This is a genomic window from Chelativorans salis (assembly GCF_025336525.1).
Lineage (GTDB): Bacteria > Pseudomonadota > Alphaproteobacteria > Rhizobiales > Rhizobiaceae > Chelativorans > Chelativorans salis.
Genome location: NZ_JAOCZP010000001.1, coordinates 335,317 through 561,629 on the forward strand (window position 1 = coordinate 335,317; position 226,313 = coordinate 561,629).

Below are 226,313 nucleotides of genomic sequence, written 5' to 3' on the forward strand. Positions count from 1 at the left end.
GCCTCTCCTTCGAGAGATTCCACCGTCCTATAGTCGGCAAGCTGCCGAGAGGCGGTTGCAATGATTGTCGACGGCGGCTGCCCATCCTGTCCGAGAAACCCATGCGACGACCGCGCGAAGCGGTCGCGGGGCTGCTTAGCGTCCACCAGCAGCACGCGCCGCCGCGCGCGGCCCAGTTGCAACGCTGCGGCCTGCCCGGCGAAACTTCCGCCGATGATGATGATATCGAAATCCATGAGGTGGCTCCAGTTATGCACTTCATTAAGTTGCGTGATATGCCTGCCAACGTCAACTCAGAAAACTTATATTGTTACATGAGTGATGGGCTGATAGACATCTATGTGCACTGAAAGGATCGAAACCGATGCCCCGCGACAGCCGCATGTCCCGCATGCTCCATGTACTGATCCACATGGACCGGCACGTGAAACGTGCCACTTCCGAGGACATCTCGAAGATGCTCGGGACAAATCCTGTCGTGGTGCGCCGAATGATGGCCGGGCTACGAGACAAGGGCTATGTTACATCGGAAAAGGGCCATGGCGGCGGCTGGGAATTGACCTGCGCCTTGGAGGACATCACACTGCTCGAAGTGTACAAGGCCATTGGCGAGCCACCGCTATTCAGCATCGGTCCGCACGCTGATCATCCCGACTGCCTTGTCGAGCAAGCGGTAGACGCGCGCATGGAAAAGACCTTGGGCGAGGCTGAAGCCCTGCTTGTGGCGCGGTTCGGAACGATTACCGTTGCGGAGCTGGCGGAAGATTTCGAGCTCCGTCTAGAGAGCCGTCAGGCTCAAGCCGGTGCGGATGGGGTCTGCGCAGATTAGTAGCGCTTGAGATCACCGTCGACGCAGGTTCCTCTCAGGATCATGCCGGGTGTTATACTTTTCTGTATATGCGCGTGGCGCCGCCTTCCAAGCGGCCGATGGCCGACCAGTGATCTGCGTTCGCGAACTCTGCTTCCAGCTCTCGCTCGGTCGTACCGCCGGCGAGCGCGAGATTGGCGCACACAAGCACCCCCTCCTCTCGCAGCAACGCACGCAATCGCGCGATCAAGGTTCGGTCCGGAGCAAACCCGTCGAAGAAGGCCAAGTCATAGGGGCCGGCCAACCTTGCCATGACGGCGAGAAAATCGCCCTCGTGGACTGTTATGCGAGCGTCGTACCCCGCCTTTCGCACATTTTCCCGGGCAAGCGCGACGTGCCGCGGGTCGCGCTCAATGGTGTCGACCAAGGTCTCGTCGGTCGCCGAGGCGAGGCAGCAGGCGGTGTAGCCGAGCGCCGTGCCGAGTTCGATGGCGCGGCGGCATTCATGAGCGCTTGCCAGAGCAATGAGGCCCGCACCGTCCTCGAACGTATACGCGCCGCACCCATGACGGGCCCGGTGGCTGCGGGTGGCCTCCTGAATGAAATCAAATGCAGTCGCCTCAGCCATTTCCATTCCCGAGATCAAATGTAGAAATTATGTTCCCCTTCGGCACGGCTCAAGTCCCGCAGCGCTCGTCACGGATACCCCAGAATGCACTTCAGGATCATACGCAAGCGAGGACCATCGAATGAACTTCCTCTTTAACGGTTCACGGGATGGGATCGCGTCCGTGCTACTTGCGCACGGAGCCGGAGCGCCGATGGATTCAGCCGCGCTAAATGCAATTGCTGAAGCGCTGGCCGGCGAAGGCTTGCGCGTTGTCCGCTTCGAGTTCGGCTATATGGCCGCCCGCCGTAGCGGCCAACGAAAGCCGCCGCCAAGGGCAGAAAGTCTTGTCCCCGAATATCGCGCCGTCGCCGTTGCGCTTGACGCTCCCGGTCCGCTGATCATCGGCGGGAAATCCATGGGTGGGCGCGTCGCCTCGATGCTGGCGGATCATCTTTACACCGAAGGCAGGATCGCCGGCCTTCTCTGCCTGGCTATCCGTTCCATCCGCCGAGCAAGCCGGAGCAACTCAGGACTGGACATCTGGCCGGCCTCAAGACCCCTGCCCTGATCTGCCAGGGAACGCGCGACCCGTTCGGCACGCGAGGCGAGGTGGCGGACTATGCGCTGTCGGACATGATCGAGTTGTTATGGCTGGAGGACGGCGACCATGATCTGAAGCCACGTAAAAGGTTCTCCGGTTATTCCGCGGATGACCATCTTCGAACGATGGCGCAAGCCGTAAAGCGGTGGACTGGACGTATCATCTCCCGATGACGCCAGGTTCAACATCAGTGTCTGACAAGCGGCTGATGCGATGGATTGACCAACCCTGATAGCCACGCTTCGTATTATATGCGCCATCTCATTGCGATAAGCGCAGGAATGTTTGCCCATGCCTGAACCCCGGCCCGGCACCAGCGCCCCAGCCGCCGTTATCAAGATGCAGATCGTCGTCATCGGCGCCGGTCAGGCGGGTCTCTCGGCCGCCTATCATTTGAAAAGGCGGGGCATGGCCCCACACAAGGAGTTCGTGGTGCTCGACCAATCGCCGGAACCAGGCGGCGCTTGGCAGCATCGCTGGCCTTCACTGACGCTCAGCACCGTCAACCGCATCCATGATCTGCCGGGCATGCCCTTTGCCGAGGCGCTCGATACGACTGCCACGGAAATGCCGGCCAACACTGCCGTGCCGACTTATTTCGCTGCCTACGAGAAGCGGTTCGAGCTTCCGATATATCGACCGGTGACGGTGAAGGTCGTTTGCAAGAGAGACGGCCGTTTCAGGATTGAAACGGATCGGGTCCAGTTCTCCGCGCGCGGGCTCATCAACGCCACGGGGACCTGGGAGAGCCCCTACATTCCCGACGTCCCCGGCCGCGACCGGTTCAAGGGCCGGCAATTGCACACGAAGGACTATAAAACGGCGGAAGAGTTCCGAGGAAAGCACGTCGTCGTCGTAGGGGGCGGCATCTCCGGAATCCAGTTGCTCGACGAGATTTCGCGGGTGACCAGGACCAGTTGGGTCACGCGCAGGCCGCCGGAGTTTCGGCAAGGCCCGTTTGACGCCGAGGCCGGGCGTGCGGCGGTGGCAAAAGTGGAGGACCGAGTGCGCCACGGCCTGCCGCCGGATTCCGTCGTCTCGGTCACCGGGATCCCGTTCACACCCGCCATTGAGGCGATGCAGGCGCGGGGTCTGTTGAACCGGCTGCCCATGTTCAGCGAGATTACCGAGGATGGCGTGCGGTGGCCCGACGGGACCTCACTTCGTGCCGAGGTGATCCTGTGGTGCACCGGCTTTCGCAGCTCACTCGATCATCTGGCGCCGCTGATGCTGCATGGGGAAAGCGGCGGCATCACCATGACCGGACGGCTGGCCACGCAGGCCGCCAAAGACCCACGCGTGCATCTGGTGGGGTACGGCCCATCCGCGTCCACCATCGGCGCCAACCGCGCGGGCGGAGCCGCCGCGCGGGAGCTCATGGAATTCCTCGATCTTGCTTAAGAACGTTGAATATCAGAAGTGATCCCTCAATCCGGCATTTCCTCCCAAAAACTGAATCCGCTAGGGCAATCGCGTCCAGCCGTCGGAGCCTCGAGTGTCAGCCAGCGATCGACGCGGATGTTCTCGAGGAATGCGCGGTCGTGGCTGACGACGATCAAGGCGCCGTCATAGCCGGCAAGGCCCGCCTCCAGCGCCTGGATGGAGTCGAGATCGAGGTGGTTGGTTGGCTCGTCCAGCAAAAGCAGTTCCGGCGGACACGCACCGCCGATGACCGATGCAAGGCCGGCACGCAGAACCTGACCGCTGCTCAACGTTTTGACCGGCTTGAGCGCGGCTTCGGCCCTGAAGAGAAAACGTGCCAGCGCGGCCCGGCAGGTGTTCTCGTCGGCCTCCGGGTTGAGCCTCAGGAAGTTGTCCCGAACCGTCTGTTCGGGGTCAAGCAGGCCCATGGCCTGATCCAGAATGGCATGGCGGACATAGATTCGAGCCTCTCCGGCAACAGGTTGAAGATCGGCGGTCAGTAGCCGTAGAAGTGTCGTCTTCCCTGAACCGTTGGGTCCGGTGATCGCCACATGCTCGGGGCCGACAATGGTGAAGCTGATGTTCCGCAGAAGCGGCTTGTTGCGATCATACCCGCCTGTGAGATCCGTTACCGCGGCGACTGTCTTGCCTTTCGCGAGCCTTGTCGATGACAGCGATACAGAAAGCGCCTTCAGCTTCTCAACTTGGGAGCGCGCCTCCTCGACTTCCTGGGCCGCCGCCTTGCGCATCCGGTTTGCCAGCCGGGACTGGACGCTCGCCGTGCCCTCCGCGCGCTCCTTCTGCGCGTCGAGAAGCGTTTTCGGTGCGTCGCCTTTCCTTCGCTTGCGCCGTCCGGCCGCATCCTTCTTCGCCTTGCGTTCCGCGGCGGCCTGCAACCGTCGGTCTATCTCCGTCACCCTGCGCTCGGCTACCTCAAGTCGGTGTTGCGTGGCTTCCAGTTCCATCGCCTTCCGCGTGCGATAGTGGCTCCAGTTGCCGCCATAAATGTTGGCGCCGATGGTCGTGAGCTCCACGATCTCGTCCATGTGCTCGAGGAGTTCGCGGTCGTGGCTGACGACGATCGCCCCCCGCCGCCATGAAGAAAGCAGGTCGACGACCGCCGCGCGCCCATCGCGGTCCAGATTGTTCGTCGGCTCGTCGAGCAGGATCATATCCGGCTCCTGGAACAGGATGGCGGCTAGCGCCACGCGCGTGCGCTGCCCGCCGCTGAGCTGTTGCAGGCGATGATCCGGCGCAAGGTCTGGCAACCCAACACGCCCCAGCGCATCGTGGAAGCGCGGCAGCAGGGCCCAGTCTGCGTCCGCGATATCCTCCGTCGAGGCCTTACCCGCCTCGATCTGGTCGAGCAATGCAAGCTGCCCTGTCATGCCGAAGCTGTCGGCCAGTGTCTCGCACTCGCCCACCTGGACCTCCTGGCGGAGCATGGCGATACGACCGCTTGCCGAAACGGATCCGCCCGCGGGTGGAAGCTCTCCCGTAATGATCCTCAGAAGCGTGGATTTGCCGACACCGTTGCGGCCGATCAGGGCCGTGCGGCCGCTGGCGAAGGAAAGGTCGAGATTTTCAAAGAGGGTGGTGCCGTCAGGGGTGGACCAGGTCAGGCCCTTCAGTACGATGGAAGCAGACATGCGCATTCTCCAGATGAACCGGGATTTTTTTGGCCGTGGTCATCCGGAATCGCATTGGTTGTCCGCTCCTTCTGCTTTGCGATGGTTTAACAGGTAAGTTTGTGAGTTATGCTTCGTCAACCCAGGTTGGCGCTAAACGAACCGGGACTGTAGCGGGTGGACGGCAGAACCGTCGGTATCGACAGTCGCTCGCCGATCACTTTTGGCTCCTGATGCCTGCAACGGCCGGCGGGCGTGGTTGCGCCAACCGAGATGTACCAGATCGAGATTTCATCCATCAGGCCCTGCTTGAGGTAGCTCACGGCGAGCGTCGGTCCGGCCACGCTGACGTCCTTTGCCGACTCCGCCTTAGGCGCCGGTGACGCGCCAGATGACGTCGCCCACATCGTCCGCCATCAACACCGCGCCGTCGGCCGCAAGCGCCACCCCGACCGGGCGGCCATAGGAATACTTCTCGTCCGCCGACAAGAAATCGGTGAGAACTTCGCGCGGCATTCCCACAGGCTTGCCATTCTCGAAGGCGACGAACGCCAGCTTGTAGCCGGAGAGCTTGGAGCGGTTCCACGACCCGTGCTGGCCGATGGCCATGCCCGCCGGAAAGCCCGGCAGCGTCCCCTCGGGCAGCCAGCAAAGCCCTAGTGAGGCTGTATGCCCGCCCAGCGCATAATCGGGCTGCAGCGCCGAGGCCACTTTGGCGGCGTCCTGCGGCACCCGATCGTCCACCACCCGGTTCCAATAGCAATAGGGCCAGCCATAGAACCCGCCATCGCTCACAGATGTCAAATAATCAGGCGGCGTCTCATCGCCCAGCCCGTCCCGCTCATTGACAACCGTCCAAAGCATCCCTTTCTCGGGCTCCCAGGCCATGCCCACAGGATTGCGCAAGCCGCTGGCAAAAATGCGGGACTGCCCCGATTCCAGGTCATACTCGTGAATGCAGGCGCGGTTTTCTTCCGCCGCCATGCCCTTCTCGCCGATATTACTCAGTGACCCCACAGCCACATAAAGCTTGGTGCCGTCCTTGCTGGCAATGAGATTACGCGTCCAATGCCCGCCGGGCACCAGATCCATCAGCTTTCTGGCCGGCTCGATGATTCGTGTCGCGCCCGCCTCGTAGGGATAGGCCAGAAGCGCGTCGCTGGCCCCGACATAAAGCGTCTCCCCGACAAGCACGATGCCGAAGGGCTGCCGCACATTCTCGATATAGGCGTGACTTTCCTCGGCCACCCCGTCGCCGTCGGCATCGCGCAGCAGCGTCACGCGGTTGGGGCTGTTGCCAGAAGCGCGCGCCCGCTGCATCGTGGCCGACATGGCATGGTCGAACAAAGTGCGTGGATTTCCCGATTCGCCCATCGATTCAGCCACCAGCACATCGCCATTGGGCAGCACATGCATATTGCGCGGATGCACCAGCCCCCGCGCAAAGGCATTGACCTTGAGCCCGGCGGCCGCCGTCGGCTTATGCTCGCCCTCCCAGCCTTTGGCCGTAGGCATCTTCAACGTCGGTACCTTGCCCTGCGGTTTGGCCACCGGAATGACCGGCGCCGTGCCATAGACCGGCTCCAGCGAACCATCTCCCGAATGACGAATGGCAACGGCGCCTCGGCCGACAAGGGCAACAAAGCGGGCGAATAGAGAGGGCTCGGCCATGGGTCGTCTCTAACAATGAGGGAAAAAAGGAGAGACCGAGACGCTAAAGCCTTTGCGCGGCCAGCACTAGAGGGCGGTGCGAAAAAATCACATAAGTGAGGGGACAGTAGTTTGGGGCAGATCTGGGGGCGCAACGTCGATCTTCGCGTCGGCATCAGCGATGCCACTTCTCTACTCGGCGCCTTGAAGTCAAACGCTTGTCGAGCTTTGGGGCCGGCACCATCGTTACTCGACCAATTCGTGACCTCACTACCAACCAATCAGAGGGCGACTTCGACTAGGGAAAGCGGGCATACCGCGCAAAGAAACAAGCTCACAAGAACCTGAGCGAGTTGAGGTTGCCCGGCTGGCCTAGAAGGGAGGCGGTTGAGTGTTTTCGGAGCGGGCGGCCGGAGCGACGCCCGGCCACTTTGATCGATAGCTGGCTGCGGTTCAAAGTCAAGAAGTCGATCAGCATCGCGTTGAAGGTCCCGCTTGCGCCGGTCCGGGATGCTTGACACCCATGATTTCCCGCTGAGGCGTGTCACCTATTCTCCGCAAATTCCTTGCGGTCGCCAATCGGTGACCGGCGTTGCAGCCGGCCTGGACGAGTCGTGCAAAACCAGCACGAGTGCGCGCCGTTCCTCAAATCCGGTGGCGGTCACCTGCATTGGCACTCCCCCGCGGACGATGACCGGCTCTCCACCAGCCCGGCCAACCATCGTGCTTTCCGGCGTCTCCAAGCAGCTTTCACCCGACAATGTGTGCCAGGCTTCCGGGCCGGACCGTTCAGCAATCCCTGACTTCATGCCAGAACGGAAGGTGGCTTCCATATACTGGGCGGTGAATGCGTCAGCTGGTTCGACCGGTAGCGGTCCTATCTCGGCGACACGCTCGCCACCGCCGGACCGCCAGCCCTGTTCCTCGATGGTCAGGAGCCAAGAATCGCCGAAGGCTTCGGCCGCTACGCTTCGCGGACCAGCGGCCGCTTTGGCGGACGCTAGGTCGGGGAAGGCGTCGATCTACCAGTAGACTTCGCCGGACGGCATTGCCCCGATCTGCTCCCGGGCGATGACATAGCAGCCGAGCGTCCTCTCGCCCCCCTCAGCCACGGGAACGCAACGTCCACCGGTGCCTTCCTCCTGCGCGGCAGCGCCGACAAATCCGGCGACAGGAGCCCAGGCGCCCAATGCCAATGTAGTCGTAATCAATAGTTTCACAGCGGTGCGCATGTCTTCCTCCTCTACGAAAAAGTTCCAGCCGCAATCGTTATGGCGCCGCTCCATCCGGGTCATGTAAACCGGCTGCAAATTGGCTAGAATCCAGCTACAATTATGCTGCCGGCCTTGAGCCGAGCGCACGGGGCGCAAGATGTCTCCACGTTCCACTGCGGGCTATCGTTTCGGGTCCTTCGTCCTCAATCTGGAGCGGCTGTCCCTGCAGGAGGGCGGCTCGGATCGCGAGCTGCGACCCAAGGCATTCGACGTTCTGCGCCTCCTCGTCGAGCAGGCGGGCCGGCTCATCACCAAGGATGATCTCGTCGAGACTGTGTGGCCCGACGTCATCGTCAATGACGATGCGCTTGCACAGTGCATCCGTGACATCCGCAAGGTGCTCGGAGACGAAGGCGATCGCTTCATCAAGACGGTGCCACGACGCGGCTACATGTTCGTGGCCGAGGTGGAGCGCGTGGCAGGCACCTTTCCATCTGGGGGCTGGCCGCTCTCGACTGTTGCGCGCGCTCGCTCCCTGACCTGGGTGTTGGCAGCTCTCGGGTTGTTGCTCGCGCTCGGGCTTGCTACGCTCTGGTTTGTTGATGACGGCTCGCCCGCACGCCCCAACGGCAGCCTTGCCGTCGCGGTTCTTCCCTTCTCTGCCCCGGGCAACGACCAGGCGTATCTCGGCGAGGGTTGGCAGAGACGTGGCTGCGGCGGTGGCGCGTTTCGGGGATTTGACCGTGATCGCCCGTAACTCGAGTTTCCGCTACGGACCCGAGACAGAAGACTTGCGGCAGGTTGGCAGAGATTTGGGCGTGGACCACGTGCTGCGGGGGAGGGTGCGGCGCACGCGCGACCGGCTGCGCGTGACGGCGCAGCTGGTCGATACCCGAAACCTCGCCACGTTGTGGATGGAGCAATACGATCGGCCTCATGTCGAGATGCCGTCGATTCCGGACGAAGTTGCCGGGCGCGTGGCGGTGCAGCTTGTCGGCCACGCCCGCGAAGACGCCGCCAAGCGCCTTCATAGCCACGACGCCGACAGCCTAGAGGCTTACGAACTCGTCTGCGCGGACGGAAGTCGTACCGCACGTTCACGAAGGCAGGCGCGCTCGAAGCTCGAGACCTAGCCGGACGGGCGGTAGTGCTCGACCCTGATTTCGCTGTGGCGTGGGACCTGATGGCACGCACGCTCCTGCAGTTCTATCTCCAGCCCTATGACGAGAGTTGGCGCTTGCGCCCAGTGCTGGAAGAGGCGAGAGACGCGGCATACCGTGCAGTAGCGCTGGAGCCGGACTTCTCGACGGCCCATGCTACTCTCGGCTACGTACTCTTGTGGCTCCGGGAACATGACGCGAGCCTTAAGGCCCTGAGAAAAGCCATCTCCCTCAGCCCGAACGATACGGTCGCATTCGGCATGTATGCCGAGGCGCTCTCGTTTTCCGGCGACCAAGAGGCCGCCATCGCGGCGTGGGACCGCGCGCCGAGCTCGATCCGTTCACGCCTCCTCTGAACCTCGCGCTCAAGGCCAGAAGCTACACTTTTCTTGGCGAGCCAGAGAACGCGCTTGCGCTCGCGCGCTCCTGCACGACGGTAAATCCAAATCTACAGCCGTGCTTCATTCAATTGGCAATCGCCGCGAAGGAAACGGGTCAAGAGGCCGAAGCACGATCCGCAGCCGACAGGGTGATCGAGATCAATCCTGGCTTCAGCATCAGCCGGCAGGTTCAGCTTGTCCCCTTCCGCCGTCCGGAGGACGCCAGCCGATTCGCTGATCTCCTCCGCCGCGCGGGTTTCCTGAATAGATCGATCTCGCAACGAAAGGTTCGCCCGTGATCATGCCCAGTCCCATGGATCGGTTTGCATTTATTTGAGGATGGGAGTCGCCACTTCGCCCCATGGCGTGGCTGGCGGCAGGTTAGCGTCTGTGGCCGCAGTTAATGGGAAGCAGAATGCCGGCTCATGCCGCAACCGCGACCTGGAGCATGGTCACTCGCGATGTCAGCTTCCGAGCGGACGCAAAGTTTGCCCCTACGGCCGACATGGGCCGCAAGCAGACCCGCCTTTTTGCACGCTATTCTACGCCAGAGCCCTCTTGCTCTTTGAAGCGGCTCTACATCATCCGGGACGTGGGCACAGATCGAACCTGCGCGTTCAGAGTGAAAGAACACCCAGCGCAGCGGAAGTGAGAAGCGAACGGACGACACCTGCGCGGCAGCGAAAATCGCCGCCGAAATTACGCCATTGCCACCGTTTTCCCTCACTCCCACTCAATCGTATCTAGCAAGCCCAACATACTGATTTCGCGGATGTTTTGCTCGCGAGAACACGCCGGTACCGGTAGGAATACCGTTACAATGTCAACCTATTGAAATTGCTCACCTATTTGGAACATTCAAATCTCTGTTACATGCTGAAAAGCTCATCGATATGCACCTACTACACGGTTCGGCCGCAGGCTCAAATCGAGGCTCGCAACCATCGATGTCAGCAGGGCCTTTTCCAAGCGGCGGCATAACCGGCCAAGATAGTTCCAGGCTTGCTTTCAACAGCTCGCTCAGCGGATCGGCTTGCCGTTTCCTCCCTGATACGCGCTGCGCGAGCTTACCTGCCATCACGACGTCGCCGGATTTTCCACCTCTTTTGGTGTCGTCGAGATTTCAGCAGGTTTCAGCATGGTAGGACGCGCGATATAAGTTAAGAGACTTGCCGGTGCGAAATATGGGGGCTTTTCGCGTGCTAATACTTCATATTTCCGATAGTCATTTCAAGAAGATCAGAGTCTGTTCCCTACCGAGCCGTCGCCTGATAAAAAGTGCGAAAGATTCTGGACACTACCCGGCAGAACCACCGGAACACCGTGCTTCTTGGTGGAAAGTCGGACGGCAGAAGCCGCAGCCGATACCGCCGCGCATGACATAGAAGATCGTGTTCATGGTCTCGCGCAGCGACCAACGGCGAGGTCGCCCCGTCTTCGCCGCAGCGGCATCATCGGCGCGATCAAATTCCACTCCCGATCCGTCAGGTCGGTTTCGTAGCGCAGGTCTTCCCGGTTATGCTGGCGACGGGTAGCTGGCGTCTACATCAGGCCGTTCGCAACCTCATCACCCCCACCGCCGGTCGCAGAAAATGCCGGTAGTTCGAGGTGTCCACCTTTGTCGTCGTTGCACTCCCATGAAGAACCTGACCTCGTAGCGCATCCTTTGATTCGGACGATAGGCCCCCCATCAAAGTCAAACACCCAGCCTCGGCGGCCTCCGCTCACGGGGGAGGATCGGCTTTACCGATCACCAGCGCCGCAGAGAGCCATGCTCTTGCGGCGCTGGCAGTCGGTTACTCTATGCCGATTGGCTGGCGACCTGCGATCTAATTTCCTCCGACCATTTAGGAGTCTTTTCTACGCTTATGGCAGTGACCCTTTTGATATTCTTGTAGTGTTCATTGATATATTCTTTTACCCAAGTGGAAAGTTCCTCCTTGCTCTTAAATTTAAAGACGCCCCAGTTGGGGTCGAAAAACCGCGGACTTTTTCCCAGTGCCAAGCCGAGAGCGTGGCCACGCCCCTTTCCACGAATTGACAAATAGATGTGGTTGTGACCTTGAACCGCAGCATCTACGATCTCGGAAATTGCGCGCTGGCCGGTACCAGAGAGCACCTTGTTGGCACGCATTCGTCTGCGAGCCAACAGTGACAACCTCGATGCATTATTTGAATACTCTTCTTGAAGATTTGCAAGAAAGTTTGCAAAATTTCTATTTCCATTAATTCCATTTGCAAGAATTTTTTCTGAAAACCCCTCGATTCCCAATCTCTTCTGCAGCCATACGGAAACCCAGGCAGCACACACTCCTCTTGTATATCCATTATATAGATCAGAATACTTACTGCGATTCTGAGTAAATTTTGTAATACTTTTAATATCTGGCTTCACTTCGTTATATGTTGGTATTTTTTCATGAAGATCTAGTAAAGTTTTCGGAATATTCGTGACTTTAAACGCGCCCGCGGCATCAGCGCCCGTGGACGCCGCTCCTTCGCCATTCTCCGATACGGCTCCCATCTCCTGCAATTCGAAGCTCTCTTGCGCCCCCTCGATATCTTCCAGGATGATCGCCTCGCCGACGCTGCCGGCAAAGGACCCGCGCAAAAGCGGAATGCCGGACATCATCAGACCGACACCATTCCCGATCATGCCTGCCATGGCTGCTTGCGCACCCGCCTCATCGCCGCGCTGCTTGGCCTCGAGATAACTCGTGATGCTCTCGCCTTCGCCCCAACTTGCATCGGCGGCGAAAAGGACAGCGCCGAGCTCCGGCCCAGCGGCCGGAAGGAACATGGCGGCGAAGGCCGCGGTGCGCAGCGCATCGTGCCCCACGTTCGTCCAGTCGCCCAGGGCCGCGTCAATGCCGAGATCGATGACATCACCCAGAACGGGGATTTTGGAAGATACCAATTTTGCGAGCTCCAGTCGCTTTTGCTTCAGATGCTCCAGATTGTGCAGTTGATCCTCATCACGGCGGTCTTCAAGCAGGTTCTGGAAATTTGCGACTGCCGTTTTCAATTTGTCGGCGGATTGCTGACCAAGATGCGCCACGAGGTCTTCCACCGCGTTTGGGTTGGCCTTAGCGATCAATGCGTCGCGGCCAGAGCGAAGCACGATCTTCTCCGCTTCCAGCTTACGGAAGGTGATTGCGGATTTCTCTACATATCTTCCATAGTAACTTTCATAGCTTTGCTGGATATCCTCGATATTTCTTGGCAATTCATCGTTGTTTGAATCTCCAAAGATATCCACAGTGAATAGCCTGGTGATATTTTCCGCAAATTGGGCCTCCTTCCCGGGTTCGACTAATTTCCTCAGATCGCCAACCAGGGCCTCTCGCATGCTTTTATTCATCCTTTGAGCAAGTCTCGCGCGCAGATCGTCTCGCTCAAGCAGATCAATCCAACTCGTAATTTGAGGTCTTCTCTCCTCCACCGGGGGAAGTATCGGCCCTGATGATCCCAACGGCCCAACTGATTTGTGCAAGCGCCACACGCTCCGCTCGTCGACCAGCTTATGGCGATGTTCCTTGGCAATGCCGAGCCACTCGCCCAATTCCTCGGCGGCGTATTCAGCCGGGTGCGACCGGCGGAGCAGAAGGAGTTCCTGCTGGGTCTCTATGTTATTGGCCGCATAGTTATAATAGGTCTTGAGCAGTCTTTTGCCCTCGGCCTCCAGCACGGCCTGCGCTTCTTCCAGCGGCAGTTCACCGAGAACGACACTCCGCGCCTTCAGCGAAGAACGGGCTGCCTCGAAGAGCTTGTCGGATTTTCCCACATCACCGCCGGTCGCTCTCAACTCCCGGGTAAGTGCGGCGAAGGTGGCCCGCATGCTGCGCGCACCTTGGTCGGAACTGGGGAAGAGTGCCGTCGGACAGAAGGGGTCGCCGTCCTTCAGGCGGATGTCAGCGAGTTCGGCCGCCATTTGGATGAATTCTATTTCAATGTCTTCGTATTCTTGGGGACGAATGTTCCTTTCAAAAGCCTCCGCAAAGGCGTGCGCCGCCCTGCGGACGTAGTCCTTCAGCGTGCCGTCGTATTCGCCGGAAGCCGGATCTATGACCTTCTCGAAGGAATAATCGTTGTTCAACATATCAAGATCGGAAAGCCAGCCCTGAAACTTGATTCCCCCCCGCCTGCGGATCGCGGTCAGAATCTTCTTCTCCAGGCCCTCATCATTGAAGGTGAAGCGTTGCAGTATCTTGCTGGCGAGTTCATCCCCGTGCCTGCCAATGGTTCCGTAATCCTTGGCGTCCTTCGTTCCCCCCCACCTTTTATTATGTTCGATGACCAGTGGAGGCGCGCCAAAGTTGGGGACCACGTCGACGGCATGTCCTTCGGGAATAAGAGCACGCTCAAGTTGGGTTGGGAGTGGCAGTTCGGCTCCTATCGCCAAGTAATTAAAGGCTCCCCTATCACTTGATGATCCCAATGAAGTCAAATATTCCTCAACATATTTAGCCGTATTATTTACGTAATTAGCAAAAGACTCTCCAATAAATTTCCTTTTTGATGGTTGAAGAATATCGTTTTCGCAATTTCCAATTAATGAATAACGTCGCCATACTGAGAACTTAATTCCTCCCTCTGCACGGATACGATTCAAAATAATATTTCGAACAGAATCATTGAAGCCATTATAAATTTGCAAAACCTTCCGGGACCAGGACGCTGCCACCTCTCTTGCTGACTTGGCCACGTACCCGCTCGTCTGCCGACTTACCTCGATCCTGCTTAGCGGCACGCCATCCAGCAGGGTGTCCAGCCCAGCCGCCGACGGGGCGTGATCCACCTCTCTTCTCCGCTTAGTCTTCGCCCCGGTTGAGCCGCCTAGCACATGCGATTTGTCAGCGCCGCCAGCCGGCCGGCTGATGCCGAACGCGATAAGATCCTCCGGCGGGAAATCCTCAAACTCGTCCTTCACCCGGACGTTCGCCAGTTCGGCTTTCATCGCGATATGCCGGATGTTGACGGTATCGTCGTCCTGGCTGTCCTCGATGTGTTTCCTGAATGCTTCCGCGAAGACTTCAGCCGACTTGCGGATATAGTCCCCTAGGGTTCCGTCAAATTGGCTGGATGCCAGGTCGACATGCATTTCGAAAGAATGGTTGCTGTCTCTTGCCGATGTATCGGCGAGCCAGCCGGAAAACGTGATTCCCTCAGCCTCCCGGATCTTGTCCAGAATATCTCTCTTCAGGCGGGTGTCGTTAAATTCGTAGTGCTGGAGTATCTTGCCGGCCAAGCTGGTGGCATGCGCCTTTACAGCACCATCGTTGGACGGGTCTTCCCAGACCCTGTTGTGCTCGATCGCAAGGGGAGCGCTGCCCAGATCCAGATGCGCCTGCAGGTGATGGCTCAGCGGCGTGTGTGCACGCTCCACATGGCTTGCCAGCGGGAGTGCCGCGCCCACGCCGATGTAGTCCAGACGAATGGCGTCGCCGTGTTGCCTGCGAAGCTGCTCTTCCGCTTTCGCCCCTGCCTCTTTTGCAACGCGGGAAAAATAGGCTTCCAGAGATTCCTTGGATTCCGGCTTTGCGTCGGTTTCCACATGAACCGTCTTGTGGAGGTCGGCCTTGGCGTCGTGAATCCAGAAGGTGAATGTCAGCCTGCCTTTGTCCCGAACATAGCCGAGAACAGCCTGCCTGCCGGCTTCGTTGAGGCTGCTGTACCCGTCGGCTGTCTTCCTGGCCCATGAGGAAGCGGTGTCGGCAAACGCGTCATAGCCGTCCGATACCGCGCGTTCATCCGACCAGCCGCTCGAGGGGCGGCCATACTCGATCATTGTCGTGGGAGAAGATTCGCCAGATTCCGGTGCCGCTTCGCGTATCGCGTTTCCCAGGCGGGCGATCCTGGCACCGTTGGAGATGAGCCAGCCTGCCCGGTTGAGTGTCATGCGGGGACCATAGGATTCTCCCGTCCGTGGATCTGCCTGGGTGTAGAAGCTGCCTTCCGCGCTTTCGTGCTCCCGGAAGAAGCGCAACTGGCCGTCCTCGTTATGGCCGACAGCCAGTTGGACCTCTCCCACATTGATTTCGTTGTTCCTGGTCGACGGAGCGAGATCGGCGAGTTCCACCCGTTCGATGCCGTTGGCGTCCTTCGTGACATTCACGCCCCGCGCAAGCCGCTGGCCTCCGTCATCGGCGGCATCGATCAAGCTGGAGCGCCTCGACGCTTGCTCCAGAAGACCGGCCAATTCCGAATCCGTGGCTCTAAGGCTGTCGATAACGCGCGCGGTGCTCTTCGCGCCGCCGACCGTGATATGCGAGGCAAAGCCGGGCGTCGGGAAGGGCAGCGCGTTTTCCAGGCCGGTTGCGGCGAATTTGAAGAACTGGCCGCCGAACTCGCGGCCGAAGGAGGTGGTGGTGCGCAGGCCGAGCGAGAGGCCTTTGTTCAGGCCCTGTCGGAGCGCTGTCCTGAGCATGGTGGACAAGCCGGTCGTGGCTGCATTGAAGCCGATTTGCAGGGCCTTGAAGCCTTCGCCTACGAAGGGGATGAAAGAAGCGATATCGAGGATGCCGCTCAAGATGGCGGCGCCGAGATCCCCCTTTTGAATCGCCACGATCATCGATCGGAAGGGAATGAGATCAAGAAGAAAGTTCGTGATCCCCTCGCGGCGGGTCTCGCCAAGAGCATGGTCATGGCACTGAGCAATCTGTACCCCGTAATACTCACGGATCTTGCCCCTGATCTCTGTGCCCGCCCCGCTGAAAATCTCCTTCTTGACCACGCGGTTCTCAGTCATGCTGGAGCCAGAGGTATTCAGAAAGCTCATGTACTTTCTTATTTGCTCGGCGGTGTAGATCGTGCTTGAATTGCTGAAAATCCAATCGTCAACCGACGTATCGGCCGGAATGTTCTGCAGGCCCTTGCCGATATCAGCGAGGGAGAGAAAGCCATAACGGGACCCGGATTCGGGAACGGCGATCTCGACGATCAGCACGCTGTTGCTTGTTTCAACGAAGCTTTCGGAAAGCCTTCCTCTCCTGATGTAAGCGTGGGCTTCAGGTTGGAAAAATGTTATTGTGGCGCCGCTCAGGTCGAGATTGTTATGCTTGGCATAGTTGTCCAGAAGGCGACCGAGAATGGTCTCCATTCCTTCTGAAAATTCGGATTTGTAGGCCGCAAAGCGCTCCTCGAATACCTCCGAAGGGTCCCGCAACTCGTTGTGGCCCGGGAGATAGCCGTTCTCGAAATAGGATTCGGCGAGCGTGCCCTCTGCCCAGGCTAGTCCATGCGCCGAGGGTACGGGATATTTGACCGGCTGGTCTGGATCGAGGCCATGTTCCCGGAGGATGGTTGCGGCGAGTTCCCTGCGGGTTGGCATCTCTTGCGAGATGTCATCCAGGGCGCTGGCGAACGCAAAATCTTCCGAAAAAACATCCTCAGCCACCTTTGGGAGAATTTGTTCCACCTCCTCCCTGTTCTGTTCGGTGATCTCCTGCCCATCGAACTCGCCCTTGGCTCGGGCGATCAGGGCGAGGAGCTTGGTGGTCCGATAAGTGGCGGCATCGTCGGCGGTGGAGCCCCCGTCGCCCTCCGCCTGTGCCGTTTCCCCGTCATCCGCCGGACCGGTGGCCGTGGCGGCGCGGCCGAGAGCCAGGAGCTGGTCGACGGACAGCTGCGCCGGATCGAGACCCGTGCCTTCGGCATATTCGATGCCGATCCACAGCCGCGCCCATTCCAGGCTGCCGTATAGGATCGCGTCCGATGGCTCGGGCAGGTACAGCGTCGGATCGTTGATCAGGACGGGCGCGAGCTGGTCCGCCATGAGAGCGGCCCCACCGCCGAGCTTGCCTGCAAGGATGGAGCCGACCCTTTCTTTGACCGCCGCCGCAGCCTCGGCGATGGTCATCTCGTTAGCGCCGTGCAGCACCTCACCGTCCGTGGTGACGCCATTCGCGACGCCGGTGGTCGGCGTGGCAAGCTCGGCCTTCCAGTCGACGTCGCCGGTCAGGGCGAGCAGCAACTGCTCTACGAGCGCCTTCTTCAGGGCCGGGGCGACATCGTCTTCGCCTTCCTTGCTGCCATAGAGGCCGGCCGCACCGGCCAGCCGGCGCATCAGCGCGTTGTCGTTCAGATTCGGGAACGCGGTCATATGCTCGAGCACTTGGTCATCACTGAGGTCCCTATCGCCGAACTGCTCGCGCATGTAGGACACGAACACGCCGCGCAGCTTCCCTGCGAGTTCCGCCTCGGCCCCACCCACCGCATCGGCCGCTTCCGTCTGCGCGTCGTCGCCTTCCTGCGCCTGCGCCGCCACCGCCCGCTTGCTCCGCGTCTTGGTGATACTGGCGTGGACATCTCCCAGGCGGCTCAAAGAGGCGTGCATCGACGGCTCGGGAGAGGACATGGCAGCTTCGACATCCGAATTCGGAAACGGTCTCTGCTCAACGCCAAAGACACGCTCGGAGCGATGCGGTGTATATGCATTGCTTTTGAAATTCGGTTCGTTATCGAGCATAATAGTTCTCTTCAAATTTCTCAGTTAAAAAATGAACTCTAAACAATGAAATACTCATGTCAACGCTTATAAAAGTATTAATTATATAACGATAATGAGAGTTCTTTATATAGAAGAGCCGAGCTTACCATTGTAAACACGCTAAAGTCACCGACGAAGTGGTAAGCGGGTTGAAAGTATCCTACCGGAAGGAAGGATTTAAGGGTTGCTCGCGTCGGTTCTGCGAGTCCGTGTCGAACTGCTCATGAATGGCGGGCGATGCGCCTGACGAGGATCATGACCGCTGCTGCGTAGAGCGAACAGCGCCGCGGGATCGATCGGCCGGAACTGCTCTTCGACGAGGGTGGGGAAATTATCCATCAGGTAGACGGAGTCGGTCATACGCATTCTCCCGGGCGAGCACATGGGCGGCACCCGTCGTCATATTTCGATCTTGTTCGAAATATGAATAGCGATGCCGGGGGAGACTCAGTCAAGGCTATTTCGAACTAACCCGAAATTCAGCGGACACGCCGGCCGTTCGCACCGATGACGATCTCGCCGTCATCCTTCGTGAAGGGGCCGATGTCCGGATTGGGCAGGATGTCCAACACGGTCTCGAAAGGCCGGCACAACTTCGTGCGCAACGGTGTTTTGATGTTCGGCCGGTTGATCAGGATCGGATGATCGAGCATGAAGTCGACGAGTTCCTCGTCCGACCATTTGGGATCGTCGAGCCCAAGTTCGTCATAGGTGCGTGCCCTTCCTGCGCAGGAGATCGCGCGGCGTGTCCCCCATCGCGGTGATCAGTTCCTTCAGCCGCTCCCTGGAAGGGGGCGTCTTCAAATACTCGATCACTTCCGGCTCATCGCCGGACTGGCGGATCATCGCCAACGTGTTGCGCGAAGTGCCGCAATCGGGGTTGTGATAGATGGTGATGGTCACGACCGCCTCCTGCCTATTTTTGGCTGCGGGGTTTCAGCATTGGCTTCCATTCTGCGGAGGCACGTCCCGACGATCAAACCGAGCATTGCTGCGGGAATGCCAAGCATTGCGGTCAAGACGTGGATCGAGATGCCGCCAGCCTCGCATTGCAATGCCAAGCCCGCACCCAGCAACACGGGGATGCTGAAGAACCCGTACCACGGCGCGATCCACGATATGCCGATCCAAGCGCAGCACGGGCCCAGGCGAAAGGCCAGTCGTTTCAAGACCCTTCCAGAAGATCCGCTGGATCTTGAACTTGTCAGGAACCTGCGGGTCTGCGATGCGTCGGTCATGCCGAAACTCGTGAGCGGCAATACCAATGCCCCCCCCACCATCATGATCGCCGAACGTTGCGCGGAATTCATGCTTCAAGGGTAAGCTGGGCAGGCGCGCACTCACGCGCGGTCCTTCGCCAGCCGCGCGATCAGAAGGTCGGTGAACTTGCGTGTTGCGGCCGGTCTGAACCGCAGGGGCGGGAAGACCGCATAGATGCCGCCTGTGGGCAGCGTCCAGTCTTCCAGCACGCGTTCCAGCTCGCCGGTTTCCAGTTGCGGCTCGACGGCGAAATCCGGGACGATGCAGAAGCCGCCGCCGGATTTTGCCATCGCCGTGATTGCCAGTGTGACACAAGCACCCAACCGTGGTTCGAATTCCACATTGACCGGCGCCTTTACGGCATGTTCGAAGGTCCAGCGGGTTGGGGTGGCCAGCGCCTGATGCTCGATGAAGGGCATGTCGCACAGGTCTTTGGGATGTTTGGGGCGCCCGAAACTGTCCAGCAGAGCTGGGGCCGCCACCGGGATCTGGCGAAACTCTCCCAGTTTACGAGCGATATTCGAAGAGTCATCCAGCCAGCCAACGCGCAGCCCGATGTCATACCGGCTGCGCACCGGGTCCAGCTTGGTATCGGTCAGATCGAGATGGGGTGTCACCTGTGGATAGGCCCGGTTGAAGCTCACCAGCGCCTGGGCCACATAGGCCACACCGAAATCCAGCGGGGCGGTGATGCGCAGATCGCCCGAGGGTTCACTGGTCCCCAGCTTGACGGAATCGAACGCTTCCTTTGCCCGTTCAACCGTGGTCTTGGCGGCTTCGTAAAATTGCTGCCCCGCATCGGTCAGGCTCAGGTGGCGCGGGTTGCGCACGACCAGAGCGGTGCCAAGGTCTTCCTCCAGCTGCAACAGCTGCTTGCTCACCACGGCTTTTGAAATGCGCATGCGCCTGGCGGCGGCGGTTATGGTGCCCTCCTCGGCAATGGCGACGAAATACTCCATCCGGTTCAGATTGTATTTTTGCATATCATCATCTTTTGGCTGACACAGTATCAAAATCTAATGTCTTTAGCTGACAATAAGCAAGCGCTACCTACGCCCTGTGAGATCGAAAGGTCGCATCACGGAACTGGATGCAAGCCAATGACGCAGTTTACCTACATCTACGACACCTATTGCGGCTGGTGCTACGGCGCTTCGAACGTCATCGGTGCGCTGATCGACAGTGGCGCCGAAGTGCAACTGATGCATCGCCATCTGTTCCAGGGGCCGAACGCCCATCGGATGGCGGACGGTTTCGGGCAAACGGCGCTGCAGTACGACCGCAGGATTGCCGGCCTGACCGGCATGGAGTTCAGCCAGCGCTACGCCGACAACGTGCTGTTGAATGCCGAGGAAATCCTGGATTCCAGCAAGACGGCTCAGGCGGCAGCCCTTGTCCATGACAAGGGCGCGAAAGCCGAATTCGCCCTGGCAAAAGCGCTTCAGAAGGCACGCTATGTGGATGGCAAGCCCGCGGTGGATGAGCAGCCCGTCTATGAGGCCCTGAAAGCCGCCGGCGTGACCGAGGAGCTGAGTGGCGGCAAAGCGCGCGCCGCGGAAATCAGCAGCGAGGCCGCCCGAATCCTGTCCCGGGTCGGCGCCCGGGGCGTGCCGGCACTGCTGATGCACAAGGATGGCCAGACCCGCGTGATCTCTGTCGCGGATTACTACGACAACCCCGCTGCCGTCACCGCACTGGCAGCCTGAAACAACCCTCAACCCAAGGAAACCGGATATGAAACTCCTCATCATCGGCGCAACCGGCATGGTCGGCTCGCGCATCACCGCCGAAGCGCTCGACCGTGGCCATGAGGTCATCGCCGCGACACGCAACCCCGACCAGATCGAGCCCCGTCACGGGCTGACCGCCATGGCGCTGGATGTGGCGAATGTGGAGGTGCTGTCCAAGGCCACCGCGAATGTCGACGCCGTGAACGCCGCCGTCAGCCCCCGCAACACCGGCGACGCCAAGACCGAAGCCCTGGCCTATGCCGAAAACCTGATCGATGGCGTGGGCGATACCCGTCTTCTGCTCGTGGGCGGTGCCGGCTCGCTGAACCTGCCGGACGGCACACCCGTCGCCGAGGTTGTCCCCGACCAGTATCGCAGCGAGGCCCAGGCCATGCGGGCCGCCTTTGAAGAGATCGCAGCCAGCGACATCGACTTCACCGTTCTCGCGCCGGCCGGCCTGATCCAGCCCGGCGAGCGCACCGGGGCCTTCCGCCTCGGCGGTCGCACCCTTTTGACTGATGCCGAAGGCAACAGCCAGATCAGCGCGGAAGACTATGCGGTCGCCATGCTGAACGAGGCAGAAAACCCGGCACATCAGCGCCAGATCTTCACCGCCGCCTACTGAAGTCCCCCCTGGAAGGAGAACCCCATGAAAACGTTCCTGACCACCATATCGGCCTTGGCGCTGACATCGGGCGCCGCATTGGCCGCCGATCTCAAGATCACCGCCTACAACCCGGGCGCAGACAGCCTGTTTGCCGTCACTTCAAGCCTGATCGAGGGTCCGACCGAAGTGATCCTTGTCGACGCCCAGTTCGAAAAGGACGACGCGCAGGACCTGGTCAAGATGATCCAGGATAGCGGCAAGACGCTGATCACCGTTTATATCAGCCACAAGGACCCGGACTTCTATTTCGGGCTAGATGAGATCAAGGCCAACTTCCCCGATGTCAAAATCGTTGCCACGCCGGAAAGTGTGAAGGGCATCGAAGCCACTATCGAGCTCAAGAACGAATTCTGGGGCCCGATCCTGGGCGACAATGCCCCGGGTGAGTTGATCGTCCCCGATGTGCTGGAAGGCGATACGCTGACGGTCGATGGCGAACCGGTCAATATCGTCGGTCTGGACGGCCACGATCCGGCGCATACCTTCCTCTGGGTGCCTGCCGCCAAGACCGTGCTGGGGGGTGTCTCGGTTTTCGAGAACCTGCATGTTTGGACGGCCGACAGCCAGACGCTGGAAAGCCGCGACGCATGGCGTGCAACGCTGGACCAGATGCTGGAACTGAACCCCGAGCGCCTGATCCCCGGCCACTACATGGGTAAGAGCGCCGAAGACACCAGCAGCCTCTACTTCACCCGGGAATACCTGCGCGCCTTCGAGGCCGCTTCGGCCGCCGCCGACAATTCGGCAGAACTGATCGCGGCCCTGAACGAAGTCTACCCGGATTTCGCCAATGCCGACACTCTCGAAATCAGCGCTCAGGTTGCCGAAGGCGAGCGCTCCTGGCCGTAAAGGTCAACAACCAACGCAGGGCGCGGCATCTGCGGCGCCCTCGATGCCAAAGCTTGTCGGATCCTCCCCCCGGGTCAGGATCCGACAAGGCCTCGTGACATCTCGATCCAGTTGTCGACCAGTCGGTTCCGCTTGTTCCGGTTCTCGCGCCAGATGGTCGACAGGATAGCCGCGCCAGCGATCGAAGATGGCCCCACCTTATCTGCGGGATTCTTTACCTTCTCTCCATGGAGGATCGCGAACGCGAACACCTGTTTGATGATGTCGCGCACGTGAATGGCCGTCGCCGGCGCTCCGCGATCCTTGACCTTGGCGCACAACAGCCGGATGTCTTCTGGTCCCACTTCCGTGAGCAGACGGTTCTTGAAAGCCGGAAGGATGTCGCGATCGAAGATCGCCCGGCGCATGGCCCGGGTGCTGTCGGCCATCCTCGCTTCCTCGAACCAGCGCGTGCCGAACTGCCCGAAGCTTTTGGCTTCTCGCAGCTGTCGCTTCTGCTTTTCCTGCGCTGGCGAGTGTCCTTCCGCTAGGGCTCGCCTGGCATCCAGGCACTTCTCGCGGGCAATCGCCAGTGAGATTCCGGAGCGGCCATGCACCGCAAATCGGGTAGTCGGGCCGAGCGCAACCTTAGGTAGCGCGGCTGGTGGCCGCTGAAATGGGGCGCATTGGCGTAGTGCGTTGCGAGAGAACAGAAGGTCGCGAAAGGTTCCCGGTCAACCTGTGCCGTAGCGCGAGCAAAGTCTGGATGATAGCGCGGCGAGGCCTCCTCCGCCTCTCGAAAGATCGCCGGATCTGCCGTAAGTTGAGGCATGTGCAATGCTTACGAACAGCATGTGAAGTGGGTGGAATACTGCAAGATGATGCAGGCGCTCGAGCTTGGCATCCCCACCCATCAGTCCGAACTCGACCTTCGCGAAAGCGACGACGACGTCCGCATTAACGACATGGCACCGGTCATGCGCACCGCCGGCAAGGACATCGAACTGGCATCGGTGAATTTCAGCTTCCCGCCATCGGGCCTCAAGGGCGGACCAGTGTTCAATTCCGTTCGGAGGGACGAACCTTCACAAACAGCAAACGCAGCCTCATTCCGGCTAGCGCTTTCTTCGAATTCACCGGCAAGAAATACCCGAAAGCGAAACACAGGTTCGCCCTCGCCGTCGCCAGCGCCGAAGGGGCAAACGACCATGCGCCGGTCTGGATTGTCCTTGGGCAATAGGTGCTGCGCTAGCCGCTTGTCACCCGGCTGGAGTAGTCCTCTCGCCCGGCGACCGGCAGGCCTTCCGCGATTTCACGGTACCATCCCGTGTAGAACGCACGCACAGATTCCTGAATCAGGGCGTTGGGCAGGTGCAACGAAAGGTGGCTCGAGGCCCCGTAGACGACCGGTCCGGTGCAGTCATGCGGGGCGACGGGCACCTTCCAGGCTTCCGCCATGCCCGCGATCTTGCGTGCAACGGTTATGCCGCCGCACCAGGAAAGGTCGAGCATGGCCACACCTGCCGCCCCGGTCTCGAAATAGTCGCGGAATGCATGGACGCCGGCCAGCGTTTCGGAGGCGCAGACCCGCGCCCGCGTACACGCGCCATATCCCTTCAGGTCTCCAACATTGTCGAGCCGGAAGGGATCCTCGTGCCAGTAGGTGTTGAAGGGCGCGAGTTCATGGGCAAGCTTCTTCGCCATCGGCAGTGACCAGAGCGAATGGAACTCGACCATGATGTCCATCTCATCGCCCACCGCCTTGCGGATCTGCTCGAACGGGCGAAGCGCGGTCCGCAGTTCCTCGGGCGTGATGTCCTAGCCGCCGGAGCGCTCAGCGGCAATATCGAAGGGCCAGATTTTCATGGCAGTGATGCCGTCGGCCAGAAGCGATTTCGCCAGCGCGCCGGCATCGGTCAGGAATGCTTCGAGATCCTCATAGGGACCGTCCGCGTCGCCGACATGCCAGTTTGGCGACCGACTGGGCGCGCCCGTCGCGGACATATTTGTAGCCCGCGCAGGTGTTGTAGGTCCGGATGGAGCCGCGGGAACGGCCGCCGAGAATATTGGCGAGGGGCTTGCCATGGGCTTTGGCGGAGGTCCCACAGAGCGATATCGATCGCCGAATAGGCGCGCATCTCCACGCCGGCCCCGCGCCAGCCCAGATAGTCCGTCATCTCGTTCATGCGCGCCTGGAGCGCCAGCGGGTCTTTCCCAAGCAGCCAGGGCGCGCACCAATCGTGCACATAGGCTTCCACCGCCGAAGCCCCGAAGTAGGTCTCGCCGAGCCCGGTCAGGCCTTCGTCCGTGTGAATGAGCACCCAGACGGGGTTGGCGAACTCAGCCAGGCGGATTGTCTCTATGCGGTCGATCTTCATGGCGACTAGCGTCCCGTGATGCCGGGGAAGGCGATAAGCATGCCGACTGCTATGATCTGCAGCCCGATGAACGGCAGCAGCGCCAAGAAGATGTCAGCCAGAGAGATGTCTTCCGGCGCAACGCTCTTCAGATAGAAGGCGGCCGGACCGAAGGGCGGCGACAGGAACGAGACCTGCATGTTCATGCAGAACAACACGCCGAACCACACCGGATCGTAGCCAAGGGAGATGATAATCGGCACGAAGATGGGCATGGTCAGAAGCGCGATGCCAACCCAGTCGAGGAACATGCCAAGGACGAACAGGATCAGCATCATGAAAAGCAGGACGATCGTCGGATTATCCGAGATCCCCGTTATGAGCGTGCTGACAAAGTTGATGCCGCCCATAAGATTGAAGACGCCGACAAGCGCGCTCGCACCGATGCCGATCCACACGATCATGCCGCATGTCGCAAGCGTTTGAAGCACTGCGCCCTTGAGGAGCTCGATGGAAAGCTCGCGCCGGATCGCTGTCGACAGCATCACCCCGGCAACGCCGACGGCGGAGGCCTCCGTAACCGAGGCGATGCCGCCATAGATGGAGCCCAGCACGAAAATGACCACCATGATCGGCAGGATGAGCCCCTTGAGGAGCTGCAGTCTCTCGCCGCGCGATCCCTCGTCTTCTTCCGGGATCGGGGCGATGGATGGGTTGAGATAGGAGCGGATCAGCACGTAGGCGACATAGAAGCCGGCCAACATGAAGCCGGGAATGAAAGCCGAGGTGAAGAGGTCGCCGATCGAGACATTCGCCGTCAGGCCGTAGATGATCAGAACGATGGACGGCGGCACCATGGTGCCGAGCGCACCGCCAGCGCACACCACGCCGATCGCCAGGCTTTTGTCATAGCCCAGCCGCAGCATCTGCGGCAGGGCGATCAGCCCGAGGAGCACGATCTCGCCGCCCACGATCCCGCTCATCGCGGCGAGGATGACGGCAACGAAGATGGTCTGGATCGCCACACCACCGCGCAGCCGCCCGCCGACAAGGCGCATCGCGTCGAACAGGTCGCGCGCGATGCCGGAGCGGTCGAGGATCGCCGCCATGAGGACGAACATCGGCACAGAGACGAAGACGAACGACGACACGAACGAATAGACGCGGCTGGTAATCAGCGGCACGGCCATGGGACCGAACCAGCCGAGCGCAAAGAAAAGCGCGACGAACAACGTGACGAATGCGAGCGGCATGCCGGTCAGCAGCATGCCGAGCAGCATGGCGAACATCACAAGCGTGCCGTATTCGATCCCAAGTGCGGAAAGGTCGAGCATGGAGGGCTATCTGCGCCGGGCGTAATTGTAGAAAAGGATGAGAAACTGGATGCACATCACGATCAGGGTCGCGAGGAGGAAGAGCTTGAGGAGTGCGGGTGTCGGCGGGTTCCACGCGCTGCCTGTCCGCTCGAATCGGATCTCCCCGCCCGGCGCCCAGACCGCGCGCTGGACCATCACCCAGGACGCATAGGCGAAGAAGGCCGCCGAACAGAAGCATACGAGCGATATCAAAAGGTTGAGGACCTTCCGGGCCCTCGGCCCGACGGCGTCATAGATCAGCACGACACGGATATGCCGATCATGGGAGGCGGTGTATAGGCCGCCGTAGACAAAGGCGATCGCGCAGAGAAAGATCGTCGTCTCATGCGCCCACAATGTCGGCGCTGTGAGCACATACCTCATGAAGATCTCGAAGATCAGAATCGCCATCGAAACGAGGAAGCCTGTGGCGAAGATGATGCCGCCGCGGTCGATCCAGCGCCCGAGCATACCGGCCTCCGGAACGGCGCCTCTGATCTCGCCGACTTCCAGCTCGACGGCCTCACCGGTCCCTCTAATGGGTTGCTTGCTGTCCGCCATCAGGATCTCCCGTGGAACGTCGGCGGGCGAACCCGCCGACGAAGTCGCAGTTACTGAACGAGGCCTTTTTCCTTCAGATATGCGGTAAGCTGGTCATAGACCTTCTTCGCATTCTCAGAGCGGCTTGCAACCTTTTCCCATTCGCTGATCGCGATCGAGCGGAACTTGGCGCGCTCCTCGTCCGACCAGTTGTGGACGGTGACCTCGCCGCTTTCCTTCGCCTCGGCGACCGCTTCCTCGTCCTTCTGTGCGAGAACTTCCACCTGGTGCTGCGCGAATTCACGCACCGTCTGCTCGAGCGTCTCCTGGATATCGGCGGGAAGAGCATCCCACTTTTCCTTGTTCATGGAGATCTCCACGAGCGGCATCGAGTGGAAGCCCGGATAGACCGGATGCGGCGCCACGTCGTGCAGGCCCTGGGCCTGGTTGGTCGAGAAGACGGAGTAGTCCGCCGCGTCGATGACGCCCTTGTCGAGTGAGGTGAACACTTCCGAGCCCGGCAAGTTGACTGGCGCTGCGCCGGCGGCCGCGAAGACCTGCTGCACGAGACCTTCCGGCGCGCGCAACTTCAGCCCCTTCAGGTCGTCGACGCCTTCGAGCGGCTTAGCCGAAACGAACGCTTCCAGCCCCGGCGTGGTGGCGCCGATGAAATGAAGGCCGTACGGCTCGACAATCTCGTTCATCAGTTCCTTGCCGCCGCCTTCGTTGATGAAGTCGAACATCTGCTGGGGAGCCGACCATGCGCCGACCGGGTTGGCGATAAGGCCGAAAGCAGGGTCCTTTCCGGCAAAGTAGGACGTGTCGGTGATATGGCCGTCGAGAATGCCGGCGGCGATCGCGTCCTGGGTTTCCTGGTGCTCGACGATGGAGCCGACCGGCAGAAGCTCGATCTGCACCTTGCCGTCGGTGGCTTCCCTGACGCTTTCCGTCCAACCCTTCTGCAGCTCGAAGTTGGGATTGCCGGCCGGGTCGCTCGACTGGAACTTGAACGAATATTCCTGCGCCAGCGATGCGCCTGCCAGAATTGTCGTCGCAAGGATCGTGACGGAGAGTTTTGCAGCGGTTCTGAACATCAGTGTTTCCTCCTTTGGTGCTGATATTGCTCTTGGTCGGCGCCAGGCATGGCACCCTGCGGTTGGGCGGCTGGGAAATGCCGCCTGCAGATCGAGATCGCTTGCGCGATCACCTCATCCTGGGAGACGCGGACATCCAAAATATGGCAAGCCGGTCCCGCTGACGGTGGTTCCAGGATCGAGAGTTGGCTGGCGAGCATGGCCGGAGACATGAAATGGGATTGGCGCCGCGCCATGCGGTCACGGATCACGTCTTCCGGGCCCTCCAGATGCAGGAAAATCGGTTCGGGCAGGTGAGCGCGCATGAAGTCCCGATAACCCTTCTTCAGGGCCGAGCAGGCGATCGTGACGGGCTCGCTCGGCGGCGCGCTTCGGGCAGCCTCGCAAACGGCATCGAGCCAAGGCCAGCGTTCCTCGTCCGTCAACGGCCGGCCTTCGGCCATCGCCTTCACATTCTCTCGGGAGTGCAGCGCGTCCCCTTCGATAAAGGTTCCGGACAACGCGTCGGCCACGGCGCGCGCGACGGTCGACTTGCCGACGCCGCACACCCCCATGAACACGAAAAACCGTGAAGGCGCAGGATCGTGAATTTTATCGAGATCAGACACCGTCTGGCATTCCTCCCGTCGCCTTTCAAACATGATAGCGCTAACATTGTCAACGCCGATGCGCCGAACTATAGATCGAACCGGTTGGGAGAAGCGATGAGAAAGCCTCGCAGATCGGGAAAAGTGACGCTGTCCGACGTTGCCGCAGCTGCCGATGTGAGCGCTATCACAGTCTCGCGGGCGCTGCGCAACCCGTCGGTGGTTTCCGATGACGCGCTTGCGCGTATCGAAAAGGCGGTCGCGGATCTCGGCTACGTGCCTAATCTCGCCGCCCAGGCTCTCGCATCGAAGCGTACAAACGTCATCGGCGCGCTCATCCCATCGGTCACCAACAATGTCTTCTCCGACGTGCTGCGCGGCATCTATGATGCCATACACGGCACTCGCTTCCAACTCCAGCTCGGCAATACGCGCTATTCGGCGATGGAAGAGGAAAAGCTGCTTTTGACCTTCCTCAGCCAGCGGCCTGCCGGTCTGATCGTGTCCGGCATCGACCAGTCGCGCACGGCGCGAACGCTTTTGGAGACCGCCGATTGTCCGGTCGTGCAGATAATGGAGACGGGACCGGATCCGGTCGACATGATGGTCGGCTTTTCGCACCTCGACGCCGCCCGGGCGGCGGTCGAACACCTGATCGCCGCAGGCTACAGCCGGATTGCCTTTCTTGGCGCCCGCATGGACCCGCGCACACAGCGCCGGCTACAGGGCTACCGTCAGGCGCTCGAGCAGGCGGGGCTTCACGACGAGAGCCTTGTCGTCACGACACCGCAGTCCTCATCCATCTCACTGGGCGCGCATCTGCTCGGCGATCTCCTCGCGCGGCGGCCGGACGCCGATGCGGTTTTCTGCAATAATGATGACATTGCACTTGGAACGCTGTTCGAGGCGCAACGCCGCCGCATTCCCATTCCGGGCGCCCTCGGCATCTGCGGCTTCAACGATCTGGAGATGATGCAGACCGCATGGCCGTCGCTGACGAGCGTCCGCACCCACCGCAGCGGAATGGGGCAGGACGCGGTGGCCATGCTGATCTCTGCGATCGAGGGGAGGCGGCCCGACAATCCGGTGGTCGACCTGGGGTTCGAAGTGATGGCGCGTGAAAGCACCCGCCGTTCGCCAATGGCGTAAAATCGCGATGCACCATCGCTGGACCGTTCACGTGATGACCCGCGACGATCCAAAGGCCCCGGCAGGCAGACGGCATAGCCTCATGAACGCGTGCTGCGCGGAGCCGCATCAATGCCCAGCTGCCGTTGCGATCTCGCGGGCGTGATGTCAGCTCATGTTCCAACCGTGGCTTACAACCATCGACTGCCCCGTCAGCGCATTCGTGGGGAAGGCGGCGAAGAGCAGCGCGATTTCGGCGACATCCTCGATGGTCGTGAAGGTTTTATCGACCGTCACGCCCAGCATGATCTTCTCGACGACCTCCTGTTCGGATAGGCGCAAAGCCTGCGGGTATTGCACAATACGATCCGAAGTCACTGGGACGCCCGGCTTGGAACGCCGGTTGAAGGGTCGGTGTCAAGAAGCCACTGAACAGCGTCAGATCTGGGTGATCCGCTTCTTCCTCGATAGGGAAAGGCACATGAGCAGGATCATTCGTTCTGGCCCCATGAGCACGCGGCAGTATGCCCGCCTGGTCGATGAATGGGCCTCGGCGATTGGACTGCGCCGTGAGGAATATGGCAGACACTCGCTTCGGCGAATCAAGGCTTCGATCATCTATAAGGCCACCGGGAATTTGCGAGCGGTGCAGATCCTGCTCGGTCACACCAACATCGAAAATACCGTTCGGTATCTTGGCGTGGACGTGTAGGACGCAGCTCTCGCGGAGGGAACGGAAATCTGAACATGGTGGCCTCTCGGGCTACCGAGGGGCCGTCACGGGTGGGTAAACGGCTGTCGGCTTTGAGGGAACAATGACCGGAAGCTGCCGTTACGGAACAAGGTCGGAACGGGAGGTCGTTGTGATCCACCATGTCTCGGTTGGGACAAATGACGTTGAACGGTCAAAGCGTTTCTACGATGCTGTCTTGCCCATAATCGGCATATTGCCGATGGCCGAGGACGACGGTGGACTGGGTTACGGCAGCGGCACGTTTCACTTCAGCGTTCAGGTTCCGATTGATGGGAAACCTGCGACCGTGGGCAATGTACTCATATCGCCTTTGCCGTCGAGGACCGTTCGATGGTCGATCGATTTTACGCAGCAGCATTGAAACATGGTGGCAGCGACGATGGCGCTCCGGGACTGCGGCCGGATTACGATGCCAACTATTATGGGGCGTTCGTCCGCGATCCAGACGGCCACAAAATCGAGGCAGTGACTTACTCCGCAAAATAGTCGCTGACGGACCCGCCAATGCTGACCCGAACCTATGCAATTCTCGAGGCCCCTACCACGCTGGGCCTGGCGACCGCCGGTGTGGAGCGCTTGCCCGACCAGCTCCTGGACCTCGGTCTTGCGGAGCGCATACATGCGCGCCGCGCCGAGCGGCTGGCGGTGCCTCCGAAGGACCCGACGCCCGATGCCGAGACCGGCACCCTGAACGCCAGGGCCATTGCTGCGTGGTCGCCCAAGCTTGCCGACGCGGTGGAAGCGGTGCTTGACGCGGGCGAGTTTCCGGTAGTGCTGGGGGGCGATTGCACGATCGTGCTGGGCTCGATGCTCGCATTTCGACGGCGCGGCCGCTACGGCCTGTTCTTCATCGACGGCAACGCCGATTTCTTCCAGCCCGCGGCGGAACCCAACGGCGAAGGCGCCTCGATGGACCTCGCCTTCGTCACCGGCTACGGCCCGTCGCTCCTGACCGACATCGAGGGTCGCGGTCCTTTGGTCCGCCCTGAAGACGCTGTCGCGTTCGCGTATCGCGATCACAAGGATCAGGAGGAGTACGGAAGCCAGCCGCTCCCCGAAGAGCTCAAGGCGCTTGACCTCCCCGCCGTGCGCGCGACGGGCATCGAGGCCGCCGCGCGCGAAGCGGTCGACCACCTGACGCGTGAGGAACTGGACGGCTTCTTCATCCACCTCGACGCTGACTGCCTCGACGACGCCATCATGCCGGCTGTCGATTTCCGCGTGCCGGGCGGGTTGTCGTGGGACGAGCTAAGGGCCGCGCTCCGGGTTGCCTTTGCGAGCGGCAAGGCAGTCGGCCTCGAAATCACCATCTACAATCCACACCTTGATGAGGACGGCAGCGCCGGGCGCGGCCTGGCCGACGTGCTGGCCGCAGCGCTCGGAACAGCAGCGCCATGAACACGGCGAGCAGCGTCTGCTTTCTGGCGCAGCAGGGCGCACTCTGAACGACAGACTTGGATGTCGCCAGCCGAACGGCGGCTTAATCAGTTTTTCCGGCCAGAACCTGACAGGCGGCAAACGGCCCCCAAGGTGCCTAGCTCGAGCGCGTTACACTGCCCGTCAATGCAACTAAGGCCATGCCTGCCAAAACGAGAGTCGCGCAGAGGAACAATCCATCGAACCCAAGGCCTAAGATCATTGGCGTGCTGAGTAACGGCGAGCAGAACTGTCCAATGAAGACCGATGCCGTCAGGACGCCGCCTGCAAGGCCTCGTCGCTGCGGCGGCGCGAGATTGAGCGTTATTGCGACGAAACTGGGCGAGACCACCGCATAACCAGCCCCGATCAACGCAGCGCCGGCGAAGCTCAGCAACGTGGCCTGCGGCAGAATCAGCAGTAGGAAACCAGCAGCCATGGCGGCATATCCCAAGGCGAAGACACGGGCATAGCCGATGGTGCGCTGAATTCGAGAGTAGAGCAGCGCGAGGCACCCGCCGGTGAGCATCAGCACGCTCAGGGTCAAGCCCGTCATTATGGCGCTGTCGTAGCCCCGGGCGTCGAAATAGAACGGCAGCTGAGTTGGCATGATGAAGAAGAACATGTTCGTCAGCGCCTGGAGAAAAACTAACCCGAAGAACAGTAAACGCCAGGCGGGCGGCTCTCCGGCGCCTACTGCCGGAGGGTTTTCCCGATCTGGCAAGACACGGTGCGGCTCGACAATCACCTTCCACATCAGCGGCAGCACCAGCAGCGCCAGCCCATAGACGGCAAAGGGGTAACGAGGCGAGATCGCCGCAACCCAGCCGGCCAGCAAGATGAACAGCAACCCACCAAAGTTCCGCGCCGAGATCTGCAATCCGGTCAGCGCGCTTCTGGCCTCGCCGGCGAAATAGTCGCCGATCAACGCGGTCTGCGACAAAGACCGGTCAATTCCTGACCCTGATCTGCCCACCCTCAGCTCACTGCTCCAAATCATCGATTTTATTACGGTAGTCCATTTTGGCCGTCTCTTTTTCGTGACTATCGCTGCTTTCGCGGTCGGCCGCCGGAGGGTCAAAGGCCGGCAAAGCCCGCTCGGGCAATCCAGTAATCCCAGGCCCTTGCCAGAGCCATGTCGTTCAACAGCAGCTCCGAGGCCATGTCGATCTCGCCATCCGTCAGCGCAGTGACCTCACCGATCTGCATGGTCTGGTGGACCGGCTCCGCATTGTCCCTCGCTCCCATCGAAACAAGGCATACGGCGTTGAGGTTCTGGGCAACGCAGACGCAACCATGCCCGCGCAAAAGCGCGACGCTGTTCTGCCCCAGTACCTTCGATAATGAATGGCCCATCTCCATGCTGTCGAGCAGCATGTGGGTGTCGCCGAATTCATCCTGGCTGTCCCAGGTCGGGATTTCCTTTCTGATGACGGCCGCCATGTGAAACATGGGCCGCAGCGAAACCTTGTTCATCGTGAACGGGATGATCGGACGGGCATGGTGATGCGTCACCGCGTTCACGTCCGGACGATCCTTGTAGATCGCACCGTGAATGTGCCTCTCCTTGTAGGGCGAACGCGGATCGTCGCCGATCTTTTCTCCGTCCTGTGTGAATTCCATGATGTCGCCCCGGGTCAAGTTCGCGGGGCTGCGCGACCTGGACAGAAGATACCGGTCCTTGTGAAGCGGATGGCGCACGTTGACATGCCCGAAACTGTCGATAATGCCTTCATGCGAGAGTATTCGGTTGGCCAAGACCAAATCTGCAATGGCTGCATCCGATAGATTTTTCTCTTCGCTCGATATGATCTTTCGTCACAGTCTCCATTGGGGTCGCCATCCATGGCCGCGACAATCTCGTTTCAAAGATACATTGAATCCGGATGTCCACATCTTGGCCGCCAAATCGGCCCTACGCCTACGATTCGGACTGAAGCACCTTGACCATCGAAGGCGCGTAACCCTTGGTCGCCTCGATCTCGACCAATGCCACGCCGCCCAGATCTACGGTGGCGATCGCCTTCTGAAGTGCGGCACGGACCTCCGTCGCAGCCGTGAGACGGCCCTGGCATTCAGCGCCGAACCCTTGGGCGATACCGGCGATGCCGATGTCAGGACCGATTAGCTCGATCCCCACGGTCTTGTTCTCGACAGGTCTGCCTCGGACTCGGGCGACGGTCTCCTGATGAACCTCGTCGTTGTAGAATGAGTGGTTGTTCACGACGACAATCAGCATCGGAATCTTTTGGTTTGCCGCCGTCCAGAGCGCCGAGGCATTCATCAGGAAATCGCCGTCTCCGAGAACTGCAAGCGGGAATCGGTCGGGATGGTGGTCCCGCAGGGCAAGCGCTGCGCCCACGGCCATGCCAGGGCCCGAACCGATGCCGCCGCCGCCATCGGCCCCCAGGGCGTCGAGTGGCCCCTCGACCGGCCAATCGGCGCCGGTCCAGCTGAGCGGCCCGCGCATGAGGCAGGTCTTGCGGCCCTGCAGGGCCTCTCGAAGCAGGGCCGCGATGTCCTGCGGCGATAGTGGCCCCTCTTCGACCGCCGGGATCGGCAAGATTCCGCCCTTAAAGGCGGCTGCAGCGACCTTCATCTCGCCAGTCAGGGCTTCCACTAGATCGTCCGGCGCACATTGAAAGGCGATGTCGGCAGGCGCCAGCGCACCGCTGTCGCGCACCCAGCCCCGCTGCATCGCCGCGTCGTTCGACGCCGATATGAGACCGGCCGGCACGGGACGGTCCCCGTAAACAGCGCGCATCGTTCCCGCAAAATCGATCCAGCCGAGATTGAGGACAACATCCGCATTGCCGATCGCCTCGCGGGCGATCGGATCAGGAAAATAGCCGGCAGTACCCGCGATCGCAGGATGCGCGGTCGGAAAACTGGCGGCAGCCTTGAAGTCGGTGATCACGCGCGCGCCGAGATGTTCGGCCAGCGCCACGCGCCGCTCCCATGTGGCATCGGAGTGCGACAGCCGGCCCATCAGGATCACCGGCGCCTTCGCCGCAGAAAGCATCGCCGCCGCGTCTCGCACCAGGGCCGGGTCGGGCTTGGAGGCCGGAGCGGGCTTCAGGCGGGCAAAGTCGGGTTGCGCGACCGGGGTTGCAAGTTCTTGCTCCTGCAGAGCGCTATCGAGATTGACATAAACCGGTCCGCAAGGCGCAGTCTGCGCCCGGGCCGCCCCTTCGGCCAGGGCCTGGCAGGCCGCGCCGACGCTGCCCGGCTGGTCATCCCACTTGACGAAATCGCGGATCAACGCCCCCTGATCCTGCGAAGTGTGAACCCAGTCGATCCAGGGACGACGCTTCATCGCATCGACGGGCCCCATCGCCCCGATAATGAGCATCGGCATGCGGTCGCACCAGGCATTGAAGATGCTCATGGAGGCATGCAGCAGCCCCACATTGGAGTGCAGCGCAACACCCATGGCGCGCCCGGTCACCTTGGCCCAGCCCTGCGCAATCGAAACCGCCGTTTCCTCGTGGATACACAGCAGCATCCGACACTCGGACGTGAAGTTCACCAGGCTGTCGTGCAGCCCGCGAAAGCTGGCGCCTGGATTGAGAGCTATGTACTTCAGATCGAGCTTGTCCAGAGCCGCCGCAAAAGTGTCGGACCCCCATTCGGGGCGTCTCATCTCATTCATCCACGTTCGGCCTCAGCATGATGTTGATGGATTTCACTTCCGTGTAAGACAGCAGCTCCTCGCGCCCCTCTTCGCGGCCGACACCGCTGGTGCTCATGCCACCAAAAGGCACGCCGAGGAAATGCATGCTCGATCCGTTGATCCAGATGTGTCCGGATCGAATGCGCCGCGCCATGTTCAACGCGTCATCTATGTCATGGGTCCAGACCGCCGCCGTAAGGCCGTACTCAGTGCTGTTGGCCATCTCGGCGGCCTCGTCGAATGTCTTCCACTTGCCGATGGCCATGACGGGGCCGAAGACTTCGCGTTGCCACAGATGCATATGCGGTTCGACGTCGGCATAGACCGTCGGCTCCAGCCAAAAACCCTTGTCGAAAGCCGCTCCATCAGGACGGCCGCCGCCAAGCAGGCGGCGCGCGCCGTCCTTGTCGGCGGCGGCGATATGGCTCAGAATGCGGTCCCTGTGTCCGGCCGAGTTCACCGGCCCGACATCGGTGTCGTCCGAAAGCGGGTTGCCCAGCTTCAATGATGCCACCCGTTCGGTGAGCGCCGCGACGACCTTGTCATAGATCGCTTCATGAACCAGCAACCGCGACAGCGATCCGCACGACTGCCCCTGCCAGGAAAGGTTCATGCCGAAAATGGCTGCCTGGGCGATCATTTCAGGGTCGCAGTCGGGGAAGACGACCATCGGGTTCTTTCCGCCCAACTCCAGCGAGACATGCTTGACCGTGACCTCGGCCGCCGCGCGCTGGATCGCGCGACCGGTCGTTGGAGACCCGATAAAGGCGATGCGCTTGATGCCCGGATGGCGTGCAATGGCATTGCCGACTCCGGCGCCGTCGCCGGTCACGATATTGAACACGCCGGCCGGCAGATGGTCGCGCGCCAGTTCGGCCAGGATCATCGCCGAAAGCGACGAAGTCTCGGGCGGCTTGACGAGCACCGCGTTGCCCGCGGCAAGCGCTGCGGCCGTACGGGCCACCGCAAACATGAACGGGTGGTTGAAGGGCGCGATGCGTCCGACCACGCCATAGGGTTCACGGGTGACGACGTGGAGGTTTTGCGTGGTCGCCGGGATCGTCTCGCCACGCAGGTCGGGCGCCAGCCCCGCATAGTATCTCAGGCTCTCCACGCTCGTCGGGACGTCGATCTGGCGCATGGGACGGATCGTGTTACCGGTGTCCTGCACCTCCATATGCAGGATTTCCTCGGCCCGCTCGGCAATCGCGTCGGCAAATCGATGCAAGATTTCGGCGCGTTCCATAGGCGCACGTTGCGCCCATTCGGGCCAGGCCCGGTCCGCGGCCTGGAAGGCTCTATCCACATCTTCGGCCGTCCCGTTGGGGATCATGCCGATCGGTTCTTCCGTGGCGGGATCCACGGACGTGATCCAGTCGTCGCCGGAGCTTCTGACCAGCTCTCCGCCGATCAACAGCTGTTTTTGCGAAACGATGGCTCTCAAGGTCTGCCCTCCTCACATGACGGTCGCCGGCACCGTGGGCCCGGTTGGAAAACGTCCGCCGTACGCTCGGACCGCGGCGTCCCCGGCCCTGTGTCAAAGATATGCATGTGCCCCTACGCCTTGGCGTCCGCCGCTCGCGCGGCCGGGCCAAACTGCCCCGCCAATCCCAGCAGAACCACGATGAATCCGGCCGCCTCGACCAGGATCGCCATAGGGAACAGGCTTCCGGGGATCATGCAGGCGATACCGCCTGCAATACACGCAAGGCGGGACAAATACCCGAGGTTCCGACGCAGAAATCCCACGGCGCCTACCAATACCGCGAATATGCCGACCACCGCCGAAATCGACGCATGGAGGGTCTCCAGAGCGGACTCCCCGCGCATCAGAAGCTCGGGGGCTGCGACAAACAGGAACGGCACGATATACGCCACCCAGGCAAAGCGCATCGACGTCCACGACGTGCGCCAAGGGTCCGCCTTCGCGATATTCGCCGCGGCAAAGGAGGCGAGCGCCACAGGTGGCGTCACCATCGACAGCAGGCCGAAATAGAGAATGAACATGTGCGCAGCGACGGGTTCTATCCCCACTTCGACCAACGGCGGTCCGATAAGCGTCGCCAACAGAACGTAGACGCCCACCGTCGGCATTCCCATGCCGAGGATGATATTGAGGGCCGCCGCCGCCAGCAGCAGCAGCACGACACTTCCACCCGTTATCGAAATCAGGCCCTGGGTGATGCTGAAAGATATGCCGGTCAGGTTGAGCACCCCGATCACGATCCCCGCCGCGGCCGTGATGACCAGGATTTCCTTGCTGGCATCTCCGGTTTCGACAAACCCGCGCACAATTGTCCCCAATCCCGGGCGCTTGCCCCTGTAACCGCGGAAGAAGCCTACGGCGAGCAGCACCACGATCGCCGAAAGCGCAGCGACTTCGGGACGCATATTCAGCTGGAACAGGCCGAAGAAGATCGCCCCGAACGGCAATAGGAAGTGCCAGCCCTCGGCGAACGTCTTGCCGAAATTCGGGATTTCCTGCGATGCTTCGGCATTCAACCGACGCTTGCCGGCAAGAAGATCCACCTGCACAAAAAGCGACCCGAAATAGAGGAAGCAGGGAATGATGCTGGCGGCGACGACAGTTGAATAGGGTATCGCCAGAAACTCGGCCATCAGGAACGCCGTTGCCCCCAGGACCGGTGGCATCAGCTGTCCGCCGGTTGAGGCGACCGCCTCGATGGCTCCCGCTTCCCTGGGCCGGTATCCGGCACGTTCCATCAACGGAATGGTGACGACGCCGGTGGATACGACATTGCCCACGGCCGAACCCGAAACCGTTCCGAACAGCGCAGATGCCAGGATCGAGACCTTGGCCTCTCCACCACGGAATCGCGCCATTAGAGAAGAGGCGAGGTCGGTGAAGAACGTCGCGCCGCCGAACAGGACGAGCAACCGCCCGAAAAGGATATAGGGCAGAACGATAGATATCGCGACCTTGAGCGGCGCGCCCAGAATCCCGTTCGGGTCCCCCCCGAGGTAGAGCGCGACGCGCGGTATACCGTATTCGCGGATCGCAAACGGTTCAGGCAACAGGTAACCGAAGAACGCATAGGCGATGAAGCCCGTAACGACAGCGAATATCCCCAAACCCGAAGTAAGGTACAGGGCCGAAACCGTGAACACGATGAGCGTCCCGGTGACCATGGACAGCCCAAGCGGGCGCATGGCGATCTGCACCGAGATGGTTGCGAAGATCGAGGCGATATAGATTGTCAGGCCGACAGCCGCCAGCGCCAGGGCCCGGAACGCCCAGCGCGCTATTACCGGTCGTGACGGCTTGTCCTGATCCAGGAAAACGAGTGCGACGGCAAGGCCGAGCGCAACGGCAAGCAGTTGTTCGGTGAAGAACGCCAATCCCAGTCGGCTCGGCACATTCAGCGCCCAGCCTACCGCAGCGATCACCAACGACGCCTGCATTAAGGATTTCAGGTACATATTCCGGCTTCCCTGGAAAAATGAAGGCGGCGCCTGGCCGCCCTCAAGAGATCAACGAAGACCGAGCCTGGAATAGACCTCGAGTGCGGCCGGGTGCCAGGGAAGACCGGTTACGTCGTCCGCCATGTTCTGCGGGTCAAAATCCTGGTTGATGCGTGCGGCGCGAACCTTGTCCGGATTCTCGTAGAGCGCCAGGATGATCTTTTCCACGACATCGTCAGGCGTATCGGCATTGACGGACAGCACCTGGTTGAAGGCGTAGACATTGAGCTCCTCCGAAACGCCGACGATATTATCTTCGGGCCCGACCTGCATGATTTCCGACGTCGGCGAAACTTCCTTGAGCCGCGCCACCGCTTCGTCGCTGGGGTCGAGGTTGAGGAAGCGGATGCCGCCAACCGATGCGTCAATTTCCTTCATCTTGCCGGCGCGCAGGGCAAAAAAGCCTACTTCGATGTTCCCGGCCATGTACTCATCGCCCCCTGCGCTGACCGAGGGCACCAGAACCGGCTGCATATCGTCGATGCTCAGGCCCAAATTGGCGAGTATGGCGCCGGAATCAGTTTTCAGTGATGGCTGGGCCGTGAATCCCCAACCAAATGTCTTGCCCTTGATATCCTCGGGCGAGTTGATCGGTGAATCCGCCGCCACAAAGATACCGATCGGCGTCGAGAACAGGCGTGCGATGATCCGCACGTTTTCCATCTTCGTCCCGCCGAAGTACTCAGCCCCCACGATCGCGCCTGTCACGTCAGGCGCACCGCCTGCCCACAGGTCGATTTCACCAGAGTTGAGCAGCGGAAGAATTGATCCGGACCCACCATAGGATTCGAGATTGATATCGAGTCCGCTCTCGCTGAGCACCGCAGCCAAGGCGGTATTGACCCCATAGTTTTGCGAGCCCTGCTGGCCAGCGCCCATGACCAGCGACTGGCCCAGGGCCGGAACGGCCATCGCCGCGACGACCACCAACGATCCCAACAGCTTTTTGAGCAACGGTTTCATTCCATATCCTCCCATTTTCGGTTTCATTTCATGTGGCTTGAACCGATCGTCTCGCCATCTCATTGCTCCCGTCCAAAGTTTACGGTTCAACCGCCGCACTCGTTCGAGCCAAAAGCGGCAATTGCGGCCCCTATGATGCCGGTGCCGCCGGCCACAATCGTTTCGCCCTTTCCATGGCTGTTCCTCAGATCCGCGATGCTAGAGGCCCGCGAATCCCGCGCGCGCCAGCCAATAGTCCCAGGCCCGGTCGAGCGCCATGTCGCCCAGGAGCATCTTGCTTGATTTATCGATCTCGCCGTCTGTCAGGTATTTCACCTCGCCTAGCTGCCGCGTTACCTGGATCAGTTCCGCATTGTCGCGCAGGCCGATCGAGATCATGATGACGGCCTTGATGCTTTCCGCGGCGCAGACGCAGCCATGGCCGCGCAGCAGTGCGACGCGATTCCCGCCCAGCGCGCCCGACAGGGAGCGGCCCATCTCCATTGTGTCCACGAGCATGTTGGTGTCGCCGAATTCGTCCTGGCTGTCCCAGCGGCCGAATTCTTTGCCGATCACGCTGGCCATGTGGAACATCGGCCTCAGTGAGACGTCGGACATCGTGAACGGGACCACGGACCGCGCGTGGTGATGCGTGACCGAATTGACGTCTGGCCGATCCATGTAGATGGCACCGTGGATGTGGCGCTCGGCGTACGGTCTGCGGGGATCGTTGCCGACGAGTTCTCCATCCAGCGTGTATTCGAATATATCGCCGCGTGTCACATTCGCGGGGCTGCGCGAGCGGGAGATGAAGTAGCGCTCCGGATCAAGCGGGTGCCGGATGCTGACATGGCCGAAATCGTCGATGATATTCTCACGCGCAAGGATCCGGTTGGCAAGCACGAGCTGTGTCACAGCGAGCTCGACGACGTCATCCCTTATTGCAGTTGCCGTCACGCCAACTTCTCCATTTGCCGGAGTCTCCTGCACGAGTTGCGTCACGACGTGCTCTACGAAGTCCTCTTTCATCCCAGTTGCCGTCACGCTCTCCCTCCTCTTGTCGGAGCCAGAGGATAGGTTGTCCTAGCATAGCGGTTCCAATATACATTTTGGCCTCACTCATAGCCTTAAGGGTATGCAATGCGGTCGCTCGTCTCCCAGCTATCGATCCACAAACTGGAAGTGCTCTGCACCGTGGTCGAGCTGAATGGCTTCTCGCGCGCGGCGCAGAAGCTGAACATCACGCAGCCGGTCGTCTCGGCGCACATCAAGGCGCTGACGGACAAGTTTGACGTCCCGCTCATCGTTAAGGCTGGACGGCGGATTGAGCTGACCGAGGATGGCGAGCGGGTCTATCGCTGGGCGCGCGATCTCGTCAGCCGCACGCGCGAGATCGAGCGCGAGATTTCGGACAGCCAGAAGGGCGTCGTCGGCCGCGCTTCCGTGGGAGCATCCATGACGATCGGCTCCTATGTCCTGCCGGCCCTGGTCACCGAATTCCAGCGCGCCCATCCGCTAGGAGAGATATCCGTCCAATCCTACAATCCGATGGCCGCCATGGACGCCATCCATAGCGGAGCGTGCGACTTCTCCTTCACAATCATAGACCCGCGCCAAGACATGCGGGGGCTCCATGCCGAGGCGATCGCGTCCGACGACCTCATCCTCGTCACTTCCGAACGCGTTCCCGCGCTAGAAGGACCGCCGACGCCGGACATCATCTCAGGCCTGCCCTTCGTCAGTGCCCAATGGGGCATGCCTCGTCGCGAGATCGAGGAAAACCTGCTCGAACGCTACGGCATACGGCGGCGCAGCATCATCCTCGAGTTCGGCCATGCGGAATCGCTCAAGCAGGCGGTTCGAGCGGGCGCCGGATACGCCTTCGTCTTCCGCTCGTCGCTGCGGGGCGAGCTGAAGTCGAGCCTGCTGCGCGAGGTCGAAACCCCCGGCATGAGCCTGAAGGTGCCGGTCTACTTCGTGCGCCGGCCGAACAAGAGGCTGTCGAGCTTCCAGCAACGGCTGGTGGACTTCTTGGTCGACGAGATCACCGCGCAGCTCGAAGGCCACCCCCCGGCCGTCGGGCCGTGATCGAGCGCTCCACCTTAGACCTCTTGGAGCTCGCGCATCGCATCCCTGCCCGCCGCCGGCAGCATAAACCCGTCGAAGAAGGCCGCCAGCTGGTCGTGCGCGTCGAGTGGCAGCACGTGCGCCACGTACTGGTCCGGACGAACCACCACGAGGCAACCGGGCTCGCGATCGATGCCTCGGAGATCGAATATGTCCCGGCCTTGACTGAGGTCGGCGCAGAACATCTTTTCGTAGTCGACCAGCCCAAGCCGTCCCTTGCGCGGCCGCAGGAGCGCCGGCATGCGTTCGATGGCCAGGTCGCGGAAGTGCTGCTGGAACACGGCGCGGAAATCGATGACCGAATCGATGTCCGCGTCCCGGCGCGTGAACCGGCGTAGCGGCGAAGCTTCGGACTCCGATAGGAAACGGCAGAGTTCGATGAGGCCCCCGCCTTCCGCTGCTGCGTCCCCGCCGCCGCAGAATGCGAACACGCGCCAACGCGCGTCGGCCTTCACGACATGGCCCAGCTCCATCGGCTTGCCGTCAGCCAGCCGGATAACCGGCGCGGAGTGGAAGCGCGCACCGATCTCGAAGCCGGAGGCGAGCGACTGCCATTGCCCGTCGCCCGTCAGTGCCGAGGGCGCGTAGCGAACCGACATCCCTGCCGTGTAGCGGCCGTGCTCGATGAAGTAGCGCTGGAACTTGGGCGTGTCCCCATTGTCGGCCGCCCCGTCCTTGGGGCGTTCGCTTATGATGCGAGCCCATTCCTTGTCGAACTCGATCAGGTCCTTCGCGACCGCCCGCCGCTCGGCCGAATAACTGTGGAGGATATCGGGCGGGCACAGGCCCCTCAGGACCGATACCAGTTTCCAGCCAAGATTGAAGGCGTCGCCCATCGAGACGTTCATCCCCTGGCCAGCCTTCGGGCTATGCGTATGGCAGGCGTCGCCTGCGATGAAGACATGCGGCAGGCGCGTCGAACGCCCTGCCGGCGGCACGTCATCGAACTTGTCGGTGAGGCGCTGGCCGATCTCGTAGACCGACCACCACACCACCTCCTTCACATCGATCGACCACGGGCGGAAGATGCGTTGTGTGGCGGCGATCAGATGGTCGACGGTGATGGTGCGGTTGGCGACGCGTTCGCCGTCGGCCAGCTTGTCGAGTTCGATATAGAGCCGCACGAGATATCCGCCCTCGCGCGGAATGATGATGATGTTGCCCTCGCCAGCCGACTGGATGAGCGTCTTGAAACGGATGTCGGGGAAGTCGGTCACGGCCAGCACGTCCATGACACCCCAGGCATGGTTGGCGGAGTCACCCTTGAGTGTCAGGCCGATCGACCTGCGCACGGCGCTGCGTGCGCCGTCGCAACCGACCACGTAGCGCGCGCGCAACGTGACCACTTCGTCACCCTGGTCGGCTCCGACGGGCTCGAGCCTGACCGTGACCGGATGGTCGCCGCCAGCGGGGTCGACATCCAGATCCACGAGCTGCAGCGCGTAGTCCGGTTCCAGCCGCGACGGCGCGTTGCGCATCACCTCGAGATACATGTCATGCACGCGCGCCTGGTTGAGGATGACGTGCGGCATTTCCGACAGCCCGTCCTCCACATCCTGCACCCTTCCGCTACGAACGATGTGGTCGGTTCGCCCGGCATCTGGCTTCCAGAAGGTCGTCTCGTTGACCCAATAGCCCTGCTTCAGCACCTTCTCCGCAAAGCCGAATGCGTTGAACATCTCCATTGAGCGGCAGGAGATGCCGTCGGCCTGACCCCGCTCCAGCGGCTCGGGCCGGCGCTCGACGATGCGCGTGCTGATTTCAGGAAAAGCCGCGAGCTGTGCAGCGAGCGTAAGGCCTGCGGGCCCACTGCCAACGATCAGAACATCGACCGCTTCAGGCAGGCTGCTGCCCGGCACCTGGTGTCCGGGTGCCGCCGGCAGCACCTCGGGATCGCCTGGGTGGAAGCCGTTCAGGTGGTACTGCACGATGGGGTTCCTCCGAGGCTCATTGATAAGACGACTTATCATATGCGCACACTTACGCTTGCGTCAAGAACGATATGACGTCACATCATTTTTGTGTTAGGCCTTGTGTCTACGGCAATCTTGGGACGCGAGGACGGATGCGAGAGCAAAGTGGCACTGTCAGTTCGAACCTGCCGGGCCACTTCATCCGGCGTCTGCACCAACTCTCTACCCAGGTTTTCATGCAGCGGGTTCAGGAGGCTGGACACAACCTGACCCCGGTCCAGTTCGCGGCTCTCGACGCGCTGCGGCATCGTCCGGGCGTAGATCAGGCCGGTCTGGCCGATATGATCGCCAAGGACCGCGCGACAGCTGGCGCCGTCGTCGACCGGCTGCGCCAGAAGGGATTGATCGAACGCGCCGTCAACCGCAGGGACAAGCGGGCCAGAGAACTGACGCTGACGTCCGACGGCGAGGCCATCCTTGCTGCGGTCACTCCCGTCGTGGTGCAGCTCCAGAGGGAGATCCTTCCCGGTCTCGATGACTCCGAGTACCGGCAGTTCATTGAACTTGCCGCCAAGGCCGTGAAAGCAACAGGGCTGCGGGGTGCAAGCTGACATGCGAACCGCAATCTGCGCATCCAATCCCGAAGAGCGGCAAGACCCCGCGTTCATCGGGAACGCGCCCTCGCCGGCAAGAAGACCATCTGGCGCCAGATCGATTGCAAGGTCTGCCAGCGCCCGGCCGCACTTCTGCCTTCTTGATCCAGCTCTCGGCATCGCCCGGGCGGGACGCGAAACCGCGCTTGGCCGCACGACCAGTCATGGCACGATGGCGAAACCGTAAACCTGCTTGATAATGTCGCGGACATGGATGGCAGTCGCCGGCGCGCCGCGATCCTTCACCTTGTGACAGAGCGTCCGCACATCCTCGGGCGTGATCTCGGTCAGCAGCCGGTTCTTCCATGCCGGCAGGATATCGCGATCGAAGATCGTCTTGCGCATGGATCGCGTGCTCTCGGCCATGCGAGCCTCTCTCAGCCAGCGCCTGCCCACCTCCTTGAAACTCGCCGCAGGTGTCAGCCGCCGCTTCTTGCGCTGCTTCTCGAGAGCCGGGGATTCCCTTCCGCCACCAGCTTCCTTGCGGCCGTGCATCGGTTTCGGGCTTCGGACAGGCCGATGCCGTCCGGACCGTAGCGCCCATGGTCAACGTTTCGCGGCGATCGTTGAGACGGTAGTCGTACCGGAAGGTAATCAACCCCGATGGCGCCACGACAACTACATACCGTCACGATCCGACAGCTTATACAATTTCTCTTTTGGTTTCAGTTTCTTAAGAGCGAGATCGGTTAGCATCGTAAAGGCCTTTTCGACGTCAAGCACCCGGTCGAATGGCCTATTTTTACCGTCACACGAAATACCGTCAAGCCGTTCGCATTTCACCTTAATATCAGCATGTTAGGTGAAAAATAGATGCATTGCTTGGCGCTGCGGTGCCGACGGTATTTGAAAAGCGGCTCGTTGGCGGAAATCCAAATACCGTCAGCCTTACCGTCAAATGGTCTCGCTTTGAGGCGATAGGCCTCGATAGATAGCGATGGCTTTCTAGTTTAATTTCAATTAGATAGGATAGTTTTGCGATTGACCGCGAAACGTCTTGAAGGACGCCGGGTCACTCCCACTCGATCGTCCCCGGCGGCTTGCTCGTCACGTCGTAAACGACGCGGTTGATGCCCTTTACCTCGTTGATGATACGAGTCGCGGCACGGCCCAGGAATTCCATGTCGTAGTGGTAGAAGTCGGCCGTCATGCCGTCGACCGAGGTGACGGCGCGGAGCGCGCAGACATATTCATAGGTGCGGCCGTCGCCCATGACGCCGACCGTCTGCACGGGAAGGAGGACGGCGAAGGCTTGCCAGATGGCGTCGTAGAGGCCGGCTTTGCGGATCTCGTCGAGGTAGATCGCGTCCGCCGCGCGCAGGATGTCGAGCTTTTCACGGGTTACGCCGCCGGGGCAGCGGATGGCGAGGCCGGGACCGGGGAAGGGATGGCGGCCGATGAAACGGTCGGGCAGGCCGAGCTCCTTGCCCAGCGCCCGCACCTCGTCCTTGAAGAGCTCGCGCAGCGGCTCGACCAGGCTCATCTTCATGCGCTCGGGCAGGCCGCCGACATTGTGGTGCGATTTGATGGTGACGGAGGGGCCGCCGGTGAAGGAGACGCTCTCGATCACGTCTGGATATAGCGTGCCCTGGACAAGGAAGTCCGCGCCGCCCAGCTTTTTCGCCTCGTCCTCGAAGACCTCGATGAAGAGGCGGCCGATAGTCTTTCGCTTCTTCTCGGGATCCACCTCGCCCTCGAGCGCACCGATGAAACGGTCGGAGGCGTCGACGAGGATGAGCGGGACATTGTAATGGCCGCGGAACATCTCCACCACTTCGGCGGCCTCGTTCTTGCGCATCAGACCGTGGTCGACGAGGATGCAGGTGAGCTGCTCCCCGACGGCCTCGTGGGTGAGAAGGGCTGCGACGGAGGAATCGACGCCGCCCGAAAGCGCGCAGATCACCTTGCCGGAGCCCACCTGCCGGCGGATCGCCTCGACCGCCTGCTCGCGATAGGCGGCCATCGTCCAGTCGCCGGCAAGGCCGGCAATCTTGTGCACGAAGTTGGAAAGGAGCCTCGCGCCGTCTGGCGTGTGCACCACTTCTGGATGGAACTGGACGCCGTAATATTTGCGGGCTTCGTCGGCGATCGCCGCAAAGGGCGCGCCGGAAGACGTTCCCACCACCTTGAAACCTGGCGGGATGGCGGTCACCCGGTCGCCGTGGCTCATCCACACCTGGTGGCGCGTGCCGGGCGCCCACACGCCTTCGAAAAGCGCGCAATCCTCCTCGACCTCCAGGAAGGCGCGGCCGAACTCGCGGTGGTCGCTGCCCTCCACCTTGCCGCCGAGCTGGGCGCACATGGTCTGCTCGCCGTAGCAGATGCCGAGCACCGGCAGGCCGGTTTCGAAAACGATGTCGGGTGCGCGGGGGCTACCGATGTCGACGGTCGAGGCGGGACTGCCCGACAGGATCACCGCCTTGGGCTTGAGGCGCTTGAACGCTTCCTCCGCGGACTGGAAAGGCGTGATCTCGGAGTAGACGCCGGCCTCGCGCACGCGGCGCGCGATGAGCTGCGTGACCTGGCTGCCGAAGTCGACGATGAGGACGGTGTCGGGATGGGTCGTGATACTCATGGCGAGCCTTTAATGAAGGAAGCGATTCAGCGCAACGGGTCAGCGGGTGTTTTGCCGGAATCTTTCTTCGTGTCCATCTGCCGGGCTCCCGAGTGCCGCTGGGAAAGGACGGTTCTTGCCCGTGCTGTCTCGAAGTAGATGAGGGACGCGCGCCATCGTCACCACGCCCGCCGAAGCGTGGGGGCCAGGCTGCCGCCATCGACCCGCCGCCCCTTCATCGGCGCCAGACGGCTGAGCACGAAAGCACGATGCATCGTACGATAATATTTCGGCCTCGATTCCCGTGCACCGTCTACAACAGCCATGCGCTCGATCGATGACGGAAATGGGACGCAGCGTCGCCTGTCGCGTCTCTACGACCGGCACAAGAGCTCGAATTGGTCGAGGATCACGACGACCTTGCGCCCCCGCTCGGTCAGCACATATCGCACGGTCCGGGGGAAGCCCGCCTCTTCAATCCGCTCGATGAGCCCTCGCCCGGTCAAGTCATCCAATCGTTCGGACAATACTTTCGGACGCACCCCAACAAGCTGGTCCTCTAATTCTCCGAACCGGCGCGGTCCTTCCTTTAGGTGCCACAGGATGAGTGCGCACCAGCGATGCCCCAGAAAGGCAAGCCAGTCCTCGACCGGACAGTCGCACGCATGTCGTGGCCCGGGACGCTCCATATCGGTGATGGTGGTGGTGTTATCCATGGCTCGTTTCCCCTGCGATAGTACCCCCCATGCGGATACGGCGTGGCTACCCATTAGGTGAGCACCGCACGCGTATGTTCAAGTACCTGCATCTGACCATGCAAACCGATGAGGCATCATGTTCACCGCTACCAAACCCGAAGACATGAATCCGACTTTCGCGCGCGCCTTCAACAGTCGCGACATCGAGAACTTGATGGCGCTCTATGAACAGCGGGCCCAGCTCCGGGCTGATGAAACCGGCCGGACTCATACCGGGCATGCGGCGATCCGTGCCGAACTGACGGCGCTGCTCCAAGCACCGGGCACTATGACCTCCCGCAACAACTTTTGCTTGGTGTTCGAGGATATCGCCTTGCTGCGGGCAGATTGGATGCTGGAACACGGGGGCCAGACCATTGCCTCAGGTAGTTCGGCCGAGATCGTTCGTCGTCAGGATGACGGACGCTGGCTCTACATCGTGGACCATGCGATGGGAGCGAGCTTGCCTGCCATTACATGAGGCAGTTTGCCCGGCCAGCATTTCGCTCCGACTTTGGCTCGCGGTGACCGAAGCGCTCCCTGCAGGCCGTGCCTGAGAACACCGCCTACTGATAATACGACGAGATGGATAGAGATTTGCCGGAATACGCCTTGCCGCCCGAAATCCTTCAGCGCAGATGCCAAAGTCCGGGACCTGTAGACGTCGGCTCCCGGCGCTTTTTGCCCGTTCAGGTCCAGGGGCGTGAACACGAACTTTCCACCCACAGCCGAAATTCAAGCTGAGACACCGGCCGGCGTCGGGCTTTTCAGCCCTCGATGTCCCGCCGGCCGACGACGCTCATCATGGTGCCGGTCATGGTGGCGATCAGTTTTGCCTCGCCTTCACCGTCATAGGCATAGGCCTGGCCGTCGGCGACGATGATGGTGCGGCCGGGCTTGGTGACCGTGCCGCGGAAAAGGAAGCGCTCTCCCCTACCCGGCGCCAGGAGGTTTACCTTGAACTCGATCGTCAGCACGCCGGCATCGGCCGGCATCAGCGAATAGGCGGCGTAGCCGCAGGCCGAATCGAGCGCCATGGAGATGACGCCGGCGTGCAGGAAACCGTGCTGCTGGGTAAAGCGCTGCGCATAGGGCATCTCGATCTCGACGACGCCGGGCGTGACCACGGTCAGCCTGGCGCCGATGGTCTCCATCGCCCTTTGACGGGCAAAGCTGGTGCGCACCCGCGCCTCGAAGTCCCCCTCGGCAAACCGTCGTTCCGCCATCGTCTTCTTCCTTGTCGGCAGACATGCTTATGGCAAAGCGGGCGGTGATGGGCAATGCAGAGGCGGCTGATTGGAAAACCGGCTTCCGCTTTTCCTGGAACTGCTCTCTTTGCCTTGCCGCAGTTCCGGACGGAAAACCGGTTCCCACTTTTCCTGGAATTGCTCTCTTTGCCTTGCCGCAATTCCGGACGGAAAACCGGTTCCCACTTTTCCTGGAATTGCTTCTAGCGGCGCTCGAAGGCGGAGAAATAGAAGCCATCCGTGCCGGTGACTGCCGGTGTGAGCATGATGCCGTCATTCTCCTCGATGTGCGCGGCCTGCGGATGGGCGGGAAAGCGCTCCTGCCAGATGGCGCGGTGGTCGAGGGGGTGGAAGGCGGGTGCGCGCTCGATGAAGGCCCGCGCCTGGTCGACATTCTCCTCCCGGAAAATGGAACAGGTGATGTAGGCAAGCCGCCCGCCCGGCTTCACGTAGCGACTCGCGGTATCGAGGATAGCCATCTGTTCTATCTGGCGCGCCTCGAGCTGCTGCGGCGTCAGGCGCCATTTGGCGTCCGGCCGGCGGCGCCAGGTGCCGGAGCCGGTACAGGGAGCGTCGACGATGACGAGATCCATCTGGCCTTCGAGGCGGGCGAGCGCTTCGTCCTCTGCAATCACCTGCACGTTGCGGCAGCCTGCCCGTTTCAGGCGGTCGAAGATCGGCGCGAGGCGTTGGCGGTCGGCATCGTAGGCGTGGATCTGGCCGCGATTTTCCATCATCGCGGCCATGGCGAGCGTCTTGCCGCCGGCACCGGCGCAGAAGTCGAGCACCTGGCGGCCGGGAGCCGCCCCAGCAAGCTCGGCGACGATCTGCGAACCCTCGTCCTGCACCTCGAACCAGCCCTTGCGGAACGCCGGCTCGGCCTGCACGTTGGGATGCCGTCCGTCGCCCGCGACCGGGGGGACGCGCATGCCGTTGGTTGCGATACGTGCTGCCTCGGCCCCCGTGCGGGCAAGGGCGGCGAGAACCTTCTGCTTCTCCACTTTCAGCGTGTTGGCACGCATGTCGAGCGGCGGCCGGTCGGCAAGGGCGGCGCACTCCTCCACCCACACTTCGCCGAAGGCCCGGGCTGCCAGCGGCTCGCACCATTCCGGCACATTGGCGCGGGCGGCATCCGGAAGGGGCTGGCCGAGGCGCGCGCGGAGGCTCGCAAGCTCCGCCTCGTCGAGCGGCGGCGGGGCGAAGCGGTCTTCGGTGAAGGCGCTATCGAGCGCCTCCGTTCCGCCGCCGTTTTCCAGGAGATACCCGCCGAAAACGAGGGAACGCGGCGTGTCGGCATCGAAAAGCCAGCTTGCGGCGCGGCGGCGGCGCAGGCCGTCATAGACGAAGTTGCCGATGGCTGCGCGGTCGCCGGCGCCGGCGAACCGGTGCGACAGGCCCCAGTCCCGCATGGCATCCGCGGCGGGGCGATGACGTTTTTCGATGTCGTGGAGAATGTCGATGGCTGCTGCCAGCCTGCCGCCGAGGCGCATGATCATTGCCTTTTTCGGTTTACCCGTCGTGCGGTGTTGCTAGGGCCTGTGGGTGCGCGAGGCAAGGTCTAGTTTCGCAAGGGTGCGGCCATGAATCTTCGGGCCGGTCGGGTGCCGGCTTTTCATTCTTGAAAAACGCTTTGCGGAATCAGCCCTTCTGGTCATCGCGTCCCCGGTGAGATGGTCGGCCGACGTCGCGCGATCACCGGGAGGACGTTAGCGGCGCGAACAATCGTACAGGAAGAGGGATGTCATGCCTTTAAGCACCATTTCCGCGACCAGCCGCAGACCGTTGGGACGCTCCGGCCTTTCAGCCGGCGCCATCGGACTGGGTGGTTGGGCGATCGGAGGACATTTCATTTTTGAGGGAAAGCCGGACGGCTGGGGCGAGATTGACGACGAACAGTCGATCCGCGCCATCCACCTTGCGCTCGAGATGGGCGCATCGCTTATCGATACCGCCGATGCCTACGGGACCGGGCACAGCGAAGAGGTGATCGGCCGGGCGCTCGCCGGGCGAAGAGGCGATGCGACTATCGCTACCAAATTCGGCTTCACCTATGACCGGGCGGCGCGCACGCTGCTCGGTATGGACGTCAGCCCTTCCTACATCGAAAAGGCGTGCTCGGCGTCGCTGCAGCGTCTTCGCACCGATCAGATCGACCTTTATCAAATCCATGTGGGAGACCTGACAGACGACCAGGCGGATGCGGCGGGTGAGGCGCTGGAAAGGCTGGCGGAGAAAGGCGCCATCCGTTTCTGGGGCTGGAGCACGGACAATGCCGCGGCCGCGGAGCGGATGTTGAAGTTTCCGCATTTCGTTGCGGTTCAGCAGGAACTGAACGTCTTTACGGACGGGCCCGACATGCTGGCGATGTGCGAGGAAAACAATCTCGCCAGCCTAAACCGGTCGCCGCTGGCGATGGGGTTCCTCACGGGCAAGTTCGCCGCCGATGCGCATATGCCTTCGAGCGAGGTGCGCGGTGCCGGCCATGGGTGGGTCAGGTTCTTTCAGAACGGGCGGCCGGACCCGGATTATCTCCGGCGGCTGGAGGCGGTGCGCGAACTGCTGCAGACCGGCGGCAGGACGCTGGCGCAGGGGGCCCTGGGCTGGATCCTTGCCCGTTCGCCCGCGACTTTTCCGATCCCCGGCTTCAAGACCGAGGCGCAGGTGCGCGAAAATGTCGGCGCGATGGAGAAGGGGCCGTTGCCGGCAGCGGTCATGGCGGAGATCGATCAGGTGCTGAAGCGCGAGGCCGTGCTGACGTAGGCGCAGGCTATCGAGCCGGAGCCGCTCATAATCCCCTATCCCTCCTGTGCTTGCCGAAGGAGGGCATTTTTCGACCGCGAGCAGGATCCATCCCGTGATTCTTTCCCGCGTTCATCATAATCTGCAATTGCCTTTCATATTCTCCCTGATAACTTCCCCTTATGTTACGGGTAACCCTTCGTCAGATGCAGTATTTCGAACGGCTGGCAGAGCAGCTGCATTTCGGGCGCGCGGCTGAGGCGGCCGGCGTCACCCAGCCGGCCCTTTCCGCGCAGATCGCCGAGATGGAGGGGCAGCTTGGCTACAAGCTGTTCGAGCGCGGTGGCGGCACGGTGCGGCTGACGGCGGAAGCGCAGGCGCTGCGCCCGCGCATCGCCCGCATCCTGGCGGAAGTGGAGGACCTGGAGAGTGTGGCGCGCCGGGGCCGGAAGGTGCTGGAAGGGCGTTTCCGGCTGGGCGTCATCCCGACGGTGGCGCCCTATCTGCTGCCGCATCTGCTTCCTCTCCTCAAGAGGCGCTTTCCGGCGCTGCGGATCGAGGTGCGCGAGGCCGTGACCGCAACTTTACTGGAGGAGACCAGCAACGGCCGGTTGGACGGCGTGATCGCCGCCGAGCCGCTGGACGAGCCGCGGCTTCAGAGCACGGCACTTTTCGAGGACCGCTTCTTCCTCGCCGTACCGGAGGAAGAAGCCGAGCGCATCGCTCCGCCGGTGGCTCAGGAAAGCATGGCGCTGGAGCGGCTGATGCTCCTGGAGGATGGCCACTGCATGCGCGCCCAGGCGCTCGCCGTTTGCGGTATGGTCAAGCCCGTCACCATGGCGAGCTTCGGCGCCACGAGCCTCGCCACCCTCCTGCATATGGTCTCGCACGGCCTCGGCGTGACGCTGATACCGGAGATGGCGCGGAAGGCGGCGGAGCTTCTGCCCGGCGTGCGCGTCCTGCCTTTCGTCGAGCCCGGACCATCGCGCACAATCTGCCTTGCTTGGCGCAAGACGAACCCGCGGCAGGCAGACTTTTCCGCGCTCAGCGAAGCAATCGAAGATTCCCACTACGCCGCGTAGAAAAGCTGCACAAGTTGTCTGTGCAGTTGCTTTCAACGAGAAGTTGGTGAAAGCTCGATAGGCAAACGCAATTGCGGGGTGATTCGCATCATGAAAGCTTATACCGCAGAACTGTTCGGCACCTTTTGCCTTGTCTTCATCGGCTGTTCGAGCGTTGTTCTCGGCGGCTTCGGGGATCTTATCCCGACGGGCGGCGCAGTGGGTATCGCGCTGGCCTTCGGCATCGCCGTGGTGGCGATGGCCTATGCGGTCGGTCCTATCTCGGGCGCGCACCTCAACCCGGCCGTCACCCTCGGCGTCTATCTTGCCGGCCGTCTGCCGGCGAAGGAGGTCCTGCCCTACATGGTCGCCCAGGTGATCGGCGGCATCATCGGCGCCCTCGTATTGTGGCTCATCGCCTCCGGCTCCGCTGCGGGCGCGCCCGCCAACCTGGCGGCGAACGGATGGAGCAACTACACCACCGGCGCCGCATTCATTGCCGAGGTAGTGGCGACCTTCGTCTTCGTCATGGTTATCCTCGGCGTGACGTCGGAGAAGCATGGTACCGTCATGGCGGGGCTTGCCATCGGCCTGACGCTGACGGCGATCCACATATGCCTCATCGCCGTCACGGGGACCTCGGTGAACCCGGCACGCTCCATCGGGCCGGCGCTGTTCTCCGGCGGCGCGGCGATCGGCCAGTTATGGCTCTTCATCGTCGCCCCGCTCATCGGCGGCGCCATTGCCGGCTTTCTCTACAAGGCGGGTGTGTTCGAGGAGACGGGTAGCACCAGGACGATGGAAAAGGCGAAGGCCTGAACAGACGAAGAGGCCCTGGACTTTCCGGGGCCTCTTACTTTTTGGCGCTCAACTCGCGCCCGGATAGTTCGGGCTTTCGCGCGTAATCGTCACGTCGTGCGGGTGGCTCTCGCGCAGGCCGGCGCCGGAGATGCGCACGAAGGTGGCCTTCTCCTGGAACTCGGCCAGGTTGGCCGCGCCGACATAGCCCATCGCCGCCTTCAACCCACCGGTGAGCTGGTGCAGCACGCCTGCAGCCGCCCCCTTGTAAGCCACCTGGCCCTCGATACCTTCCGGCACCAGCTTCAGTGTATCCCGCACCTCGGCCTGGAAGTAGCGGTCGGCCGAGCCGCGCGCCATAGCGCCTACGGAACCCATGCCGCGATAGGCCTTGAACGAGCGGCCCTGGTACAGATAGACCTCGCCGGGGCTCTCCTCCGTGCCGGCCAGGAGCGAGCCAATCATGGCCGCGCTGGCGCCGGCGGCGATCGCCTTGGCGAGATCGCCGGAATATTTGATGCCGCCGTCGGCAATCACCGTCGCCCCGGCGTCGCGGGCAGCCTCAACCGCCGCCATAATGGCGGTGAGCTGCGGCACACCGACGCCGGCCACCACGCGCGTGGTGCAGATGGAGCCGGGGCCGATGCCAACCTTCACGCCATCCGCGCCGGCGTCCAGCAGCGCCTTGGTGCCGCCGGCTGTCGCGACGTTACCGGCGATGATGCGCACGGCGTTGGACAAGGTCTTGGCGCGAGCCACCGCATCAAGCACGCGCTGCGAGTGGCCATGCGCGGTGTCGATGACGAGCAGGTCGACACCCGCATCGATCAGCCGCTCGGCGCGCTCGAAACCGTCGTCGCCGACGCTGGTGGCGGCTGCCGCGCGCAGCCGCCCTTGCGCATCCTTGCAGGCATGCGGGTTTAGCTGCGACTTCTCGATGTCCTTGACCGTGATGAGGCCGACGCAGTTGCCGCCATCGTCCACCACCAGAAGCTTCTCGATGCGGTTCTGGTGCAGAAGCCGCTTGGCCTCGTCCTGACTGACCCCCTCCTTCACGGTGACGAGGTTGTCATACGTCATCAATTCGCGCACCGGCTGAGTGGGGTTGGAGGCGAAGCGTACGTCGCGGTTGGTGAGGATGCCGACGAGCCTGCCCGTGGTCTGCCCGCCGAGGCCGCCGTTCTCCACCACAGGAATGCCGGAGATGCGGTGGGTGTTCATCAGCGCATGGGCATCGGCCAGCGTCGCATCCGGGCCGATAGTGATGGGGTTCACCACCATGCCCGACTCGAACTTCTTGACCTGCCGCACCTCCTCCGCCTGCTCGGCGGGCGAAAGATTGCGGTGGATGACGCCGATACCGCCGGCCTGCGCCACGGCGATCGCCAGCGCAGATTCGGTGACAGTGTCCATAGCGGCCGAAAGGATCGGGATGTTCAGTTCGATGTCGCCGGCGATGCGGGTGCGCACATCGGTCTGGCCGGGCATCACCTCGGAATGGCCGGGCTGCAGAAGCACGTCGTCGAAGGTGAGCGCCTCGGCGCCGGTTGCGGTTTCGATGATTTTTGCCATGGCCGACCCTTGAAATATGAGAGGAACGCACAGGCCGTTTCCCTAAGGGGGAGAACGGGCTGCCTCAATGTGATTCCCTTTCAGGATTGGCGCTGGCTCGTACCACGTCCGTGAGGCGTTGAAAAGATGGCCGGTTACGGCAATGGTGTGCGGGCATTGATTAAAATCGATTCCAGCAGGCAAGGGGGCATACAATGAACGATGCGTCGCGAGTGATTCCCGCGGGGGGCAATCCGCAGGACCGGCACACCGAGACCTTTTCCTTCACCGGCAGGGCCGGCGAATACTTCGGTATCTGGATCGTCAACATCCTTCTGACGATCGTCACGCTCGGCATCTATTCAGCCTGGGCGAAAGTCCGCCGGCAGCGCTATTTCTACGGCAATACCGAGCTTGCCGGGCGCAGCTTTGACTACCACGCGCGGGGACTGCAGATCCTCATCGGCCGGATCGTCGTTCTTGTGGCGCTGATCATTTACGCTGTCTTGCCGTACATATTCGCCTACGCGAACATGTTCGTCATATACACGGTGGCAAACCTGATCCTGCCCTTTCTTCTGCTGGCGGCCATGCCGTGGCTCATCAAGCGGGGCTTGCGCTTCAACGCGCGCGTGACCAGCTACCGCAATGTCCGCCTCGACTTTCACGGCGGCTATTGGGGCGCTTTCGTGGCCTATCTCATCGGCCCCTTCCTCGCCACGCTTACGCTTGGCATACTGGCGCCTCTCGCCTCGCGCTGGATGTGGCGCTACACGCTCGGCAATGTCAGCTATGGTGGGCGTAAGGTGGCCTGCGAGCCGCAGCTGAAAGCGCTCTACAGTCAGTGGTGGATGCCTGCGCTTCTGGTGCTCCTCGGCGTTGCACCGCTTACGGTGCTGGGCCTTGGCTTGTTCGGCTGGGCGAGCAGCGGCCTGGCGACGGTCAACGAGAACACCGTTACGACCGCGGTCTTTCTCGTCTTCCTCGCGCTGATGGCAATCTACGGCTTTGCCGGACTGTTCTACCGCGCGGGCGTGCGCAATGTCGCCTTCAACGCCGCGGTGTTCGACGGGCGGCACGAATTCGCCTCACGGCTCGGGCGGCGGCGCTATACATGGATCGCCATCTCGAACTTCCTGGCGACAATCTTCTCGCTCGGCTTCGCCCGGCCTTGGGCGGCGGTGCGGATGGCGCGCTATGTGGCCTCGGCCACGGCAGTCACCGTCAGCGGCTCGCTTGACGACTATCTGAACGAGGTCGAGCAGACCGGACCGGCAATCGGCGCCGAATATATGGATATGGAAGGCTTCGACTTTGGGCTCTGACAGGCCGCGCCTTGTCATTTCCGGTCAATGGCACCCGCCCGGATCGAGCCGGGCGGAGGCGGCGCGCTTCACGTCCGCCGATGGCGTGGCCACGGCGAAAGGCGCAGAAGGCGGGGAGACACTTGCGGAGGGCGCCGTCTCCGGCCTCTCGGTTTCGAACCGTGTCGGCCGAATCCCGCGCCGGATCACCTTTGCGGACGGGAGCGTTTTCGAGACGGATGACAACGATGCCATCGACCGCTGGCTCAAGGCGCATCGCGGATGGCGGGTGGGGTTCGTGCACGGGCTGGAGCGCTTCCATCCGCGGCTTATCCTGCTGGTGGCGGTGGTGGCCGTGCTGTGCGTGGGGCTTTACCGCTATGCCCTGCCGATCGCGGTGGAGGTGGCGGTTGCAGTGACGCCGCCCGCCGCCCCGCGCCTTATGGGCCAGAGCGCGCTTGCCTCCCTCGACCAGACGGTGCTCGCCCCCTCGCAACTTGAGGGGCAAAGGCGCCAGGCGATCACGTCGGATTTCCGCACACTTGCCGAGCTCACGCCCGGAGGCGCGGATGCCTTCGACCTGCAATTCCGCCGCGGCGGGGTGATCGGACCCAATGCCTTCGCACTTCCCGACGGCACGATCGTGCTGACTGACGAACTCGTGCGGCTTGCGCGCGACGAAGACGCAGTGCTCGGCGTGCTCGCCCATGAGATTGGGCATGTGGTGCACAAGCACAGCCTGCGCCGCCTCTACCGGGCAGCCGGGATCACGACGCTGATCATGTTCATCGGCGGCGACATCGGCTCGGGCATGGAAGAGGTGCTTGTCCAGGGCGCGGGCCTGATGACGCTTTCCTATTCGCGCGACCAGGAGAGCGAGGCCGACCGCTACAGCGTCGAACTGATGGCGAAGGCGGGGCGGGAGCCGGCCGGCCTGGCGCGCCTCTTCGACGTGCTGCGTGAGAACTACGGTGATGACGACCGCAACGATTTCTTCTCCACGCATCCGACAACGCCCGACCGCATCGAAGACATCCGGCGCCATGCGGCGGAGGTTGGCGCGCGATAGGCGCACTCATGTGTGCTGGCTGGTATGGCCCTCGGGTTCAAATGCCGGAGCAAATTTCAGCTCGCCGCGCGGTGCGGGACCGGAGAATACGATCCACTGGACGTAGCTCCGGTCCAGATTCCCGTACGATAGCTGACCGTCACTTTCGAAGCCCACGCGGCTGTAGATGTCGGGGCTGCCGATCAACGCACAACCACGAGCGCCGCGCTCCTTGAGCATTTCCAAACCAGTCAGGATCAGCGCTCTTCCGATACCCCGCCGCTGCATCTCCGGCCGTACCGAAACCGGCCCTAGACCGAACCAGTTGTTATGGATGCCGTCGATGGTGACTGGAGAGAGTGCGATGTGGCCTAAGATTGCCCCGTCCTTTTCGGCCACCAACGATAACGTCAGGTCGCCAGACGCCCGTAGAGATCTGATTATTGGAGCTTCCGATCCGTCGCTGAATGCCATCGGTTCGAAAGCCGACAATGTCAGGCTGTGGATGGCGTCTTCATCGCCAGGACGTTCGTTTCGGATCAGCAATCTCGGCCTCGTTCGTATAGTCCTCCATTCTAATTTTACATTTCCCAGTTTGCCAACACAGCGCTAACGAAGCCGCCTGGCAAGCTTACCTTCCATGTCACCCCGCCTTTGACATCCCCGTCCTTTCGGCCGATATGGTGCGTGCCGGCTTGCCTCCCGGGCCGCCGATCTTCTGAACCAACCGGTCGCTGCCTGTGAATCGCTCGCTTCCGCTGATCCTCGCCGTCGCGCTCTTCATGGAGCAGATGGATTCGACCGTCATCGCCACCTCGCTGCCGGCGATCGCGGCGGATATCGGGACCAGCCCGGTGACGCTGAAGCTGGCACTGACGACCTATCTGGTGGCGCTTGCCATCTTCATTCCCGTCAGCGGCTGGATGGCCGACCGGTTCGGTGCGAAGCGGGTGTTTGCGCTCGCCATCGGTGTGTTCGTTGTCGGTTCGGTCGCCTGCGCTGTTTCGGATTCGCTGTTCGCCTTCGTCATGGCGCGCTTCGTGCAGGGCATGGGCGGAGCGATGATGACGCCGGTGGGGCGGCTGGTGCTTGTGCGGGCGACGCCGAAGAACCAGCTCGTCTCCGCCATGGCCTGGCTCACCGTGCCGGCGCTTGTCGGCCCCCTTGTCGGGCCGCCGGTCGGCGGCTTCATCACCACCTATTTTTCCTGGCACTGGATTTTTCTCATCAATGTGCCGATCGGGCTTTTGGGCATCTTCTTCTCCGGCCGCGTGCTGCCGGAGTTCGAACCGCAGGAGAATGAAAGGCTGGATGTCAGGGGCTTCGTTCTGTCGGGGTTCGCTGCCTCCGGTGTGGTGTTCGGCCTGTCGGTCATCAGCCTGCCGGCGCTGCCGCCGGCGGTTGGGCTGGCGACGGTGATGGCGGGAATGGCGATAGCGTGGCTTTATGTGCGCCACGCGCGGCGGGCGGAGCGGCCGATCCTCGACCTCAGGCTGTTTTCCAACCGCGCCTTCCGCTCAGCGATCATCGGCGGCTCGCTGTTCCGCATCGGCGCGGGGGCGGTGCCGTTTCTCTTACCGCTGATGTTCCAGATCGGCTTCGGGCTGACGCCCTTCCAGTCCGGCATGCTCACCTTCTCATCGGCGCTTGGCGCCATCGCCATGAAGTTCATCGCCAGCGCCACGCTGCGCGCCGGCGGCTTTCGCCTGGTGCTGGTGCTGGCGGCCGTCCTCGGCAGCGCGCTGATCGCCGCCAACGCGCTGTTCACACCGGCAACGCCGCCCGGCGCCATCATCGCCGTCTTGATGGCGGCGGGCTTCTTCCGCTCGCTCTTCTTCACCTCGGCCAATGCGCTGGTCTTCGCCGAGATCGGCGAGCGGCAGGCGAGCCAGGCGACAGCCATCGCCGCGGCCAGCCAGCAGATCAGCATCGCGCTCGGCGTGGCGGTGGGCGCCGGCATCCTGGAGGCGACGACCTATGTGACAGGTGCGCCGCTCGGCCTCGACGCCTTCGCCAACGCCTTCATGGTCGTCGCCATGCTGACGGCGCTCGCCGCCCTGCCCTTCATCCGGCTGCCGGCCGACACGGGCAACGCAGTCTCGGGGCACCGGCGCCGGCGCATGAAGGACGAGGAGCAGGCACTGCCGGCGGAGTGAGCGCTCAGCCCTCGCCCCTGAAGCCCTTGGCGAGAAGATAGAGCTCCACCGACTCGCCGCGCGAGGCAGGCGGCTTGACGTGGTGGACGGAGCGGAAATTGCGCTTCAGCATGGCGAGGAGGTCCGTCCCGGCGCCACCCTGGAAGGTCTTGGCGAGAAAGTGGCCGCCGGGCCTCAGCACGTTCACCGCGAAATCCGCTGCCGCCTCGCACAGGTGCATGGTGCGCAGATGGTCGGTGCGGCGGTGGCCGGTGGTGGGGGCGGCCATGTCGGACAGCACCACGTCGGGCGGGCCGCCCAGCACGTCGATGAGGCGGTCCGGCGCATCGTCGTCGAGGAAATCAGTCTTGAGAATTGCCGCGCCGAGCACCGGGTCCATCTCCAGATAGTCGATGCCGACGACGCTGGGGTTCTGCGGATCCGATTTTACGCGGGCCGCCGCCACCTGGCACCAGCCGCCGGGGGCGGCACCCAGATCGATGACCTTCATGCCCGGCGCCAGGATGTGATGCTTGTCGTCGATCTCGGTGAGCTTGTAGGCGGCGCGCGAGCGCATGCCTTCCTGCGTGGCGCGCTGCACATAAGGATCGTTCAGATGCCGCTCCAGCCAGCGGCGCGAGGAGTTCTTCAGGCCCCGCTTTTTCTTCACCCGCGTCTTCAGCGCACGGGCGCCGCTGCCGGGCTTGCCCTCCTTTTTCACGCCGGCCATGCCCCAACGCGCTTGCGGCGGCGCCACACCCCGTCGCGCGCCATCATTTCGCTGAGCATGCCTTCGCGCAGGCCCCGGTCGGCAACGCGCAGGCGCTCGGCCGGCCAGTGGCGGCGGATCGCCTCTAGGATAGCGCAGCCGGCAAGCACCAGGTCTGCCCGCTCGGAGCCGATACAGGGGTTGGCCTTGCGCTCGTCGAAGCTCCAGCCGAGGATGGTCTCGATCATGCGGTCGATGCTGTCGCGCTCCATCCACAGCCCGTCGACGCGGCGGCGGTCATAGCGCTTCAGCCCGAGATGAACGCCGGCCAGCGTGGTGACGGTGCCGGATGTGCCCAACAGATGGAACCGGGCAGTCGAGGCGACATGCGCCAGCCGGCCGCCACCGTCGAAGCGCGACAGCATGAGGGTGACCTCGTTGACCATCGCTTCAAAGCTTTCGCGCGTGACGACGCGGCCGCCGAAGCGCTCGGCCAGCGAGACGACGCCGACGGGCAGCGATGTCCAGGAGACGATGTGGTCGGCAAGCCGCGGCGTGCGGTGGCGTGACAGGTCGACCAGGGCGATCTCCGAGGAGCCGCCGCCGATGTCGAACAGCACGAGGCCGTCGGTCTCGCGCGTCACCAGCGAGCTGCAGCCGGAGACGGCGAGCCTGGCTTCCGTCTGGCGGTCGATCACCTCCAGGGCAAGCCCCGTCTCCCGCTGCACACGGTCGAGGAAGTCTCCACCGTTCTCGGCCGAGCGACAGGCCTCGGTGGCGATCATGCGCACGCCGCTGAGCCGCCAGCCGGCAAGCTTTTCCGCGCACACGGCGAGCGCGTCCACGGCGCGGTCCATGGCCGGTTGGCTCAACCGCCCGCTCGCCGTCAGCCCCTCACCCAGCCGGACGATGCGCGAGAAGGCATCGACGACGCGGAAGCGGCCGGGCCGGCCTGGCGTCGCCACCAGCAGGCGGCAATTGTTGGTGCCAAGATCGAGCGCGGCATAAAGCGTCTGCGAAGTGCCATTGAAGCCGTTCCGCGGCGTATAGGTCCCGCCACCCGTTTGCCGCGGCTCTCCGAGAGACGGAACCGGCGCCTTGGCCCCCGGTTCCGGAGCAACCGGGGCTTGTTGCGCAGGGCGCCCTTCGCCATCGCGAACGAAAACGCGGCGCCCGCGCTTTCTCCTGCGCTTGCGCTTCGGCTTCCTCGGCCCGTCGCCCGCGAAGCCCGCGGCCGGAGCCAATGCCGGCTCCCGCCCGTTCACAGTCACGCCGCCCCCCACCGAGACGTGATCGCCAACACACTCCGCGACCGGTGGCGCGTCACATTCCTCGTGGTCGTCCACCGCATTTCCTTCCGCGCCGCGCGCGCCGAAATGGCGCACCAGCAGGCGCTCGACACTTATGTTGGCGACAGACTAGCAGCGGTGCGACCTTTGACCAAGAGCCGGCCACGAAGAAATGGCCGCCGTGCTCCCGGTGCAACTGTGGTGCGGGCGCGAAGAGGAACAATCGCGATTTGAAAACGCCGACGGGGTTGACTATTAAAGGGGCATGGCTAAATAGCTTGGCCCGCGCAACCGCCACGCGGCGAAGCGGCATGCTGGGGAATAGTTTAACGGTAGAACAGCGGACTCTGACTCCGTCGGTCCTGGTTCGAATCCAGGTTCCCCAGCCAACCACCTTCCCGAATTCGCTGCTTCGCGGCAACGACGACGACAACCGCGGCAATCCTGGTAACGAGAAGAGCGTCGGTTCGGCCGACGAGAGGCCTGGACCTCGCGCGCCTAGCGACTTCGGCCCGACCGGCAGCTTCGGCAAAGGCGACGCCAGAGGAAACGCCGGTGGTCAAGGCAACCGCGACGATGCGACTGCCAAGAAAGCAGCCAGAACCAATGGTGTCGATAGCCGCGAAAGATGGTTGCGATATAAACCGAGCGGTTCGGAAGGCCTTTTTGGACAGTCGCTGCTATCGGCTCTAGGATAGCGGGCGTGCCATGATTCGGGGGGATTCGTTGAGCGGAACCAGGCTCTTTCTTGCCGTGGCCCTGCTGGCGGTGTCGGTTGGCGTTGGCAACGCGGGTGATGGTGAGCCGTTCCTGTATTTCGCGACGCAGGATCCGTTCGTCAGCCCCGAAGCACCGGCGGCGAAGAACGATGTCCACATGTTCGGCGGTGTCTTTGCCGAGAGGTCGTTCGGCAGCGTCATGCGGTTCTGGGATGCCGAATATACTAGCAACTACATGATCGGCGGGGTCTACGGCCGGGATTTTCATGAGCTTGGGGCGGGCTTTGTTCTTGGCGGAGTGGCGGGCGCGGCACTCCGCTTCGGCGAGAACGACGATACCAGCGGCGAAATCTGGGCGGGAGTAAGGATCCGTCACCACGGCCTGGTCATTGGCGACCTGGCGATTGCGCCGGGGCTGACGTTGGGTTTCAGCGCGGTCACCAGCCCGACCGAGATCGAACGAGAGCGCGAGATTCGATATGGCGGCGACGCCACTCTGCTAGGCTTTGCCGGACCGGAGATGGCGTTCCGGTTGCGGCAGGCTCCGAATGTCGAACTCGTCTATCAGCTTCACCACAGGTCCGGCAGCAACGGGCTGTTCGGCGACCTCGGCGAAGGGTCCAACGCCAATACCATTGGCCTTCGCTACCGGTTCTAACCGTTGCCGCTGTCTCGCTGAAAAATCCAATCGTGGTCCGGGTGGTTCTTGAAGCGCCAGGCACGACGGGGGCCGGCCATGACGTTGAGATAATACATTTCGTAGCCATAGGGCGCGCCGCAGGGGTGGTGGCCGCGCGGAACGAGGACGACGTCATGGTTGGAGACGGCGATTGACTCGTCGAGTTCGCCGTCCTCGGTGAAGATGCGCTGAAAGCCGAAGCCTTTGGCGGGGTTCAGGCGGTGGTAGTAGGTCTCCTCGAGATAAGTCATCTCGGGGTAGTTATCCTCGTCGTGCCGGTGCGGCGGATAGGACGACCAGTTGCCCTGGGGAGTGTAGACCTCGGTGACCAGCAGACTGTCAGCGACATCGCGCTCTTCCATGGCGATGGCGTGGATATAGCGTGTGTTGGCGCCCTTGCCGCGCTCGGCAAGGGAGATACCGGCAGGGCCGATCACCTGGGCCTCGTGGCCGCCCTTGCCTGGAGCGGTGCAGACGGCGAGCGTGCAGTCAGTGGTTGCCGTCGCGGTCCAGCGGGAGCCGTTGGGGATGTAGACGGCATGGGGTGGCAGGCGCTCGAAGACATCCATGCGCTCGCCCAGCTCGCCGAATTTCTTATTCTCCGAGGCAATCTCGGCCTTGCCCTCCACGAGCACCAGGATGACCTCGGTATCGCCCGTCTCCTCCATTGCCGTCTCACCGGCTTTCAGACGGTAGAGACCGAAGCCGACGTAGCCCCAGCCAGCACTTCGCGGCGTGATGTCGTGCACCTTGCCGGCACTGCCGGCGGGCCTGACCAGGAGTTTCGACATGGCTCGTCTCCTACTTCGTGTGGGTGTCGGGGCGATAGTTGATGAGCAGCGCCCAGGCGCAATAGACGCCGACGCCGCCGAAGAGGGCACCCCAGAAGGGCGAGGCCGAGGCAAACTCGAACGCCGCCCAGCCGAGGCAGACGGCGACGATGGCTACCCGCCGCCAGAGGGGGCGGAAGAAGGGATGATCGGCGTCGAAAAGCTGCATGATGCTCCGATATATCCCGCGGCTACGACCGGTCCAGCCCTGCAGCCCTGGCCGCGGCCTTGAGCGCGTCCAGGCCCATGGACTGATATTTTACGGGATCGGCCTTCCCCGGATCCTGCTCGGCCTCGATGACGAGCCAGCCATCGTAGCCGTGTTCGGCAGCGACCTTCAATACCGGCTCGAACTCGAGCGCGCCTTCCGGATCGCCGGGCACGGTGAAGACGCCGCGCCTGACGCCTTCGAGGAAGGAAAGCCCCTCCTCTTCCACCTGGCGCCTGATCGCCGGCCGCACGTTCTTGGCATGGAAATGGCCTACCCGGTCCATATACGTGCGGGCGAGTTCGACCGGATCCGAGCCGCCGAACCAGGCGTGGCCGACGTCGAGGAGCAGCTTGGTGGCGGGGCCCGTGCCGGCCATCAGGCGACCGATCTCGTGGCGGGTCTGGACGATGGTGCCCATGTGATGGTGGTAGACGAGATCGATCCCCTGCCCTGCGCAATACTCGGCGATGGCCTCGACACCGGCGCAGAATTTCGGCCAATCGCCCTCGGCCAGCACCGGCTTGTCCTTAAGCGGCACCGCTTCGTTGCCATGGATGGCGTTGGAGGTCTCGCAGACGACGCAGACCTTGCAGCCATTCGCCTTCAGCATGTCGAGATGCGGCTGGATGGCGCGCTTTTCCGTCTCTATGTCGTTGACGAGCAGGTTCAGGGAGTGCCAGCCGGAGATGAAGAGGAGGCCGTGGGCGGCCAGCACCTTCTTCAGCTCCTCTCCGTCGGAGGGCATCTTGTGGCCCTTCTCGATGCCGGAAAAGCCGATTGCGGCGGCCTCGCGCAGGCACTGCTCCAGCGGGATGTGGGCGCCTATTGTCTGGTCGTCGTCGTTGGACCATGCGATGGGGTTGGTGCCGTAGCGGATCATTCAGCGCCTCTCCTTGAGCGCGGCTTCGTAGCCTGCGCGGGCTTTCTTTACCTGGTCGCGTTCCGACACCTCGGGCACGGCCACATCCCACCAGTGGCCGCCGGCCTCGGTGGAGGGATAGGGGTCGGTGTCGATGACGACGACGAAGGGGCCTTCGGCCTGGCGCGCACGCGCCAGCGCCTCCTCCAGTTCACCAATGGAGCCTGCCTTCTCCGCATGGGCGCCCATGGAGGCGGCGTGAGCGACGAAGTCGATCTGCGAGGGGTTCACGTGCTGGGCGTGGTCCAAGAGGTTGTTGAACTCAGCACCGCCGGTGGCCATCTGCAGCCGGTTGATGCAGCCATAGCCGCGGTTATCCGTGATGACGACGGTGATCTTGACGCCCATCATCGCTGCCGTGGCAAGCTCCGAGTTCATCATCATGTAAGAGCCGTCGCCGACCATGACGACCACGTCGCGGTCGGGCTCGGCCATCTTGATGCCCATGCCGCCGGCGATCTCGTAGCCCATGCAGGAATAGCCGTATTCCATGTGGTAGGAGCCGGGGCGGCCGGCCTTCCACAGCTTGTGCAGCTCGCCGGGCATGGTGCCGGCCGCACACATGACCACCGTGTTCTCGCGCGCCGCGCGCTGCACGGCGCCGATCACCTGCATGTCGGTGGGAAGCGCGTTGGTGACCTCGGGCGCCGCGGTCACGGCGTCGGCGGCGGCGAACCAGTCCGCCTTCAGCTTCGGGGCCGGTGGATCGAACCGCTTCTCGCCCAAGGCGCGCCACAGCGCCTCCAAGCCGACACATGCATCCGCGCAAAGAGGCGTCGCGCCATGCTTGACCGCGTCATACGCATTGACATTCAGGCTGATGAGCTTGCGCCCCGGCTGCGAAAAGAGTGACCACGAGCCGGTGGTGAAATCCTGGAACCGGGTGCCGACGCCGATGACAACGTCGGCCTCGGCGCAGCGCGCGTTGGCGCTGGACGAGCCGGTCACGCCAACCGGGCCGAGATTGAGCGGGTGGTCCCAGGGCAACGCCGATTTGCCGGCCTGGGTTTCCACCACCGGGATCTGATGGGCCTCGACGAAAAACTTGAAGGCCTCGTGGGCATGGGAATAGTGGACGCCGCCGCCAGCGACGATGACAGGTGCCTTGGCGGCGGCGATGATCTTCGCCGCCTCCTCGACCTCGACCGGGTCGGGCTGGACGCGGCGCATGCGCCAGACCTTCGGCTCGAAGAATCTTTCCGGCCAGTCGTAGGCCTCCGCCTGCACGTCCTGACAGAAGGCGAGCGTGACGGGGCCACAGTCGGCGGGGTCGGTCATGGTGCGGAAGGCGCGGGGCAGCGCGGTCAGAAGCTGCTCCGGCCGCGTGATGCGGTCGAAATAGCGCGAGACGGGGCGGAAGCAGTCGTTGACGCTGACAGTGCCGTCGGAAAAATTCTCCACTTGCTGCAAGACCGGGTCCGGCCCGCGATTCGCGAAGACGTCGCCGGGCATGAAGAGCACCGGCAGGCGGTTGACATGTGCAAGAGCTGCCGCCGTGACCATATTGGTGGCGCCGGGGCCGATGGAGGAGGTAACGGCCATGGCCCGCTTGCGATGGAGCTGCTTGGCATAGGCGATTGCCGCGTGGGCCATCGACTGCTCGTTGTGGCCGCGATAGGTGGGCAGCTTGTCACGCACGGCATAAAGCGCCTCGCCGAGGGCAGCGACATTGCCGTGGCCGAAGATCGCCCATACGCCGGCGATGAAGGGTTCGCCGTCCTCGTTCATCTGTGCCGCCAGATAGCGTGTCGCAGCCTGAGCGGCGGTCAACCTGATCGTCTTCATGCGGCCCTCCCTCGTTTCGCCCGCGCGCGGTCCCACACCTCGCACAGGGCGCGGTATTTCTCTGCCATTGTGGCGACGGCCTCCTGGTCGCCGATCTCGCCGGCCAGCCAGCGGCGCGCGGCGTCGGCGAAGATGGTGCGGCCGACGGCGAAGCCTTTCACAAGATCGAAGCCGGCTGCAACCGCAAAACTCTCCTCAAGCTCGGCCGCCGGCGCGTCAAGTCCCAGGACGACGATGCCGCGCGTATAGGGGTCGTTGCGGGTGATGGCGCCGCAAGCGCTCTCCCACGCCTTCCCGGAGGTCATCGGCTCAAGCTTCCACCAGTCGGGATAAACGCCGATCTCGTAGAAGCGTTCGATGACCGCGGCGGCGGTCTCATCATCGACGGCGCGCACCTTGGAGGGAATGATCTCCAGAAGCATCTCCAGCCCGTTGCGGCGGCTGGCGGCGAAGAGCCTTTTCACCACGTCCTCCTGGCGCGCCTTCACTTCGGCGTCATCGTCGGGGTGATAGAAGCACAGGACCTTGACTACGTGCTCCAGCGGCCATTCGACGAGGCCGCCGAAGTCGGGTCCAATCTCCTGCTCCAGTTTGAGGGGGCGCGAGCCCGGCCATTCGACCGGCCGGCCGATCCACAAGCCGCTGCCGGCCGCCCGGTAGAGCGCTTCGCGGCCATGTCGGCCGTCGCAGAGGATGCCGTGGCCGTGCTTGCCGCCAGCTACCTGCCGCGCCGCCTCCAGGCACAGCACCTTGAACGCGCCGATGCGCTCATGCGGCACGCCTGCGGCGTCCGCCATCTCCTCGAGCTGCATTCGGTGGTCGAAGGCGAAGACGCGCATTTCCTGCCAGTCGCCCTTGCGGTTGGTCGACCAGTGCACCTGCTCCAGAGCCGCGTCCTTGCGCAGGGCGCGGTTCTTGATGCCGGTGCGGAAGAAATACTGCAGTTCCTCCCACGAGGGATAGGCCGGCGTGCAGCCGTGACGTGAGACGGCAAAGGCACCGCAGGCGTTGGCGTATTTCAGTGTCGTGGGCCAGTCCTCGCCGGTAAGCCAACCCTTCAGGAGCCCGGCCATGAAGCCGTCGCCGGCGCCGAGCACGTTGAAGACCTCGATGGGAAAGTACTCGCCCGCCTCGCCCTCGTCCAACGTGTCGGGGATGGCGCCGGTGAAGGCGGAAGCGCCCATCGGGCCGCGCTTGCACACCAGCACGGCGTCCGTGAGGCGGCGCACGGTGCACAGCGCTTGAATAGTGTTGGTGGAGCCGCCGGCGATGTGGAACTCTTCCTCCGTGCCGACAATCAGGTCGAAAAGCGGGAGCGTCTTCTGGAGCTTGGCGGTCACCCGCTCGGATTCGATGAAGCGGCTTTCGCCGGCGCCGTGGCCGGCGAGGCCCCAGAGATTGGGACGGTAGTCGATGTCGAGCGCCGTCTTGGCGCCGCTCTCGCGCGCCAGCTTCAACGCCTTCAGGACGGCGGCTTCCGTGCGCGGGTGCGACAAGTGTGTGCCGGTGGCGCACACGCAGCCCGCTTCTGCAATGAAAGCGAGATCGATATCGTCTTCCTCTAGCGCCATGTCGGCGCAGTTCTCGCGGTAGAAGATGAGCGGGAACTGCTCCTGGTCGCGGATGCCCAGCAGCACGAGCGCGGTCAGCCGTTCCGGGTCGGTCTTCACGCCGCGCACGTCGACGCCCTCGCGCTCGAGCTCCTCGCGGATGAAGCGGCCCATGTGCTCGTCGCCGACGCGCGTGATCAGCGCCGACTTCAGCCCCAGGCGCGCGGCACCGGCGGCGATGTTCGTGGGCGAGCCGCCGATATATTTGTTGAAGGAGGCCATATCCTCCAGCCGCCCGCCGACCTGCGCGCCGTAAAGATCGACCGACGAACGGCCGATGGTGATGACGTCGAGGGGCTTCATCAAATCACTCCTCCCTGATCGATGCGCATTCCGGATCGGCGAGAGACCGCCGCCACGTGGCGGCTTCGCTTCCTCTAGCAGCTCGCGCCTTCCGCCTCACGGACGTGGCCAAGAGCCGCTGGCGCGTTCAAGCCATTATGGAAGATATGTTCCATTTTTCACTCAAGATCAATCATGGAATTCCATTTTTCCGGGCGCGATTGGCCGTGCCCACGGCGACGACCAGAGCTACGGCGAGCGAAAGTGTTGCCGAAAGCGAGCGGAAATCGCCGAAGTCGGCTTCCGAGACTGTGAGGAGCAGCGGTGTGACCGGGCGCAGGGGGCTCGCCAGCGAGTCGGTGATGGCCACCACCTTGGCGCCGGCGCGCGCGCCGGCCTCGGCCAGCGCCACCGTCTCCGGCGAATAGGGGGCGAAGGTAATGGCGATCACGGCATCGCCCTCGCGGATCGCATGGCGGCTGTCGAGATTCCCGACGCTGTCGTGCAGCATGGTCGGCACATTCATCTTCTCGAAGGCGTAGGCAAGGTAGGAGGCGACGGAGAAGGCGCGGCGCATGCCGACGATGTGCACCATGTTCGCCTCCGACAGCGCCTTGATGGCCGTATCGAGGGCGCGCGGGTCGAGCGTCTTGGCGAGGTTTTCGAGCGACAGCCGCCCCGCCTCGACGAATTCGGCGAGAAGCGCGGAAGGGCTACCGGCCCCGCTCTCGCGCAGCTTTTCCAGGCGCGTGGCATAGTCCGGCCAGTTTTGCGCATAGGAATCGCGGAACAGGCGCTGCATCTGCGAGAAGCCGGAGAAGCCCAGAACCTGGCAGAAGCGCATGAAGGCTGACGGCTGGACACCGGCCCCCTCCGACATCTCCGCCACCGTCGAGACGGCGACGCGGTCCGGGTTGGCCGCCACATACTCGGCGCACTGTCTGAGCCGCTTCGGCAGGCCGTCCGAGACCTCGAGGATGCGGTCGAGCAACTCCTCTATACTTGCCGGTGCCGAGCGTGCATCCATGTGTCGTCTTTCCGTCAGCCCTAGAGAAAATTCTCCCGATGCTATCGCGCTTGGAATAAAAATTCCACTGTCAGCAGCGCTATGCCAGAACCTCCGAAACCTTTACCGCCCGCCCTTCCTTCAGCGAGCGGTAGGCGGCGTCGGCCAGTGCCAGCGCCTTCAGCCCGTCGTCGCCCGAGGGAGAAGCAGTCTTCCCGCCGCCGATCGCCTCGATAAACGCCGCCATCTCGGCCGCATACGCTTCGGTGTAGCGGGTCATGAAGAAGTCGTGCAGGGGCGGCCTCGTGAACCCCTCGCCCGTGGCGATCTCTATCGATACCGGCCGCTGGTTCTCCGCCGAGATCGCGCCCTTCTCGCCAAGCACCTCGATGCGCTGGTCATAGCCGTAGGTGGCGCGGCGCGAGTTGGAGATGGCGCATTGCTTGCCGGAGGCCGTGGCAAGCACTACCGACACACTGTCGTGGTCGCCCAGTTCGCCGATCTCCGGGTCGACCAGAACAGAGGCCGTCGCGAAGACCGTGTCCGGCTCCTCGCCCAGAAGGAACCGCGCCATATCAAAATCGTGGATCGTCATGTCGCGCAGGATGCCGCCCGATGATTTGATATAGGTCGCCGGCGGCGGTCCCGGATCACGCGAGGTGATCTGCACCATCTCGACCTTACCGATGCTGCCCTCGTCAATGGCCGCACGCACGGCTGAAAAATGCGGGTCGAAGCGGCGGTTGAAGCCGACCATGAGCGTGGTGCCGGTCTCCTCCACCACCTTCAGGCAGGCCTTCACGCGGCCAAGGTCAAGGTCGATGGGCTTCTCGCAGAAAACCGCCTTGCCGGCGCGCGCGAAGCGCTCGATCAGGTCGGCGTGCGTGTCGGTGGGCGTGCAAACCACCACGGCATCGATGTCGTTGGCCGTCTCGATCTCGTCGATCGTGCGCACCGCGCAGCCGTATGTGACCGCGATGGCCTGAGCGGCCTCTGCAAAGGCATCGGCAACCGCCACGAGCTTGGCGTCCGCATTACCGGAGATGGCGCGGGCGTGCACCTTGCCGATGCGCCCGGCGCCCAAAAGAGCAAATTTTACGGTCATTGGTGTTCTTCCTGTTTCGCCTCAAGGGGCAGACGAGCGTTCGCTAGAGCCTATTCAGGATAGGCGCCGGCGACGTTCTGATCGCAGTCGATAATCGCGCCGGTTAGCACGCCCGATTCCGGTGACAAAAGATAGGTGGCGAGCGGCGCGACCTGGGCGGGCTTCACCAACTGCCCGAAGGGTTGCGCGGCTTCCGCCCTTTCCAGCCAGTCGTTGGGTGCGTCGTGAAAGCGCTTCTGGGTGACGTCCTCGCCAGGCGTATCCATCCAGCCGCAAGCGATGGCGTTGCAGCGTATGCGGTCGCGGCGATGCGCCTGCGCGGTGTTTTTCGTGATGTTGGCGAGAGCTGCCTTGGAAGCCGAATACGGCGCCAGATAGGATTGGCCGCAATGGATGACCATGGAGACGATGTTGACGATGGAGGCCGCGATGCGGTGCTCGAGCGCCTGACGCACGAAGGCTTGCATGGTGAAGAAGGGTCCGCGCGCATTGATGTCCATCAGTTTGGCCCAGACTTCCGGTGTCGTATCGAGCAGGGTTCCCCGGTCGCAGCTAGCGGCCGAATTGACCAGCGCGTTGAGCGGCCCGATAAGTCCGCCGGCCTTGTCGATGGCCGCCTGACATTCGTCGACGTTGCCGAGATCGGCAGCGATGAAGTGCGCCTCGCAGCCGAGCTTGGCAAGGTCGGCAACCGCGTGCTCGCCCTTTTTCCGGTCACGGCCGGTTATGACAACGACCGGACTTCCTTCCGCAGCGAGCTGCCGCGCGATAGCGAGCCCCAGCCCCTGGGTGCCGCCGATAATGACAGCACGTGTGTCTTTGTTGCACATGGCAAACCCGCTTGCGCGAACCCAAACAAAGCCCGGCGACGCCGCGACGCCGCCGGGCAGTTGGGGAGGATCAGATATAGCTCGCGTTCTCGTGGACGCCGGTCTTCACGCCGGTGATCAGCGAGACGACCTCGTTGCCGTCGGTCTTGTCGGCCTCCAGCATGCCGGCGATCCTGCCGCGGCGGAACACCCAGATCTTGTCAACCAAGTTGAAGACCTGACGCAGATTGTGGCTGACAAGGATCAGCGGGATGCCCTGCTTCTTCAGACCGCGGATAATGTTCTCGACCTGCGTCGTCTCCTGCACGCCGAGTGCGGCCGTCGGCTCGTCCATGATGATGAGCTTGGAGGCGAAGCTGGCGGCACGGGAGATCGCCACGCACTGGCGCTGGCCGCCCGACATGTTGGCGATGCTGTTGCGCAGGTTGGGAATTTTCACGCCCGTCCGCTCCAGCGCTTCCATCGAGTTCTTGTACATCTTCTTCTCGTTCAGGAAGCTGAAGGGCCCGAGGTTGAAATAGGTCTCCTCGCGGCCGAGGAAGATGTTGGACGGCACGTCGAGGTCGTCAGCAAGCGCCAGGTTCTGGAACACCGCCTCGATGCCGAAGTCGCGCGCGTCGATGGGGCTGTTGAAGGCCACCTCCTTACCGCCGAAGAAGATCTTGCCCGCCGTCGGCTGCTCGACACCAGTGATCTGGCGCACGAAGGTGGACTTGCCGGCACCGTTGTCGCCCACGATGGCCACGTGCTCGCCCTCATGGAGGGTGAAGTCGGCATCCTCGAGCGCATGCACGCCGCCGTAGTATTTGGTCAGACCTTCGGTCTTCAGGACAATGCCGTCATTCGCCATTTTATCCTCCCACTTTCCTGCCGGGATCGGATCATCGCTTCACGGAGTCGATGATCCAATACACCTTTTCTTTGTCGCAATTCCGGACGGAAAACCGATTCCCACCTTCCCTGGAATTGCTCTATCGCGCACTGGTGCGGTATCTCTGGCGGTACACGTCGGCCACCACGGCGGCGACGATGATCGCGCCCATGATCATCTCCTGGTAGTAGGCACTCAGCCTCAGGAAGGTGAAGCCGGAAATGATGACGCCGAAGATGGCGGCACCGATAACCGTGCCGACAATCGAGCCGCGGCCGCCCGAGAGCGACACGCCGCCGATGACGGCCATGGCGATCGCCTGCAGTTCGTACATGGTGCCCATGCCAGCCTGCGCCGTGAGGCCGCGGGCGGCGATGACGATGCCGGCCAACGAGGCCAGCATGCCGGCAATCGCGTACACCATGATCAGATGCCGCTCGACGCTGATGCCGGAGACCCTTGCCGCGCTCTCGTTGGAGCCAATGGCATAGGTGTGCTTGCCGTAGACGGTGTATTTCAGCGCCACGTGGAAAAGCAGGGCAATTGCCAGGAAGATGAAGACCGGCGTCATACCCTGGCCGATGGCGGCGAAGCTGTCGGTGGGGAAAGAGACCGGCTGGCCCCGGGTGTACCACTTGGCGGCGCCGCGCGCGGTGACCATCATGCCCAGCGTGGCGATGAAGGGCGGGATCCGCGTATAGGCGATCAGCGCGCCGTTGATTAGGCCGGCTCCCAGCCCGACACCCAGGCCGATAAGCACGGGGATGATGACCGGCAGGTCCGTAAGGTTGGGATAGACGGCGCGCGGATAGGTGCTCACCTGGGCAAAACTCATGGCGACCATGGCCGTCAAGCCGACGATGGAGCCCGATGAAAGGTCGATGCCGCCGGTGATGATCACCTGCGTCACGCCGATGGCGATGATGCCCACCACCGCGACCTGGAGAATGATGATGCTGAGACGCTGAGCGTTGAACAGGAAGCTCTGCCCCTGGAAAACCCAGCCGAGAATCTCGAAGATGAGCGCGATGCCGACAAGCCCCATAAGCGCATTCAGCTCATGAGAGCGCTGCCGCTTTCCGCCTTCAACCGTTGCCGGCGCGGCAACCGGTTCCGCCTGATTTGTCACCGTTCCTTCGGTCATGACGGCCATACCTCCCTTGGCGGGCGTGCCGGCTTTGGGCCGGCCGCCGTCTGGTCGTGGGGGGGGGGGGGGGGGGCCCCCCCCCCCCCCCCGACAGCTCAGCCTAAGCGTGTCAGTTCATGCTCGTGAACTTTTCCATGTTCTCGGGCGTGACGAGCTGGAAGGGAATATACACCTTCTGGTCGACCTCTTCGCCGCGCACGAGCTTCAGCGCCGTGTCGACCGCGCCCTTGCCCTGGCCCGCCGCATCCTGGAACACGGTCACGTCGAGATCGCCGGCGGCCATGGCGGCCAGCGCATCCTGGGTGGCGTCGACACCGCCGACCAGCATCTCGTCCATGGAAATGCCGGCAGCCTTCATGGACTGGATGGCGCCGATAGCCATCTCGTCATTGTTGGAGACAAGCGCGTCGAACTCGAGACCCGCCGAGAGCCAGTTGGTCATCAGGTCGGCGGCCTCGGTGCGATTCCAATTGGCCGTCTGCTCCTCGACGATCTCCATGAAAGAGCATTCGTCCGTGGCGATCACGTCATGGATGTCCTGGGTGCGCTGACGGGCGGCCTGGTTGGACAGCTCACCCATCATGACGACGATCTTGGCGCCGTCGCCCTTGCCCTGCTCCTTAAGGAGACGGCAGATCTCCTGCGTCTCCAAGGTGCCGGACTCACGCTCATCGGAAGCCACAAAGGCCTGGTTCTCGGGTAGCTCATCAACATTCACCGGCTCGCGGTTGACATAGACCAGCGGTACGCCGGCATCCGCAGCCGCCTTGGTCATGGCGACCGTGGCGTCGGTGTCGACCGGGTTTACGATCACCGCGTCGACGCCGGAGGCGATGAAGTTCTGGATCTGGTTGAGCTGCTTGCCGACGTCGTTCTGCGCGTCTTCGACCTGCAGTTCAACGTCGTCCATCTCGTCGGCGTAGTCCTGCATGCCGTTGCGTAGCACGGTAAGGAAGTTGTCGTCGAACAGCGCCATGGAGACACCGATCGTTTCGGCAAAGGCCGACGTCGTCATCAGCGCCGAAACGGCAGCGCCCAACAAAAGCTTTTTCATCAGATTGCTCCTCCACACGATGGGTGTCCGGTAGCACCCCCTGTTTGGCCGGAATCCCCTTAGCGGGAATCTTTGCGAGAATTTCCAGTGGCTTGCACACCGGGAGCGCGGCGCATTCCGCGCCTCCTCCCTCCTGGAAATAGAACATCACCACCGTTCTACCATCGATATAAAATATTTATTCCATTTTCTGCCGCCACGTCAAGGCGTATTCCGTTTTCTCGTTCGTTTCATGCCGCCCGGCGGCGCGATTGCGCCGTGATATGATCCATGCTGCTGGCGAGCGCGACGCGGAGATCGGGCAACCTGTGGACGGCCTCCGAGAACGGCTCGAATGACAGCGGCCCCTCATAGCCGGCGGCGAGAAGTGCTGCGATCTGGCCGGTATTGTCGAGCCGGTCGTGCTCGTCGACGAGAACGCGATGGCCGTCGCGCATTTCGGCGGTGGCGATGGCGCCGTCGGTGACGCCGGAGATATGCATAAGGCCGGTATGGGCGGCAAAAAGCGCCCTTTCGCCGGCCAGATGATGATGGAACGTATCATGGACGATGCGGAAGGTGTCGCCGGCGCCAAGGGCGTCGATCGCCTCCACCGCCTCGGATTTGTAGCGTAGCGAGGAGGTCTCGAAGCCGAGCGGCTCCACGAGGCCGGCAATCCCGTTCTCGGCCAGAATCGGCCGCAGCGCCTTCAGCGCAATGCGCAGGTTCGCCTGGCGCTCGCCATTCGCCCGGCCCGTGCCGTCGTTGGCGGGCACCAGCACCAGGGCCTCCGCCCCGCACGCCTTCGCATAGGCGATAAGCGCGCGCGCCTCTTCCTCGCGCGCCTCGTCCCAGGCGTTGAAGCGCTGCAGCGCGTTGATGGAAAGGATGCGCAAGCCGCGCGCGGCGGCGGCCTGGGCGACCGCCGCCGGCTCCGTGCCGTCGGCAATGGCGGTGCCGGCGATGTCGTTGCGGATTTCGACGCCGGTTGCGCCGAGCCTCCTGGCCAGGACGAAGAAGTCGGGAATGGAAAGACCTGGTGCGCACATGTGATTGAGCGCGAAAGCAGGGATGTCTGACGTCATGATGGAATCCTCCTTGGCGGGCCGAACGGCGGCCACCGCCTGTGGGCATGAGGATGATCAGCGGACCGCGAGCGGTCAACGCAATCCTGCGAGTAAATCCATCATTTGTGATAGATTCTTATCGGAATCCTATCATCAAGCATCACAAACTTTCCGGTACATGCAGCGCCGGCGTCAGGAATAGCTGGCCCGGCGTCTCCGACGGGCCGTCGCGCACCGCGCTTGCCATGTGGTCCAGCAGCGTGCGGCAGAGAGTGGGGAGCGGCGTGGCGATGGCGGCGACGATCAGATGTTCCTGAAGGGCGGCGGCCGAATCCTGCGTCAGCTCGTTGACGACGACCGAGGGCAGCGGATCGGGCGGCTCATCGCGGAGTGCCGCGATCGCGCCCTCCATGCCGCCGCCGGCGACATAGAAGCCGACGATGTCGGGGTATCGGTCGAGCAGGTTCAGCGTTGCTTCGTATGTGACCTGCCGGGTCTCCAGATTGACCAGCGTCTCCAGGATCTCGAACTGTGGCGCAAATTCGCGGAAGTAGCTGCGGAAGCCGGTTTCGCGCAGCTCGTGCCCGTGCCAGCGGTGGCTGCCGACGAAAACCGCCACCTTGCCGACTTTCGGCGCCGTACGCGAGATAAGCCAAGCGGCCGTGCGCCCGACCTTCAGATTGTTCAAGCCCACATAGCTTTCACGCACCCCTTGGGCGAAGTCGGACAGCAGCGAGAAGACAGGCTTGCCGCTGGCTTTCAATGCACTCACGGCCTGCGTCACGGTGTGATGATCGAGACTGGTGGCGGCGACAGCCTGCGCGCGCTGACCGAGCGCCTCCAGCCGCTCAGCCACCTCCACCGGCGTCTGGCTTTTCACATACTCGACATGCGCGTTGACACGAACGCCCGTGGTTGCCCCGGCCGCCTCCTGCAGAGCCTTTCCGAAGGCCTGGTAGAAGGGCTGCGCCTCCTTCTGCAGGAGGAAGGCGAAGTCCATCTTCGGCAGGTCGGCGGTGATGCGCTGGTGGATGAGTGCGGCGGCGTGATAGCCGATTTCGCTTGCCGCCTCGTAGACCCGGCGCGCCGTCTCCTCGCGGACGCGGTGGCGGCCATTCAAGACCCGATCGACGGTGGCGACGCTGACACCGGCCTCTCTTGCCAGATCGGCGATGGTCGGACGGCGGCCCATCGAACCCCCTTTGATAATGATCTATCAGGAAATCTAATCATGATTTGATGGAAAATGATAGAAAAAATTGCATTCGGCTTGAGGACTCTCACGCCTATGCGTAGCATCAAGGTCATCGGAGGAGGTGCTAGAGAGATGGCCAAACGCGATTACAGCCTTACCGGACCGAACGCCAGCCGCGCCGTCGAAACCGGCCTCGCCTCGGCAGAGTGGTATCACACGGACGTGTCCCGCAAGGAGATGAAGGCGCTGATGAAGCGCAGCGACGGGCCGGCCATCCGCGACACCATCATCTGGCTCGGCGCCACGGTTCTGTTCGCCGTCGCGGCCATCTGGCTGTGGCCGTCCCTCTGGTCGATCCCCTTCTTCCTCGCCTATGGCGTGCTCTACGGCTCGGCCGGCGATTCACGCTGGCACGAATGCGGCCACGGCACTGCCTTCAAGACGCGCTGGATGAACGACGCGGTCTACCAGATCGCCTCGTTCACCATGATGCGCAATCCGGTGACCTGGCGCTGGAGCCATGCGCGCCACCACACCGACACGATCATCGTCGGCAGGGATCCGGAGATCGTCGCCATGCGGCCGCCGGACCTCCTGCGCCTGGCGCTCAACTTCTTCGGCATTCTCGACGTCTGGCATGCCGTGGTCGACATGGTGCGCAATGCGGCCGGTGTCATCAGCGCCGAGGAGAAGACATTTGTCCCGGAACAGGAGCAGCCGAAGGCAATCCGCATCGCCCGCATCTGGGTGGCGATCTACGCCGCCACGGCGGCGGCCGCGGTCTATACCGGCTCAATCCTCCCCTTCCTCATCATCGGCGGCCCGCGGCTGTACGGCGCCTGGCACCATGTGATGACGGGACTTCTGCAGCACGGCGGGCTCGCGGAGGACGTGACCGACCACCGGCTCAACAGCCGCACGGTCTACATGAACCCGGTCAGCCGCTTCATCTACTGGAACATGAACTACCACGTGGAGCACCACATGTTTCCCATGGTGCCCTACCACACGCTGCCGAAGCTGCACGAAATGATCAAGCACGACCTGCCGGCGCCGAACACGTCGATCCTTGACGGCTACCGCGAGATGCTTCCCGCGTTCCTGCGGCAGCTACGCTACGAGGACTACTTCATCAAGCGCGAGTTGCCGCCGACGGCGAAGCCATACCGGGCCGAGTTCCACGACGTGGCACCGCAGGCGGCGGAATAACAAGCAACCAAGGAGGCAAGACATGTCCGAATGGGTGGACGCGTGCGCCGTCGACGATGTGGAGGAAGAGGACCTGATCCGCTTCGACTATGACGGGAAGACCTTCGCCATCTATCGCAGCCCGGACGACGACTTCTTCGCCACGGACGGGATCTGCACACACGAGCATGCGTTTCTCGCCGACGGGCTGGTGATGGACTACATCATCGAGTGCCCGAAGCATAACGGCCGCTTCGACTACCGTACCGGCGAAGCCAAGGGCGCTCCCGTCTGCGTTGACCTGAAGACTTATCCCGTCAAGGTAGAGGACGGCCGCGTCTTCATCGACGTGGCGTGAGCGCCATGGGCGACATTCTCATCATCGGTGCAGGCGAATGTGGCGTGCGCGCCGCCTTCGCGCTGCGCGAGGCGGGGCACGAGGGCGGCATCACGCTGATCGGCGCGGAGCCGCACCTGCCATACGAGCGCCCGCCTCTTTCCAAGACCGCGCCGACGGCGCCGAAGGTCATCGCCGAGGAGGCGCGCTATGCGGAGGCCGAGATCGCGCTGGTGCGCGGCAGCCGTGTGGCAAGCATCGATCGCGCGGAAAGGCGCGTGCGGCTTTCTGACGGCAGCGCCCTTCCCTACGACAAGCTCCTTCTCGCCACCGGTGCGCGGGCACGCCGTTTTCCCGGCATGGAAGCGGCGTTAACACTCCGCAGCCTTGATGACGCGCGCAGTATCCTCGACGCGCTCGGCCCCGGCCTTAAGCTCGCCATCATCGGCGGCGGCTTCATTGGACTTGAGCTTGCCGCCACCGCGCGGAAGCTGGGCGCCGAGGTCACCGTGGTCGAAGCGGCCGAGCGGCTGATGGCGCGCATCGTGCCGGCGGAGATCGCGGAAGCGGTGGCCGGGCGCCACCGGACAGAGGATGTCGAACTGATCCTTGGAACGGGGGTGGCCGAGGTGCGGGAAAACAGCATCACCCTTGCCGATGGGCGCGTGATCGAGGCCGATATGGTGGTGGCCGGCGTCGGTGCGGAGCCGGAGACGCGGCTGGCCGCGGAGGCCGGGCTCGAGATTGCCAACGGCATCGTCGTCGATGGTCGGCTCGCCACCAGCGATCCTCACATCTTCGCCGCCGGCGACTGCTGCTCCTTCCCCCTCAATAGTGCGCGCGTGCGGCTGGAAAGCTGGCGCTGTGCGCAGGACCAGGGAGCGCATGCGGCCCGCGCCATGCTAGGCTGCGAGGACGCCTATGCCCGCGTGCCCTGGTTCTGGTCCGATCAGTACGATCTCACTTTGCAGGTGGCGGGCTTGCCCGACCCATCGCTCGGCCATGTCCGCCGCGATCTCGGCGACGGCGCCTTCATCCTATTCCAGCAAGACGACACCGGACGCCTCGTCTTTGCGAGCGGAGTGGGGAGCGGCAATGCCGTCGCCAAGGATATCAGGCTCGCTGAGATGATCATAGAAAAAGGCATCAGGCCGGACCCGGCGCAGTTGAAGGATCCGGCGGTCAATTTAAAAACGGTTTTGAAGGGGGTGCCGGCATGAAGAGGCCCAACAGGAAGACCATTGCGGACCTGCGCGCGCTGCGCGGCCGGCGCCAGCTTGCCATGCTGCGCGTGGAAACGTTGGAAGAGGCCGAGGCGGCGGAGCGGGCGGAGATCGACATGGTGTCGGTACCGCCCTCCATGATGCTCGACCCCGCCTTCCGGGAGGTCGCGCCCACCGTCTTCGCCGTCCCCGGCGACAACTTCTTCGAGATCGGTACGACCGACGATTTCATCCGCTGGGCTTTCCGCCTCTATAAGGCGGGGGCGGACGCCGTCTACTGCTCGGCCGGCACGGAGACCGTCCGCCGGCTCGCCGAGGAGGGTATTCCCGTTTGCGGCCATGTCGGCCTCATCCCCTCCAAGGCCACCTGGACCGGCGGCTTCAAGGCCGTCGGCAAGACGTTTGAGACGGCGCAACTCGTCTGGAGCCAGGTCAAGGCGCTGGAGGAAGCCGGGGCGTTTGCGGCGGAGATCGAGGTAGTGCCGGAGGCGATCGCCAGCGAGATTTCCAAGCGCACCTCTCTCTTCATGATCTCCATGGGCGCCGGCGCCGGCTGCGATGCGCAGTATCTCTTCTCCGATGACGTGCTGGGCGCCAACACAAGCCATGTGCCGCGCCACGCCAAGACCTACCGCAACTTCGCCGCCGAATACGCCCGCCTGCAGGCGGAGCGCATCGGCGCCTATCGCGAATTCGCCGACGACGTGCGCTCAGGCGCCTACCCGCAGGCCGGGCACAAGGTGGAGGCGGACGGGGAAACAGTCTCCCGCTTCCGTGATTGGCTGGAGGCGCAATAGGGGATAGATACACCTGAACCCGCGCCTCGTCCTCCAGCACCTACCGAGACCAGCCCATGAGCGAAAAGACCTTCGACATCAATCTCTCCTGCGAGGACCGGCCGGGCATTGTCTCCGCCGTCACCACCGAGCTTGCCGCGCTCGGCGCCAACATCGCCGAGTCGAACCAGTTTTGGGACCGGCAGACCAACCGCTTCTTCATGCGCATTTCGTTCACCACGCCCGACGGCGTGGAGCGCGACGCGATTGCCCGCGCGCTGGAGCCGGCCATCGCCCGCTTCGACATGAAGACAGCGCTCGCCAATCGCTCGCGGCGGCCGAAAATCATCATCATGATCTCGAAATTCGACCACGCGCTTCTCCACCTCCTCTACCAGATCCGCGTCGGCTGGCTCGACGCCGAGGTGGTCGCCATCGTCTCCAACCACGAGGATTCTCGACGGACGGCAGAGGCGGAGGACATCCCCTATCACCACTGGCCCGTGACCAGGGAGAACAAGGCCGAGCAGGAGGAGAGGCTGCTTGCGCTGGTAAAGGAGACGGGTGCCGACCTCGTTGTGCTAGCCCGCTATATGCAGGTGCTCTCCAATGAATTGTCGAATCGGCTCTTCGGCAAGATCATCAACATCCACCACTCCTTCCTGCCAAGCTTCAAGGGGGCAAAACCCTATCACCAGGCGCATGAGCGCGGGGTGAAGCTCATCGGCGCCACGGCGCACTACGTGACGCCGGACCTCGACGAGGGGCCGATCATCGAGCAGGAGACGGAGCGGGTGACGCATGCCATGAGCGCGGAGGATTTCGTGGCGGCGGGGCGGGATATCGAAAGCCGCGTGCTGGCGCGGGCGGTGAAGCTGCACCTGGAAAGCCGGGTGATGCTCAACGGGCACAAGACGGTGGTGTTCGCGAAGGGGTAGAGGGGCAGTATGCTGCCGCCCCCAAACACTCCTCACCCAATCTCGATTTCGCACCAATGCCGATACGGCCGCTCCGGCGTCACCACCGGGTTCGGGAAATGCGGATTGTTGATGGCGTCGGGGAAATTCTGATCTTCCAGGCACAGGCCCCCGAAGCGCGGATAGTGGCGCCCGGCGAGCCCGGGAACGGGAATGCTCATCATTCCGCCGGTGTAGACCTGCAGCCCCGGCTGATCCGTCTTCAGGGTCAGCGTCAGAGAGCCGTCCGGCGCCGCAACGGTCGCCACGGGCAGGGAGGGATCGCGGCCCGTATCGAGCACGAGATTGAAGTCGTAGGCGATGGGATCGCCTGTCTCGTCACTCAAGCGGCGCGGCGCACGGAAATCGAGAGGGGTGCCGACAACAGGCTTGATCTCGCCGGTCGGGATCAGCCCCTCGCCCAGCACCGTATAGGCGCCGGCAGGGACCTGAAGCGTGTGGCCGCCGATATCGCCCTCGTCCACCAGGTTGAAGTAGTTGTGCTGGACGATGTTGACCGGTGTCGGCTGGTCGGTCTCGGCTGAAAAGTCGATGCGCAGCGCATTGCCGGTGAGCCGGTAGGTGACGGCGATGTCGAGCCGACCCGGATATCCCATCTCTCCGTCCGGACTGGTGAGCGACAGGCGCACCGCCTGCTTGTCCAGCACCTCCATGTCCCACACCTGCCGGCCGATGCCCCTTGGGCCCCCATGCAGGTGGTTCGGCCCCTCGTTCGCCGGAAGGCGGTATTCCCGCCCGTCGAGCACGAAGCGTGAGCCGCTTATGCGGTTCGCCACGCGGCCGCAGATGGCGCCGAAGGAAGGACTGTGATCGGGATAGTCCTCGATGCGGTCGAAGCCCAGCACGACCGAACGCATGCCGCCCGCGACCGGAACCTGCCAGTCGCGGATTACGGCGCCATAGCTGATAACAGCGATCTTGACGCCAGTGGCACTTTCAAGCGTCGTCTCCAGAACGTCGCGCCCTTCATAGGTGCCGATCTTTTTCAATTCGTCCGTCATCGTCCCCTCACATATCCGAAGCAGGAAGAGGAATCGGCGAGAATGGGGCCGCCGTCAATACGGCACCAACGGAGCTGCCGGCCCGGAGCTCTGGCGGGCCACCAGTTCCACCGGCAGTACCTCATGCACGGCGGGTGCAGCCACCATGCCGGTGCCGATACGCTCGATGAGCAGCTTGGCGGCCTCGGCGCCGATATCGTTGCGCGGCTGATGGATGGTCGTGAGCGGCGGGATGAAGCGGCGGGCGATGTCGATGTCGTCGAAGCCGACCACCGACACATCCCGCGGCACGGAATAGCCCTCCATGCTCAGTTCCGAGATGAAGCCGCAGGCCATCTGGTCACTGGCGCAGAAGACGGCCGTCGGCCTCTCCTGAAGCGCCAGCCACGCCCGCGCCGCCGCGACGCCCGACTGAAGCGAGAAGTCACCGTCGAAAAACCACTCCGGAACGATCTGAAGGCCGAGTTCCTTCAAGGCAGCGCGGGTGCCCTGGAGCCGTGCGCTTGTCAGCACGTTGCCCTGCGGGCCCCGCACGTGGCCGATGCGGCGGTGGCCCAGGTTGTGAAGATGACGGACGGCCATGGCCGCGCCTGCGGCATTGTCGATCACCACCTTGGAGAACAGGCCGCCGGCCATCCATTCGCAGGCGAAAACGATCGGCGGCAGGCCGTTGGATCCGTCCAGCCGCTCCAGCAGCGCACGCGGAAGGGAGCCGTCGAGCGAGATCAGGCCGTCGGCACGGGTGTTGTGAAGGTAGGTGAAGAGCTGCCCTTCCTCGGCATGCGGCTGCTTGGTGTCGACGATCAGCACGGAGAAGCCGGCCGGGGCAGCAACATGCTCTATGCCGGCCAGGATGCGCGAGAAGAAGGGGTTGCCGAGGTCGGGCACCATGACGACGATGGCACCGGTGCGCCGCCGCCTCAGATTCCGCGCCGTCAGATTAATCTGGTAGCCGGTGCGGCGGACAGCATCGAAGACCGCCTCACGCGTCGCCTCGGAGACGACGGAAGGGGTGCTGATTGCCCGGCTGACGGTCGCGGTCGACACCCCCGCAAGCCGGGCTATATCCTGAATATTTGGCGTCTTTCTTTCCAATGGCCCTATTTCATCCGAATCACGAAAAAAATAATTGGTTCACATGGGAAAAAGGGTTGACACCCCTGCCACTGCAAATCAAGCTAGTATGTAATCGATTACAAATTGCAGGATCAAGCGATTTTAATCGATTACATCGGCGTGGAGGTCGATGTGTCTGGTTTTCGGGTCCAGCCCTGGACATCCGAACGGGAGGAAAAGAAATGAAGTCTTTCAAAGCATTCTTGACTGCATCCACATTTCTAGGGGCCATTACGGCGGCGCAAGCCACCGATCTTGAGGTCACCCACTGGTGGACGTCCGGCGGCGAGTCCGCGGCCGTGGCCGAGTTCGCCAAGGCATTCGACGCCACAGGAAACAAGTGGGTCGACGGCGCCATCGCGGGCGGCGGCAGCACGGCCCGGCCGATCATGATCAGCCGCATTACCGGCGGCGATCCGATGGGTGCGACGCAGTTCAACCATGGCCGGCAGGCCGAGGAACTGGTCGAGGCCGGTCTCATGCGGGATTTGACCGACGTCGCCGAATCCGAGGGCTGGGCCGACGTGATCGCGGCGCCGTCGCTGCTCGAGAGTTGCACGCTCGACGGCAAGATTTATTGCGTGCCGGTCAACATCCACTCCTGGCAGTGGCTCTGGCTGTCGAACAAGGCGTTCGAGGATGCGGGAATCCCGGTCCCGACCAACTGGGACGAGTTCGTGGCCGCAGCGCCGAAGCTGCGCGAGGCGGGCAAGGTGCCGCTGGCGATGGGCGGGCAGCCCTGGCAGCGCTCCGGTGCTTTCAACGTGCTCATGAACGCGCTCGGCGGTAAGGATCTGACCCTCAAGGTCTATCAGGACAAGGACGCCGAGGCCGCAGCGGGACCGGAAGTGGCCAAGATATTCGCCGCCGCCGCAGATGCGCGGGAAATGGCCCAGGGCTCCAACGTGCAGGACTGGAACCAGGCCACGAACATGGTGATCACCGATCAGGCGGGCGGCCAGATCATGGGTGACTGGGCGCAGGGCGAGTTCCAGGTCGCGGGCGAGGTTGCAGGTGAGGACTACACCTGCCTACCCGGGCTCGGGGTCAACGAGATCATCTCCACCGACGGCGACGCGTTCTACTTCCCCGTTATCGATGACGAGGCGCAGAGCAAGGCGCAAGAGGAACTGGCCTCCGTCATGTTCGACGCCAAGACGCAGGTCGCCTTCAACCTCAAGAAGGGTTCGCTGCCGATCCGCGCGGATGTCGATCTCGACGCAGCCAACGACTGCATGAAGAAGGGACTGACGATCCTTGCCGAGGGCGGCGTCGTCACCTCGGTGAACCAGCTGGTAAGCCCCGACACCAACACGCAGATCGAGGGGCTGATGACCGAGTTCTTCAGCGACACGAACATCACCCCTGAAGACGCGCAGGCGCGCTTCGCCGAAATCATCGCCAACGCCGACTGACGCCGCGATGACCTGACTGACCGCCGGACACGCTCCGGCGGTCATCCACACACAATCGGCACACCCCGGGGGAGACGTCGCATGCCGTCCACTCGTCCGAACCAGCTTTTCCGGAACCTCAACGCGAAGATTGCATCGATCCCGATGATCCTGACTGCCGTCGTGGTCTTCCTTGGCGGCACGGTGTGGACCGTCGTTTACTCCTTCACCGATTCCAAGCTCCTGCCGCGCATGCGCTGGGTGGGCTTAGATCAGTACGAGCGGCTCTGGAACACCAGCCGCTGGCTGATCTCGATCGAAAATCTGCTGATCTTCGGCATCCTGGTGCTTATCTTCAGCCTAGTCATCGGCTTCGTGCTTGCGGCGCTGCTCGACCAGAAGATCCGCTTCGAGGACACCTTCAGGACGATTTTCCTCTACCCCTTCGCGCTCTCTTTCATCGTCACCGGGCTCGTCTGGCAGTGGCTGCTGAACCCCGACTTCGGCGTGCAGAGTGTCATCCGCAGCCTTGGCTTCGAAAACTTCAACTTCGATCCCCTCTACAACGCCGACATCGTTATCTACGGCATCCTGATCGCCGCGCTCTGGCAGGGCACCGGCCTCGTCATGGTGCTGATGCTCGCGGGACTGCGCGGCATTGACGAAGACATATGGAAGGCTGCCCGCGTCGATGGCATTCCGATGTGGAAGACCTACCTCTTCATCGTCATCCCGATGATGCGACCAATCTTCATTACGACGCTGGTGATCATCACGACCGGCATCGTCAAGGTTTACGACCTCGTGGTCGCTCAAACCGGCGGGGGCCCCGGCATCGCCTCGGAGGTGCCCGCGAAGTATGTCTACGACATGATGTTCCTGAGCCAGAACCTCGGCCAGGGATTTGCGGCTTCGACCATAATGCTGCTGACTGTCATGATTGTCGTTATCCCCTGGGCCTATCTCGAATTCGGCGGAAAGGGGAAACGTCATGGCTGACGTGGGTTTGATAGATCATGCCGGCACAGACGCCCGTGTGGATTCCAAAGCGCTGGAAGGGCCGCGAGGCGCCCGCCCGCGCCGCGTGCTCTCCCGCCGCAACATTATCCTCTACGGCACGCTCTTCGTCGTCGCGGCCTACTATCTTCTGCCCCTTTACGTGATGGTCGTCACCTCACTGAAAGGCATGCCGGAGATCCGCCTCGGCAACGTCTTCTCCCCACCAATGGAGATCACCTTCGAGCCATGGGTGAAGGCCTGGGCCACCGCCTGCACGGGGCTCAATTGCGACGGCCTTTCGCGCGGCTTCTGGAATTCGGTCAGGATCACGATCCCCTCGGTCATCCTGTCCATCGCCATCGCTTCGGTAAACGGCTACGCGCTTTCCCTATGGCGCTTCAAGGGTGCCAATCTCTTCTTCACGATTCTCATCGTCGGCGCCTTCATCCCCTACCAGGTGATGCTCTATCCGATTGTCATCATCCTGCGTGAAATGGGTATCTACGGGACGCTGACCGGTCTGGTTCTGGTCCACACGATCTTCGGCATGCCGATCCTGACGCTTCTGTTCCGAAACTATTTCGCTTCGGTGCCTGAAGAGCTGTTCAAGGCTGCGCGCGTCGACGGCGCGGGCTTCTGGGGCATCTATTTCAAGATCATGCTGCCGATGAGCCTGCCCATCTTCGTCGTCGCCATGATCCTGCAGGTGACGGGCATCTGGAACGACTTCCTGTTCGGCGTGGTCTACACCAAACCCGGTGTCTACCCGATGACCGTCCAGCTCAACAACATCGTCAACTCCGTGCAGGGGGTGAAGGAATACAACGTCAATATGGCGGCCACGATCATCACTGGTCTGGTGCCGCTGATCGTCTATTTCGCCTCCGGAAAACTGTTTGTCCGCGGCATCGCCGCCGGCGCCGTGAAGGGATGATCCATGGCCAGCGTCTCGGTTAAGAACCTCGACCTCAGCTTCGGCGACATAAAGGTTCTGCAGAACCTCAACCTTGAGATCGACAAAGGCGAGTTCCTGGTCCTCCTCGGCTCGTCGGGCTGCGGCAAGTCCACGCTCTTGAACTGCATAGCCGGCCTCCTCGACATCACCGACGGACAGATTTTCATCTCGGACCGCAATGTGACCTGGGAGCAGCCCAAGGACCGCGGCATCGGCATGGTCTTCCAATCCTACGCGCTCTACCCGCAGATGACGGTGGAGGGGAACCTTGCCTTCGGGCTGAAGAATGCCCGCGTGCCGAAGGACGAGATCGAGAAGCGCATCGCCCGCGCGGCGCAACTGCTCCACATCGAGCCGCTCCTGAAGCGCAAGCCGGCGCAGCTTTCGGGCGGCCAGCGCCAGCGCGTCGCCATCGGCCGGGCGCTGGTGCGGGATGTCGATGTGTTCCTCTTCGACGAGCCCTTGTCAAACCTCGACGCCAAGCTCAGGGCCGAACTCAGGGTGGAGATCAAGCGCCTGCACCAGCGGCTCGAGAACACCACCATGATCTACGTCACGCATGACCAGATCGAGGCGATGACGCTCGCCGACCGCATCGCCATTATGCGCGCCGGCGCCATCCAGCAGCTCGCCGATCCCGCGACCATCTACAACAAGCCTTACAACAGATACGTCGCCGGCTTCATCGGCTCGCCCAGCATCAACTTCATCGACGGCACGATCGAGGTGGCGAGCGACCCTGTCTTCAAGGCTGGCGACACGACGATCGACCTTTCCCGCTACGCCTTCTCCGGCAACGGCCCCAAGCCCGGCGCGGTCACCTTCGGCATCCGGCCGGAGCACATTTTCATGGACAAGGCGGCCACCGACGAACCCTTCAGGGCCGACGTGGAGGTTGACGTGGTCGAGCCGATGGGCGCCGACACGCTGGTTTGGTCGACACTCGACGGCCACGAACTGCGCTTCCGCGTCGATGGCCAGACGCCGCTCAGGAAGGGCGATCGGGTGAAGGTCGGCTTCGATCCGGCACGGGCGTCCATCTTCGACGCCGAGACGGAAATGCGCCTTTGAGGCGGAGGGGATTGGGTGAGATCAAGATGATTGGAGAACCGGGCGCGACAGGGCGCCGTCATTGTCATTTAGCCAGACCTGCATAGCAACATCGCACGACGCGGTCCGACACCCACTGCCTTGGCTTCTTCCGGCCAAAGATTCCAATTGGACATCCTTCCAAGGCTGCCAAACTTAGGAGAACTCCATGACCAGCTTTTCCTACCAGCTCTATTCCTCCCGCGAATTCCCACCCCTTTCCGACACGCTCAAGATGCTCAAGAAGCTGGGCTACGCCCAGGTCGAAGGCTATGGGGGTGTCTATGGTGACCTCCCTGCCCTCAAGTCAGCGCTATCGGAAACGGGTCTTGTCATGGCGTCGGGCCATTTCGGCCTGGACGCTCTGGAGAACGAACCGGACCAAGTGCTGGAACTCGCCCGCACCGTGGGCATGAAGGCCGTCTACTGCCCGTTCCTGATGCCCGACCAGCGTCCGGAGGATGCCGCCGGCTATGCCCGCTTCGGAGAGCGGCTGCAGAAGGCAGGTGAGCCGTTGGTGAAGACCGGCCTGACTTTCGGCTGGCATAACCACGACTTCGAGTTCCGCGCGCTGCCGGATGGTGCCATCCCGCAGGCCGAGATCTTCAAGGGGGGTCCGGATCTTTCCTGGGAAGCCGACATCGCCTGGATCGTGCGCGGCGGCGCCGACCCCCTCGCATGGATCGACAGCCATGGCGACCGCATCTCGGCCGTTCACGTCAAGGACATCGCGCCGGCGGGCGAGAATGCCGACGAGGACGGCTGGGCCGATGTCGGCACGGGCACCATGGACTGGAAAGCGATCATGGACGCCGTACGGCAGAGGACGAAGGCTCAGCTCTTCATCATGGAGCATGACAAGCCGAGCGACCACGAGCGTTTCGCACGCCGGTCGATCGAAAACGCGAGCAAGTTTTAAACGAGGTTTGGAATATGGCTAAGAGACTTGGAGTGGGGATCATCGGCTGCGGCAACATCTCCGCGGCCTATATGCGGCTTTCGCCGCTTTTCCGCGGCATCGAGATCCGCGCCTGCGCCGACGTTAACCCCGAGGCCGCGCGCCTGCGCGCCGAGGAGTTCAACCTGCGCCAGGAGACGGTGGAGGGGCTGCTTTCCGCCGACGACATCGACATCGTCGTCAACCTGACGATCCCCGCCGCGCACTACGAGGTGTCGAAGAAAGCGATCGAAGCCGGCAAGCACGTCTATTCGGAAAAGCCGTTCGTGCTTTCGGTAGAGGAAGGCAAGGCGCTGGCCGCTCTTGCCGCCGAGAAGGGCGTGCGCGTCGGCTCCGCGCCGGACACGTTCCTGGGCGGCGCGCACCAGCTTGCCCGTCATGTCATCGATACCGGCGCCATCGGCAAGATCGTCAGCGGCACCTGCCACGTGATGAGCCACGGCATGGAGCACTGGCACCCCAATCCGGACTTCTTCTTCAAGCCCGGCGCCGGCCCGGTGCTCGACATCGGCCCCTACTACATCACCAACCTGGTCCAGCTCATCGGCCCGGTGAAGCGCGTCGCGGCACTGGCCTCCATTCCGACCAAGGAGCGCATCATCCTGTCGGAGCCGCGCAAGGGCGAGAAGATCAACGTCGAGACGCCCACCACGATCCACGCCGTCATGGAATTCAAGAGCGGTGCCATCGTCACGCTGGGCGCAAGCTGGGATGTCTGGCATCATAAGCATGCGAACATGGAGCTTTACGGCGAGAAGGGCTCGCTGCACGTTCCCGATCCCAACTTCTTCGGCGGCGACCTCGTCGTCACCGACGAGGTGGAAATCGTCGACGTGCCGCGCTGGGAGCACCCGCTGAGTGTCATCAACCAGGAAGGCCGGGACGGCAAGGGGCTGGCCAACTATCGCGCCGCCGGCCTTGCCGACATGGCCATCGGCATTCTGGAGGGACGCCCGCACCGCTGCTCGCTGGAGATGTCGCTACACGCCATCGACGTGATGACGTCGATCCTGACGTCCGGCGAGACGGGCGGCTTCGTCGAACTGACGACGACCTGCGAGCGCCCCGCCGCCCTCGATATCGAGGCGGCGCGAACGTTGCTGGCGGAAAAGGAGTTTGCATGAGCTGGCAGCCAGCCGCAGACCGTTACGAGAAAATGCAATACCGGCGTTGCGGCCGGTCCGGCCTGAAGCTGCCGGCCGTCTCGCTCGGGCTTTGGCACAATTTCGGTCACGACCGCCCGCATGAACTGAAGCAGGCTCTCTGCCGCAAGGCGTTCGATCTGGGCATCACCCATTTCGATCTCGCCAACAATTACGGTCCCCCGCCCGGCAAGGCGGAGGAGGCCTTCGGCGAAATCCTGCGCACGGACTTCACCGGCTTGCGTGACGAGATCGTCGTCTCCTCCAAGGCCGGCTACGGCATGTGGCCGGGACCCTACGGCGAGTGGGGCAGCCGCAAATACCTTGTCGCGAGCTGCGACCAGAGCCTGAAGCGGCTGGGCCTCGACTATGTCGATATCTTCTATTCCCATCGCTTCGACCCGGATACGCCGCTTGAAGAGACGATGATGGCGCTCGACCACATCGTGCGCTCGGGCCGCGCGCTTTACGTCGGCATCTCCTCCTACAATTCCCAGCGCACGCGCGAGGCGGCCGCCATCCTGAAGGAACTCGGCACCCCCTGCCTCATCCACCAGCCCAGCTATTCGATGATCAACCGTTGGGTGGAAGAGGACACGCTGCTCGACACGCTGGACGACTTCGGCATCGGCTCCATCGTCTTCTCGCCGCTGGCGCAAGGCATGCTGACGGACAAGTACCTCGGCGGCATTCCGGAGGAGAGCCGCGCCGCGCAGGGAAAGTCCCTGCGGCAGGAATTCCTCAACGAGAAGACGCTTTCCAACATCTCGGCCCTCAACGACATCGCCAAGCGTCGCGGCCAGACGCTGGCGCAGATGGCGCTTGCCTGGGTGCTGCGCGGCGGCCGCGTCACCTCAGCACTCATCGGCGCCAGCCGGCCAAGCCAGGTGGAGGACTGCGTGCGCGCGCTCGACAATCCGGATTTCACGCAAGAGGAGCTGGCGGAGATCGACAAGTATGCGCGCGAGGCCGACATCAACCTTTGGGCGGCTTCGGCGGAGCGGAAGGGGCCACAGCGGAAATGATCATCAATCCCATCCTGCCAGGCTTCAATCCCGACCCGTCCATCTGCCGGATGCACGAGGACTATTACATCGCCACCTCGACCTTCGAGTGGTATCCCGGCGTGCAGATCCACCATTCCCGCGATCTCGTGAACTGGCGCCTCGCAAAGCGCCCGCTGGATCGCGCCAGCCAGCTCGACATGCGCGGCAACCCGGATTCCGGCGGCGTATGGGCCCCGTGCCTCTCCTACGCCGACGGGCTGTTCTGGCTGGTCTACACGGACGTCAAGCGCCTCGACGGCAACTTCAAGGATGCGCATAATTACATCGTGACGGCACCTGCCATCGAGGGGCCGTGGTCCGACCCCGTCTACGTCAACTCCTCCGGCTTCGACCCGTCGCTGTTCCACGACGACGGGCGCAAATGGTTCCTCAACATGGTGTGGAACCACCGCTCCAACTCCGTCGGCGGCAGCCCCAAGCATCCGGCCTTCGCCGGCATCCTCCTGCAGGAGTTCGATCCCAAGGCCGGCAGGCTCGTCGGCGAGGTCAAGAACGTCTTTACCGGCAGCGAACATGGCCTTGTGGAAGGTCCGCACCTCTTCAAGCGCGACGGCTGGTACTACATGACGGTGGCCGAGGGGGGCACCGGGTACGGCCACGCCGTCACCATGGCGCGCTCGCGCAACATCGACGGGCCTTACGAACTGCATCCGGACATCCATCTCTTCACCTCCAAGGACGCGCCGGAAGCCGAACTGCAGCGCGCCGGCCACGGCCAGGTGGTGGAGACCCCGGACGGTGCGGTCTATCACACGCATCTGTGCTCGCGCCCGCTCCCCGGCATCCGCCGCTCCCCGCTCGGCCGCGAGACGGCGATCCAGAAATGCGTGTGGAAGGAGGACGGCTGGCTCTACCCGGAGAGCGGGAGTCCCGTGCCGGCGGTGCGCGTCCCCTCTCCCTCCGACGTTGAGCCTCTGCCGCCCGAGCCCGTCGAACGCGTCTTCGACGGCGATGCCCTGCCCGACGAGTTCCAGTGGCTGCGCACGCCGCAGCCCGAGCGCATCTTCACCCTTACCGGCTCGGCGCTGAGGCTCATCGGTCGTGAATCCATCGGTAGCTGGTTCGAGCAGGCGCTGGTTGCCCGGCGGCAGGAGCACTGGCGCTACCGCGCCGAGACGCAACTCGACTTCCGCCCGACAACCTATCAGCAGGCTGCCGGCCTCACCGCCTATTACAACCGCCACAAGTTCCACTTCCTTGGCCTGACCTGGGACGAGAAGGCCGGCCGGTCGCTCACCATCCTGAGCTGCCCCGGCGAGTGGCCGGACGGGCGGCTCAAGTTTCCACTGGAAGAGCCGATCCCGCTGCCGACGGAAGGCCCGGTGAGCCTTGCCGCCGAGGTGAAGGAAGCTGAGCTGCGGTTCTTCTACAAGACCGACGGCGACTGGCAGGCTGTCGGCCCGGTGCTCGACGCCAGCGTGATCTCCGACGAGGGCGGGCGCGGCGAGCACGCCTCGTTCACCGGCGCCTTCGTCGGCATGATGTGCTTCGATACGAGCGGCAGTGCGCTGCCCGCCGACTTTTCCCGCTTCGCCTATGTTCCGGAGACGGGCTGATGGCGAGTTTTCTGGAGGTCTATGATTGCCGGACCAGGCAAAGTGATGTCTTATACGAGACAGAAGACATGATCGAAGCACCGAACTGGTCGCCCGACGGTCGCTTCCTTGTCTTCAACGGCGACGGCCTTCTTTATCGGCTCGACGTCGCCGAAGATGCCGAGCCGCGGCGCATCGACACCGGCTTCGCTGTCAACTGCAACAACGACCACGGTATTTCGCCCGACGGCACGAGGCTCGCCATCAGCGACAAGACGGAGGCAGGCGTTTCCTGCATCTACACACTGCCCATTGAGGGCGGCACGCCACGCCGGGTGACGGAGGAGGTGCCCTCCTGGTGGCACGGCTGGTCGCCGGATGGCGAACGCCTAGCCTATACAGCCAAGCGCGGCGAGGCCTTCGATATCTACACGATCGGCGTTGAGGGCGGGGCCGAGACCCGCCTGACCGACGGCAGAGGCCATAATGACGGCCCCGACTATACGCCTGACGGCGAATGGATCTGGTTCAACTCGAGCCGCAGCGGCACCGCACAGCTCTGGCGCATCCGCACCGATGGAAGCGGACTGGAGCAGATGACCGACGACGAACGGGTGAACTGGTTTCCCCATCCCGCACCCGACGGCCGCACCGTGCTCTATCTTTCCTACGGGCGGGGGGTGGAAGGCCATCCGCGCGACCACGATGTGGAGCTGCGGCTGATGGACATCGACGGCGGCAACCGCCGCACGGAGGTCGAACTCTTCGGCGGACAGGGCTCGATCAACGTGCCCTGCTGGGCACCCGATGCGGGTGCCTTTGCCTATATCCGCTATTCGCGTGACAGCGCATCTGAAAAGGGAGGTTGAAAATGCCTAAGACGATGAAGGGACCAGCCATCTTTCTGGCGCAGTTCGCAGGTGACGAGGCGCCGTTCAACACGCTGCCGAATATCGCCCGCTGGGCCGCCGGCCACGGCTACAAGGGCATCCAGATCCCGAGTTGGGACGGCCGCCTGTTCGATGTGAAAAAGGCCGCCGAGTCGAAGGAATATTGCGACGAGGTGAATGGCATTTGCGCCGACGCGGGGGTCGAGATCACCGAGCTTTCGACGCATCTGCAAGGTCAGCTCGTCGCCACCCACCCGGCCTACGACCCGGCCTTCGACGCCTTCGCGCCCGAAAGCGTGCACAACGATCCGAAGGCGCGCCAGGAGTGGGCGGTGGAGCAGGTGAAATACGCGGCAAAGGCCTCGCGAAATCTGGGGCTTGACGTGACGGTCTCCTTCTCCGGCGCGCTCGCCTTCCCCTACCTCTATCCCTGGCCGCAGCGCCCGGAGGGGCTGATCGATGAGGCCTTCACCGAGCTTGCCCGCCGCTGGAAGCCCATTTTCGACGCCTATGAGGACGAGGGCGTGGATGTTGCCTTCGAGCTGCATCCGGGCGAGGACCTGTTCGACGGCGCCACCTTCGAGATGTTCCTGGACAAGGTGGGCGGGCACAAGCGCTGCATGATCAACTATGATCCGTCGCATTTCCTCCTGCAGAAGCTCGATTATCTGGCCTTCATCGATATCTATCATGAGCGCATCTCGGCCTTCCACGTGAAGGATGCCGAGTTCAATCCCGACGGGCGCCAAGGCGTCTATTCGGGCTATCAGGGCTGGGTGAACCGTGCCGGCCGCTTCCGCTCGCTAGGCGACGGTCAGGTGGATTTCGTCGGCATCTTCTCGAAGCTTGCTCAGTATGACTACGATAGCTGGGCCGTGCTCGAATGGGAGTGCGCGCTGAAGCATCCCGAGCAGGGGGCGGCGGAAGGCGCGCCCTTCATCGCCGATCACATTATCCGTGTTACCGAAAAGGCGTTCGACGATTTCGCCGGCGGTGAGACCGACAGGGCTAAGCTGCGCAAGATGCTCGGCATTTCCTGAGACGAGGAGGCAAATATGGTTTCCGCATCCGCAAGTACAGAAGCTGCAAGCCCGGTGCGCCTCGGCATGGTAGGCGGCGGCCAGGGCGCCTTCATCGGCGCCGTCCACCGCATGGCTGCCCGACTCGACGGACACTACACGCTTGTCGCCGGCGCGCTTTCTTCCGACCCGGAGCGGGCGAAGGCGTCGGCGGCTGAGTTGGGCCTCGATCCGGAGCGTTCCTACGGCAGCTTCGAGGAGATGGCGCAAAAGGAGGGGGCGAGAAAGGACGGCATCGAGGCCGTCAGCATCGTCACGCCCAACCACATGCACTATCCGGCGGCGAAGGTTTTCCTAGAAGCCGGCATCCACGTCATCTGTGACAAGCCGCTGACCTCGACCCTTAAGGACGCCAAGGCACTGGTGCAGGCCGTGGAGAAGAGCGGCAAGCTCTTCGTGCTCACCCACAACTATTCCGGCTATCCGATGATACGCCAGGCGCGGCAGATGGTAAGCGAGGGCACGCTGGGCGAGATCGTGCTGGTGCAGGTGGAATATCCGCAGGACTGGCTGGCCGAGCCGATCGAGGAGACGGGCCAGAAGCAGGCCTCGTGGCGCACCGACCCGGCGCGTTCCGGCGCCGGCGGGGCCATCGGCGATATCGGCACCCATGCCTATCAACTCGCCACTTTCGTGACGGGTCTGAAGGCGGAGAGTGTTGCGGCCGATCTCGACAGCTTCGTCTCCGGGCGGCGGCTCGACGACAATGCTCACGTCATGCTCCGCTTCGGCGCCAAGGGCGGCCGGCAGGCCAAGGGCACGATCTGGGTAAGCCAGGTCGCGCCAGGCAACGAGAACGGGCTGAAGCTACGGGTCTACGGCACCAAGGGCGGTCTTGAGTGGGTGCAAGCCGACCCGAACTACCTCTGGTACACGCCACTGGGCGAGCCGAAGCGGCTGATCACCCGCGGCGGTGCAGGCGCCAACGAGGCGGCGGCCGGCGTCACCCGCATCCCCGGCGGCCATCCGGAGGGATACTTGGAGGCTTTTGCCACGCTCTACACGGAGGCCGCCGGCGCCATCCGCAGCTTGCGAGGCGGCGGCAAGCAGCCGGAGGGCCTGATCCTGCCGACGGTGGAGGACGGGCTGGAGGGCATGCGCTTCATTCAGGCCTGCGTCACCTCCTCGCAGGCCGACGCGGCCTGGACGCGGCTTGAGGCCGTTTAAGGCCGGTTCATAGGGGCTGGAGGTGCCTTCGCCCTACGTTGCCCCTCTCTGTCCTGCCGGACAGAGGGGGGCGAAGACCTCCGAGCCTACCGCCCCCAAATCGCCCTACCGCACCACCAGAACCGAAATCCCGGCATGGCGGACGACGCGGGCGGCGTTGGGGCCTAGGAGATAGTCCTCGGGGCCCGGCCGCATGGCTGACAGAACGATGAGGTCGGCCTTGACGACGTCGGCAAAGCGCAGGATTTCGCGGTAGATCGAGCCGTGACCGACGATGTGGCGGTACTTGATGTCGTCGGGCACGTGCTCCTTGGTGAAGGTGTGCAGCGCCTCGTTGGCGTGGTCGATCGCCTCCTGCTCGTGCTCTTTGGGGAAGAATCCGCCGACGATGGACATGCCGTAGTCGGGCACGACCGTCATCACATGCAGGCGGCTGCCGAAGGTTCGGGCATAGTCGATGGCCGTCCGGAGCGTGCGCACCTCGCTGTCGGCATGGCCAAGATCGATGGAAACGAGGATGTCCTTGTACATGTTCTATCTCCTCACGCGGCGGCCGGCCTTGGCTTGGGATTGCCGGCCAGGGTGCCCCCGCGACGGCGCTGCAGGAAGGCCACAAGCGCCAGGATGAGAACGGCCGGGATGTAGAACACCTCGCGCGGCATGCGCTCGGCGGCCACTTCCACGGCGGTGATCTGCACCGGCTCTTCGGCATAAAAGTCCATGTTGGACAGCGTCCGGCCGGCGAGACTGTTCATATCGAGCGGCTCGTCGAGGATAGTGGTGCCGTTCTCGATGCGAACGGGCAGGCCAATGGCCTCCTCGAAGCGTTCCTCGCCACTGGCACCCGCCTCGCCCAGGCTGAAGGCCATGGTGCGCTCCAGCATCTGGTCGGGGTTGTCGAAGTTCGGACCGCGAATGACGAGGCGCACCTGCGCGGCATCCGGTTCGCCCTCGACCGCCTCAAAGATGCGCTGCGGCTCCACCTGGTCGAAAGGCGGCTGCACGAGGTCGAGGAAGAAGCCCGGCCGCAGGAGCATGAAGGTGACCAAAAGCAGAGCAGCCGACTCCCACATGCGCGATTTCACCATGAAGAAGCCCTGCGTGGCGGCAGCGAAGATGAGCATGGCCACCGTCGCCAGACAGAATACCGAGACGGCGCCGACGAAACCGACGTCGATCAGGAGCAGATCAGTGTTGAAGACGAAGATGAAGGGGAGCAGCACCGTCCTCAGCGAATAGAAGAAGGCGGTGAAGCCGGTCTTCAGCGGGTCGCCTCCCGAGACCGCTGCCGCCGCGAAAGAGGCAAGCCCCACCGGCGGCGTCACGTCGGCCATGATGCCGAAATAGAAGACGAACATGTGGGCGGCAATCAGCGGGATCAAAACGCCGTTGGCGGCGCCCAACTGCACGATAACCGGCGCCATCAGCGAGGAGACGACGATGTAGTTCGCCGTCGTCGGCAGGCCCATACCGAGCACCAGGCTGATCATCGCCGTGAAGACCAGGATCAGGAAGATATTGCCGCCCGACAGGAACTCCACGAACTCGGCCATCACCTGGCCGATACCCGTCAACGTGACCGTGCCGACGATGATGCCGGCGGCCGCGGTGGCGCAGGCGATGCCGATCATGTTGCGCGCGCCGGTGATCAGGCCGGCCATGAGATCAGAAAAGCCCTCGGCGAAGGCGGCGCGCTGCTCGGGCAATTGCAACCCGCGGAACACAGCCTTCATCGGCTTCTGGGTGAGGATGATGAAAATGAGCAGGAGCACCGCGTAGAATGCAGAGAGGCCGGGCGAGGATCGCTCGATCATCAGGAACCAGATGAGGACGACGAGGGGCAGAAGATAGTGCAGACCGGTCTTCAAGACCTCAGTCGCAATCGGCAACTCTACGACCGGAGCGTTCGGGTCATCCAGTTCCAGGTCGGGCGCGCGGGCCGCGTACCAGACGAGCCCCACATAAACGCCAAGCATTGCCAGAATCAGCACCGGACCGGAAATGCCGGGGATAAGCCAGCGCACGAAGGCGATGCCGTAATAGATGAGGCCGGCGAGGATGACGATCGAGGCGATGGTGATGCCGGCGCGCAGGAGCGCGATCGTCGCTGGATGCGTCTGGCGCTTTTCCAGCATCGGCATGTCGTTCTTCACTGCCTCCAGATGCACCAGGTAGAGAAGCGCGATGTAGGAGATCACCGCCGGCAGGAAGGCGTGCTTGATGACCTGCAGGTAGGGGATGCCGACATACTCGACCATCAGGAAGGCGGCCGCACCCATGACAGGCGGCATGATCTGGCCATTGACGGAACTCGCCACCTCGACGGAGCCTGCTTTCTCCCGCGTGAATCCGACTCTCTTCATGAGGGGGATAGTGAAGGTGCCGGTCGTCACCACGTTGGCGATGGAGGAGCCGGAGATGAGGCCTGTCATCATCGACGCGAGGACGGCGGCCTTGGCCGGCCCGCCTCGCAGGTGGCCGAGCAGCGCGAAGGCGAGCTTGATGAAAAAATTGCCGGCGCCCGCCCGGTCGAGCATGGAGCCGAACAAAACGAACAGGAAGACGAAGGCCGACGAGACGCCGAGCGCGACGCCGAAGACGCCGTTGGGCGACAGCCACATCTGGTCCATGGCGCGTGGGAAGGAGGCGCCGCCCCAGCGGATGATATCGGGAATAAGGGTCGAAGAGCCGAAGAAGACATAGCCGAGGAAGACAATCGCCACGATCATCAGCGGGGGACCGAGCGCGCGGCGGGTGGCTTCCAGGAGCAGCACCATGCCCATGCCGGCGACAATCAGATCCTGGGTTATGGGCAGGCCGGGCCGGCGGGCAAGGTCGCGATAGAAAACGAAGACATAAAGCGCGCATGCCGCCGCCAACAGCGCCAACACCCAGTCGAGCTTGGGAATGCGGTCACGCGGGCTGCGGGGGAAGGCCGGGAATGCCATGTAGGCAAGGAACAGGCCGAAGGCCAGATGGATGGCACGCGTCTGCGCGTCATTGAGGACGAGACCGAGCCCCGTCAGGCTCGACAGCATGAAGGGCAAGGGCGAGGCGATGTAGAGCTGGAAGAGCGACCAGCAGAGCGCCACGCCGGCAATGATGTAGCCCGAGGTTCCAGCAGGATCGCGCGCGCCCGTATCGGTGGAAGCGACGAGGTCCTGCAGGTCGTCATTGGCAAGCTGCGTTTGCGCACCCCCGGCGCCCTTGGTGTCTTCAGCCATTCGTTGTCCCCCTCGAGACAGTTATCGTTCTTGCGCGCCCCCAATCCGGCGAAGCGAAAAAGGGCGCCCGACGGGGGGCGCCCTTGTTGCGAAGGCTGCTTAGTTGAGCCAGCCCTTTTCCTGGTAGTACTTCTCCGCACCCGGATGCACCGGCGCGGAATTGCCCTGGCTCACCATCTGCTCGGGCGTGAGGTTGGCAAGTGCCGGATGCAGGCCCTTGAAGTCCTCGAAATTATCGAACACCGACGAGACGAAGGTGTAGACGACATCCTCGGGAACATCGGCGGAGGTTACGACCGTCGCGCCGACGCCGAAGGTGTTCACGTCCTCATCCGTGCCACGGTACATGCCGCCGGGAATGACGGCCTTGAAGTAGTACGGATTGTTCTCCACCAGCGCATCGACCGCTTCTCCCTCGACCGGCACGATAATGCTGTCGCAGGTGGTGGTCGCCTCCTCGATAGCGCCTGCCGGATGGCCGACGGTGTAAGCGAAGGCGTCTATGTTGTTGTCGCAGAGCGCGGAGCTCTGTTCGGCCGGCGCAAGCTCAGCGGCGAGCGCAAAGTCGGAATTGGTCCAGCCCTTCTCGGCGATCAGCAGATCCATCAGCGCGCGCTGGCCGGAGCCGGGGTTGCCGATGTTGACGCGCTTGCCCTTGAGATCGTCAAACTCGGAGATGCCGGAATCGGCGCGGGCCACGACGGTCAGCGGTTCGGGGTGGAGCGAGAAGACCGAGCGCAGGTTCTCATGCGCGCCGTCTTCGGCGAAATTCGCCTCGCCGTTGGCGGCATTGTACTGCACGTCCGACTGGACGACGCCGAATTCCAGATCGCCGCCTTTGATGGCGTTGACGTTGAACACCGAGCCGCCGGTGGATTCAACCGAGCAGCGGATGCCGTGCTCGCGGCGGGTCTGGTTCATCAGCCGGCAGATGGCACCGCCTACGGGATAGTAGACGCCCGTGACGCCGCCCGTGCCGACCGATACGAAGCGCTGGTCCTGCGCCATCGCCGCTCCCGCCGACAGCGCGCCGAGCATCGCTGCGGCAATGCCGAAGCCGAGAATCCGATTTGGTTTCATACTGCGTCTCCCTCTAAGTGCATTTTTCGCAACTCATTGCACGTCATTGTTTCCGGCCCATCCCGTTTTTCGGGGAGCCGCCCACCACCGGGCACTCACGTGCGGAATGCCCGGCCGGCCTTGCTGCGCAGCCCAGGCGAGGGAGCGTGAAATGTCCCCTCGCCCAAGTCAGTGGATAGACTGCGCAATTTGGCGGAAGATGCAACATATTGTTGTGCTGGCCCGCAGGCGACGCGCCGGCACTATGCTGCTTTCCTCCCATTGTTTCCCCTCCGCTTGTCTCAAATAGCTGCCGCGTCGACGGCCTCGCCGAGACGCTCGACGATCGTATCAGCCGTCTGCCGGTCCAGTATGAACGGCGGGGCGATGAGCACATGGTCGCCGCGCTTGCCATCGATGGTGCCGCCGGCGGGATAGACCATCAGGCCGCGTGCCATGGCCTCCTTCTTCACCCGCGCGTGGAGCTTTTTCGCCGGCTCGAACGGCTCCTTCGTCGATCGGTCGGCGACCAACTCCAGCCCCAGGAACAGCCCGCGTCCGCGGATGTCGCCGACATGGGCATGATTGCCGAAGCGGGCTTCCAGCCGGCTCCTCAGATAGGCGCCCGTCTCGCGCACATTGGCCAGCAGGCCGTCGCGGGCGATCACCTCCTGCACGGCAAGCGCGGCGGCGCAGGCCATGGGGTGGCAGATATAGGTATGGCCGTGCTGGAAGGCGCCGGAGCCTTCGGCAAAGGCGTCGAAGATGCGACGGGAAAGGAGTGCGGCGCCGATCGGCTGATAGCCACCCCCCAGCCCCTTGGCGACGGTCATGATGTCAGGTGCCACGCCGTCCTGCTCGCAGGCATGCATGGTGCCGGTGCGGCCCATGCCGCACATCACCTCGTCGAAAATCAGAAGTACACCGTAGCGGTCGCAGATCTCGCGGATGCGGGCGAGATAGCCGGGAACGGCGGGCACAGCTCCCGCCGTGGCCCCCACGACAGGCTCGGCGATGAAGGCCATGACCGTATCGGCGCCGAGCTCCTGGATCTTGTCCTCGAGCTGCTGTGCGGCGCGCTGGCCGTACGCCTCCTCGCTCTCGCCCGGCTTCTGCAACCGATAGGCGTAGCAGGGGTCGATGTGATGGGTCTCGATAAGCAACGGGCGGAACTGCGCCCGGCGCGCCTCGTTGCCGCCGGCGGCGAGCACACCCAGCGTGTTGCCGTGATAGCTCTGGCGGCGGGCGATAACATTGCGCCGGCCGGGCTCGCCTTTCTCGACGAAATACTGCCGCGCCATCTTGAGCGCCGCCTCGTTGGCTTCCGAACCGCCGGAGACGAAGTAGGCGTGGCTGATGCCCTTGGGCGCGCCGGTCACCAGTGTCTCGGCCAGCGCCTCCGCCGGCTCGCTGGTGAAGAAGCTCGTGTGGGCGTAAGCGAGCTTTTCGGCCTGGGCCTTCAGCGCCGCCACGACATAGGGATGGCCATGCCCGAGGCAGGAGACGGCCGCCCCGCCGGAAGCATCGATATAGGCGCGGCCGTCGCTGTCGAAGAGCTCAACGCCCTTGCCGCCGACGGCGACAGGCAGTTCCGTGTGAATCTGGCGGTGCAGGATATGCGTCATCGGCTGTTCCGGTGCCGCACGCGGGCGGCGGCGGGTTCGAAGACATGGACCTTTAGTTCGGCGAGCTGGCGCTCCGTCCGGGCAATTGCATCCAGCGCCTCCTCGCCGCCCTCGCCCGCCACGAGGGCGGCGAGGATTTCCACCGCCGTGAAGGCGGGCGTCATGGAATGGAAGAAGGAGGGGCTTTCCGTCGAGACGAGGATTGCATGGCGGGCGAGGACGGCGACCGGCGAGGCGGCGCTGTCGGTAAGCGCAACGATGGTAAGGCCCTTGTCATGGGCGTGGCGTGCAGCCTCGACGCTCGCCCGTGTATAAGGTGCCACAGTGGTGACGAAGAAGACGTCCTCGGGGGTAGCAAAACGAAGTGCATCGAGGCCCGTGCCGTCGCCGAAGTCGAGTGCAGTCGCCTTTTCGCCCAGGAAAGAGAACATGTAGGCGAGATGGAGGGCCACCGGCCGACTGGAGCGCAAGCCCAAGCAATAAATGCGGCGAGCCCGCGCCAAGGTGCCGGCCGCCTCGGTGAGTGCCTCAAGGGCGCCCGTTTCGCCGAGGGCGGCAATCTGCGCCGCGGTGGCGGACGCGATCTCTCCGGCAAAGGCGCGACCGCCCGCCTGCCTCTGGCGCGCCACCTGGATGCCGGCCTTGCCGGAGAAGCCGAGCGCCTGTTCCTTCAACGCTTCGCCGTGGAGCTGGCGCACCTCGTCATAGCCCTCGAGCCCCAGCCGCTTGGCAAGGCGCGTCATGGTCCACGGCTGAACGCCGGCGCGGCGCGCCTGCTCCCGCATGGACAGGAGTGCCACGTCGCCCGGGTTCTCCAGGACATAGCGGGCGGCGGTCCCCAATTGCCCGGGAAGCGCGTCGACGGAACGGGTGATACGATCAGCGAAGGCAGCGCGGTCCATGGAGAGCATCCTAGACGGCGTTTCGCAGCTATGCAACATATGTTGCATCCTATGCAACGAATGGAGGATTTGCCGTGGCAGAAGGCAAAGGCGGCGTTGAAACGCAGCCGGTGGCGATCGCCGTGGCGCCCAATGGCGGGCGGCGTACCAAGGCTGACCACACGGCTCTGCCGCAGACGGCGGACGAGTTGGCGGGGACCGCCGCCGCCTCACAGGAGGCGGGGGCGGCGATGCTGCACTGCCACGTGCGCGACCGTGACGGCCGGCACATTCTCGACGCCGACGCCTATCGCGACGCCACCCGGGCGGTACGGCGACAGGTGGGCGAGAGGCTGGTCATCCAGATCACGACCGAGGCCGTCGGCCGCTATCAGCCGGAGGAGCAGATGGCGGTGGTGCGGGCAGTCAGGCCGGAGGCGGCGTCGCTGGCGCTGAAGGAACTCGTGCCTGATGCCACCCATGAAGCCGAGTTCAGCCGCTTCCTCGCTTTCATGAAGAAGGAGAGGATCGTCCCGCAGATCATTCTCTATCATTCGGACGAGGCACTACGGCTCAAAGACCTGATGGCGCGCGGGCTTATCCCCTTCGACGACATACCCGTGCTTTACGTGCTCGGCCGCTACAGCGAGGGCCAGCGCTCCGCACCCGCCGACCTGCTGCCCTTCCTAGCGCCGGAGGCGCCGCGCTTCGGGCATTTCATGGTCTGCACCTTCGGGCCGCGGGAAGCCGCCTGTGTGACGACAGCCGCGGCGCTAGGCGGGCATGCGCGCGTGGGCTTCGAGAACAATCTCTATCTGCCCGACGGTCGTCTCGCGCCGGACAATGCGGCGATTGTGCGCGGGGTAGTCGAAGCGCTTGCCGCGCTGGGGATGCGGACGGCGGATGCGGAGCGCCTGCGTGCGGATTGGGCGCTTGCCGTGAATTGACGCGCGGCGCCGTTTTTCCGATACAGGTCACAGACTATGGAGACGGCGAGCTGATGCAATTTGTGCGCGTGAACGGCATCGTCCTGCATTACGCAGTGCGGGGTGTGGCGGACAGACCAACGCTTGTCTTCGCCAATTCGCTCGGTACGGACTTCCGCATCTGGGACGCGGTGGCCGAGCGGCTTGAAGGCGAATACCGGCTGGTGTTTTACGACAAGCGCGGCCATGGGCTTTCGGAGGCGACGAAGCCGCCCTACGCGCTGTCCGACCACGTGAACGATCTTGCCGGCCTGCTCGACCATCTGAGGGTCGAGAACGCGGTCATCGTCGGGCTTTCCGTTGGCGGCATGATCGCCCAGGCGCTCGCCGCGCTGAGGCCGGATCTGGTGCGTGCGCTCATCCTGAGCGACACGGCGCACAAGATCGGCACCGACGATCTCTGGAACGGCCGCATCAAGGCAGTGACGGAGAAGGGCGTCGCCTCGATTGCCGACGGCATCATGGAGCGCTGGTTCACACCCGGCTATAGAAAGCCGGAGAATCCCGACTTCGTGGGCTACCTCGCCATGCTGACACGCACGATGCCCGACGGCTATGCCGGTACCTGCGCGGCACTGCGGGATGCCGAACTCACCGAATCCACGCGCGCGCTGAAGGTGCCGACACTGTGCCTCGTCGGCGATCAGGACGGCGCCACGCCGCCGGAGCTGGTGCGGGAGCTTGCCGCGCTGATCGCGGGAGCGCGGTTCGAGATCATCAAGGGTGCCGGGCACCTGCCCTGCATCGAGCAGCCGGAAAAGACCGTGGAACTGATCCGCTCGTTTCTTCGACAGGCGAACATCATTTGACGCCGCCTATGTGTAAGCGACAGCCGTTACCCAGGTCATCTCTTGTCTAGAAAGGACGCGGAATGGACATTCGCCAAGTCAACCAGGACTTCGCCGTGACGGGGCAGATCGCACCGGTGCATGTGGCGGAGATCGCCGGAGCGGGCTTCAAGAGCATCGTCTGCAACCGCCCCGACACCGAAGAGGGCGCGGTGCCGCATGAGGCGGTGGAAGAGGCGGCGCGCGCGGCGGGCCTCGAATTCCGCTTCCTCCCCGTGGTCTCCGGGGCCATTACGGAAGAAAACGTGCGAGACATGGCAGCGACTCTGGAAGACCTCCCGCGGCCGGTGCTAGCCTATTGCCGCAGCGGGGCGCGCTGCCTGAACCTCTACGCGCTGATACGGGAGATGGATTTGTAACCTGCTCTGCAGCTAATGCTGGTTTGATAGAGACGGCGCGACGGAATACCCGCACTGCGTGCAGCTTACAGCGGCAGAGCACCCGTCTCCTTCAGCGTCTGCAACACAATCGCCGTCTTCACGTGCTGCACGGATTCGTGCGGCAGGAGGACGGCGCTGACGAATTCCGACAGGCTTTTCAAATCCGGCGTCACCACCTTGAGGATGTAGTCCATCTCGCCCGTCAGCGCGTAAGCTTCCTGCACCTCGGGCAGGCGCGCCACGAGATCGGCGAAGCGGCGGGCGTTGTCCGGGTTGTGGGTGGCCAGCGTCACGGTGATGACGTTGACGAGAGGAAAGCCCAGGCGCTCGCGGTCAAGCAGCGCGCGGTAGCCCTTGATCAGTCCTTCCTCCTCCAGACGCTGGCGGCGACGCGAGCATTGCGAGGAGGACAGGTTCACGCGCTCCGACAGATCGTTGTTAGTCAGCCGTCCGTCGGCCTGCAGCAGAGACAGTATCTTGCGGTCATAGCCGTCAACCTGCGCATTGTTCATGCATTTCCTCCTACTTCTGCATGCTTCATGCATAGATGGTGCATTTTGCGGCTATCAATGCAAGCCGCTTGCGGGGCTGCGGGCGTAGAATGGGTGACAGATATTCCTAGCGACAGGAGGAAGGAATGGGCCCGTTTCCGCATGACGCGCCGCCGCCCGAGATCAGCGCCGAGAATCCGGCCGGTACGGACGGCTTCGAGTTCGTCGAATTCGCTCACCCGGAGCCGGAGAAGCTTTCCGACCTTTTCGCCAAGATGGGCTATGCGGAGGTCGCACGGCATAAGACGAAGAAAATCTCCCTCTGGCGCCAGGGCGACATCAATTATTTGGTCAACGCGGAGCCCGGCAGCCACGCCATGCGCTTCGTCGACAAGCACGGCCCCTGCGCGCCCTCGATGGCCTGGCGGGTGGTGGATGCGAAACTTGCGTTCGAGCATGCGGTGTCGAAGGGGGCCACACCTTATGAAGGCGACGACAAGGCGCTCGACGTGCCGGCCATCGTCGGCATCGGCGGTTCGCTGCTCTACTTCATCGAGACCTACGGCGAGAAGGGCTCTGCCTACGATGCCGAGTTCGAGTGGCTGGGCGAGAGCAATCCCAGGCCGGAAGGCGTGGGCTTCTACTATCTCGACCATCTCACCCACAACGTCTATCGCGGCAACATGGACAAGTGGTGGGATTTCTACCGCGACCTCTTCGGCTTCAAGCAGATCCACTATTTCGACATCGACGGGCGGATCACCGGCCTCGTCAGCCGCGCCATCACCTCGCCCTGCGGCAAGATCCGCATTCCGCTCAACGAGTCGAAGGACGACACCAGCCAGATCGCCGAATATCTGAAGAAGTACAATGGCGAGGGCATTCAGCACATCGCCGTGGGCACGGAGGAGATCTACGACGCCACGGACAAGCTGGCCGAGAACGGGCTGAAATTCATGCCCGGCCCGCCCGATACCTACTACGAGATGTCGTATGAGCGCGTCTCCGGCCATGAGGAGCCGATCGAACGGATGAAGAAGCATGGCATCCTCATCGACGGCGAGGGTGTGGTGGACGGCGGGATGACGAAGATCCTCTTGCAGATCTTCTCCAAGACCGTCATCGGGCCGATCTTCTTCGAGTTCATCCAGAGGAAGGGCGACGAAGGTTTTGGCGAAGGCAATTTCCGCGCACTGTTCGAGTCGATCGAACAGGACCAGATCAAGCGCGGCGTGCTGAAGGTGGATGCGGCGGAGTAAGGCGTGTGCTCGATCAGCCGAGCCCCAGTCTCTCCACCTCCTCGCGACGCAGCGGGAAGTCGAAGTCGAGAAGGAATTCGTCGAGCTGCGGCGGCTTGACCGAGGTGCCAGCAAGCATGGCGTGCACCTGGCCGCGGTGATGGGTCTGGTGCAGGAAGATGTGGGCGAGCAGCCCGTCGATGCGCTCGGGGAATTTTCCTGCCTCGCCGCGGTCGGTGACGACGCGGCGGGGCATGTCGTCCTTGCTCATTCGGGCGCAGAAGGCAATCAGGCGCTCGTCCTCGGCGCGCTGGGCGGCTTCAAGCGCTGCCGGCTCCGTAAACGGCACGAAATCATGAAATGCCGCGGGACCGATGCCGCCCTCCTCCAGCGCATCGAGATAGTAGCGGTCGACGGCGAGGATATGGTTCAGCGTCTCGGCGATCGAGGGAAAGAAGCTGACGCGCTCGGCCTCGAATTCGCCGGGCGCGAGGGCGAGAACGGCGCGGTAGAGCCGGTCGTTGGACCAGCGGTTGTTGGCAGCCATGCGGTGGAAGTGATCGACGAGCGACATCGGCAGGTCCTCACCTCGCGTATTTTTCGACCGTCTGCTCGATAGCGCCGAAGATGGAATGGCCCTCGCCATCCTTCATCTCGATGCGAACCGTATCTCCAATATGCATGAACGGCGTCTTCGGCTTGCCACCTTCCAAGGCCTCGATCATACGCATTTCCGCTATGCAGGAATAGCCGGCGCCGCCTTCGGCAATCGGCTTGCCCGGACCGCCTTCTTGCCTGTTGGAAATCGTGCCGGAGCCGACCACAGTGCCGGCGATGAGCGGCCGGGTTTTGGCGGCATGGGCGATGAGGGTCGGGAAGTCGAAGGTCATGTCGATGCCGGTATCGGCGCGGCCGAAGGGCTTTCCGTTGTAGTCGACGCAAAGCGGCAGGTGCAGCTTGCCGCCGTCCCAGGCCGTGCCCAGTTCGTCGGGCGTAACGGCGACGGGGGAGAAGGCCGACGAGGGCTTGGACTGGAAGAAGCCGAAGCCTTTAGCGAGTTCTGCCGGGATGAGGCCGCGCAACGAGACGTCGTTGACCAGCATGAGAAGCCGGATCGCCTCGCCCGCCTCCTCCCGGCTTGCCCCCATCGGCACATCGTCGACGACGATGGCGACCTCGCCCTCGAAATCGAGACCCCACGCCTCATCGGCAAGTGGAATGGGATCGCGAGGGCCGAGGAAGGCGTCGGAGCCGCCCTGATAGATCAGCGGGTCCGTCCAGAAGCTTTGCGGCATCTCGGCGCCGCGCGCCCTGCGCACCAATTCGACATGGTTCACATAGGCGGAGCCATCGGCCCATTGATAGGCGCGCGGCAGGGGCGCCATGGCTTCGTGTTCGTGGAAGCGCTCCGTCGGGACGGCGCCGTGCTCGAGGCTTTCGCCAAGGGCTTCCAGATGTGGCGATAGACGCCGCCAGTCGTCGAGGGCCGCCTGCAGGGTGGGCGCCAGGGGAGAGGCATCCGTGCAGCGGGTAAGGTCGCGCGAGACGACGACGAGCCGGCCGTCGCGCGTGCCGTTTTTCAGGGTTGCAAGTTTCAAAGGCCGATCCTCCCGAGATTTCGCCGGTTCATGCTTCACTCTTTCAGACAGTGTAATCAGATGGAAGGACCAGCGCCGTTTGCACCTGTTTAATCAGCTCCAATCCCCTTCCGGCGTGCCGTTGAAGCGTTTCTTCAGGTCCTTCCAGCAGTCGATGTAGTCGTCCTGCAGGGTCTCGGCCTCCGCCGCAAAGCGGGTGAGGTGCTGGGGAAAGCGGGTCTCGAACATGAAGGCCATGGTGTTTTCGAGCTTCACCGGCTGCAGCTCCGCATTCGCCGCCTTCTCGCAGCCCTCGGCGTCCGGCCCGTGCGGCAGCATCATGTTGTGCAGGCTGATGCCGCCCGGCACGAAGCCTTCCTCCTTGGCGTCGTACTTGCCCTTGATGAGGCCCATGAACTCACTCATCACGTTGCGGTGGTACCAGGGCGGGCGGAATGTATGCTCGGCCACCTGCCAGCGCGGCGGAAAGATGACGAAATCGACATTGGCCGTGCCCTCCTCGCCGGAGGGCGCAGTCATCACCGTGAAGATCGATGGGTCGGGGTGGTCAAAGAGGATGGCGCCGACCGGCGAATAGGTGGAAAGGTCGTATTTGTAGGGCGCGTAGTTGCCGTGCCAGGCCACCACATCGAGAGGCGAGTGATCGACCTCGGTGCGGTAGAAGCGGCCGCACCACTTCACCGTCAGGCGGCAATGGGCCTCCTTGTCCTCGTACCAGGCGACCGGCGTCTTGAAGTCGCGCGGGTTGGCAAGGCAGTTGGCGCCGATGGGGCCGCGGTCGGGCAGCGTGAACTTCGCGCCGTAGTTCTCGCAGATATAGCCGCGCACCGGGCCGTCCACCAGCTCGACTTTGAAGATCATGCCGCGCGGCACGACGGCAATCTCGCCGGGCGTGACCTCCATGGCGCCCATCTCCGTCATCACGCGTATGCCGCCTTCCTGCGGCACGAGGAGAAGCTCGCCATCGGCATTGAAGAAATAGTCGTCCACCATGGATGCGTTGGCGGTATAGACATGCGCAGCCATGCCCACCTGGGTGGCAACGTCGCCGGCGGTCGTCATGGTGCGGACGCCGGCGAGGAAGTCGGTCTCCTCGTTGGGCATCGGCGTCGGGTCCCAGCGCAGCTGGCCGATGGGCAGTTCGTGGTCGTAGAGGTTGGGCGCAGTTTTCCAGCGCTCGAAAAGGGTCGGCCGGAAGCGGCCCGTGTGGCGGACGCTGGGGCGTATGCGGTAGAGCCAGGAGCGCTCGTTGGCACCGCGCGGTGCGGTGAAGGGGGAGCCTGAAAGCTGCTCCGCATAGAGGCCATAGGCCGGGCGCTGCGGCGAGTTCTGCCCTTGCGGCAGTGCGCCCGGCAGGCTCTCGGTTTCGAAGTCGTTGCCGAAGCCGGGCATGTAGCGGAAGGTCATGACATCCTCCATCGAGCTTGCGAATTCCCTTAGATAGTTGCAAGTGTAACCATCAAAAATGTAACTATCAAACGGAGCATGGGGCATAGAAGAAGAAGACGCCCTGTGGCCTAGAGGAGTTCCTTCCCTCCTCTCCTGGTCGAATCGGCTGGCTGACTCAGTGAGGTGGTCGTTTGCTGAAGGGTACCGCACCGTACGGCCTGACGCACTGGAATGGCGTATGATGACGACGACAGAAATCAGCGCCCATCCGGCCATGCACAAGATGAAGGTGGGCCGCGCGGTAGCTGCACTGGAGTGGGCAGTACTGCCTGGCTAGAGTTTCGGTCTCTTCCGTCTCACCAATCCATCACCACCTTGCCGGCCTCGCCGCTGCGCATGGCGTCGAAGCCCGTGCGGAAATCGTCTGCCTTGATGCGGTGGGTGATCAGGCCGGATACGTCGAGCGGGCCCTGTACGAGGGCGATCATTTTGTACCAGGTCTCGAACATCTCGCGGCCGTAGATGCCCTTCAAGTGCAGCATCTTGAAGATGACCTTGTTCCAGTCGATCTCGAAGCCGGTGGGCGCGATGCCGAGAATGGCGATCTTGCCGCCGTTGTTCATGACATCAATCATGTCGCGGAAGGCGAGCGCTGCACCCGACATTTCCAGCCCGACGTCGAAGCCCTCCGTCATGCCGAGACGCTGCATGACGTGGGTGAGCGTCTCTTCCCTGGCGTTCAGCGCGTGCTGTACCCCGAGCTTCTTCGCCAGCGCCAGGCGGCCCGGATTGATGTCGGTGATGACCACCTTGCGCGCGCCGACGCATTGCGCCACCAGCGCCCCCATGATGCCGATCGGACCAGCTCCGGTCACCAGCACGTCTTCGCCCACGAGGTCGAAGGAGAGCGCGGTGTGGACGGCATTGCCGAGCGGGTCGAAGATGGCGGCAATCTCATCGGGCACGTCGTCGGGAATCGCCACGACGTTGTGCTGCGGCAGGGAGAGATATTCGGCGAAGGCGCCGGGGCGCTGCACGCCCACGCCCAGCGTGTTGCGGCACAGATGCCCGCGGCCGGCGCGGCAATTGCGGCAGTGGCCGCAGACGATGTGCCCCTCGCCGGAGACGCGCTGGTCGACGCGGTATTCTGTGACGGCGGCGCCCACCTCGACCACCTCGCCGACGAACTCGTGGCCGGTCACCAGCGGCACGGGGACGGTCTTCTGCGCCCACTCGTCCCAGTTCCAGATGTGCACGTCGGTGCCGCAGATGGCGGTCTTCTTCACCTTGATCAGCACGTCGTTGGGGCCGACCTCCGGCAGCGGCACGCGCTCCATCCACAGCCCTTCCTCCGGCTTGGACTTCACCAACGCCTTCATCATGTTGGACATGGCTACGCCTCCGCCTGGTGGAGCGCCAACATCTGAGGGGATGGCTTCATGAGATCACCCCCAATTCCCGCCCGACGGCACCGAACGCCTCCACCGCCCGGTCGATATCCTCCGGGGAGTGTGCAGCCGACATCTGCGTGCGGATGCGGGCCTCGCCCTTCGGCACGACGGGGAAGGAGAAGCCGATCACATAGATGCCGTGGTCGAGGAGGCGGTCGGCCATTGTCGATGCCAGCGCCGCATCGCCGACCATCACGGGGACGATCGGGTGGCCGCTGCCCGCCAGCGTGAAGCCCAGCTTCATCATCTTCTCACGGAAGCGGCCGGCGTTGTCGTAGAGCCGGCGGCGGAGGGCGCCACCGTTCTCCACCATATCGAACACCTTGAGCGAGGTGGCGGCGATGGCCGGGGCGAGCGTGTTGGAGAAGAGATAAGGCCGCGAGCGCTGGCGCAGCCACTCGACCACTTCGTTCTTGCCGCTCGTATAGCCGCCGGAAGCGCCGCCCAGCGCCTTGCCGAGCGTGCCGGTGACGATGTCGACCCTCCCCTCGACGCCGCAGGCCTCCGGCGTGCCACGGCCGTTCTCGCCAACGAAGCCAACGGCGTGGCTGTCGTCGACCATCACCATGGCGTCGTATTTTTCCGCCAGGTCGCAGATGCCTTTGAGATTGGCGATGATGCCGTCCATGGAAAAGACGCCGTCGGTGGCGATCAGCCGAAACCGTGCGTTGGACGCCTCCTTCAGCCGCGCTTCCAGGTCGGCCATGTCGTTATTGGCGTAGCGGTAGCGCCGCGCCTTGCATAGACGCACGCCGTCGATGATGGAGGCGTGGTTGAGGGCGTCGGAGATGATCGCGTCCTCTGGGCCCAGGAGCGTCTCGAACAGGCCGGTATTGGCATCGAAGCAGGAGGAATAGAGGATGGAGTCCTCGAAGCCCAGAAAGGCGGAAATCTTCGCCTCGAGCTGCTTGTGCTCCTCCTGCGTGCCGCAGATGAACCGGACCGAGGCCATGCCGTAGCCGTAGCGGTCAAGCGCGGCTTTGGCTGCCTCACGCAGTTCGGCGTTGTCGGCAAGGCCGAGATAGTTGTTGGCGCAGAAGTTGAGCACCTTCCGGCCGTCGCTTTCGATCGCGGCGGACTGCATGGAGGTGATGACGCGCTCGGTCTTGTAGAGGCCAGCTTCCCTCAGGCCTTCGAGTTCGGTGGACAGGTGTTTCAGGAATGAAGCCGTCATTTTCACCTCCATCAATCTGCCGCCTCAAAAGAACGCCTGCAGCCCGGTCTGCGCCCTTCCGAGGATCAGCGCGTGCACGTCGTGCGTGCCCTCATAAGTGTTCACCGTCTCCAGGTTCTGCGCGTGGCGCATGACGTGGTATTCGATCTGGATGCCGTTGCCGCCGTGCATGTCGCGGGCGGCGCGGGCGATATCGAGGGCCTTTCCGCAATTGTTGCGCTTGACCAGCGAGATCATCTCCGGCGCCATCTTCCCTTCGTCGAAGAGGCGGCCGACGCGCAAACTCGCTTGAAGCCCGAGTGCGATCTCCGTCTGCATGTCGGCGAGCTTCTTCTGGAAGAGCTGGGTCTGGGCGAGCGGCTTTTTGAACTGGGTGCGCTCCAGCCCATAGCGGCGGGCCCGGTGCCAGCAGTCCTCGGCCGCCCCCATGGCACCCCAGGAGATGCCGTAGCGGGCACGGTTCAGGCAACCGAAGGGGCCTTTGAGGCCGGAGACGTTGGGGAGCAGCGCGTCTTCGCGAACCTCGACGCCGTCCATGACGATCTCGCCGGTGATGGAGGCGCGGAGCGACAGCTTTCCGCCGATCTTCGGCGCCGAGAGGCCCTTCATGCCCTTTTCCAGAACGAAGCCGCGGATCTGGTTGTCGTGGGCGGCAGATTTGGCCCATACGACGAAGACGTCGGCGATGGGGGAATTGGAGATCCACATCTTCGAGCCGGTCAGCCGATAGCCGCCGTCGATCTTCTCGGCCCGTGTCTTCATGCCGCCGGGATCGGAGCCGGCGTCGGGCTCGGTGAGGCCAAAGCAGCCAATGAACTCGCCGGAGGCGAGCTTCGGCAGGTATTTCTGCCGCTGTTCCTCCGAACCGTAGGCATGGATCGGGTACATGACGAGGGATGACTGCACGCTCATCATGGAGCGGTAGCCGGAATCGATGCGCTCCACCTCGCGGGCCACCAGCCCGTATGAGACGTAGCCGGCGCCGGCGCCGCCATACTCATCGGGAATGGTGATGCCCAGAAGGCCGGCTTGGCCCATCTCGCGGAAGATCTCCGGGTCCGTCTCCTCGTTCATGTAGGCGTGCTCGATGCGGGGGGCGAGCTTATCGGCGGCGAAGGCGGCCGCCGCATCGCGGATCATCCGCTCCTCGTCGGTGAGCTGGTCTTCCAGGCGGAAGGGGTCGTCCCATGTGAAGGGGGAGGTGGCGGGGCCTTTTTGCATGGTCATCGTTTTCCTGACGCGCGTCTCTCGTTGCCGGACTTTTGGCCTTTCCCGCCGCCGCGGTCAAATGGTCCAACGGCCGCGGCCACAAAAGGCTCGTTGTGCCGTATATAGTGCCGACATGTTTTCCCGGATGGGCCAGGGCCTTATAAGCCGCCATCCAGATGCCGAAAGAGGACAATCCCGTGACTGATACACATAGGCTAACGCAATTGGGAGAAAAGGCGGAAACCCCCGCCTCGCCGGAAGCCGCCGTTCTGGAAACCGTGCCCTTTGCGCAGGGCGACGGGCCGCCGGCGATCGTGCGCTTCACCTGCCCGGAATTCACCTCGCTGTGCCCGGTGACGGGCCAGCCGGATTTCGCCCACATCGTCATCGACTATGCGCCGGACAGGCTGTTGGTCGAATCGAAGTCGCTGAAGCTGTTCCTCACCGCCTTCCGCAATCACGGTGCCTTCCACGAGGAATGCACCGTGATGATCGGACGGCGCTTCGCCGAGGCGGCAAAGCCCCTCTGGCTCCGGATCGGCGGCTACTGGTATCCGCGCGGCGGGATTCCCATCGACGTGTTCTGGCAGACCGGCACACCACCGGAAGGCGCGTGGCTGCCGGAGACGGGGGTGGCGCCCTATCGGGGGCGGGGGTAGGCGAGTGCAGCTAGACGAAGATTCCGGCACCCCTTCGCCCCCTCCCCGAATCCCGCTATAAGACCGGCATGCCTATCCGTGCCCTTTCCGAGACCGTCATAAACCAGATTGCCGCCGGCGAGGTCATCGAGCGGCCGGCGAGCGTGGTGAAGGAACTGGTCGAGAACGCGCTGGACGCGGGGGCTAGCCGGATCGAGGTCGCGACGGCTGGAGGGGGATTGGGCCTCATCCGTGTCATCGACGACGGCGGCGGCATTCCCGCCGACGAACTGCCGCTGGCGGTGTCGCGGCACTGCACGTCTAAGCTTTCCGACGATATCCACGACATCCGTTCGCTCGGCTTCCGCGGCGAAGCGCTGCCTTCGATCGGCTCCGTCGCACGGCTGTCGCTGCGCTCGCGCACGGCTACGGGGGACGCGGGGGCGGAGGTAACGGTGGATGGCGGGCGGACGGGCCCGGTAAAGCCGGTTGCCGCCAATCCGGGTACGACGGTTGAGGTGCGGGATCTCTTCTTCGCCACGCCGGCGCGGCTCAAATTCATGAAGAGCGAGCGGTCGGAGACCGCGGCGATCACGGATGTGGTGAAGCGCGTGGCGCTTGCCTTTCCCGCCGTGCGCTTCACGCTCTCCGGCAGCGACCGGACGACGCTGGAGCTTGCCGCCGTGCCCGCCGACGGCGAGGGGCTGTTGAGGCGCATGGGCCAGGTGCTGGGCCAGGCGTTCTCTGAAAACGCGCTGGCGATCGATGCGGAGCGCGAGGGTATCGGCCTGACCGGCTATGCCTCGATCCCTTCCTTCACACGCGGCAACGCACTTCACCAGTTCGCCTATGTTAATGGGCGGCCGGTGCGCGACAAGCTGATCGCAGGCGCCATACGCGGCGCCTATATGGACGTGCTTCCGCGCGACAGGCATGCCGTGACGGCGCTTTTCCTTTCGCTCGATCCCGCGCTTGTCGACGTCAACGTGCACCCGGCGAAGGCAGACGTGCGCTTCCGCGATCCAGGGCTGGTGCGTGGACTGATCATCGGCGCCATTCGGCAAGCGCTGGAGGGAGCCGGCATGCGCGCTTCGACCAGCGGGGCAGCGGCCATGTTGGAGGCGTTCCGGACGCCGCAGGCGCCGCCCGCCGGGAACGGGGCGCGGTATCCCGGCAGCCGCTACACCGGTGGCTGGAGCGCCGAGACGTCGCCCAGCCGACCGCTCGAACATGCGGCAGCAGCGCCGTCGGCTTCAGGTTTTGGCGAAGCCGAGCAGGTCGCTTTCGACGTGGGCGCGGCCGTCAGCGCCGATGCGCGGGCGGCGGCTGACGAGGCGCCGGCACCGCTCGCCCGGCACCCCCTGGGGGCGGCGCGCGCGCAAGTGCACGAGAACTACATCGTCGCGCAAACGGAGGATTCGCTCGTCATCGTCGACCAGCATGCGGCGCATGAGCGGCTGGTCTACGAGGCGCTGAAGCAAGCGATCCACGCGCAGCCCCTGCCCTCGCAGATGCTCCTGATGCCGGAAATCGTCGATGTGCCCGAGGAGGACGCTGAGCGCCTTGCCGTGCATGCCGGCTTCCTGGCCCGCCTCGGCCTCGGGCTGGAGCGTTTCGGGCCGGGGGCGGTGGCGGTGCGCGAGACGCCGGCCATGCTAGGCGAGATCGACGCGGCCGCACTTGTGCGCGATCTGGCTGACGAGATCGCCGAGAACGACACCGCCGAAGCGCTCAAGGAGCGCGTCGACCGCATCGCCGCCACCATGGCCTGCCACGGCTCCGTGCGCTCCGGACGGCGGCTCAAGCCGGAGGAGATGAACGCGCTCTTGAGGCAAATGGAGGCCACCCCCGGGTCCGGCACGTGCAACCACGGGCGGCCAACGTATATCGAACTGAAGCTTGCGGATATCGACCGGCTGTTCGGGCGACGGTGACCTCGTCAGCCGGTGGCTGCGCCCTGTGAGGCCCAGATGAGCTGTGCCCGCCCCTCCACTGCACCGGGACGAATAGCGCGCAAGCGGGCGAGCGCCTCTTCCACAGGCTCGCCGCGCTCGACGAGAAGGCGCAGTGCGACCATTCCCGAGCGGCCCTGACCACCCTTGCAGTGCAGGACGACGCCACCGCCCCTGTCGAGAATGTCATGCAGGCGGGCGGCAAGCGCGGGCCAGGCTTCCTCGGCGATGCCGGACGGGCCGCCATAGTCGCGTATGGGAAGGTGCGCCCAGTCTATCGCGGCATCCGCAAGAAGTGCCCCGAGACCGTGCGCGCCATACTCTTTCATTTCCGCCTCTTCCGTCATCGAGACGACAATCTCCGCTCTCCACGCGGCGATCGTGAAGACATCCGATGCGAGATCACCAAAACGGCCCGGCAGCGCACAGACCCCGACCCGGCCGCCGCTCTCGACCGACACGGTTGCGATTGCAAAGGCTGTGCTCATCGCCTCTCCCAGAGACTTCACTACGAAGCCTGCCGAGGCTATCACATCGCTTGACCTCGACGCCAATTTGTGGCGCAAAGCGCCGATAGAGAGGCTAGTCATCATGAACCGTTTCGAAGGTCCCGGCGGCAGGGAAGCGCGTATTCGCTATCTGGACGGCGACTTCCAGGTGCTCACGCCGGGCGCCTTCGTGCGCTGCGCGGTGACCGGCGAGGCAATCCCGCTCGAAGAGCTGAAATACTGGAGCGTGGCGCGCCAGGAAGCCTATCTCAACGCCGAAACCTCGCTGGCGCGGGAATTGGAGATGAACCCGGAGCTGAAGCGGCAGGGGTGAGAGGCGGAAAGGCCGGCCTCCTAACCCTTCACCATACGCTCACGCCAGGCGGCCACCGTGTCACGGATGATCCTGACAGGCATCTCGGCAGCCTCAAACGCCACTTCGACCGGCAGCGAGCGCACCGAAGCCGCGAAATCCTGGATTGGCTTCGTGCCGTGGTTGAGCCGCACCATATCCTTCTCGGTGGTGACGAGTTGCAGGCCGTCGGCGGCTGCCTGGGCGGCCAGTTCCGCAATTTCCTCCTCTCCGAAAGGGTAGTGATCGGGAAAGGAGCGTGTCGCGGCGAGTTCGGCGCCGGCCTTTTGCAGTGTGTCGTAGAATTTGTCCGGGTTGCCGATGCCGGCGAAGGCGAGAACGCGCGCACCCACAAGTCCGTGCCCGCTGCGCGGCTTCAATTTGGCGGCAAAGACCGGCTTGCCGGCGCGGGCGGCGGACCGCACGACGCTTTCAGCCGCCCCTCCCTCACCTATCACGACAATACCGTCGGCGTGGCGCATCTGGCCGACCACAGGCGCGCGCAACGGGCCTCCGGGGATGACGTGGCCGTTGCCGATTCCGCGCCCGGCATCGACAACTATGAGCGCGTAATCCATATGGATGCGCGCGCTCTGGAAGCCGTCGTCCATGACGATGAAATCGCATCCCTCCTCGATGAGGTGGCGCGCGCCGGCCGCGCGATCAGGGGTGACGACGGTTGGCGCGTGGCGGGCCAGAAGCAGTGGCTCGTCGCCCACCAGGCGGGCGGCATCGGCTTTCGCATCCACGAAGTGCGGCTGCGAGAGGCTGCCGCCATGACCGCGTGACAGAAAGCCGGGTTTCAGTTCCTGGCGCTTGGCCTGCTTGGCGAGTGCTATGGCAATCGGCGTCTTGCCCTGGCCGCCGACGGTGAGGTTGCCCACGCACAGGACGGCGGCCGGCACCTTCTCGCGCCGGGCGTTGGCCAGGCGGGCACCGGCGACCGCACCATAGAGGGCGGAGAGTGGCCATAGCGCCCAGGCGCGCCAGTCGGGCGGCTCCCACCAAAAGGGCGGTGCTTCACCGGGCGCAGCCATCTTCAGGCCGCCCTGCCGTTGCCGCTCTGCAAGCGGCTTTTGACGATGAGGGGATGGATGAAGGGCTCGAGCGCGATCAGCGTACGCGACAGGGCTCCCGACATCTCCTCGACCGCCGTTTGGCCGGCGGCGATCATGGAATGGCGCATGTCGTCGTTGTTGATGAGGAAATTCACGGCGCCGGCCAGCATCTGCTTGTCGCGCACCAATCGGGCGCCGCCGCGGTCGATCAGCCGCCGGTAGGCATCACGGAAATTCTGCACGTTCAGACCGGCAAGCACAGCCGTACCCAGCATCGCGGGCTCGAGCGGGTTCTGCCCGCCCTCCCCCATGAGCGAACGTCCCACAAAAGCGATTTCGGTCAGTCGTAAGTAAAGCCCCATCTCGCCGATCGTGTCGCCGAGGAGTATATCCGTTCGCGGGCCTATCGGCTCGCCGCCGCTGCGGCAGACGACGTCGAGGCCATCGGCGGCAAACTCGGCCTTGAGCGCGGCCGCCCGGTCGGGATGGCGCGGCACGATGACGGTCAGAATGTCCGGATGGCGTCTGCGCAGCATCCGGTGCACCTCGGCGGCAATCTTCTCCTCGCCCTCGTGGGTGGAGACGGCGGCCCAGACCTTGCGCTCGCCGATGGCATCCTTCATCCGGGCCAGCGCCCCGCCGTCTGCGGGCGGCAACGTGATGTCCACCTTCAAATTGCCGGAGACAGTAACGGGCCTGGCACCCAGCTTGCGGAAGCGCTCGCCATCGACCTCCGATTGGGCAACGACGTGGGCGAGGTTCTCAAACAGCGCCTCCGACAGAAACGGACGCTTGCGCCATCTTTCGAAGGAGCGGTCGGACATGCGCCCGTTCACCAGCACCTGGGGCACACGGCGGGCACCGAGCTCGAGAATGGTGACCGGCCAGATCTCCGATTCGGCCATGATGGCAAGATCGGGCGACCAGTGATTGAGAAAGCGGCTGACGGCGGGCTTCAGGTCGAGCGGCACGTATTGATGGATGACGCGGTCGCCCAACCGCTCGGCCGCCACGCTGGCTGATGTCACGGTGCCCGTCGTCAGCACGATATTGATGCCGCTCGCCAGGAAATGCTCGATGAGACCGACGACGGCTATCGTTTCACCGACGCTGGCCGCATGGACCCAGACCAGCGGGCCGGGAGGCCGCTTCTGGCTCGGCCGGCCGTAGCGCTCGTGCCGGCGGGCCCGGTCCTCCTTACCCTTGCTGACACGCCAGGCGATATAGCCGCCGACGAGCGGATAGGCCGCGGCACCGGCCCAGCGGTAGGTTGTGAGGATGGCGCGCGCCCAGCGTTCGCTCATTATTTGCCATCAACGAGAGAGTAGGCGTCACGGGTGGCGTGGTTGAGGGCTTCCGTCACCTGGCGGCGCTTCTTCTCCATCTCGTTGTCATCCGCGTCCGCAGAGACAAAGATCGGCTCCCCAAAGATGACGGCGCGGCGACCGAAGGGAAGGTTGATCGTCGTCTTGTCCCACGTGCCCTCCAGAACCTTGCGGCGGCTGGTGGCAATCGCCATCGGCACGATCGGCCTTCCGGAAAGGCGGGCGAGCGTGACGATCCCCATCCCCGCCTGGCGCGGCGTGCCGTGCGGGATATCGGCAATCATGGCTACATTGCAGCCGGCATCTATGGTGCGCTTAAGTTGGATCAGGGCAGCCGCTCCCCCTTTCCTGGCACGGTGTGCACCGCCGCGCCCGCCAGAGCCGCGCACGACATCCAAGCCCAGTTTTTGGGCTACAAGCGCATTGAGCTCCGCGTCGGCGCTGCGCGAGAACAGCGCCACCAGGCGATGCTGGCGCACACTGATAGCGGGAGCCAGCAGGTGCTGGCCGTGCCACAGGGCGGCGATGGCCGGCGAATGAACGCCGATAGCCTTCTCGACATCGTGCGAGCCCTCGACACGCGGGTTCGTGCGCGCGACGAAGCGGACCGCCATGGCCAAGAAAGATGCGATGGCGTGCTTGAGGAAGCGCGAGTGGGTGAGCGGCTTGCGAATGCGCCGCCAAAGCGTCTTCGCCGGCCGCACATTGCCGCGCCGCCCCGGTTTAACCTCAAGCGAAGGCGCCATTGCCTCGTCGTCCATCGCCTCAACCACGGTCCGCTTTGGCAGCGTCCGGATCGAGGAGCCGATGCAGGTGGACGATGAAATAGCGCATATGGGCATTGTCCACGGTTTCCTGAGCCTTCGCCCGCCATGCCGCCTCGGCCGATTTGTAGTCCCCGTAGATGCCGACGATATCCAGTTCATCGAGATTCCGGAACTGTGCGCCCGACAAGGACTCCAGCTCACCGCCGAAGACAAGATGAAGAAGCTGCTTTTTTCCGTCTTTCTCCGCCATGGCACTCATCGTATCCGTTCTGGAAAATTTTGTGGCGACGCTTGGCAAAACGCCAGACCCATGAAAGCCTTACAAGTTGCAAATAGATCCCACGTCTCTTTTGAATCCATTCGCACCGGCAGGCAACCCCGCATAGCGCAGGTCAAGCCGGGGGTCACGCCCGAATGTCGGCGAGCGCGCCGGCCATCACGTCGAGGAGCAAGCCGCTGCCGGCGGCGAGCGGCCCAAGGCGCGGGTTCGGCCCGGCATAGCAGGGCCGCTGGTGGGCGCCGTCGACGACGCCGCCTCCGGCCTCGCCGAGGATTACGTCGACGGCCGCCAGATCCCAGTCGTGAGAGGATGGCTTGATGAAGGTCGCGTCGAGCCTGCCGTCGGCTACCATGGCGACACGGTAGGCGAGCGAGGGCACGTAAGGATACGGTACGACGCGGGAATAGATGTCCGGCGGCAGGTTCTTCATCATCGCCTTGGGACCTGCCAACACGATTTCCGGCTGCGCCTGCCTGACGGCGATGGGCTGGCCGTTGCGCCAAGCGCCGGCGCCACGCACGGCGGCGAAGCGCTCGCTGCGCGCCGGGCAGTCGAGAACCCCGGCAATCGCCCGGCCATCCTCGACCACGGCAATGCTCACGCACCAGATGTCGCGACCGCCGAGGAAGGCACGCGTGCCGTCGATAGGGTCGACGACGAAAGTTCGCTTGGCGCCGAGGCGCTCGTTGTCATCCACGGTCTCTTCCGAGAGCCAGCCATAGGCCGGCCGCGCCTCGATCAGCGTGCGGCGCAGGAACCGATCGACCTCCAGATCCGCCTCGCTCACCGGCGACTGGCCATCTTTCCACCAGACATCGGGGGCTTGGCGGAAATAACGCATAGCGATGCGGCCGGCCTCGTCGGCGGCCAGCGCGATCAGCGACAGTTCCTCCTGGGGGCTATGGCTGACATTCTCACTCACCGGCGATGGTCATCCCCTCGATGAGGAGCGTGGGCGCAGCAGTGCCGAAGTTGCGGTCGATGTCGCTCGCCGGCGCCATGCGCATGAACATGTCCTTGAGATTGGAGGCGATGGTGATCTCGGAGACGGGATAGGTGATGGCACCGTTGTCGATCCAGAAGCCGGCCGCGCCGCGGCTGTACTCGCCGGTCACGAGATCGACGCCGTGGCCGAAGAGCTCCGTGACGTAGAAACCGCTCTTCACCGACCCGATCATATCCTCGGGCGATGCCTCGCCCGGCTCGATGGCGAAGTTGGTGGAGGCGGGGTTCACCGAGGAGGCAGCGCGCGCACCGCGCCCGTTGGTCTCGAGCCCCAGTTCGCGGGCGACCGAAGTGGACAGAAGCCAGGTCGTCAGGACGCCGTCGTCCACCGGCACCAGCGCCTCGCCCGCCACGCCTTCGCCGTCGAAGGGGCGCGAGGACTGGCCGCGTTTCACCTGCGGGTTGTCGGTGACGGTGATACCGGTCGAAGCTACCTGCTTTCCCATCATGTTGCGCAGGAAGCTGGTCTTGCGGGCCACGGAGGCGCCGTTGATGGCGGCGGCGATATGGCCGGCCATGCCGCGCGCCACGCGCGGGTCGTACACGACCGGGAAGACGCCCGTCTTGACCTTTCGGGCATTCAGCCTTTTTACCGCGCGCTCGCCGGCGGTGCGGCCGATCTTCTCCGGCGTATCGAGGTCGGCGAAATGAAGCCGCGAGGAATAATCGTAGTCGCGCTCCATGCCCGTGCCCTCGCCGGCAATCACGCTGACAGAGCGGGAGAAGCGCGTCGCCGCGTATTGCCCGACGAAGCCGTGCGAGGTTGCGAGTACCAGCCCGCCGGAGCCCGCGCTCGCTCCGGCGCCGGAAGAGTTGGTGACACCGGGAACGGCCAGGGCGGCTTCTTCCGCGGCGAGCGCATCCTCCTTCAGGCGCTCGGCGGGGACTTCCGTATCGTCGATCAGGTCGAGGTCGGCAATATCGCTGGCAAGCCGCGCCGGGTCCGCCAGTCCCTGATACGGGTCCTCGGGCGAGACCCTGGCCATGGCGACGGCGCGCTCGGCGAGGGCTGCGGGATCGGAGGCGGCGGTGGCCGAGACGCTGGCCACCCGGCGGCCGACGAAGACGCGCAGCGACATGTCATCGCTTTCGGCCGACTCGGTGCCCTCCACTTTGCCTAGACGCACGGAAACGCCGCTCGACCGGGAGCGCACGACAACGGCGTCGGCGGCGTCGGCGCCGGCGCGCTTGGCTGCATCGACCAGGGCGGCGACGCGATCGAGAAGGGTTTTGTCGGATGCTGTGCTCATGAGGGGCCCGTCGTCGGTTCGTTGGAGAAGCGGTTCCTCCCGCTACTACGGAAGAAAAGTCGGCAAGACACGGCTGTCGCAACCATTTATGGTCGCGGACGCGACAACGCAATGGCTGCGCTTGCCGCGCAAGCCACGAGAGACATGGAGCAAGAGGAAGGATGGAAGCATCCGTCGACGGCATCTATTACGAGCCGCTGCTGCTTTTGGCCGGCGCGGTTATCGCCGCTCCCCTGTTCAAACGCATCGGGCTCGGCACAATTCTCGGCTATCTGGCCGCCGGCGTGGCGCTGGGCCCCGTGGCACGGCTGATCGTCGATGGCGAAGAGCTCTTACACGTGGCGGAGCTCGGTGTCGTCTTCCTCCTCTTCATCATCGGGCTCGAGCTCAACCCGTCGCGGCTGTGGGCCATGCGGCGCGATATCTTCGGGCTCGGCCTTGCGCAGGTGCTGGTGACGGGGCCGGTGCTGGCGCTGGTCGCCATGGCCGCGCTCGGCTTTTCCCTTGCTGCGGCGTTGATCATCGGTTTCGGCCTTGCCCTTTCCTCCACCGCTTTTGCTGTGCAGACGATGGAAACCCAGGGCACGCTTAACCAGAAGTACGGCCAGACGGCCTTCTCGGTTCTCCTGTTTCAGGACATGGCCATCGCGCCGATGCTGGCGCTTGTTCCGCTGCTTTCGCCAGGCGGTGAGGGGGCGGAAGCCATCAGCGGCAGCCGCTTTCTGCTGGCGCTGGCAAGCATCGCTGCCTTGGTGGTCGCCGGACGCTATCTGATCAACCCCCTCTTCCGTCTCATCGCCAGCACGGGCGCGCGCGAGGCAATGCTGGCCGCAGCCCTCCTCGTCGTGCTGGGTTCAGCGACCCTCATGCAGATCGCCGGGCTCTCCATGGCGCTCGGCGCCTTCATCGCCGGCGTTCTTCTGGCCGATTCCTCCTACCGGCACGAACTTGAGGCCGATATCGAGCCATTCCGCGGCATACTCCTCGGCCTGTTCTTCATGGCGATCGGGCTTTCGCTCGACCTCGGCGTGGTGATCGACAACTGGTATCTGGTGCTTCTTGCCGTGCCGGCCTTGATGCTTGCCAAAGCGATGCTCCTCTACGGCCTCTGCCGGGTTTTCGGTTGTGGCCACAACGACGCCTTGCGCATCGCCACCCTTCTGCCGCAAGGCGGTGAGTTCGGTTTCGTGCTGTTCACAGCGGCTTCGGCGGCGCTTATCTTTTCGCCCGCCACCGCGTCGCTTTTGACGGCGGTGGTCACGCTCTCCATGGCGATGACACCGGTCTCCGTCGCCCTCGGTTCGTTGCTGCTCTCCCGGGAGGTGCCGGAGGAGATGGATGAGAGTTTCGACGGGGCGGGGGCGGACGTACTAATGATCGGCTTTTCCCGTTTCGGCCAGATCGCCTCGCAAATCCTGCTGGCCGGCGGTAGAGACGTGACCATCATCGATCATTCGGCCACCCGCGTGCGCGCGGTGGAGAAATTCGGCTTCCGCATCTATTTCGGTGACGGCCGGCGCAAGGAAGTGCTGGAAGCAGCGGGAATTCGGGGGGCCAAGGTCGTGGCCGTGTGCACCAACGCACGCGCGGTGACGGATGCCATCGTCGACATGATCCGTTCAGAATTCCCGCATGTGAAACTCTATGTGCGCTCCTACGACCGGGAGCACACGCTGTCGCTCCGGGCGCGCGACGTCGAGTATGAAATCCGCGAGACCTTCGAGTCCGCCCTTCTGTTCGGGCAAAAGTCGTTGCAGGCGCTGGGCGCGGCCGAAGACATGGCCAAGTCGATTGCCGACGATGTGCGCAAGCGCGACGAGGAGCGGCTGGCGATCCAGTCGGTCGAGGGCGTCATGGCGGGCCTTGACCGGATGCATGTGCGGCCGGTCACGCCGGAACCGCTGATCAAGCCTTCGCGGGAGGCGCAGCGGCTGAATCAGATGGCGGAGGAGAGTGAATAGTGAGGGGCAAGTGAGGGGCCGAGATAACTACCCCGCAATTCACTACACACTATTCACTAATCACTCCCTTCTCCAGCACCGCCTCCACTGCCCGCTTCAACTCGTCCTTGATGGAGGCAGTCTCCGCCATGATGGCGCCGACTTTCAGGAAGTCGAGCACGCGGAAGCGCTCGACGGCGGGGCGCAAAAGAATGTCCGGGCGCTTCTTCTGCATCTTCAAGGCGATGATCGACTGCATCATGAGTTGGGTGGCGCCGAACATCATCTCCATGGTGCTCGGTGTTTTTGCAGAGCGGACTGTCGGCGCGCCGACCACATCGACGGCGATCACTACGTCAGCCAGACCCTCCAGCAAATCGAAAGGAACGGGATTGTAGATGCCGCCGTCAATCAGTGTCATTCCGTCGCGCTGGACCGGGCGGAAGACCGCAGGAAGGGCGGCGGAGGCGGCGAGCGCGGAGCGCAGGTCGCCGCTGTCGAAGACGGCGAGGCGGTGGCCGTAATAATCTGTCGCCGTGACATAGAGCGGTATCTCAAGCCCCTCGAACGTCAAGGGAATCTGCTGTGGGAGAAACGACTTCAAGATCCGCTCGGCGTTGAACTGGCCGAGTCGTAGACCGCCCTCGACCATCTCTGAGAAGCTCCCTGGACGGGCGCGCCAGACGCGGGCGACCACTTCGGCGCGGGTGGCCAGGACGGTCGCGGCATAGGTGCGGATATCCCTGCCAGTCATTCCGGCGGCCATGCCGGCGCCAATGATAGCGCCGATGGAGGAGCCGGAGATCGCCGTCGGTCTGATGCCCAGTTCGTCGAGTGCCTCGATGGCGTGGATGTGGGCAAGCCCACGCGCCCCGCCGCCGCCGAAGGCGATGGCGAAAGTGCTGCCGCCGGCCTGACGCTTCTTGCGCGTCAGGCCGGCCGCCGCGTCGGTGCGATCAGCCATTGGACACGACCTGCCGGTGTTGCCTCATGGCTGCGGGTAGCACGTTCACAGGCGAGCCTCCAGCATTCAGCCCTTGTCCGGTCCGACAATCAGTACCGTTGGCTCAACGGCGAGCAGGCGCTGGGAGATTTCCTTCACCTGTTCGGGTGTGACGGCGCCGAAGAACTCCTTCATGCGGTCAGGGTAATCCATCCCCAGATCATACTGTTGCAGTTCGACAAGCGTGGCCGCGATCGAGCTGGTCGAGGACATATTGTTGACGGCAAAGGAGCCGACGGCATACTTCTTCGCCCGTTCGAGCTCCTCCTGCGTTGGCCCGTCCTCTGCAAAACGGCTGATGACCTGCCGCGCCATCTGCAGCGACTCCTTCGCACGCTCGGCCCTTGTCGTGACGAAAGCCGACAGGTTGCCCCAACTGCTGTTCGGTTCGAGGCTGGCATAGGCGCCGTAGGTCAGGCCGGACTTCTCACGCAGTTCCTGGAAGAGCCGTCCGGTCATGTTTCCACCCAGGATCTGCGCGGCGAGCGAGGCCGGATAATAATCTTCGCTTTTCCTCGACACACCGGGAAAGACCATAGCGATCGAAGATTGGGGCTGAGCGGTGCGCTCGAACACCTCGCCGCCATACTTCACCGCCGGCGGTTGCATCTCCGTAACCTCGTCGGCGGCGGCGGGCAGTTTGCCGAAGACCGTGTCCAGGACCTCGCCCAGCGTCTGCGGGTCGATGGCTCCTACGACACCGATGGCCAGATCGGAACGCGTAAGGGTCTTTCTGTGCAGGTCGACAAGATCCCCGCGCTTGATAGACCTCACCGACTCGACAGTGGTGGGATGTCCGAGCGAGTGGTCGCCATAAAGAGCGGCGTTCAAGGCCTCTCCGCCACGTTGCTCTGGATCCTTGCTCCTCTGCTCGATGCGGGAGATGGCTACCGCACGCACCCTTTCCAGGGCTTTTTCGTCGAAGCGGGGCGACGACAATGCCAGGGAAAGAAGCTCCAGCGGCTTTTCCGTGTCACCAGTGAGCATGTTGATGCTGCCGGAGAGTTCTTCCGTTCCGGCTCTGAAGGACAGTTGGGCACCCGTCTCGTAAAGCTGTTCCTGAAATGCGTCGGCGTACAGATCCCCCGCCCCCTCTGTAAGCATGGAGGCCATCAGGCCCGACAAGCCTTCCTTGCCCTTGGGGTCGTGAAGACTCCCGCCGGAGAAGGTGAAGGAGATCGAGACCATCGGGTCCGACTGATCCTCGACCAGCCAGGCTTTGATGCCTTTCGGCGAGGTAACCTCCACGAGGTGAAGATCAGCGTGAGCGGGAAGGACGACGAAAAGGAATGCCGCACCCGCTATGGCAAGGCCGGCGGCGGCCTGCCGGAGAACAAGTAAGTTAGTCATCGCAATCAGCTTTCTCATTTCTCGTCCTCCTCGGGCAGCAGGTAGCCGGCAACGCTCCGCCTGGGGTCGAAATACTTCTTCGCCGCATCGCGGATTTCGTCTGCCGTGACCGCTTCAATGCGTTCGCGTATCCTCCCGACATCCTCGACCGTGCCGCCGAGCGCGAGCGTCTCGCCGTATTCGATTGCCTGCCCCAGTTGGTTCTGCTTGGCGAAAACCAGTCCGCTCACCAGCACTTTCTTGGCCGTATGCAGTTCCTTCTCGGAGACGCCATCAGTGGCGATCTTCTCCATCTCGGCCATGACCGCGCGCTCGACCTCGTCAAGCTTATCCGCCGTCAGCGGTGTAGCGCGGACATTGAAAAGGGAATAATCGCGCATGCTGGTATCGAGATAGGCGGACACGCCCGAAGCGATGCGCTTATCGACAACCAGTTCGCGATAAAGCCTGCTCCGCTTGCCGCCGCCGAGGATCTCGGTCAGCACCTCCAATGCATCCACCGCCTTACGGCCCTTGGAGAAATATGCCGGCGCAAGCCAGAGGCGCGAGAAGCTGGGCAGGCTCACGCGTGGGTCGCGAAGCTTGACGCTGCGCAGCGTTGCCGGCTCCGGCTCCATGGTGCGGACACGTGGCGGCAGTCTGGGGCCGCGCGGGATTTTGCCATAGGTTTCCTCGGCCAACTGCCGCACGCCCTGCGTGTCGACATCGCCGGCAACGACAAGGATCGCGTTGTTGGGCGCGTAGTGCTCATTGTAGAAGTCGACGAGTTGTTGACGCGTTATCGCATCGATCTCGTGCCGCCAGCCGATGATGCCCTTTCCATAGGGGTGATTCTGGAACAGCGTCGCATAGACGGATTCGGACAGCAGACCCTCGGGCCGGTTCTCGACGCTGCCAAGGCGCTCCTCCAGAACGACCTGCCGTTCGGTAGCGAGGACCTCATCACTCAGGATCAGGTTGCGCATGCGGTCGGCCTCGAAAGCCATCATCTCGCCCAGCGCGTCTGTCGGGACCTGCTGGTAATAGGCGGTGTAGTCGAAAGACGTGAACGCGTTGTGGTTTCCGCCCGATGCAGTCACAGCCTTATCCAGTTCACCAGCCTGCTGATTGCTGGTGGCCTTGAACATGAGGTGCTCGAAGAGGTGGGCAATCCCGGACTGGCCGGGTGCCTCGTCGGCCGCGCCCACTTTGTACCAGACCATCTGCGTGACCACTGGAGCGCGCCTCTGCGGGATGACGACCACCTGCATGCCGTTGTCCAGCTCGAAGCTTTCCGCCTCGACGGCTCCCGGTGCGGCGGCTTCGGCGGAAGCCGCTGGGGCGAACATCAGCCATATCACTGGCGCTGCCGCCACAAGGCATAACGCCGCCATGCGGGCGGCAATCAGATAATATCTCATAAATCAAACCCTTAATCGCGCCCGATAATCGTCGGGCAGCCAGACCGATGGCGTGAGAAAAAGGCGAAACTCAGACGAGGCCGCAAAAGGCGAGCGTCGTGGAGGTATAGGTGCGCCGCTCATGGACGAGGATGCCCGCCGGCGACTGGAAGGGTGTGGTCGCCGCTTCCTCGACCACGATCAAGGCATCGGCGGCGAGCCAGCCGCCTTCGAGCGCCGAGGCGATCGCCTTCTCACCGAGGCCCTTGCCATAGGGCGGATCGGCGAAGACGAGGCGGAAAGGCTGCATGGTGCCGACAGGACCGAGACGCGTCGCGTCGCGGCGGAAGATGCGCGTTGTGCCGGCAAGGCCGAGGCTCTCCACGTTCTCGCGCACCAGCGCGCGGGCGGTTGCGTCCTGCTCCACGAAAAGGCAGTAGGCAGCGCCACGCGACAGCGCCTCGATCCCCAACGCTCCGCTGCCGGCGAAAAGATCGAGCACCCGCGCACCACCGATGCTGCCGGGATAGGCGTGCTCCAGGATATTGAAGAGCGCCTCGCGCGCGCGGTCCGTGGTGGGGCGGATCATGTCGGAACCGGGCGAGGCAAGCCGTCTTCCGCGCAGTCTTCCCCCGACGACACGCATAGCCCTGCCCTACCCTCTCTTGCCGCGCGTCGGCGGGCGCTTGTCGGGACGTTGCTTGCGGTCCGTCCCACGGCCGGGCTTCTTCGCCTCCCCCTTACGCTCGGCTGCTTCTTCCGCCTTCTTCGGCCCCACCGGCCGCGCACCCGGCGCCATCCACACATTGGCCGCCCGCGAGCGGCGCTCGACCGGGCGGTCTGCCTTACGACCGTCCTTGCCGGGCCCCGCCTTGCGGTCGTCTTTGCCGGCGCTTGCCTTACGGTCGTCCTTGCCGGCGCGCGAGGGCGGTTTGGTCTGCAGCCGACCGCGCATCTCCTCGCGTTTGTCTTCGCGGCTCTTCTTGCGGTTTACCGGCGCCCGGCGCCCTTCCTCCTTGTCGCGCGGGCGCTCGGCAGGCCTGCGCGGCGTCTCGGCAGCGGCCGGCTTTTCCGCGCGCGCCGGTTTATTGGCGAAGGGCCGGACGATCGGCGCGTCGAAATTGGCACCGGCTTCCTCGATCAACCGCTCGCCGAGCTGGTCGCGCAGCGTGCGGCCCTTGATCTCCTGCACCGCGCCCTCCGGCAGGGCGCCAAGCTGGAAGGGACCGTAGGAGACGCGGATCAGGCGCGTAACGTCGAGCCCCAACGCGCCCAGAACGTTCTTCACCTCGCGGTTCTTGCCCTCGCGCAGGCCGAGCGTCAGCCAGGCGTTGGAGCCCTGCTTTCGGTCAAGCGTGGCCTCGATGGCGCCGTAGAAGACGCCATCGACGGCGGTGCCCTTCTCCAGCTCCGCCAGGGCCAGCGGATCAACGTTTCCATGCACGCGCACGCGGTAGCGGCGCAGCCAGCCGGTGGAGGGCAGTTCGAGGACGCGGGCAAGACCGCCGTCGTTCGTCAGAAGCAAAAGGCCTTCGGTGTTGATATCGAGTCGCCCGACGGTGATCAGCCTGGGCAAGCCCTTCGGCAGGATGTCGAAAACCGTTTTGCGCCCCTCCGGGTCGCGGCTGGTGGTGACGACGCCGGCGGGCTTGTACAGCAGGAAAAGCCGAGTGCGCTCGACCTCGGGTATGGGCGCGCCGTCGACCTCGATGCGGTCGGAAGGCCGCACGTTGAAGGCTGGCTTGTCGAGCAGCCGGCCGTTGACCTTTACCCTTCCCGCCGCGATCATCGCCTCGGCATCGCGGCGCGAGGCGATGCCCGCGCGTGCCAGGCGCTTGGCGATGCGCTCGCCGTCGCCCGCGGGTTCCTGGTCCGGTTTCTTCCAGCGCTTCTCGCCAGTCTTGCCCGCCGGTTTGCCGCTGGAATGGAATGTCTTCTTGTTCTTCATGGTGGCCTTCGCCTTTCAAGGCCGCTAGGTATCAATTCGCCCACAGGCTTGCGAGCAAAAAGATTGAACCGGCAGCGGACCAACAACTATCCGGCTTTCATGGACGTCGCGCTGGAAGAGGCGCGGCTGGCTGCGGCGCGCGGCGAAGTGCCGGTGGGCGCGGCGGTGGTGCGCGAGGGCCGAGTGCTCGCAAAGGCGGGAAACCGCACGCGCGCGCTAAACGATCCTACCGCCCATGCCGAATTGCTGGCCATCCGCGAGGCCTGCCGGGCCGAAGGTTCGGAGCGGCTGACAGGCGCGGACCTCTACGTGACGCTGGAGCCGTGTGCCATGTGCGCCGGCGCCATCTCGTTTGCCCGCATCCGCCGGCTCTACTTCGCGGCGGGCGACGAGAAAGGCGGTGGCGTGGTGCATGGCGGGCGCTTCTTCCAGCAATCCACCTGCCATCACGCGCCGGAGGTCTATGAAGGAATGGGCGAGCGCGATGCGGCGGCGCTGCTCAGGGAATTCTTCGGGCGCATGCGCGAGACGCCGGAGGGCGGATAAGAGGGTTCCGCCTTCGCGCCTGCGCGAAGGCGGCTTCCGAGGCAAAAATCTTCCCACGCACTGGCCGGTCGATCAGGCCAGATGGCGCCTTTGACTAGCGTTTCGGCCAGGGGTCCGGCAAGGGCGCCGGCTATCCTGCCATGCCCTCTGTCTCTGTGCACCATGGCAGGTGCACCGCTAGGAACGAATCTCCCAGCCATCGGCTCTCGACCACCCGGCACGCCATCGCCGGAGCGGGCGCTCCGCCAGTCAGATTTTGTTGATTAACAACAAAACTCCATTCGCGAAAAATACGAAGAACCGCAAATATATTACTTAATAGTTAGTAAATATAAGTGTTGACATATCCTTCGTGTATTTGATTATGCGTGCTTTTATTAATAGGAAAAAATCGTGACTACTTTTGCTGACAACAGTGTACCGCCTGTAAAAGACATGAGCACGCCTGGTGCCGCAGTCGACGCTGCCTTGGGAGGCTCCAGGACGACATCTCTCAATCCGGATCTCGGAACCGGCTCGCCTTCTCTTAATCCCGCGACCCAGGCGTCCCTGAGCGAATACAACAATGTCTACACCAGTATCGCCAAGTCGCAGGAGAAGGCTGCGGCGGCGGAGGCGCAGGGTGGCGGCGATACGGAGGCGGCCGACAGCTTCGCTCCAATGGCGGACGAGGCGGAACTCAGGGAGACGCTGCGCGGCGCGTTCATGTCCTACATGCGCGACGAGTTCCATGGGTGGGAAGCCAGCGATCAGGACGTGCTTTCGAGTATCACCGAGTTCCCGGATCTCGAGGATGGCGATCGGGCGTACCTGCTCGCGCGGAAAGCCGACTATTATGGCGGGATGGAGGGTGAAACAGACGTTGCGCCCGCCCAGAAGAAATATCTCGCAGCCCAGCTGCTGCTGGCCTTGACCGACGAGATCGATTGGGCAGCCGAGCTTGATCCACAGGATACGCCCGCGCAGGGGGTGACTTTCGACGGGACGGTATTGCACGGCGCCGGGGCGATGACGATCACGCAGGCGGCCGCGGCGGCCGAGGAGAAGATCAGCACAACGCTGAAGGCGAGGCTCGGCGATTGGGCCATGCCGATGGCGGACAAGCTGGCGCCGGTTCTGATCGGTGATCCGACGCTGTTCCTGCCCGAAGTGCCGGACAACATCCTCTATGGCAGCCCCGAATGGGCGCAGTTGAGGATCGGCATGGAATATGCCGACGGCCTGGCTCTATATCCGGAGCAGCTGTCGGTTGACGATTTCCTTGCGCTCGGCCATGCGACCATGGCCGAGGTTGCGGAAGCTGATGCGGAGGCAGCGGATGGCCAGGCGGCGCAGGACGAAGATGCGGGAGAGGCTGCCCATTTCTGGGCCACTAGGTTTCTTACCCTGATCGCGCTGGCCTCGGATAAGCTCATCCTGGATCAGCTGACCACGGAGCACCAGGACGAGATCGAGAAGACTCTGGAAGACGTCGCCGAGGAGGTGTTCAAGGAGGAGTTCGCGATTGCGCAAGCCCTTGAGGCACTCGACCAAGTGATGCCCACCCGCAGGCAGCTTGCCGAGATAATCCTGAAGAAACGCGAGATCAACACAGACCAGGTGCTCACTAGATACATCCCCGCCGGTGACGGACCATGCTATGAGGAGGAGTCGCTGCCGATCTCCGAGATGTACTTCCAACAGGGAAACCTGGATGATTACCTTGACTGCGACCTGCCGATTCTAACTGAGGAGTTTGACAATCGGTTTACGACTTACAAATCCGAAGTTTCAGCAGGAATGGAGACCATCCTCGGTCACCTTCTGGACAATTACGCCAAACACAACAATCTCAACCTAAGCAGCGCCACAATAACATTCTCTCAGCCTCGACTCAGCGCTTCGATTAGGAAATTTTTTTGGTTTGACAGTGTCGATGAAACAAGCGACCGCGTGCTGATCGTCGAGATCGCCATTCCGGGGTCCAGCTCACGCTATGGGTTTTTCTCGCTCTCGGATCTCGACAAAGGTCTGCAGGATATTCCGGCGGGAACATCGGTGTCCGAATGGATATCAAATAATATCAGCACGTCCTTCACAAAGGAGAGCGCAGAAAAGTACAATGAGCTCATGAGAAAAGTAGAAGAAGAGGGATGCAAATTTGATACTTCTGAAGGTAGTATAGTACTTAATTCTGACATTTTCTTTGCAAGTAAAATTTTAAGCGGATCGGGCACGGAGATTCGGGGCAAGATCAATGAATATTATGCCGCCCAGATCCAGCAGTATTATGATCAAGCCCGCGGAGAGACCACGGGCGAAGCGATCGGCAATTTCTTCCTCGATCTCATTCCCTTCCGCGCGATGATCGTCGCCATCCAGAAGGGTGACGTGGGAGGGGCGACCTTTAACGGATTGTTCGACATCCTCTCCTTCATCCCCTTCGTCGGGCAAGGCATCAAGGCCCTGCAGTTGGGGGGCAAGGCCGTTGTGGGCGGTCTGTCCGCCGCCATCAAGACGGCACTCAAGCAAGGTTTGAAACAGGGCATCGCAGCGGGCCTGAGGACCACAGGTTCCTTGGGTCGCGAGTTTGGCTGGCGGATTCTCAAAACCACCGTGACCGGCCTGGAAGACGCTTTGCCCATCCCAACACCCAGCCTTGCCTCCCATATTTCGGTCGCCGGCGCGAAGGACATCGCGCGCGTGGCCGAGCGGCTCAAAGCCACGCTTCCGGAATTGGCCAATACGCTGAAGGAGGCCGCCAGCCGCTCCCGCCTCGTCGAAATCGGGCTCGATGGCAAGCAGACGCTCGCATCCGGCGTAAGGGTGACGGAGGATGCGAAGGGGCTAGAGACCATCGGCATCCCCCCTCACGGCGCCGATCTCGACAAGATCGAGTTGATCCTCGGCCGCAACGATGGGGGCGAGATCGTTTTCCTCAAGGAGCACTACGACGAGGAGGGAGATCGCTTCTATACGCTAGCGGACCCACGGACCGGCCAGTCCTACGGTACGCGTCTTGCCGCTGAAAGCCTTTCCCCTGTTACCGCCGAAAACCTCTCCCCTGAATTTTGTCCGATAAAAAATTTAGTAAACAGAATTCTTTTTAAACCATTAAAGCTAGAATTTCCTGAAGATTTATTCAATTCTGGCGTGGAAACTTTTAACAATGTAACGCCAGAAATAACTTCAATAACAGAATTACTCCAGTCACAAATATATACAATAATCATAAATAATAAAGAAGTAAAAAGGTCTGGCGTGTGTGCTGCTTATGTTTCACATTTCCTACATGCTAGGAATGAACCATCGCCTAGTATACCTGATGGCTTTAGTGAATTCCTCGTAAACCTGCAAAAAGAATACGCAGAAACGTTCAGAGGACGAGTGTCATCAAAATCATTACTTTACAGAAGGGGATTAATGACTACAAGGGAGATCACCAAACATGAAGAGCATGCGGTTTCCGATATCGTAGATTTTTTTGCTAAGGGTCGATCCTCAGCCTATATGGCAATTCATGGAAAGTCGGGATCCGGCCATGCCCTCGGCCTCGCATGGAAAAACGACAAACCGGTATTTTTCGACCCGAACTGGGGCGTCTTCGAGTTTAAGAATATTGCCGAGCTTGCCAAGTGGGTGCCCGAATACATAACGAAACACTACAAGAATATCAGCGTAGCCTTTGCGTATGAGGTTCACAAAAAAGCTTGGTAGTGCGGGATCAAATTGGCGTGCTTTGAGAGTTTCACGCTGGGGAATTTTCAGTCGGACTGCAAGGCTACAGCCGCCACTCCTGAAGGCCAGTGCTCCTGCCTGGAAGGCGGACCGCGCGCCGGCAGTTCAGGATGATCCCCAAGGGCGGCCGCGTCGACGGCTCCCTCAATTCAGCCACGGAATGAGCCGGCGCAGACCGCCGGTCTCGGCGCCAGCTTTCTTGGCGGCGCGCTCCTTCTTCCACTCGTCCTCGCCGAGCTGGTCGGTCGGTGCGGTCGGCGCAGGCTGGCGCAGTTCGGTGGGTGGATCGCTGAGGTAGCGGCGCGTCGTGGGGCTGCCCTGCTTGGCCATCTGCTGGCGGCGCTGGACCTCCAGGCGCTGCTCATTGCGCGTGCGGGCACCTCTTTCCAGGATCTCCGGCTTTACCATGCCGCTCTCGCTGAAGCGAATGCCGGTCCCCCCTGCCCCCGTGCTCGCCCCGTTATCGACGTCCTGGACGATGTTGGGGCGGTAGAGCGGATTATCCTGGTTCGCCGTCGCCTCGGCGCGGACGCGCGCCAGACGCTGTTCGGGTGATTCCGGCCAGGCAGGGTTCCCAGCCGAAGCGAGACTTTCCTGCGGCGGCGGCAAGACCTCCGTCGAAGGCGGCTTGACGATGCCCGGACGCGGCGAATAGTCGATGGGCGCCTTCTTCTTCGGCGCCAGCGACAGGACGCCCGTCAGGTCCTGCACAAGCTGCTCTTCGCTGGTCGTCCCGGTGCCATAGGTGGTGCCGGAACAGGCGGAAAGGACGATGGCCGATACGGCGAGTGCGGCGCCGATCGCCTTCGGTCCCATGCGCGACCTTCCGCCGCCAATGCGTGCGCCGCTGCCAAGACTGTTCACTTCAACTCTCCTCAGCGCCTACAGGCGGCCGTCCACCGCCCCCGTTACGTGCCTCCTCGCCCTAAAATCCGACGAGATGATGGCGCTCTTCTCCTGCCGGCCTTTTACCGGAGGGACCGTTGCGATGCAACGGTCCCTCCGGCAAGTGCTATAGCCGGCCGAGCGCCCGCAGTTCGCGCAAGGCCGCCGCGTCGCGCGCCGAAACGTCGGGGAATTCGGGATCTGACCCGACATCGTCCGTATAACGCCAGGAGCGGGCGCATTTCTTTCCGTCGGCGCGTTTGAATACTACGGCCACATCTTTCACGTCGTCCAGCATGAAGACGTCGGCCGGGGGCGCGTCGTCGCGGATCTCGATGCCGCTGGTGATGCAGATGTCGGCCATGTCATGGTCGGCGATCGCCTCGCGGAGTGCGGGATCGGTGACGTGGACGACGGGAGCGGCCTCCAGGGAGGAGCCGATGGTCTTCTCCTTGCGCTCGATCTCCAGCGCGCCGGTGACGACGCGGCGCACCTGGCGGATCTTGCGCCACTTGGCCGCCAGCTTGTCGTCGCGCCAGTCTCCCGGCACCTCGCGGAACTGCGCCAGATGCACGGATTCCGCCTCAGGGTAGCGCTCCAGCCATGCCTCCTCCATGGTGAAGGGCAGCATCGGCGCCATCCAGGTCACCAGGCAGTCGAAGAGCTTGCGCACCACCTGGATCGCCGCCTTGCGGCGGATGCTCGACGGCGCGTCGCAGTAGAGCGTGTCCTTGCGCACGTCGAAATAGAAGGCGGAGAGATCCACCACCATGAAGTCGAGCAGGGCGCGCATGACGCGCTTGAAGTCGAAATTGTCGTAGCCCTTGCGCACCAGTTCATCGAGTTCGGAAAGCCGGTGGAGCATGAGGCGCTCCAGTTCCGGCATCTCGGCAAACGGCACCTCCTCACCCTCGTCATGCGCCAGCGTGCCCAGCATCCAGCGGACAGTGTTCCTGAGCTTGCGGTAGGCGTCGATGTTGGTCTGCAGCACGTTACTCCCGAGCCGCTGGTCCTCCCAGTAGTCGGTGGTGACCACCCAGAGGCGCAGGATGTCGGCGCCGGACTTGGCCATCACGTCCTGGGGCACGACGGTGTTGCCCAGCGACTTCGACATCTTGCGGCCTTCCTCATCCATGGTGAAGCCATGGGTGATGACCGTCTCGTAAGGCGCCCTGCCCCGCGTGCCGCAGGATTCGAGTAGCGAGGAGTGGAACCAGCCGCGATGCTGGTCGGACCCCTCCAGATAGACGTCGGCCGGCCATTTGAGGTCCGGCCGGTCCTCCAGAGTGAAGGCGTGGGTCGAGCCCGAATCGAACCACACGTCGAGGATGTCCATGACCTGATGCCACGGCTCGTTGGCGCGTGAGCCCAGGAAACGCTCGCGCGCGCCCTCGGCGAACCAGGCGTCGGCGCCCTCATTTTCGAAGGCGTCGAGGATGCGGGCGTTGACCTGATCGTCCTGGAGGATTTCACCGTCATCGTTGGCAAAGACGCAGATGGGCACACCCCAGGCGCGCTGGCGCGACAGAACCCAATCGGGCCTGTCCTCTATCATGGCGCGAAGCCGCGCCTGGCCGGCTGCGGGCACGAAGCGGGTCCCGTCGATGGCGTTGAGCGCGCGGGTGCGCAGCGTCGTGCCGTCGCCCAGTTCCTTGTCCATGTGGACGAACCATTGCGGCGTGTTGCGGAAGATGACCGGCTTCTTCGAGCGCCAGGAATGCGGATAGGAGTGCTTCAGCCGGCCGCGCGCGAAGAGCATGTTCTTCTCGATCAGCGCTTCGATGACGGCCTTGTTGGCATCGCCCTTCTTGCCCTTGTCATCGATGACGCGCGCCGGACCACCCTCGCGGTCGGGGCCGAGGCCGGGGGCATCCTTGGTGAAGAAGCCGGCGTCGTCCACCGTGAAGGGGATCGTGGTGTCGATGCCGCGCGCCTCCAGATCGGCGCGCGCGTCCATCCAGGCGTCGAAGTCCTCGCGGCCGTGGCCCGGCGCGGTGTGCACGAAGCCCGTGCCGGCCTCGTCGGTGACGTGCTCGCCGGGAAGGACAGGAACCAAGAACTTATACCCGTCGCTCAACCCTTTCAGGGGATGGGTGCAGAGCATATCTTCGAGGTCTTCTTTGCTGACATCTCTCAATCGCTTGAATTCGAGCTTCGCCTTGGCAAAGGACTCCTCGGCCAACGCATCGGCGAATATCAGCTTTTCACCCGGTTGCGGGCCGAACTCGTTCTCCGCCGCCGCGACCTCATAGAGACCATAGGCAATGCGCGGCGAAAAGGAGATGGCGCGGTTGCCGGGGATTGTCCAAGGCGTCGTCGTCCAGATGACGACGAATGCATCTCTCAACTCTTCGATGTTCTTCCAAGCATCTGACGAATTGCCAGTATTAGGCCCAGGTCCTCTTCCCACCACCGGAAACTTCACCCAGACCGTATCCGACTCATGGTCGTGATACTCAACCTCGGCCTCGGCCAGCGCCGTGCGCTCCACCACGGACCACATTACGGGCTTAGAGCCGCGATAGAGCTGGCCCGACATGGCGAATTTCAGAAGCTCGCCGGCGATGCGGGCTTCCGCGTGATAGGCCATCGTGAGATACGGATCGTCGAAGTCGCCCACCACACCGAGACGCTGGAACTCCTCCGTCTGCACCTTGATCCAGTGCTCGGCGAAGTCGCGGCATTCCCTGCGGAATTCGTTGATCGGCACCTCGTCCTTGTTCCTGCCTTTGGCGCGGTACTGTTCCTCGATCTTCCACTCGATGGGCAGGCCGTGGCAGTCCCAGCCGGGCACATAGTTGGAATCGTAGCCGCGCATCTGGAAGGAGCGGGTGATGACGTCCTTCAAGACCTTGTTCAGCGCATGGCCGATATGAATGTTGCCGTTGGCATAGGGCGGGCCGTCGTGGAGGACGAAGAGGGGCCGGCCTTTGGCTTCCTCGCGCAGGCGCTTGTAGAGGCCCATCTTCCGCCAGCGGGTGACCGTCTCCGGCTCCTTCGCCGGCAGGCCCGCACGCATCGGGAAATCCGTCTGCGGCAGATAGAGGGTTTTGGAATAATCCAGCTTTTCGCTCGTCTGGCTCATTGTCTCGCCGTGGAAAATGCGAAGCCCGGTAGCGGCCTCGCGGCTATCAATATTATCCTTCGACAGGCTCAGGAGGCGGATGGCGCGCTTGGGCGCGCAGGAACCCGGACCTTCCCGCAGCGCTCAGGCCGCGCGAAAGGCCGGGCCGATAATTCGTATGGCAAGCGGATTGAAAAGCGCGCTCGTCGTCATGGGCCGGGCTTTTAAACGAGACGAAGGGAAGAATAAAGCGTTGATTGCGGCACATCGCTCTCATCGCGTTATCCTATGCTGCTAGGGCGCCGGTTGCGCCCTATCTGACGCTTCTGCCTGAGGACTGAAAACTACAGCGTGGGGAGGCTGCGTGGTAACCTTCCGATCTTTGCATCGGATAGACAAAGGGAGGCCGACATGTCGGAGACGATTTTTTATATCGACAAGTCAGAGGTCCGCGAGGGGAAACTCCAACAATTAAAGGCGGCTATGGGTCATCTGGTTGCATTTCTGGATGAAAACGTTCCTGATGCGATCAGCTACGGAATCTACCTGAATGAAGCCGAGGATCAGATGACGGTCATTCACGCGCATCCGGACTCAGCGTCATTGGAGCACCATATGCGAATTGGCGCTCCAGAATTCGCGAAGTTCAAGGACCTGGTGAAGCTGAAGTCGATTCAAGTCTACGGTAGGCCAAGTGCAAAGGTACGTTCGTTATTGGACGAGAAAGCCAAGATGCTCGGGGATGGTGGCGTAGCTGTTTTTACACTCCAATCCGGCTTCGAGCGGTTTCAGGCGGCAGCCTAGAAGCAGACGCCCAAATCCAGCTCCGAAAGCGGCCGCACACCTGAAAGCAGCGCCTTCGCCTCCTCTTCGTCGCGTTTCATCTGGGCGACCAGTGGATCGAGCCCGTCGAACTTCTCCTCCCCGCGCAGGAAGCCGAAGAAGGAGACGGTGCAGGTCTCGCCGTAAAGGTCGCCTTCGAAATCGAAGAGAAAGGTTTCGAGAAGCGGCGCGCCCGCCTCGTCCACCGTCGGCCGCCGGCCGAAGCTAGCCACGCCGTCGTGCAAGGTGCCGTCGGCACGGCGGAAGCGCACGGCGTAGATGCCGTGGGCGAGCGCCACTTCCTCCGGCAGCGCCATATTGGCGGTGGGAAAGCCGAGCGTGCGGCCGAGTTTCTTGCCGTCCGCTACCTCGGCCTCGACCGTGTAGCGGTAGCCGAGCAGGCCGGCAGCCTGCGCCACCTCGCCTTCTCTCAAAAGAGCGCGGACGCGGCTCGACGAGATCACTTCGCCGCCCTCGTCTGAGAAGGCATCGACTACGCTGACGCCGAAGCCGCGGCTTTCTCCTGCCGCCGCGAGCGTTTCGGGCGTGCCGCCCCGATTCTTGCCGTAGTGGAAGTCGAAGCCCGTCACCACATGGGCCGCCCCCAGGCCACCTGTGAGTACATCGGCCACGAAGCGCTCCGGCGTCAGCGAGGAGAAGTCGCGCGTAAACGGCTGCTCCACCACGGCGTCGAAGCCCATTGCGGCGAGCACCCGCGCCTTCACCTGTGCCGGGGTCAGGCGGAAGAGCGGCACGTCCGGCCGGAATACGCTGCGCGGATGCGGCTCGAAGGTAAGCACCACGGCGGGAATGCATTCCGTTTCGGCGACTTCGAGCGCACGCGCCAGCACTGCCTGATGGCCGCGATGCACGCCGTCGAAATTGCCGATCGCCACAACGCCCCCGCGCAGGAACGCTGGGAATGCATCAAGACCGGCACAGCGGTGGAAGCCCTTCGCCACGGCCCGTCCCTACCGCAGACACTTTATGGTCGCCACCGGCTGGTGGCCGTGCTTTTTCAGGAAGGCTGCGAGGCGCGCCGGGTCCGGCTTGCCGTTCTCGTTGTACTCGACCGCGTGAATGCCCTCGGTCACGTAGAGGACGTCGATCCCCATGCCGGCCGCCCCCTTGACGTCGGTCATGATGCCGTCGCCGATGGCCAGCGTGTCCGCTGTGCCGACCGGCCGGCCGAGCACCTCGCCGGCGGCAGCCAAAGTCGCATCGTAGATCGGCCGGTGCGGCTTGCCGGCGATCAGCGTGCGCCCGCCCAGGAGGCCGTATTCGCGCGCCAGCGCCCCGGCGCAGAAGACGAGCCGGTTCCCGCGCTCGACCACGATATCGGGGTTGGCGCAGATGAGCGGCAGGTCGCGGGCGCGCAGGCGCTGCAAGAGCTCCGCGTAGTCCTCCGGGGTCTCCGTCTCATCGTCATAGAGGCCGGTGCAAACGACACCCGCCGCCTCGAACTCCTCGACCAGCTCGATGTCGAGGCCGTCGTAGAGCGGCATGTCGCGGTCCGGCCCGAGATGGAGGAGTTGGCGCGGGGCATTGGTGATGAGCTCACGCGTCACGTCGCCGGAGGTGACGACCCGGTCCCAGCTCTCGTCGGGCACGCCGAGGCGCCGCAACTGGCCTTCCACCGAGCCGTGCGGGCGCGGCGCGTTGGTAACAAGCACCACCGCCTTGCCTGCAGCGCGCATGCGCTTCAGCGCCTCGCAGGCCTCGGAAAAGGCAGCGACGCCGTTGTGCACCACGCCCCACACGTCGCACAGGATCAGCGCATAGGGCGCGGCAAGTGCGTCGAGGCTGTCGATCATGTCCGGCGGCTGCGGCATGGATTCTCCTCAGGTTTTCGGGCACGCGGCGGCCTGGAGCGGGGCCGGGGAACCGCGCAGGGATTAGCCCATGAGACGGAGGCTGTCACCCGCTTTTGCGCATATCCGCCAAGCGGCCGGGGCTTTAACCATTCGTGAACCAGCGCCGCAAATCACCGCCCGACATAAGGAAATCGTTCAGCATGTCGGGGCATCCTCGACAGCAAAATCTATTGAGGCAGGGTGGGCAAACCGATGCTGAGGAAATTCCGCCGGGACGAGCGCGGCAACTATGCCATGCTCACGGCGCTGGTGATGGTGCCCGTGATGGGCGCGCTGGCGCTGGCGATCGACTACACACAGATGAGCCGGCACCGCCAGGCGACGCTGAACGCGCTGGACGCGGCCAACATGGCCACGGCATGGCGTCTTCTGGAGGGCAAAAGCAAGGAAGAGCTGATCGTCTATGCCAACGACTTCTTCACCGCCAATCTGGGCCCGGTGAAGCGGGAGAACACGAAGCTCCACATCACCTTCCCCGACAGCTCCACCGGCGGCAACACGCTGAAGATGCAGGCCGACCTTACCTACAAGCCGATCTTCTACCCTGTCTTCCAGGCGCTGAGAGGCGAGAAAAGCGGCGACAACGCCTTCGCACTCAACGCCAGCAACGAGGTGCGCCTCAGGAACACGGTCGAGGTGGCGCTGGTGCTCGATAATTCGGGCTCCATGGACTTCACGGGCTCGGGCTCCGGCAAGAAGCGCATCGACCTTCTGAAGGCGGCGGCCAAGGAGCTGGTGGACACGCTGGCCAACCAGGGCGCCATGATGCAGCAGGTCGCCAAGCCAGTGCAGTTTGGCATCGTGCCCTTCGCGGCGTCGGTGAATGTTGGGTCGGACAAGGAAGGCGAGTCCTGGCTGGACATGGACGGCGTGTCGTCAATCCATCATGAGAACTTCGACTGGGACACGATGGCGACAATCGGGGCCGGCCAGAAGCGTGTCGAGAAAGTCGAAGGCATCTACCGCAAGTTGGGCAAGTTATGGGCGCTAAAAGGCGAGGAAAACGAAAAGGTCACGCGTTTTACGCTTTTCAATGAGTTGGAAAAGGTGACCGGCTCGGCGCCATGGGCCTATTGGGCCGGCTGCGTGGAGATGCGCCCAGGCTCCTATGGGCTAGACAACACGGTGCCCAACAGGAACAATCCCGACACGCTCTTCGTGCCCATGTTCGCTCCGGACGAGACGGACATACCCGGATGGCGGGGGGCATATAACAACTGGTGGGCAGATCAGACGGGTGGCGAGGCCCGTGAGCGGCTGGTATATATGCCAAAATACTTCCCCGCGGCGATGCAGAATCCCTCCGTTGACGACAACAAGGGCCCCAATCTGAGCTGCACCACCAAGCCCATCACGCCGCTCACGGACGTGACGACGAGCGATGGCCTCGAGACCATCAAGAACGCCATCGACGGCATGGTGGCCAATGGGGCAACCAACGTGCCCGAAGGCATGGCCTGGGGCTGGCGGGTGGTCTCCAGTAAGGTGCCCTTCACCGAAGGCCGCCCCGATGAGCAGAAAGGCAACGACAAGGTCGTCATCGTTCTGACGGATGGGGCCAACACCTACTACACACCGCAGTCACTAGGCGCCCGCGACGATGCCGAGAACAGGTCAATCTATTCCAACTACGGCTACGCCAGGAACCGCCGCATCTTCGAGAACACCACCGTCGATCCAAGTATCTATACGAACGACAACTACACCAAGGCGATGAACCAGCAATTCGCCAAGTTGTGCGACAACGCCAAGGGCACTGGGGAAGGCAAGGAGGGCGAGATCATCGTCATGACGGTGGCGCTCGACCTGAGCAAATGGAAGGCTGACGAGAAGGCGCAGATCGAGGCGCTGGAAGCCTGCGCCTCCGAATCCCGCTTCCGCAAGGACGAGAACGGCAATCCCGCCAAGCTTTTCTGGAACGCCACGGGCGCCGACCTTTCGGACAAGTTCAAGGAAATCGCCGACGAGCTTTCCAACCTGCGCTTCGTCAGCTGAGGACCGCGCCTGCCGGCGCGAAGGCCGGCGGCGCCCTTGCCGCCCCCACCCTTATCGGCTAGGACAGCCGCGCCCGCACTCGGGCGCGGTTTTTTCTCATTTTCGCAAGGACGGAACACGGCATGGCAGGCAAGGTGGACAAGGTGAAGGCACGGCTCCCGCGCGGGCTCGTCGACCGCCACCCGGCCGACATCCGCGCCGTCGACGAGATGGTGACGAAGATCCGCGAGGTCTACGAGCTCTATGGCTTCGAGCCGGTGGAGACGCCGCTCATCGAATATACCGAAGCGCTGGGAAAGTTCCTGCCGGATCAGGACCGGCCCAATGAAGGCGTCTTTTCCTTCCAGGACGAAGACGAGCAGTGGCTTTCGCTACGCTATGACCTGACGGCGCCGCTGGCGCGCCACGTCGCGGAGAATTTCAACGAGATCCAGCTCCCCTACCGCACCTATCGCGCCGGCTGGGTGTTCCGGAACGAAAAGCCGGGGCCGGGCCGCTTCCGCCAGTTCATGCAGTTCGACGCCGATACGGTCGGCGCACCAGGCGTCGCCGCCGATGCCGAGATGTGCATGATGATGGCCGATGTGATGGAAGCGCTCGGTATCAAGCGCGGCGATTACGTTATCCGCGTGAACAACCGCAAGGTGCTGGATGGGGTGATGGAGGCCATTGGCCTCGGCGGCGAAGAGAATGCCGGGCGTAGGCTCACGGTTCTGAGGGCCATCGACAAGCTGGACAAGTTCGGGCCCGAAGGCGTGAGGCTGCTACTCGGTCCCGGCCGGTGGGACGGCGGGAAAGAAGGCGAAGGCGATTTCACCAAGGGCGCAGGGCTGGATGGGGCTAGGATTGATGTCTTGTTTGAGGCCCTCGACCCATCATCGATGAAGGTCAACCGTCCCGATACATCGATGCCTGGGTTAGAGAATACCAAAGGTGGTCTGCTCGTTCGCCAACCTGCCACTTTGTCGTCCAACAACATTCGAATAGAAGCGGAAAGCTACATAGAAGGTATTCAAGAACTGGAGCAGATTCGGCTGCTGATAGAAGGAGCTGGCTACGGTCCCGATCGCATCCGCATCGACCCCTCTGTAGTGCGCGGCCTCGAATATTACACAGGGCCCGTTTTCGAAGCGGAGCTGACGTTCCCTGTCACCAACGAAAAGGGCGAGACGGTTCAGTTCGGCTCGGTCGGCGGCGGCGGGCGCTATGATGGCCTTGTTTCGCGCTTCCGTGGCCAGCCTGTTCGGGCGACGGGCTTTTCCATCGGCGTTTCGCGCCTGATGACGGCGCTGAAGAATTTGGGCAAGCTCGGCGAGAGCGATGTGCTTGCCCCCGTGCTCGTCACGGTGATGGACGGCGATATGGCGGCCATGGGGAAATATCAGGATTTCACTCAGAAGCTCCGCGCTGCCGGCATCCGCGCCGAGATGTACCAGGGCAACTGGAAGAAATTCGGCAACCAGCTCAAATACGCCGACCGGCGCGGCGCGCCGCTGGCCATCATCCAGGGCGCGGACGAGCGGGAAAAGGGCGAGGTCCAGATCAAGGATCTGATCGAGGGCAAGCAGCTTTCCGCCGAGATCGAAAGCAACGAAGAATGGCGCGAGGCGCGCGTGGCGCAGTTCTCCGTGCCGGAAGGCGAACTGGTCGAGGCGGTTAAGCGCGTGCTCGAAGCGCAGGCCAAGGAGCGTGGAGAGCAATGACCCGCGCGGCGCTTTCCCTCCCCCTTGAGGGGAGGGTCGATCCGCAAAGCGGATCGGGGTGGGGTTGGCCGAAGCCGTGCTCGGCTTCCCGTTGTGTCCCACCCTTCGATCTACCTACCACCCCCTCTGTCGGCTTCGCCGACATCTCCCCCTTAAGGGGGGAGAGGAAGCGTGGAGCCCCATGACCACGCGCTACCCCTCCTTTGCCGGCGAGATTCTGGACCTCTTTGCGGAGCGCGAGGCGGTGCTGACGGACATCGGCATCATCCAGCCGGCTGATCCGTTTCTCGACATGGCGGGTGAGGACCTGCGCCGCCGGATTTTCCTGACCGAGAGCGAAACGGGACAGAGCCTTTGCCTGCGGCCCGAGTTCACGATCCCCGTTTGCCGCGATCACATCGAGAAGCGTGCTGCCACGCCGCGCCGCTATGCCTATCTGGGAGAGGTTTTCCGCCAGCGCCGCGAAGGCGGTGCTGAGTTTTTCCAGGCCGGCATCGAGGATCTGGGCGCGGAGGATCGGGCGGGCGCTGACGCGCGCTCCCTGGCGGACGCGCATGCGCTTCTGGCGCGCATATTGCCCAGCGCAAAGCTGCACCTGACTGTGGGCGACCAATCCGTGTTCGAGGCGGTTCTTGCCGCACTCGGTCTGCCGCGCGGTTGGCAGATGCGGCTGACCCGCTCCTTCGGCTCGCCGTCCATACTCGACGCCGCCATCGCCGAGTGCGCCAGCCCTCCCGTGGCCGCCAGGCTGCCGCGCGAGATCGCGAGCCTTGTCGCGCGCGGGGACGCGGAGGGCCTGACAGGCCACATTCAGGAAGCGATGGAGGCCACCGGCCTCTCGCCCTCGGCCGGTCGGCTTCCGGCCGAGATCGCGCAACGGCTTCTGGAGAAGGCGGAATTGCGCAGTGTACGCCTGGCCGACACCGCACTTGACGCGCTGAAGAAGTTCCTGGATATCCGCGCGCCCCTTGCGGAAGCGGGCGAGCGGCTTTCGGCCTTCGCAAGCGAGGCGGGGCTTTTCCTCGACGAGGCGCTCGACAGCTTCAATGATCGCGTGGCGCGCATTTCCGAGAACGACGTGCCGCTTTCCGCCATTCAGTACAACGCGCATTTCGGGCGTCCTCTGGACTACTATACCGGTTTCATCTTCGAAATCGGGGCGGATGGCTTTGAGCAGCCGCTGGTGGGCGGCGGACGCTACGACCGGCTTCTGACCCTACTCGGCGCGGAACAGCCCATCCCCGGCGTCGGCTTTTCCGTCTGGCTGGATCGCGTTTCCGCGCTTCGGGAGGGGACGGTATGACGATCACGCTCGCACTTCCCTCCAAGGGCAGGCTCAAGGACGACACGGTGCGGCGGTTGGAAAGCGCCGGCTATCCAGTTCTTCTGCCCGACAATGACAGAAGCTACCGCGCGGCCGTGGACGGGCTCGCGGGGCTGGAAATCGCATTTCTTTCGGCCTCGGAGATCGCCCGCGAACTCGACCGCGGCGGCGTAGACCTGGGCATCACCGGCGAGGACCTGGTGCGCGAGACGATCCCCGAGTGGGAGGCCCGCGTGGAGATCGCCGCCCGGCTTGGCTTCGGCCGGGCCGACGTGGTGGTGGCCGTGCCGGAGGTATGGTTCGACGTCGCCACCATGGCCGACCTTGACGACGTGGCCGCCGTCTTCCGCCAGCGCCACGGGCGGCGGCTGAGGATCGCCACGAAGTACTGGCGGCTCACCCAGCAGTTCTTCTCGCAGAAGCACGGTATCCAGGTCTACCGCATCGTCGAGAGCCTGGGCGCCACCGAGGGCGCGCCGGCGGCGGGCTCGGCGGATGTGATCGTCGATATCACGTCGACCGGCTCGACGCTGAAGGCCAACCACCTGAAGGTGCTGGACGACGGGGTGATCCTGCGGTCGGAGGCCTGCCTGGTGGCGGCGCGGAAAGAGCGGGCGGCGGCGGATGAGAAGGTGATCGCGCAGATGGCAGCGGCGCTGGGGCGGTCGGTCTAGGGTGTAGTGAGGTTCATTTGGTGGGGGGTCAATTCATCCGCCTTCCTCCAGCTTCATAACCAGCGAGCCTACTCCTCCACCACCCTGAGCCGTAGTGCCCCCGAACCAGGCCCACCGGCAGCGCGCTTGGCCTCGCCGTCTTCCAGGCCCTCCGCCTCCCCCGCTGCGCCCAGTTCCAGCGCCTCAATCTTGGCACCGCGCTTGGTCACCTTGTCGGCCGAGGTGAGGATCATGTCGATGTCCTTGTTGGCTTGCAGGAAGTGGCCCTGCAGCTTGCGCACGCGGTCGTCGAGGCGCGAAACGTCCTGCATCAGGCGCACCACCTCGGCCTGTATCAGGTGCGCCTGCTCGCGCATGCGGGCATCCTTGAGGACCGCCTGGATCACTTGGATCGACAGCATCAGGAGCGACGGCGAGACGATGACGACACGGGCGCGGTGCGCCCTTTGCACCAGCGCCTCGAAATTCTCGTGGATCTCGGCGAAGATCGATTCGGACGGCACGAACATGAAGGCCGTGTCCTGGGTTTCACCGGCAATCAGGTATTTCTCGGCAATTGCCTTGATGTGCACGTCGACGTCGCGGCGGAAGGCGCTTTCGGCCTGCTTGCGGGCATCCGCACCGCCCTCGCCTTCACTTGCCGCGCGGATGGCATTCCATGCCTCCAGCGGGAACTTGGCGTCGACGACCAGCGAAGGCGCGCCGTTTGGCATCTTCACCACACAGTCGGGCCGGCTGCCGTTGGAGAGGGTGGCTTGGAACTCGTAGGCTCCGTGCGGCAAGCCGTCGGCAACGATCGCCTCCATGCGCGACTGGCCGAAGGCGCCGCGGGTTTGCTTGTTGGAGAGGATCTGCTGCAGCTGCACAACCTGCCCGGCGAGCGATTGGATGTTGTTCTGCGCAGTGTCGATGACGGCCAGCCGTTCCTGCAGCTTGGCGAGGTTCTCGTGCGTCGATTTGGTCTGTTCGGTGATCGACTGGCCGAGGCGCGAGGTCATGCCGTCGAGCCGTTCGGAGATCGACTTGGTCAGCTCCGCCTGGCGGGAGCCGAACACCTCGGCAATCGTGCCCATGCGGCCGGAAAGTTCGGCCTGCGCCTTCGTCAGCTCTGCCATGCGCGCTTCCGCTTCGCGGGCGCGCTGGGCGGCGTCCGCCTCGGCTTGGGCGCGCCCACGGCTCGTCCGCCACAGGGCGAAGACGCAGAGCGCCAGCATCACAAGGAGTGTTGTTCCGGCGGCTGTGAGCGCCTGGCCGAGCGAGATCGTCGTCGCACCAAGTTGGGCGACGGGCATGGAAAAGAGCGAGGCGGCTTCGTTCATGGCCGTCACCTTAGATGATTCGTGATGCTGCCATAAGACCAAAACGTGAACAAATTGGGGAGAACCCAATACGAAGTATATTGACGGTTTCAGACCCAGCCATTACCTGACAGCCATGACCATCCGCCCGCTCATTCTTCTTCCCGACCCCAAGCTGCGCGAGGTTTCCAAGCCCATCGAGCGCGTCGACGATGCCGTGCGCAAATTCGCCGATGACATGCTGGAGACCATGTACGACGCGCCGGGCATCGGGCTGGCCGCCATCCAGGTGGGCGAGCCGCGCCGGCTTCTGGTGCTCGACGTGGCGGAGAAGGACGCACCACCCGAGCCGCAGGTCTTCATCAATCCGGAGATCGTCGCCCGCTCAGAGGAGCGTAGCGTGCACGAGGAAGGTTGCCTTTCCATCCCGGATTACTATGCCGAGGTGGAACGCCCGGCGGCGGTGACGGTGAAATATATCGATCTCGACGGCAAGGAGCAGAAGGTGGAGGCCAACGGCATCCTCGCCACCTGCCTGCAGCACGAGATCGATCACCTGAACGGGGTACTGTTCATCGACTACCTGTCGAAGCTCAAGCGTGACATCGTGGTGCGCAAGTTCAAGAAACTCGCCAAGGACCGCCCGCCGCCCGCGCGTATGGTGGGGTAGGCAGCACACGCTTGCCTCTACAATCCAGACGCCTGCGATAGCATTGATATCGGAAAGGAGGCCGAAAGTGGGCGATATGCTTATCCGCGGCATCGACGACGAGCTGAGGCGACAACTGGAGGAAAATGCTTCACCAGCATAAGCGCAGCCTCTCGCAGGAAGCGATCGACTTGATGCGCAAAGGCTTGGCAACCAAAACCGCGGCGGGCGAAATTTCGGCGATCAGCTGCGCGAGCAAGTTCAGGGCGGCTTTTTTACCGATGAGGAGCTTGCCGCCATCAGCGCTTCCCGGAAGGAGCCGGATCGCAATCCGCCGAACCTCGGATGATATTGCTCGACACCAATGTCATCTCCGAGATTCTCGCCCGAAAGCCCAACCAGGTGGCCTTCCATTGGCTGAACAAGCAGGAGGATACAAATCTTTTCCTGTCTTCCATCACCCTGGCGGAGCTCTACTTCGGTGCTAACCTCGTAGCCGAGGGCGAGAGACGGCAGAACCTTCTTGAGAGTATCGCTCGCATCCAAGGGGCATTTGCAGGACGTGTTCTGCCATTCGGTGATGTGCCCGCAGAGATATATGGGCGGGCTGCCACCGTGCGGCAGACCGCCGGTCGGCGCATGGAGACAAAGGACGCCATGATCGCCGCCGTCTCGCCCACGGTGCCACCCTCGCCACGCGCAACATGCGCGATTTCAAAGGCCTTGACCTGAAGCTCGTAAACCCGTTTGAAGCGGGGTGTGAGTGCCGGCGGCGGTCACGCGAAAGTTTCAAGCCCGGATGGTCGGATGCCGTTACGCCTCGTCTTCATGGGAACGCCGGAATTTTCGGTGCCGACGTTCAAGGCCCTGGCTGACGCGGGGCACGAGATCGCCGCCGTCTACACACAGCCGCAACGGCCTGCTGGGCGGCGCGGGCTGGAATTGACAAAGTCCCCGGTGCATCAGGCGGCGGAAGCACTCGGCCTGCCGGTGCGCACCCCCCGATCGCTCAAAGGCGAGGAAGAGCAGCAGGCGTTTCGTGCGCTTGAGGCAGACGCTGCGGTGGTGGTGGCCTACGGCCTCCTTCTGCCAAAGCCCATCTTGGAAGGCACGCGGCTCGGCGCCTACAACGGCCATGCCTCGCTGCTGCCGCGCTGGCGCGGCGCCGCGCCCATCCAGCGCGCCGTCATGGCGGGGGACGAAGAGACCGGCATGATGGTGATGAAGATGGACGAGGGGCTGGATACGGGCCCGGTCGCCATGACGTGGAAGGTCGCCATCGGGCGCGATATGACTGCCGGCGAGCTGCACGATGTGCTGAAGGAGGCTGGCGCACGGCTGATGGCCGAGGCCATGGCGGTGCTGGAGGTCGGCGGTCTGCCACTGACGCCGCAGCCCACCGAAGGTGCGACCTACGCCAGGAAGATCAGTAAGGAAGAGACGCGGGTGGACTGGACCCGCCCCGCCCAGGAGGTGCATAACCACATCCGCGGGCTCGCCCCCTTCCCCGGCGCATGGTGCGAGATCCAACTCGGCGGCAGGAAGGAACGCGTGAAGCTGCTGCGCTCCACACTGGCTGCCGGTGGCGGCAGGCCAGGCGAGGTTGTCGATGGCGATCTTGCTGTCGCCTGCGGCGAAGGCGCGGTGCGCCTTCTGGAAGTGCAGCGGGCGGGCGGCAAGCCGGTGGCGGCAGGCGATTTCCTGCGTGGGGCGAAGATCGGGAAAGGAGCGCGGCTTTTATGAGTGCCGTCATCATCCGACCGGAGGAACCGCAAGACCGGGAGGCAATCCAAGCCCTTCTCACCGACGCTTTTGGCGGTGAGGCCGAAGCACAGCTCGTGGACGCGCTGCGCGTGGCCGGGGACGTGGTGCTTTCGCTGGTGGCCGAGCGTGCCGGCGAGGTACGCGGCCACATCCTGTTCTCGCGCCTCTTCGTGCGCGACGGATACGAAACTTTTCCGGCCGTCGCCCTGGCGCCGCTCGCCGTTCATCCCGACCATCAGGGAGAGGGTATCGGCACGGCGCTTGTGGACGAGGCGCATCTTCGGCTGGAGCGGGATGGCGAGCGCCTTTCGGTGGTTCTGGGCGATCCCGCCTATTACGGCCGTTTCGGCTATGATCACGAGCGCGCGGCCGGGTTCGAAAGCGCCTATCAGGGCGAAGGCCTGCAGGCGCTCGCCTGGGGCGAGGCACCGCATACCGGCCGGCTCGACTACGCCGCCGCGTTCGCCGATCTCGGCTGATCATGCCACGCTACCGCATCGACGTGGAGTATGACGGAGGGCCCTATGCAGGCTGGCAGCGCCAGGCAGGCCAGCACAGCGTGCAGGAGGCAATAGAAAAGGCCATTGCCGCCTTCTCAGGTGAGGACGTCACCCTGCGCGGCGCCGGCCGCACGGATGCCGGCGTCCACGCGCTGGGCCAGGTCGCCCACCTCGACCTCGAACGCGATTGGAAGGCGGATACCGTGCGCGACGCGGTGAATGCACATCTGGCGATGGCCGGCGAGACTGTCTCCATCCTGAGTGCCGCTGCGGTGGCGGAGGATTTCGATGCCCGCTTCTCCGCCAAGGCCCGGCACTACCTCTACCGCATCTTCAACCGCCGCGCGCCGCCGGCGCTGGAGCGCTGCAGGGTGTGGCATGTGAGCCGGAAGCTCGACGCCGAGGCGATGCACGAGGCAGCGCAGAGGCTCGTCGGCAAGCACGATTTCACCACCTTCCGCTCCATCCAGTGCCAGTCGAAAAGCCCGGTCAAGACGCTCGACCGGCTGGACGTCTCCCGCCTCGGCGAGGAGATCGAAATCCGGGCTTCGGCCCGCTCCTTCCTGCACAACCAGGTGCGCTCGCTGGTCGGGACGCTGAAGAAGGTGGGCGAAGGCGGCTGGAATGCGGATGATGTGGAGAAGGCGTTGAAGGCCCGCGACCGGGCTGCCTGCGGCCCCGTGGCGCCACCGGAGGGGCTCTACCTGGTGCGGGTGGATTATTAAAGGGAACGCGCCGAAGCTTCCCTCACCCCCACGAACCTAAAGCGACCGCGCCCGTGCTTGGGGCGCCGGCCAGACTTCTGTCACATCCGCCTGCACCGGCCTTTCGAGATAGGTGGAAAGGGCAACGTAGCTGCGGGTGGCAACCACGCCCGGGGTCGCATAGAGGCGGGCAAGAAGCCCTTCCAGCGCATGGGTGTCCGTAGTCCGTACCTTCAGGAGCATGCAGGTGTCACCGGCGACCGAGTGGATCTCCTCCACCTCGGGATGCTCCGAGATCGCCATCAGCTCCGGCGTCTTGCCCCACCCGGTGGTGTCGACGTGCACGAAGGCGAGCAGTGTTTTGCCGACGGCGCGCGGATCGACCAGCGCGGCCATCCTGCGGATGACGCCGGAGCGCTTCAGCCGCTTCACCCGCTCGTGCACGGCCGGCGCCGACAGTCCCACCCGTTTGCCGAGATCGGCATAGCTGAGCGTCGCATCCTCGACTAGGGCGCCTAATATTTTTCGGTCCATTCCATTGACCTCGGGGCCAGTGGGCGGCCTCCCCTGAACATCATCTGTTTTTATTGTCATTCTGCATATACCCATTGTTGCCGAACTTAATTCAGCCAATATGGCGACATGTCTGACGTGAATCAAGCATCACAAACGCTGCTGGACTCCAACCCGGCGAGCCAGCGCATACCGCCCTCGGTCTTCCTCCTCACCGGCGCCGTGGCAGTGATCGGCTCCAACTCGCTGGTGCTGTCGCCGATCGCCCCGGAGGTGGCGCAGTCGCTCGGTGTATCGGTGCCTATGGTGATGAGCGGCACGGCCGCCTTTGGGCTCGGCACGGCGGCGAGCGCACTGTTCCTGGCGCGCCATATCGACCGCATCGGCGCCTGGCGCATGCTACGGATAGCCTTCATGCTGCTGACGGCGAGCCTTCTCGTCAGCGCTGCCGCGCCGGTGGCTTTCGTTCTCGTCGCGGCTCAGCTTGGCGCCGGTGTTGCCGCTGGCGTTGCGCTGCCGGCGATCTATGCAAGCGCGGCAGCAATCGCACCGCCGGGCCGCGAGAGCAAGACGGTGGGCATCGTGCTCACGGGCTGGACGCTGAGTCTGGTCGCCGGCGTTTCGATATCGGCAGTATTGGCGGACTGGCTCGACTGGCGGGCTGTCTACGGCGCCGTGTTCCTGCTGGCGGCGGGCGCCTTCGCCGTCCTCGTCTTCAACGGACACCGGGACAAGGTCTCGACGGAGCCGGCGGCCTTGCCGCTGGCAGCGCTTACCATTGTCGGCGTGCGGCCGCTGCTTCTAGCTTGCGGCGCTTTCATGACCGCCTTTTACGGCGTCTACGCCTATCTCGGCGACCATCTGCACAGCGTGCTCGGCCTGCCCATCAGCGCCAACGGGCTCGTCACCCTCGTCTACGGGCTCGGCTTCGGTGCGGCCGCCTTTCTCGACAGCCTGGAGAAGCGGGTTTCGCCGCGGCTCGGCCTGCCGGCCGCCTTCCTCGCCGTCGCTCTCGTCTATCTGCTGATGGCCATGGAAAACGGAACGTATGGCGCCATCCTGGCGCTCGCCTTCCTGTGGGGTCTTGCCAACCACCTGGGACTGAACCTTCTGATCGTGCGGCTGACGGCGCTCGAACCAGGGCGGCGTGGCGCCATCATGGGGCTCAACAGCGCGGTGACGTATCTGGCCGTTTTCGCCGGCCCGCTCGGCTTCGGGTGGCTCTACACCACGGCAGGCTTCGGCGCGTTGGCGGGGCTGGCGGTGGTGCTGATGGTGGTTGCCATCCTTGCTGCCTATGCCGCGCCCTCAACGCCTAGAAATTAAGGCCGAGCAGGGCCTGCAGCGCGAGCAGTGCGGCGACGGACGTGACCAGCATGGCGAAGAAGACGGCCGAGCCGATCGCCGGCCCCTTGCCTATGGCGGCCACTGTCAGCCGCCAGGATAGAACGAGCGTGAAAAGGAACAACGCCAGCGAGACGAGAACCGTCAGGTCTTCCGCGCCGGGCAGGAACAGGCGCAGGAGCGCCGGCGGCAACAACAGCCAGGCGAACAGCGCGTTGGCCCAGTTGGTGACGACGACATAGTGCACGAAACGGTCGGCAATGCCGGCCGGCCGGGCGGCCACGGCGAGCATGACGAGAGGTAGGATCCAGGCACCGATATCGGTGAAGAACAGCCGCACCAGCAGCGAGAAGCGGGTGCCGAAGGTCATCAGCCCCGCCATGTCGTTGGCGATGCCCACCCAGCCGACGACCAGCGCCGGCAGGGCGATGACGATGGCGAAGAACGAGTTCCAGAACCCGTCGGCGGAAAAATCGAGCAGCTTCAGCCCATCCGACCGGCCCATCATGACGCGCAGGATACCTGTCAGGTACTGCTGTATCTCCTGCCCCGACGGCATCAGACGAACCAGTCCTCGAGGAAGCGGAGATAGATGCGGGTCAGCGCCTCCAGGTCGGCGAGCGCCACCCGCTCGTCGACCATGTGCATGGTCTGACCGACGAGGCCGAATTCAACAACCGGGCAATAGTCCTTGATGAAACGCGCGTCCGACGTGCCGCCTGAGGTGGAGAGCGTGGGCTTTGCGCCGGCCAGCGCCTCGACCGAGGCTGACAGCGTATCGATCAGCTTCTCGTCACGGGTAAGGAAGACGTGGCTCGGCCGATCGCGCCACTCGATCTCGAAATCCACCGGGTCGGCGCGGCCGGGCCGCAGGCGGCTTTCCTTGCTGGCGCGGTCGAGCCGGTTGTGAATCTCGGCCTGCAGCGTTTCCACCTCCCACGCATCGTTGAAGCGCAGGTTGAAGGAGGCAGCCGCGCGGGCGGGGATGACGTTAACGGCCGGATTGCCGACATCAATGGAGGTGATCTCCAGATTGGTGGGCTGGAAGTCGTCCGTGCCCTCGTCGAAAGGCGGCGAAAGCAGCGCCTCGGCGAGCATCAAGATCCCGCGCACCGGATTGTCCGCCAGATGCGGATAAGCGACGTGGCCTTGCCGGCCGGTGACGGCAACGGTGCCTGAAAGGGAGCCGCGCCGGCCGATCTTGATGGTGTCGCCCAGCTTTTCACGATTGGTCGGCTCGCCGACGACCGCCGCATCCCACCGCTCGCCCCGCGCCGCCGCCCATTCGAGCAGCTTGATCGTGCCATTGATGGCCGGCCCCTCCTCGTCGCCAGTGATCAGAAAGGAGACAGAGCCTTTTGGGGGCCCATGTTTTTCCACGTAGCGGGCAAGGGCGGCGGTGAAGCAGGCGATGCCGCCCTTCATGTCCACTGCGCCGCGGCCGAACATCTCCCCGCCGGCGATCTCGGCGGCGAAGGGCGGATAGGTCCAGGCCGCCTCGTCGCCTGGCGGCACGACGTCCGTGTGCCCCGCGAACATGAGGTGTGGGCCGCTGTCGCCGATCCGTGCATAGAGGTTCTTCACGTCCGGCGTGCCGTCCTCGGTGAAGACCAGGCGCTCGGAAACCGCGCCGAGCGGCGCCAGCATGGCTTCAAGCGCGGTGAGCGCGCCGCCCTCGGCCGGCGTCACGGAGGGGCAGCGGATGAGGGCGGCAAGGTTTGCGGCGGGGTCGGTAGGCAGGCTCATGCTGCTGGCAATAGTCGAAACCCCGCCGGCTGTCACGCCGGTTGGCGTATGGCGGTAGGTGCGCGACGGGTTCTTCCGTCGCGCAGGCTCGGCACCCACTCCGCAGCAATACTGCTCACGCAGCGCTCCGCTCGGCGGGATTAGCCATGACCGTTTCGCCGTGGTGGATTTCGGTGCCCAGGACCTTAAGACATTCACGCATGAAGGCGGCAAGCCCTGGCCAACCTTTTGCAGTCACAAGGTTGCCGTCGACATGGGCACCGTCCGGCGGCACGTCGATATAGATGCCGCCGGCAAGCCTCACCTCCGGCTCGCAAAATTGCAACGCCGCGACCTCCTTGCCGCGCACCACACCATCGACGGCGATCAGCACCTGCGCGCCGTGGCAGATTGAAAAGATCGGCTTCCCGGTCTCGTGAAAATGGCGCACGATCGCCTGCACACGGCTGTCGATGCGGATGTATTCCGGTCCGCGCCCACCGGCGACATAGACGGCATCATAGTCCTCCGGCCGCACTTCCGAGAAGGTCTTGTTGACGTAAAAATCGTGGCCGAGCTTTTCGGTATAGGTCTGGTGTCCCTCGAAGTCGTGCAGCGATGTCTTGATCACGTCGCCGGCCTTCTTGTCGGGGCAGACGACATGAACCGTGTGGCCCACCGCATGCATCGCCTGCTCGAATACGAAAATCTCGTATTCCTCGCTGAACTCACCGGTGAGCATCAGGATCTTCTTTCCGGGCATTTCCTCCTCCTTCTCCTCCACAGCCGATTTTCTTCATCAACCAAAATAATTCTGGCGATGTTAGATCACCGTCCTTTCGAGGAAAAGCCCGTTTCACACCTGACATCGAGCAGCCCCAGAGATCTGGCTGCTCACACCAACGTCTGCGCAACGTGTCGCGCGTCCGCGCTGTGATGGACTTTTTCTCCGAAGGCCTCGCCGCACGGCTGCAGGTAAGAGCGGCGCCGGCCGCCTAGCCGGGCGCGTCGGTGCGCTCGCCATAGTCGTTGGCGCCCTCGTCACCCGGATAGAAGCACAGCACGAGGAAGACGAGGATCGAAAGAAGCGGGATGAACAGGGTGGCTGCGAGCATGCCCGGTTTGTTGAAGTCATGCAGCCGCTTCACCCCAAGGGCGAGCTGCGACCATAGGCCGATGGCGGCGAAGACCAGAAAGAGGAGTGCCCATCCCGATTCCGTGTCGGCACCCTCCGGCAGCAGCGACAGCCTGTAATACGCAAACAGGGGGAACAGCCCAACGAAGACGTTGGCGAGAAAAAAGACGATACGGCTCACCCGGCCCGAAAAGCCGAAAAGGAGCCAGATGAAGGTTTTTCTGTCCAAGCCGATGCCCCGCGGTCGCCTCTCCGTCAGTCCCGCAGGAGCTCGTTGATCGACGTTTTGGAACGCGTCTTCTCATCGACGCGCTTGACGATAACGGCGCAGTAAAGGCTCGGACCCCAGTTCTGGCCGGGAACATGCCTGCCCGGCATCGAGCCGGCGACCACCACCGAATAAGGCGGCACCTCGCCGTAGAATACCTCGCCCGTGGTGCGGTCGACGATCTTGGTCGACTTGCCGATGAAGACGCCCATGCCAAGCACCGAGCCCTCGCGCACGATGCAGCCTTCCACGACCTCGGAGCGGGCACCGATGAAGCAGTGATCCTCAATGATGGTGGGGCCGGCCTGCATGGGCTCGAGCACGCCGCCGATGCCGACACCGCCGGACAGATGCACATTCTCGCCGATCTGGGCGCAGGAGCCGACGGTGGCCCAGGTGTCGACCATGGTTCCCTTGCCGACATAGGCGCCGAGATTGACGAAGGAAGGCATCAGCACGGCACCCGGCGCGATATAAGCGGAGCGGCGCACCACGCAGTTGGGAACGGCGCGGAAGCCTGCACGCTCGAAATCGACGGCGCCCCAGCCGTCGAACTTGGAGGGCACCTTGTCCCACCAGACGGCGTCGCCCGGTCCGCTCTTGATGACCTGCATCGGGTTGAGCCGGAAGGACAAGAGCACCGCCTTTTTCAGCCACTGGTTCACCTGCCAGTCGCCGTTGTCGCGGCGTTCGGCGACGCGCGCGGTTCCGCTGTCAAGAAGCACCAGCGCCTCTTCCACGGCCTCGCGCACCTCGCCGCGCGTATCGGTCGTGACGGCGTCACGCTCCTCGAAAGCCTTCTCCACCGTCTGTTCCAGCGCGGCGATATCCGAATTCCTCATCGACAAATGCTCCGCTACACGGGCTGTTAAGGGCGCGTCCATAGGTTTAACAAGGGACCGAGTGACAGTCGGCGCGGAACCTATGCGAAGCGCCGGAGGTGGTCAATCGCGGTGTGCGCGGCCGAGACGCGCCGAACGACGGGACTGGGATCGCATGAAGCAGAACGAGACCGGCGGCTGGACGCCGCTGCCGCATTCCGACGAAGACCTGAAACGTGCCCGCAGCGTGCCGGACACGCCGCAGACACGGTCGGATACCTACCGGCTTGCCTGGGACGACGAAGACTTCATGACCCGCCGCTCGCTCAGGCCGGTGCGCCTGCAGTTGGAGCTGCTGAAGCCGGAGATGGCGCTGGCGGAGCGCGGCATCCGCTCCACCGTCATCCTGTTCGGCGGCGCGCGCATTCCCGAACCCGGCGGCGAAGCCTGGGCGGCCAAGAATAGGGTGCAGAAGAAGAACCTCGAGGCCAACAGCCGCTACTATGAGGAGGCGCGCAAATTCGCCCGGCTGTGCTCGGAGCAGTCGGGAAAATCCTACTACCGCGAATATGTGGTGGTGACGGGCGGCGGGCCGGGCGTCATGGAGGCGGGCAATCGCGGGGCGGCCGACTGCGGCGCACCGTCGATCGGCCTCAACATCGTGCTGCCGCACGAGCAGGCGCCCAACCTCTATGTCACGCCGGAGCTGTGCTTCAACTTCCACTACTTCGCCATCCGCAAGATGCATTTCATGATGCGGGCAAAGGCGGTGGCGGTCTTTCCCGGCGGCTTCGGCACCATGGACGAACTGTTCGAGGCGCTCACCCTCATTCAGACCGGCCGCATGGAGCGGGTGCCGGTGATCCTGTTCGGCAAGGCCTTCTGGCAACGCGCAATCGACCTTTCTTTCCTGGCCGAGCAGGGCACCATCTCGCCCGGGGACGAGGAGCTTATCACCTTCACCGACACGGCCGAGGATGCCTGGTCGCATATCGCGGCTTTCTACGAGCTGTAGCGGCGGTCTCGCAGCGCGGAACGCAACACCAGGATCGAGCGTTTTCACGGCGGAAGGAGTCCTGCCATGCCAAGAAGCGTTCCCGACGACGACATGATGGAGAGCCAGCAGGCAAAAGATCTCGGCCACGCCACCCAATCGGCGGAGGATGCAAAAAGGCAGGCGGAACAAAAGGCGCGAGAAAGGCGGGAAGCGCTGGAGCGAGCGGCCTATCCCCCGGGCAAGCGGCAGCGGCGCGCTACCGCGCCATGACTGACGTAAGGAAACCGGTCAGGTCGTCGGTCACGTAGTCGACGTCATCCTCCTCTTCCGGGTCCTGCTCCCAAATCTCCGAAAAAGTCGGCTCGAAATTCTTCGGCACGATAAGCACCGTCGTCATGCCCAGCCGCTTGGGCACCCGCAGGTTGCGCGCCAGATCCTCGAACATGACGGCATTGGCCCCGGCAATGGTATGCAGGGCGACGAAGAGATCGTAGCTTTCGACTGCCGGCTTGGGTGTCAGGCCGGCGGCGACGATGTCGAAAATATCCTCGAAATGGTCAAGGATGCCGAGCTGGCGGGCGGCGCGCTCCGCGTGGCCGCGGTTGCCGTTGGTGAAGATGAACTTGCGGCCCGGCAGCGCGCGGATGGCCTGGCCGAGCGCCGGGTCTGGCTGGAGCCAGTTGTAGTCGATGTCATGCACCTTCTGCAGGAAGTCGTCCGAATCGACATGATAGCGCTCCATCAGGCCCTTCAGCGTGGTGCCGTATTCCCGATAGAGCTCCTTCTGCAGCTTGCGGGCTTCATCCCGCGGCAGGTGCAGAAGTTCCGACACATAAGCCGTCATCTTCACGTCGATCTGCGAGAAGAGATTGCTGTGATGGGGATAAAGAGTGTTGTCGAGATCGAAAACCCAGTCGGTGACGTGGGCGAATCGGGCGGGGTCGGGTTGGTTCGTCATGACCGCTTATCGCAGATTCTCCGGCTCTCTTCCAAGCTTTAGCGAAGCAGGACGTGGCCAAGCAGCTCGGCTGCAATATGTCGTCGTGACGGCGGAAGCGTCTCCGACCGCGTGAGCGTGCAGACGGCTGGTGCGGGCGGTTGCATGGCGGCCGGCGAGAGGCTAGGTCTTCGCCTCCCGCCTCTTCTTCGGACCGTCCATGGAACTGTGGATCCCCATCACCATCGCCGCCGCCTTTCTGCAGAACCTGCGCTCGGCGGCGCAGAAGCACCTGAAGAACGTGATGGGGACGACCGGCGCCACCTTCGTGCGCTTCGGATTCGGCCTGCCGTTCGCCGTCCTCTTCGTGCTGGCGTTGCGCTATGGCGGCGGCTTTCCATACGCCGTTCCCAATGGTCATTTCATCGGCTGGGTGTTGGTCGGCGGGCTCACGCAGATCGCCGCCCAGTTCCTGCTGATCCATCTCTTCTCGTTCCGCAATTTCGCAGTCGGCACCGCCTATTCGCGCACGGAGCCCGTACAGGCGGCCGTCTTCGGCCTTGTTCTTCTGGGTGAGTTTACCGGCGCGGCAACGCTTATCGCCATCGCGATCACCGTCGTCGGCGTGATGCTGATCTCGGTGGCCCATGCGCCGATGAGCTGGCGCAACCTCCTTGCCTCGCTTGCCAGCCGTAATGCGCTGATCGGGCTTGCCTCGGGCACCTTCTTCGGCGTAGCCGCGGTTGCCTACCGCGCCGCTTCGCTATCGCTCGGTGGGCCCAACTTCATGATGCAGGCGGCCACCACGCTACTGTTCACCATCTCCTTCCAGACAATCATCATGCTGGCCTGGATGCTTTGGAAGGACCGCGGCGAGATCGCGCGCATCGGCCAGGCATGGAAGCCCGCCCTCTTCACCGGTCTTGTCGGCGCCTCGGCCTCCTTCGGCTGGTTCGCCGCCATGACGCTGCAGCAGGCGGCGGCGGTGAAGGCGCTGGCACAGATCGAGATGATCTTCACCTTCGCCTCGACGGTCTATTTCTTCCGCGAAAAGATCAACCGCACGGAAGTAGCGGGCTGCGCGCTGATCGTCGCCGGCATCGTCGTGCTGATGCTGGTCGGTTGAAATCAGCTTCGCGGCTTGTCCTTGACGATCTCGCAGGGGAAGGCGCGCCGCCGCATACCCCAGACCTAAGGTATCAGGGCACGATTAGCGTGCCGGCGCCATGTTCGGTGAAGAGCTCAAGGAGCACGGCATGCGCTGTCTTGCCGTTGAGGATGACGACGCCTTCCACGCCACGCTCGATGGCTTGGATGCAGGTCTCGACCTTGGGAATCATGCCGCCGGAGATCGTGCCGTCCTTGATGAGGGTGCGGGCCTCGGCCACCGTCAGTTCGTCGATGAGCTTCATGTCCTTGTCGAGCACGCCCGGCACGTCGGTCAGGAAGAGCAGCCGGCTCGCCTTAAGCGCACCGGCGATGGCGCCGGCGAAGGTGTCGGCGTTGATGTTGTAGGTGTGGCCGTCGCGGCCGGGGGCCACCGGGGCGATGACCGGGATCATCTCGGAGCGGGCGAGGAGATCGAGAAGCGTGCGGTCGACCTCCACCGGCTCACCGACGAAGCCGAGGTCGAGCACGCGCTCGATGTTCGAGTCCGGGTCGGTGATGGTTTTGTGGGCCTTTTCGGCGAACACCATGTTGCCATCCTTGCCGCACAGGCCGATGGCCCATTCGCCCTCCGCATTGATCAGCGCCACGATCTCCTTGTTGATGGAGCCGGCCAGCACCATCTCGACGATCTCCACCGTCTTGCGGTCGGTCACGCGCAAGCCGCCCTCGAACTTCGATTCGATGCCCATCTTCGTCAGCATGGCGGCGATCTGCGGCCCGCCACCGTGGACGACGATGGGATTGACGCCTGACTGCTTCAGAAGTGCCACGTCGCGGGCAAAGGCCTGGCCGAGCGTGGTGTCGCCCATGGCGTGGCCGCCATATTTTACCACCACCGTCTTGTTCTCGTAGCGCTGCATGTAGGGAAGTGCAGCGGAAAGCAGGCGCGCCTGCGCCTCGGCGGTTTCGGCGATGTCCGTCATGTCAGAGCCCTTCCATAGATCGTGCGTCTCATATCGCATTCGCGGAGGTGGGCAAATGCCCGAAAACCCATATTCCTTCACGGCCCGTTGATTTGCCGGTGAGAGGGAGCGTGCCTATTGTCTGCCTAACGGAGGTCGAGATGATGAAACGACGCAATTTTCTCTATGTCGGCGCCGGCGCTCTCGCCGCCGTGGGCGGCGGCGCCTTCGTGCTGCGCGACAGGCCAGGCGCCAGCGCCTCGGCAGAGACATTCGAGATCACCAAGACCGAGGAGGAATGGCGGGCGATCCTTTCGCCGCAGCAATATGCCGTCCTGCGCGAAGAAGAGACGGAGCATGCCTTCACCAGTCCTCTGAACGAGGAAAAGCGCGCCGGGATATTCCACTGCGCGGGCTGTGACCTGCCGCTTTATTCGTCCGAGGCGAAATACGATTCGGGCACCGGCTGGCCGAGTTTCTGGGAATCCCTGCCGGCCGCCATCGGCACCAAGGAAGACAGGTCCTTCTTCATGACCCGCACCGAATGCCACTGCAGCCGCTGCGGCGGCCACCTCGGCCACATATTCGACGACGGCCCGCCACCCACGGGCAAGCGCCACTGCATCAATGGCGTGGCGCTGACCTTCCGGCCGAATGAAGCGGCATAAGGCAGCGACCCGCATGGCGGATGCGGCTTAGCAGCGGATCCGCCCGGCGCTCATATATCGGAAACAGCACGAACGATTGCGGCCCGCAACTCGTCCATACCCGCCCCTTTTTCCGACGAGGTGGCAACAATTTCCGGGAAGGCCGCCGGGTGCTTTGCCATTTTCTCCCGCGTCTCCTCCACCAGTCTCATTACGGCGGGGGGCTTGATCTTATCGGCCTTGGTCAACACCACCTGATAGGAGACGGCGGCCGTATCGAGCAGATCCATCACCTCCTCGTCGATCTTCTTCACGCCGTGGCGGGCGTCGATCAGGAGATAGACGCGCTTCAGCGTCACGCGGCCGCGCAGGTATTCGAAGACAAGCTTGGTCCAGGCATCCACCTGCGTCTTCGGCGCCTTGGCGAAGCCGTAGCCGGGCATGTCGACCAGCGCCATCGGCGGCAGGTCGCCGGCGTCTCCGCTATACCCCTCGGGCACGAAATAGTTGAGCTCCTGGGTGCGGCCGGGGGTGTTGGAGGTGCGGGCAAGACCCTTCTGGCCCACCAGAGCGTTGATGAGCGAGGACTTTCCAACGTTGGAGCGGCCGGCGAAAGCCACCTCGGGCGGTCCCTCGGGAGGCAGGAACTTCATCGCCGGGACGCCGCGGATGAAGACCCACGGCCGCGCGAAAAGCTTGCCCCACCCGCTGTCCTTCGCCGGGAGGGCGGCGTCTACACGGCTCACTCTGCCGCCTCCAGCTTCGCCAGATTGTTGCCGCGGATGGCATCGAGATTGCGGGTGATCTTGTCGGCCGGCCAGTTCCACCAGGCGATGTCGAGCAGGCGGCGTACGGTCAGTTCATCGAAGCGCATCTTTACCACCTGAGCCGCGTTGCCGGCGACCACCGCATAGGGCGGCACGTCGTGGGTGACGACCGAACGCCCGGCAACGATGGCACCGTCACCGATCTTCACACCGGGCATGATGACGGCCTCCATGCCGATCCACACATCGTTGCCGACCACCGTATCCCCGCGCACCTCGCGGCGCCAGGTCTCGACGTCGAAGCCCTCATCCCATCCCTGGCCGAAGATGTTGAAGGGATAGGTCGAGAAACCCGAAAGCACGTGGTTCGCACCATTCATGATGAAGCGGGCGCCCTCAGCGATGGCGCAGAAGCGACCGATGACGAGCTTGTCGCCGATGAATTCATAGTGGTGCAGAACACATTTCTCGGCGAAGAGATCGGGCCCGTCGGGGTCGTCGTAATAAGTGTATTCGCCGATCTCGATGTTGGGCTTGTCGACGAGGGGTTTGAGGAAACCGACGCGCGGGTGCAGGAAAATCGGGTGTTTGATCTCGGGCTTGGGTCCGTGCATGGCTGTTCCTCCCGGTGGAGACAATGTAGCGGATTGTCTCCGCACGCGCGCTTCCGGACAAGCCGAAACGCCATCATCTTAGAAAAGCTCATGCCTTTCCGGATGATGGCAGTGTCCCGCATGCCCTCCCCGGCTATTCGGCCGGATTGGGGTTCTTCTTCCTCTTGAACAAGGCGATCAGATTGTCCCACAGCTCGATCTTGGCGCCCTGGCGCTTCATGATGACACCCTGCTGGATGATGGAGAGCAGGTTGTTCCAGGCCCAGTAGATGACGAGACCGGCCGGGAAGGTCGCCAGCATGAAGGTGAAGACCACCGGCATCCAAGTGAAGATCATCGCCTGGGTCGGGTCGGGCGGCGTCGGGTTCATGCGCATCTGCAGGAACATCGTGACGCCCATGATGAGCGGCCATACGCCGATCATCAGGAAGGACGGCACGTCGTAAGGCAGAAGGCCGAACAGGTTGAAAAGCGACGTCGGATCAGGCGCCGAAAGGTCCTGGATCCAGCCGAAGAAGGGCGCATGACGCATTTCGATGGTGACGTAGAGCACCTTGTAGAGCGCGAAGAAGACCGGAATCTGGATGAGGATCGGCCAGCAGCCGGCGATCGGATTTATCTTCTCCTTCTTGTAGAGCTCCATCATCGCCTGCTGCTGCTTCATCTTGTCGTCCGCGTATTTCTCACGGATTTCCAGCATGGCAGGCTGCATCTTCTTCATGTTCGCCATGGACTTGTAGGACTTGTTGGCGAGCGGGAAGAAGACGAGCTTGACGACGACGGTGGTGGCGAGGATCGCCACACCGAAATTGCCGAGCAGCTTGAAGAGCCAGTCGATGAGATAGAACATCGGCTTGGTGATGAAGTAGAACCAGCCCCAATCGATCAGAAGCTCGAACTGCCGGACGTTGCGCTCGGTCTCGTAGGCGTCGACGACGTTGACCTCCTTGGCGCCGGCAAAGACCAGCGTCTCGGTATCGACGGTGGCGCCATCGGCGACGGTCAGCTCGTCGGAGAGAAAGTCGGCCTGGTAGCGCGGGCCGTTGTCCTCGGAATAGTAAAAGCGCGGCTGGAATTCAGTGCCGACGCGCGGCACCATCGTCACTGCCCAGTACTTGTCGGTAATGCCGAGCCAGCCATCGGAGGATTTTCCGGGCCTGATGTTCTCCTCCTCGACATCGGAATAATCGACCTCCTGCAGGCCCTCCTCACCCGTCACGCCGATCAGGCCTTCGTGAAGGATATAAATTCCGGTGGTCTCGGGCTTGCCGATGCGCGTGGTACGACCGTAGCTGCGCAGTGTGACCGGTTCCCCCGACGCGTTCTCCACCGTATCGGAGACGGTGAACATGTAGTTCTCGTCCACCTCGATGATACGCGTAAAGGTCAGCCCCCTGTCGTTGGTGTAGGTCAGCGTCACCGGGCTTTCCGGGCTCAGCACCTCACCCTCTGCAAGGCGCCAGACTGTATCCGGCCCCGGCAGGTCGCCGGTCTCAGCGTTGCTCACATAGCCAGACTCGACATAGTAGCCGTTGGGACCGCCCGATGGGTTGAGGAGCTGGATGTTGGGAGAATCGTCCTTCACCGTGACGTGGTAGTCCTTCAGAAGGAGATCGTCGAGGCGGGCACCGGTGAGGTTGATGGAGCCCGAGAGGCGCGGCGTGTCGATGCGCACGCGCTCGTTCGCGGCGACAGCGGCCTCGCGTGAAGCGGCGCTGCCGGTTTGCGCGGAGGTACCGGGTATGGACGTCGCATCGCCGGCCGAAGGGATGTCCGCCGGCGCGCCGCCGGTACCCGACGCAGGCGCTTCCTCCCCCGTTTGCTGCTCGGCCTCGATGCGCGCGGTCTCACGCTGCTCTTCGATGCGCGGGTTCATGTAGAACACCTGCCACACGGTCAGGATGACCACCGACAGCGCGATCGTGATGAGGAGGTTGCGGTTGTTGTCCATAGATGTCCTTAGCCCGCGTGTGCGGGTTTCTTGCCACGAATGCGGCGGGAAAGCTCTTCCTTCAGCGCCACGAAGGGCGCATCCAGTATCTCGCGCCTTCCCACGATCACATAGTCGGTGCCCGGCGCCATTTCATCGGCAGCGTGGATGCGGACCGCCTCGCGCAGGCGGCGGCGGATACGGTTGCGCTCCACGGCATTGCCGGCCTTCTTGGTCACAGTGATGCCAAGACGCGGCGGCTGGTCGTCGCCACGTTCCAGAACCTCGAGCAGGAAAAGAGGGCCGCGCCGCTTCGTCCCGCGACGGACCGCCAGGAACTCGGCGCGCTTTTTGAGGCGCGCGGGATACCCGCTCCGCGCCTGGCCGGACAATGCCGAGGCCCTGAACCCGCCACTTAGGCCGAAAGCCGCTTGCGGCCACGGTTGCGGCGCGCGGCGATGACGCGACGGCCGCCCTTGGTGGACATGCGGGCGCGGAAACCGTGCCGGCGCTTGCGGACGAGTTTGGAGGGCTGGTAGGTGCGCTTCATTTATTTAATACCGCGGCGTGCGGCCCTTCTTTATTCTGTCTCGATGAACAGGAGCGTTTGCAGACCGCCGGGCGTACAAGAGCATCCGCCGGACGGCCTGCCCGAACGTGCCGGGCTTATAAGAAGGGCGTTTGCGAAAGTCAATGAATGCGCGGCCTGCGGTGCGAATTGTCGCAAGGCAATCGCAGCCGGACTCAATAGGCGTGTTCCAGGAAAACCGGCTCGATGGAGCCGCCCCAGCGTGTGTGATAGGCCGCCACCATCTCCTGCGCACTGGTGGTGCCGCGGGCGACTACCTCGTCGAGCGGGCTAAGAAAACCAGTCTCGTCATAGCCCTCGCGATTCTTCATGGCGCGACGCTGGAGGCCCAGCCGGGCGATTGCCAGCACCTCGCGCGCCGTCTCGCGCAGTTCATGGTTGCGGAAGCGGGTTGCCAGTCCCTCCACGGGCACGGCGTCGCGCATCCCCTGGACTTCCTCGAAGCTCCACCCCTTGGTGAGGTCCTCGGCCGCATCGAGCGCGGCATCGTCGTAAAGAAGCCCGACCCAGAAAGCGGGCAAGGCGCAGATGCGGCGCCACGGGCCGCCGTCGGCGCCGCGCATCTCCAGGAAGCGTTTGAGCCGCACATCGGGGAAAAGGGTCGACAGGTGATTGGCCCAGTCGCCCATAGTGGGCATACCGTCAGACACGGTCTTGCGCAGCGCGCCGCCCATGAACTGGCGGAAGGTGACGTGGGTGCAGTCGTGATAGCGGCCGTCGCGGATGACGAAATACATGGGCACGTCGAGCGCCCACTCCACATAATCGGCAAAGCCGAAATCCGGGTTGAAGACGAAAGGCAAGAGGCCGGAGCGCTGGTTGTCGGTGTCGCGCCAGATCTCCGCACGCCAGGACTGGAAACCGTTCAGCCCGCCGTCGGTGAAGGGGGAATTGGCGAAGAGCGCGGTGGCAAGCGGCTGTAACCGGGTCGACACCTGCATCTTGCGGCGCATGTCGACCTCGGAGGCGAAGTCGAGGTTTACCTGGATCGTGCAGGTGCGATACATCATGTCGAGGCCATGGCTTCCCACCTTGGGCATATAGGCGGTCATGATGTCGTAACGCGATTTCGGCATCTTCGGCGTGTCGGAAAGCCGCCACTTCGGGCTGGCGCCGAGGCCGAGGAAGCGGATGCCGAGAGGCTCGGCGATCTCGCGCAGCTGCGCCAGGTGGGCATTGCCCTCGCGGCAGGTCTGGTGGAGGGTCTCGAGCGCCGCGCCCGAAAGCTCGAACTGGCCGCCAGGCTCCAGCGAAATGGCGCCCTGCCCCGTCGGCTCGACAAGGCCGATAATGCGTCCGGCATCCTCGATCGGGTCCCAGCCGAGCGTCTTCTGCATGCCCTCGAGCAGTGCGCGTATGCCGCGCCGGCCCTCATAAGGCACCGGCTGGTGGCCGTCGACGTAGAAGGGGAACTTCTCGTGCTCGGTGCCGATGCGCCAGGCGTCCTTCGGCTTGGAGCCGGCGGCGAGATAGTCGACCAGTTCATCGATTGCTTCGATCGGCCGGTTATCGGTCGTGTCGCGCGCCATTCTCTTCCTCCGGCCTGTTCAGAAGCACAGCCTGATTGACGAAGTCGCAAGCGGCAAGCAAGCAAAAAGTTCTGAAGATCTCTTCAAGCAGTCACCATGTCGCGCCAGTCGCCTGCGGCGGCCTGGATGAGGGCAAGGGCGGCCACCGCGGCAGTGTCGGCGCGCAGGATGCGCGGTCCCAGCGGAATCGGCACCACGAAGGGCAGCGCGCGCAGCATCTTGCGCTCCGCCTCGGAGAATCCCCCTTCGGGGCCGACGAGCAGGCCGAGCCTGGCATCCCGCAGCGCCAGGAGCGCCTCCAGCGGGTCGTTGGTCGAGGCGTCCTCGTCGCAGAAGACCAGGCGCCGGTCTTCCTCCCAATCGGCGACAAGGCGGTCGAGCTTGATCGGTTCGTGCACGGCGGGGATCGAGAGGACGCCGCATTGCTCTGCCGCCTCGATCACGTTGGCTTGAAGGCGCGGCAGGCCGAGCTTCGGCACCTGCGTGTGCTGGGTGACGACGGGCTGGAGGTCGCCCGCGCCCATCTCCACCGCCTTCTGCACCAGATAGTCGAGGCGGCCCTGCTTCAAGGGGGCGAAGCAATAGAGGAGATCAGGCTGCGGCGTCTGCAGGCGTGTCTGCTCGCGCACGAAAAGGCGCGCGGACTTCTTCGACAAAGCGCCGATCTGCGCCAGCCATTCGCCGTCGCGGCCATTGAAGAGAAGCACCTGGCCGCCCTCACGCATGCGCATGACGTGCGCCAAGTAATGCGCCTGCTCGCGCGTCGTCTCGACCTCCGCCTCGGGCGAAAGATCGTCGGCCAGATAAAGCCGCTGCATCTTGTAGTTCGCTCGCATGGGCGCTTGATGCGATGCGGCGCCGGCTTGGTCAAGAGCGGGCCGATTCGTGCCAGACGGGGCGATAGCCGTTGGCTAGCGCAGAGACAGTGGATGGCGGGGTGATGAGCGTGAAAGGACCGGACAAGCCGGTCATCCCGCGGGGTGCGGCATAGCCAGTGAAAGTCCACGGCAGAAGCCGCGCGCCGCGCAGTGCATAGGCGCTGCCGGCGGATTCGACCATGGTGCCCTCCGGCAAAATGGGCAGTTGCACGAGTTCCAGTGCCACTGCCGCGCCACCGGATGCACGGCGCTCCCTATGCAGCCGAGCGTCCATCTCGGGCGCCGTGGCCCGTCCTTCACCACCGGCAAAGCAGCGGGCGAAATCCAGCGCCTGTTCGCGCCGGCAGTAGAAGCATGGTCGATGGCCGGCGGCGAGCGCCGTCACCTCGTCGAGGAAGAAGAGCTCCGTCCAGCTCGCGCCCCCGCTGCGGCTGTTCTTCCCCATCACCTCGCGCCGCCGATCGCCGAAGGCGCAGTCGCAGACGATCCACGCCTTGGTGGTCCATCGGCGGGAGAGCAGCGTCTTCGTCGCCGGGTCGTGGATGACGCCGCGATTGCCGGTGAAGAGGCCGCGAGCGGCCACGGCATGGATTGCACCGAAGGGGTCGACGCGGTTTTGCAGCGGCATCGTTCAGCGTTTCGCTGAGAGGACGAAACTGTTGCCTGAGGGCGACAGCACCCGTGCAAAGCAGTGAATCATCTCCCGGCGCACCTTGTGTTTTTCCGCGCGGCCGATAATTGGCCTGTCAACGACGGAACGGAAATTCCTTCATCAAGTTTACGAGCCGAACCTTCGGGAACCGAATGGTAACCCGTGGAACCTTATGCTCGAACGCAGAACGGAAAAAGAGATGAGCCTGATGCGCGCTGCTGTCCTCTCACTGATGTTGATCACCGCCGTGGTGGTAAGCGGGGCGGGCATTTACGCGGCAACGGCCTCCGGCGGCGCCTACGAGACGACGGATGGCTACGGCATCAGCACCTTCGGCAGATAGCTATCCCGTTACTTCCATCAGGCGCTTGCGCCTGCCCTCGAACACCATCGCCGTCAGCCGGCCGGTGTAGAAAGCGCCGGTGTCGAGGTTCACCCGGTTGGGCATGATCTCGGGCGCCGGCGCCGGCGTATGGCCGTGTACGACCAGTTTCGGGTGAAGGCCGGTATGGCTGTGAAATTGCCCGCGGATCCACATCAGATCCCTCGGCGACTGGTCCTCGAGCGGCACGCCCGGCATGATCCCGGCATGGCAGAAGAAAAAGTCGCCGAAGGTGGCGGAGAGCTTCAGGCCGCGCAGGAAGATAAGATGCTCATCCGGGATCGCATCCTGCAGGGCCGCGCGGCCACGCAGGAGCGCCTCGCGCGAGTAGAAGTCCAGGTCCACACCATAGGAGCGCGCCGTCGCCTCGCCGCCATTGTTGGCGAACAGGCCGTCCGCCGAGGGCTGCGCGAGGAAGTCCAGAAGTCCAATATCGTGGTTTCCGGCAAGGGTGATGATATGCGGATCCGTCCGTGCGGCATGGGAGAGGAAATCGAGCACCTGGCGCGTTGCGGGGCCACGGTCGACATAGTCGCCCAGATATATGATGCGCCAATCGGACGGCTGGTCCTGCATGATTTCGGCCATGATGTGCCGGTGCATTTCCGACATCAGGTCGTGGCGGCCGTGGATGTCGCCCACCGCATAAAGCCGCACGCCCTCCGGCGCGGCCGCATCCTCAAAGTGGACGCCAGCCTCACCCACCATTGATCACGATCAGATGCAGCGCGCGCGGCCCATGGGCGCCGAGAAGCAGCGTCTGCTGGATGTCGGCGGAGCGTGACGGGCCGGTGATCAGGTTAAGTGTGCGCGGCATCTTTCCCTTGCCGAATCTCTGCCGGAGCCCGGAGAGTACCGTCTCCAGATCGCCGGCGATATCCTTGGCATCGACCACCACAATGTGGTGTTCCGGCAGGAAATTGACAGTGGTCGGATTGTCTGTGCCGGAATGGAGGGCGATTGTACCGCTCTCGGCCACGCCGGCAAGTGCATGGCTGACGCCCACCTCGTCCTCCGGGTCGGCCCGTCCGGATTTCACCTCGAGCGATTTCACGCCGCTCCACGGCATCGCCCGAAGGCGCTCGTCCGCGCCCATGCGCACGGAGGCCGGCAGGTTGCGGGCGCGCAGGTAGGTGGAGACGGCCTTGGGCACGTCGGCCGGCTTCTTCACCCGGTCGATCGTCGCGGAGACTTTTTCGGCCATCTCGCAGAACAGCGCGACCCGCTCCTTGTCCGCCAGTTGTCCGCGCGCCGGAATGACCCCCGCCGGCGCGTCGGCAAGCCGCTTTGCCACCGTCTCAGCACGCGCCGCGTCACTGGGTGCGGTGCCGAGGGAAGAGCGGACCTTGTTCAGAATCGCCTCGCGCGCGCTCATGTGCGTGCCTCCTGCTTGCGCGTTTCACGGTCGCGCCACTGCTGCAGGAAGGTGCGGCTTTCGGGCGCCGGCAGGTCGCGATGCCTGGTCCAGCCGCCGGCGAAGGGCAGGTAGCGGAAACGGCGCCGCGCCCCGCCGAATGCCGAGAGCGCTGGAATGGCGAAGGACGCGGCCAGGCGATAAAGCCGCGGCCGGCGGGCGAAGAAGGCCCAGGCCTTGAGGCCATAACGCTGTGTGGCCGGGTTGAGGCCACGGGCGAACTCGCGCTCGCGCCAGTGACGCATCATCTTCGGCAGCGGGATATGCATGGGGCAGACGGCCTCACAGCGGCCGCAGAAGGTCGACGCATTGGGGAGATGGCCGGCCTTGTCGACGCCGATCAAGGATGGAGTGAGCACCGCACCCATGGGGCCGGGATAGACCCAGCCGTAGGCGTGGCCGCCGACGGCATGATAGATCGGGCAATGATTCATGCAGGCGCCGCAGCGGATACAGCGGAGCATGTCCTGGAACTCCGTGCCCAACATGGAGGAGCGGCCGTTGTCGAGGAGGACGACGTGGTACTCGTCAGGCCCGTCGGGGTCCTCGGGCCGGCGCGGGCCGGTGGAAACCGTTGTGTAGACGCTCATCTCCTGGCCGGTGGCCGAGCGCGCCAAGACGCGCAGGATCTGGCTCGCATCCGCGAGCGTCGGCACGATCTTCTCGATCGAGGCGACGACGATGTGAACGCGCGGCAGGATCTGTGTGAGATCGCCGTTGCCCTCGTTGGTAACGATGATGGAACTGCCCGTTTCGGCCACTAGGAAATTGGCGCCGGTGATGCCGACGTCGGCGGCGAAATACTGCGCGCGCAGCACCTCCCGCGCCTCGCTGAGCAGCGAGGCCGGCTCGGTCAGATCGCGCGTGGGCGGCAGGTGGTTGTGGGCGCGGCGGAAATCAGCCTCCACCTGGTCCCTGGTCAGGTGCACGGCGGGCGCGATGATGTGGCTCGGGTGCTCGCCACGCAGCTGGATGATATATTCGCCAAGATCGGTTTCGACCGGGCGGATGCCCTCCTTCTCGAAGAATTCGTTGAGGCCGATCTCCTCGGTGATCATGGACTTGCCCTTGGTCACCGTGCGGGCGCCGACGGCGCGGCAGATATCGAGGATGACGGAGCGGGCATCGGCCGCCGTCTCGGCCCAGTGCACATGGCCGCCGGATGCCTTCACCTTCTCCTCATAGGCCTCGAGATAAAGGTCGAGATGGGCCAGCGTGTGATCCTTGATGGCGCGGGCGGATTCGCGCAACGCATCGAACTCCGGCAAGGCATCGACCGCCTTCTGGCGCTTGTCGATGAAGCCGGAGCGCACATGGCCGAGCGCCTCCTGCAGGTGCGGGTCGGCTAGCGCGCCGCGCGCGTTTGTCTTGAAGGCGGGCGATGAGATCTGCATCAGCGCTCTCCCCCGCCGATGGCCGGGCCGTCGTCCATGCCCGCCAGCACCTCCGCCACGTGGCGCACCTCGATGTCGGCGCCCTGGCGCTGCAGCTTGCCGGCCATGTTCATCAGGCAGCCGAGGTCGCCGGCAAGCAGCGTATCGGCGCCGGAAGCCTGGATATTCGCCGCCTTCTCCTCGACGATCTTGTTGGAGATATCGGGATATTTGACGCAGAAAGTGCCGCCGAAGCCGCAGCAGACGTCCGAATCCTTCAACTCCTTGAGCTTAAGCCCCAAGACTGACCCAAGCAGACGACGCGGCTGCTCGCGGATACCCAACTCGCGCAGGCCCGAGCAGGAATCGTGATAGGTGACGTTGCCCTCGCGCGCAGCACTCACCGCATCAACACCCATGACGTCGACAAGGAAGCTCATCAACTCGTGCACCTTGGCCGAGAAGGCGGCGGCGCGCGCTTCCCAAGCATGGTCCTTGAAGAGTGCGGGATAATGCTTCCTCAGCATTCCGGCACAGGAACCGGAGGGGGCGACGATGTAGTCGTACTCCTCGAAGGTCTTGATGGTGTTCGTGGCGATGGCGATCGTATCTTCACGGTCGCCGGAATTGTAGGCAGGCTGACCGCAGCAGGTCTGCGCCATCGGCACCTCGACCTCGCAGCCCGCCTCCTCCAGGAGCTTCACGGAAGCGAAGCCGACCGTGGGGCGGAAGAGGTCGACCAGGCAGGTCACGAAGAGGCCGACACGCGGCCGTTTCAGCGTTTCTTGTCTCAATGCGCTTTCCTGTTCATGAGCCGGCCGCTGCGGGCCGTCGGGTTTGCCTGCGCCCCGTGCGCTCGGCGGAGCGCTGGTGCAGGCGAAGCTTGGCAATGCGCTCCCACTCGCCGGTACGCTCGGCCTCGGCACTTGCCTTCTCGACATAGGCGATGTGGGCGACGGCGGCGAGACGCGCGGCTGTGGGGTCGCCGTCGCGGATGGCGAGGAAGATCGCCCGGTGTTGAGAAAGCAACTCTTCGCGGGCGCCGGGCAGATCATAGATGCGGGCGCGGCTGTAGAAGACGCCGTCGGCCAGAAGCCGATAGCAGGAACGCAGGGTGTGGAGCAGCACGAAATTGTGCGCGCACTCGCCGACGGCGTTGTGGAACTCGGCGTCGATCTCCACCTCCGTCTCGAAATCCGCGGTGGCGTGCGCATGCTCCATGCGGGCGATGATGCCGCCGAGCAGCGCCTTGTCGGCCTCCGTCGCTCGGCGGGCGGCCATCTCGGCGGCGACCGCCTCGATCTCCCGGCGGTATTCCAGATAGTCGGCGGTGGCCTTGGCATGGGTGGCGATCAATTCGCGCATGGGCTTGGCAAAGACCTCGCCAACGATATTGGCGACGTAGGTGCCGCCGCCCTGACGGGTGACGAGCAGCCCCCTCCCCTCCAGCGCCTTCAGCGCGTCGCGCAGGATGGGACGGGAGACATCCATCTGGCTCGCCAGCTCGCGCTCGCCCGGCAGCCGGTCACCGTCGCGCAGCACGCCCTCGAGGATCAGCCCCTCGATCTGGCGTACCACGGCATCGGCCGTGCGGGCATGCTCTATTCTGGAATAGATGGTGTTCACGGGCGAAACTGACCTTGGCTGTCCGACGCAATCTAGCGGCATTGACGAAGATTGGTCAAATGTTTTAACCAGTTTTGGACAATGTTGCGCGGAAAGCAGCAACCTCTGCCGCCCGACAATGCAGTGTTTGCGCATCTGGCGGGAGACCGGTAGATTTACTTTACCACAAGGACGCGTCCCATGTCCGGACCGCATATGCCCGCGCCCGATGCGGCGACCCTGAAGAAGCGCGATGAGATCGTCGCCGACATGCGCATCATCGTGCCGGGCGAAGGCGTGGTGGCGACCGACCGCGAGATGCGCGCCTTCGAGAGTGACGGGCTGACGGCCTATCGCCAGATGCCGCTGGTCGTGGTGTTGCCGGAGACGGTCGCCCAAGTCTCGCGCATCCTGAAATATTGCCACGAGCGCAACATCCGGGTCGTGCCAAGAGGCTCCGGCACCTCGCTTTCCGGCGGCGCCCTACCGCTTCAAGATGCCGTGCTGCTGGTCATGAGCCGCTTCAACCGCATCCTCGACACCGACTTCGCCAACCGCGCCGTGGTGGCGCAGCCCGGCGTTACCAATCTCGGCATCACGCAGGCGGTCGAACACGCCGGCTTCTATTACGCGCCCGACCCTTCCTCGCAGATCGCCTGCTCTATTGGCGGCAATGTGGCGGAGAATTCGGGTGGCGTGCACTGCCTGAAATACGGGCTGACAGCCAACAACATTCTCGGCATCGAAATGGTGCTGATGAACGGCGAAGTGGTGCGACTGGGCGGCAAGCACCTGGACGCGGAGGGTTATGACCTGCTTGGCCTGATGACCGGATCGGAGGGCCTTCTGGGCGTCGTCACGGAGGTGACGGTGCGCATCCTCCAGAAGCCGGAGACGGCGCGGGCGATGCTGATCGGCTTTCCCTCGAGCGAACAGGCCGGCCAATGCGTGGCCGACATCATCGGCGCCGGCATCATCCCCGGCGGCATGGAGATGATGGACCGGCCTGCGATCCACGCGGCGGAGGACTTTGTTCATGCCGGTTATCCGCTAGACGTGGAAGCGCTCCTGATCGTCGAGTTGGACGGTCCGCAGGCCGAAGTGGACCACTTGATCGAACGGGTGGAGCAACTGGCCGCGCAAAATGGCTGCATGACGAGCCGCGTTTCCCACTCCGACGAGGAGCGGCTGACCTTCTGGGCCGGCCGCAAGGCGGCCTTCCCCGCCGTCGGCCGCATCTCGCCGGACTATTACTGCATGGACGGCACCATCCCGCGCAAGGAACTGCCGCGCGTGCTTTCCGGTATGCGGGAGCTTTCGGAGAAATACGGGCTTCGCGTCGCCAATGTCTTTCACGCCGGCGACGGCAATCTGCACCCACTCATCCTCTACGACGCCAACAGGCCGGGCGAGCTGGAGAAAGCGGAAGACTTCGGCGCTGATATCCTGCGGCTGTGCGTCGAAGTGGGTGGGGTGCTGACCGGCGAGCACGGGGTGGGCGTGGAGAAGCGCGACCTGATGCCGGAGATGTTTTCGGAAGACGATCTCAACCAGCAAATCCGCGTCAAATGCGCCTTCGACCCAAACCATCTGCTCAACCCGGGAAAGATGTTCCCGCAGCTTCACCGCTGCGCCGAGCTCGGGCGGATGCATATACACCGTGGGCAGATGCCGTTTCCAGAGTTGGAGAGGTTTTGAGGCGTGCTGTTCAAGCGGTCCGTTCTGGAGGATATCGCGCGCGGCGAGGTAACGCTTGCGTTCCGGCGCTGGAAGAAGCCGATGGTCTCGCCCGGCACCCGATTGCGTACGGCGTTGGGAGAGCTGCTGATCGGTGCGGTCAGCCCGTCCGTCGAGGCCGAGCTTGACGAAGAGCAGGCACGGCAGGCGGGGTTTTCCTCACTGGCCGAACTCAGGAACGACTTGCGCGACGGCGATGGACGGCAGCTTTATCGCATCGAGCTTCGGGGGCTCGAGACGGACCGCCGCATCGCGCTCCGCAACGATACCGCCTTGAGCGCGCAGGACACTGCAGCGCTTGCAGCAAAGCTGCAGCGTTGGGACAAGGCGAGCGGAAGAGATGGCTACCACCGGCAGATTCTCGAGGCGATTGCAGCCGGTCCCGGCTCCGCCGCCGCGAGTCTGGCCGAACAGCTCGGTGTGGAAAAACCCAAGCTGAAGCGGGACGTGCGCAAGCTGAAGGAGCTGGGCCTGACGGAAAGCCTTGAAGTAGGCTACCGGCTTTCGCCGCGCGGCGCACATTTTCTCGATTTCTCCGGAGAGGTTTCTTGACCACCTTCATCCCTCAAGGTGCAGCCGAAGTGCTGGAGATCGTGCGCTGGGCTGCGGCGGAGGAGACCCCGCTCGAAGTCCTCGGCCACGGCTCCAAGCGCGGCATCGGCAGACCCGCACAGACGGAGCATGTGCTGGACCTGTCGCGGCTCTCCGGTGTCACCCTCTACGAACCGGAAGAACTCGTTCTTTCGGCCAAGGCCGGCACTCCGCTGGCCGAGATCGAGGCGCTTCTCGCCGAACACAGGCAGCAACTCGCCTTCGAGCCGATGGACTACGGTCCCCTACTCGGGCTCGAGGCGGGAGGCGGCACCATCGGCGGGGCACTTACCGCCAACTTGTCGGGCCCCCGCCGCATCAAGGCCGGGGCGGCGCGCGATCATGTGCTCGGGGTGCACGCGGTGTCGGGGCGTGGCGAGACGTTCAAGTCCGGCGGGCGGGTGGTGAAGAACGTCACGGGCTACGACCTTTCCAAAGGGCTCGCCGGCTCCTGGGGCACGCTGGCGGTGGTGACGGATGTCACGTTCAAGGTGTTGCCGGCGGCCGAGACGGAGAAGACGCTTGCCGTGACAGGCCTGTACGACGCCGAGGCGGCTGCCGCGATGGCCGAGGCGATGGGGTCGAGCGCGGAAGTTTCCGGCGCAGCGCACCTGCCGGAAGGTGTTGTCGGGCGGTTTCTGCAAGGCGGGTTTTCGGGCGGGGCGAGGACGGTCCTGCGCGTCGAGGGCGTCGGCCCGTCCGTCGCCTATCGCATCGACCTTCTGTCACGGCTCCTGAAGCCGCATTGGGCGGTGGAGGTGATCGAGGAAGAAGAATCTCGCCTGCTGTGGCGGGAAATCCGCGACTGCCGGCCTTTTGCGGACGGAACGGAGGCGCCGGTGTGGCGCGTTTCCATAGCTCCCACGGAAGGTCACAGGATGGTCGACGCCTTCCGCCGGGCGGCCGGCGCCAATGCCTTCTACGACTGGCAGGGTGGGCTCGTCTGGCTGCGCATGGAAGCCGAGCCGGAAGCCGAGGTTCTGCGCGGGCTGATCGCCCATTTCGGCGGTGGGCACGCGACGCTGGTGCGTGTCGCACCGGCCATCAGGGCGGCAGTCCCCGTCTTCCAGCCGCAGCCGCCCGCACTTGCCGCCCTCTCGGCGCGGCTCAAGGAGCAGTTCGACCCGAAGGGCATCCTCAATCCGGGTCGGATGGTGGCCGCGTGAACGCGTGATAGAGTGGCCGGGCCATTCAAGGGAGATTATCATGAGCGAGCCAAATCCGCAGCGCACCCCGCCCCGCAAGGCCGAAGGATGGCTGGATCCCGGGGCGACCAACATCCAGGTCATCTACATTCTCTATCTAGTCGGTTTCGTGATCGGCGTCTCGGCGCTGGTGGGCATCGTGATCGCCTATATGAATCGCGGCAAGTCGGATGAATGGGTCGAAACCCACTATACCTGGGCCATCCGCACCTTCTGGATCGGGCTCCTCTTCGGCCTCATCTCGGCGATCCTCATGGTGGTCGGCATCGGCTTCCTGCTCCTGCTCGCAACCGCCATCTGGGCCATCGTGCGCATCGTCATCGGCCTGCAGGCGGTAAGCCGCAGCGAACCGATCAAGAACCCTGAAAGCTGGGTTTTGTAGAGATTATCGGACCCCTGCCAATGACATCTACGGTCTTAGCCTTGTACGGGGCACTTCTCTCAACCGCCTTAGCTGCAGTTCAAATCGGAACTTTTCTAAGCTCTAGAAGGTTCCTCGAACTAGTGATCGGCAGATCATATGATTCCACGGGAGAAACTATTGAAATCAAGATAAGCAACAGATCAACGGCAAAGACGGAACTGCATAACATTATGATCGGTATATGTGAGTTATCAGAAGACGGATTTACGAGGCTATTTTCCGCTCGCGGATACGATGCCTTTAAAATTAGCCATTTTTGGGGTGACCGTGGAGATTCTTTAGATCTCCCATTTTCTCTCAACCCCGGAGAGAGTATATACGTGAATTTTAGCTCACAAGATGCAAACCGCTTCATTTTAAGGGATAGAAGTTTTCACCCTAAGAAAGCTGTACTTGCGAACGTTTTTGAAATTGAAATTGAGCACTCCCAAGGCACCCCCCGCAGAGCTTATTTTTCAATGGACCGCAGTGACTTGAAGAATGAACCTGAGCTTAAGGAGGCAGATAAACTCAGCCTCCTGCGCTCTCGAATCTGGAAACTGGATCAACCGACTCACTGATGCAAACGAACTTCACGCCCGAGCAGCTAGCCGAACCGCAGGTCGCCCATTCGGAGACGATCCTGCGCAAATGCGTGCATTGCGGCTTCTGCCTGGCCACCTGCCCGACCTATGTCGAACTCGGCAACGAGCTCGACAGCCCACGCGGACGCATCTACCTCATCAAGGAGATGCTGGAGAACGGGCGGCCGGCCGACCGCGAGACGGTGACGCATATCGACCGCTGCCTGTCATGCCTTTCCTGTGTGACGACCTGCCCCTCGGGCGTGAACTACATGCATCTCGTCGACCATGCGCGGGCGCATATCGAGAAGACTTATCGGCGCTCCCTCCTCGACCGGATGACGCGGTCAGCGCTGGCGCGCGTGCTGCCCTATCCCGGCCGCTTCCGTTTCGCGCTGAAGCTCGCCAGGCTGGGGCGGCCCTTCGCACCGCTGATGCGTGCGCTGCCGGGACTGAGGCCGGTGGTGGCCATGCTGGCGTTGGCACCTGAGGCTCTGCCGCCGGCCTCCGCCGCGCCGGAAGCCCAGCCGGAGGGAAAGCGGCGAGGACGCGTGGCGCTGTTGGCAGGTTGCGCTCAATCCGTGCTGGACCCGGGCATTAATGCAGCGACCGTCCGGGTGCTTCACCGTCTTGGTATAGAGGTGGTGGCGCCCGAGGGAGAAGGCTGCTGCGGCGCCCTTGTCCACCATATGGGGCGCGAGGACGAGGCGCTCGATTTCGCGCGGAAGAACATCGACGCGTGGACGCGCGTCATCGAGGACGGCGGGCTCGACGCTATCGTCATCACAGCATCGGGCTGTGGCACGACCATTAAGGACTATGGCCATATGCTGCGGCTCGACCCCGACTATGCAGAAAATGCGGCACGGGTCTCGGCCCTCACCAAGGACATCACCGAATATATGGCCGAGCTCGATCTGCCGGAGCCCGATATCCGGCCAGGGCTGGAGATCGCCTATCACTCCGCCTGCTCCATGCAGCACGGGCAGAAGATCACACGCCAGCCGAGGGCGCTGCTCACGCGGGCCGGCTTTATCGTCAGGGAGCCGCGCGAAGGGCATCTGTGCTGCGGCTCGGCCGGAACCTACAACATCCTCCAGCCCGAGATCGCCGGGCGCCTGCGCGACCGCAAGGTGAGGAATATCGAGGCCACGGGCGCCGAGGCGGTCGCCACCGGAAACATCGGCTGCATCACGCAGATCGCCTCGGGCTCAAATCTGCCCGTGGTGCACACGGTAGAGCTTATCGACTGGGCCTATGGCGGGCCGAAGCCCGCGGGCATCCCCAAAGCAAGGCCGCTGACCGTCGCCGCGGAGTAGGCAAAAAAGGAAAAGGCGGCGCCTCCCTCAAGGCGCCGCCTTCCCCGACGTTCCGGCATGGTCCGGCCGGCCCGTCCCCCGTTTGATTAGAATCAGATTACCACGACCTTTGCCCCTACGGGAACACGCTCGTAGAGTTCAATCACATCTTCGTTGCGCATGCGGATGCAGCCCGACGATACGGCCTGGCCGATAGTCCATGGCGCGTTGGTGCCGTGGATGCGGTAGAGCGTGGAGCCGAGATAGAGCGCGCGCGCGCCCAGCGGGTTCCGCTCACCACCCTTCATGTGGACGGGCAGGATGCGGCCCTTCTTCTTCTCGCGCGCGATCATCTCGACCGGCGGGCGCCAATCGGGCCATTCGCGCTTCTGTGTGACCTTATGGGTGCCGGCCCAATCGAAGCCAGGCTTGCCGACACCGACGCCGTAGCGGCGCGCCTTTCCACCCTCCAAAACGTGATAGAGGAAGCGCTCATTGGTATCCACCACGAGGGTGCCGGGCTTGTGCGGCCCGTCATAAGCCACTTCCTGCGGCAGGAACTTGGGATCGAGGTTGAGATCGGAAAGCGACCGTGGCTTCGGCGCTACGGCCGCCGTGCGCAGCTGCGATTCGGCACGCGGCGCTTGGCGCTGCGCATTTCTGTATTGCGCAATCGGCCGCCGCTCGGCGGGGCGCTCTACCGCGCGCCATTGCTCACGACGCGGCCGGACCTGCCGCTGTCGCGGGACGGGCGGTCTCTGGCGCAACTGCAACACCCAGGGGGCGGAAAGGTCCGGGCTGACGAGGACCGGCGGCGGCTCCACGTAGCGGTTCTGCGCCTGAGCGCCGAGGGGAAAAAGCAGCAAGATGATCGCGCCGGCTGCGCTTAAAAAGGATTTCATGACTACACTCTCTATTGCTGGTCACTCGCACATTCAGACCTGGCGGCCACCGGCTCTGACGGGAACGGGCGGCTCCCGCAAAAAGCGGCATGACACGCCCCGTCTGTCAGGATGCTGCATCAGGCGGCTGAGCAAATGGTGAATCGGGCTTCCTAAAATGCGATACTTTGGCAAAACCATCCGGTGTGGTTACCGCCGAGTTCAGAAGGTTGGTGAACGGCTTGTTAAAACCGGTGGTTGTGCTCTTAAGCAATGGGAACCGACAGCATGAGCGAAGAAAGAACTGGCCTGATCGACGGGACGGACGGCAAGACGCGCTGCTTCTGGCACGCCAACCTGCCGGACTATCTGGCCTATCACGACAACGAGTGGGGTCGTCCGGTGGCCGATGACAAACGCCTCTTCGAGAAACTGTGCCTGGAGGGGTTCCAGTCGGGCCTGTCGTGGCTGACGATCCTGCGCAAGCGGGAGAATTTCCGAGAAGCCTTTGCCGAGTTCGACTTTGAGCAGGTGGCGCGTTTTACCGAAGAGGATGTTGAGCGGCTTTTGGGCAATGCCGGCATCATCCGCCACGGCGGCAAGATCCGTTCCACCATCAACAACGCTCGCCGCGCTATCGAATTGTGTGAGCGGGAGGGCTCGCTGGCGCGCTATTTCTGGCGCCACGAGCCGGCGCTGGAAGAGCGGCCGGATAAGCTCGACTACGCGACGCTGGTGGCCAATCCCAAGACCGATATCTCGGCGCGCATTTCCAAAGATTTGAAGAAGATGGGCTGGACCTTCGTCGGACCGACAACCGTCTACGCCTTCATGCAGGCCATGGGGCTGGTCAACGACCATATCGAGGGGTGCGTGATGCGGGCGGAGGTGGAGGAAGAGCGGCAGGCTTTCCGGCGACCGGTTTAGGGGCTTTCGGCCTTGAGCCGATCAGCTCTCCTGCGGAACCGGCTCCACCACCAGCCGCTCGCGGTAGACGATGTAGAGGCCGGCTGCCACGGTGACGACGATACCGGCCGCGGCCAGCCCGTTCGGCAAATCGCGGAAGATGAGCCAGCCAATCAGCGTGGCGAAGGGTATCTCCAGATACTGGATCGGTGCCAGGGTGGCCGATGGCGCGAAGCGAAGCGACCACGTCATCAGGAGGTGCGAAAGCGTTCCCAGCACGCCGACTGCGATAAGCATCAGGACCTCGGTCCCGTTCGGGGTGACCATCCCGAGGCCCGGCAGTTCGCTGCCTGCCGTCATCACGAAGAGAACGGCGAGGCCGACGGTGCCCATCAGGCCGCTGACGCCCTGGAGGACAACGGGATCCGCGTCTCGCGCGATCTGCCGGGTGACGAGGATATAGAGCGAGAAGACCACGGCGACGACGAGCGGCAGGAGTGCCGGGGCGCCGATCACCGAAAAGCTCGGCTGGATGACCAGAAGCGTACCGATGAAACCGACCACGCAGGCGGCAAGACGGCGTGGCCCCACCTCCTCCTTCAGCACCATGCGGCCAAGCAGGAGGAGGATGAACGGCATGACATATGCAATGGCCACCGCCTCGGCCAGAGGTAGAAAGCGCAGCGAGGCGAACATCGCACCAAGGCCCAGGATCTGAAGGACAGTGCGAAGCGCCGTCAGCCACAGGACACGCGGTGTCAGGGCGAGACTGCGCCCGCCCCAACAGACAAGCGGCAGGATGAGGAGGGCCTGCACCGCAAAGCGGACGACCAGTACCTCGAGCAGCGGGATCGTCTCGCCCAGCAGCTTGAGCGTGGCGTCACTCAGGGGAGCAAACGCACAGAAGCCGACCATGAAGAAGATGCCGATGACAGGGCGGTCAGCGGGCATCACGCGTGGGTCATGCATCCGACCGTCCCGTCGCTTGACTCTCGAGGGCATCCCGACTATTTGCGCCTTGTTAGCACTCTCTATCGGAGAGTGCTAACGGCTCCGCCCTTCCGGACGGAGAAGAAACCTATTTCATCGTCGTAATCAAGGGTTCAGAACATGGCCAAGACGAATTTTCGCCCGCTTCATGACCGTGTGGTCGTTCGCCGGGTCGAATCCGAGGAGAAGACGGCCGGCGGGATCATCATTCCCGACACCGCCAAGGAGAAGCCGCAGGAAGGCGAGATCATCGCCGTCGGCAACGGTGCTCGCGACGAGACCGGCAAGGTCGTACCGCTGGATGTGAAGGAGGGCGACCGCGTTCTCTTCGGCAAGTGGTCCGGCACGGAAGTCAAGCTCAACGGTGAAGATCTCCTGATCATGAAGGAGTCCGACATCATGGGCGTGATCGCCTGAACCACCGCTATCGAAACGAAATAGTAACAGGGCTGCTTCGCACGCCCAGGAGCTAGAGAAATATGGCTGCAAAAGACGTAAAGTTTTCCCGTGACGCACGCGAGCGCATGCTGCGCGGCGTCAACATCCTCGCCGACGCGGTGAAGGTCACGCTCGGCCCCAAGGGTCGCAACGTCGTGCTCGACAAGTCCTTCGGCGCTCCGCGCATCACCAAGGACGGTGTGACGGTCGCCAAGGAGATCGAGCTCGAGGACAAGTTCGAGAACATGGGCGCCCAGATGGTGCGCGAGGTGGCGTCGAAGACCAACGACATCGCCGGTGACGGCACCACGACCGCAACCGTGCTCGCCCAGTCCATCGTCCAGGAAGGCGCCAAGGCTGTCGCCGCCGGCATGAACCCGATGGACCTGAAGCGCGGCATCGACCTGGCCGTTGCCGAGGTCGTCGAGTACCTCGCCAAGGCCTCCACAAAGATCAAGACCTCGGAAGAGGTTGCCCAGGTCGGCACGATCTCCGCCAATGGCGAGAAGGAAGTCGGCCAGATGATCGCCGAGGCCATGCAGAAGGTTGGCAACGAGGGCGTGATCACAGTCGAAGAGGCCAAGACCGCCGAGACCGAGCTGGAAGTGGTCGAGGGCATGCAGTTCGACCGCGGCTATCTCTCCCCCTACTTCGTCACCAACGCCGAGAAGATGGTGGCCGAGCTCGACGATGCCTATATCCTGCTGCACGAGAAGAAGCTGTCCAACCTGCAGGCCATGCTGCCGGTTCTGGAGAGCGTCGTGCAGTCGTCCAAGCCGCTCATCATCATCGCCGAGGACGTCGAGGGCGAGGCGCTCGCCACGCTCGTCGTCAACAAGCTGCGGGGCGGCCTGAAGATCGCCGCCGTGAAGGCGCCCGGCTTCGGCGACCGCCGCAAGGCCATGCTCGAGGACATCGCCATCCTGACGGGTGGCCAGGTGATCTCCGAGGATCTCGGCATCAAGCTCGAGAACGTCACGCTCGACATGCTGGGCCGCGCCAAGAAGGTCTCCATCACCAAGGAGAACACGACCATCGTCGACGGCGCCGGCGCCAAGGCTGAGATCGAGGGCCGCGTTGGCCAGATCAAGGCGCAGATCGAGGAGACCACCTCTGACTACGACCGCGAGAAGCTGCAGGAGCGTCTTGCAAAGCTCGCCGGTGGTGTCGCGGTGATCCGCGTCGGCGGTGCGACCGAGGTCGAGGTGAAGGAGAAGAAGGACCGCGTCGACGACGCCCTCAACGCCACCCGTGCGGCGGTCGAAGAAGGCATCGTGCCGGGCGGCGGCGTCGCCCTCCTGCGCGCCTCCACGGCCATCAAGGCGAAGGGCGAGAACGCTGACCAGGATGCGGGCGTGAACATCGTTCGCCGCGCCGTCCAGGCTCCGGCACGTCAGATCGTGTCCAACGCGGGTGGGGAAGCCTCCATCGTTGCTGGCAAGATCCTCGAGAACGACAAGGTCACCTTCGGCTACAACGCCCAGACCGGCGAGTATGGCGACATGATCGCCATGGGCATTGTCGACCCGATGAAGGTCGTGCGCACCGCGCTTCAGGACGCCGCGTCGGTCGCCGGCCTGCTGGTCACCACCGAGGCCATGGTTGCCGAGCTTCCGAAGAAGGAATCGGCTCCCGCCATGCCCGGCGGCGACATGGGCGGCATGGGCGGCATGGGCTTCTAAGGAAGCCTCCCCCATCATCGACTACCGGAAGGGCGCCCTCGCGGCGCCCTTTCTCGTTTGCGCGTTTCTCCCTCGCGGGCGCCATTGCAATGAGCCAGCGTTCCGGGCATTACATGCGCGCCGGAGCCCCCGCAAATGATGGAGTGAACCCATGCCGAAGACGCGCACTGAAACCGATACGTTCGGCCCGATTGAGGTGCCCGACGACCGCTATTGGGGGGCGCAGGCGGAGCGCTCGCGCGGCAACTTCAGGATCGGTTGGGAAAAGCAGCCCCTACCCATCGTGCGCGCGCTCGGAATCGTCAAGCGTGCGGCGGCGGAAGCGAATGTGGAGCTCGGCCGGCTCGACCCTGCGCTCGGCAAGGCGATCACCGACGCTTCGCAGGAGGTGATCGACGGCAAGCTCGACGAGCATTTCCCGCTGGTCGTCTGGCAGACGGGCTCCGGAACCCAGTCGAACATGAATGCCAACGAGGTGATCTCCAACCGGGCGATCGAGATGCTGGGCGGCGAGAAGGGCTCGAAGAAACCGGTCCACCCCAACGACCACGTCAATATGAGCCAGTCGTCCAACGACACCTACCCGACCGCCATGCACATCGCCTGCGCGGAGGAAATCTCGCACCGGCTCCTGCCGGCGCTTAAAAAGCTCCACGATGCGCTCGACGCCAAGGCGAAGGCCTGGGCGGACATCATCAAGATCGGCCGTACGCATACGCAGGACGCCACACCGCTCACCCTCGGCCAGGAGTTCTCGGGCTATGCAAAGCAGGTGGAAAACGGCATCGCCCGCATCGAAAGCACCCTGCCCGGCCTGATGCAGCTCGCCCAGGGCGGCACGGCTGTCGGCACCGGACTCAACGCGCCGGTGGGCTTCGCCGAGAAGGTGGCCGAGCGGATCGCCGCCATCACCGGCCTCGCGTTTACCACCGCGCCCAACAAATTCGAGGCGCTGGCCGCCCACGACGCCATGGTCTTCTCCCATGGCGCCATCAACACGGTCGCCGCCTCGCTCTTCAAGATAGCCAACGACATCCGCTTCCTCGGCTCCGGGCCGCGCTCCGGCCTCGGCGAGCTGGCGCTGCCGGAAAACGAGCCCGGCTCGTCGATCATGCCCGGCAAGGTGAACCCGACCCAGGCGGAGGCGCTGACCCAGGTCTGCGTGCAGGTCTTCGGCAACCACGCCGCACTCACCTTCGCCGGCAGCCAGGGTCATTTCGAGCTCAACGTCTACAACCCGGTCATGGCCTACAACTTCCTGCAGTCGGTACGGCTGATGGCCGACGCGGCAGTCTCCTTCACCGACAACTGCGTCGTCGGCATCGAGCCGCGCGAGGACAACATCAAGGCCGGGCTCGAGCGCTCGCTGATGCTCGTCACCGCGCTGGCGCCGGCCATCGGCTACGACAACGCGGCAAAGATCGCCAAGACGGCGCACAAGAACGGAACGACGCTGCGCGAGGAGGCGCTGAAGAGCGGCCTGGTCTCTGAGGAGGACTACGACAGGCTCGTGCGGCCGGAGAAGATGATCGCGCCGGCCTAAGCCGGGGCACCGGCGGGCTATGTGCGCGGAGCCGCGGCCGGCAGGAAAGCCAGCGCGCGCACGTCTGACGGGGTAAGGCCGTACCGCCGGCGGAAGGCCCGGTTGAAGTACGACAGGTCGCCGAAACCGACATCGAATGCGATGTCGGCGATGCGGCGGGGGTGGTGCCGCGGACTGACGAGAAGGCGGTGAGCACGGGCAAGGCGCCGGGCGAGGACAAAGCTGGAGAAGGTCATCCCCTCATCCTCGAACAGCGCCTGCACATAGCGCGGGCTGATGCCATGCCGCGCGGCGACCGTGGAAACCGAGAGGTCCGGCTCCTCGATATGCCTGTCGATATCGGCCTTCATCGCCGAACGGCGTGCGGCGCGGACGCCGCCGCTTGCAGCGATGGCGGCACCTTCGCGGGAAACGCCGAGCGCTGCGGCGACGAGGTCACGAATGTGCGAGGCTGCCATCTCACGAAGGACCGGTGAGCGTAGGGAGGGACCTGCCCTCAACATATCGACGTAGCCAAGAATGAGCTGCAGAGCCTCATTGTCGCGCCGGATCGGGCGCATGAGAGCGTCGTTGAGATCGGGAACGAGCGGCGCAAGCCTGCTTCGTGCGATCTGGATGCACACGCAACGGGCGGACGAAGCGCAGGTGACGGAAGCCACCTCCGCATCGGAGACCAGCGCCGCCTCGCCCGGATGCAGCGGCGCCTCTTTATTGCGATGCTCTATCGCCCATTCGCCATCGGTGCAGATGTGCAAGGAAATGTCGTCGGCTCCGTCCTCCAGGAGGGCCCGTGACCGCATCATGCACAAACCGGATTTGGACGCGAATGTGATCCGAACGTCCGGCAGGAACCAGGTCTCCACCCGCGAATGAAAAGACTGTTCCGAAATCAGTTTGAGATCGAGGCCGAGAACCGCGCGCCCCATCAAGTCGCGCCACCTCTCCAGCCCCTTCGGACTGAGGATATCGTCACGCGTATAGCAAAATGCAGCGACTTCCGGTGCGTCCGTGCTCATCGGGCACCTCCCCGGCCCGCAAGCCCTCGCTTCTCTACTGGATGGTGTTGGCGAGCCGCAAAGTTGTCAAGCATTCGCTTTTGGCTTGGTCGGTGCGCTTCTGTCCAAGTCTTCGAAGAAGTGCCGGGCTAAGAAGTAACCGGCTGTCTCGCTACGCAAGCGACAGCCGGGAACGTGGGACGTTCAAATTCCGGTCAGAACGGAAACCGAGCCGTCCTCCGCCAGAAGAAGGATGCAGGCTGACTTATTGGGGAATTCCTACCGGAGTCTGCAGGGTTTATCGCACTGCGGACAGAAGACGACACTTAAGCGGGTCCGCCCTCCGTTCAAACGTTCGTGGAGATGCGACATGAGCACCGCACAGAGCCAACTCCTCCAGCCGGAGCTCGTCAAGACCGAGTACATCGACTTCTGGAACGACATCCTCGTTCCGAAATTCCTCCGCTGGAAGCATATCATCGTCGACGGCCTGACACTGCACAGCGCCCAGGTGTTCCCCAAGCTCGAGGTCGCAGAAGGCGATCGGGTGGTCGATGCCGGCTGCGGCTTCGGCGATACCGCGATCCTGCTCGCCAAGCGCGTCGGCCCCACCGGCCATGTGCTCGGCCTCGACTGTTGCGAGACCTTCCTCGACTACGGCCGCAAGGATGCCAAAGCGGAAGGCATCGGCAATGTCACACTCATCGAAGCAGACGTGCAGACCTACCCCTTCGAGCCGGTGCACGATTTCTGCTTCTCGCGCTTCGGCACCCAGTTCTTCGAAAACCCGGTGGCGGGCCTGCGCAACATGCGCAAGAGCCTCAAGCCCGGCGGCATCATGACCATGATCGTGTGGCGCGACCTGGCCGAGAACCCCTGGCTCGCGATCCCCAAGGAGGTGGTGCTGCGTTATCTGCCGCCGCCCGGCGACGATGCGCGCACGTGCGGCCCCGGCCCGTTTTCCATGGCCGACACCGAAGTGGTCACCAAGCAGCTCGAGATCGCCGGCTACACCGACATCTCCTTCGAGCGCATCGATGCAGAGGTGCTCGTCGGCCGGGATGCCGAGGAGGCGATCGCACTGCAGATGGAACTCGGTCCGGCCGGCGAGATCTGTCGCGAGGCAGGCGAGGAGACCGAGCGGCGGCGTGGCGAGATCACAGCGGCGCTGAAAGCCGCGCTGGCTCCTTTCCAGAAGCCCAACGGCATCATGATGCAATCGAGCTCCTGGATGGTGACGGCGAGGAATCCGGGCTGATCCCAACCGAACGGGGCGGCGTCTGCCGCGGTTCCCGATGTCGAGCTTGGAGGGAAGATCATGATAGACTGGAATATCGAAGCCAGCACGTTCGGCAACTGCAATTGCGACTATTGCTGTCCCTGCCAATTCGAGCTGCGCCCCACCCACGGCGATTGCAAGGGCGTGGAAGTCGGCCGCATCGAGCGGGGTCATTTCGGTGATGTCACTCTCGACGGTCTCCACTGGGCGTTGCTCTTCGCCTGGCCGGGCGCCATCTTCGAGGGCAACGGCACGATGCAGGCGATCGTCGACGAGCGTGCGGACGACAAGCAGCGTGAGGCGCTGCTCACCGTACTCCACGGGGGCGAGACCGAGGAAGCCAGGACCCACTGGTGGGTCTTCCACGCCATGTCCAGCACCGTCCACGAGCCGATCTTCAAGCCGATCCAGTTCGAGGTGGACTACGAAAAGCGCACGGCGCGGGCTGCGATCCCCGGCATTCTGGAAACGAGCGGACGGCCGATCGTCAGCCCGGCAACCGGTGAAGAGCACCGGGTGCGCATCGACATCCCCGGCGGCATCGAGTTCGAGATTGCCGAGATCGGCAGCGCCTCGACGACGGCGAGCGGACCGATCGTACTCGACCTGAAGGACAGCTACGGCCAGTTCAACATGCTCCACCATACGGGCAAGGGGGTGGTCCGGAGCCGGAGCTGAGCGGGGCCCACACACTCCGGAGCAACCGGAGCCGGGTTCTTTTGATCCAAGAGGAGGTAGTATGGCTTATGTCGACTGGATGATCCGAGGACCGGAAATCGCGACCTGCAACTGCAACTGGGGGTGTCCCTGCCAGTTCAACGCCCCGCCCACGCACGGCGACTGCCGTGCGGTCGTGGGCACGCGCATCGACGAGGGGCACTTTGGCGATGTACGGCTCGACGGGCTGAAAGCGGCCTGCGTGCTCGCCTGGCCCGGCGCCATCCACGAAGGGCACGGCGAGGTTTTGCCGATCGTCGACGAGCGCGCAACGCCGGAGCAGCGCGAGGCGCTCCTGAAGATTCTGGGTGGGGAGGAGACCGAGGAGTTCGCGACGATCTTCAACGTCGTCGCGGCGACGACGGAAACCGTCCACGAGCCGATGTTCAGGCCCATCGAATTCGAGGTCGACGAGGAAAGCCGGACGGGGCGTTTTGCGGTCCCCGGCATCATCGAAGCCACGGCGGAGCCTATTCGCAACCCGGTGACCGACGCGGAGCATCGCGCCAAGGTCGTGCTCCCGCACGGCTTCGAGTACGCGGAGGCGGAATATGCGAGCAGCAACGTGAAAACCAGCGGCCCGATCGGGAACGAATGGTCCGACCGCCATGCCCACCTCTGCACGTTGCATCTGGGACCGCACGGCATAATCCAATGAGGTAAGGTAGTGGCCGCCTCACCGCTCGAAACCGTGCTGACGCGCGACCGTCTTCTCGTCGCCGCCAGCCTTGCCGGGCTCTGCCTCGTCTCCTGGCTGTTCCTCGTCCATCTGGCGCTGCAGATGGAAGCGATGGACGGCATGGCGGGGCGCATGATGGGCATGGACGTCGAAGATGCCCTGTCGGCCCGCCTGGCTGCGGCGATGGGACCGGCCGCCGCCGCGCTGGCGGATGCCGCCGTCAACTTCACGCTCGTCACGCTGATGTGGGCGGTGATGATGGTCGGCATGATGCTGCCGAGCGCGGCGCCCACAATCCTCCTCTTCGCCGCGCTGGAGCGCAAGCGGGCGGCGGAGGGCAGGATCGGCGGGCGGACGGCGGCCTTCGTCGCCGGATATCTGGCGATCTGGAGCGTCTTTTCCATCGTCGCGGCGGCGGCGCAGACGGTGCTCGCCCACGCCGGCCTCGTGTCCATGCATCTGGCGGCGACAAGCACCATGCTCGCCGGCGCGATCTTCATCGCCGCAGGGCTCTACGAGCTGACACCGCTGAAGGACCGCTGCCTCACCCATTGCCGTTCACCCATCGAATGGCTTCCACGCCACATTCGGCCGGGCAGATTGGGGGCGCTGCGCATGGGAGTGGAGCACGGCGCCTATTGCGTCGGCTGCTGCTGGGTACTGATGCTCCTGCTCTTCGTCGGCGGCGTCATGAACCTGATCTGGGTTGCGGCGCTGGCTGCAATCGTACTCGTCCAAAAGCTCCTGCCGGGCGGCCCGATCCTGTCCCGGTTCACGGGCGCCGCCCTCGTCGCCTGCGGCTTTGCGCTCCTCGCCGTGCCGCTGCTGCCGGTCTAAAAACTCATCGGGTTCCAGTCCGTTCGTTCGACAGAAGCTGTGCGGCTGTTGAGAACCCGCCTCTGCTCCGATTCCCCTCCGGCCGGCGCCGGAGATCACCCGGGAGCGCGGGCGGAAACACTGCGTCAACAAAAGCAGACATATTCTTGTTAACGCAGAGCCTGTATATGGCCGCATCCTCTTCTCAACAGCGACGGAACCATCCTCAATGTCAAACAGCACACTCCTTCTTATAGGCCGTATTCTCATTGCCGTAATCTTCATCTTCTCCGGTTTCGGCAAGCTCACCAACATCGGCGGCACCGCCGGATATTTCGGCAGCCTGGGCCTTCCGGTGCCGACGCTCACGGCTTGGGTAGTGGCCTTGGTGGAGCTTCTGGGTGGCCTCGCGGTGCTCGTCGGGTTCAAAACGCGGATCGCCGCGATTGCCCTGGCGGCGTTCACCTTGGCCTCGGCTTTGATCGCGCACCTGGATTTCGGCGACCAGATGCAGCTTGTCCAGTTCCTCAAGAACCTGGCCATCACGGGCGGCTTCCTGGTGCTGATCGCCCACGGCGCCGGCGCGCTGTCGCTGGATGGGCGGCGCAGCTAAGTTCCTGCTGCCGCGCTAAAAAACAGGGCCCGCCGAAGAGCGGGCCTTTTTCGTGCTGCAAATATGAAAAATACACTCGCACGCAGCCATCACGGGAGAGTGATGCCAGTAGCCAACCGGCTCAAAACGCGGTGAGATGGGCACCGGCGGATTGCACGGCGATGGGGGAAGGGTCATGTAGAGTGCCCAAGCCCCTTCCGGCAAAGGCGCGAGAACGACTATGGCAGGCGAAAAGACGGATCCGGAGAGGCGCCTTATCCTGTGGCGCTTCGCGCCCCTGGCGTTCGTCATCGTGGCGCTTCTCCTCGGCTACGCCATGGGCTGGCATCGGTATCTCACGCTTGATGCGCTGGCCGACAGCCGCGAGATGCTGAAAGCGTATGTCGCTGCCCATCCCCTGCTCGCGCCCGCTGTTTTCGCCCTCGTCTATGTCGCCACGGTGGCGGCATCCTTTCCCGCCGCATCGCTGCTGACCGTCGCCGCCGGCTTTCTGTTCGGCTGGCTTTTGGGCGGCATGCTCGTCGTTGTCGCCGCGACCGCCGGTGCTACACTCCTGTTCCTGGCCGCGCGCACGGCGCTGGGCGACGTCCTGAGACGGTGGATGTGCGGGCGTACGGCACGGCTGGCGCAAGGTTTCGAGGAAGGCGCATTCGGCTACCTGCTGGTGCTGCGCCTGGCACCGATCTTCCCCTTCTGGATAATCAATATCGCGCCCGCCTTCTTCAATGTGCGCCTGAAGACCTATGTGGCGGCCACCGCGCTCGGCATCATGCCAGCCACCTTCGCCTATGCCTATCTCGGCCACGGGCTGGACAGCGTGCTGATGTCGGCGGCGCGCTCGGGGCGCGATCTTGCTCTCGCCGACCTGGTGACGCCGCAGCTGACCGTCGCCTTTGCAGCGCTGGCTGTTGTCGCGGCGATCCCTCTCATCATAAGAAAGGTGCGGGGAAAGCGGCTTTCCTGACCGTCACCCCACCGATGTTCACGACCAGGGCAAACGCGCATGGCGACAGTGCTGAAACCGGATATCTGCGTCATCGGCGGCGGCTCGGGCGGGCTGTCGGTTGCCGCCGCGGCCGCCTCCTTCGGCGTCTCCGTCGTGCTGATCGAAAAGGGCAAGATGGGCGGCGACTGCCTGAACTATGGCTGCGTACCCTCCAAATCGCTGATCGCTGCGGGCGTGCAGGCGCACCGGCTTTCCCAAGGCCCGGCCTTCGGCGTGGCCGCGGTTGAACCGCACGTCGATTTCGCCAAGTCGATGCGGCATGTTGAGCGGGTGATCGCGGCCATCGCACCCAACGATTCGGTCGCGCGCTTCACCGCTCTCGGCGTAAAGGTCATCCAGGAGGAAGCGCGCTTCAAGGACGCACGTACCGTGATTGCGGGCGACCACACGGTCCGCGCCCGGCGCTTCGTCATCGCCACCGGCTCCTCTCCCGTCGCCCCGCCAACCCCGGGGCTCGACTCCGTGCCCTATCTCACCAACGAGACGATTTTCGCACGCAAACGCCTTCCGGCGCACCTGATCGTCATCGGCGGTGGGCCGGTCGGGCTGGAGCTTGCGCAGGCACACCGCCGGCTCGGCGCCAGCGTCACGGTCGTCGAGGCGATGGCCGCCCTCGGCAACGACGACCCGGAACTGGCGGCGGTGGTGCTGAAGCATCTGCGTGCCGAGGGGGTGGAGGTCCTCGAGCACACCAAAGTGGGGCGGGTGGAAAAGCGCGGCCGCAGCGGCGTGCGCGTGCATCTTGAAGGCGAGGACGGCACGCGGATCCTCGACGGCTCGCACCTTCTCGTTGCGGCGGGGCGGCAGCCCAATGTGGCGGCGCTGGCGCTCGAGAAGGCCCGCGTCGCCTATACCGCCAAGGGCATAAAGGTATCGAGCAAGCTGCGCACCACCAACCGGCGCGTCTACGCCATCGGAGACGCGGCGGGCGGGCTGCAGTTCACCCATGTCGCCAACTATCATGCCGGCCTCGTCATTCGCGCCATCCTCTTCCGCCTGCCGGCAAGGGAGAACCGTTCCCTCATCCCCCGGGTGACCTACACGGACCCCGAACTCGCCCATATCGGGTTGACCGAGGCGGAGGCGCGTAAGCGCGGCAGCCGCGTCAAGGTGTTGCGCTGGCCCTATGTGGAGAACGACCGCGCGCAGACCGAGCGCCGTACCGAGGGCTTCATAAAACTCGTTGCCGGCCGGCGCGGGCGCATCCTCGGCGTCTCCATCGTCGGCGAAGGCGCCGGCGAGATGATGAATTTCTGGTCGCTGGTGTTCGCCAAGCGCATGAGCGTGCGCGATATCACCGGCTATGTGGCGCCCTATCCCACTATGGGCGAGATCGGCAAGCGCGCGGCAATCTCCTATTTCACTGACGCCACCCGAAAGCCCGTGGTGCGTGGACTGATCCGCTTTCTGCGTTTATTCGGTTAGATCACCCGGCACACAGCCGGCAGGCAGCACCGGGCGGAGACCGGTAGAGAACGACGATGGCGGACGAGCAGCAGGAAAACGGCAAGGCAGCGGGCGATGCGGGCGCGGTTCCGCTGACGCGCGGCCTGTCGACCAAGCTCCTCTTGCTCACCATCCTCTTCGTGATGGGAGCGGAGGTGCTGATCTTCATCCCCTCCGTGGCCAATTTCGGCCAGCAATGGATGAGCCAGCGGCTGCAGACGGTGGCCGCCGTCGGCGTGGTGTTGATGGAGGGCGAAGCCGACGACCTCAGCCGGCAGGCCAGCAACGACCTGCTCATGGCGACGGGCGCGAAGGCGATTGCCGTGCGCGACGAGGGCAGCGCACGCCTGCTGGTCGTTTCGGAGATGCCGCCGGAGGTCGACATGCATGTCAATCTCGACGACATCGGGCCACTGCAGGCGATCGCGCAAGCCTTCGAAACGATGTTCTTCGGCGGCAACAGGATATTGCGCATCTACGGCCGCGTCGGCGAAGGTCCGCGTCAGTACGAGATCGTCATCCCCGACAGCGGGCTGCGCTCGGCCATGCTCGTCTATGCGCGCAACGTGGCCGCTCTTTCGCTCATCATCTCGCTGATCACCGCCATGCTGGTCTTCTACGCCATCAACCGCATCATGATCGGTCCGATCCGCGCCATGACGCGCTCGATGCTGGATTTCGGTGCGGCGCCGGACGATGCGGAGCGCATCATCAAGCCTGAGGACCGGGGCGACGAGATCGGCATCGCCGAGCACGAGCTCGCCGAAATGGAGCAGACGCTCCACCGCACTCTGGGGGAGCGGAAGCGGCTCGCGGATCTGGGCCTGGCCGTTTCCAAGATCAATCACGACATGCGCAACATGCTGGCCTCCGCACAACTGATGTCCGACCGGCTGGCACAGGTCTCCGACCCGGCGGTGCAATCGCTGACGCCGCGGCTGGTGCGCACGCTGGATCGGGCGGTCGCCTATTCCGAGGGCGTGCTCACCTACGGGCGGACGCAGGAGGCGCCGCCCACGCGCCGGCGGCTGCGCCTTTGCCAGCTTGTGGACGATGTGCACGCGACACTCGCCATCGACCCCGCGAGCGGTATCGAATTCGTCAATGAGGTGGACCCCGCCCTGGAAGTGCACGCTGACGCCGAGCAGCTTTTCCGCGTGCTCGCCAATCTGTGCCGCAACGCCGTCCAGGCCATGTCCGGGGAGAGCGAGGCGGCGCTGGTGCGCCGGCTGACCGTTTCAACCGATCGCGAGGAGCGGCTGGTGCGCGTCTTCGTGAGCGACACCGGGCCCGGCCTTCCGCCGCGGGCGCGCGAGAACCTCTTCGCCGCCTTTCGCGGCGCCGCCAAGAGCGGTGGCACCGGTCTGGGTTTGGCAATCGCACAGGAGCTCGTGCATGCCCATGGCGGCGAGATCACGCTTGTGGAAAGCAGCAGCGGCCAAACGGTCTTCTGCATCACCATCCCCGACGGCGGCAGCGGACGGCAGAGCATTCCGCCCAGTCGGAAACGGCAGACGGCGAATTGACGACACCGCATCGGCGCGTCAAAGAATTGTCACTTCGGCGCTTGCTTTTGGCGTTCTCAATCGTTAGGTAGGCGGCGTCCGGTCGCCGGGCACTCTGCCCGCGACCCTGCTGCCGCCTTGGCAGCCAGCGCGCCCGTAGCTCAGCTGGATAGAGCACCAGACTACGAATCTGGGGGTCAGAGGTTCGAATCCTTTCGGGCGCGCCATTTTTTCCTCATTGTCGATTGCCACGCTACTTTGCCTTTGGACACTATGTTGCCTTTGGGTCAGGCGTATTGACCTATCTCCCGCAACCGCTCATTCGCGTCGATGCGATGAGGAGCAGTCTCGCTCTTGTTCGTCTTTCGGGAACGACGTTGTTCGACCCAAACGAACGGTCATCGGGAACTTGTTGCCACTGCACGGGCAAGCGTCCAATCTGCGAGGCCTGATATGGGAAAGGAGATCGCGATATGCGCTCGGAAGATACCCTCAAGCAATACGAAGAAAAGATCAACCTACATGACTTCGACCAACTGGTGCCGATGATCTCAGGTGATGCGGTATTCTGGTTTAACGACGGATCGCACTCTGGGTTAGAGGAAATCAGACATGCGTTCGAGAGAACATGGCAGAAATTTCCTCTTGAATCCTACTGGCTGAAAGACGTGAATTGGATCGCCACTGGAGAAAGCGCCGCCGGATGTACATATAATTTCTGCTGGAGGGCGACGGTTGACGGAAAGACAGTCTCAGGCGGCGGGCGGGGGACTACCATCCTTCGCAACAATGACGGCATGTGGAAGATCGTTCACGAACACCTGAGCCAGTTCCCCCAACCGTAGAGGTCCGCTGTCCGTCCCTTTGCTGGCCTTGGATGCTTCTGCTGGAAGGTCGAGATTGAGGCCTTTGCGGACGTTCGCAGGAAGAACGACATGAGCTCCGAAGCGTCAGCCGGGTCGATCCATGAAGGCGCGGCTTGAGACGGAAACGGAATTGCCGGACGGGTCTTTGGCATTGGCAAACACATAGCCATCGGCCTGGTGAATCGGTCCGAAAACGAGGCCCTTGTCAGAGGCAAGCCGAAGGAACTCGGGTACGTCTTCGACATCGAAGACAAGCTTCACAAGAGCCTGGCCTTCCTTTTGCCCCTTGGCCGCCGGATACAGCAGAATGGAGATCCCATCGCCATTCGGACGGAGCTCGACGATCCTGTCCCCGTTCGCTGCACGGCTGCGAAGCCGAAAAACCCTGAATAGAAGGCGACCATCTCGGGGATGCGCTTCGTGTATACGATGATGCGGCCTAGACCTGATTGCACCGGAAGCCCTCTCTCACAGATTCCGGCCGAGCCTGACCGACTCTGGCGAAGTAGGCAATGACCGCTTCGTCCGCAATGCAGTCGTTCCGCGTGCCAGCACCGGGTGACCGTTCACCACCCGTTGCAGCCCTCGGCACGGTCACTCAGGAAGCAAATTCCCGGACCCGATGCAGATGGTATTCACCTGCTTCGCGAACCTCTGTGCTGCGCGAAATATTCGCCCAACACCAGACCGCCACGCACACACTCTTCAGGTCAGCATAGCGCCTAACGAGTGCTTGGTCGGCATCGCTGAAATGCGACCACGTGGCGAGCGGAAAGCCTGCGATGTCATATTCGCGAGGTCCGCGGCATGCGTCCTCAAAATCCGTCCATAGAGGGCCACGTTCCCCAAGCAGGAGATTACCGAGATGAGCGTCTCCGTGGAGGGGAACCCAATTGCGGGTCGTTTCCGCGACTTCGTGACGAAGGCGGTGATATTGCGTTTTCAGGAGATCTCTATCGCGCCTGCTGAGTGCGGCAGACGCTCCATTGTCGGCAAGCACAGCCCAACAGCGGTCCAGCGCCTGCGTGTACGGCGGCAGTTTGCTACGGTAATCCAGCAGAGCTCCATGGACGGAAGCGAGCGTCGCGGCGGCGAGTGCCGCTTCAGCCTCATCGGCCGTCCGCTCGTGCTTCACATAAGGCCATAGCGTCACGACAGAAGACGCGACGATGTGTGGTCCCGCCAGATCCACCAGCGGCGCGACGACGGGCGCGCTGCGGGTGGCAAGGTGACGTGCGACGGCAACTTCCCTGATCGCCCTTTGCCGTGCCGCGTCGATCGGCTCGGAGGATTGGACCCTCGCAACTATCGTGAGAGGCGAAATCAGGAGCGTAGTGTGGTGTGCCGTCTTCAGAACAGTAGGCGTGACCTCGCCCAGTCCGAGGTCCCTGCATATGGTGGAAACCACCGCAATCTCATCGTGGAGGTTTGGTTGGGACATGCTTATCAAACTGCGCGAGAAGCTGACCTTCTGCAATTCCACTCGAAGCGGACAGCGAAATCTCAAGTTTCTGTTTGAAGCAGATATCGGCGGGCCAAATAAGTTCCGTCCATTAAGGCATCACGCACAACGCGAGGCCGGAGATCAGCCGTGGCCAACTCAGCAATCTGCAGCCAATGCTGGCCTAGGTGATTTTCTCGACTCTCCACATCATGCCGATCCAACTTGACCAAGAAAAAGTGCTCTGTTTGCTGAACTGAATTGCCCTGGTGTTGAAAATGGTTCTCCACGCAGAACAGATACTCACACTCGATTAGCCGTGCGTTCGTCTCTTCTTCAAACTCTTTTCTGAGCCGCGTTTCGAAGGTATCGCCGAATTCGTATTCACCACCAATGAACGCGTAGCAAGCGCTTGGATCGTCGGCTGGCTGCTGAACCAGCACTCGGTCGCGATGCACGACAATGCCCGCTACACGAACTCGTGGAATGCGGCGCGAGGCGACAGCCTGGAAGAACTGGTCTTGTCTGAACGTCATCGTCTCCTCATGCCGCGCCGTGGCCAAAGGTAATTCGCCAACCCCGCCAAGCAAACTGGCAAAGGCAGGTTTCCTTGCAGACGTCTATCTGAGCAAAGGCTATTTCGTATCAAGAGGAAAATTGCTTGGCCAAAAGGCAATTTTGCCGACCACGCGCAGTTCTGCTGCCTTATTTTTCATTGTGTTAGGCAAGACCCGAAGGCAAAATAGATCTGCAATCGACACCTCATCACGCTAAGCTCACCTCTTTCGTCTGCTCCGGCGGCGGGCTGCCGTAGATCCGCCAAAACCATGCTCAATCACAGACCGATCAAGACTCGGTGAAGTGCATCCGCATCTCCTGTCGGGTGTGCTGAATAAGCAACAAGACAGCACACGGTGGCCCCATTTGCAGAGCAATAGCTGTGCGTCAAAGTCCAGTTCTGGGGCGAAAAGCGTATGACGAAATCCACTGTGAGTGAAACACCCGCACCCCGGCGGTCGAACCGGCTCGACCGCCGGGCGTTTCTCCGGGGAAGCGGCGGAATGGCCCTGCTCGGGATAGCCGGCTGCTCGGCTCTCGACACGGGTCCGCGACTGGTTGGCGGACCCGTTCCACGGCTTCCCGCGACAGGCGGGCCGGCATCCGGGTTCGGAGGCAACTTCGCCTACTATTCAGCCATGTATGCGGCGCGGCCGGAAGAGCGGTTCCCACTTCCCGCCATTCCGATCGAACGTATCGATCCGATCTACTATCGCCGGCTTGTCGACGATCCGACAGGCGAACGGCCGGGAACGATCGTCGTCGATACGGACAACCATTTTCTCTACCTCACGCAGGAGAACGGCAAGGCGCTGCGCTATGGCGTCGGCCTTGGTCGCGCCGGCTTCGAGTGGGACGGACGCGGCGTGATCCAGTACAAGCGCGCCTGGCCGCGCTGGACCCCGCCGGACGAGATGGTGGCGCGCCAGCCGGAACTCGAACCCTACAGCATCGCCAATGGCGGCATGGATCCGGGGCTTTCCAACCCGCTGGGTGCCCGTGCTCTCTACATTTTCCAGAACGGCAAGGATACGCTCTACCGCATCCACGGGTCACCCGAATGGTGGACGATCGGCAAGTCGGTGTCGTCGGGCTGCGTCCGCATGCTCAACCAGGATGTCATCGACCTCTACAATCGCGTGGTCAACGGCACTCCTATCCTGGTCACCCGCCTGGGCGCAGCATACCCGTCGCTGTCTGCATAAGGGCGTGCAGGCTACGCATCCTGCCGCACCAGGAGATGGGCATAATGCCCGGCAAGCGCATTTGACGCATTCGGGCGGGGTCGACTAAGCGGAAGGAAGGCGGCATTGTGGCATCCGGCACCTGCTGAAGGGATGATGGAGGCCGTTCATGGAGTTCGATCCGGTCCTGCTGGCGCGTATCCAGTTCGCCTTCACGATCTCCTTCCACATCATCTTCCCCGCCTTCACTATCGGTCTCTCCGCCTTCATCGCCGTTCTGCTCTTGCTTTGGACGGCGACGAAGAACGACAAGTTCCACCGCATCGCCCGCTTCTGGACCAAGATCTTCGCCGTCTCCTTCGCCATGGGCGTCGTCTCCGGCATCGTGCTTTCCTACCAGTTCGGCACCAACTGGAGCCGTTTCTCGGAGTTCAGCGGCAACGTCATCGGCCCGCTCATCGGCTATGAGGTGCTGACAGCCTTCTACCTTGAGGCGACGTTCCTCGGCATCCTCTTATTCGGATGGAACCGGTTTCCATCCTGGCTCGTCACCCTTTCCGCTGTTCTGGTGGCGCTCGGCACGGCGACGAGCGCCTTCTGGATCCTCTCCGCCAACAGCTGGATGCATACGCCGGCGGGCCATGAGGTCCGCGACGGCATTGCCTATCCTCTCGACTGGCTGCAGGTCGTCTTCAACCCCAGCTTCCCATACCGTCTGGCGCATATGGTGAATGCAGCTTATCTCACGACGGCGGTGGTGGTGCTCGCCGTCGGCGCGCGCTACCTGCTTGCCGGCCGCCACGTCGAGGAATCGCACACCATGTTGCGCATGGCAGTCGGCATGATCGCCATCGCCGCTCCTCTGCAACTCGTCATCGGCGACCTGCATGGCCTCAACACGCTGGAGCATCAGCCGGTAAAGGTGGCCGCCATGGAGGGGCACTGGAACGGGGAGGCGCCGGGCGATCTGGTGCTTTTCGGGATTCCCGACGAAGAGGCGCGGACCAATCACTACGCGGTCGTGGTGCCTCATCTGGGCTCACTGATCCTCACCCATACCCTTGAGGGCACCTATCCCGGTATCAGCGATTTCCCCGAGGAGGAATGGCCGCCGATCCTCAACGTGTTCTTCTCCTTCCGCATCATGGTCGGCATCGGCCTGCTCCTGATCGCCGTCGGCTTCTGGGGCGCATATCTGTGGTGGCGGGGGCGGCTGTTTACGAGCCGCTGGTTTCTCCTGTCGTCGTCCTACATGTGGCCGCTCGGCTTCATCGCCATCCTGGCCGGCTGGTTCGTTACGGAGCAGGGACGCCAGCCGTGGCTGGTCTACGGCCTTCTGCGGACTGCCGACGGCGTTTCGCCGGTGCCGGGGGCGAGCGTGGCAAGCACGCTTGCCCTTTTCGTCTTCATCTACGGCATCGTGTTTTCGATGGGCATCTACTACATCAACCGGCTCATCAACGCCGGTCCGAAGGACGTGCCTATCGAGACGCCTGCCGGCGTGCCGAACCGGCCACTGTCGGCAGCCGAGGAAGCGGCGCGTGAGGCGACCGGCAGGTCGAGGGGCGAAGGCCCTGGCCGGCCCCTGAGCGAACCGGAGGGATAGTGCGATGGAATGGTATCTCCCCGTCATCTGGGCCGGCCTGATCGGCACCGCGGTGGCCATGTATGTGATCCTCGACGGCTTCGACCTCGGCCTCGGCGTCCTTTTCCCCATCGCCCGCGAGGAGGAAGAGCGCGACGTGATGATGAACTCCGTCGCCCCCTTCTGGGACGGCAACGAGACCTGGCTGGTGCTCGGCGGCGGCGGCCTGTGGGTGGCTTTTCCGCAGGCCTACGCCGTCATCATGCCGGCGCTCTACCTGCCGGTGATCGGCATGCTCCTGGCACTGGTCCTGCGCGGCGTCTCCTTCGAGTTCCGCTGGGTGGCGAAGCCGTCGCACGGCATGTGGGACATCGCTTTCGCCGGCGGCTCCATTGTCGCCGCCTTCCTGCAAGGCGTCATCCTGGGCGGTCTCATCCAGGGGATCGAGGTGGCCGACGGGCAATATGCCGGCGGCGCTTTCGACTGGCTGACGCCTTTCTCGGTCTTCACCGGACTTGCCGTGGTCGCCGGCTACGGGCTTCTCGGCACGACCTGGCTCATCATGCGCACCGCCGGACCGACGCAGGATCTGGGCCGGCAATACGCGCCGATGCTGCTCGCCCTGGTGCTCGGTGCCATGGTGGTCATCAGCCTGTGGACGCCGCTGACGGTCGATCGCATCGCCGCGCGCTGGTTCAGCCTGCCCAATTTCTTCTTCCTCTGGCCGATTCCGCTCGCCGCCGCGGGCGTAGGATACCTCATCTGGCGCTGGCTCCGGGCCGGCCGTGAGGGCCTGCCCTTCGTCGGCTCCATCATCCTGTTCCTGCTCGGTTATGTCGGGCTGGTCATCTCGACAGTGCCCTACCTCGTCCCCCCGCACCTGACCTTCTGGGATGCGGCGGCCGCGCCGGCCTCGCAGATATTCCTGCTTATCGGCACGGTATTCCTGCTGCCGCTGGTGCTCGGCTACACGGCCTTCGTGTATTGGGTCTTCCGCGGCAAGGTCAGCCCGGGCGAGGGGTATCATTAACGCGTAACCGACGCCGTCGCACGTTTCCCGCCTCACCGGGCCATGCTGCAGCGCAGCTACGATGGCAATTGACGAGCTTTGCCACGCATGGAATTGTACACGTGTGCAATACTGGAGGAAACGTCATACGGAAAAAGCGTGCACACGTGCACAACTGTCATCTGACTGTTGGATAAGGGCCTTAGGGAGGAAACCGATGGCCTGGCGGTATCGCCGCGATCGGTCCTTAGTCGTCGCCCTTTATTCCAACGGAAAACGCAAGGAGGAACGTACGAGATGACAACGCGTCTACTGAGAACCACGGCAGCAGCCGTTCTGCTGGCTGCAGGTGCCGGCGCGGCATCCGCCGAAAGCGTGACCATCAGCGTTTGGGCCGGCGGTAGCGGCCCCAACGACAACTATCGCGTCGATGCCATCGAAATGGCCGCCGACATCCTAGAGCGGGAGGCCGCGATCCGGGGCGAAGAGCTCGATATCACGGTCGAGAAGAAGCTCGACAATACCTGGGACGACTTTAAGCAGGCGGTCACGCTGGCGGCGGAAGCCGGCAACGCGCCGAACATCCTCGTCACCGGCCATGAGGACATTGCGCCGTGGGCGCAGTCCGGCCTCATCGTGCCAGTCGAGGATTATCTCAACCTCGACGCCTGGCCCATCAACGACATCTACGAAAACCTCATGGAGATCTCCTCCTTCGGCGGCATCCAGTACGGCCTGCCGCAGGATGCGGAGTCGCGTCCCTTCTTCTTCTGGAAGGAGCATATGCGGGCGATTGGTTATACGGACGAGGAGCTCGACGCCCTGCCTGAAAGCGTGGAATCCGGCGAATACACGCTCGCCAACGTGCTCGAGGACGCCAAGAAGATGGTCGACCAGGGCGTGGTCGAAGCGGGCTACGGCTTCTATCCACGCCAGAGCAACGGCCCCGACTTCTGGCAGTTCTACACCAGCTTCGGCGGCATCATGGAAGAGGACGGCAAGCTGGTTCTCGACAAGGCCGCCATGCAGGACTTCTACCAGTTCTTCGTCGACGCGGTGGAGGCCGGCGTGACCCGCAAGAACCACATCGGCACGCCCGGCGACCAGTGGTATGCAGAGGTGGCTAGCGGCAAGGCCGGCATCTGGCACGGCGGCACCTGGCACTATGCCCGCTATGTCAACCAGGAGGGCCTGGAGGACTTCTTCGGCACCCTTGTTTTCTCGCTCATTCCCGCCGGCGAGGGCGGCAGGCCCAACACACTGACGCACCCGCTCGTCTATGTGGTCACCGACCAGGCCGACGACGATCTGGAGTTGATCGCCGCCGAGTTGGTCAAGATCGCCTCCGAGCCGCGCATTAACACGCTACATGCCATAAAGTCCGCCCACCTGGGGATTGCGCACCAGCAGTCGAATATCGACCTCTACGCCAACGACCGCTGGGCGCGCGAGGCGACGGAGCGCCTGTTGCCGCATGCCAACGCCATGCCCAACAATGCTGATTTCGGCACTTACTGGAATGCCATGTGGAGCGGGCTGGAAGCCGCCTGGACCGGTCAGAAGACGCCGGAGCAGGCCGTCAACGACGTGGAGGCGGAACTGAAGAACAGCCTCGGCGAAGCGATCATCATCCGCTGACACGGGCGGCTCGATGAACGCCTCCCGCAATATCGCCGAGCCGGCCCGGGCACCCGTCGGTGCCTGGGCCGCGCCCGCCCGTGTGCGCCTCGGCTGGTTGAACAGCTCAAAGGGCCTCGGCATCCTGCTCCTCATGCCGGCGCTCGTGCTGGTGGTTCTGTTCTTCCTCATGCCGGTGGTGCTTACCGGCGTCTTCGCCTTCACCAACATGAGCACGGCGACCGGGATCACCGGCGGCGCCTACCAGATCTCGCCCGGCGCGCTGCGCGTCCTTACCGACCGCCACGGCATGGGCGATCTGGCCGAGCGGCTCGGTCAGCCCACCTATGTCGTCGACGACCGGGGCTTGGCGGCGCTCGAGGAAATGGGGATCGACCCCGGCATCATCGCGGGCTTGCGGCGGCAATATTCCGGCGAGACCTATTCCTCGCGCCGGGAGTTCGAGCGTGACATCCGCAACCTGCCCGTCCGGCCGGACACGCGCACCGTCAAGCGCATTTCCGAGGTTTTCAGCCGCTCGCTCGGCAACGCCCGCTTCCGCAGCTCGACGGCGCTCATCGCCGCGGCGGACGCGATCGATCCCGATCTGACCGAGGAGGAGAAGGAGGCGCTCACAGCCACCACCTACACGGGCTGGACCTGGACGAACGACAATTTCCGCCGCCTCGCCACCTCGCGCGACACGACACGCGTCTTCTTCAATACGCTGTTTTTCGTGGCAATGACGCTGACACTTTTCAACGTCGGTTACGCCATGCTTCTGGCGATCACCACGCACTACATCCCCGAACGGCCGGCCGGCATCTTCCGCATCATTTGGTTCCTGCCGCGCATCTCGCCCGTGGTCATCTACGTCCTTCTTTGGAAGTGGCTTGCCTGGGACACCGGCTTCATCAGCGCGGTTTTGAGCAATTTCGGCGTCAGGCCGCGCAACTGGATGCTCGACACGGCGGCCAACGCCTGGTTCTTCGTCATCCTCATCAACGGCTTCGTCGGCGCGTCCATGGGCATGGTGATCTTTGCCTCGGCCATCAAGGCGATCCCTGAATCCCTGTTCCATGCGGCAAGCGTGGACGGCGCCTATCGCTGGCAGCAGATCCGTCACATCATCCTGCCGCAGCTCAAATGGCCGATCCTGTTCGTCACCTGCTACCAGACGCTCTCGCTCTTGACGTCGATCGACCAGACGCTGCTTGCCACCGACGGCGGGCCGGGCGGGGCCACGGAGATCTGGTCGCTGTGGGTCTATCACACCGCGCTCAACAACTATGCTGGCAACCTGCAGTACGGCTTGGGGGCGGCAATGGCACTGGTGCTGGTGGTCATCGGCATCGTGCTGTCGCTGATCTATCTGCGGCTGTTCAACTACAACGCGCTGGTCGCAAAGCCGCGGATCGAGCTGTGAGGCGGGCATGATCGGACACTTGAGAACCTGGCCCATCGTCCTGGCGCTGTCGATCCTCAGCGCGCCGCTGGTCTTGATGTATGCCTATTTGTTCATCGACACCGTCACCAATTCGCCCCCGCGCTCGTTCATCCCGAACGAGTTCACGCTGGAGCACTGGTCCTTTCTCTGGGAAACCCGGCCGGGACGCCCCAGCATCTGGCGGGTGACGCTGAACTCCCTGCTCTTCGCCACGTCCACGTCGGCACTCGTCATCGTCGTCTCCTCCATGGCGGGCTACGTTCTGTCGCGGCTCAATGTGCCGGGCCGTGCCTACTTTCTGGCCGGCGTCATGGTGCTGCACGCCTTTCCGGCGATCACGCTGATCGTCGCCATCTTCCTCGTGCTGCAGGTGGTCGGCCTCTACAACACGCTGATCGGCGTCATTTTGGTGAAGGCCGCGATCGACATGCCGCTCGGCATCTGGCTGATGAAGGGCTTCTACGACACCGTCCCCTGGGAGATCGAGATGGCCGGCATCCAGGACGGGGCAAGCCGCTTCACCGTCTGGCGCAAGCTCGTCCTGCCGCAGGTCAAGCCGGGCATCTTCGCGCTCGGCCTGTTCGCCTTCCTGCTCGGCTGGGGCGAGTTCATCCTGCCGCAGGTTCTGGCGCCGAGCGGCAACGCGCAGGTTCTGTCGGTCTATCTCGCCGGGCTGATCGCCGACGACAACAACTTCGACATGAACCTCTTCAAGTCGGTCGGGCTGTTCTACATGATGCCCGTGCTGATCCTGTTCTTCTTCTTCCAGAACCGCCTCATGAACATCTACGGGGGAGGCTCCAAGGGCTGATGCGTATCCTGCTCGACAAGTTCTCGAAGTCCTTCGGCGACGTACGCGTCATCGAGGACATGACGCTGGAGATCAAGGACGGCGAGATGCTGGCGCTGCTCGGGCCATCGGGCTGCGGCAAGTCGACCACGCTGTTCGCCATCAGCGGCATTCACAAGGTCACCGGCGGGCGCATCCTCTTCGGCGACCGCGATATGACCGGCGTTCCCTCGCAGGAGCGCAACGTCGGCGTCGTCTTCCAATCCTACGCGCTCTATCCGCACATGACAGTGGCCGACAACATCGCCTTCCCGCTGCGCATCCGCAAACTGCCGGAGGCCGAGGTCAAGCGGCAGATGGAGGAGATGGCAAACCTCGTGCACATCGAAGCGCTGCTTAACCGCCGCCCGGCAGAGCTTTCCGGCGGCCAGCAGCAGCGCGTGGCGCTCGCCCGCGCCCTGGTGCGCCGCCCCAATGTGCTGCTCCTCGACGAGCCGCTCGCCAATCTCGATGCTAAATTGCGACTGGAGATGCGCTCGGAGATCCGCCGCATCCAGCTCGAAACCGGCATCACCGCCATCCTGGTGACCCACGATCAGGTGGAGGCCATGAGCATGTGCGACCGCATCGCCATCATGAATGCCGGGCAGATCATCCAGATCGCCACTCCGCAGGAGATGTACCGCAACCCGCGCACCGCCTTCGTCGCCGGTTTCCTGGGTAGCCCGCCCATCGCCTTCATCGATGCGGTGGCCAACAACGGCATGCTCACCGTGGAGGACGCCGACATCCGCCTGCCTGTACCGCCGAATGCCGAGACGCCGCCCGACGGCACGCCAGTGATCGTCGGCATCCGCCCGGAAAATCTCGGACGCGACGGGGATGCCCCCGTCCGCGGGCGCGTCAGTTTCGTTGAGACGCAGGGGCGCGAGAACCTCTACGACCTCACGCTTGCGAACGGCCGTGTCCTGCGCTCCATTCAGCGCGTCAGCGACGATGTTTCGCTGAACGACGAGGTGGAGTGGCGCGTGAGAAGCGACCAGCTTTTCCTGTTCTCACAGAACGGGGAACGGCTTTGAGAGACGCCACCGCCTTCGCACGCCGCTTTCGATGGCCGGCAGGCCTGCGCTTCCCACTCGTCATCGGGCACCGCGGCGCCAGCGGCCATGTGCGGGAGAACACGCTGGAATCCTTCGTGCGGGCGTCCGAGCTCGGCGCACATATGTGGGAACTCGATGCGCAGGTAACGCGCGACGGCATCTGCGTCGTCAGTCACGACGACCATCTCGAACGCGTCTTCGGGATCGATGCTCGCATCTCGCAACTGACCGCGGCGGAACTTTCGCGCCTTCCGGGCATCGAGGTGCCTTCCTTCGCGGAAGTGGCCGCCCTCGCGTGGACATATGGGGCCGGCCTCTATGTGGAGATCAAGGAACCGGCGGCCGCCCCCCTTGCGTGGCAGCTTCTCAAGGAAAAGGCCCAGCGCTTCGCCGTATTCGGCTCCTTCGACGCCGAGCTTGTGCGGGCGCTGCGGGATGAGGGTTGCGATTTTCCCCTGTCCGTGCTCGTCCGGCTTGGCGCTGATCCCCTGGAGGAGGCGGAACGCGCCGCCGCGGACATCGTGCATCTGTGCTGGGAACGCGGTGGCGACCGACCGCAGGACCTGGTGACGCCGGAGCTCTCCGCGGCCATTCTTGAAAGCGGCCGTCAGATCGTCCTGTGGCACGAGGAGCGACCCGACATCATCGTCGACATCGTCACGATGCCGGTGCTCGGCATCTGCTCCGACCTGCCGGAGCGCATCGTTGCCGCACTCGACAAGGCCTCCGCCGCATGAGCAGCTCGGAAAAACCCAACCGCAAGGTGACCTCCTTCGACGTGGCGCGGCGTGCCGGCGTGTCGCGGGCGGCAGTCTCGCGCGCCTTCACACCCAATGCCAGCGTCTCGCCGGAGACCCGAGAAAAGGTGGTGAAGGCGGCCAAGGAGCTCGGCTACCGGGTCAACTATCTGGCTCGCGGGCTGATCAATCAGCGCTCCGACTTCGTGGGCATCGTCGCCGCCGGCATGGACAACCCCTTCCGCGCCATGCAGATCGAGCAGATCACCAAGAACCTGGTGCGCCGCAATTTCCGCCCCATCCTGCTGCCGGCTGATCACGGTGAGAGCGCCGACCACGTGATGGACCAGCTCCTGCACTACAACGTCTCGGGCGTTCTGGTGACTTCCGACGCGCCACCGACCGCGCTTTGCGCCGAGTTCGCGGCCGCCGGCGTTCCAATCGTGCTCATCAACAAGGCCGACTCCATCCCCGCCGTCGATCGCGTGGTCTCCGACAACGACACCGCCGGCCGGCTGGCCGCCACCACCCTGATCGAAGGCGGCGCGCAGCATCTGGCGGTCATGAGCGCGGCGGCGATCTCCTACACGGCGCGGCGCCGGCAGCAGGCTTTCCTCGCCTGTTGCCATTCGCTTGAGGCGGACGTGCGGGTCATCCCGGTCAAGATCAACGACTACGCCAACGGTTTCGCCGCCGCGGCCGCGCTCGACGGGGTGGACGGCGTCTTCTGCGTCAACGACTACATGGCCTGCGGATTGATCGACGGCCTGCGCCAGCGCGGCATCGCCATCCCCGATGGGGTGCGCATTATCGGCCACGACGACGTGCCGCAGGCCTCGTGGACGGGCTACGACCTGACGACGCTGAGACAGCCCTGCGACCTGCAGGCCGAGCAGGCGATCGACCTTCTTTTGAGCCGCATGGACGACCCGGAAACGGCAGAGCGAGTCGAGCTGACACCGATCTCGCTGGTGCGGCGCAGCACCGCGTGAGAGGGGATTAAGTGACGTCCGCAATCGACCACGGGATTTCCGAGCGCCTGGCGCTTGCCCGCAAACTCGCTGCCGCGGTCGGCGGCGAGATAGAGGCCTTTCATGAGGAGGCGCGGTCAGTCGTCACCCGAAAAGGCCTCCAGGACTTCGTGACCGCCGCCGACCGCCACGGCGAGGACCTGATCCGCAGCGCGCTCGCGGAAGCATTTCCCGAAGATGGCTTCGTCGGCGAAGAGACCGGCGGTCAGCCGGCTGAACAGGGCTTTTGGGTGGTTGACCCCATCGACGGCACCACCAACTACATCCGCGGCCTGCGTCACTGGGGCGTCTCGATCGCCTTCGTTCGCGCCGGCCGCATCGAGATTGGCTGCATCTACGACGCAACCACCGGCCGCGTGTATTCCGCCGCGCGCGGAAAGGGCACCTTCTGCGAAGACCGCAGGATAGCCGTTTCCCCACGCCAAGATCCGAACGAAGCGCTCGCCATACTCGGCTGCTCGCGCCGTACCAGCTTTGAGGACTACCAGGCTGTCACCAGAAAGCTCCACGATCTCGGCGTTGACTACCGCCGGCTGGGCTCGGCAGCCATCGGCCTCGTCCGGGTGGCGAACGGTGTGGCGGACCTTTATTTCGAGGCGCATCTCAACTGCTGGGACATCATGGCCGGTGCGCTGATCGCCAGCGAGGCGGGGGCCATCGTGGTCATGCCGCCGCTCCAAACCATGCTGAGGCAAGGCGGTCCCCTCGCCGCCTACGCCCCCAGCCTCAGTTCCACCTTCTCTTTCGTGCATGAGTTGGTGGCCTTGACCAAGTAAGACGGCCTGCACCCCTTCGCGCCCCCTCTGTCCTGCCGGACATCTCCCCCACGAGGGGGAGATTACGCTGGCCGCTTTGTCGGCATTTCTACTGCAACGCAAGCAATTGGCGAAACCATCAAATGACAGCCACTCTCCCCTTGTGGGGGAGATGTCCGGTAGGACAGAGGGGGCGCGACGAGGCGCCAGTTTTCCGTCTGACCGAAGCTGCCTAAAGAGTCCTCCCCAGCCGAGGCATATACGCCCGCTCGGTGGCAATCGCCTCGTCTGTGCTTATCTGATCCGCCCCCAGTTCCAGAAGCCGTGAGAAACCCCGCCACTCGCCATCGCTAAAACCTTCTTCCGGGTTGGCCAGGTTGAACGTCCAGGCATCCACCCTCGCGCCCTCGTCATGGCAGATGCCGATGAGGTCGATGCCCTCGGCCGCGACAGGCAAAACGAGTTCCCACCACAGATAGACCAGATGAGGTCGGATCGGCCCGCGCAATTCATCGAGAAGCTGGCCGGCCAGCGCGTCCTTCCTGCCGGCGCGGTAGAGATCGAGCAACCGGAAGGACGGCTCGAGGCCGCGCTGCATCTCCGGCAGCCTCTCGGCAAGGGCGAGGGTGAGGTCCGTGCTGTCCCCGCTGATAATGAGGTTCTTCTGGTGCACCTTGAACAGCGCGGCCAGGCCCTCCACGCTCTCCTTTCCCACAGCGGCGAGATCGTCCTTCATGTCCAACTGCAGGAGCGCATCGGGATGGGCGGCAGCAAGGCGCTCCGCCAGGTCGTCGGCAAGAAGCACGCGCCGCGCTCCCGCCGCGCCGTCGTCCGCATAGTGTAGCGCCCGGATCTCCTCGCTCGTACGCGCCGCCACCGGACCGGTGCCATTTGTTTCACGGTCGAGTACGTCATCATGCAGCACGGCGAAGGCGCCATCACGCAGGAGACGCAGATCGACCTCCATGGAGGCGCCCTGCTTCAGCCCGTCGGCCAGCACCGCCTCGCCGAAAAGGGGGTCCCTCGCCTTGCGCCGCAACCGGTGCCATTTCAGCGGGATGCGCTTGCCGCCGAAGTCAATGGCGAGGCCGGCGCCTTTACTTTCGGCGGAGGCATGGTCGGGGGACAGGTCGTGCATTGGCTGGAATCCGTGACTGCGGGAGCGGTGATGGTGGTCCAGACACCCGGGCCATGCAAGCCCGCATTCTCAGGGAAACCAATGTTTTGTACGGTTGGCGAAGGCGACGAGGGAAAGCATCACAGGCACCTCCACCAGAACGCCGACGACCGTTGCAAGGGCTGCACCCGAGGTCAGGCCGAACAGGCTGATGGCAACGGCGACGGCGAGTTCGAAGAAGTTCGACGTGCCAATGAGCGCACAGGGGGCGGCGACGTTGAAGGGCACCTTCCATGCCTTCGCCGCTCCATAGGCCAGGAAGAAGATACCGTAAGACTGAACGAGCAACGGCACCGCAATCAGGACGATCAGGAGTGGGTTCTCAACGATCACGTTGCCCTGAAAGCCGAAGAGAAGCACGACCGTGACCAGCAGGCCGACGATCGAAATGGGCTTCAGCAAACCGGTGAATTCCGAGACTGCCGCCTCCGCTTCCGCCCCGCCGCCGGCGCGGCCGGCCAGCCAGCGGCGCGTCAGCGCGCCGGCGATCAGCGGAATGACGACGTAGAGCCCGGTCGCCAGAAGCAGCGTCTGCCATGGTACCGCGATGTCGGTGACGCCGAACAGAAGTGCCACAATGGGTGCGAAGGCGAAGATCATGACGACGTCGTTCACCGACACCTGCACCAGGGTGTAGGTGGCGTCGCCGCGCGTCAGCTGGCTCCAGACGAACACCATCGCCGTGCAGGGTGCTGCCCCCAGAAGGATGAGGCCGGCTATATATTGCTGCGCGTCGGCCGGCTCGATCCACGGCGCGAAGACGTACTGGAAGAAGAGCACGCCCAGGGCCGCCATGGTGAAGGGCTTTACCAGCCAGTTCACCGCCAGCGTCAGCACCAGCCCCTTGGGTCGGTCGCCGATGTGGCGCAGGCTGGCGAAATCGACGTTGACCATCATCGGGAAGACCATCGCCCAGATGAGCACGGCGACGACCAGATTGACGGAGGCATATTCGAGGCCCGCCAGGAAGGCGAAGAGGCGCGGCAGCAGATTGCCTAGCGCAATGCCGGCAACGATGCACAGCGCCACCCATACGGACAGATACTTCTCGAAAAAGCCGATGCGGCCGGCCGATTGCGCTTCACGGCCGAGAACGTGTTCAGTCATATGCGCTTTCTTTCGGTCAGCTTGCCTTGTCGAGCTTGCGGCCGATGTCATCGAGCCGCTTCTGCAGCGCCAGCCTGTCGAGCGATTTCAGCGGCAGGCTGGTGAAGATCGAGATGCGATTGTTGAGCATGCGATAGGCATCGGCGAAGGCATAGTGCTTTTCCGCATCAGTGCCCTCGACTGCCGCCGGGTCCGGTACGCCCCAATGGGCGGTCATCGGCTGGCCGGGCCAGACGGGGCAGGCCTCTGCGGCGGCGTTGTCGCAGACAGTGAAAACAAAGTCCATCCTCGGGGCGTCCGGCTTCGCGAACTCCTCCCAGCTCTTCGAGCGGGCGAAGGAGATGTCGTGATTCGCCGTCTTCAGGAGCGCTAGCGCAAAGGGATGCACCTCGCCCTTGGGCTGCGAGCCGGCCGAGAAGGCCTTGAAGCGGCCGACGCCAGTGCGGTTGAGAATCGCCTCGGCGATGATGGAGCGGGCGGAGTTGCCCGTACACAGGAAGAGAACGTTGAAGATATGATCGCTCATGGGGCACTCCTCTCGACTCAGCATCGGTCACAGGTCACGGCGTCGATGACCGGGCGGCACAGCTCCGGCGCACCGTTGCAGCAGTCCTCCATCAGGTAGGCGAGGAGGTCGCGGAAGCCGATCATGTCGGCGACGTAGCGCACGGTGCGGCCGTCGCGCTCGGTCCTGACCAGGCCGGCATGGGCAAGCACCTTCAGATGCGCTGAAGTGGTGTTCTGCACCGCGCCCAGGCGCTGGGCGATCTCGCCGGCGGGAATGCCTGTTGCCCCTGCCTTGAGGAGCAGGCGAAATGCCTCCAGCCGGGTGTCCTGACCGAGCGCGGCGAGTGCGGCAAGCGCTGAAGGCTTATCCATATATCCAAAAATCCAGATTTGTAGAGCTCCCTTTCTAGCACGGCGGCCAGCCCATGTACAAGCCCGCTGTCGCCGTCCGAAATCCCTGCCCCCGCGGGCATCTGCGGAGGGCCCGGCACCTTTATCAACACCCTTCCCCCGGCACGGCGAAAAAAGTCCCGCCGCGCAGCTTGTCGCTATTTGTCCATAAGCGGCGGACGGGGGCACAACACGGACAACACAAGACAACAACCGCAAGGGGCAGACACGATGGGCAAGCCGGGACAGACAGCAACCTTCCACGACGGAAAGCTGCGTGCCCCGGTCTCACTGCGCCGGCCCCTTACACGACTGCGCGTTCGCGCCGGACGCTCCTTTGCAATCACCTCTTCGCTGCCACAACCGGCCCCGCATATTCGCGGGCACCGCGCCGAACGGCTCGGCTTTCCGGTCGGCGGCAAGCCCATAGCCGGTCCTCCCGCCCCCCGGACCGGCTTACCCCAAGGCCCTGTCTGCGGCACTTCACCGTGTCGTCAGGCGGGGTCTTGGGACCCCCAATCGAAGGGGATGGTGTTCACGAAAGTAGCGTCGTTCCCGCGTGTGGAAAAACCATGCCCGCCCGCCCCCTGATCGACAAAGCGATGATCCTCTGCCTCCTGGATGAACTCGCCGAACGGGGGCTCAGCGAGAAGGACGTGGACAGGGCGCTGGTGCGTGACGGCCCGGTGGATCTCGACCTGCTCGCCGAGTGCAAGCGCGAACATCCGCACTTCAACCCCTCGCACGCCCGCGGCAACGCATCTGCCGTCGATGCCGAACGGCGGAACTCGCCGCTCTTCTGGTCCCGGTAGCGACCAGCCGCGCGGGCGTCGCGCCGAGGCTTGAAAAAGGCGATCAGCCCCCTCCTTCCTCTGCACTCCCAGGCCGTGCCTGCTTCGCCGACTTCCCGCTGCCGCTCTCCCTGTCTGCGGTCAGCCGGTTGAGCGAGGCCGCCACCTGGCGTGCCAGCGCGTCGGGCGTCGCGCCTTCCCCTTCAGCAGTCAGCATTTCGGCCACCGATGTGGAAAGATATGTCTCGTTGGAGCGGCCATCGAGAACGTGCCAGTAGATGCGCAGCGCCTCCCCTTCGAGACGCACCGCAGTCAGCAGTTGGTAGAGCGGCACGGAAGAGCCGAAGTTCTTCTGCGTGTGGGCGAGCACCTCGCTGAACTCCTCTTCCGGGCGCACGCCGACCATGCGGATCGCTTCGTCCTGGTTGAGCGCGATCCACAGCGACTGGGTGAACAGTTGTGCGAGGGCATCGGCAGTGCCCCCTTGCGCGTGGGCACGGGCGCTGTCGACGACGATGACGGGGCTTTGCGAGCCGGGATGCCCGGGCACGCCGAAGGAGACATAGGCAAGTGCCGCGCCGCCCGCTGCCAGAGCCATAACCACCCCCACGGCGCCACTCTGCAGGCGGCGCTTCCGGTCGGCGACAAGCAGACGCAACTGCGCCATTGTCCGCTGCGGCAGGCTCTCACGCAGGACGAATGTCGGAACGTATGTGCCAAGCGGCAGGCTGATACGCACCGGATCGTTCGCCCCCTCGGCGGCATAGTAATCGTGCAGGGAGCGGCGCAGGTGGCCGGCGGCTATGCGCACGATGGGGTCGACCGAGGCATCGAAGCTCGAATCGCGACCGAAGACGTCGACGGCGACGGTAAATGCCTTGATGCGCTCCGAGCGTCCGGCCACCGTCTCGTCCACCACGAATTTCAGAAAGCGCTTGTTGCGGTCGGAAGCGCGGAAATGCTTGCTCGCCAAAAGCCTGTTCAGGGCGTCGATGCGGTAATCGCCTGTCTCGACCGTGCCTATCTCGGCGGCGGGGCGCGGGTGTTTCTGGGTTTTTCCGCGGTATCGTCTTGCTTTCTTGAAATTAGATCCGTTCATGCTTGCCAGGATGTCTTGGAGCATCTGTTTTCCGTTTCATCGCTCATGCCCGCGCGATGGCACGCGGCGCCGGCACGGCATCTTCTCGGCGGCTCTACTCCCGACCTATTGTCGCCGTTCTCTCGATAACGCCTTACGTATCGCCAGCGCGTCCAGCACCAGCCGCCGCGCATAGACGAACCGAATGGGGATCGGCGCCCCTTCGGCTTGCAGCTGATGGCAGGATCGCTCGATCACAAAAAGAAGGCACCGCAACTGATGGGTGCTGATCGTCTCTTCCGCCGCCAGCCAACGCGACATCCGCCCGGTATTCTCCGTCATCGGGATACCGGGAAACGGGTCGAACACCACGCGCGTCGACCTTCAATTTTTTGCAAGCCCGGCAGCCGCACCCGTCCACCGGTCATGCGGCGTCATCCGCGCATCGGGAAGATGCGGGCTCAGGCTTTTCGTCTGCGGCTCAGTGTTCATCGAATGCGTTCCGAGGCTGCTTCGCTTGTGGGGCGAGGTGAGCCGGAGCGCGTCTTATGGGCAAATAAGAAAGGCGACAGTATTCGCGCCTGGAATCGCTTTCCGCGGACAGGGGCCCTTCCCGAAAAATAGACTCATTTTTCGGAAAGTTTTACGCGTCAACCTGGAAGAGCCACATCCACGGCGCGCAAACAACGCACTGGTTTCCGTGTCGACGAAGGAGCGAGGATGACCAAGTTCTTGAGGAACTGGTGCTGCGAGAGAGGATTGAACTCTCGACCTCTCCCTTACCAAGGGAGTGCTCTACCACTGAGCTACCGCAGCGCCGGGGATTCGGGCGGCGTTCTGCCATATCGATTGGCGGAGCGCAAGCGCTACCTCCATGATATGGCAACGGACCACGCGGAGCGCCACACCGCGAGCATCCCGGCGTTGCAGGAGAAGCGGATATGACGGGCAAACGGAAGGACAGCGAGACCAATAGCGAGCGGGAGAAACGGCTGGCGGCGGAGCTTCGAGCCAACCTCGCGCGGCGGAAGGCGCAGGCGCGCTCGCGCCGCGCCGGCAAGCCGGACGAGCGGGTGGAGGGCATTCCCGCCGCCGGCAAGGACAAGCAGACGTGAGCTGCACATTCGAAGGCGCCGCTTTGCCGGCGATGCATTTCCTTGAACCCGCTGCAGGCTTGCTCTAGGACACTCGAACGCGTGACACAGGAGCCGGGGGACAACCCGGGAAAGAGATTTCCATGGACAGCATACGCATCCGCGGGGGCAATGCGCTCAACGGCACGATCCCGGTTTCCGGCGCCAAGAATGCGGCACTGCCGCTGATGATTGCATCGTTGCTCACCGACGACACGCTGACGCTCGAAAACGTACCCCACCTCGCCGATGTGGAACAACTCATCCGCATTCTCGGTAATCACGGCGTCGACTACTCCGTCAATGGACGCCGGGAGAACCAGGACAAGGGATATTCCCGCACCATCCACTTCACCGCACGCAGCATCGTCGACACCACCGCCCCCTATGAGTTGGTTTCCAAGATGCGGGCGAGCTTCTGGGTCATCGGGCCGCTTCTGGCGCGCAGGGGCGAGGCGCGGGTGTCGCTGCCCGGAGGCTGCGCCATCGGCACGCGGCCGGTCGACCTTTTCATCGACGGTTTGCGGGCGCTCGGCGCCGAGATCGATATCGAGAGCGGCTACGTGGTGGCCAGAGCGAAGAACGGCCTTATCGGCGCGCGCCACCGCTTCCCGAAGGTCTCCGTGGGCGCCACCCATGTGCTCCTGATGGCCGCCGCGCTCGCCAAGGGCGAGACCGTGCTGGAAAACGCCGCGCGTGAACCGGAGATCGTCAACCTGGCCGATTGCCTCAACGCCATGGGAGCGAAGATTTCCGGCGCGGGAACCGCGACCATCACCGTCCAGGGCGTCACCTCCCTTTCCGGCGCGCGCCACCGTATCATCCCCGACCGCATCGAGACGGGCACCTATGCGCTGGCCGTCGCCATGGCCGGCGGTGACGTTCTTCTGGAGGGGGCCCGTGCCGATCTCCTGGAATCGGTGCTCGAGGTCATCGAGCAGACCGGCGCCGAGATCACCCGCGCCAACACCGGCATCCGCGTCAGGCGCAACGGCGCCGGCGTCGAGGCGGTGGACGTGACGACGGAGCCCTTCCCCGGTTTCCCGACTGACCTGCAGGCCCAGTTCATGGCGCTGATGACCAGGGCCAGGGGGCAGTCACGCATCACTGAGACGATCTTCGAGAACCGCTTCATGCATGTGCAGGAACTGGCCCGGCTCGGCGCGCGCATCTCGCTTTCCGGCCAGACGGCGATTGTCGATGGGGTTGGTCAATTGAAGGGTGCGCCGGTCATGGCGACGGACTTGCGGGCTTCGGTCTCCCTGGTGATCGCCGGTCTCGCTGCGGAGGGCGAAACGCAGGTCAATCGCGTCTACCATCTCGACCGCGGCTTTGAGCGGCTTGAGGAAAAACTTTCTGGCTGCGGCGCGGAGATCGAGCGCATCTCCGCCTGAAACGGCCCCTCGACTGGGAACGCTGAACAGCGGCGCGCCGTTTCGCAGGCACAACAACCGTACGATCGGCGGCACGCCGCTATGTGGATGACGTGGGAGTATAGATGGATCTTTTGAAGCTGGCCGCCCTCGATGACGAAGATCTGAGCATCATCTCCGCGCATGTCCAGGACGCGGTGTTGAAGGTCGGCGACCTGGTGTATCAGAAACGGGAGAAGCGCTTCGCCCTGGCGATGAACCGTTTTGCCTGGGAGAAGGAGAAACGCGGCCTGTTTCGCCGCGAGCCCCACGAACGGCGGCGCAGCGTTTTGCATTTCGACCGCGTTCTCTCAGCCCGCACGGCCGGCATCGACAAGACCAAGCCAGACGAGGTGCTGTCGCTCTTAACGATCAATTTTGTGCCGGACGTGACGCCGTCGGGCACGGTGGAGCTTATCTTCTCCGGCGACGCGGCCATCCACCTCGAGGTGGAATGCATCGAGGCGCGGCTGAGCGACCTGGGCGCGGCGTGGGAAACGCCGGTGCGCCCGCGCCATGGCGCATGAGGAGCTTCCGATGACCACTAGACTGTCCACGGCGGACGCCGATTTCGAGGCCCGCTTCTCGGCCTTTCTTGTGACCAAGCGGGAGGCATCCGAGGAGGTCGACGCGACGGTGCGCGACATCATCACACGCGTGCGCACCGAAGGCGACGCGGCGGTGGCCGAGTATACACGCCGCTTCGACCGATTCGACATCGCCAAGGCCGGCATGCGGGTGGAGCGCGCCGAGATCGAGGCCGCCTACGAAGACGCCGACGAAGATACCTTGAAAGCCCTGCGGCTGGCGCGCGAGCGCATCGAGGCACACCACCGCCGGCAGGTTCCCGCCGACTTGCGCTACAGGGACCCGCTCGGCGTCGAGCTCGGCTGGCGCTGGACGCCCATTCCCGCCGTCGGTCTCTACGTGCCGGGCGGCCTGGCGAGCTATCCGAGCTCCGTTCTCATGAACGCGGTGCCGGCGGTTGTGGCCGGTGTGGAGCGCGTGGCGATGGCGGTGCCGACACCCGACGGTAAGCTCAACCCGCTGGTGCTGGTGGCGGCGGATCTCGCCGGCGTCAGTGAGATATTCCGCATTGGCGGCGCCCAGGCAATCGCCGCCTTCGCCTACGGCACGGAAACCGTTTCCGCCGTCGATAAGATCGTTGGTCCGGGTAACGCCTATGTGGCGGCCGCCAAGCGGCAGGTCTTCGGCCAGGTGGGCATCGACATGATCGCCGGACCGTCGGAGGTGCTGGTAGTCGCGGACGGCGATAACGATCCCGAGTGGATCGCCGCCGACCTCCTGGCCCAGGCCGAGCACGACACGGCGGCACAGTCGATCCTGATGACCGATGATGCCGATTTCGCCGATGCGGTGGAAGCGGCAGTCGAGAGGCAGCTGAAGACCCTTTCGCGCAGCAAGATCGCCGCCGCCAGCTGGCGCGATTTCGGCGCCGTCGTGCTGGTCCGCAGCTTTGAGGAAGTGCCGGGGCTGGTGGACCGCATCGCGCCGGAGCACCTGGAGCTTGCGACCGAGGAGGCGGAAAACCTGCTCACGCGCATCCGCAACGCTGGGGCCGTCTTCCTCGGCCGGCACACGCCGGAGGCGATCGGCGACTATGTCGGCGGTTCGAACCACGTGCTGCCGACGGCCCGCTCGGCACGCTTCTCCTCCGGGCTTTCGGTCCTCGATTTCGTCAAGCGCATGTCGATCCTGCGGCTCGAGGCCGAGCAGCTCCACGCGCTGGGCCCGGCGGCAGTGGCGCTTGCCAAGGCGGAAGGGCTGGAGGCCCACGGCCGCTCGGTCTCGACAAGACTCAACCTCTAGGACATCGGCATGGGCGAGCGGAATTCCGGCAATGCGCGCCTGATCGATGTGGAGCTTGACGAAACGGTCGGCCGCGCTGCGCCGGATATCGAGCATGAGCGCGCCGTCGCCATTTTCGACCTTGTGGAGGAAAACCGCTTTCATCCCGTCGGCGACGAGGCCGGCGGCCCCTACCGGCTGAAAATCTCCCTCGTCGACGCGCGCCTCGTCCTCAACGTGACGCGCGAAAGCGGCGAGGCGGTCGTCACGCATATCCTCTCGCTGACGCCCTTTCGGCGCATCGTCAAGGATTACTTCCTCATCTGCGAGAGCTACTACCAGGCCATCCGCTCGGCAACGCCGAGCCAGATCGAGGCCATCGACATGGGCCGGCGCGGCCTGCACAACGAGGGTTCGCAGACGCTGATGGACCGACTGGCCGGTAAGATCGACGTCGATTTCGACACGGCGCGGCGGCTCTTCACACTGGTCTGCGTGCTGCATTGGCGGGGGTGACGGCGATGTCGCAGCCTCAGGCCGAGCCGGCCGACGGGAAGGGCGGGAAAACGGGCGGTGGGCCGGCTTCGGTATTGTTCCTGTGCGGGCGCAATTCCATCCGCTCGCCCATGGCCGAGCTACTGGCCAGGCAGGTGCTGCCGAAATCCACCTTCATCGCTTCGGCCGGCGTCCGGCCCGGCGAGCGCGATCCGTTCGTCGATGCCGTCCTTGCGGAAGAGAACCTGACGCTGGGCGACTGGCGCCCACGTACGCTGGAAGAACTCGAAGACAGCTACTTCGACCTCGTCGTCACGCTGGCGCCGGAGGCCCACCACTCCGCACTGGAACTGACGCGTTCCATGGCCGTTGAGGTGGAGTACTGGCCGACGCTCGACCCTTCCGTCGTCGAGGGCACGCGCGAGCAGATTCTTTCGGCCTACCGGGACGTCCGCGACGGCCTGGCACAGCGGATCGCCCGGCGCTTTGGCGGCGAGACCGCCACCCACGTTCGTTGAACAAGCTTGCGTGAGTACGGGCGAATGGGCTAGGTTCCGCGCGATTTCGGCCGGCGTGGGTGCAAAAGCCCTACGCGGCCGTTCCTATGTCAAAAGAAGGTATCGGATGCCGAAGGAAGAAGTTCTTGAATTTCCAGGGGTGGTCACGGAGTTGCTGCCCAACGCCATGTTCCGCGTGAAATTGGAAAACGAACACGAAATCATCGCCCATACGGCCGGCCGTATGCGCAAGAACCGGATTCGCGTTTTGACCGGCGACAAGGTGCTGGTGGAGATGACGCCCTACGACCTGACCAAGGGTCGTATCACCTACCGCTTCAAATAACCGGCCCCGGCCGCGCCGGCAGGAGTGTGATGAGCGCGCTGAAGAAACTCGTCCTGGCCTCCGGTTCGCCGCGGCGCGTGGAACTCCTGCAGCAGGCGGGTATCGAGCCCGACCGCCTTCTCCCCGCCGAGATCGACGAGACACCGCTGAAGGCCGAGCATCCCCGCTCGCTGGCCAAGCGGCTTTGCCGTGCCAAGGCGGAGAAGGCACTGGAGCGGCTGAAGAAGAGCGGCGAAGCGGATGATGCGTTCGTGATGGCGGCCGACACCGTGGTAGCGGTCGGCCGGCGCATCCTGCCCAAGGCGGAGACGGTCGATGAAGCGTCGAACTGCCTGAGGCTTCTGTCCGGCCGCTCACATCGCGTCTATACCGGCATCTGCCTGTTCACGCCCGCCGGCAAGCTGCGCCACAAGCTGGTGGAGACGCGCGTGCGCTTCAAGCGGCTTTCACGCGAGGAACTCGAGAGCTACCTCGCCTCCGGCGAGTGGCGCGGCAAGGCCGGCGGCTATGCCATCCAGGGCCTGGCCGGCACCTTCATCGTCAAGCTCGTAGGCTCCTACTCGAACGTGGTCGGCCTGCCGCTCTACGAGACCGTCAGCCTGTTGACGGCGGACGGCTATAAGGTGCATTTCAACTGGCTTTCGGGAACTCGCGTCTGAACAATGCCGAACAACGTGCCGGACAAGATCACGCCGCTGAGACCCAAGCGCCCCTGCCCCGAGTGCGGCAAGCCGTCGGAGCGCGCGTTCTATCCCTTCTGCTCCAAGCGCTGCAAGGAGATCGACCTCAACCGCTGGTTTTCAGGCGCCTATGTCATCCCCGGCCGTCCCACCGAGGACGGCGACGACGAGCCGCCTTCCGAATAGGCATGAAGATGATGTGGATCGTCTGTTCCTCCCGCCTTGCCACACGCAACTTAAACTTGTAGACGTGATTCCCCGTCCACCCGCGTGTGTGGTCAATTGCCGGTTTACGGCAACTGCCGATGTCGGCTGAACATCCATGCCGAAAGCTGGCCGTCGAAATTTCGTAGAACCAAGGGGTTTACCATGCCTTCCAAGCTGATTACCGCCGTATCCGCCCTCGCCCTGCTTAGCCTCGCCGCCTGCAGCAAAGAGGAAGAGAAGGCGCCCGAGACGACCGCGGATCAGGTCGAGGAGACTGTCGGGGAGGCCGAGGGCACTGAGGTGGTGCCGGAAGAGGAGGCCGAGGTTGCGCCGGAGGAGACCGCCACAGACGCCGCGGAGTCCGACAAGGATGCCATGGCGGACACCGAGGACACCGCCGAGACAGCGGAACCGGAAGGCAATCCAGTCGAATCGGTAATCGATGCCGCCGGGCAGGAGGCCAGCGACCGGCTGGATGCCGTCAAGGAGTCGATAAACGAGGCCACCGGCGGCGGCGAGGCTCTTAACGCGGTATTCGACGACGCCAAGGAGAAGATGGGCGGCCAGATCGATTCCCTCAAGGATTCGATCAACAAGGCCACCGGCAACGCCACAGATGCCGCGGAGGACACCGCTGCCGAGGCCGAAAATGCCGCCGAGGTCGATGACACGAGCGCTGAGGCCGAAGATACCGCCGCCGAGGCGGAGGAGCCGGCCGCGGAGACGGCGGACGACGAGACGCAGACGGACGGCAACTGAGACCTGCATTCCTTCTCAGGTCCCTTCAGCCCCTCGCCGAAGGCGAGACATAAAAAAAGCCCGGTTCACAAGGAACCGGGCAATGTGCAGGCAAGCCGGGGGGAACCGGCGCGATGGGAGTGAATGCCTGCATTGGGAGATGAAAGCTGTTAGGGTCCGCGGCGCATCATGGCTTCGGCCTTGGCGCGGGTCCGGGTGATCTCCTGCAGACGCCGGATCGGATCATCCAGCACCGGCCCTTCGTAAGCCTGCATGATATCCTCGCGGCTGAGGCCGATATCCCGAAGCTCCCAGTCGGAAAGGTGGTTCAGTTGGCGCATGGCGCGGCGGCTTTCCCACAGGCGCCAGGCTTTAGCGGCCACGCGTGCGAGACGCGCAGCAAATCCCGTCCGGGTGGCGGTGATCGGCAAAGCGGTCCGTTCTGCACGCATGGAAATCTCCTGGCGCTTGGGTTGAAAATCTCCGCCCCTCGGCGGCGCATCCTGAAGACGGCAAAGCATCCCCGCGGCGAAAACTTTTGCCGCGGCGGAATGCCCTTCCGTCCGTCTTCTGGAACAATCCGTTTCTCCCACAAGCGCATTGATTAGTCGAACGAATGTTTTTAATCTTTTCCATCAAATTTCATGATGGAAGAAGAGCCATGGCAGCCCCACTCGATCTCGACCAGCTCAACACATTCATCGCCATTGCTGATACCGGCAGCTTTACGCGTGCAGCCGAAGAGGTGCACCGTACCCAGTCAGCCGTCTCCATGCAGATGCGGCGCCTCGAAGAGCGCATCGGCAAGCCGCTCTTTGAGAAGGACGGGCGCACCAACCGGCTGACGGAGGAGGGCGAGCGGCTGCTGCTCTACGCCCGCCAGTTGCTCCGGCTCAACCGGGAGACGCTGGCCGCCTTCGACGATGCGAGCCTGGAAGGCCATATCCGCATCGGCATGCCGGACGATTATGCCGAGCGCTTCCTGCCGGAGATCATGGCGCGCTTCTCGCGCTCCAACCCGCGGGTGGAGCTGTCGGTGCTGTGCGAACCGACGCCGAACCTGGTGCATCACGTGCGTAACGGCAATCTCGACATCGCCCTTCTGACCGACGACGACGTATCGGAGGTGGTGCGGCGGGAGCCGCTGTTGTGGGTTGGCTCGACCAACCATTCCACCCATGAGCGCGAGATCCTGCCGATGGCCTTCGGCCGGCCGACCTGTTCCTGGCGCCGGGCCGCCTGCGAGGCGCTGTCCGAGATCAACCGCGAATACCGCGTGCTCTTCACCAGCTTCTCGGCGACGGTAATCACGGCGGCGGTGCTTTCGGGAGTGGCGGTCTCCGTGCTGCCGGAATGTGCGCTTCGGCCCGGCATGCGGGTCCTCGGCGAGCACGAGGGTTTCCCTCCCCTGCCCGACTGCCGCATCGGCATCCTGCGCGGCCGCACCAGCCAGACCGAAGTCGCGGAGGCGCTGGCCCGCCACATCACCGAAAGCCTGGACAACATCACCGTGCCGCTCGCCACGGAGGAGGCGGAGGGTTTCGACTTCGCCACGCTGTCCCACCGCATGCGGCGCGGCAAGCGGCTGCGGCCGAGCCAAGTGCTGCCAGGGTGGTGAGACAGACCGCCTTGGCGGCCACCGTTTGAGCAAGATCGATCAAATGCGGCTCCGAAAACCCCTCCATGATCGCGCCCGTTGGTGAATGGGAGCACGCGAGAAATGAGCACGGTCGCCAAAACGGTCTGGTTCATCGAGAGCCAATTCGGCCGGTGTCCGAGCCTCGACGACATCGCCGCGGCCTGCGGCACGAGCCGGTTCCATCTGAGCCGCAGCTTCAGGCTAGCCACCGGCCTGCCGGTGATGGCTTACGCCAGAGGACGCCGGCTGACCGAGGCTTACAAGGCCCTTTCCAGTGGCGCGCCGGGCATTCTCGCTGTCGCGCTTGAGGCCGGATACAGCTCCCACGAAGCCTTCACCCGCGCCTTTCACGACCAGTTCGGGGCAACTCCCGAAGAGGTTCGCAGAGGGCGGACAGTGGATACGAAACTGCTTGTGGAGCCGATCAGAATGGACAACGCGACGAACATCACCCTTAAAGAGCCGCGCCTCGAAAAGCGGGAGGCGATGACAATCGCCGGGCTGGGCAGCCGGTTCCGGCTCGATGAGACTCAGAACATCCCGGCGTTGTGGCAGAAGTTCCAGGAGTTCGAGGGCAGCCTCGGCGAAATCCCGGGCCTCTGGTACGGCGTATGCGGGGAATGGAACGACAGCCGGGAAGACTTCCTGTACATGGCCGGGGTGGGCGTCACCCGCACCGACGGGCTGCCGCCGGAACTCACCGTCTACCGCTTTCCCGCCCAGACCTACCTGGTCTTCAGCCACGACCGTCACATCTCGGAGCTGCATCAGACCATGGACGCCATCTTCGGGTGCTATCTGCCCGAGCACGGCTACGATGCCATCCGGATGGGAACCTATTTCGAGCTCTACGACGAAAAGTTCAACCCCGTGACAGGGCTCGGTGGGCTTGAATTGTGGATGCCGGTGGCGAAAGACCGCTGAGGCTCGGGGAGGAAAGGATGCTGAGCGAGCCCAAGATCATCGAGCGTAAGGCGCAGCCTTACGTGGCGATCCGCAAAATCGTCAAAATCCCCTTCGGAACAGCCGCCTCCAAGACACTCGCCGACCTGAAAAGCTGGATGCGCAAGCGCGGCATCGAGGCCGTCGACGCACCGTTCTTCCACTACAACATCATCGACATGCCCAGCGCATTGGAGATCGATTTTGGAGCGCCGACCGCCGCAGAGGAAGAAGGCGACGGGACGGTGGTGAGCGGCGTGCTGCCCGCCGGGCGCTATGCATCACTCACCCACACGGGACCGTACAAAGACCTGATAGAAGCGAACGGTGCGCTGCTTCGATGGATCCACGCTGAGGGGCTGAAGCTAGACATGTGTAAATCTCCGGCCGGCGACGTGTTTGGGTGCCGGCTGGAGATCTATCCGTCCGACCCGAAGGTCGAGAAGGACCGCAGCAAATGGGTCACGGAACTGGCCTTCAAGCTGGCGGACTAGCGCATGACGGGTCGACCCGGCGCGAACATATAGGCGGCGTCCTCACCGCATCATTCCGAAGCCGAGGCCCGCAGCGCCAGCCCGTCCGGGCCTTGTTCCGTGACCTCGCTCGTTCCGGTATGGGTCCCGGACAGTCATCCTTCGCCGTAGCCGACTGGAACATAACCCGCAAAGAACGGTTGCACGGCCATGCCGGCTCCCCGCGCAGGAGGAGACCAATTATGGCCATCAAAACTGTTCAGTTCCTGGCGATCATCCTCATAGCCTTGGCGCTCGTGCCGGGCGGCGCCCACCTGATCGAGCTTCCCAACAAGATCGGCATGGACCGGGAACAGTACCTTACAGTCCAGCAGATCTACAGGGGGTGGGCGCTGGCGGGATTTGTGCTGATCGGAGCCTTGGCCACGACGCTCGCGCTCGCGATCCTGAGTCGGTCGCAGGGGCCTCCATTCCTGTTCGCCACCGCCTCCTTCCTGCTGCTTCTGACGACGCTCGCCACCTTCTTCATCTGGGTGTTTCCAGTCAACCAGGCCACCCACAACTGGACGACCGCACCGAAGAACTGGCAAGCGCTCAGAACGCAGTGGGAGACCATGCATGCCATCAACGCGGTCATCACATTTGCAGGGCTTGTCTCGGCGGTGATATCGACCATGACATGGTCGGACAGCTGAGCCTCCATCGGCCGACTCTCGGCCTCCAACTCGATCTGTGATAGCAACCTTTTCCTCCAGCCATGGAGGCTTGCCTGCGGAGAGGATAACCTGTGATGCACAGGCACCACGATCGGTTTGGCCAGCCGGAGAGTGGACGTGCTCCTCTGGAGGCGCCGCTATCCTGGAAAGCCGAGTTGAGCGGCTACGATTGGACTTTGCAGACAATCGGCCGCTCGGAGGCCGCGGTGTTCCGGCTCACCGCCGAGGAGCGCCCGACATTATTCGTCAAGGTCGAGGCCGATGGCCCGTTTGCCGAGCTCACGGGTGAGGCAGCGCGCCTCCGATGGCTTGCAGAAAGGGGTGTCCTTTGCCCGACCATTCTTTCTCAAGCGCGGACAAATGACCGCACCTGGCTTCTGGTGACGGCAATCCCCGGCCGTGACCTGGCCTCGTCGCCGCATATGGATGCCGAAGAAATCGCCGAAATTGCCGCTGATGCGCTTAGAGAACTGCATCGCCTCGATGTTACGGACTGCCCGTTCGACCACACTCTTGACCAGCGGATCGACCTTGCCCGTCTGCGGATGGAAGCAGGGCTGGTGGACGAAGAGGATTTCGATGCGGAACGTCTCGGCAGCACCGCGCGCCAGCTTTTCCATGAGCTTTTGGAGCGGCGGCCTTCCGGCGAGCGGCTGGCGGTGGCCCATGGTGATGCCTGCCTTCCGAATCTGTTGGCAGATGCCGGCCGGTTCGCCGGCTTTGTCGACTGCGGTCGCCTCGGCGTGGCGGACGTCCATCAAGACTTGGCGCTGGCAGGCTGGAGCATATCTCACAATCTGGGTAGCCGGTGGCTCGAACCGTTCTTCAAGCGCTACGGACTCGAACCCGACATGGACCGCCTGACCTTCTATCGGCTGCTGGACGAGTTCTTTTAGCTCAGCCGGTTGAGCGGATCTCGGC

Annotated in this window: 217 protein-coding genes, 3 tRNA genes and 11 pseudogenes (1 of these 231 running past the window's edge); 115 read left to right on the forward strand and 116 right to left on the reverse strand. The window is 63.5% G+C overall.

From position 1 onward, the window contains the following. Positions 1-236: the start of an NAD(P)/FAD-dependent oxidoreductase gene (locus N5A92_RS01645; RefSeq protein ID WP_260900078.1), read on the reverse strand. It extends 682 nt beyond the left edge of the window; 236 of the gene's 918 nt are visible here — the first part of the coding sequence; it begins with the start codon at positions 234-236; the stop codon falls past the left edge of the window. Positions 237-364: 128 nt separating this feature from the next. Here N5A92_RS01645 and N5A92_RS01650 point away from each other — a divergent pair, with 128 nt between their 5' ends. Next, positions 365-829 (forward strand): Rrf2 family transcriptional regulator, encoded by a 465-nt coding sequence (locus N5A92_RS01650; RefSeq protein WP_260900079.1) that lies wholly within the window; start codon positions 365-367, stop codon positions 827-829. A 52-nt stretch (positions 830-881) separates the two neighbouring features. On the opposite strand, the gene N5A92_RS01655 is transcribed toward N5A92_RS01650, so the two are convergent. Then, the gene (locus tag N5A92_RS01655) at positions 882-1,436 is read right to left on the reverse strand and encodes an O-methyltransferase (RefSeq protein WP_260900080.1); all 555 of its coding nucleotides are present in this window, start codon (positions 1,434-1,436) and stop codon (positions 882-884) included. A 121-nt stretch (positions 1,437-1,557) separates the two neighbouring features. Between N5A92_RS01655 and N5A92_RS01660 the strand changes: the two are divergent. Together N5A92_RS01660 and N5A92_RS01665 are read left to right on the forward strand one after the other, a co-directional pair. Further along, a pseudogene (locus N5A92_RS01660) lies at positions 1,558-2,192 on the forward strand (alpha/beta hydrolase family protein). 118 nt (positions 2,193-2,310) lie between these two features. Then, the gene (locus N5A92_RS01665; RefSeq protein ID WP_260900081.1) at positions 2,311-3,420 is read left to right on the forward strand and encodes an NAD(P)/FAD-dependent oxidoreductase; all 1,110 of its coding nucleotides are present in this window, start codon (positions 2,311-2,313) and stop codon (positions 3,418-3,420) included. A gap of 26 nt (positions 3,421-3,446) precedes the next feature. Here the strand turns inward: N5A92_RS01665 and N5A92_RS01670 are convergent, their stop codons facing one another. From N5A92_RS01670 to N5A92_RS01685, 4 genes are all read right to left on the reverse strand, one after another. Continuing rightward, complete coding sequence (locus N5A92_RS01670) at positions 3,447-5,090, reverse strand: ABC-F family ATP-binding cassette domain-containing protein (RefSeq protein WP_260900082.1); 1,644 nt, start codon at positions 5,088-5,090, stop codon at positions 3,447-3,449. 116 nt (positions 5,091-5,206) lie between these two features. Further along, entirely contained in the window at positions 5,207-5,413 is a 207-nt protein-coding gene (locus N5A92_RS01675; protein WP_260900083.1) for a hypothetical protein, read from the reverse strand. 25 nt (positions 5,414-5,438) lie between these two features. After that, positions 5,439-6,740, reverse strand: a complete 1,302-nt coding sequence (locus tag N5A92_RS01680) for a PQQ-dependent sugar dehydrogenase (protein ID WP_260900084.1) — start codon at positions 6,738-6,740, stop codon at positions 5,439-5,441. A 1,001-nt stretch (positions 6,741-7,741) separates the two neighbouring features. After that, complete coding sequence (locus tag N5A92_RS01685) at positions 7,742-7,951, reverse strand: hypothetical protein (RefSeq protein ID WP_260900085.1); 210 nt, start codon at positions 7,949-7,951, stop codon at positions 7,742-7,744. Between the two features lie 139 nt (positions 7,952-8,090). On the opposite strand from N5A92_RS01685, the gene N5A92_RS01690 reads away from it, so the two are divergent. Genes N5A92_RS01690 through N5A92_RS01705 form a run of 4 tightly spaced genes read left to right on the forward strand, consistent with a single transcriptional unit; the run spans position 8,091 to position 9,772 of the window. Beyond that, a complete protein-coding gene (locus tag N5A92_RS01690) occupies positions 8,091-8,690 on the forward strand; it encodes a winged helix-turn-helix domain-containing protein (RefSeq protein WP_260900086.1) in 600 nt (199 codons plus the stop codon). Further along, the gene (locus N5A92_RS01695) at positions 8,677-9,066 is read left to right on the forward strand and encodes a hypothetical protein (RefSeq protein ID WP_260900087.1); all 390 of its coding nucleotides are present in this window, start codon (positions 8,677-8,679) and stop codon (positions 9,064-9,066) included. The genes N5A92_RS01690 and N5A92_RS01695 overlap by 14 nt, the downstream gene beginning before the upstream one ends. Before the next feature lie 14 nt (positions 9,067-9,080). Then, positions 9,081-9,449 (forward strand): tetratricopeptide repeat protein, encoded by a 369-nt coding sequence (locus N5A92_RS01700; protein WP_260900088.1) that lies wholly within the window; start codon positions 9,081-9,083, stop codon positions 9,447-9,449. Beyond that, a complete protein-coding gene (locus N5A92_RS01705; protein ID WP_260900089.1) occupies positions 9,407-9,772 on the forward strand; it encodes a tetratricopeptide repeat protein in 366 nt (121 codons plus the stop codon). Before N5A92_RS01700 ends, N5A92_RS01705 begins: the two co-directional genes overlap by 43 nt. A 1,002-nt stretch (positions 9,773-10,774) precedes the next feature. Here N5A92_RS01705 and N5A92_RS01710 read toward each other — a convergent pair. The 4 genes and pseudogenes from N5A92_RS01710 to arsC all read right to left on the reverse strand — a co-directional run. After that, a pseudogene (locus N5A92_RS01710) lies at positions 10,775-10,979 on the reverse strand (transposase); the annotation flags it as partial. A gap of 295 nt (positions 10,980-11,274) precedes the next feature. Continuing rightward, the gene (locus N5A92_RS01715) at positions 11,275-17,940 is read right to left on the reverse strand and encodes a YopT-type cysteine protease domain-containing protein (RefSeq protein WP_260900090.1); all 6,666 of its coding nucleotides are present in this window, start codon (positions 17,938-17,940) and stop codon (positions 11,275-11,277) included. Between the two features lie 198 nt (positions 17,941-18,138). Further along, complete coding sequence (locus tag N5A92_RS01720) at positions 18,139-18,321, reverse strand: hypothetical protein (RefSeq protein ID WP_260900091.1); 183 nt, start codon at positions 18,319-18,321, stop codon at positions 18,139-18,141. 119 nt (positions 18,322-18,440) lie between these two features. Beyond that, positions 18,441-18,864, reverse strand: a pseudogene (arsC, locus tag N5A92_RS01725) (arsenate reductase (glutaredoxin)). Positions 18,865-19,164: 300 nt separating this feature from the next. Here arsC and N5A92_RS01730 point away from each other — a divergent pair. Continuing rightward, positions 19,165-19,284, forward strand: a pseudogene (locus N5A92_RS01730) (GMC oxidoreductase); the annotation flags it as partial. 17 nt (positions 19,285-19,301) lie between these two features. Here N5A92_RS01730 and N5A92_RS01735 read toward each other — a convergent pair. Further along, positions 19,302-20,204 (reverse strand): LysR family transcriptional regulator, encoded by a 903-nt coding sequence (locus N5A92_RS01735; protein WP_260900092.1) that lies wholly within the window; start codon positions 20,202-20,204, stop codon positions 19,302-19,304. Between the two features lie 117 nt (positions 20,205-20,321). Between N5A92_RS01735 and N5A92_RS01740 the strand changes: the two genes are divergently transcribed. The 3 genes from N5A92_RS01740 to N5A92_RS01750 are packed head-to-tail and all read left to right on the forward strand — an operon-like array spanning position 20,322 to position 22,467. Further along, on the forward strand, positions 20,322-20,927 hold the full coding sequence (locus N5A92_RS01740; RefSeq protein WP_260900093.1) for a DsbA family protein: 606 nt from the start codon (positions 20,322-20,324) through the stop codon (positions 20,925-20,927). A gap of 28 nt (positions 20,928-20,955) precedes the next feature. Next, entirely contained in the window at positions 20,956-21,576 is a 621-nt protein-coding gene (locus N5A92_RS01745; protein WP_260900094.1) for an NAD(P)-dependent oxidoreductase, read from the forward strand. Between the two features lie 24 nt (positions 21,577-21,600). Then, a complete protein-coding gene (locus tag N5A92_RS01750) occupies positions 21,601-22,467 on the forward strand; it encodes an MBL fold metallo-hydrolase (protein WP_260900095.1) in 867 nt (288 codons plus the stop codon). Positions 22,468-22,643: 176 nt separating this feature from the next. Here the strand turns inward: N5A92_RS01750 and N5A92_RS01755 are convergent. Beyond that, a pseudogene (locus N5A92_RS01755) lies at positions 22,644-23,054 on the reverse strand (tyrosine-type recombinase/integrase); the annotation flags it as partial. 222 nt (positions 23,055-23,276) lie between these two features. On the opposite strand from N5A92_RS01755, the pseudogene N5A92_RS01760 reads away from it, so the two are divergent. Further along, positions 23,277-23,623: pseudogene (locus N5A92_RS01760) on the forward strand (SOS response-associated peptidase family protein); the annotation flags it as partial. Between the two features lie 71 nt (positions 23,624-23,694). Here N5A92_RS01760 and N5A92_RS01765 read toward each other — a convergent pair. The 7 genes from N5A92_RS01765 to N5A92_RS01795 are packed head-to-tail and all read right to left on the reverse strand — an operon-like array spanning position 23,695 to position 28,400. Next, the gene (locus N5A92_RS01765) at positions 23,695-24,204 is read right to left on the reverse strand and encodes an enolase C-terminal domain-like protein (RefSeq protein WP_260900096.1); all 510 of its coding nucleotides are present in this window, start codon (positions 24,202-24,204) and stop codon (positions 23,695-23,697) included. A 60-nt stretch (positions 24,205-24,264) separates the two neighbouring features. Beyond that, positions 24,265-24,450, reverse strand: coding sequence for a hypothetical protein (locus N5A92_RS01770; protein WP_260901020.1), 186 nt, complete (start codon positions 24,448-24,450; stop codon positions 24,265-24,267). Further along, positions 24,363-24,824, reverse strand: a complete 462-nt coding sequence (locus N5A92_RS01775; RefSeq protein ID WP_260900097.1) for an enolase-like domain-containing protein — start codon at positions 24,822-24,824, stop codon at positions 24,363-24,365. Before N5A92_RS01775 ends, N5A92_RS01770 begins: the two co-directional genes overlap by 88 nt. 5 nt (positions 24,825-24,829) lie before the next feature. Continuing rightward, complete coding sequence (locus N5A92_RS01780; RefSeq protein ID WP_260900098.1) at positions 24,830-26,137, reverse strand: TRAP transporter large permease; 1,308 nt, start codon at positions 26,135-26,137, stop codon at positions 24,830-24,832. A gap of 6 nt (positions 26,138-26,143) precedes the next feature. Beyond that, entirely contained in the window at positions 26,144-26,719 is a 576-nt protein-coding gene (locus tag N5A92_RS01785; protein WP_260900099.1) for a TRAP transporter small permease subunit, read from the reverse strand. A 50-nt stretch (positions 26,720-26,769) separates the two neighbouring features. Next, positions 26,770-27,792 carry a TRAP transporter substrate-binding protein gene (locus N5A92_RS01790; protein ID WP_260900100.1) on the reverse strand — a complete coding sequence of 341 codons (1,023 nt, stop codon included), beginning with the start codon at positions 27,790-27,792 and terminating at the stop codon, positions 26,770-26,772. Then, positions 27,792-28,400: a gluconokinase gene (locus tag N5A92_RS01795; protein WP_260900101.1), complete on the reverse strand. Its 609-nt coding sequence runs from the start codon at positions 28,398-28,400 to the stop codon at positions 27,792-27,794. The genes N5A92_RS01790 and N5A92_RS01795 overlap by 1 nt, the downstream gene beginning before the upstream one ends. Positions 28,401-28,496: 96 nt before the next feature. Between N5A92_RS01795 and gntR the strand changes: the two genes are divergently transcribed. Continuing rightward, complete coding sequence (gntR, locus tag N5A92_RS01800) at positions 28,497-29,528, forward strand: HTH-type transcriptional regulator GntR (protein WP_260900102.1); 1,032 nt, start codon at positions 28,497-28,499, stop codon at positions 29,526-29,528. A gap of 147 nt (positions 29,529-29,675) precedes the next feature. Here the strand turns inward: gntR and N5A92_RS01805 are convergent. Next, positions 29,676-29,849 (reverse strand): annotated as a pseudogene (locus N5A92_RS01805) (3-hydroxybutyrate dehydrogenase); the annotation flags it as partial. A gap of 169 nt (positions 29,850-30,018) precedes the next feature. On the opposite strand from N5A92_RS01805, the pseudogene N5A92_RS27380 reads away from it, so the two are divergent. The 3 genes and pseudogenes from N5A92_RS27380 to N5A92_RS01820 form a co-directional block, all read left to right on the forward strand. Continuing rightward, positions 30,019-30,219: pseudogene (locus tag N5A92_RS27380) on the forward strand (tyrosine-type recombinase/integrase); the annotation flags it as partial. A gap of 151 nt (positions 30,220-30,370) precedes the next feature. Next, positions 30,371-30,747 (forward strand): annotated as a pseudogene (locus N5A92_RS01815) (VOC family protein). A gap of 18 nt (positions 30,748-30,765) precedes the next feature. Then, the gene (locus N5A92_RS01820; protein WP_260900103.1) at positions 30,766-31,659 is read left to right on the forward strand and encodes an arginase family protein; all 894 of its coding nucleotides are present in this window, start codon (positions 30,766-30,768) and stop codon (positions 31,657-31,659) included. 136 nt (positions 31,660-31,795) lie between these two features. On the opposite strand, the gene N5A92_RS01825 is transcribed toward N5A92_RS01820, so the two are convergent. The 7 genes from N5A92_RS01825 to N5A92_RS01855 form a co-directional block, all read right to left on the reverse strand. Continuing rightward, complete coding sequence (locus N5A92_RS01825; protein ID WP_260900104.1) at positions 31,796-32,620, reverse strand: MFS transporter; 825 nt, start codon at positions 32,618-32,620, stop codon at positions 31,796-31,798. Positions 32,621-32,754: 134 nt separating this feature from the next. After that, the gene (locus N5A92_RS01830) at positions 32,755-33,441 is read right to left on the reverse strand and encodes a class II aldolase/adducin family protein (RefSeq protein ID WP_313958374.1); all 687 of its coding nucleotides are present in this window, start codon (positions 33,439-33,441) and stop codon (positions 32,755-32,757) included. Positions 33,442-33,598: 157 nt separating this feature from the next. After that, entirely contained in the window at positions 33,599-35,320 is a 1,722-nt protein-coding gene (locus N5A92_RS01835; RefSeq protein ID WP_260900107.1) for a thiamine pyrophosphate-binding protein, read from the reverse strand. A 1-nt stretch (position 35,321) separates the two neighbouring features. Further along, positions 35,322-36,794: an aldehyde dehydrogenase family protein gene (locus N5A92_RS01840; protein WP_260900108.1), complete on the reverse strand. Its 1,473-nt coding sequence runs from the start codon at positions 36,792-36,794 to the stop codon at positions 35,322-35,324. Positions 36,795-36,907: 113 nt separating this feature from the next. Continuing rightward, positions 36,908-38,791 carry a TRAP transporter permease gene (locus tag N5A92_RS01845; protein ID WP_260900109.1) on the reverse strand — a complete coding sequence of 628 codons (1,884 nt, stop codon included), beginning with the start codon at positions 38,789-38,791 and terminating at the stop codon, positions 36,908-36,910. Positions 38,792-38,842: 51 nt separating this feature from the next. After that, entirely contained in the window at positions 38,843-39,796 is a 954-nt protein-coding gene (locus N5A92_RS01850) for a TAXI family TRAP transporter solute-binding subunit (protein ID WP_260900110.1), read from the reverse strand. Between the two features lie 198 nt (positions 39,797-39,994). Next, positions 39,995-40,819 (reverse strand): class II aldolase/adducin family protein, encoded by an 825-nt coding sequence (locus tag N5A92_RS01855; RefSeq protein ID WP_260900111.1) that lies wholly within the window; start codon positions 40,817-40,819, stop codon positions 39,995-39,997. A 96-nt stretch (positions 40,820-40,915) separates the two neighbouring features. On the opposite strand from N5A92_RS01855, the gene N5A92_RS01860 reads away from it, so the two are divergent. Then, positions 40,916-41,863 (forward strand): LysR family transcriptional regulator, encoded by a 948-nt coding sequence (locus N5A92_RS01860; RefSeq protein WP_260900112.1) that lies wholly within the window; start codon positions 40,916-40,918, stop codon positions 41,861-41,863. A gap of 14 nt (positions 41,864-41,877) precedes the next feature. Here N5A92_RS01860 and N5A92_RS01865 read toward each other — a convergent pair whose 3' ends face one another. After that, positions 41,878-43,830 (reverse strand): FAD-binding monooxygenase, encoded by a 1,953-nt coding sequence (locus N5A92_RS01865; protein WP_260900113.1) that lies wholly within the window; start codon positions 43,828-43,830, stop codon positions 41,878-41,880. A 137-nt stretch (positions 43,831-43,967) separates the two neighbouring features. Here N5A92_RS01865 and N5A92_RS01870 point away from each other — a divergent pair, with 137 nt between their 5' ends. Next, on the forward strand, positions 43,968-44,426 hold the full coding sequence (locus N5A92_RS01870; protein ID WP_260900114.1) for a MarR family winged helix-turn-helix transcriptional regulator: 459 nt from the start codon (positions 43,968-43,970) through the stop codon (positions 44,424-44,426). Positions 44,427-44,636: 210 nt separating this feature from the next. Here N5A92_RS01870 and N5A92_RS01875 read toward each other — a convergent pair. From N5A92_RS01875 to N5A92_RS01885, 3 genes and pseudogenes are all read right to left on the reverse strand, one after another. Next, positions 44,637-45,164: pseudogene (locus N5A92_RS01875) on the reverse strand (tyrosine-type recombinase/integrase); the annotation flags it as partial. Positions 45,165-45,480: 316 nt separating this feature from the next. Next, complete coding sequence (guaA, locus tag N5A92_RS01880; RefSeq protein ID WP_260900115.1) at positions 45,481-47,043, reverse strand: glutamine-hydrolyzing GMP synthase; 1,563 nt, start codon at positions 47,041-47,043, stop codon at positions 45,481-45,483. A 353-nt stretch (positions 47,044-47,396) separates the two neighbouring features. Beyond that, complete coding sequence (locus N5A92_RS01885) at positions 47,397-47,738, reverse strand: winged helix-turn-helix transcriptional regulator (RefSeq protein WP_260900116.1); 342 nt, start codon at positions 47,736-47,738, stop codon at positions 47,397-47,399. A 118-nt stretch (positions 47,739-47,856) separates the two neighbouring features. Here N5A92_RS01885 and N5A92_RS01890 point away from each other — a divergent pair, with 118 nt between their 5' ends. Beyond that, positions 47,857-48,240: a YybH family protein gene (locus N5A92_RS01890; RefSeq protein ID WP_260900117.1), complete on the forward strand. Its 384-nt coding sequence runs from the start codon at positions 47,857-47,859 to the stop codon at positions 48,238-48,240. A 286-nt stretch (positions 48,241-48,526) separates the two neighbouring features. On the opposite strand, the gene N5A92_RS01895 is transcribed toward N5A92_RS01890, so the two are convergent. After that, a complete protein-coding gene (locus tag N5A92_RS01895) occupies positions 48,527-48,985 on the reverse strand; it encodes a PaaI family thioesterase (RefSeq protein WP_260900118.1) in 459 nt (152 codons plus the stop codon). Positions 48,986-49,209: 224 nt separating this feature from the next. After that, a complete protein-coding gene (locus tag N5A92_RS01900) occupies positions 49,210-50,496 on the reverse strand; it encodes an RsmB/NOP family class I SAM-dependent RNA methyltransferase (protein WP_260900968.1) in 1,287 nt (428 codons plus the stop codon). A gap of 253 nt (positions 50,497-50,749) precedes the next feature. On the opposite strand from N5A92_RS01900, the gene N5A92_RS01905 reads away from it, so the two are divergent. The 3 genes from N5A92_RS01905 to N5A92_RS01915 all read left to right on the forward strand — a co-directional run bounded on the left by N5A92_RS01905 (position 50,750) and on the right by N5A92_RS01915 (position 53,625). Continuing rightward, a complete protein-coding gene (locus tag N5A92_RS01905; RefSeq protein WP_260900121.1) occupies positions 50,750-51,766 on the forward strand; it encodes an aldo/keto reductase in 1,017 nt (338 codons plus the stop codon). A gap of 161 nt (positions 51,767-51,927) precedes the next feature. Then, a complete protein-coding gene (locus N5A92_RS01910; protein WP_260900122.1) occupies positions 51,928-52,827 on the forward strand; it encodes a hydrogen peroxide-inducible genes activator in 900 nt (299 codons plus the stop codon). Positions 52,828-52,917: 90 nt separating this feature from the next. Then, positions 52,918-53,625, forward strand: coding sequence for an MIP family channel protein (locus N5A92_RS01915; protein WP_260900123.1), 708 nt, complete (start codon positions 52,918-52,920; stop codon positions 53,623-53,625). A gap of 48 nt (positions 53,626-53,673) precedes the next feature. Here the strand turns inward: N5A92_RS01915 and guaB are convergent, their stop codons facing one another. Beyond that, positions 53,674-55,176 carry an IMP dehydrogenase gene (gene guaB / locus N5A92_RS01920; RefSeq protein WP_260900124.1) on the reverse strand — a complete coding sequence of 501 codons (1,503 nt, stop codon included), beginning with the start codon at positions 55,174-55,176 and terminating at the stop codon, positions 53,674-53,676. A gap of 194 nt (positions 55,177-55,370) precedes the next feature. Between guaB and N5A92_RS01925 the strand changes: the two genes are divergently transcribed. Further along, positions 55,371-56,480, forward strand: coding sequence for a YjgN family protein (locus N5A92_RS01925; RefSeq protein ID WP_260900125.1), 1,110 nt, complete (start codon positions 55,371-55,373; stop codon positions 56,478-56,480). Next, positions 56,470-57,528, forward strand: a complete 1,059-nt coding sequence (locus tag N5A92_RS01930; protein WP_260900126.1) for a M48 family metallopeptidase — start codon at positions 56,470-56,472, stop codon at positions 57,526-57,528. The genes N5A92_RS01925 and N5A92_RS01930 overlap by 11 nt, the downstream gene beginning before the upstream one ends. Positions 57,529-57,534: 6 nt before the next feature. On the opposite strand, the gene N5A92_RS01935 is transcribed toward N5A92_RS01930, so the two are convergent. Further along, positions 57,535-58,053 (reverse strand): GNAT family N-acetyltransferase, encoded by a 519-nt coding sequence (locus N5A92_RS01935; RefSeq protein ID WP_260900127.1) that lies wholly within the window; start codon positions 58,051-58,053, stop codon positions 57,535-57,537. Between the two features lie 194 nt (positions 58,054-58,247). On the opposite strand from N5A92_RS01935, the gene N5A92_RS01940 reads away from it, so the two are divergent. Beyond that, positions 58,248-59,663 carry an MFS transporter gene (locus N5A92_RS01940; RefSeq protein ID WP_260900128.1) on the forward strand — a complete coding sequence of 472 codons (1,416 nt, stop codon included), beginning with the start codon at positions 58,248-58,250 and terminating at the stop codon, positions 59,661-59,663. A 4-nt stretch (positions 59,664-59,667) separates the two neighbouring features. On the opposite strand, the gene N5A92_RS01945 is transcribed toward N5A92_RS01940, so the two are convergent. Both N5A92_RS01945 and N5A92_RS01950 read right to left on the reverse strand, forming a co-directional pair. Further along, a complete protein-coding gene (locus N5A92_RS01945; RefSeq protein ID WP_260900129.1) occupies positions 59,668-60,372 on the reverse strand; it encodes an RlmE family RNA methyltransferase in 705 nt (234 codons plus the stop codon). After that, positions 60,360-61,697, reverse strand: coding sequence for a Ppx/GppA phosphatase family protein (locus N5A92_RS01950; protein WP_425248514.1), 1,338 nt, complete (start codon positions 61,695-61,697; stop codon positions 60,360-60,362). The genes N5A92_RS01945 and N5A92_RS01950 overlap by 13 nt, the downstream gene beginning before the upstream one ends. Positions 61,698-61,955: 258 nt before the next feature. Here N5A92_RS01950 and N5A92_RS01955 point away from each other — a divergent pair. Further along, a tRNA-Gln gene (locus N5A92_RS01955) sits at positions 61,956-62,029 on the forward strand. Positions 62,030-62,366: 337 nt separating this feature from the next. After that, entirely contained in the window at positions 62,367-63,017 is a 651-nt protein-coding gene (locus N5A92_RS01960) for a hypothetical protein (protein WP_260900131.1), read from the forward strand. On the opposite strand, the gene iolB is transcribed toward N5A92_RS01960, so the two are convergent. The 13 genes from iolB to N5A92_RS02025 form a co-directional block, all read right to left on the reverse strand. Next, positions 63,014-63,829, reverse strand: coding sequence for a 5-deoxy-glucuronate isomerase (gene iolB, locus N5A92_RS01965; RefSeq protein WP_260900132.1), 816 nt, complete (start codon positions 63,827-63,829; stop codon positions 63,014-63,016). The genes N5A92_RS01960 and iolB overlap by 4 nt on opposite strands. Before the next feature lie 10 nt (positions 63,830-63,839). Then, positions 63,840-64,037, reverse strand: coding sequence for a DUF3329 domain-containing protein (locus tag N5A92_RS01970; protein ID WP_260900133.1), 198 nt, complete (start codon positions 64,035-64,037; stop codon positions 63,840-63,842). 22 nt (positions 64,038-64,059) lie between these two features. Beyond that, positions 64,060-64,959: a myo-inosose-2 dehydratase gene (iolE, locus tag N5A92_RS01975; RefSeq protein ID WP_260900134.1), complete on the reverse strand. Its 900-nt coding sequence runs from the start codon at positions 64,957-64,959 to the stop codon at positions 64,060-64,062. Continuing rightward, the gene (iolD, locus tag N5A92_RS01980; protein ID WP_260900135.1) at positions 64,960-66,783 is read right to left on the reverse strand and encodes a 3D-(3,5/4)-trihydroxycyclohexane-1,2-dione acylhydrolase (decyclizing); all 1,824 of its coding nucleotides are present in this window, start codon (positions 66,781-66,783) and stop codon (positions 64,960-64,962) included. Next, complete coding sequence (locus N5A92_RS01985; RefSeq protein ID WP_260900136.1) at positions 66,780-68,696, reverse strand: bifunctional 5-dehydro-2-deoxygluconokinase/5-dehydro-2-deoxyphosphogluconate aldolase; 1,917 nt, start codon at positions 68,694-68,696, stop codon at positions 66,780-66,782. Before N5A92_RS01985 ends, iolD begins: the two co-directional genes overlap by 4 nt. 172 nt (positions 68,697-68,868) lie before the next feature. After that, on the reverse strand, positions 68,869-69,702 hold the full coding sequence (locus N5A92_RS01990; protein WP_260900137.1) for a MurR/RpiR family transcriptional regulator: 834 nt from the start codon (positions 69,700-69,702) through the stop codon (positions 68,869-68,871). 79 nt (positions 69,703-69,781) lie between these two features. Beyond that, on the reverse strand, positions 69,782-70,786 hold the full coding sequence (iolG, locus tag N5A92_RS01995) for an inositol 2-dehydrogenase (protein WP_260900138.1): 1,005 nt from the start codon (positions 70,784-70,786) through the stop codon (positions 69,782-69,784). 50 nt (positions 70,787-70,836) lie between these two features. Continuing rightward, positions 70,837-71,616, reverse strand: a complete 780-nt coding sequence (locus N5A92_RS02000) for an SDR family oxidoreductase (protein ID WP_260900139.1) — start codon at positions 71,614-71,616, stop codon at positions 70,837-70,839. Between the two features lie 70 nt (positions 71,617-71,686). Next, a complete protein-coding gene (locus N5A92_RS02005) occupies positions 71,687-72,466 on the reverse strand; it encodes an ATP-binding cassette domain-containing protein (protein ID WP_260900140.1) in 780 nt (259 codons plus the stop codon). A gap of 121 nt (positions 72,467-72,587) precedes the next feature. Further along, on the reverse strand, positions 72,588-73,631 hold the full coding sequence (locus N5A92_RS02010; protein ID WP_260900141.1) for an ABC transporter permease: 1,044 nt from the start codon (positions 73,629-73,631) through the stop codon (positions 72,588-72,590). A gap of 112 nt (positions 73,632-73,743) precedes the next feature. Further along, a complete protein-coding gene (locus tag N5A92_RS02015) occupies positions 73,744-74,688 on the reverse strand; it encodes a sugar ABC transporter substrate-binding protein (RefSeq protein ID WP_260900142.1) in 945 nt (314 codons plus the stop codon). A gap of 230 nt (positions 74,689-74,918) precedes the next feature. Next, positions 74,919-75,752, reverse strand: a complete 834-nt coding sequence (locus N5A92_RS02020; protein WP_260900143.1) for a TIM barrel protein — start codon at positions 75,750-75,752, stop codon at positions 74,919-74,921. Positions 75,753-75,894: 142 nt separating this feature from the next. After that, positions 75,895-76,926, reverse strand: coding sequence for a LacI family DNA-binding transcriptional regulator (locus tag N5A92_RS02025; protein ID WP_260900144.1), 1,032 nt, complete (start codon positions 76,924-76,926; stop codon positions 75,895-75,897). Between the two features lie 135 nt (positions 76,927-77,061). Between N5A92_RS02025 and N5A92_RS02030 the strand changes: the two genes are divergently transcribed. From N5A92_RS02030 to purU, 5 genes are read left to right on the forward strand one after another with little or no spacing between them, the layout of a single operon-like run. Next, complete coding sequence (locus tag N5A92_RS02030; protein WP_260900145.1) at positions 77,062-78,138, forward strand: fatty acid desaturase family protein; 1,077 nt, start codon at positions 77,062-77,064, stop codon at positions 78,136-78,138. 22 nt (positions 78,139-78,160) lie between these two features. Next, positions 78,161-78,475 carry a MocE family 2Fe-2S type ferredoxin gene (locus N5A92_RS02035; protein WP_260900146.1) on the forward strand — a complete coding sequence of 105 codons (315 nt, stop codon included), beginning with the start codon at positions 78,161-78,163 and terminating at the stop codon, positions 78,473-78,475. 5 nt (positions 78,476-78,480) lie between these two features. Further along, positions 78,481-79,674 (forward strand): NAD(P)/FAD-dependent oxidoreductase, encoded by a 1,194-nt coding sequence (locus N5A92_RS02040; RefSeq protein ID WP_260900147.1) that lies wholly within the window; start codon positions 78,481-78,483, stop codon positions 79,672-79,674. After that, positions 79,671-80,474, forward strand: coding sequence for a 3-methyl-2-oxobutanoate hydroxymethyltransferase (locus N5A92_RS02045; RefSeq protein WP_260900148.1), 804 nt, complete (start codon positions 79,671-79,673; stop codon positions 80,472-80,474). The genes N5A92_RS02040 and N5A92_RS02045 overlap by 4 nt, the downstream gene beginning before the upstream one ends. 56 nt (positions 80,475-80,530) lie before the next feature. Continuing rightward, positions 80,531-81,391, forward strand: a complete 861-nt coding sequence (purU, locus tag N5A92_RS02050; protein ID WP_260900149.1) for a formyltetrahydrofolate deformylase — start codon at positions 80,531-80,533, stop codon at positions 81,389-81,391. A 32-nt stretch (positions 81,392-81,423) separates the two neighbouring features. Here the strand turns inward: purU and N5A92_RS02055 are convergent, their stop codons facing one another. Together N5A92_RS02055 and N5A92_RS02060 are read right to left on the reverse strand one after the other, a co-directional pair. Continuing rightward, positions 81,424-82,431 carry an aldose epimerase family protein gene (locus tag N5A92_RS02055; RefSeq protein WP_260900150.1) on the reverse strand — a complete coding sequence of 336 codons (1,008 nt, stop codon included), beginning with the start codon at positions 82,429-82,431 and terminating at the stop codon, positions 81,424-81,426. 54 nt (positions 82,432-82,485) lie between these two features. After that, entirely contained in the window at positions 82,486-83,526 is a 1,041-nt protein-coding gene (locus tag N5A92_RS02060; RefSeq protein WP_260900152.1) for a LacI family DNA-binding transcriptional regulator, read from the reverse strand. Positions 83,527-83,729: 203 nt separating this feature from the next. Here N5A92_RS02060 and N5A92_RS02065 point away from each other — a divergent pair, with 203 nt between their 5' ends. From N5A92_RS02065 to N5A92_RS02115, 11 genes are all read left to right on the forward strand, one after another. Then, positions 83,730-84,962: an ABC transporter substrate-binding protein gene (locus tag N5A92_RS02065; RefSeq protein ID WP_260900153.1), complete on the forward strand. Its 1,233-nt coding sequence runs from the start codon at positions 83,730-83,732 to the stop codon at positions 84,960-84,962. Positions 84,963-85,043: 81 nt separating this feature from the next. After that, positions 85,044-85,940, forward strand: coding sequence for a carbohydrate ABC transporter permease (locus N5A92_RS02070; RefSeq protein WP_260900154.1), 897 nt, complete (start codon positions 85,044-85,046; stop codon positions 85,938-85,940). Beyond that, positions 85,933-86,874, forward strand: a complete 942-nt coding sequence (locus N5A92_RS02075) for a carbohydrate ABC transporter permease (protein WP_260900155.1) — start codon at positions 85,933-85,935, stop codon at positions 86,872-86,874. The genes N5A92_RS02070 and N5A92_RS02075 overlap by 8 nt, the downstream gene beginning before the upstream one ends. 3 nt (positions 86,875-86,877) lie before the next feature. Then, positions 86,878-87,966, forward strand: coding sequence for an ABC transporter ATP-binding protein (locus N5A92_RS02080; RefSeq protein WP_260900156.1), 1,089 nt, complete (start codon positions 86,878-86,880; stop codon positions 87,964-87,966). Between the two features lie 187 nt (positions 87,967-88,153). Continuing rightward, positions 88,154-88,903, forward strand: coding sequence for a sugar phosphate isomerase/epimerase family protein (locus N5A92_RS02085; RefSeq protein WP_260900157.1), 750 nt, complete (start codon positions 88,154-88,156; stop codon positions 88,901-88,903). Positions 88,904-88,917: 14 nt separating this feature from the next. Next, the gene (locus tag N5A92_RS02090; RefSeq protein ID WP_260900158.1) at positions 88,918-90,066 is read left to right on the forward strand and encodes a Gfo/Idh/MocA family protein; all 1,149 of its coding nucleotides are present in this window, start codon (positions 88,918-88,920) and stop codon (positions 90,064-90,066) included. After that, positions 90,063-91,109: an L-glyceraldehyde 3-phosphate reductase gene (gene mgrA / locus N5A92_RS02095; RefSeq protein ID WP_260900159.1), complete on the forward strand. Its 1,047-nt coding sequence runs from the start codon at positions 90,063-90,065 to the stop codon at positions 91,107-91,109. Before N5A92_RS02090 ends, mgrA begins: the two co-directional genes overlap by 4 nt. Further along, positions 91,106-92,707, forward strand: a complete 1,602-nt coding sequence (locus tag N5A92_RS02100; RefSeq protein WP_260900160.1) for a glycoside hydrolase family 43 protein — start codon at positions 91,106-91,108, stop codon at positions 92,705-92,707. Before mgrA ends, N5A92_RS02100 begins: the two co-directional genes overlap by 4 nt. Further along, on the forward strand, positions 92,707-93,555 hold the full coding sequence (locus N5A92_RS02105; RefSeq protein ID WP_260900161.1) for a TolB family protein: 849 nt from the start codon (positions 92,707-92,709) through the stop codon (positions 93,553-93,555). The genes N5A92_RS02100 and N5A92_RS02105 overlap by 1 nt, the downstream gene beginning before the upstream one ends. 2 nt (positions 93,556-93,557) lie before the next feature. Continuing rightward, on the forward strand, positions 93,558-94,616 hold the full coding sequence (locus N5A92_RS02110; protein ID WP_260900162.1) for a sugar phosphate isomerase/epimerase family protein: 1,059 nt from the start codon (positions 93,558-93,560) through the stop codon (positions 94,614-94,616). 15 nt (positions 94,617-94,631) lie between these two features. Next, positions 94,632-95,822, forward strand: coding sequence for a Gfo/Idh/MocA family protein (locus tag N5A92_RS02115; protein WP_260900163.1), 1,191 nt, complete (start codon positions 94,632-94,634; stop codon positions 95,820-95,822). A 105-nt stretch (positions 95,823-95,927) separates the two neighbouring features. Here N5A92_RS02115 and N5A92_RS02120 read toward each other — a convergent pair whose 3' ends face one another. The 5 genes from N5A92_RS02120 to N5A92_RS02140 form a co-directional block, all read right to left on the reverse strand. Beyond that, entirely contained in the window at positions 95,928-96,353 is a 426-nt protein-coding gene (locus tag N5A92_RS02120) for a universal stress protein (RefSeq protein ID WP_260900164.1), read from the reverse strand. An 11-nt stretch (positions 96,354-96,364) separates the two neighbouring features. After that, positions 96,365-99,046, reverse strand: a complete 2,682-nt coding sequence (locus tag N5A92_RS02125) for a TRAP transporter permease (RefSeq protein WP_260900165.1) — start codon at positions 99,044-99,046, stop codon at positions 96,365-96,367. Positions 99,047-99,145: 99 nt separating this feature from the next. Beyond that, entirely contained in the window at positions 99,146-100,126 is a 981-nt protein-coding gene (locus tag N5A92_RS02130) for a TAXI family TRAP transporter solute-binding subunit (RefSeq protein ID WP_260900166.1), read from the reverse strand. Positions 100,127-100,407: 281 nt separating this feature from the next. Beyond that, positions 100,408-101,730: an aspartate aminotransferase family protein gene (locus N5A92_RS02135; protein WP_260900167.1), complete on the reverse strand. Its 1,323-nt coding sequence runs from the start codon at positions 101,728-101,730 to the stop codon at positions 100,408-100,410. Next, positions 101,727-102,632, reverse strand: a complete 906-nt coding sequence (locus N5A92_RS02140) for a MurR/RpiR family transcriptional regulator (protein WP_260900168.1) — start codon at positions 102,630-102,632, stop codon at positions 101,727-101,729. The genes N5A92_RS02135 and N5A92_RS02140 overlap by 4 nt, the downstream gene beginning before the upstream one ends. Positions 102,633-102,706: 74 nt before the next feature. On the opposite strand from N5A92_RS02140, the gene N5A92_RS02145 reads away from it, so the two are divergent. The 3 genes from N5A92_RS02145 to N5A92_RS02155 all read left to right on the forward strand — a co-directional run bounded on the left by N5A92_RS02145 (position 102,707) and on the right by N5A92_RS02155 (position 104,804). Beyond that, positions 102,707-103,558: a beta-keto acid cleavage family enzyme gene (locus N5A92_RS02145; RefSeq protein WP_260900170.1), complete on the forward strand. Its 852-nt coding sequence runs from the start codon at positions 102,707-102,709 to the stop codon at positions 103,556-103,558. A 53-nt stretch (positions 103,559-103,611) separates the two neighbouring features. Further along, positions 103,612-104,406: a 3-oxoadipate enol-lactonase gene (gene pcaD, locus N5A92_RS02150; RefSeq protein ID WP_260900171.1), complete on the forward strand. Its 795-nt coding sequence runs from the start codon at positions 103,612-103,614 to the stop codon at positions 104,404-104,406. Between the two features lie 62 nt (positions 104,407-104,468). Beyond that, positions 104,469-104,804: a protein tyrosine phosphatase family protein gene (locus N5A92_RS02155; protein ID WP_260900172.1), complete on the forward strand. Its 336-nt coding sequence runs from the start codon at positions 104,469-104,471 to the stop codon at positions 104,802-104,804. A gap of 65 nt (positions 104,805-104,869) precedes the next feature. Here the strand turns inward: N5A92_RS02155 and N5A92_RS02160 are convergent, their stop codons facing one another. Next, entirely contained in the window at positions 104,870-105,337 is a 468-nt protein-coding gene (locus N5A92_RS02160) for an Lrp/AsnC family transcriptional regulator (protein ID WP_260900173.1), read from the reverse strand. Positions 105,338-105,462: 125 nt separating this feature from the next. Here N5A92_RS02160 and hppD point away from each other — a divergent pair, with 125 nt between their 5' ends. Next, a complete protein-coding gene (gene hppD, locus N5A92_RS02165) occupies positions 105,463-106,575 on the forward strand; it encodes a 4-hydroxyphenylpyruvate dioxygenase (RefSeq protein WP_260900175.1) in 1,113 nt (370 codons plus the stop codon). Positions 106,576-106,588: 13 nt separating this feature from the next. On the opposite strand, the gene N5A92_RS02170 is transcribed toward hppD, so the two are convergent. The 6 genes from N5A92_RS02170 to N5A92_RS02195 all read right to left on the reverse strand — a co-directional run bounded on the left by N5A92_RS02170 (position 106,589) and on the right by N5A92_RS02195 (position 113,387). Next, complete coding sequence (locus N5A92_RS02170) at positions 106,589-107,128, reverse strand: DinB family protein (protein WP_260900176.1); 540 nt, start codon at positions 107,126-107,128, stop codon at positions 106,589-106,591. A 10-nt stretch (positions 107,129-107,138) separates the two neighbouring features. Continuing rightward, a complete protein-coding gene (locus N5A92_RS02175) occupies positions 107,139-108,152 on the reverse strand; it encodes a fumarylacetoacetate hydrolase family protein (RefSeq protein ID WP_260900179.1) in 1,014 nt (337 codons plus the stop codon). A 93-nt stretch (positions 108,153-108,245) separates the two neighbouring features. Beyond that, positions 108,246-109,559: a homogentisate 1,2-dioxygenase gene (hmgA, locus tag N5A92_RS02180; protein ID WP_260900180.1), complete on the reverse strand. Its 1,314-nt coding sequence runs from the start codon at positions 109,557-109,559 to the stop codon at positions 108,246-108,248. A gap of 338 nt (positions 109,560-109,897) precedes the next feature. Beyond that, positions 109,898-110,932 (reverse strand): L-threonine 3-dehydrogenase, encoded by a 1,035-nt coding sequence (tdh, locus tag N5A92_RS02185; RefSeq protein ID WP_260900181.1) that lies wholly within the window; start codon positions 110,930-110,932, stop codon positions 109,898-109,900. 46 nt (positions 110,933-110,978) lie between these two features. Further along, positions 110,979-112,166, reverse strand: a complete 1,188-nt coding sequence (locus tag N5A92_RS02190) for a glycine C-acetyltransferase (protein ID WP_260900182.1) — start codon at positions 112,164-112,166, stop codon at positions 110,979-110,981. A 24-nt stretch (positions 112,167-112,190) separates the two neighbouring features. Further along, complete coding sequence (locus tag N5A92_RS02195) at positions 112,191-113,387, reverse strand: acyl-CoA dehydrogenase (RefSeq protein ID WP_260900972.1); 1,197 nt, start codon at positions 113,385-113,387, stop codon at positions 112,191-112,193. Between the two features lie 185 nt (positions 113,388-113,572). Here N5A92_RS02195 and queF point away from each other — a divergent pair, with 185 nt between their 5' ends. Together queF and mutL are read left to right on the forward strand one after the other, a co-directional pair. Continuing rightward, a complete protein-coding gene (gene queF / locus N5A92_RS02200; RefSeq protein WP_260900183.1) occupies positions 113,573-114,034 on the forward strand; it encodes a preQ(1) synthase in 462 nt (153 codons plus the stop codon). Between the two features lie 68 nt (positions 114,035-114,102). Continuing rightward, positions 114,103-115,947: a DNA mismatch repair endonuclease MutL gene (gene mutL / locus N5A92_RS02205; RefSeq protein ID WP_260900184.1), complete on the forward strand. Its 1,845-nt coding sequence runs from the start codon at positions 114,103-114,105 to the stop codon at positions 115,945-115,947. Between the two features lie 5 nt (positions 115,948-115,952). Here the strand turns inward: mutL and N5A92_RS02210 are convergent, their stop codons facing one another. Continuing rightward, complete coding sequence (locus N5A92_RS02210; RefSeq protein ID WP_260900185.1) at positions 115,953-116,453, reverse strand: phosphatase domain-containing putative toxin; 501 nt, start codon at positions 116,451-116,453, stop codon at positions 115,953-115,955. A gap of 100 nt (positions 116,454-116,553) precedes the next feature. On the opposite strand from N5A92_RS02210, the gene N5A92_RS02215 reads away from it, so the two are divergent. Continuing rightward, on the forward strand, positions 116,554-116,787 hold the full coding sequence (locus N5A92_RS02215) for a DUF2093 domain-containing protein (RefSeq protein ID WP_260900973.1): 234 nt from the start codon (positions 116,554-116,556) through the stop codon (positions 116,785-116,787). Between the two features lie 20 nt (positions 116,788-116,807). Here N5A92_RS02215 and lpxK read toward each other — a convergent pair whose 3' ends face one another. The 6 genes from lpxK to N5A92_RS02245 all read right to left on the reverse strand — a co-directional run bounded on the left by lpxK (position 116,808) and on the right by N5A92_RS02245 (position 122,490). Next, positions 116,808-117,842 carry a tetraacyldisaccharide 4'-kinase gene (gene lpxK, locus N5A92_RS02220; RefSeq protein ID WP_260900186.1) on the reverse strand — a complete coding sequence of 345 codons (1,035 nt, stop codon included), beginning with the start codon at positions 117,840-117,842 and terminating at the stop codon, positions 116,808-116,810. Positions 117,843-117,844: 2 nt separating this feature from the next. Next, positions 117,845-119,167 (reverse strand): lipid IV(A) 3-deoxy-D-manno-octulosonic acid transferase, encoded by a 1,323-nt coding sequence (waaA, locus tag N5A92_RS02225; protein WP_260900188.1) that lies wholly within the window; start codon positions 119,165-119,167, stop codon positions 117,845-117,847. Continuing rightward, positions 119,167-119,949: a lysophospholipid acyltransferase family protein gene (locus tag N5A92_RS02230; RefSeq protein WP_260900189.1), complete on the reverse strand. Its 783-nt coding sequence runs from the start codon at positions 119,947-119,949 to the stop codon at positions 119,167-119,169. The genes waaA and N5A92_RS02230 overlap by 1 nt, the downstream gene beginning before the upstream one ends. A gap of 4 nt (positions 119,950-119,953) precedes the next feature. Beyond that, on the reverse strand, positions 119,954-120,205 hold the full coding sequence (locus N5A92_RS02235) for a DUF4170 domain-containing protein (protein WP_260900192.1): 252 nt from the start codon (positions 120,203-120,205) through the stop codon (positions 119,954-119,956). A gap of 154 nt (positions 120,206-120,359) precedes the next feature. After that, positions 120,360-121,157, reverse strand: a complete 798-nt coding sequence (locus N5A92_RS02240) for a 3'(2'),5'-bisphosphate nucleotidase CysQ (RefSeq protein ID WP_260900193.1) — start codon at positions 121,155-121,157, stop codon at positions 120,360-120,362. After that, positions 121,150-122,490: a TldD/PmbA family protein gene (locus N5A92_RS02245; RefSeq protein WP_260900194.1), complete on the reverse strand. Its 1,341-nt coding sequence runs from the start codon at positions 122,488-122,490 to the stop codon at positions 121,150-121,152. The genes N5A92_RS02240 and N5A92_RS02245 overlap by 8 nt, the downstream gene beginning before the upstream one ends. A gap of 161 nt (positions 122,491-122,651) precedes the next feature. Between N5A92_RS02245 and N5A92_RS02250 the strand changes: the two genes are divergently transcribed. Next, on the forward strand, positions 122,652-124,451 hold the full coding sequence (locus tag N5A92_RS02250; RefSeq protein ID WP_260900195.1) for a monovalent cation:proton antiporter-2 (CPA2) family protein: 1,800 nt from the start codon (positions 122,652-122,654) through the stop codon (positions 124,449-124,451). Between the two features lie 49 nt (positions 124,452-124,500). On the opposite strand, the gene N5A92_RS02255 is transcribed toward N5A92_RS02250, so the two are convergent. The 5 genes from N5A92_RS02255 to N5A92_RS02275 all read right to left on the reverse strand — a co-directional run bounded on the left by N5A92_RS02255 (position 124,501) and on the right by N5A92_RS02275 (position 130,110). Beyond that, positions 124,501-125,394: a patatin-like phospholipase family protein gene (locus N5A92_RS02255; protein ID WP_260900196.1), complete on the reverse strand. Its 894-nt coding sequence runs from the start codon at positions 125,392-125,394 to the stop codon at positions 124,501-124,503. 66 nt (positions 125,395-125,460) lie between these two features. After that, on the reverse strand, positions 125,461-126,801 hold the full coding sequence (locus N5A92_RS02260; protein ID WP_260900197.1) for a M16 family metallopeptidase: 1,341 nt from the start codon (positions 126,799-126,801) through the stop codon (positions 125,461-125,463). After that, complete coding sequence (locus tag N5A92_RS02265) at positions 126,798-128,183, reverse strand: M16 family metallopeptidase (protein ID WP_260900198.1); 1,386 nt, start codon at positions 128,181-128,183, stop codon at positions 126,798-126,800. The genes N5A92_RS02260 and N5A92_RS02265 overlap by 4 nt, the downstream gene beginning before the upstream one ends. Positions 128,184-128,253: 70 nt before the next feature. Beyond that, a complete protein-coding gene (rsmD, locus tag N5A92_RS02270) occupies positions 128,254-128,808 on the reverse strand; it encodes a 16S rRNA (guanine(966)-N(2))-methyltransferase RsmD (RefSeq protein ID WP_260900199.1) in 555 nt (184 codons plus the stop codon). Between the two features lie 9 nt (positions 128,809-128,817). Then, entirely contained in the window at positions 128,818-130,110 is a 1,293-nt protein-coding gene (locus N5A92_RS02275; RefSeq protein ID WP_313958375.1) for a pseudouridine synthase, read from the reverse strand. A gap of 99 nt (positions 130,111-130,209) precedes the next feature. On the opposite strand from N5A92_RS02275, the gene N5A92_RS02280 reads away from it, so the two are divergent. Continuing rightward, positions 130,210-130,656 carry a nucleoside deaminase gene (locus N5A92_RS02280; RefSeq protein ID WP_260900974.1) on the forward strand — a complete coding sequence of 149 codons (447 nt, stop codon included), beginning with the start codon at positions 130,210-130,212 and terminating at the stop codon, positions 130,654-130,656. 393 nt (positions 130,657-131,049) lie between these two features. Then, positions 131,050-134,352 (forward strand): YopT-type cysteine protease domain-containing protein, encoded by a 3,303-nt coding sequence (locus N5A92_RS02285; protein ID WP_260900200.1) that lies wholly within the window; start codon positions 131,050-131,052, stop codon positions 134,350-134,352. A gap of 165 nt (positions 134,353-134,517) precedes the next feature. On the opposite strand, the gene N5A92_RS02290 is transcribed toward N5A92_RS02285, so the two are convergent. Together N5A92_RS02290 and ileS are read right to left on the reverse strand one after the other, a co-directional pair. After that, the gene (locus N5A92_RS02290) at positions 134,518-135,237 is read right to left on the reverse strand and encodes a hypothetical protein (protein WP_260900202.1); all 720 of its coding nucleotides are present in this window, start codon (positions 135,235-135,237) and stop codon (positions 134,518-134,520) included. A 148-nt stretch (positions 135,238-135,385) separates the two neighbouring features. Further along, entirely contained in the window at positions 135,386-138,343 is a 2,958-nt protein-coding gene (gene ileS, locus N5A92_RS02295) for an isoleucine--tRNA ligase (RefSeq protein WP_260900203.1), read from the reverse strand. A 390-nt stretch (positions 138,344-138,733) separates the two neighbouring features. On the opposite strand from ileS, the gene N5A92_RS02300 reads away from it, so the two are divergent. Further along, positions 138,734-139,126, forward strand: coding sequence for a hypothetical protein (locus tag N5A92_RS02300; protein ID WP_260900204.1), 393 nt, complete (start codon positions 138,734-138,736; stop codon positions 139,124-139,126). Here the strand turns inward: N5A92_RS02300 and N5A92_RS02305 are convergent. Together N5A92_RS02305 and N5A92_RS02310 are read right to left on the reverse strand one after the other, a co-directional pair. Further along, positions 139,123-140,106, reverse strand: coding sequence for a bifunctional riboflavin kinase/FAD synthetase (locus tag N5A92_RS02305; protein WP_260900205.1), 984 nt, complete (start codon positions 140,104-140,106; stop codon positions 139,123-139,125). The genes N5A92_RS02300 and N5A92_RS02305 overlap by 4 nt on opposite strands. Before the next feature lie 9 nt (positions 140,107-140,115). Further along, positions 140,116-140,976, reverse strand: coding sequence for a TIGR01459 family HAD-type hydrolase (locus tag N5A92_RS02310; RefSeq protein ID WP_425248515.1), 861 nt, complete (start codon positions 140,974-140,976; stop codon positions 140,116-140,118). Between the two features lie 234 nt (positions 140,977-141,210). Between N5A92_RS02310 and N5A92_RS02315 the strand changes: the two genes are divergently transcribed. The 4 genes from N5A92_RS02315 (at position 141,211) to hisG (ending at position 146,714) form a co-directional block, all read left to right on the forward strand. Next, positions 141,211-143,013: a TadE/TadG family type IV pilus assembly protein gene (locus tag N5A92_RS02315; RefSeq protein WP_260900206.1), complete on the forward strand. Its 1,803-nt coding sequence runs from the start codon at positions 141,211-141,213 to the stop codon at positions 143,011-143,013. Positions 143,014-143,135: 122 nt separating this feature from the next. Beyond that, positions 143,136-144,716 (forward strand): histidine--tRNA ligase, encoded by a 1,581-nt coding sequence (gene hisS, locus N5A92_RS02320; RefSeq protein WP_260900207.1) that lies wholly within the window; start codon positions 143,136-143,138, stop codon positions 144,714-144,716. Positions 144,717-144,897: 181 nt separating this feature from the next. Beyond that, positions 144,898-146,019 (forward strand): ATP phosphoribosyltransferase regulatory subunit, encoded by a 1,122-nt coding sequence (locus N5A92_RS02325; RefSeq protein WP_260900208.1) that lies wholly within the window; start codon positions 144,898-144,900, stop codon positions 146,017-146,019. Next, on the forward strand, positions 146,016-146,714 hold the full coding sequence (gene hisG / locus N5A92_RS02330; protein ID WP_260900209.1) for an ATP phosphoribosyltransferase: 699 nt from the start codon (positions 146,016-146,018) through the stop codon (positions 146,712-146,714). The genes N5A92_RS02325 and hisG overlap by 4 nt, the downstream gene beginning before the upstream one ends. Positions 146,715-146,782: 68 nt before the next feature. Here the strand turns inward: hisG and N5A92_RS02335 are convergent, their stop codons facing one another. Beyond that, positions 146,783-148,033 carry a DNA recombination protein RmuC gene (locus N5A92_RS02335; protein WP_260900210.1) on the reverse strand — a complete coding sequence of 417 codons (1,251 nt, stop codon included), beginning with the start codon at positions 148,031-148,033 and terminating at the stop codon, positions 146,783-146,785. Between the two features lie 115 nt (positions 148,034-148,148). On the opposite strand from N5A92_RS02335, the gene def reads away from it, so the two are divergent. The 5 genes and pseudogenes from def (at position 148,149) to truA (ending at position 151,650) form a co-directional block, all read left to right on the forward strand. Further along, positions 148,149-148,682 carry a peptide deformylase gene (gene def, locus N5A92_RS02340; protein ID WP_260900211.1) on the forward strand — a complete coding sequence of 178 codons (534 nt, stop codon included), beginning with the start codon at positions 148,149-148,151 and terminating at the stop codon, positions 148,680-148,682. A gap of 324 nt (positions 148,683-149,006) precedes the next feature. Continuing rightward, a pseudogene (locus N5A92_RS02345) lies at positions 149,007-149,419 on the forward strand (PIN domain-containing protein); the annotation flags it as partial. Between the two features lie 49 nt (positions 149,420-149,468). Beyond that, the gene (gene fmt / locus N5A92_RS02350) at positions 149,469-150,404 is read left to right on the forward strand and encodes a methionyl-tRNA formyltransferase (protein WP_260900215.1); all 936 of its coding nucleotides are present in this window, start codon (positions 149,469-149,471) and stop codon (positions 150,402-150,404) included. Then, positions 150,401-150,904 (forward strand): GNAT family N-acetyltransferase, encoded by a 504-nt coding sequence (locus N5A92_RS02355; protein ID WP_260900217.1) that lies wholly within the window; start codon positions 150,401-150,403, stop codon positions 150,902-150,904. The genes fmt and N5A92_RS02355 overlap by 4 nt, the downstream gene beginning before the upstream one ends. Positions 150,905-150,906: 2 nt before the next feature. After that, positions 150,907-151,650, forward strand: a complete 744-nt coding sequence (gene truA, locus N5A92_RS02360; RefSeq protein WP_260900218.1) for a tRNA pseudouridine(38-40) synthase TruA — start codon at positions 150,907-150,909, stop codon at positions 151,648-151,650. A 36-nt stretch (positions 151,651-151,686) separates the two neighbouring features. Here truA and N5A92_RS02365 read toward each other — a convergent pair whose 3' ends face one another. Further along, complete coding sequence (locus tag N5A92_RS02365; protein WP_260900219.1) at positions 151,687-152,223, reverse strand: Lrp/AsnC family transcriptional regulator; 537 nt, start codon at positions 152,221-152,223, stop codon at positions 151,687-151,689. A gap of 48 nt (positions 152,224-152,271) precedes the next feature. Between N5A92_RS02365 and N5A92_RS02370 the strand changes: the two genes are divergently transcribed. After that, the gene (locus N5A92_RS02370; RefSeq protein ID WP_260900220.1) at positions 152,272-153,468 is read left to right on the forward strand and encodes an MFS transporter; all 1,197 of its coding nucleotides are present in this window, start codon (positions 152,272-152,274) and stop codon (positions 153,466-153,468) included. Here the strand turns inward: N5A92_RS02370 and N5A92_RS02375 are convergent. The 5 genes from N5A92_RS02375 to dapD all read right to left on the reverse strand — a co-directional run bounded on the left by N5A92_RS02375 (position 153,458) and on the right by dapD (position 157,456). Continuing rightward, positions 153,458-154,045 (reverse strand): transporter, encoded by a 588-nt coding sequence (locus N5A92_RS02375; RefSeq protein WP_260900221.1) that lies wholly within the window; start codon positions 154,043-154,045, stop codon positions 153,458-153,460. The two genes, N5A92_RS02370 and N5A92_RS02375, sit on opposite strands and share 11 nt — an antisense overlap. Continuing rightward, positions 154,045-155,232, reverse strand: a complete 1,188-nt coding sequence (gene dapE, locus N5A92_RS02380) for a succinyl-diaminopimelate desuccinylase (RefSeq protein WP_260900976.1) — start codon at positions 155,230-155,232, stop codon at positions 154,045-154,047. The genes N5A92_RS02375 and dapE overlap by 1 nt, the downstream gene beginning before the upstream one ends. 115 nt (positions 155,233-155,347) lie before the next feature. After that, on the reverse strand, positions 155,348-155,974 hold the full coding sequence (locus tag N5A92_RS02385; RefSeq protein WP_260900222.1) for a DJ-1/PfpI family protein: 627 nt from the start codon (positions 155,972-155,974) through the stop codon (positions 155,348-155,350). 232 nt (positions 155,975-156,206) lie between these two features. Then, positions 156,207-156,575, reverse strand: a complete 369-nt coding sequence (locus tag N5A92_RS02390) for a DUF805 domain-containing protein (protein WP_260900223.1) — start codon at positions 156,573-156,575, stop codon at positions 156,207-156,209. A 26-nt stretch (positions 156,576-156,601) separates the two neighbouring features. Continuing rightward, a complete protein-coding gene (gene dapD, locus N5A92_RS02395) occupies positions 156,602-157,456 on the reverse strand; it encodes a 2,3,4,5-tetrahydropyridine-2,6-dicarboxylate N-succinyltransferase (protein WP_260900224.1) in 855 nt (284 codons plus the stop codon). Positions 157,457-157,610: 154 nt separating this feature from the next. Between dapD and N5A92_RS02400 the strand changes: the two genes are divergently transcribed. Next, entirely contained in the window at positions 157,611-158,450 is an 840-nt protein-coding gene (locus tag N5A92_RS02400) for an LOG family protein (protein WP_260900225.1), read from the forward strand. A gap of 66 nt (positions 158,451-158,516) precedes the next feature. Next, positions 158,517-158,702 (forward strand): hypothetical protein, encoded by a 186-nt coding sequence (locus N5A92_RS02405; RefSeq protein WP_260900228.1) that lies wholly within the window; start codon positions 158,517-158,519, stop codon positions 158,700-158,702. Here N5A92_RS02405 and N5A92_RS02410 read toward each other — a convergent pair. Next, the gene (locus tag N5A92_RS02410) at positions 158,689-159,390 is read right to left on the reverse strand and encodes a pyrimidine 5'-nucleotidase (protein WP_260900229.1); all 702 of its coding nucleotides are present in this window, start codon (positions 159,388-159,390) and stop codon (positions 158,689-158,691) included. The genes N5A92_RS02405 and N5A92_RS02410 overlap by 14 nt on opposite strands. 199 nt (positions 159,391-159,589) lie before the next feature. Here N5A92_RS02410 and N5A92_RS02415 point away from each other — a divergent pair, with 199 nt between their 5' ends. After that, complete coding sequence (locus N5A92_RS02415; RefSeq protein ID WP_260900230.1) at positions 159,590-160,495, forward strand: DMT family transporter; 906 nt, start codon at positions 159,590-159,592, stop codon at positions 160,493-160,495. 73 nt (positions 160,496-160,568) lie between these two features. Here the strand turns inward: N5A92_RS02415 and argB are convergent, their stop codons facing one another. Then, positions 160,569-161,462: an acetylglutamate kinase gene (argB, locus tag N5A92_RS02420; protein WP_260900231.1), complete on the reverse strand. Its 894-nt coding sequence runs from the start codon at positions 161,460-161,462 to the stop codon at positions 160,569-160,571. Positions 161,463-161,605: 143 nt separating this feature from the next. Between argB and msrB the strand changes: the two genes are divergently transcribed. Beyond that, complete coding sequence (msrB, locus tag N5A92_RS02425; protein ID WP_260900977.1) at positions 161,606-162,109, forward strand: peptide-methionine (R)-S-oxide reductase MsrB; 504 nt, start codon at positions 161,606-161,608, stop codon at positions 162,107-162,109. A gap of 50 nt (positions 162,110-162,159) precedes the next feature. On the opposite strand, the gene yihA is transcribed toward msrB, so the two are convergent. The 8 genes from yihA to N5A92_RS02465 form a co-directional block, all read right to left on the reverse strand. Then, positions 162,160-162,834, reverse strand: a complete 675-nt coding sequence (gene yihA / locus N5A92_RS02430) for a ribosome biogenesis GTP-binding protein YihA/YsxC (RefSeq protein ID WP_260900232.1) — start codon at positions 162,832-162,834, stop codon at positions 162,160-162,162. Continuing rightward, positions 162,831-163,469, reverse strand: a complete 639-nt coding sequence (locus N5A92_RS02435; RefSeq protein ID WP_260900233.1) for a CatB-related O-acetyltransferase — start codon at positions 163,467-163,469, stop codon at positions 162,831-162,833. The genes yihA and N5A92_RS02435 overlap by 4 nt, the downstream gene beginning before the upstream one ends. 133 nt (positions 163,470-163,602) lie before the next feature. After that, complete coding sequence (gene yidC / locus N5A92_RS02440) at positions 163,603-165,420, reverse strand: membrane protein insertase YidC (protein ID WP_260900234.1); 1,818 nt, start codon at positions 165,418-165,420, stop codon at positions 163,603-163,605. 8 nt (positions 165,421-165,428) lie between these two features. Further along, positions 165,429-165,791 (reverse strand): ribonuclease P protein component, encoded by a 363-nt coding sequence (rnpA, locus tag N5A92_RS02445; protein WP_260900235.1) that lies wholly within the window; start codon positions 165,789-165,791, stop codon positions 165,429-165,431. A 23-nt stretch (positions 165,792-165,814) separates the two neighbouring features. After that, positions 165,815-165,949, reverse strand: coding sequence for a 50S ribosomal protein L34 (gene rpmH / locus N5A92_RS02450; protein ID WP_159589621.1), 135 nt, complete (start codon positions 165,947-165,949; stop codon positions 165,815-165,817). Positions 165,950-166,143: 194 nt separating this feature from the next. Next, a complete protein-coding gene (locus N5A92_RS02455; protein ID WP_260900237.1) occupies positions 166,144-167,517 on the reverse strand; it encodes a glutamate--cysteine ligase in 1,374 nt (457 codons plus the stop codon). A gap of 83 nt (positions 167,518-167,600) precedes the next feature. Then, positions 167,601-168,353: a 16S rRNA (uracil(1498)-N(3))-methyltransferase gene (locus N5A92_RS02460; RefSeq protein ID WP_260900238.1), complete on the reverse strand. Its 753-nt coding sequence runs from the start codon at positions 168,351-168,353 to the stop codon at positions 167,601-167,603. Positions 168,354-168,384: 31 nt separating this feature from the next. Next, positions 168,385-169,023, reverse strand: coding sequence for a hypothetical protein (locus tag N5A92_RS02465; protein WP_260900239.1), 639 nt, complete (start codon positions 169,021-169,023; stop codon positions 168,385-168,387). Between the two features lie 223 nt (positions 169,024-169,246). Between N5A92_RS02465 and N5A92_RS02470 the strand changes: the two genes are divergently transcribed. Continuing rightward, complete coding sequence (locus N5A92_RS02470; protein WP_260900240.1) at positions 169,247-169,390, forward strand: hypothetical protein; 144 nt, start codon at positions 169,247-169,249, stop codon at positions 169,388-169,390. On the opposite strand, the gene N5A92_RS02475 is transcribed toward N5A92_RS02470, so the two are convergent. From N5A92_RS02475 to N5A92_RS02495, 5 genes are read right to left on the reverse strand one after another with little or no spacing between them, the layout of a single operon-like run. Further along, positions 169,391-170,137, reverse strand: coding sequence for a metallophosphoesterase family protein (locus N5A92_RS02475; protein ID WP_425248516.1), 747 nt, complete (start codon positions 170,135-170,137; stop codon positions 169,391-169,393). It abuts the gene before it with no gap. Continuing rightward, positions 170,127-170,804, reverse strand: a complete 678-nt coding sequence (locus N5A92_RS02480) for a LutC/YkgG family protein (protein WP_260900241.1) — start codon at positions 170,802-170,804, stop codon at positions 170,127-170,129. The genes N5A92_RS02475 and N5A92_RS02480 overlap by 11 nt, the downstream gene beginning before the upstream one ends. Further along, positions 170,801-172,237: a LutB/LldF family L-lactate oxidation iron-sulfur protein gene (locus N5A92_RS02485; RefSeq protein WP_260900242.1), complete on the reverse strand. Its 1,437-nt coding sequence runs from the start codon at positions 172,235-172,237 to the stop codon at positions 170,801-170,803. Before N5A92_RS02485 ends, N5A92_RS02480 begins: the two co-directional genes overlap by 4 nt. Next, positions 172,237-173,010, reverse strand: coding sequence for a (Fe-S)-binding protein (locus tag N5A92_RS02490; protein ID WP_260900244.1), 774 nt, complete (start codon positions 173,008-173,010; stop codon positions 172,237-172,239). Before N5A92_RS02490 ends, N5A92_RS02485 begins: the two co-directional genes overlap by 1 nt. A gap of 13 nt (positions 173,011-173,023) precedes the next feature. Beyond that, positions 173,024-173,842 carry an FCD domain-containing protein gene (locus N5A92_RS02495; protein ID WP_260900246.1) on the reverse strand — a complete coding sequence of 273 codons (819 nt, stop codon included), beginning with the start codon at positions 173,840-173,842 and terminating at the stop codon, positions 173,024-173,026. Between the two features lie 180 nt (positions 173,843-174,022). Here N5A92_RS02495 and N5A92_RS02500 point away from each other — a divergent pair, with 180 nt between their 5' ends. Genes N5A92_RS02500 through glcF form a run of 6 tightly spaced genes read left to right on the forward strand, consistent with a single transcriptional unit; the run spans position 174,023 to position 179,660 of the window. Continuing rightward, positions 174,023-175,519: an FAD-linked oxidase C-terminal domain-containing protein gene (locus N5A92_RS02500; RefSeq protein ID WP_260900247.1), complete on the forward strand. Its 1,497-nt coding sequence runs from the start codon at positions 174,023-174,025 to the stop codon at positions 175,517-175,519. 3 nt (positions 175,520-175,522) lie between these two features. Further along, on the forward strand, positions 175,523-176,110 hold the full coding sequence (locus tag N5A92_RS02505) for an ASCH domain-containing protein (RefSeq protein ID WP_260900248.1): 588 nt from the start codon (positions 175,523-175,525) through the stop codon (positions 176,108-176,110). Then, positions 176,107-177,315 carry a glycolate oxidase subunit GlcE gene (glcE, locus tag N5A92_RS02510; RefSeq protein ID WP_260900249.1) on the forward strand — a complete coding sequence of 403 codons (1,209 nt, stop codon included), beginning with the start codon at positions 176,107-176,109 and terminating at the stop codon, positions 177,313-177,315. Before N5A92_RS02505 ends, glcE begins: the two co-directional genes overlap by 4 nt. A 40-nt stretch (positions 177,316-177,355) precedes the next feature. Then, positions 177,356-177,736: a DUF4870 family protein gene (locus N5A92_RS02515; RefSeq protein ID WP_260900250.1), complete on the forward strand. Its 381-nt coding sequence runs from the start codon at positions 177,356-177,358 to the stop codon at positions 177,734-177,736. A 20-nt stretch (positions 177,737-177,756) separates the two neighbouring features. Next, the gene (locus N5A92_RS02520) at positions 177,757-178,338 is read left to right on the forward strand and encodes a hypothetical protein (RefSeq protein ID WP_260900251.1); all 582 of its coding nucleotides are present in this window, start codon (positions 177,757-177,759) and stop codon (positions 178,336-178,338) included. Next, on the forward strand, positions 178,338-179,660 hold the full coding sequence (glcF, locus tag N5A92_RS02525; protein WP_260900252.1) for a glycolate oxidase subunit GlcF: 1,323 nt from the start codon (positions 178,338-178,340) through the stop codon (positions 179,658-179,660). The genes N5A92_RS02520 and glcF overlap by 1 nt, the downstream gene beginning before the upstream one ends. Before the next feature lie 92 nt (positions 179,661-179,752). Here glcF and N5A92_RS02530 read toward each other — a convergent pair whose 3' ends face one another. Next, the gene (locus tag N5A92_RS02530; protein ID WP_260900253.1) at positions 179,753-180,541 is read right to left on the reverse strand and encodes a L,D-transpeptidase; all 789 of its coding nucleotides are present in this window, start codon (positions 180,539-180,541) and stop codon (positions 179,753-179,755) included. A 267-nt stretch (positions 180,542-180,808) separates the two neighbouring features. Between N5A92_RS02530 and N5A92_RS02535 the strand changes: the two genes are divergently transcribed. Continuing rightward, the gene (locus tag N5A92_RS02535; protein ID WP_260900254.1) at positions 180,809-181,447 is read left to right on the forward strand and encodes a DNA-3-methyladenine glycosylase I; all 639 of its coding nucleotides are present in this window, start codon (positions 180,809-180,811) and stop codon (positions 181,445-181,447) included. A 21-nt stretch (positions 181,448-181,468) separates the two neighbouring features. Here the strand turns inward: N5A92_RS02535 and N5A92_RS02540 are convergent, their stop codons facing one another. After that, on the reverse strand, positions 181,469-182,395 hold the full coding sequence (locus tag N5A92_RS02540; RefSeq protein ID WP_260900255.1) for a DMT family transporter: 927 nt from the start codon (positions 182,393-182,395) through the stop codon (positions 181,469-181,471). Between the two features lie 141 nt (positions 182,396-182,536). On the opposite strand from N5A92_RS02540, the gene groES reads away from it, so the two are divergent. From groES to fumC, 3 genes are all read left to right on the forward strand, one after another. Next, complete coding sequence (groES, locus tag N5A92_RS02545; protein WP_260900256.1) at positions 182,537-182,833, forward strand: co-chaperone GroES; 297 nt, start codon at positions 182,537-182,539, stop codon at positions 182,831-182,833. Between the two features lie 62 nt (positions 182,834-182,895). Continuing rightward, positions 182,896-184,536, forward strand: a complete 1,641-nt coding sequence (gene groL / locus N5A92_RS02550) for a chaperonin GroEL (RefSeq protein ID WP_260900257.1) — start codon at positions 182,896-182,898, stop codon at positions 184,534-184,536. Between the two features lie 151 nt (positions 184,537-184,687). After that, the gene (gene fumC, locus N5A92_RS02555; RefSeq protein ID WP_260900258.1) at positions 184,688-186,079 is read left to right on the forward strand and encodes a class II fumarate hydratase; all 1,392 of its coding nucleotides are present in this window, start codon (positions 184,688-184,690) and stop codon (positions 186,077-186,079) included. 17 nt (positions 186,080-186,096) lie between these two features. On the opposite strand, the gene N5A92_RS02560 is transcribed toward fumC, so the two are convergent. Then, complete coding sequence (locus tag N5A92_RS02560; protein ID WP_260900259.1) at positions 186,097-187,095, reverse strand: helix-turn-helix transcriptional regulator; 999 nt, start codon at positions 187,093-187,095, stop codon at positions 186,097-186,099. A gap of 349 nt (positions 187,096-187,444) precedes the next feature. Between N5A92_RS02560 and N5A92_RS02565 the strand changes: the two genes are divergently transcribed. The 10 genes from N5A92_RS02565 to N5A92_RS02610 all read left to right on the forward strand — a co-directional run bounded on the left by N5A92_RS02565 (position 187,445) and on the right by N5A92_RS02610 (position 195,980). After that, the gene (locus N5A92_RS02565; RefSeq protein ID WP_260900260.1) at positions 187,445-188,332 is read left to right on the forward strand and encodes a class I SAM-dependent methyltransferase; all 888 of its coding nucleotides are present in this window, start codon (positions 187,445-187,447) and stop codon (positions 188,330-188,332) included. A 60-nt stretch (positions 188,333-188,392) separates the two neighbouring features. Then, positions 188,393-189,031 carry a DUF1326 domain-containing protein gene (locus N5A92_RS02570; RefSeq protein ID WP_260900262.1) on the forward strand — a complete coding sequence of 213 codons (639 nt, stop codon included), beginning with the start codon at positions 188,393-188,395 and terminating at the stop codon, positions 189,029-189,031. 61 nt (positions 189,032-189,092) lie between these two features. After that, positions 189,093-189,728 carry a DUF1326 domain-containing protein gene (locus N5A92_RS02575; RefSeq protein ID WP_260900263.1) on the forward strand — a complete coding sequence of 212 codons (636 nt, stop codon included), beginning with the start codon at positions 189,093-189,095 and terminating at the stop codon, positions 189,726-189,728. Between the two features lie 9 nt (positions 189,729-189,737). Next, positions 189,738-190,586, forward strand: a complete 849-nt coding sequence (locus tag N5A92_RS02580) for a DUF2182 domain-containing protein (protein ID WP_260900264.1) — start codon at positions 189,738-189,740, stop codon at positions 190,584-190,586. A gap of 208 nt (positions 190,587-190,794) precedes the next feature. Next, on the forward strand, positions 190,795-191,178 hold the full coding sequence (locus tag N5A92_RS02585) for a DoxX family protein (RefSeq protein ID WP_260900265.1): 384 nt from the start codon (positions 190,795-190,797) through the stop codon (positions 191,176-191,178). Between the two features lie 220 nt (positions 191,179-191,398). Further along, positions 191,399-192,142, forward strand: a complete 744-nt coding sequence (locus tag N5A92_RS02590; RefSeq protein ID WP_260900266.1) for a TVP38/TMEM64 family protein — start codon at positions 191,399-191,401, stop codon at positions 192,140-192,142. 39 nt (positions 192,143-192,181) lie between these two features. After that, complete coding sequence (locus N5A92_RS02595) at positions 192,182-193,609, forward strand: dihydrolipoyl dehydrogenase family protein (RefSeq protein WP_260900267.1); 1,428 nt, start codon at positions 192,182-192,184, stop codon at positions 193,607-193,609. 56 nt (positions 193,610-193,665) lie between these two features. Then, the gene (locus N5A92_RS02600) at positions 193,666-195,156 is read left to right on the forward strand and encodes an ATP-binding protein (protein WP_260900268.1); all 1,491 of its coding nucleotides are present in this window, start codon (positions 193,666-193,668) and stop codon (positions 195,154-195,156) included. 129 nt (positions 195,157-195,285) lie between these two features. Next, positions 195,286-195,362: transfer RNA gene (locus N5A92_RS02605), tRNA-Arg, on the forward strand. Positions 195,363-195,608: 246 nt separating this feature from the next. Further along, positions 195,609-195,980, forward strand: a complete 372-nt coding sequence (locus tag N5A92_RS02610) for a YybH family protein (protein WP_260900269.1) — start codon at positions 195,609-195,611, stop codon at positions 195,978-195,980. Positions 195,981-196,085: 105 nt separating this feature from the next. Here N5A92_RS02610 and N5A92_RS02615 read toward each other — a convergent pair whose 3' ends face one another. The 3 genes from N5A92_RS02615 to N5A92_RS02625 form a co-directional block, all read right to left on the reverse strand. Further along, positions 196,086-196,451: a VOC family protein gene (locus tag N5A92_RS02615; protein WP_425248535.1), complete on the reverse strand. Its 366-nt coding sequence runs from the start codon at positions 196,449-196,451 to the stop codon at positions 196,086-196,088. A 148-nt stretch (positions 196,452-196,599) separates the two neighbouring features. Continuing rightward, on the reverse strand, positions 196,600-197,478 hold the full coding sequence (locus tag N5A92_RS02620) for an aminoglycoside phosphotransferase family protein (RefSeq protein ID WP_260900270.1): 879 nt from the start codon (positions 197,476-197,478) through the stop codon (positions 196,600-196,602). Between the two features lie 26 nt (positions 197,479-197,504). Next, complete coding sequence (locus N5A92_RS02625) at positions 197,505-197,978, reverse strand: NUDIX domain-containing protein (protein WP_260900271.1); 474 nt, start codon at positions 197,976-197,978, stop codon at positions 197,505-197,507. Between the two features lie 525 nt (positions 197,979-198,503). Here N5A92_RS02625 and N5A92_RS02630 point away from each other — a divergent pair. From N5A92_RS02630 to N5A92_RS02675, 10 genes are all read left to right on the forward strand, one after another. Then, entirely contained in the window at positions 198,504-199,205 is a 702-nt protein-coding gene (locus tag N5A92_RS02630; RefSeq protein ID WP_260900272.1) for a L,D-transpeptidase, read from the forward strand. Positions 199,206-199,353: 148 nt separating this feature from the next. Next, complete coding sequence (locus N5A92_RS02635; protein ID WP_260900273.1) at positions 199,354-200,790, forward strand: cytochrome ubiquinol oxidase subunit I; 1,437 nt, start codon at positions 199,354-199,356, stop codon at positions 200,788-200,790. Positions 200,791-200,794: 4 nt separating this feature from the next. Beyond that, entirely contained in the window at positions 200,795-201,799 is a 1,005-nt protein-coding gene (gene cydB / locus N5A92_RS02640; RefSeq protein ID WP_260900274.1) for a cytochrome d ubiquinol oxidase subunit II, read from the forward strand. Positions 201,800-202,075: 276 nt separating this feature from the next. Beyond that, on the forward strand, positions 202,076-203,416 hold the full coding sequence (locus N5A92_RS02645; protein ID WP_260900275.1) for an extracellular solute-binding protein: 1,341 nt from the start codon (positions 202,076-202,078) through the stop codon (positions 203,414-203,416). Positions 203,417-203,513: 97 nt separating this feature from the next. Continuing rightward, a complete protein-coding gene (locus N5A92_RS02650; RefSeq protein WP_313958385.1) occupies positions 203,514-204,821 on the forward strand; it encodes a carbohydrate ABC transporter permease in 1,308 nt (435 codons plus the stop codon). Positions 204,822-204,828: 7 nt separating this feature from the next. Further along, positions 204,829-205,653 carry a carbohydrate ABC transporter permease gene (locus tag N5A92_RS02655; protein WP_260900277.1) on the forward strand — a complete coding sequence of 275 codons (825 nt, stop codon included), beginning with the start codon at positions 204,829-204,831 and terminating at the stop codon, positions 205,651-205,653. After that, on the forward strand, positions 205,653-206,711 hold the full coding sequence (locus N5A92_RS02660) for an ABC transporter ATP-binding protein (protein WP_260900278.1): 1,059 nt from the start codon (positions 205,653-205,655) through the stop codon (positions 206,709-206,711). Before N5A92_RS02655 ends, N5A92_RS02660 begins: the two co-directional genes overlap by 1 nt. Continuing rightward, positions 206,708-207,469, forward strand: coding sequence for a glycerophosphodiester phosphodiesterase (locus tag N5A92_RS02665; protein ID WP_260900279.1), 762 nt, complete (start codon positions 206,708-206,710; stop codon positions 207,467-207,469). The genes N5A92_RS02660 and N5A92_RS02665 overlap by 4 nt, the downstream gene beginning before the upstream one ends. Beyond that, the gene (locus N5A92_RS02670; RefSeq protein WP_260900280.1) at positions 207,466-208,461 is read left to right on the forward strand and encodes a LacI family DNA-binding transcriptional regulator; all 996 of its coding nucleotides are present in this window, start codon (positions 207,466-207,468) and stop codon (positions 208,459-208,461) included. Before N5A92_RS02665 ends, N5A92_RS02670 begins: the two co-directional genes overlap by 4 nt. Before the next feature lie 11 nt (positions 208,462-208,472). Next, positions 208,473-209,276 carry an inositol monophosphatase family protein gene (locus N5A92_RS02675; protein ID WP_260900283.1) on the forward strand — a complete coding sequence of 268 codons (804 nt, stop codon included), beginning with the start codon at positions 208,473-208,475 and terminating at the stop codon, positions 209,274-209,276. Positions 209,277-209,487: 211 nt separating this feature from the next. On the opposite strand, the gene N5A92_RS02680 is transcribed toward N5A92_RS02675, so the two are convergent. The 4 genes from N5A92_RS02680 to N5A92_RS02695 all read right to left on the reverse strand — a co-directional run bounded on the left by N5A92_RS02680 (position 209,488) and on the right by N5A92_RS02695 (position 212,418). Then, positions 209,488-210,393 (reverse strand): glycerophosphodiester phosphodiesterase, encoded by a 906-nt coding sequence (locus N5A92_RS02680; protein ID WP_260900286.1) that lies wholly within the window; start codon positions 210,391-210,393, stop codon positions 209,488-209,490. A 69-nt stretch (positions 210,394-210,462) separates the two neighbouring features. After that, a complete protein-coding gene (gene arsB / locus N5A92_RS02685) occupies positions 210,463-211,539 on the reverse strand; it encodes an ACR3 family arsenite efflux transporter (protein WP_260900287.1) in 1,077 nt (358 codons plus the stop codon). 16 nt (positions 211,540-211,555) lie between these two features. Next, on the reverse strand, positions 211,556-212,065 hold the full coding sequence (locus tag N5A92_RS02690; protein WP_260900288.1) for an arsenate reductase ArsC: 510 nt from the start codon (positions 212,063-212,065) through the stop codon (positions 211,556-211,558). A 17-nt stretch (positions 212,066-212,082) separates the two neighbouring features. After that, entirely contained in the window at positions 212,083-212,418 is a 336-nt protein-coding gene (locus N5A92_RS02695; protein WP_260900289.1) for an ArsR/SmtB family transcription factor, read from the reverse strand. Between the two features lie 590 nt (positions 212,419-213,008). Here N5A92_RS02695 and N5A92_RS02700 point away from each other — a divergent pair. Next, entirely contained in the window at positions 213,009-213,248 is a 240-nt protein-coding gene (locus N5A92_RS02700; RefSeq protein WP_260900290.1) for a hypothetical protein, read from the forward strand. Between the two features lie 43 nt (positions 213,249-213,291). Here the strand turns inward: N5A92_RS02700 and N5A92_RS02705 are convergent, their stop codons facing one another. The 3 genes from N5A92_RS02705 to N5A92_RS02715 form a co-directional block, all read right to left on the reverse strand. Continuing rightward, positions 213,292-214,350: a hypothetical protein gene (locus N5A92_RS02705; protein ID WP_260900291.1), complete on the reverse strand. Its 1,059-nt coding sequence runs from the start codon at positions 214,348-214,350 to the stop codon at positions 213,292-213,294. An 81-nt stretch (positions 214,351-214,431) separates the two neighbouring features. Then, positions 214,432-214,677, reverse strand: a complete 246-nt coding sequence (locus N5A92_RS02710) for a hypothetical protein (RefSeq protein ID WP_260900292.1) — start codon at positions 214,675-214,677, stop codon at positions 214,432-214,434. 369 nt (positions 214,678-215,046) lie between these two features. Then, positions 215,047-215,121: transfer RNA gene (locus N5A92_RS02715), tRNA-Thr, on the reverse strand. A gap of 125 nt (positions 215,122-215,246) precedes the next feature. On the opposite strand from N5A92_RS02715, the gene N5A92_RS02720 reads away from it, so the two are divergent. From N5A92_RS02720 to N5A92_RS02765, 10 genes are all read left to right on the forward strand, one after another. Continuing rightward, positions 215,247-215,420 carry a hypothetical protein gene (locus N5A92_RS02720; RefSeq protein ID WP_260900293.1) on the forward strand — a complete coding sequence of 58 codons (174 nt, stop codon included), beginning with the start codon at positions 215,247-215,249 and terminating at the stop codon, positions 215,418-215,420. Positions 215,421-215,542: 122 nt separating this feature from the next. Beyond that, positions 215,543-216,832 (forward strand): UDP-N-acetylglucosamine 1-carboxyvinyltransferase, encoded by a 1,290-nt coding sequence (gene murA, locus N5A92_RS02725; RefSeq protein ID WP_260900295.1) that lies wholly within the window; start codon positions 215,543-215,545, stop codon positions 216,830-216,832. Between the two features lie 104 nt (positions 216,833-216,936). Then, positions 216,937-217,377, forward strand: a complete 441-nt coding sequence (locus N5A92_RS02730) for a DUF2948 family protein (protein ID WP_260900297.1) — start codon at positions 216,937-216,939, stop codon at positions 217,375-217,377. Positions 217,378-217,387: 10 nt separating this feature from the next. Next, a complete protein-coding gene (gene hisD, locus N5A92_RS02735; protein ID WP_260900299.1) occupies positions 217,388-218,680 on the forward strand; it encodes a histidinol dehydrogenase in 1,293 nt (430 codons plus the stop codon). A 9-nt stretch (positions 218,681-218,689) separates the two neighbouring features. Next, positions 218,690-219,175, forward strand: a complete 486-nt coding sequence (locus N5A92_RS02740) for a UPF0262 family protein (RefSeq protein ID WP_260900300.1) — start codon at positions 218,690-218,692, stop codon at positions 219,173-219,175. Further along, on the forward strand, positions 219,172-219,672 hold the full coding sequence (locus tag N5A92_RS02745) for an arsenate-mycothiol transferase ArsC (protein WP_260900301.1): 501 nt from the start codon (positions 219,172-219,174) through the stop codon (positions 219,670-219,672). Before N5A92_RS02740 ends, N5A92_RS02745 begins: the two co-directional genes overlap by 4 nt. Positions 219,673-219,778: 106 nt before the next feature. Further along, entirely contained in the window at positions 219,779-219,997 is a 219-nt protein-coding gene (infA, locus tag N5A92_RS02750; protein ID WP_006200926.1) for a translation initiation factor IF-1, read from the forward strand. A gap of 29 nt (positions 219,998-220,026) precedes the next feature. Beyond that, on the forward strand, positions 220,027-220,656 hold the full coding sequence (locus tag N5A92_RS02755; RefSeq protein ID WP_260900302.1) for a Maf-like protein: 630 nt from the start codon (positions 220,027-220,029) through the stop codon (positions 220,654-220,656). A gap of 3 nt (positions 220,657-220,659) precedes the next feature. Beyond that, positions 220,660-220,863 (forward strand): DNA gyrase inhibitor YacG, encoded by a 204-nt coding sequence (gene yacG / locus N5A92_RS02760; protein WP_260900303.1) that lies wholly within the window; start codon positions 220,660-220,662, stop codon positions 220,861-220,863. 183 nt (positions 220,864-221,046) lie between these two features. Next, entirely contained in the window at positions 221,047-221,643 is a 597-nt protein-coding gene (locus N5A92_RS02765) for a hypothetical protein (protein ID WP_260900304.1), read from the forward strand. 149 nt (positions 221,644-221,792) lie between these two features. Here N5A92_RS02765 and N5A92_RS02770 read toward each other — a convergent pair whose 3' ends face one another. Next, positions 221,793-222,074 carry a DUF1127 domain-containing protein gene (locus N5A92_RS02770; RefSeq protein WP_260900305.1) on the reverse strand — a complete coding sequence of 94 codons (282 nt, stop codon included), beginning with the start codon at positions 222,072-222,074 and terminating at the stop codon, positions 221,793-221,795. A gap of 209 nt (positions 222,075-222,283) precedes the next feature. Between N5A92_RS02770 and N5A92_RS02775 the strand changes: the two genes are divergently transcribed. From N5A92_RS02775 to N5A92_RS02795, 5 genes are all read left to right on the forward strand, one after another. After that, the gene (locus N5A92_RS02775) at positions 222,284-223,240 is read left to right on the forward strand and encodes a LysR substrate-binding domain-containing protein (RefSeq protein WP_260900307.1); all 957 of its coding nucleotides are present in this window, start codon (positions 222,284-222,286) and stop codon (positions 223,238-223,240) included. Positions 223,241-223,342: 102 nt separating this feature from the next. Beyond that, positions 223,343-224,185, forward strand: a complete 843-nt coding sequence (locus N5A92_RS02780) for an AraC family transcriptional regulator (RefSeq protein WP_260900310.1) — start codon at positions 223,343-223,345, stop codon at positions 224,183-224,185. Positions 224,186-224,202: 17 nt separating this feature from the next. Further along, positions 224,203-224,697: a GyrI-like domain-containing protein gene (locus tag N5A92_RS02785; protein ID WP_260900312.1), complete on the forward strand. Its 495-nt coding sequence runs from the start codon at positions 224,203-224,205 to the stop codon at positions 224,695-224,697. Between the two features lie 221 nt (positions 224,698-224,918). Then, positions 224,919-225,371, forward strand: coding sequence for a DUF1772 domain-containing protein (locus N5A92_RS02790; protein WP_260900313.1), 453 nt, complete (start codon positions 224,919-224,921; stop codon positions 225,369-225,371). 95 nt (positions 225,372-225,466) lie between these two features. Then, positions 225,467-226,288, forward strand: a complete 822-nt coding sequence (locus N5A92_RS02795) for an APH(3')-II family aminoglycoside O-phosphotransferase (RefSeq protein ID WP_260900314.1) — start codon at positions 225,467-225,469, stop codon at positions 226,286-226,288. The last annotated feature ends 25 nt before the right edge of the window (positions 226,289-226,313 follow it).

Bases quoted from the DNA above. Each gene is read 5' to 3' on its own strand.
- N5A92_RS01650 (WP_260900079.1), top strand. From the start codon at position 365: ATGCCCCGCGACAGCCGCATGTCCCGCATGCTCCATGTACTGATCCAC.
- N5A92_RS01655 (WP_260900080.1), bottom strand. From the start codon at position 1,436: ATGGCTGAGGCGACTGCATTTGATTTCATTCAGGAGGCCACCCGCAGC.
- N5A92_RS01665 (WP_260900081.1), top strand. From the start codon at position 2,311: ATGCCTGAACCCCGGCCCGGCACCAGCGCCCCAGCCGCCGTTATCAAG.
- N5A92_RS01670 (WP_260900082.1), bottom strand. From the start codon at position 5,090: ATGTCTGCTTCCATCGTACTGAAGGGCCTGACCTGGTCCACCCCTGAC.
- N5A92_RS01680 (WP_260900084.1), bottom strand. From the start codon at position 6,740: ATGGCCGAGCCCTCTCTATTCGCCCGCTTTGTTGCCCTTGTCGGCCGA.
- N5A92_RS01685 (WP_260900085.1), bottom strand. From the start codon at position 7,951: ATGCGCACCGCTGTGAAACTATTGATTACGACTACATTGGCATTGGGC.
- N5A92_RS01690 (WP_260900086.1), top strand. From the start codon at position 8,091: ATGTCTCCACGTTCCACTGCGGGCTATCGTTTCGGGTCCTTCGTCCTC.
- N5A92_RS01715 (WP_260900090.1), bottom strand. From the start codon at position 17,940: ATGCTCGATAACGAACCGAATTTCAAAAGCAATGCATATACACCGCAT.
- N5A92_RS01720 (WP_260900091.1), bottom strand. From the start codon at position 18,321: ATGACCGACTCCGTCTACCTGATGGATAATTTCCCCACCCTCGTCGAA.
- N5A92_RS01735 (WP_260900092.1), bottom strand. From the start codon at position 20,204: ATGCAAAAATACAATCTGAACCGGATGGAGTATTTCGTCGCCATTGCC.
- N5A92_RS01740 (WP_260900093.1), top strand. From the start codon at position 20,322: ATGACGCAGTTTACCTACATCTACGACACCTATTGCGGCTGGTGCTAC.
- N5A92_RS01745 (WP_260900094.1), top strand. From the start codon at position 20,956: ATGAAACTCCTCATCATCGGCGCAACCGGCATGGTCGGCTCGCGCATC.
- N5A92_RS01750 (WP_260900095.1), top strand. From the start codon at position 21,601: ATGAAAACGTTCCTGACCACCATATCGGCCTTGGCGCTGACATCGGGC.
- N5A92_RS01770 (WP_260901020.1), bottom strand. From the start codon at position 24,450: ATGTCCGCGACGGGCGCGCCCAGTCGGTCGCCAAACTGGCATGTCGGC.
- N5A92_RS01775 (WP_260900097.1), bottom strand. From the start codon at position 24,824: ATGAAGATCGACCGCATAGAGACAATCCGCCTGGCTGAGTTCGCCAAC.
- N5A92_RS01780 (WP_260900098.1), bottom strand. From the start codon at position 26,137: ATGCTCGACCTTTCCGCACTTGGGATCGAATACGGCACGCTTGTGATG.
- N5A92_RS01785 (WP_260900099.1), bottom strand. From the start codon at position 26,719: ATGGCGGACAGCAAGCAACCCATTAGAGGGACCGGTGAGGCCGTCGAG.
- N5A92_RS01790 (WP_260900100.1), bottom strand. From the start codon at position 27,792: ATGTTCAGAACCGCTGCAAAACTCTCCGTCACGATCCTTGCGACGACA.
- gntR (WP_260900102.1), top strand. From the start codon at position 28,497: ATGAGAAAGCCTCGCAGATCGGGAAAAGTGACGCTGTCCGACGTTGCC.
- N5A92_RS01820 (WP_260900103.1), top strand. From the start codon at position 30,766: ATGCTGACCCGAACCTATGCAATTCTCGAGGCCCCTACCACGCTGGGC.
- N5A92_RS01835 (WP_260900107.1), bottom strand. From the start codon at position 35,320: ATGAGACGCCCCGAATGGGGGTCCGACACTTTTGCGGCGGCTCTGGAC.
- N5A92_RS01845 (WP_260900109.1), bottom strand. From the start codon at position 38,791: ATGTACCTGAAATCCTTAATGCAGGCGTCGTTGGTGATCGCTGCGGTA.
- N5A92_RS01850 (WP_260900110.1), bottom strand. From the start codon at position 39,796: ATGAAACCGTTGCTCAAAAAGCTGTTGGGATCGTTGGTGGTCGTCGCG.
- N5A92_RS01860 (WP_260900112.1), top strand. From the start codon at position 40,916: ATGCGGTCGCTCGTCTCCCAGCTATCGATCCACAAACTGGAAGTGCTC.
- N5A92_RS01870 (WP_260900114.1), top strand. From the start codon at position 43,968: ATGCGAGAGCAAAGTGGCACTGTCAGTTCGAACCTGCCGGGCCACTTC.
- guaA (WP_260900115.1), bottom strand. From the start codon at position 47,043: ATGAGTATCACGACCCATCCCGACACCGTCCTCATCGTCGACTTCGGC.
- N5A92_RS01885 (WP_260900116.1), bottom strand. From the start codon at position 47,738: ATGGATAACACCACCACCATCACCGATATGGAGCGTCCCGGGCCACGA.
- N5A92_RS01890 (WP_260900117.1), top strand. From the start codon at position 47,857: ATGTTCACCGCTACCAAACCCGAAGACATGAATCCGACTTTCGCGCGC.
- N5A92_RS01895 (WP_260900118.1), bottom strand. From the start codon at position 48,985: ATGGCGGAACGACGGTTTGCCGAGGGGGACTTCGAGGCGCGGGTGCGC.
- N5A92_RS01900 (WP_260900968.1), bottom strand. From the start codon at position 50,496: ATGCGCCTCGGCGGCAGGCTGGCAGCAGCCATCGACATTCTCCACGAC.
- N5A92_RS01905 (WP_260900121.1), top strand. From the start codon at position 50,750: ATGCCTTTAAGCACCATTTCCGCGACCAGCCGCAGACCGTTGGGACGC.
- N5A92_RS01910 (WP_260900122.1), top strand. From the start codon at position 51,928: ATGTTACGGGTAACCCTTCGTCAGATGCAGTATTTCGAACGGCTGGCA.
- N5A92_RS01915 (WP_260900123.1), top strand. From the start codon at position 52,918: ATGAAAGCTTATACCGCAGAACTGTTCGGCACCTTTTGCCTTGTCTTC.
- guaB (WP_260900124.1), bottom strand. From the start codon at position 55,176: ATGGCAAAAATCATCGAAACCGCAACCGGCGCCGAGGCGCTCACCTTC.
- N5A92_RS01925 (WP_260900125.1), top strand. From the start codon at position 55,371: ATGAACGATGCGTCGCGAGTGATTCCCGCGGGGGGCAATCCGCAGGAC.
- N5A92_RS01945 (WP_260900129.1), bottom strand. From the start codon at position 60,372: ATGGCCGGCGTGAAAAAGGAGGGCAAGCCCGGCAGCGGCGCCCGTGCG.
- iolB (WP_260900132.1), bottom strand. From the start codon at position 63,829: ATGTCGAAACTCCTGGTCAGGCCCGCCGGCAGTGCCGGCAAGGTGCAC.
- N5A92_RS01970 (WP_260900133.1), bottom strand. From the start codon at position 64,037: ATGCAGCTTTTCGACGCCGATCATCCCTTCTTCCGCCCCCTCTGGCGG.
- iolE (WP_260900134.1), bottom strand. From the start codon at position 64,959: ATGATCCGCTACGGCACCAACCCCATCGCATGGTCCAACGACGACGAC.
- iolD (WP_260900135.1), bottom strand. From the start codon at position 66,783: ATGAAGACGATCAGGTTGACCGCCGCTCAGGCTGCGACACGCTATCTG.
- N5A92_RS01985 (WP_260900136.1), bottom strand. From the start codon at position 68,696: ATGAAGCCCCTCGACGTCATCACCATCGGCCGTTCGTCGGTCGATCTT.
- N5A92_RS01990 (WP_260900137.1), bottom strand. From the start codon at position 69,702: ATGGATGCACGCTCGGCACCGGCAAGTATAGAGGAGTTGCTCGACCGC.
- iolG (WP_260900138.1), bottom strand. From the start codon at position 70,786: ATGACCGTAAAATTTGCTCTTTTGGGCGCCGGGCGCATCGGCAAGGTG.
- N5A92_RS02000 (WP_260900139.1), bottom strand. From the start codon at position 71,616: ATGTGCAACAAAGACACACGTGCTGTCATTATCGGCGGCACCCAGGGG.
- N5A92_RS02005 (WP_260900140.1), bottom strand. From the start codon at position 72,466: ATGGCGAATGACGGCATTGTCCTGAAGACCGAAGGTCTGACCAAATAC.
- N5A92_RS02010 (WP_260900141.1), bottom strand. From the start codon at position 73,631: ATGACCGAAGGAACGGTGACAAATCAGGCGGAACCGGTTGCCGCGCCG.
- N5A92_RS02015 (WP_260900142.1), bottom strand. From the start codon at position 74,688: ATGAAAAAGCTTTTGTTGGGCGCTGCCGTTTCGGCGCTGATGACGACG.
- N5A92_RS02020 (WP_260900143.1), bottom strand. From the start codon at position 75,752: ATGACGTCAGACATCCCTGCTTTCGCGCTCAATCACATGTGCGCACCA.
- N5A92_RS02025 (WP_260900144.1), bottom strand. From the start codon at position 76,926: ATGGGCCGCCGTCCGACCATCGCCGATCTGGCAAGAGAGGCCGGTGTC.
- N5A92_RS02030 (WP_260900145.1), top strand. From the start codon at position 77,062: ATGGCCAAACGCGATTACAGCCTTACCGGACCGAACGCCAGCCGCGCC.
- N5A92_RS02035 (WP_260900146.1), top strand. From the start codon at position 78,161: ATGTCCGAATGGGTGGACGCGTGCGCCGTCGACGATGTGGAGGAAGAG.
- N5A92_RS02040 (WP_260900147.1), top strand. From the start codon at position 78,481: ATGGGCGACATTCTCATCATCGGTGCAGGCGAATGTGGCGTGCGCGCC.
- N5A92_RS02045 (WP_260900148.1), top strand. From the start codon at position 79,671: ATGAAGAGGCCCAACAGGAAGACCATTGCGGACCTGCGCGCGCTGCGC.
- purU (WP_260900149.1), top strand. From the start codon at position 80,531: ATGAGCGAAAAGACCTTCGACATCAATCTCTCCTGCGAGGACCGGCCG.
- N5A92_RS02055 (WP_260900150.1), bottom strand. From the start codon at position 82,431: ATGACGGACGAATTGAAAAAGATCGGCACCTATGAAGGGCGCGACGTT.
- N5A92_RS02065 (WP_260900153.1), top strand. From the start codon at position 83,730: ATGAAGTCTTTCAAAGCATTCTTGACTGCATCCACATTTCTAGGGGCC.
- N5A92_RS02070 (WP_260900154.1), top strand. From the start codon at position 85,044: ATGCCGTCCACTCGTCCGAACCAGCTTTTCCGGAACCTCAACGCGAAG.
- N5A92_RS02075 (WP_260900155.1), top strand. From the start codon at position 85,933: ATGGCTGACGTGGGTTTGATAGATCATGCCGGCACAGACGCCCGTGTG.
- N5A92_RS02080 (WP_260900156.1), top strand. From the start codon at position 86,878: ATGGCCAGCGTCTCGGTTAAGAACCTCGACCTCAGCTTCGGCGACATA.
- N5A92_RS02085 (WP_260900157.1), top strand. From the start codon at position 88,154: ATGACCAGCTTTTCCTACCAGCTCTATTCCTCCCGCGAATTCCCACCC.
- N5A92_RS02090 (WP_260900158.1), top strand. From the start codon at position 88,918: ATGGCTAAGAGACTTGGAGTGGGGATCATCGGCTGCGGCAACATCTCC.
- mgrA (WP_260900159.1), top strand. From the start codon at position 90,063: ATGAGCTGGCAGCCAGCCGCAGACCGTTACGAGAAAATGCAATACCGG.
- N5A92_RS02100 (WP_260900160.1), top strand. From the start codon at position 91,106: ATGATCATCAATCCCATCCTGCCAGGCTTCAATCCCGACCCGTCCATC.
- N5A92_RS02105 (WP_260900161.1), top strand. From the start codon at position 92,707: ATGGCGAGTTTTCTGGAGGTCTATGATTGCCGGACCAGGCAAAGTGAT.
- N5A92_RS02110 (WP_260900162.1), top strand. From the start codon at position 93,558: ATGCCTAAGACGATGAAGGGACCAGCCATCTTTCTGGCGCAGTTCGCA.
- N5A92_RS02115 (WP_260900163.1), top strand. From the start codon at position 94,632: ATGGTTTCCGCATCCGCAAGTACAGAAGCTGCAAGCCCGGTGCGCCTC.
- N5A92_RS02120 (WP_260900164.1), bottom strand. From the start codon at position 96,353: ATGTACAAGGACATCCTCGTTTCCATCGATCTTGGCCATGCCGACAGC.
- N5A92_RS02125 (WP_260900165.1), bottom strand. From the start codon at position 99,046: ATGGCTGAAGACACCAAGGGCGCCGGGGGTGCGCAAACGCAGCTTGCC.
- N5A92_RS02130 (WP_260900166.1), bottom strand. From the start codon at position 100,126: ATGAAACCAAATCGGATTCTCGGCTTCGGCATTGCCGCAGCGATGCTC.
- N5A92_RS02135 (WP_260900167.1), bottom strand. From the start codon at position 101,730: ATGACGCATATCCTGCACCGCCAGATTCACACGGAACTGCCTGTCGCC.
- N5A92_RS02140 (WP_260900168.1), bottom strand. From the start codon at position 102,632: ATGGACCGCGCTGCCTTCGCTGATCGTATCACCCGTTCCGTCGACGCG.
- pcaD (WP_260900171.1), top strand. From the start codon at position 103,612: ATGCAATTTGTGCGCGTGAACGGCATCGTCCTGCATTACGCAGTGCGG.
- N5A92_RS02155 (WP_260900172.1), top strand. From the start codon at position 104,469: ATGGACATTCGCCAAGTCAACCAGGACTTCGCCGTGACGGGGCAGATC.
- N5A92_RS02160 (WP_260900173.1), bottom strand. From the start codon at position 105,337: ATGAACAATGCGCAGGTTGACGGCTATGACCGCAAGATACTGTCTCTG.
- hppD (WP_260900175.1), top strand. From the start codon at position 105,463: ATGGGCCCGTTTCCGCATGACGCGCCGCCGCCCGAGATCAGCGCCGAG.
- N5A92_RS02170 (WP_260900176.1), bottom strand. From the start codon at position 107,128: ATGTCGCTCGTCGATCACTTCCACCGCATGGCTGCCAACAACCGCTGG.
- hmgA (WP_260900180.1), bottom strand. From the start codon at position 109,559: ATGACCTTCCGCTACATGCCCGGCTTCGGCAACGACTTCGAAACCGAG.
- tdh (WP_260900181.1), bottom strand. From the start codon at position 110,932: ATGTCCAACATGATGAAGGCGTTGGTGAAGTCCAAGCCGGAGGAAGGG.
- N5A92_RS02190 (WP_260900182.1), bottom strand. From the start codon at position 112,166: ATGACGGCTTCATTCCTGAAACACCTGTCCACCGAACTCGAAGGCCTG.
- N5A92_RS02195 (WP_260900972.1), bottom strand. From the start codon at position 113,387: ATGCAAAAAGGCCCCGCCACCTCCCCCTTCACATGGGACGACCCCTTC.
- mutL (WP_260900184.1), top strand. From the start codon at position 114,103: ATGCCTATCCGTGCCCTTTCCGAGACCGTCATAAACCAGATTGCCGCC.
- N5A92_RS02210 (WP_260900185.1), bottom strand. From the start codon at position 116,453: ATGAGCACAGCCTTTGCAATCGCAACCGTGTCGGTCGAGAGCGGCGGC.
- lpxK (WP_260900186.1), bottom strand. From the start codon at position 117,842: ATGGCTGCGCCCGGTGAAGCACCGCCCTTTTGGTGGGAGCCGCCCGAC.
- waaA (WP_260900188.1), bottom strand. From the start codon at position 119,167: ATGAGCGAACGCTGGGCGCGCGCCATCCTCACAACCTACCGCTGGGCC.
- N5A92_RS02230 (WP_260900189.1), bottom strand. From the start codon at position 119,949: ATGGACGACGAGGCAATGGCGCCTTCGCTTGAGGTTAAACCGGGGCGG.
- N5A92_RS02235 (WP_260900192.1), bottom strand. From the start codon at position 120,205: ATGGCGGAGAAAGACGGAAAAAAGCAGCTTCTTCATCTTGTCTTCGGC.
- N5A92_RS02245 (WP_260900194.1), bottom strand. From the start codon at position 122,490: ATGAGCACAGCATCCGACAAAACCCTTCTCGATCGCGTCGCCGCCCTG.
- N5A92_RS02250 (WP_260900195.1), top strand. From the start codon at position 122,652: ATGGAAGCATCCGTCGACGGCATCTATTACGAGCCGCTGCTGCTTTTG.
- N5A92_RS02255 (WP_260900196.1), bottom strand. From the start codon at position 125,394: ATGGCTGATCGCACCGACGCGGCGGCCGGCCTGACGCGCAAGAAGCGT.
- N5A92_RS02260 (WP_260900197.1), bottom strand. From the start codon at position 126,801: ATGAGAAAGCTGATTGCGATGACTAACTTACTTGTTCTCCGGCAGGCC.
- N5A92_RS02265 (WP_260900198.1), bottom strand. From the start codon at position 128,183: ATGAGATATTATCTGATTGCCGCCCGCATGGCGGCGTTATGCCTTGTG.
- rsmD (WP_260900199.1), bottom strand. From the start codon at position 128,808: ATGCGTGTCGTCGGGGGAAGACTGCGCGGAAGACGGCTTGCCTCGCCC.
- N5A92_RS02275 (WP_313958375.1), bottom strand. From the start codon at position 130,110: ATGAAGAACAAGAAGACATTCCATTCCAGCGGCAAACCGGCGGGCAAG.
- N5A92_RS02280 (WP_260900974.1), top strand. From the start codon at position 130,210: ATGGACGTCGCGCTGGAAGAGGCGCGGCTGGCTGCGGCGCGCGGCGAA.
- ileS (WP_260900203.1), bottom strand. From the start codon at position 138,343: ATGAGCCAGACGAGCGAAAAGCTGGATTATTCCAAAACCCTCTATCTG.
- N5A92_RS02300 (WP_260900204.1), top strand. From the start codon at position 138,734: ATGTCGGAGACGATTTTTTATATCGACAAGTCAGAGGTCCGCGAGGGG.
- N5A92_RS02310 (WP_425248515.1), bottom strand. From the start codon at position 140,976: ATGCCGCAGCCGCCGGACATGATCGACAGCCTCGACGCACTTGCCGCG.
- N5A92_RS02315 (WP_260900206.1), top strand. From the start codon at position 141,211: ATGCTGAGGAAATTCCGCCGGGACGAGCGCGGCAACTATGCCATGCTC.
- hisS (WP_260900207.1), top strand. From the start codon at position 143,136: ATGGCAGGCAAGGTGGACAAGGTGAAGGCACGGCTCCCGCGCGGGCTC.
- N5A92_RS02325 (WP_260900208.1), top strand. From the start codon at position 144,898: ATGACCACGCGCTACCCCTCCTTTGCCGGCGAGATTCTGGACCTCTTT.
- hisG (WP_260900209.1), top strand. From the start codon at position 146,016: ATGACGATCACGCTCGCACTTCCCTCCAAGGGCAGGCTCAAGGACGAC.
- N5A92_RS02335 (WP_260900210.1), bottom strand. From the start codon at position 148,033: ATGAACGAAGCCGCCTCGCTCTTTTCCATGCCCGTCGCCCAACTTGGT.
- def (WP_260900211.1), top strand. From the start codon at position 148,149: ATGACCATCCGCCCGCTCATTCTTCTTCCCGACCCCAAGCTGCGCGAG.
- fmt (WP_260900215.1), top strand. From the start codon at position 149,469: ATGCCGTTACGCCTCGTCTTCATGGGAACGCCGGAATTTTCGGTGCCG.
- N5A92_RS02355 (WP_260900217.1), top strand. From the start codon at position 150,401: ATGAGTGCCGTCATCATCCGACCGGAGGAACCGCAAGACCGGGAGGCA.
- truA (WP_260900218.1), top strand. From the start codon at position 150,907: ATGCCACGCTACCGCATCGACGTGGAGTATGACGGAGGGCCCTATGCA.
- N5A92_RS02365 (WP_260900219.1), bottom strand. From the start codon at position 152,223: ATGACAATAAAAACAGATGATGTTCAGGGGAGGCCGCCCACTGGCCCC.
- N5A92_RS02370 (WP_260900220.1), top strand. From the start codon at position 152,272: ATGTCTGACGTGAATCAAGCATCACAAACGCTGCTGGACTCCAACCCG.
- N5A92_RS02375 (WP_260900221.1), bottom strand. From the start codon at position 154,045: ATGCCGTCGGGGCAGGAGATACAGCAGTACCTGACAGGTATCCTGCGC.
- dapE (WP_260900976.1), bottom strand. From the start codon at position 155,232: ATGAGCCTGCCTACCGACCCCGCCGCAAACCTTGCCGCCCTCATCCGC.
- N5A92_RS02385 (WP_260900222.1), bottom strand. From the start codon at position 155,974: ATGCCCGGAAAGAAGATCCTGATGCTCACCGGTGAGTTCAGCGAGGAA.
- dapD (WP_260900224.1), bottom strand. From the start codon at position 157,456: ATGAGGAATTCGGATATCGCCGCGCTGGAACAGACGGTGGAGAAGGCT.
- N5A92_RS02400 (WP_260900225.1), top strand. From the start codon at position 157,611: ATGAAGCAGAACGAGACCGGCGGCTGGACGCCGCTGCCGCATTCCGAC.
- N5A92_RS02405 (WP_260900228.1), top strand. From the start codon at position 158,517: ATGCCAAGAAGCGTTCCCGACGACGACATGATGGAGAGCCAGCAGGCA.
- N5A92_RS02410 (WP_260900229.1), bottom strand. From the start codon at position 159,390: ATGACGAACCAACCCGACCCCGCCCGATTCGCCCACGTCACCGACTGG.
- N5A92_RS02415 (WP_260900230.1), top strand. From the start codon at position 159,590: ATGGAACTGTGGATCCCCATCACCATCGCCGCCGCCTTTCTGCAGAAC.
- argB (WP_260900231.1), bottom strand. From the start codon at position 161,462: ATGACGGACATCGCCGAAACCGCCGAGGCGCAGGCGCGCCTGCTTTCC.
- msrB (WP_260900977.1), top strand. From the start codon at position 161,606: ATGAAACGACGCAATTTTCTCTATGTCGGCGCCGGCGCTCTCGCCGCC.
- N5A92_RS02435 (WP_260900233.1), bottom strand. From the start codon at position 163,469: ATGCACGGACCCAAGCCCGAGATCAAACACCCGATTTTCCTGCACCCG.
- yidC (WP_260900234.1), bottom strand. From the start codon at position 165,420: ATGGACAACAACCGCAACCTCCTCATCACGATCGCGCTGTCGGTGGTC.
- rpmH (WP_159589621.1), bottom strand. From the start codon at position 165,949: ATGAAGCGCACCTACCAGCCCTCCAAACTCGTCCGCAAGCGCCGGCAC.
- N5A92_RS02455 (WP_260900237.1), bottom strand. From the start codon at position 167,517: ATGGCGCGCGACACGACCGATAACCGGCCGATCGAAGCAATCGATGAA.
- N5A92_RS02460 (WP_260900238.1), bottom strand. From the start codon at position 168,353: ATGCGAGCGAACTACAAGATGCAGCGGCTTTATCTGGCCGACGATCTT.
- N5A92_RS02465 (WP_260900239.1), bottom strand. From the start codon at position 169,023: ATGCCGCTGCAAAACCGCGTCGACCCCTTCGGTGCAATCCATGCCGTG.
- N5A92_RS02470 (WP_260900240.1), top strand. From the start codon at position 169,247: ATGAGCCTGATGCGCGCTGCTGTCCTCTCACTGATGTTGATCACCGCC.
- N5A92_RS02475 (WP_425248516.1), bottom strand. From the start codon at position 170,137: ATGGTGGGTGAGGCTGGCGTCCACTTTGAGGATGCGGCCGCGCCGGAG.
- N5A92_RS02480 (WP_260900241.1), bottom strand. From the start codon at position 170,804: ATGAGCGCGCGCGAGGCGATTCTGAACAAGGTCCGCTCTTCCCTCGGC.
- N5A92_RS02485 (WP_260900242.1), bottom strand. From the start codon at position 172,237: ATGCAGATCTCATCGCCCGCCTTCAAGACAAACGCGCGCGGCGCGCTA.
- N5A92_RS02500 (WP_260900247.1), top strand. From the start codon at position 174,023: ATGTCCGGACCGCATATGCCCGCGCCCGATGCGGCGACCCTGAAGAAG.
- N5A92_RS02515 (WP_260900250.1), top strand. From the start codon at position 177,356: ATGAGCGAGCCAAATCCGCAGCGCACCCCGCCCCGCAAGGCCGAAGGA.
- N5A92_RS02520 (WP_260900251.1), top strand. From the start codon at position 177,757: ATGACATCTACGGTCTTAGCCTTGTACGGGGCACTTCTCTCAACCGCC.
- glcF (WP_260900252.1), top strand. From the start codon at position 178,338: ATGCAAACGAACTTCACGCCCGAGCAGCTAGCCGAACCGCAGGTCGCC.
- N5A92_RS02530 (WP_260900253.1), bottom strand. From the start codon at position 180,541: ATGAAATCCTTTTTAAGCGCAGCCGGCGCGATCATCTTGCTGCTTTTT.
- N5A92_RS02535 (WP_260900254.1), top strand. From the start codon at position 180,809: ATGAGCGAAGAAAGAACTGGCCTGATCGACGGGACGGACGGCAAGACG.
- N5A92_RS02540 (WP_260900255.1), bottom strand. From the start codon at position 182,395: ATGCATGACCCACGCGTGATGCCCGCTGACCGCCCTGTCATCGGCATC.
- groES (WP_260900256.1), top strand. From the start codon at position 182,537: ATGGCCAAGACGAATTTTCGCCCGCTTCATGACCGTGTGGTCGTTCGC.
- groL (WP_260900257.1), top strand. From the start codon at position 182,896: ATGGCTGCAAAAGACGTAAAGTTTTCCCGTGACGCACGCGAGCGCATG.
- fumC (WP_260900258.1), top strand. From the start codon at position 184,688: ATGCCGAAGACGCGCACTGAAACCGATACGTTCGGCCCGATTGAGGTG.
- N5A92_RS02560 (WP_260900259.1), bottom strand. From the start codon at position 187,095: ATGAGCACGGACGCACCGGAAGTCGCTGCATTTTGCTATACGCGTGAC.
- N5A92_RS02565 (WP_260900260.1), top strand. From the start codon at position 187,445: ATGAGCACCGCACAGAGCCAACTCCTCCAGCCGGAGCTCGTCAAGACC.
- N5A92_RS02570 (WP_260900262.1), top strand. From the start codon at position 188,393: ATGATAGACTGGAATATCGAAGCCAGCACGTTCGGCAACTGCAATTGC.
- N5A92_RS02575 (WP_260900263.1), top strand. From the start codon at position 189,093: ATGGCTTATGTCGACTGGATGATCCGAGGACCGGAAATCGCGACCTGC.
- N5A92_RS02585 (WP_260900265.1), top strand. From the start codon at position 190,795: ATGTCAAACAGCACACTCCTTCTTATAGGCCGTATTCTCATTGCCGTA.
- N5A92_RS02590 (WP_260900266.1), top strand. From the start codon at position 191,399: ATGGCAGGCGAAAAGACGGATCCGGAGAGGCGCCTTATCCTGTGGCGC.
- N5A92_RS02595 (WP_260900267.1), top strand. From the start codon at position 192,182: ATGGCGACAGTGCTGAAACCGGATATCTGCGTCATCGGCGGCGGCTCG.
- N5A92_RS02600 (WP_260900268.1), top strand. From the start codon at position 193,666: ATGGCGGACGAGCAGCAGGAAAACGGCAAGGCAGCGGGCGATGCGGGC.
- N5A92_RS02610 (WP_260900269.1), top strand. From the start codon at position 195,609: ATGCGCTCGGAAGATACCCTCAAGCAATACGAAGAAAAGATCAACCTA.
- N5A92_RS02625 (WP_260900271.1), bottom strand. From the start codon at position 197,978: ATGACGTTCAGACAAGACCAGTTCTTCCAGGCTGTCGCCTCGCGCCGC.
- N5A92_RS02630 (WP_260900272.1), top strand. From the start codon at position 198,504: ATGGCCCTGCTCGGGATAGCCGGCTGCTCGGCTCTCGACACGGGTCCG.
- N5A92_RS02635 (WP_260900273.1), top strand. From the start codon at position 199,354: ATGGAGTTCGATCCGGTCCTGCTGGCGCGTATCCAGTTCGCCTTCACG.
- cydB (WP_260900274.1), top strand. From the start codon at position 200,795: ATGGAATGGTATCTCCCCGTCATCTGGGCCGGCCTGATCGGCACCGCG.
- N5A92_RS02645 (WP_260900275.1), top strand. From the start codon at position 202,076: ATGACAACGCGTCTACTGAGAACCACGGCAGCAGCCGTTCTGCTGGCT.
- N5A92_RS02655 (WP_260900277.1), top strand. From the start codon at position 204,829: ATGATCGGACACTTGAGAACCTGGCCCATCGTCCTGGCGCTGTCGATC.
- N5A92_RS02660 (WP_260900278.1), top strand. From the start codon at position 205,653: ATGCGTATCCTGCTCGACAAGTTCTCGAAGTCCTTCGGCGACGTACGC.
- N5A92_RS02670 (WP_260900280.1), top strand. From the start codon at position 207,466: ATGAGCAGCTCGGAAAAACCCAACCGCAAGGTGACCTCCTTCGACGTG.
- N5A92_RS02680 (WP_260900286.1), bottom strand. From the start codon at position 210,393: ATGCACGACCTGTCCCCCGACCATGCCTCCGCCGAAAGTAAAGGCGCC.
- arsB (WP_260900287.1), bottom strand. From the start codon at position 211,539: ATGACTGAACACGTTCTCGGCCGTGAAGCGCAATCGGCCGGCCGCATC.
- N5A92_RS02690 (WP_260900288.1), bottom strand. From the start codon at position 212,065: ATGAGCGATCATATCTTCAACGTTCTCTTCCTGTGTACGGGCAACTCC.
- N5A92_RS02695 (WP_260900289.1), bottom strand. From the start codon at position 212,418: ATGGATAAGCCTTCAGCGCTTGCCGCACTCGCCGCGCTCGGTCAGGAC.
- N5A92_RS02700 (WP_260900290.1), top strand. From the start codon at position 213,009: ATGCCCGCCCGCCCCCTGATCGACAAAGCGATGATCCTCTGCCTCCTG.
- N5A92_RS02705 (WP_260900291.1), bottom strand. From the start codon at position 214,350: ATGCTCCAAGACATCCTGGCAAGCATGAACGGATCTAATTTCAAGAAA.
- N5A92_RS02720 (WP_260900293.1), top strand. From the start codon at position 215,247: ATGACGGGCAAACGGAAGGACAGCGAGACCAATAGCGAGCGGGAGAAA.
- murA (WP_260900295.1), top strand. From the start codon at position 215,543: ATGGACAGCATACGCATCCGCGGGGGCAATGCGCTCAACGGCACGATC.
- N5A92_RS02730 (WP_260900297.1), top strand. From the start codon at position 216,937: ATGGATCTTTTGAAGCTGGCCGCCCTCGATGACGAAGATCTGAGCATC.
- hisD (WP_260900299.1), top strand. From the start codon at position 217,388: ATGACCACTAGACTGTCCACGGCGGACGCCGATTTCGAGGCCCGCTTC.
- N5A92_RS02740 (WP_260900300.1), top strand. From the start codon at position 218,690: ATGGGCGAGCGGAATTCCGGCAATGCGCGCCTGATCGATGTGGAGCTT.
- infA (WP_006200926.1), top strand. From the start codon at position 219,779: ATGCCGAAGGAAGAAGTTCTTGAATTTCCAGGGGTGGTCACGGAGTTG.
- N5A92_RS02755 (WP_260900302.1), top strand. From the start codon at position 220,027: ATGAGCGCGCTGAAGAAACTCGTCCTGGCCTCCGGTTCGCCGCGGCGC.
- yacG (WP_260900303.1), top strand. From the start codon at position 220,660: ATGCCGAACAACGTGCCGGACAAGATCACGCCGCTGAGACCCAAGCGC.
- N5A92_RS02765 (WP_260900304.1), top strand. From the start codon at position 221,047: ATGCCTTCCAAGCTGATTACCGCCGTATCCGCCCTCGCCCTGCTTAGC.
- N5A92_RS02770 (WP_260900305.1), bottom strand. From the start codon at position 222,074: ATGCGTGCAGAACGGACCGCTTTGCCGATCACCGCCACCCGGACGGGA.
- N5A92_RS02775 (WP_260900307.1), top strand. From the start codon at position 222,284: ATGGCAGCCCCACTCGATCTCGACCAGCTCAACACATTCATCGCCATT.
- N5A92_RS02780 (WP_260900310.1), top strand. From the start codon at position 223,343: ATGAGCACGGTCGCCAAAACGGTCTGGTTCATCGAGAGCCAATTCGGC.
- N5A92_RS02785 (WP_260900312.1), top strand. From the start codon at position 224,203: ATGCTGAGCGAGCCCAAGATCATCGAGCGTAAGGCGCAGCCTTACGTG.
- N5A92_RS02790 (WP_260900313.1), top strand. From the start codon at position 224,919: ATGGCCATCAAAACTGTTCAGTTCCTGGCGATCATCCTCATAGCCTTG.
- N5A92_RS02795 (WP_260900314.1), top strand. From the start codon at position 225,467: ATGCACAGGCACCACGATCGGTTTGGCCAGCCGGAGAGTGGACGTGCT.